This is a genomic window from Pseudoruegeria sp. HB172150 (assembly GCF_013184805.1).
Lineage (GTDB): Bacteria > Pseudomonadota > Alphaproteobacteria > Rhodobacterales > Rhodobacteraceae > Psychromarinibacter.
In genome coordinates this window covers 396,961-622,583 of sequence record NZ_JAATNG010000001.1, presented here as the reverse complement: position 1 = coordinate 622,583, position 225,623 = coordinate 396,961, and the positions used below count along the sequence as shown (strand labels likewise).

Annotated in this window: 209 protein-coding genes, 2 tRNA genes, 1 other RNA gene and 2 pseudogenes (2 of these 214 only partly in view); 101 read left to right on the top strand and 113 right to left on the bottom strand. The window is 63.9% G+C overall.

From position 1 onward, the window contains the following. Positions 1-389, top strand: partial view of an MAPEG family protein gene (locus HCO70_RS02955; protein WP_172292913.1) — the 3' portion only. The gene continues 1 nt to the left of window position 1, outside the view; the window shows 389 of its 390 coding nt (coding positions 2-390); its start codon straddles the left edge of the window (only 2 of its three bases are visible, at positions 1-2); the stop codon is at positions 387-389. A gap of 45 nt (positions 390-434) precedes the next feature. Here the strand turns inward: HCO70_RS02955 and HCO70_RS02950 are convergent, their stop codons facing one another. Further along, positions 435-788 (bottom strand): hypothetical protein, encoded by a 354-nt coding sequence (locus HCO70_RS02950; RefSeq protein WP_172292911.1) that lies wholly within the window; start codon positions 786-788, stop codon positions 435-437. A 149-nt stretch (positions 789-937) separates the two neighbouring features. Between HCO70_RS02950 and HCO70_RS02945 the strand changes: the two genes are divergently transcribed. Beyond that, a tRNA-Gly gene (locus tag HCO70_RS02945) sits at positions 938-1,012 on the top strand. A gap of 81 nt (positions 1,013-1,093) precedes the next feature. Here the strand turns inward: HCO70_RS02945 and HCO70_RS02940 are convergent. From HCO70_RS02940 to HCO70_RS02930, 3 genes are all read right to left on the bottom strand, one after another. Beyond that, the gene (locus HCO70_RS02940) at positions 1,094-2,548 is read right to left on the bottom strand and encodes an NAD-dependent succinate-semialdehyde dehydrogenase (protein WP_172292909.1); all 1,455 of its coding nucleotides are present in this window, start codon (positions 2,546-2,548) and stop codon (positions 1,094-1,096) included. A gap of 144 nt (positions 2,549-2,692) precedes the next feature. After that, the gene (locus tag HCO70_RS02935; protein WP_172292907.1) at positions 2,693-3,877 is read right to left on the bottom strand and encodes an acyl-CoA dehydrogenase; all 1,185 of its coding nucleotides are present in this window, start codon (positions 3,875-3,877) and stop codon (positions 2,693-2,695) included. A 95-nt stretch (positions 3,878-3,972) separates the two neighbouring features. Next, entirely contained in the window at positions 3,973-4,590 is a 618-nt protein-coding gene (locus HCO70_RS02930) for a TetR/AcrR family transcriptional regulator (RefSeq protein ID WP_216665241.1), read from the bottom strand. Between the two features lie 250 nt (positions 4,591-4,840). On the opposite strand from HCO70_RS02930, the gene HCO70_RS02925 reads away from it, so the two are divergent. Next, entirely contained in the window at positions 4,841-6,226 is a 1,386-nt protein-coding gene (locus tag HCO70_RS02925) for an aspartate aminotransferase family protein (RefSeq protein ID WP_172292903.1), read from the top strand. 77 nt (positions 6,227-6,303) lie between these two features. On the opposite strand, the gene HCO70_RS02920 is transcribed toward HCO70_RS02925, so the two are convergent. The 3 genes from HCO70_RS02920 to HCO70_RS02910 all read right to left on the bottom strand — a co-directional run bounded on the left by HCO70_RS02920 (position 6,304) and on the right by HCO70_RS02910 (position 9,738). Continuing rightward, a complete protein-coding gene (locus HCO70_RS02920; RefSeq protein ID WP_172292901.1) occupies positions 6,304-7,035 on the bottom strand; it encodes an SDR family NAD(P)-dependent oxidoreductase in 732 nt (243 codons plus the stop codon). 110 nt (positions 7,036-7,145) lie between these two features. Beyond that, positions 7,146-8,621: an aldehyde dehydrogenase family protein gene (locus HCO70_RS02915; protein ID WP_172292899.1), complete on the bottom strand. Its 1,476-nt coding sequence runs from the start codon at positions 8,619-8,621 to the stop codon at positions 7,146-7,148. A gap of 4 nt (positions 8,622-8,625) precedes the next feature. After that, the gene (locus HCO70_RS02910; RefSeq protein ID WP_256372948.1) at positions 8,626-9,738 is read right to left on the bottom strand and encodes a mandelate racemase/muconate lactonizing enzyme family protein; all 1,113 of its coding nucleotides are present in this window, start codon (positions 9,736-9,738) and stop codon (positions 8,626-8,628) included. A 103-nt stretch (positions 9,739-9,841) separates the two neighbouring features. Between HCO70_RS02910 and HCO70_RS02905 the strand changes: the two genes are divergently transcribed. The 7 genes from HCO70_RS02905 (at position 9,842) to HCO70_RS02875 (ending at position 17,213) form a co-directional block, all read left to right on the top strand. Continuing rightward, positions 9,842-11,335, top strand: a complete 1,494-nt coding sequence (locus tag HCO70_RS02905; protein ID WP_172292895.1) for a PLP-dependent aminotransferase family protein — start codon at positions 9,842-9,844, stop codon at positions 11,333-11,335. A gap of 102 nt (positions 11,336-11,437) precedes the next feature. Beyond that, positions 11,438-12,751 carry an FAD-binding oxidoreductase gene (locus HCO70_RS02900; RefSeq protein WP_172292893.1) on the top strand — a complete coding sequence of 438 codons (1,314 nt, stop codon included), beginning with the start codon at positions 11,438-11,440 and terminating at the stop codon, positions 12,749-12,751. Between the two features lie 101 nt (positions 12,752-12,852). Further along, a complete protein-coding gene (locus HCO70_RS02895; RefSeq protein ID WP_172292891.1) occupies positions 12,853-13,893 on the top strand; it encodes a polyamine ABC transporter substrate-binding protein in 1,041 nt (346 codons plus the stop codon). 81 nt (positions 13,894-13,974) lie between these two features. Further along, entirely contained in the window at positions 13,975-15,063 is a 1,089-nt protein-coding gene (locus tag HCO70_RS02890) for an ABC transporter ATP-binding protein (protein ID WP_172292889.1), read from the top strand. Positions 15,064-15,121: 58 nt separating this feature from the next. Further along, positions 15,122-16,003 (top strand): ABC transporter permease, encoded by an 882-nt coding sequence (locus HCO70_RS02885; RefSeq protein ID WP_172296102.1) that lies wholly within the window; start codon positions 15,122-15,124, stop codon positions 16,001-16,003. Beyond that, entirely contained in the window at positions 16,003-16,833 is an 831-nt protein-coding gene (locus HCO70_RS02880) for an ABC transporter permease (RefSeq protein WP_172292887.1), read from the top strand. Before HCO70_RS02885 ends, HCO70_RS02880 begins: the two co-directional genes overlap by 1 nt. A 14-nt stretch (positions 16,834-16,847) precedes the next feature. Then, a complete protein-coding gene (locus HCO70_RS02875; protein WP_172292885.1) occupies positions 16,848-17,213 on the top strand; it encodes a cupin domain-containing protein in 366 nt (121 codons plus the stop codon). A gap of 3 nt (positions 17,214-17,216) precedes the next feature. Here the strand turns inward: HCO70_RS02875 and HCO70_RS02870 are convergent, their stop codons facing one another. Further along, the gene (locus HCO70_RS02870; protein WP_172292883.1) at positions 17,217-18,461 is read right to left on the bottom strand and encodes an FAD-binding oxidoreductase; all 1,245 of its coding nucleotides are present in this window, start codon (positions 18,459-18,461) and stop codon (positions 17,217-17,219) included. A 230-nt stretch (positions 18,462-18,691) separates the two neighbouring features. Between HCO70_RS02870 and HCO70_RS02865 the strand changes: the two genes are divergently transcribed. Then, positions 18,692-20,308, top strand: a complete 1,617-nt coding sequence (locus tag HCO70_RS02865) for a GMC family oxidoreductase (RefSeq protein ID WP_172292881.1) — start codon at positions 18,692-18,694, stop codon at positions 20,306-20,308. A gap of 48 nt (positions 20,309-20,356) precedes the next feature. Here the strand turns inward: HCO70_RS02865 and HCO70_RS02860 are convergent, their stop codons facing one another. Continuing rightward, positions 20,357-23,470 (bottom strand): winged helix-turn-helix domain-containing protein, encoded by a 3,114-nt coding sequence (locus HCO70_RS02860; RefSeq protein WP_172292879.1) that lies wholly within the window; start codon positions 23,468-23,470, stop codon positions 20,357-20,359. Positions 23,471-23,743: 273 nt separating this feature from the next. Between HCO70_RS02860 and HCO70_RS02855 the strand changes: the two genes are divergently transcribed. Together HCO70_RS02855 and HCO70_RS02850 are read left to right on the top strand one after the other, a co-directional pair. Further along, positions 23,744-24,022 carry a DUF4278 domain-containing protein gene (locus tag HCO70_RS02855; protein WP_172292877.1) on the top strand — a complete coding sequence of 93 codons (279 nt, stop codon included), beginning with the start codon at positions 23,744-23,746 and terminating at the stop codon, positions 24,020-24,022. 341 nt (positions 24,023-24,363) lie between these two features. Beyond that, a complete protein-coding gene (locus HCO70_RS02850; RefSeq protein WP_172292875.1) occupies positions 24,364-26,718 on the top strand; it encodes a glycosyltransferase in 2,355 nt (784 codons plus the stop codon). A gap of 20 nt (positions 26,719-26,738) precedes the next feature. Here the strand turns inward: HCO70_RS02850 and HCO70_RS02845 are convergent, their stop codons facing one another. Then, positions 26,739-28,502 carry a hypothetical protein gene (locus tag HCO70_RS02845; RefSeq protein ID WP_172292873.1) on the bottom strand — a complete coding sequence of 588 codons (1,764 nt, stop codon included), beginning with the start codon at positions 28,500-28,502 and terminating at the stop codon, positions 26,739-26,741. A 293-nt stretch (positions 28,503-28,795) separates the two neighbouring features. Here HCO70_RS02845 and HCO70_RS02840 point away from each other — a divergent pair, with 293 nt between their 5' ends. The 10 genes from HCO70_RS02840 (at position 28,796) to HCO70_RS02795 (ending at position 39,976) form a co-directional block, all read left to right on the top strand. Further along, a complete protein-coding gene (locus HCO70_RS02840) occupies positions 28,796-29,035 on the top strand; it encodes a hypothetical protein (RefSeq protein ID WP_216665240.1) in 240 nt (79 codons plus the stop codon). Between the two features lie 82 nt (positions 29,036-29,117). Next, positions 29,118-30,674 carry an arylsulfatase gene (locus HCO70_RS02835; RefSeq protein ID WP_172292869.1) on the top strand — a complete coding sequence of 519 codons (1,557 nt, stop codon included), beginning with the start codon at positions 29,118-29,120 and terminating at the stop codon, positions 30,672-30,674. Between the two features lie 77 nt (positions 30,675-30,751). Beyond that, complete coding sequence (locus HCO70_RS02830; protein ID WP_172292867.1) at positions 30,752-31,729, top strand: HAD family phosphatase; 978 nt, start codon at positions 30,752-30,754, stop codon at positions 31,727-31,729. After that, on the top strand, positions 31,719-32,735 hold the full coding sequence (locus HCO70_RS02825; protein ID WP_172292865.1) for a MoxR family ATPase: 1,017 nt from the start codon (positions 31,719-31,721) through the stop codon (positions 32,733-32,735). The genes HCO70_RS02830 and HCO70_RS02825 overlap by 11 nt, the downstream gene beginning before the upstream one ends. Further along, positions 32,735-33,712, top strand: coding sequence for a DUF58 domain-containing protein (locus tag HCO70_RS02820; RefSeq protein ID WP_172292863.1), 978 nt, complete (start codon positions 32,735-32,737; stop codon positions 33,710-33,712). Before HCO70_RS02825 ends, HCO70_RS02820 begins: the two co-directional genes overlap by 1 nt. Further along, on the top strand, positions 33,709-34,170 hold the full coding sequence (locus HCO70_RS02815) for a DUF4381 domain-containing protein (protein ID WP_172292861.1): 462 nt from the start codon (positions 33,709-33,711) through the stop codon (positions 34,168-34,170). Before HCO70_RS02820 ends, HCO70_RS02815 begins: the two co-directional genes overlap by 4 nt. Continuing rightward, positions 34,167-35,180, top strand: coding sequence for a VWA domain-containing protein (locus tag HCO70_RS02810; RefSeq protein WP_172292859.1), 1,014 nt, complete (start codon positions 34,167-34,169; stop codon positions 35,178-35,180). The genes HCO70_RS02815 and HCO70_RS02810 overlap by 4 nt, the downstream gene beginning before the upstream one ends. Next, positions 35,177-36,748, top strand: coding sequence for a VWA domain-containing protein (locus tag HCO70_RS02805; protein WP_172292857.1), 1,572 nt, complete (start codon positions 35,177-35,179; stop codon positions 36,746-36,748). Before HCO70_RS02810 ends, HCO70_RS02805 begins: the two co-directional genes overlap by 4 nt. Continuing rightward, on the top strand, positions 36,745-37,989 hold the full coding sequence (locus HCO70_RS02800) for a BatD family protein (protein ID WP_172292855.1): 1,245 nt from the start codon (positions 36,745-36,747) through the stop codon (positions 37,987-37,989). Before HCO70_RS02805 ends, HCO70_RS02800 begins: the two co-directional genes overlap by 4 nt. Positions 37,990-38,008: 19 nt before the next feature. Further along, entirely contained in the window at positions 38,009-39,976 is a 1,968-nt protein-coding gene (locus HCO70_RS02795; protein ID WP_172292853.1) for a multiheme c-type cytochrome, read from the top strand. A 63-nt stretch (positions 39,977-40,039) separates the two neighbouring features. On the opposite strand, the gene HCO70_RS02790 is transcribed toward HCO70_RS02795, so the two are convergent. The 7 genes from HCO70_RS02790 to HCO70_RS02760 all read right to left on the bottom strand — a co-directional run bounded on the left by HCO70_RS02790 (position 40,040) and on the right by HCO70_RS02760 (position 47,389). Further along, complete coding sequence (locus HCO70_RS02790; protein ID WP_172292851.1) at positions 40,040-40,756, bottom strand: GntR family transcriptional regulator; 717 nt, start codon at positions 40,754-40,756, stop codon at positions 40,040-40,042. An 84-nt stretch (positions 40,757-40,840) separates the two neighbouring features. Further along, a complete protein-coding gene (locus HCO70_RS02785) occupies positions 40,841-42,259 on the bottom strand; it encodes an amidohydrolase (RefSeq protein WP_172292849.1) in 1,419 nt (472 codons plus the stop codon). 25 nt (positions 42,260-42,284) lie between these two features. Beyond that, on the bottom strand, positions 42,285-43,049 hold the full coding sequence (locus HCO70_RS02780) for an ABC transporter ATP-binding protein (RefSeq protein ID WP_172292847.1): 765 nt from the start codon (positions 43,047-43,049) through the stop codon (positions 42,285-42,287). Continuing rightward, a complete protein-coding gene (locus tag HCO70_RS02775; protein ID WP_172292845.1) occupies positions 43,046-43,894 on the bottom strand; it encodes an ABC transporter ATP-binding protein in 849 nt (282 codons plus the stop codon). The genes HCO70_RS02780 and HCO70_RS02775 overlap by 4 nt, the downstream gene beginning before the upstream one ends. Beyond that, positions 43,887-44,810 carry an ABC transporter permease gene (locus tag HCO70_RS02770; protein ID WP_172292843.1) on the bottom strand — a complete coding sequence of 308 codons (924 nt, stop codon included), beginning with the start codon at positions 44,808-44,810 and terminating at the stop codon, positions 43,887-43,889. Before HCO70_RS02770 ends, HCO70_RS02775 begins: the two co-directional genes overlap by 8 nt. Continuing rightward, on the bottom strand, positions 44,807-45,880 hold the full coding sequence (locus HCO70_RS02765; protein WP_172292841.1) for an ABC transporter permease: 1,074 nt from the start codon (positions 45,878-45,880) through the stop codon (positions 44,807-44,809). Before HCO70_RS02765 ends, HCO70_RS02770 begins: the two co-directional genes overlap by 4 nt. 3 nt (positions 45,881-45,883) lie before the next feature. Beyond that, positions 45,884-47,389 (bottom strand): ABC transporter substrate-binding protein, encoded by a 1,506-nt coding sequence (locus tag HCO70_RS02760; RefSeq protein ID WP_253913097.1) that lies wholly within the window; start codon positions 47,387-47,389, stop codon positions 45,884-45,886. Positions 47,390-47,688: 299 nt separating this feature from the next. On the opposite strand from HCO70_RS02760, the gene pip reads away from it, so the two are divergent. Continuing rightward, positions 47,689-50,463, top strand: a complete 2,775-nt coding sequence (gene pip, locus HCO70_RS02755) for a prolyl aminopeptidase (RefSeq protein ID WP_172292837.1) — start codon at positions 47,689-47,691, stop codon at positions 50,461-50,463. Between the two features lie 62 nt (positions 50,464-50,525). Here the strand turns inward: pip and HCO70_RS25085 are convergent, their stop codons facing one another. The 7 genes from HCO70_RS25085 to HCO70_RS02720 all read right to left on the bottom strand — a co-directional run bounded on the left by HCO70_RS25085 (position 50,526) and on the right by HCO70_RS02720 (position 58,340). Next, entirely contained in the window at positions 50,526-51,725 is a 1,200-nt protein-coding gene (locus HCO70_RS25085) for a mandelate racemase/muconate lactonizing enzyme family protein (protein ID WP_172292835.1), read from the bottom strand. A gap of 48 nt (positions 51,726-51,773) precedes the next feature. Further along, complete coding sequence (locus HCO70_RS02745) at positions 51,774-52,517, bottom strand: ribonuclease activity regulator RraA (protein WP_172292833.1); 744 nt, start codon at positions 52,515-52,517, stop codon at positions 51,774-51,776. Then, positions 52,514-53,713, bottom strand: coding sequence for a mandelate racemase/muconate lactonizing enzyme family protein (locus HCO70_RS02740; protein ID WP_172292831.1), 1,200 nt, complete (start codon positions 53,711-53,713; stop codon positions 52,514-52,516). Before HCO70_RS02740 ends, HCO70_RS02745 begins: the two co-directional genes overlap by 4 nt. 112 nt (positions 53,714-53,825) lie before the next feature. Next, a complete protein-coding gene (locus HCO70_RS02735) occupies positions 53,826-54,920 on the bottom strand; it encodes an ABC transporter ATP-binding protein (protein ID WP_172292829.1) in 1,095 nt (364 codons plus the stop codon). Positions 54,921-54,958: 38 nt separating this feature from the next. Beyond that, positions 54,959-55,813: a carbohydrate ABC transporter permease gene (locus HCO70_RS02730; protein ID WP_172292827.1), complete on the bottom strand. Its 855-nt coding sequence runs from the start codon at positions 55,811-55,813 to the stop codon at positions 54,959-54,961. Further along, positions 55,810-56,748: a carbohydrate ABC transporter permease gene (locus HCO70_RS02725; RefSeq protein ID WP_172292825.1), complete on the bottom strand. Its 939-nt coding sequence runs from the start codon at positions 56,746-56,748 to the stop codon at positions 55,810-55,812. The genes HCO70_RS02730 and HCO70_RS02725 overlap by 4 nt, the downstream gene beginning before the upstream one ends. Positions 56,749-56,849: 101 nt before the next feature. After that, positions 56,850-58,340 carry an extracellular solute-binding protein gene (locus HCO70_RS02720; protein WP_216665239.1) on the bottom strand — a complete coding sequence of 497 codons (1,491 nt, stop codon included), beginning with the start codon at positions 58,338-58,340 and terminating at the stop codon, positions 56,850-56,852. A gap of 250 nt (positions 58,341-58,590) precedes the next feature. On the opposite strand from HCO70_RS02720, the gene HCO70_RS02715 reads away from it, so the two are divergent. The 3 genes from HCO70_RS02715 to HCO70_RS02705 all read left to right on the top strand — a co-directional run bounded on the left by HCO70_RS02715 (position 58,591) and on the right by HCO70_RS02705 (position 61,383). After that, positions 58,591-59,241, top strand: a complete 651-nt coding sequence (locus HCO70_RS02715; protein ID WP_172292823.1) for a GntR family transcriptional regulator — start codon at positions 58,591-58,593, stop codon at positions 59,239-59,241. Positions 59,242-59,315: 74 nt separating this feature from the next. Further along, complete coding sequence (locus tag HCO70_RS02710) at positions 59,316-60,479, top strand: mandelate racemase/muconate lactonizing enzyme family protein (RefSeq protein ID WP_172292821.1); 1,164 nt, start codon at positions 59,316-59,318, stop codon at positions 60,477-60,479. Between the two features lie 82 nt (positions 60,480-60,561). Beyond that, positions 60,562-61,383 (top strand): NAD(P)-dependent oxidoreductase, encoded by an 822-nt coding sequence (locus tag HCO70_RS02705; RefSeq protein WP_216665238.1) that lies wholly within the window; start codon positions 60,562-60,564, stop codon positions 61,381-61,383. 110 nt (positions 61,384-61,493) lie between these two features. Here HCO70_RS02705 and HCO70_RS02700 read toward each other — a convergent pair whose 3' ends face one another. Next, the gene (locus HCO70_RS02700; RefSeq protein WP_172292819.1) at positions 61,494-62,414 is read right to left on the bottom strand and encodes a LysR substrate-binding domain-containing protein; all 921 of its coding nucleotides are present in this window, start codon (positions 62,412-62,414) and stop codon (positions 61,494-61,496) included. Between the two features lie 125 nt (positions 62,415-62,539). Here HCO70_RS02700 and HCO70_RS02695 point away from each other — a divergent pair, with 125 nt between their 5' ends. Genes HCO70_RS02695 through atzF form a run of 8 tightly spaced genes read left to right on the top strand, consistent with a single transcriptional unit; the run spans position 62,540 to position 70,784 of the window. Then, positions 62,540-63,655 (top strand): BMP family ABC transporter substrate-binding protein, encoded by a 1,116-nt coding sequence (locus tag HCO70_RS02695; protein WP_172292817.1) that lies wholly within the window; start codon positions 62,540-62,542, stop codon positions 63,653-63,655. Position 63,656: 1 nt separating this feature from the next. Continuing rightward, a complete protein-coding gene (locus tag HCO70_RS02690; RefSeq protein ID WP_172292815.1) occupies positions 63,657-64,766 on the top strand; it encodes an ABC transporter permease in 1,110 nt (369 codons plus the stop codon). Then, complete coding sequence (locus HCO70_RS02685; RefSeq protein WP_172292813.1) at positions 64,763-65,686, top strand: ABC transporter permease; 924 nt, start codon at positions 64,763-64,765, stop codon at positions 65,684-65,686. Before HCO70_RS02690 ends, HCO70_RS02685 begins: the two co-directional genes overlap by 4 nt. Positions 65,687-65,698: 12 nt before the next feature. Beyond that, on the top strand, positions 65,699-66,403 hold the full coding sequence (locus tag HCO70_RS02680) for a cysteine hydrolase family protein (protein ID WP_172292811.1): 705 nt from the start codon (positions 65,699-65,701) through the stop codon (positions 66,401-66,403). Then, complete coding sequence (locus HCO70_RS02675) at positions 66,400-67,962, top strand: ABC transporter ATP-binding protein (protein WP_253913096.1); 1,563 nt, start codon at positions 66,400-66,402, stop codon at positions 67,960-67,962. The genes HCO70_RS02680 and HCO70_RS02675 overlap by 4 nt, the downstream gene beginning before the upstream one ends. Continuing rightward, a complete protein-coding gene (locus tag HCO70_RS02670; RefSeq protein WP_172292809.1) occupies positions 67,959-68,630 on the top strand; it encodes a cysteine hydrolase family protein in 672 nt (223 codons plus the stop codon). The genes HCO70_RS02675 and HCO70_RS02670 overlap by 4 nt, the downstream gene beginning before the upstream one ends. Continuing rightward, positions 68,623-68,964, top strand: a complete 342-nt coding sequence (locus tag HCO70_RS02665; protein WP_172292807.1) for a cupin domain-containing protein — start codon at positions 68,623-68,625, stop codon at positions 68,962-68,964. Before HCO70_RS02670 ends, HCO70_RS02665 begins: the two co-directional genes overlap by 8 nt. Before the next feature lie 2 nt (positions 68,965-68,966). Next, on the top strand, positions 68,967-70,784 hold the full coding sequence (atzF, locus tag HCO70_RS02660; RefSeq protein ID WP_172296094.1) for an allophanate hydrolase: 1,818 nt from the start codon (positions 68,967-68,969) through the stop codon (positions 70,782-70,784). A gap of 200 nt (positions 70,785-70,984) precedes the next feature. Here the strand turns inward: atzF and HCO70_RS02655 are convergent, their stop codons facing one another. Then, the gene (locus tag HCO70_RS02655) at positions 70,985-73,339 is read right to left on the bottom strand and encodes a TRAP transporter fused permease subunit (RefSeq protein ID WP_172292805.1); all 2,355 of its coding nucleotides are present in this window, start codon (positions 73,337-73,339) and stop codon (positions 70,985-70,987) included. A gap of 55 nt (positions 73,340-73,394) precedes the next feature. Next, positions 73,395-74,447, bottom strand: coding sequence for a TAXI family TRAP transporter solute-binding subunit (locus HCO70_RS02650; RefSeq protein ID WP_172292803.1), 1,053 nt, complete (start codon positions 74,445-74,447; stop codon positions 73,395-73,397). 150 nt (positions 74,448-74,597) lie between these two features. Here HCO70_RS02650 and HCO70_RS02645 point away from each other — a divergent pair, with 150 nt between their 5' ends. Further along, positions 74,598-75,107 (top strand): MarR family winged helix-turn-helix transcriptional regulator, encoded by a 510-nt coding sequence (locus tag HCO70_RS02645; RefSeq protein ID WP_172292801.1) that lies wholly within the window; start codon positions 74,598-74,600, stop codon positions 75,105-75,107. Then, a complete protein-coding gene (locus tag HCO70_RS02640) occupies positions 75,104-76,750 on the top strand; it encodes a sulfatase-like hydrolase/transferase (protein ID WP_172292798.1) in 1,647 nt (548 codons plus the stop codon). Before HCO70_RS02645 ends, HCO70_RS02640 begins: the two co-directional genes overlap by 4 nt. 1,020 nt (positions 76,751-77,770) lie before the next feature. On the opposite strand, the gene HCO70_RS02635 is transcribed toward HCO70_RS02640, so the two are convergent. The 14 genes and pseudogenes from HCO70_RS02635 to HCO70_RS02575 form a co-directional block, all read right to left on the bottom strand. Beyond that, a complete protein-coding gene (locus tag HCO70_RS02635) occupies positions 77,771-78,661 on the bottom strand; it encodes a LysR substrate-binding domain-containing protein (RefSeq protein WP_172292796.1) in 891 nt (296 codons plus the stop codon). A gap of 123 nt (positions 78,662-78,784) precedes the next feature. Next, entirely contained in the window at positions 78,785-79,519 is a 735-nt protein-coding gene (locus HCO70_RS02630) for an SDR family oxidoreductase (RefSeq protein WP_172292794.1), read from the bottom strand. 40 nt (positions 79,520-79,559) lie between these two features. After that, positions 79,560-80,561: an acetamidase/formamidase family protein gene (locus HCO70_RS02625; protein WP_172292792.1), complete on the bottom strand. Its 1,002-nt coding sequence runs from the start codon at positions 80,559-80,561 to the stop codon at positions 79,560-79,562. Next, entirely contained in the window at positions 80,558-81,364 is an 807-nt protein-coding gene (locus HCO70_RS02620) for a creatininase family protein (protein WP_172292790.1), read from the bottom strand. Before HCO70_RS02620 ends, HCO70_RS02625 begins: the two co-directional genes overlap by 4 nt. 144 nt (positions 81,365-81,508) lie before the next feature. Further along, positions 81,509-82,219 (bottom strand): RraA family protein, encoded by a 711-nt coding sequence (locus HCO70_RS02615; protein ID WP_172292788.1) that lies wholly within the window; start codon positions 82,217-82,219, stop codon positions 81,509-81,511. Positions 82,220-82,341: 122 nt separating this feature from the next. Continuing rightward, entirely contained in the window at positions 82,342-83,193 is an 852-nt protein-coding gene (locus tag HCO70_RS02610) for an ABC transporter permease (protein WP_172292786.1), read from the bottom strand. After that, positions 83,186-84,139 carry an ABC transporter permease gene (locus HCO70_RS02605; RefSeq protein WP_172292784.1) on the bottom strand — a complete coding sequence of 318 codons (954 nt, stop codon included), beginning with the start codon at positions 84,137-84,139 and terminating at the stop codon, positions 83,186-83,188. Before HCO70_RS02605 ends, HCO70_RS02610 begins: the two co-directional genes overlap by 8 nt. 163 nt (positions 84,140-84,302) lie before the next feature. Further along, positions 84,303-85,760 carry an ABC transporter substrate-binding protein gene (locus HCO70_RS02600; RefSeq protein WP_172292782.1) on the bottom strand — a complete coding sequence of 486 codons (1,458 nt, stop codon included), beginning with the start codon at positions 85,758-85,760 and terminating at the stop codon, positions 84,303-84,305. A 378-nt stretch (positions 85,761-86,138) separates the two neighbouring features. Continuing rightward, complete coding sequence (locus HCO70_RS02595; RefSeq protein ID WP_253913095.1) at positions 86,139-87,182, bottom strand: ABC transporter ATP-binding protein; 1,044 nt, start codon at positions 87,180-87,182, stop codon at positions 86,139-86,141. 74 nt (positions 87,183-87,256) lie between these two features. Continuing rightward, positions 87,257-88,231 (bottom strand): ABC transporter ATP-binding protein, encoded by a 975-nt coding sequence (locus tag HCO70_RS02590; RefSeq protein WP_172292780.1) that lies wholly within the window; start codon positions 88,229-88,231, stop codon positions 87,257-87,259. Between the two features lie 73 nt (positions 88,232-88,304). After that, a complete protein-coding gene (locus HCO70_RS02585) occupies positions 88,305-89,132 on the bottom strand; it encodes a M55 family metallopeptidase (protein WP_172292778.1) in 828 nt (275 codons plus the stop codon). A 200-nt stretch (positions 89,133-89,332) separates the two neighbouring features. Beyond that, positions 89,333-90,054: pseudogene (locus tag HCO70_RS24575) on the bottom strand (transposase). A 9-nt stretch (positions 90,055-90,063) separates the two neighbouring features. After that, entirely contained in the window at positions 90,064-90,279 is a 216-nt protein-coding gene (locus HCO70_RS02580) for a hypothetical protein (RefSeq protein WP_216665234.1), read from the bottom strand. A gap of 343 nt (positions 90,280-90,622) precedes the next feature. Next, positions 90,623-90,712, bottom strand: a tRNA-Ser gene (locus tag HCO70_RS02575). A gap of 508 nt (positions 90,713-91,220) precedes the next feature. On the opposite strand from HCO70_RS02575, the gene HCO70_RS02570 reads away from it, so the two are divergent. From HCO70_RS02570 to HCO70_RS02540, 7 genes are all read left to right on the top strand, one after another. After that, complete coding sequence (locus HCO70_RS02570; RefSeq protein WP_253913094.1) at positions 91,221-92,276, top strand: SPOR domain-containing protein; 1,056 nt, start codon at positions 91,221-91,223, stop codon at positions 92,274-92,276. Positions 92,277-92,304: 28 nt separating this feature from the next. After that, complete coding sequence (locus HCO70_RS02565) at positions 92,305-93,459, top strand: D-alanyl-D-alanine carboxypeptidase family protein (protein WP_172292774.1); 1,155 nt, start codon at positions 92,305-92,307, stop codon at positions 93,457-93,459. Between the two features lie 101 nt (positions 93,460-93,560). Then, the gene (gene tmk, locus HCO70_RS02560; protein WP_172292772.1) at positions 93,561-94,184 is read left to right on the top strand and encodes a dTMP kinase; all 624 of its coding nucleotides are present in this window, start codon (positions 93,561-93,563) and stop codon (positions 94,182-94,184) included. Continuing rightward, complete coding sequence (locus HCO70_RS02555; RefSeq protein ID WP_172292770.1) at positions 94,181-95,302, top strand: DNA polymerase III subunit delta'; 1,122 nt, start codon at positions 94,181-94,183, stop codon at positions 95,300-95,302. The genes tmk and HCO70_RS02555 overlap by 4 nt, the downstream gene beginning before the upstream one ends. 8 nt (positions 95,303-95,310) lie before the next feature. Next, positions 95,311-96,117 carry a TatD family hydrolase gene (locus HCO70_RS02550; RefSeq protein ID WP_172292768.1) on the top strand — a complete coding sequence of 269 codons (807 nt, stop codon included), beginning with the start codon at positions 95,311-95,313 and terminating at the stop codon, positions 96,115-96,117. Further along, on the top strand, positions 96,117-96,914 hold the full coding sequence (locus tag HCO70_RS02545; protein WP_172292766.1) for an MBL fold metallo-hydrolase: 798 nt from the start codon (positions 96,117-96,119) through the stop codon (positions 96,912-96,914). Before HCO70_RS02550 ends, HCO70_RS02545 begins: the two co-directional genes overlap by 1 nt. A 75-nt stretch (positions 96,915-96,989) precedes the next feature. After that, entirely contained in the window at positions 96,990-97,919 is a 930-nt protein-coding gene (locus tag HCO70_RS02540; RefSeq protein WP_172292764.1) for an AEC family transporter, read from the top strand. A 238-nt stretch (positions 97,920-98,157) separates the two neighbouring features. Here HCO70_RS02540 and HCO70_RS02535 read toward each other — a convergent pair whose 3' ends face one another. The 8 genes from HCO70_RS02535 to HCO70_RS02500 form a co-directional block, all read right to left on the bottom strand. Further along, positions 98,158-99,339, bottom strand: a complete 1,182-nt coding sequence (locus HCO70_RS02535; protein WP_172292762.1) for an ABC transporter permease — start codon at positions 99,337-99,339, stop codon at positions 98,158-98,160. 5 nt (positions 99,340-99,344) lie between these two features. After that, a complete protein-coding gene (locus tag HCO70_RS02530; protein WP_172292760.1) occupies positions 99,345-100,970 on the bottom strand; it encodes an ABC transporter permease in 1,626 nt (541 codons plus the stop codon). Next, on the bottom strand, positions 100,963-101,256 hold the full coding sequence (locus HCO70_RS02525) for a DUF1330 domain-containing protein (RefSeq protein WP_172292758.1): 294 nt from the start codon (positions 101,254-101,256) through the stop codon (positions 100,963-100,965). Before HCO70_RS02525 ends, HCO70_RS02530 begins: the two co-directional genes overlap by 8 nt. A 96-nt stretch (positions 101,257-101,352) precedes the next feature. Further along, positions 101,353-102,465 carry an extracellular solute-binding protein gene (locus HCO70_RS02520; RefSeq protein ID WP_172292756.1) on the bottom strand — a complete coding sequence of 371 codons (1,113 nt, stop codon included), beginning with the start codon at positions 102,463-102,465 and terminating at the stop codon, positions 101,353-101,355. Between the two features lie 82 nt (positions 102,466-102,547). After that, positions 102,548-103,648, bottom strand: coding sequence for an ABC transporter ATP-binding protein (locus HCO70_RS02515; protein ID WP_172292754.1), 1,101 nt, complete (start codon positions 103,646-103,648; stop codon positions 102,548-102,550). Positions 103,649-103,866: 218 nt separating this feature from the next. Then, the gene (locus HCO70_RS02510) at positions 103,867-105,441 is read right to left on the bottom strand and encodes an ABC transporter ATP-binding protein (RefSeq protein WP_172292752.1); all 1,575 of its coding nucleotides are present in this window, start codon (positions 105,439-105,441) and stop codon (positions 103,867-103,869) included. Between the two features lie 31 nt (positions 105,442-105,472). Continuing rightward, a complete protein-coding gene (locus tag HCO70_RS02505; RefSeq protein WP_371742149.1) occupies positions 105,473-106,291 on the bottom strand; it encodes an ABC transporter permease in 819 nt (272 codons plus the stop codon). Next, a complete protein-coding gene (locus tag HCO70_RS02500; protein ID WP_172292750.1) occupies positions 106,288-107,235 on the bottom strand; it encodes an ABC transporter permease in 948 nt (315 codons plus the stop codon). The genes HCO70_RS02505 and HCO70_RS02500 overlap by 4 nt, the downstream gene beginning before the upstream one ends. A 191-nt stretch (positions 107,236-107,426) precedes the next feature. On the opposite strand from HCO70_RS02500, the gene HCO70_RS02495 reads away from it, so the two are divergent. Continuing rightward, entirely contained in the window at positions 107,427-107,876 is a 450-nt protein-coding gene (locus HCO70_RS02495) for an NUDIX domain-containing protein (RefSeq protein WP_172292748.1), read from the top strand. 26 nt (positions 107,877-107,902) lie between these two features. Here the strand turns inward: HCO70_RS02495 and HCO70_RS02490 are convergent, their stop codons facing one another. The 17 genes from HCO70_RS02490 to HCO70_RS02410 form a co-directional block, all read right to left on the bottom strand. After that, on the bottom strand, positions 107,903-108,916 hold the full coding sequence (locus HCO70_RS02490) for an alpha/beta hydrolase (RefSeq protein ID WP_172292746.1): 1,014 nt from the start codon (positions 108,914-108,916) through the stop codon (positions 107,903-107,905). A 105-nt stretch (positions 108,917-109,021) separates the two neighbouring features. Beyond that, the gene (locus HCO70_RS02485; RefSeq protein ID WP_172292744.1) at positions 109,022-110,497 is read right to left on the bottom strand and encodes an ABC transporter substrate-binding protein; all 1,476 of its coding nucleotides are present in this window, start codon (positions 110,495-110,497) and stop codon (positions 109,022-109,024) included. A 79-nt stretch (positions 110,498-110,576) separates the two neighbouring features. Next, positions 110,577-111,248: a flavodoxin reductase gene (locus HCO70_RS02480; protein WP_172292742.1), complete on the bottom strand. Its 672-nt coding sequence runs from the start codon at positions 111,246-111,248 to the stop codon at positions 110,577-110,579. 228 nt (positions 111,249-111,476) lie between these two features. Next, entirely contained in the window at positions 111,477-112,787 is a 1,311-nt protein-coding gene (locus tag HCO70_RS02475) for an acetylornithine deacetylase/succinyl-diaminopimelate desuccinylase family protein (protein WP_172292740.1), read from the bottom strand. Between the two features lie 80 nt (positions 112,788-112,867). Next, positions 112,868-114,763 carry an acyl-CoA synthetase gene (locus HCO70_RS02470; protein WP_172292738.1) on the bottom strand — a complete coding sequence of 632 codons (1,896 nt, stop codon included), beginning with the start codon at positions 114,761-114,763 and terminating at the stop codon, positions 112,868-112,870. 120 nt (positions 114,764-114,883) lie between these two features. Then, on the bottom strand, positions 114,884-116,674 hold the full coding sequence (locus tag HCO70_RS02465; RefSeq protein ID WP_172292736.1) for an ABC transporter transmembrane domain-containing protein: 1,791 nt from the start codon (positions 116,672-116,674) through the stop codon (positions 114,884-114,886). A 120-nt stretch (positions 116,675-116,794) separates the two neighbouring features. After that, positions 116,795-117,568, bottom strand: coding sequence for an L-iditol 2-dehydrogenase (locus HCO70_RS02460; protein ID WP_172292734.1), 774 nt, complete (start codon positions 117,566-117,568; stop codon positions 116,795-116,797). Then, the gene (locus HCO70_RS02455) at positions 117,565-118,569 is read right to left on the bottom strand and encodes an ABC transporter ATP-binding protein (RefSeq protein ID WP_172292732.1); all 1,005 of its coding nucleotides are present in this window, start codon (positions 118,567-118,569) and stop codon (positions 117,565-117,567) included. Before HCO70_RS02455 ends, HCO70_RS02460 begins: the two co-directional genes overlap by 4 nt. A 12-nt stretch (positions 118,570-118,581) precedes the next feature. After that, positions 118,582-119,412 carry a carbohydrate ABC transporter permease gene (locus HCO70_RS02450; protein ID WP_172292730.1) on the bottom strand — a complete coding sequence of 277 codons (831 nt, stop codon included), beginning with the start codon at positions 119,410-119,412 and terminating at the stop codon, positions 118,582-118,584. A gap of 14 nt (positions 119,413-119,426) precedes the next feature. After that, positions 119,427-120,293, bottom strand: coding sequence for a carbohydrate ABC transporter permease (locus HCO70_RS02445; protein WP_172292728.1), 867 nt, complete (start codon positions 120,291-120,293; stop codon positions 119,427-119,429). 190 nt (positions 120,294-120,483) lie between these two features. Next, complete coding sequence (locus HCO70_RS02440) at positions 120,484-121,803, bottom strand: sugar ABC transporter substrate-binding protein (RefSeq protein WP_172292726.1); 1,320 nt, start codon at positions 121,801-121,803, stop codon at positions 120,484-120,486. Positions 121,804-122,070: 267 nt separating this feature from the next. After that, a complete protein-coding gene (locus HCO70_RS02435; RefSeq protein WP_172296088.1) occupies positions 122,071-123,024 on the bottom strand; it encodes a sugar-binding transcriptional regulator in 954 nt (317 codons plus the stop codon). A 2-nt stretch (positions 123,025-123,026) separates the two neighbouring features. Further along, complete coding sequence (locus tag HCO70_RS02430; protein WP_172292724.1) at positions 123,027-123,710, bottom strand: HAD family phosphatase; 684 nt, start codon at positions 123,708-123,710, stop codon at positions 123,027-123,029. An 84-nt stretch (positions 123,711-123,794) separates the two neighbouring features. Beyond that, positions 123,795-124,583, bottom strand: a complete 789-nt coding sequence (locus HCO70_RS02425; protein ID WP_172292722.1) for a heme ABC transporter ATP-binding protein — start codon at positions 124,581-124,583, stop codon at positions 123,795-123,797. Further along, complete coding sequence (locus HCO70_RS02420; protein WP_172292720.1) at positions 124,583-125,674, bottom strand: iron ABC transporter permease; 1,092 nt, start codon at positions 125,672-125,674, stop codon at positions 124,583-124,585. The genes HCO70_RS02425 and HCO70_RS02420 overlap by 1 nt, the downstream gene beginning before the upstream one ends. 3 nt (positions 125,675-125,677) lie before the next feature. Beyond that, on the bottom strand, positions 125,678-126,559 hold the full coding sequence (locus tag HCO70_RS02415; protein ID WP_172292718.1) for a hemin ABC transporter substrate-binding protein: 882 nt from the start codon (positions 126,557-126,559) through the stop codon (positions 125,678-125,680). Next, positions 126,556-127,614: a hemin-degrading factor gene (locus tag HCO70_RS02410; protein ID WP_371742146.1), complete on the bottom strand. Its 1,059-nt coding sequence runs from the start codon at positions 127,612-127,614 to the stop codon at positions 126,556-126,558. The genes HCO70_RS02415 and HCO70_RS02410 overlap by 4 nt, the downstream gene beginning before the upstream one ends. Before the next feature lie 303 nt (positions 127,615-127,917). Between HCO70_RS02410 and HCO70_RS02405 the strand changes: the two genes are divergently transcribed. The 5 genes from HCO70_RS02405 to HCO70_RS02385 are packed head-to-tail and all read left to right on the top strand — an operon-like array spanning position 127,918 to position 131,031. Then, positions 127,918-128,364: a hypothetical protein gene (locus HCO70_RS02405; protein ID WP_253913093.1), complete on the top strand. Its 447-nt coding sequence runs from the start codon at positions 127,918-127,920 to the stop codon at positions 128,362-128,364. A gap of 11 nt (positions 128,365-128,375) precedes the next feature. Then, entirely contained in the window at positions 128,376-129,053 is a 678-nt protein-coding gene (locus HCO70_RS02400; protein WP_172292714.1) for a MotA/TolQ/ExbB proton channel family protein, read from the top strand. Between the two features lie 31 nt (positions 129,054-129,084). Further along, the gene (locus HCO70_RS02395; protein WP_172296084.1) at positions 129,085-129,435 is read left to right on the top strand and encodes a biopolymer transporter ExbD; all 351 of its coding nucleotides are present in this window, start codon (positions 129,085-129,087) and stop codon (positions 129,433-129,435) included. A 4-nt stretch (positions 129,436-129,439) separates the two neighbouring features. Then, entirely contained in the window at positions 129,440-129,847 is a 408-nt protein-coding gene (locus HCO70_RS02390) for a biopolymer transporter ExbD (RefSeq protein WP_172292712.1), read from the top strand. Then, positions 129,844-131,031: an energy transducer TonB gene (locus HCO70_RS02385; RefSeq protein WP_172292710.1), complete on the top strand. Its 1,188-nt coding sequence runs from the start codon at positions 129,844-129,846 to the stop codon at positions 131,029-131,031. Before HCO70_RS02390 ends, HCO70_RS02385 begins: the two co-directional genes overlap by 4 nt. 44 nt (positions 131,032-131,075) lie before the next feature. Here the strand turns inward: HCO70_RS02385 and HCO70_RS02380 are convergent, their stop codons facing one another. The 5 genes from HCO70_RS02380 to HCO70_RS02360 form a co-directional block, all read right to left on the bottom strand. After that, positions 131,076-131,846, bottom strand: a complete 771-nt coding sequence (locus HCO70_RS02380; protein WP_172292708.1) for a siderophore-interacting protein — start codon at positions 131,844-131,846, stop codon at positions 131,076-131,078. Positions 131,847-132,019: 173 nt separating this feature from the next. Further along, positions 132,020-132,451: a universal stress protein gene (locus HCO70_RS02375; protein WP_172292706.1), complete on the bottom strand. Its 432-nt coding sequence runs from the start codon at positions 132,449-132,451 to the stop codon at positions 132,020-132,022. Further along, positions 132,448-135,069, bottom strand: coding sequence for a TRAP transporter permease (locus tag HCO70_RS02370; protein WP_172292704.1), 2,622 nt, complete (start codon positions 135,067-135,069; stop codon positions 132,448-132,450). Before HCO70_RS02370 ends, HCO70_RS02375 begins: the two co-directional genes overlap by 4 nt. A 102-nt stretch (positions 135,070-135,171) precedes the next feature. Further along, positions 135,172-136,140 carry a TAXI family TRAP transporter solute-binding subunit gene (locus HCO70_RS02365; protein WP_172292702.1) on the bottom strand — a complete coding sequence of 323 codons (969 nt, stop codon included), beginning with the start codon at positions 136,138-136,140 and terminating at the stop codon, positions 135,172-135,174. Positions 136,141-136,180: 40 nt separating this feature from the next. Further along, on the bottom strand, positions 136,181-137,044 hold the full coding sequence (locus HCO70_RS02360; protein ID WP_253913091.1) for a MurR/RpiR family transcriptional regulator: 864 nt from the start codon (positions 137,042-137,044) through the stop codon (positions 136,181-136,183). A 104-nt stretch (positions 137,045-137,148) separates the two neighbouring features. Here HCO70_RS02360 and HCO70_RS02355 point away from each other — a divergent pair, with 104 nt between their 5' ends. The 4 genes from HCO70_RS02355 (at position 137,149) to HCO70_RS02340 (ending at position 141,932) form a co-directional block, all read left to right on the top strand. Continuing rightward, a complete protein-coding gene (locus HCO70_RS02355; RefSeq protein WP_172292700.1) occupies positions 137,149-138,471 on the top strand; it encodes an aspartate aminotransferase family protein in 1,323 nt (440 codons plus the stop codon). 542 nt (positions 138,472-139,013) lie between these two features. Beyond that, the gene (locus tag HCO70_RS02350) at positions 139,014-139,772 is read left to right on the top strand and encodes a sugar transferase (RefSeq protein ID WP_253913090.1); all 759 of its coding nucleotides are present in this window, start codon (positions 139,014-139,016) and stop codon (positions 139,770-139,772) included. Between the two features lie 73 nt (positions 139,773-139,845). After that, on the top strand, positions 139,846-140,670 hold the full coding sequence (locus HCO70_RS02345; RefSeq protein WP_172292698.1) for a CpsD/CapB family tyrosine-protein kinase: 825 nt from the start codon (positions 139,846-139,848) through the stop codon (positions 140,668-140,670). Between the two features lie 32 nt (positions 140,671-140,702). Beyond that, positions 140,703-141,932, top strand: coding sequence for a hypothetical protein (locus tag HCO70_RS02340; protein ID WP_172292696.1), 1,230 nt, complete (start codon positions 140,703-140,705; stop codon positions 141,930-141,932). Positions 141,933-142,060: 128 nt separating this feature from the next. Here the strand turns inward: HCO70_RS02340 and HCO70_RS02335 are convergent, their stop codons facing one another. Beyond that, positions 142,061-142,753 carry a 4'-phosphopantetheinyl transferase gene (locus tag HCO70_RS02335; protein ID WP_172292694.1) on the bottom strand — a complete coding sequence of 231 codons (693 nt, stop codon included), beginning with the start codon at positions 142,751-142,753 and terminating at the stop codon, positions 142,061-142,063. Between the two features lie 890 nt (positions 142,754-143,643). Between HCO70_RS02335 and HCO70_RS02330 the strand changes: the two genes are divergently transcribed. The 4 genes from HCO70_RS02330 (at position 143,644) to HCO70_RS02315 (ending at position 147,202) form a co-directional block, all read left to right on the top strand. Then, entirely contained in the window at positions 143,644-144,294 is a 651-nt protein-coding gene (locus HCO70_RS02330) for a sulfite oxidase-like oxidoreductase (RefSeq protein ID WP_172292692.1), read from the top strand. A gap of 156 nt (positions 144,295-144,450) precedes the next feature. Continuing rightward, positions 144,451-146,025, top strand: coding sequence for a mechanosensitive ion channel family protein (locus HCO70_RS02325; RefSeq protein WP_172292689.1), 1,575 nt, complete (start codon positions 144,451-144,453; stop codon positions 146,023-146,025). 122 nt (positions 146,026-146,147) lie between these two features. Next, positions 146,148-146,498 carry a MerR family transcriptional regulator gene (locus HCO70_RS02320; RefSeq protein WP_172292687.1) on the top strand — a complete coding sequence of 117 codons (351 nt, stop codon included), beginning with the start codon at positions 146,148-146,150 and terminating at the stop codon, positions 146,496-146,498. Further along, a complete protein-coding gene (locus HCO70_RS02315; protein WP_172292685.1) occupies positions 146,495-147,202 on the top strand; it encodes a transporter substrate-binding domain-containing protein in 708 nt (235 codons plus the stop codon). The genes HCO70_RS02320 and HCO70_RS02315 overlap by 4 nt, the downstream gene beginning before the upstream one ends. Position 147,203: 1 nt before the next feature. Here HCO70_RS02315 and HCO70_RS02310 read toward each other — a convergent pair whose 3' ends face one another. Together HCO70_RS02310 and HCO70_RS02305 are read right to left on the bottom strand one after the other, a co-directional pair. After that, positions 147,204-148,118, bottom strand: coding sequence for a dihydrodipicolinate synthase family protein (locus HCO70_RS02310; RefSeq protein ID WP_172292683.1), 915 nt, complete (start codon positions 148,116-148,118; stop codon positions 147,204-147,206). Positions 148,119-148,130: 12 nt separating this feature from the next. Next, a complete protein-coding gene (locus HCO70_RS02305; protein WP_172292681.1) occupies positions 148,131-149,057 on the bottom strand; it encodes a Gfo/Idh/MocA family protein in 927 nt (308 codons plus the stop codon). Between the two features lie 281 nt (positions 149,058-149,338). Between HCO70_RS02305 and HCO70_RS02300 the strand changes: the two genes are divergently transcribed. The 3 genes from HCO70_RS02300 (at position 149,339) to HCO70_RS02290 (ending at position 153,105) form a co-directional block, all read left to right on the top strand. After that, positions 149,339-150,127, top strand: a complete 789-nt coding sequence (locus HCO70_RS02300) for a bifunctional hydroxymethylpyrimidine kinase/phosphomethylpyrimidine kinase (RefSeq protein ID WP_172292679.1) — start codon at positions 149,339-149,341, stop codon at positions 150,125-150,127. A 3-nt stretch (positions 150,128-150,130) separates the two neighbouring features. Beyond that, positions 150,131-151,207 carry a methylglyoxal synthase gene (locus HCO70_RS02295; RefSeq protein WP_172292677.1) on the top strand — a complete coding sequence of 359 codons (1,077 nt, stop codon included), beginning with the start codon at positions 150,131-150,133 and terminating at the stop codon, positions 151,205-151,207. 152 nt (positions 151,208-151,359) lie between these two features. After that, positions 151,360-153,105 (top strand): alpha-amylase family glycosyl hydrolase, encoded by a 1,746-nt coding sequence (locus HCO70_RS02290; protein WP_172292675.1) that lies wholly within the window; start codon positions 151,360-151,362, stop codon positions 153,103-153,105. A 144-nt stretch (positions 153,106-153,249) separates the two neighbouring features. Here the strand turns inward: HCO70_RS02290 and HCO70_RS02285 are convergent, their stop codons facing one another. From HCO70_RS02285 to HCO70_RS02275, 3 genes are all read right to left on the bottom strand, one after another. Then, positions 153,250-154,494, bottom strand: coding sequence for a glycosyl transferase (locus HCO70_RS02285; protein WP_172292673.1), 1,245 nt, complete (start codon positions 154,492-154,494; stop codon positions 153,250-153,252). Between the two features lie 14 nt (positions 154,495-154,508). After that, the gene (locus tag HCO70_RS02280; RefSeq protein WP_172292671.1) at positions 154,509-155,273 is read right to left on the bottom strand and encodes a mannosyl-3-phosphoglycerate phosphatase; all 765 of its coding nucleotides are present in this window, start codon (positions 155,271-155,273) and stop codon (positions 154,509-154,511) included. 65 nt (positions 155,274-155,338) lie between these two features. Beyond that, the gene (locus tag HCO70_RS02275) at positions 155,339-156,349 is read right to left on the bottom strand and encodes an AraC family transcriptional regulator (RefSeq protein WP_172292669.1); all 1,011 of its coding nucleotides are present in this window, start codon (positions 156,347-156,349) and stop codon (positions 155,339-155,341) included. A gap of 178 nt (positions 156,350-156,527) precedes the next feature. On the opposite strand from HCO70_RS02275, the gene HCO70_RS02270 reads away from it, so the two are divergent. Genes HCO70_RS02270 through HCO70_RS02260 form a run of 3 tightly spaced genes read left to right on the top strand, consistent with a single transcriptional unit; the run spans position 156,528 to position 159,861 of the window. Further along, positions 156,528-156,989, top strand: a complete 462-nt coding sequence (locus tag HCO70_RS02270) for a (2Fe-2S)-binding protein (protein WP_172292667.1) — start codon at positions 156,528-156,530, stop codon at positions 156,987-156,989. Between the two features lie 3 nt (positions 156,990-156,992). Then, positions 156,993-159,227 (top strand): xanthine dehydrogenase family protein molybdopterin-binding subunit, encoded by a 2,235-nt coding sequence (locus HCO70_RS02265; protein WP_172292665.1) that lies wholly within the window; start codon positions 156,993-156,995, stop codon positions 159,225-159,227. A gap of 10 nt (positions 159,228-159,237) precedes the next feature. Continuing rightward, the gene (locus HCO70_RS02260) at positions 159,238-159,861 is read left to right on the top strand and encodes a hypothetical protein (protein ID WP_172292663.1); all 624 of its coding nucleotides are present in this window, start codon (positions 159,238-159,240) and stop codon (positions 159,859-159,861) included. A 4-nt stretch (positions 159,862-159,865) separates the two neighbouring features. Here HCO70_RS02260 and HCO70_RS02255 read toward each other — a convergent pair whose 3' ends face one another. Together HCO70_RS02255 and HCO70_RS02250 are read right to left on the bottom strand one after the other, a co-directional pair. Further along, on the bottom strand, positions 159,866-160,798 hold the full coding sequence (locus HCO70_RS02255; RefSeq protein WP_172292661.1) for a 3-keto-5-aminohexanoate cleavage protein: 933 nt from the start codon (positions 160,796-160,798) through the stop codon (positions 159,866-159,868). Between the two features lie 30 nt (positions 160,799-160,828). Then, complete coding sequence (locus HCO70_RS02250; protein WP_172292659.1) at positions 160,829-161,782, bottom strand: D-2-hydroxyacid dehydrogenase; 954 nt, start codon at positions 161,780-161,782, stop codon at positions 160,829-160,831. A gap of 182 nt (positions 161,783-161,964) precedes the next feature. On the opposite strand from HCO70_RS02250, the gene HCO70_RS02245 reads away from it, so the two are divergent. Then, positions 161,965-163,215 carry a Xaa-Pro peptidase family protein gene (locus tag HCO70_RS02245; protein WP_172292657.1) on the top strand — a complete coding sequence of 417 codons (1,251 nt, stop codon included), beginning with the start codon at positions 161,965-161,967 and terminating at the stop codon, positions 163,213-163,215. Positions 163,216-163,549: 334 nt separating this feature from the next. Here the strand turns inward: HCO70_RS02245 and ileS are convergent, their stop codons facing one another. After that, positions 163,550-166,528 (bottom strand): isoleucine--tRNA ligase, encoded by a 2,979-nt coding sequence (gene ileS / locus HCO70_RS02240; RefSeq protein ID WP_172292655.1) that lies wholly within the window; start codon positions 166,526-166,528, stop codon positions 163,550-163,552. Positions 166,529-166,737: 209 nt separating this feature from the next. Between ileS and HCO70_RS02235 the strand changes: the two genes are divergently transcribed. Further along, positions 166,738-167,949 carry an NAD(P)/FAD-dependent oxidoreductase gene (locus HCO70_RS02235; RefSeq protein WP_253913089.1) on the top strand — a complete coding sequence of 404 codons (1,212 nt, stop codon included), beginning with the start codon at positions 166,738-166,740 and terminating at the stop codon, positions 167,947-167,949. A gap of 249 nt (positions 167,950-168,198) precedes the next feature. Here HCO70_RS02235 and HCO70_RS02230 read toward each other — a convergent pair whose 3' ends face one another. The 5 genes from HCO70_RS02230 to HCO70_RS02210 form a co-directional block, all read right to left on the bottom strand. Then, positions 168,199-169,194 carry a YcjF family protein gene (locus HCO70_RS02230; RefSeq protein WP_172292653.1) on the bottom strand — a complete coding sequence of 332 codons (996 nt, stop codon included), beginning with the start codon at positions 169,192-169,194 and terminating at the stop codon, positions 168,199-168,201. Beyond that, positions 169,191-169,637: an N-acetyltransferase family protein gene (locus HCO70_RS02225; protein WP_371742144.1), complete on the bottom strand. Its 447-nt coding sequence runs from the start codon at positions 169,635-169,637 to the stop codon at positions 169,191-169,193. The genes HCO70_RS02230 and HCO70_RS02225 overlap by 4 nt, the downstream gene beginning before the upstream one ends. Continuing rightward, the gene (locus tag HCO70_RS02220; protein WP_172296074.1) at positions 169,634-171,049 is read right to left on the bottom strand and encodes a YcjX family protein; all 1,416 of its coding nucleotides are present in this window, start codon (positions 171,047-171,049) and stop codon (positions 169,634-169,636) included. The genes HCO70_RS02225 and HCO70_RS02220 overlap by 4 nt, the downstream gene beginning before the upstream one ends. A 318-nt stretch (positions 171,050-171,367) precedes the next feature. Further along, complete coding sequence (locus HCO70_RS02215; RefSeq protein WP_172292651.1) at positions 171,368-172,279, bottom strand: DMT family transporter; 912 nt, start codon at positions 172,277-172,279, stop codon at positions 171,368-171,370. A 39-nt stretch (positions 172,280-172,318) separates the two neighbouring features. Further along, a complete protein-coding gene (locus HCO70_RS02210) occupies positions 172,319-172,927 on the bottom strand; it encodes a LysE/ArgO family amino acid transporter (RefSeq protein WP_172292649.1) in 609 nt (202 codons plus the stop codon). Between the two features lie 70 nt (positions 172,928-172,997). Between HCO70_RS02210 and HCO70_RS02205 the strand changes: the two genes are divergently transcribed. After that, on the top strand, positions 172,998-173,879 hold the full coding sequence (locus HCO70_RS02205) for a LysR family transcriptional regulator ArgP (RefSeq protein ID WP_172292647.1): 882 nt from the start codon (positions 172,998-173,000) through the stop codon (positions 173,877-173,879). Positions 173,880-173,890: 11 nt separating this feature from the next. Here HCO70_RS02205 and HCO70_RS02200 read toward each other — a convergent pair whose 3' ends face one another. Together HCO70_RS02200 and HCO70_RS02195 are read right to left on the bottom strand one after the other, a co-directional pair. Next, positions 173,891-174,334, bottom strand: coding sequence for a hypothetical protein (locus HCO70_RS02200; RefSeq protein ID WP_172292645.1), 444 nt, complete (start codon positions 174,332-174,334; stop codon positions 173,891-173,893). Positions 174,335-174,346: 12 nt separating this feature from the next. Then, complete coding sequence (locus tag HCO70_RS02195; protein ID WP_172292643.1) at positions 174,347-174,739, bottom strand: DUF1801 domain-containing protein; 393 nt, start codon at positions 174,737-174,739, stop codon at positions 174,347-174,349. 81 nt (positions 174,740-174,820) lie between these two features. Here HCO70_RS02195 and HCO70_RS02190 point away from each other — a divergent pair, with 81 nt between their 5' ends. Then, entirely contained in the window at positions 174,821-175,264 is a 444-nt protein-coding gene (locus tag HCO70_RS02190) for a hypothetical protein (RefSeq protein WP_172292641.1), read from the top strand. Here HCO70_RS02190 and HCO70_RS02185 read toward each other — a convergent pair. The 5 genes from HCO70_RS02185 to HCO70_RS02165 form a co-directional block, all read right to left on the bottom strand. Then, complete coding sequence (locus HCO70_RS02185; RefSeq protein WP_172292639.1) at positions 175,248-176,180, bottom strand: pirin family protein; 933 nt, start codon at positions 176,178-176,180, stop codon at positions 175,248-175,250. The two genes, HCO70_RS02190 and HCO70_RS02185, sit on opposite strands and share 17 nt — an antisense overlap. After that, positions 176,177-176,461 carry a GNAT family N-acetyltransferase gene (locus HCO70_RS02180; RefSeq protein WP_172292637.1) on the bottom strand — a complete coding sequence of 95 codons (285 nt, stop codon included), beginning with the start codon at positions 176,459-176,461 and terminating at the stop codon, positions 176,177-176,179. The genes HCO70_RS02185 and HCO70_RS02180 overlap by 4 nt, the downstream gene beginning before the upstream one ends. A gap of 85 nt (positions 176,462-176,546) precedes the next feature. Then, complete coding sequence (locus HCO70_RS02175; protein WP_172292635.1) at positions 176,547-177,551, bottom strand: hypothetical protein; 1,005 nt, start codon at positions 177,549-177,551, stop codon at positions 176,547-176,549. Between the two features lie 279 nt (positions 177,552-177,830). Then, positions 177,831-178,580: a YebC/PmpR family DNA-binding transcriptional regulator gene (locus HCO70_RS02170; protein ID WP_172292634.1), complete on the bottom strand. Its 750-nt coding sequence runs from the start codon at positions 178,578-178,580 to the stop codon at positions 177,831-177,833. A 131-nt stretch (positions 178,581-178,711) separates the two neighbouring features. Further along, positions 178,712-179,404, bottom strand: a complete 693-nt coding sequence (locus HCO70_RS02165) for a metal-dependent hydrolase (RefSeq protein WP_172292632.1) — start codon at positions 179,402-179,404, stop codon at positions 178,712-178,714. A gap of 58 nt (positions 179,405-179,462) precedes the next feature. On the opposite strand from HCO70_RS02165, the gene HCO70_RS02160 reads away from it, so the two are divergent. Continuing rightward, positions 179,463-180,113, top strand: a complete 651-nt coding sequence (locus tag HCO70_RS02160; RefSeq protein ID WP_172292631.1) for a ceramidase domain-containing protein — start codon at positions 179,463-179,465, stop codon at positions 180,111-180,113. Here the strand turns inward: HCO70_RS02160 and HCO70_RS02155 are convergent. Continuing rightward, positions 180,092-180,997, bottom strand: coding sequence for an AEC family transporter (locus HCO70_RS02155; protein ID WP_172292629.1), 906 nt, complete (start codon positions 180,995-180,997; stop codon positions 180,092-180,094). The two genes, HCO70_RS02160 and HCO70_RS02155, sit on opposite strands and share 22 nt — an antisense overlap. 146 nt (positions 180,998-181,143) lie before the next feature. Between HCO70_RS02155 and gatC the strand changes: the two genes are divergently transcribed. From gatC to HCO70_RS02120, 7 genes are all read left to right on the top strand, one after another. Further along, on the top strand, positions 181,144-181,431 hold the full coding sequence (gene gatC, locus HCO70_RS02150; RefSeq protein ID WP_172292628.1) for an Asp-tRNA(Asn)/Glu-tRNA(Gln) amidotransferase subunit GatC: 288 nt from the start codon (positions 181,144-181,146) through the stop codon (positions 181,429-181,431). Next, positions 181,431-182,918 carry an Asp-tRNA(Asn)/Glu-tRNA(Gln) amidotransferase subunit GatA gene (gene gatA / locus HCO70_RS02145; RefSeq protein WP_172292627.1) on the top strand — a complete coding sequence of 496 codons (1,488 nt, stop codon included), beginning with the start codon at positions 181,431-181,433 and terminating at the stop codon, positions 182,916-182,918. The genes gatC and gatA overlap by 1 nt, the downstream gene beginning before the upstream one ends. A gap of 36 nt (positions 182,919-182,954) precedes the next feature. Further along, on the top strand, positions 182,955-183,635 hold the full coding sequence (locus tag HCO70_RS02140) for a hypothetical protein (protein WP_172292625.1): 681 nt from the start codon (positions 182,955-182,957) through the stop codon (positions 183,633-183,635). A 77-nt stretch (positions 183,636-183,712) separates the two neighbouring features. Further along, positions 183,713-184,318 (top strand): N-acetylmuramoyl-L-alanine amidase, encoded by a 606-nt coding sequence (locus tag HCO70_RS02135; protein WP_172296072.1) that lies wholly within the window; start codon positions 183,713-183,715, stop codon positions 184,316-184,318. A 12-nt stretch (positions 184,319-184,330) separates the two neighbouring features. Then, positions 184,331-184,684: RNase P RNA component class A (rnpB, locus tag HCO70_RS02130), an RNA gene on the top strand. Between the two features lie 105 nt (positions 184,685-184,789). Further along, complete coding sequence (gene rpmG / locus HCO70_RS02125) at positions 184,790-184,957, top strand: 50S ribosomal protein L33 (RefSeq protein ID WP_008330537.1); 168 nt, start codon at positions 184,790-184,792, stop codon at positions 184,955-184,957. An 80-nt stretch (positions 184,958-185,037) separates the two neighbouring features. Beyond that, positions 185,038-185,526 (top strand): GNAT family N-acetyltransferase, encoded by a 489-nt coding sequence (locus HCO70_RS02120; protein ID WP_172292623.1) that lies wholly within the window; start codon positions 185,038-185,040, stop codon positions 185,524-185,526. Between the two features lie 60 nt (positions 185,527-185,586). Here the strand turns inward: HCO70_RS02120 and HCO70_RS02115 are convergent, their stop codons facing one another. Then, positions 185,587-186,324 carry a Bax inhibitor-1/YccA family protein gene (locus HCO70_RS02115; RefSeq protein ID WP_172292621.1) on the bottom strand — a complete coding sequence of 246 codons (738 nt, stop codon included), beginning with the start codon at positions 186,322-186,324 and terminating at the stop codon, positions 185,587-185,589. A gap of 124 nt (positions 186,325-186,448) precedes the next feature. Further along, positions 186,449-186,670, bottom strand: coding sequence for a DUF1127 domain-containing protein (locus HCO70_RS02110; RefSeq protein WP_172292619.1), 222 nt, complete (start codon positions 186,668-186,670; stop codon positions 186,449-186,451). A gap of 124 nt (positions 186,671-186,794) precedes the next feature. Between HCO70_RS02110 and HCO70_RS02105 the strand changes: the two genes are divergently transcribed. Next, positions 186,795-187,646: a LysR family transcriptional regulator gene (locus HCO70_RS02105; RefSeq protein ID WP_172292617.1), complete on the top strand. Its 852-nt coding sequence runs from the start codon at positions 186,795-186,797 to the stop codon at positions 187,644-187,646. 270 nt (positions 187,647-187,916) lie between these two features. Here the strand turns inward: HCO70_RS02105 and HCO70_RS02100 are convergent, their stop codons facing one another. Continuing rightward, positions 187,917-188,876, bottom strand: a complete 960-nt coding sequence (locus HCO70_RS02100; RefSeq protein ID WP_172292615.1) for an NADPH:quinone oxidoreductase family protein — start codon at positions 188,874-188,876, stop codon at positions 187,917-187,919. A gap of 311 nt (positions 188,877-189,187) precedes the next feature. Between HCO70_RS02100 and HCO70_RS02095 the strand changes: the two genes are divergently transcribed. The 6 genes from HCO70_RS02095 to HCO70_RS02070 all read left to right on the top strand — a co-directional run bounded on the left by HCO70_RS02095 (position 189,188) and on the right by HCO70_RS02070 (position 193,551). Then, positions 189,188-189,562: a helix-turn-helix domain-containing protein gene (locus HCO70_RS02095; RefSeq protein ID WP_172292613.1), complete on the top strand. Its 375-nt coding sequence runs from the start codon at positions 189,188-189,190 to the stop codon at positions 189,560-189,562. 80 nt (positions 189,563-189,642) lie between these two features. Further along, entirely contained in the window at positions 189,643-190,458 is an 816-nt protein-coding gene (locus HCO70_RS02090) for an inositol monophosphatase family protein (protein WP_172292611.1), read from the top strand. A 122-nt stretch (positions 190,459-190,580) separates the two neighbouring features. Beyond that, on the top strand, positions 190,581-191,534 hold the full coding sequence (locus HCO70_RS02085; RefSeq protein ID WP_172292609.1) for an aldo/keto reductase: 954 nt from the start codon (positions 190,581-190,583) through the stop codon (positions 191,532-191,534). 88 nt (positions 191,535-191,622) lie between these two features. Beyond that, on the top strand, positions 191,623-192,960 hold the full coding sequence (locus tag HCO70_RS02080; protein ID WP_172292607.1) for an 8-oxoguanine deaminase: 1,338 nt from the start codon (positions 191,623-191,625) through the stop codon (positions 192,958-192,960). A 59-nt stretch (positions 192,961-193,019) separates the two neighbouring features. Continuing rightward, the gene (locus tag HCO70_RS02075) at positions 193,020-193,244 is read left to right on the top strand and encodes a type II toxin-antitoxin system ParD family antitoxin (protein ID WP_172292605.1); all 225 of its coding nucleotides are present in this window, start codon (positions 193,020-193,022) and stop codon (positions 193,242-193,244) included. A gap of 1 nt (position 193,245) precedes the next feature. Then, on the top strand, positions 193,246-193,551 hold the full coding sequence (locus HCO70_RS02070; protein ID WP_172292603.1) for a type II toxin-antitoxin system RelE/ParE family toxin: 306 nt from the start codon (positions 193,246-193,248) through the stop codon (positions 193,549-193,551). A gap of 9 nt (positions 193,552-193,560) precedes the next feature. Here the strand turns inward: HCO70_RS02070 and HCO70_RS02065 are convergent, their stop codons facing one another. Continuing rightward, positions 193,561-193,845 (bottom strand): hypothetical protein, encoded by a 285-nt coding sequence (locus tag HCO70_RS02065; RefSeq protein WP_172292601.1) that lies wholly within the window; start codon positions 193,843-193,845, stop codon positions 193,561-193,563. Between the two features lie 164 nt (positions 193,846-194,009). Here HCO70_RS02065 and HCO70_RS02060 point away from each other — a divergent pair, with 164 nt between their 5' ends. Both HCO70_RS02060 and HCO70_RS02055 read left to right on the top strand, forming a co-directional pair. Beyond that, positions 194,010-195,080 (top strand): LacI family DNA-binding transcriptional regulator, encoded by a 1,071-nt coding sequence (locus HCO70_RS02060; RefSeq protein WP_172292599.1) that lies wholly within the window; start codon positions 194,010-194,012, stop codon positions 195,078-195,080. A gap of 299 nt (positions 195,081-195,379) precedes the next feature. Then, complete coding sequence (locus HCO70_RS02055) at positions 195,380-197,278, top strand: PhoX family phosphatase (protein WP_172292597.1); 1,899 nt, start codon at positions 195,380-195,382, stop codon at positions 197,276-197,278. 48 nt (positions 197,279-197,326) lie between these two features. Here the strand turns inward: HCO70_RS02055 and guaD are convergent, their stop codons facing one another. Further along, positions 197,327-198,613, bottom strand: coding sequence for a guanine deaminase (guaD, locus tag HCO70_RS02050; RefSeq protein ID WP_172292595.1), 1,287 nt, complete (start codon positions 198,611-198,613; stop codon positions 197,327-197,329). 123 nt (positions 198,614-198,736) lie between these two features. Here guaD and mgtE point away from each other — a divergent pair, with 123 nt between their 5' ends. Further along, the gene (gene mgtE, locus HCO70_RS02045; protein ID WP_172292593.1) at positions 198,737-200,122 is read left to right on the top strand and encodes a magnesium transporter; all 1,386 of its coding nucleotides are present in this window, start codon (positions 198,737-198,739) and stop codon (positions 200,120-200,122) included. Further along, on the top strand, positions 200,119-200,682 hold the full coding sequence (locus HCO70_RS02040; RefSeq protein ID WP_172292591.1) for a 5-formyltetrahydrofolate cyclo-ligase: 564 nt from the start codon (positions 200,119-200,121) through the stop codon (positions 200,680-200,682). Before mgtE ends, HCO70_RS02040 begins: the two co-directional genes overlap by 4 nt. A gap of 20 nt (positions 200,683-200,702) precedes the next feature. Here HCO70_RS02040 and HCO70_RS02035 read toward each other — a convergent pair whose 3' ends face one another. Beyond that, positions 200,703-201,431, bottom strand: coding sequence for a TetR/AcrR family transcriptional regulator (locus HCO70_RS02035; RefSeq protein ID WP_172292589.1), 729 nt, complete (start codon positions 201,429-201,431; stop codon positions 200,703-200,705). Positions 201,432-201,551: 120 nt separating this feature from the next. On the opposite strand from HCO70_RS02035, the gene HCO70_RS02030 reads away from it, so the two are divergent. After that, complete coding sequence (locus HCO70_RS02030) at positions 201,552-202,415, top strand: NAD(P)H-binding protein (RefSeq protein ID WP_172292587.1); 864 nt, start codon at positions 201,552-201,554, stop codon at positions 202,413-202,415. A 75-nt stretch (positions 202,416-202,490) separates the two neighbouring features. On the opposite strand, the gene HCO70_RS02025 is transcribed toward HCO70_RS02030, so the two are convergent. Continuing rightward, complete coding sequence (locus tag HCO70_RS02025; RefSeq protein ID WP_216665232.1) at positions 202,491-203,537, bottom strand: YHYH protein; 1,047 nt, start codon at positions 203,535-203,537, stop codon at positions 202,491-202,493. 90 nt (positions 203,538-203,627) lie between these two features. On the opposite strand from HCO70_RS02025, the gene HCO70_RS02020 reads away from it, so the two are divergent. From HCO70_RS02020 to HCO70_RS02005, 4 genes are all read left to right on the top strand, one after another. After that, complete coding sequence (locus HCO70_RS02020) at positions 203,628-204,440, top strand: TIGR00282 family metallophosphoesterase (protein ID WP_172292583.1); 813 nt, start codon at positions 203,628-203,630, stop codon at positions 204,438-204,440. Beyond that, complete coding sequence (locus HCO70_RS02015; protein WP_172292581.1) at positions 204,437-205,366, top strand: DMT family transporter; 930 nt, start codon at positions 204,437-204,439, stop codon at positions 205,364-205,366. Before HCO70_RS02020 ends, HCO70_RS02015 begins: the two co-directional genes overlap by 4 nt. Next, positions 205,363-206,274 (top strand): DMT family transporter, encoded by a 912-nt coding sequence (locus HCO70_RS02010; RefSeq protein ID WP_172292579.1) that lies wholly within the window; start codon positions 205,363-205,365, stop codon positions 206,272-206,274. Before HCO70_RS02015 ends, HCO70_RS02010 begins: the two co-directional genes overlap by 4 nt. A 112-nt stretch (positions 206,275-206,386) precedes the next feature. Next, complete coding sequence (locus tag HCO70_RS02005; RefSeq protein ID WP_172292577.1) at positions 206,387-208,168, top strand: SLC13 family permease; 1,782 nt, start codon at positions 206,387-206,389, stop codon at positions 208,166-208,168. 341 nt (positions 208,169-208,509) lie between these two features. Here HCO70_RS02005 and HCO70_RS02000 read toward each other — a convergent pair whose 3' ends face one another. Beyond that, entirely contained in the window at positions 208,510-209,487 is a 978-nt protein-coding gene (locus HCO70_RS02000) for a hypothetical protein (protein WP_172292575.1), read from the bottom strand. Positions 209,488-209,648: 161 nt separating this feature from the next. On the opposite strand from HCO70_RS02000, the gene prpE reads away from it, so the two are divergent. Further along, a complete protein-coding gene (prpE, locus tag HCO70_RS01995) occupies positions 209,649-211,547 on the top strand; it encodes a propionate-CoA ligase PrpE (protein WP_172292573.1) in 1,899 nt (632 codons plus the stop codon). Positions 211,548-211,568: 21 nt separating this feature from the next. Here the strand turns inward: prpE and HCO70_RS01990 are convergent, their stop codons facing one another. Further along, entirely contained in the window at positions 211,569-211,943 is a 375-nt protein-coding gene (locus HCO70_RS01990; RefSeq protein WP_172292571.1) for a hypothetical protein, read from the bottom strand. An 87-nt stretch (positions 211,944-212,030) separates the two neighbouring features. On the opposite strand from HCO70_RS01990, the gene HCO70_RS01985 reads away from it, so the two are divergent. After that, positions 212,031-212,789: an alpha/beta fold hydrolase gene (locus tag HCO70_RS01985; RefSeq protein ID WP_172292569.1), complete on the top strand. Its 759-nt coding sequence runs from the start codon at positions 212,031-212,033 to the stop codon at positions 212,787-212,789. Here the strand turns inward: HCO70_RS01985 and HCO70_RS01980 are convergent. Continuing rightward, a complete protein-coding gene (locus HCO70_RS01980; protein WP_371742141.1) occupies positions 212,786-213,019 on the bottom strand; it encodes a CTP synthetase in 234 nt (77 codons plus the stop codon). The two genes, HCO70_RS01985 and HCO70_RS01980, sit on opposite strands and share 4 nt — an antisense overlap. Positions 213,020-213,126: 107 nt before the next feature. Here HCO70_RS01980 and HCO70_RS01975 point away from each other — a divergent pair, with 107 nt between their 5' ends. Continuing rightward, complete coding sequence (locus HCO70_RS01975) at positions 213,127-213,771, top strand: hypothetical protein (RefSeq protein WP_172292567.1); 645 nt, start codon at positions 213,127-213,129, stop codon at positions 213,769-213,771. A gap of 95 nt (positions 213,772-213,866) precedes the next feature. Here the strand turns inward: HCO70_RS01975 and HCO70_RS01970 are convergent, their stop codons facing one another. Both HCO70_RS01970 and HCO70_RS01965 read right to left on the bottom strand, forming a co-directional pair. After that, positions 213,867-214,142 carry an acylphosphatase gene (locus tag HCO70_RS01970; RefSeq protein WP_172292566.1) on the bottom strand — a complete coding sequence of 92 codons (276 nt, stop codon included), beginning with the start codon at positions 214,140-214,142 and terminating at the stop codon, positions 213,867-213,869. 191 nt (positions 214,143-214,333) lie between these two features. Beyond that, positions 214,334-214,477, bottom strand: coding sequence for a hypothetical protein (locus tag HCO70_RS01965; RefSeq protein ID WP_172292564.1), 144 nt, complete (start codon positions 214,475-214,477; stop codon positions 214,334-214,336). Positions 214,478-214,562: 85 nt separating this feature from the next. Here HCO70_RS01965 and lepA point away from each other — a divergent pair, with 85 nt between their 5' ends. Beyond that, positions 214,563-216,362: a translation elongation factor 4 gene (gene lepA, locus HCO70_RS01960; RefSeq protein WP_172292563.1), complete on the top strand. Its 1,800-nt coding sequence runs from the start codon at positions 214,563-214,565 to the stop codon at positions 216,360-216,362. Positions 216,363-216,453: 91 nt separating this feature from the next. Here lepA and HCO70_RS01955 read toward each other — a convergent pair whose 3' ends face one another. Further along, positions 216,454-216,753, bottom strand: coding sequence for a hypothetical protein (locus tag HCO70_RS01955; protein ID WP_172292561.1), 300 nt, complete (start codon positions 216,751-216,753; stop codon positions 216,454-216,456). A 109-nt stretch (positions 216,754-216,862) separates the two neighbouring features. Between HCO70_RS01955 and HCO70_RS01950 the strand changes: the two are divergent. Next, positions 216,863-217,144, top strand: a pseudogene (locus HCO70_RS01950) (elongation factor 4); the annotation flags it as partial. A 39-nt stretch (positions 217,145-217,183) separates the two neighbouring features. Then, a complete protein-coding gene (locus HCO70_RS01945; protein ID WP_172292560.1) occupies positions 217,184-217,957 on the top strand; it encodes a hypothetical protein in 774 nt (257 codons plus the stop codon). Between the two features lie 171 nt (positions 217,958-218,128). Here HCO70_RS01945 and yecR read toward each other — a convergent pair whose 3' ends face one another. Beyond that, the gene (yecR, locus tag HCO70_RS25080; RefSeq protein ID WP_371742192.1) at positions 218,129-218,398 is read right to left on the bottom strand and encodes a YecR family lipoprotein; all 270 of its coding nucleotides are present in this window, start codon (positions 218,396-218,398) and stop codon (positions 218,129-218,131) included. A 246-nt stretch (positions 218,399-218,644) separates the two neighbouring features. Here yecR and HCO70_RS01935 point away from each other — a divergent pair, with 246 nt between their 5' ends. From HCO70_RS01935 to HCO70_RS01925, 3 genes are all read left to right on the top strand, one after another. After that, entirely contained in the window at positions 218,645-218,854 is a 210-nt protein-coding gene (locus HCO70_RS01935) for a dodecin (protein ID WP_172292556.1), read from the top strand. 63 nt (positions 218,855-218,917) lie between these two features. Beyond that, complete coding sequence (locus tag HCO70_RS01930; protein ID WP_172292555.1) at positions 218,918-219,223, top strand: hypothetical protein; 306 nt, start codon at positions 218,918-218,920, stop codon at positions 219,221-219,223. A gap of 117 nt (positions 219,224-219,340) precedes the next feature. Further along, on the top strand, positions 219,341-219,712 hold the full coding sequence (locus HCO70_RS01925) for a hypothetical protein (RefSeq protein ID WP_172292553.1): 372 nt from the start codon (positions 219,341-219,343) through the stop codon (positions 219,710-219,712). Positions 219,713-219,774: 62 nt separating this feature from the next. Here the strand turns inward: HCO70_RS01925 and HCO70_RS01920 are convergent, their stop codons facing one another. The 6 genes from HCO70_RS01920 to HCO70_RS01895 form a co-directional block, all read right to left on the bottom strand. Further along, the gene (locus HCO70_RS01920) at positions 219,775-219,906 is read right to left on the bottom strand and encodes an entericidin A/B family lipoprotein (RefSeq protein ID WP_172292552.1); all 132 of its coding nucleotides are present in this window, start codon (positions 219,904-219,906) and stop codon (positions 219,775-219,777) included. 907 nt (positions 219,907-220,813) lie between these two features. Further along, positions 220,814-222,382 carry an acyl-CoA dehydrogenase family protein gene (locus tag HCO70_RS01915; protein ID WP_172292550.1) on the bottom strand — a complete coding sequence of 523 codons (1,569 nt, stop codon included), beginning with the start codon at positions 222,380-222,382 and terminating at the stop codon, positions 220,814-220,816. Further along, positions 222,379-223,680, bottom strand: coding sequence for a TRAP transporter large permease (locus tag HCO70_RS01910; protein ID WP_172292549.1), 1,302 nt, complete (start codon positions 223,678-223,680; stop codon positions 222,379-222,381). Before HCO70_RS01910 ends, HCO70_RS01915 begins: the two co-directional genes overlap by 4 nt. Continuing rightward, the gene (locus HCO70_RS01905; RefSeq protein WP_172292547.1) at positions 223,677-224,165 is read right to left on the bottom strand and encodes a TRAP transporter small permease; all 489 of its coding nucleotides are present in this window, start codon (positions 224,163-224,165) and stop codon (positions 223,677-223,679) included. The genes HCO70_RS01910 and HCO70_RS01905 overlap by 4 nt, the downstream gene beginning before the upstream one ends. A gap of 60 nt (positions 224,166-224,225) precedes the next feature. Further along, on the bottom strand, positions 224,226-225,353 hold the full coding sequence (locus tag HCO70_RS01900; RefSeq protein ID WP_253913088.1) for a C4-dicarboxylate TRAP transporter substrate-binding protein: 1,128 nt from the start codon (positions 225,351-225,353) through the stop codon (positions 224,226-224,228). Between the two features lie 27 nt (positions 225,354-225,380). Then, a protein-coding gene (locus HCO70_RS01895) for an amidohydrolase family protein (RefSeq protein WP_172292545.1) crosses the window boundary here: on the bottom strand, positions 225,381-225,623 show its 3' portion. Its footprint extends 633 nt past the window's final position; 243 of the gene's 876 nt are visible here — the last part of the coding sequence; the start codon falls outside the window, past its right edge; its stop codon occupies positions 225,381-225,383.

Below are 225,623 nucleotides of genomic sequence, written 5' to 3'. Positions count from 1 at the left end.
TGATACCGACGATCACGCCGATCTATGCGGGCCTTATTGCCCTGCTGTTCCTTTTCCTTTCGCTGCGGGTCGTGGCCGGGCGGTTCCGGCACAGGATCTCTGTCGGGGACGGCGGCGAGAAGGACATGGTCAAGCGGATGCGGACGCAGGCGAACTGCGCCGAATACGCGCCGGTCGGTCTGTTGCTGCTGCTGATGGCGGAGCTGCAGGGGATGGCGCCCTGGGCGCTGCATGTGCTGGGCGGGCTGCTGCTGGCGGGGCGGGTGCTGCATGCCTACGGCTACGGGCGGACGCCGCAGATCGTGCTGCTGCGCCGCGTCGGGATGTTCGGGACGGTGGCGTCGATTTCGATCACGGCGGTGGCGGTGATGTGGATGGCGCTGGTGTGAGAGTGGCGCGCCGGGGACGGGCCCGGCGGAGCCCTGTCTGATCGGTCAGCGCGGAACCACGGTCAGAGGACTGGCGCCGTCTTCCCCGAAATCGAGAATGAGCGTGAACACGGCGGGCCAGTCGCTGCCCGGCAGTGCCGCCTTCAGCACCCGTGTTTCTCCTGGCGGCAGGGTCAGAGGCAAGGATGCGAATGCGGTGGAATCTTCTGCATAAATGCCGAGAAGCTCGGTCTGGTATTGCCCCCTGTTCGTCAGCGACAGGTCCAGTATCAGGGCATTGGGCGTCCTCACCGATGCGTCAATATGTGCGGCCACCTCCTGCGGACCGTGGCCGGCATGCGCGAAGGCTGAGACCGGAGCGGCGGCGAGCCCCGCCAGGATGAAACGACGTCTGAGCATGTGCGCCTTCGTTGGCCTCGAATTCCGGGTCCGTAAGACGTTCCGTGACGGCAGATTGCCGAAAATTCGCCAGAGCTGTAGCCGATTGATGCAAATTCCCCCTTGCAGCCCCTTCCGGTTCTTTATAAGTGACGGCTCACCCAACGGATGCGGGCGTAGCTCAGGGGTAGAGCATTACCTTGCCAAGGTAAGGGTCGTGAGTTCGAATCTCATCGCCCGCTCCAATATCTCTCCATTGCGAGACGACGTGCAAAGGCGGCCATCGGGCCGCCTTTTGTCGTTCTGCGCTGGTCGCTGGGAACGGTTCACCAGTCGGTCGAGATGTACTGCGTTTCCATGAATTCGTGCATGCCCTCATGTGCGCCTTCGCGGCCGAGGCCGGATTGCTTGGTGCCGCCGAAGGGCGCGGCGGGGTCGGAGACGAGGCCGCGGTTCAGGCCGACCATGCCGTAATCGAGCCGTTCCGAGACCTGCATGCCCTTCTTCAGGTCCTTCGTGAAAACATAGGCCACGAGGCCGTATTGCGTGTCGTTGGCGCGGCGGACGACATCGTCGGTGTCCGAGAAGGTCTGCAGCGCGGCGACGGGGCCGAAGATCTCGTCGTGGACGCATTCGGCGTTTTCGGGGACGTCGGTGAGGATCGTGGGCGGGTAGTAGAAGCCCTTGCCGTCCTGCGCCTTGCCACCAAGACGGAGCCTGGCGCCCTTGGAAACGGCGTCCTCGACGAAGGCCGCCACCTTGTCGCGGGTATCGGCATTGACCATCGGTCCGACGTCGACGGAGGGGTCGAGGCCGTCGCCGATCTTCAGCTTGCCCATCGCATCGGCGAGCTTGTCGGTGAAAGCCCCGGCGACGCTTTCGTGGACATAGATGCGGTTGGCGGCGGTGCAGGCCTCGCCGAGGTTACGCATCTTGGCGAGCATGGTGCCCTTCACAGCCTCGTCCAGATCGGCGTCGTCGAACACGATCAGGGGGGCGTTGCCACCAAGTTCCATCGCCGGTTTCAGCACGTTGTCGGCGGCGGAATGCAGGAGCTTGACGCCGGTCGAAGTGCTGCCCGTGAAGCTGATCACGCGGACGCGCGGGTCGTGCAGCATCCTGTCGACGATCTTGCCGGACTGGCGCGAGGGCAGGACGTTGACGAGACCCTTGGGCACGCCTGCTTCTTCGAGGATCGGCATCAGGGCCAGCATGGTCAGGGGCGTTTCGGAGGCGGGCTTGATCACGACGGGACAGCCGGCGGCGAGCGCGGGCGCGATCTTGCGGGTGCCCATCGCGGCGGGGAAATTCCACGGCGTAACCAGAACGGCGATGCCCGCGGGTTTGTGGTGGACGACGATGCGGGCACCGGTGGACGGGCCGCGAGAGAGCATGCCCTCGTTGCGCACCGCTTCCTCGGCGAACCAGCGGAAGAATTCGGCGGCGTACGCGGCTTCCCCCATCGCGTCGGCGCGGGGTTTGCCGTTTTCGAGGGTGATGAGGCGGGCGATGTCCTCCTGCTGCGCCATCATCAGTTCCCACGCCTTGCGCAGGACCTCGGAGCGTTCGCGGGGTGTGCGTGCTGCCCAGCCGGCGAAGGCGTCTTCAGCTGCGTCGAGGGCGTCCATCGCGTCGTCTTCGGTGGCCGAGGCGACGGAGGCGAGGACGGATTCGTCGGCGGGGTTCAGGACATCAAAGCGGTCGCCGCGCCCGGGGCGCCATTCGCCGTCGATATAGAGATCTGTCTTTAAGCTCTCTGCGGTTTGCAGCGTGTCGGGCATGGCGGTCTCCTCCTGATCGCTGCCGGCGCGGGGTTGGCCCGCACCGGCTGGTTCAGTTCAGAGAGTTGGCCTTGGCGCGGACAAGGGCAAGCCCCGAGTTGCGCCGGTTCTCTGTGTGGAACGCGGGCAATCGCCCGGCTGGACCTAGAAGAACGCCTGGAGACCGGTCTGCGCCCGGCCGAGGATCAGCGCATGGACGTCATGCGTGCCCTCGTAGGTGTTCACCGTTTCGAGGTTCATCAGGTGGCGCATCACCGGGTATTCGTCGGAGATGCCGTTGCCGCCGTGCATGTCGCGCGCCATCCGGGCAATCTCCAGCGCCTTGCCGCAGTTGTTGCGCTTGGCGAGCGAGATCATTTCGGGCGACATGCGGCCGCTGTCGAAGAGGCGGCCGAGCTGGAGAGACGCGAGCAGGCCGAGGGTGATCTCTGTCTGCATGTCGGCGAGTTTCTTCTGGTAAAGTTGGGTCTGGGCCAGCGGCTTGCCGAACTGCTTGCGGTCGAGGCCGTAGTCGCGGGCGGCGTGCCAGCAGGCTTCGGCGGCCCCCATCGCGCCCCAGGAGATGCCGTAACGGGCGCGGTTGAGGCAGCCGAACGGGCCTTTCAGCCCCTCGGCATCGGGCAGCAACGCGTCCTCGCCGACCTCTACGTCGTCCATGACGATCTCACCCGTGATCGAGGCGCGGAGCGACAGCTTGCCTTCGATTTTCGGCGCGGTCAGGCCTTTCATGCCCTTTTCCAGAACGAAACCCCGGATCGCGCCGTCATGCGCCTCGGACTTGGCCCAGACGACGAAGACGTCGGCGATGGGGCTGTTGGTAATCCACATCTTGGAGCCGCGAAGCTTGTAGCCGCCGTCGGTCTTCACCGCGCGCGTCTTCATCCCGGCAGGGTCGGAGCCGGCATCGGGTTCGGTCAGGCCGAAGCAGCCGATCCAATCGCCTGTTGCGAGTTTCGGCAGGTATTTCTTGCGCTGCTCCTCGCTGCCATAGGCGTGGATCGGGTACATGACGAGGCTGGACTGCACGCTCATCATCGAGCGGTAGCCGCTGTCTACCCGCTCGACCTCGCGGGCGACGAGGCCATAGCTGACGTAGTTTGCGCCGACACCGCCGTATTCCTCGGGGATGGTCGCGCCGAGCAGGCCGAGTTCGCCCATCTCGCGAAAGATCTCCGGGTCAGTCTTTTCCTGCTGGAACGCGTCGCGGACGCGGGGCAGCAGCCTGTCCTGCGCATAGCTGCGCGCGGTGTCGCGGATCATCCGTTCCTCTTCGTCGAGGCTGTCCTCGATCCGGAGGATATCGTCCCAGTTCTGTGCAACGTTGCCCATGTCAGTGCTCCGCTTTCATGTGGCGCCTACAATTACCGACCGATGGGTAGGTAAATGGGTGCCTTCGTTGAGTCAAGCCCGCTCGGGGGCCCCTGTCACCGGGGCGCGAGGCCTGCGAGGATCAGTGTCGCATAGCCATCGGCGATCTCTGCCGCGTTCTTCGGGCCGGTCGGCTGATACCAGCGCGCCATCCAGTTCAGCATGCCGAGAATGCCGCGCGCGGTGGTCGGCACGTCGTCGGTCTCGAAGGCGCCATCCGCGCAGCCGTCGCGGATGATCTGCTCGAGGAACCGCGTGTAGTTCCGGCGCGCGTCGATCTGGTTCTCGGTGTATCCGGTGGTGTCGCCCCCTGCCCGGCCGATGAAGCTGGCGCGGTACTTGTCGTGGTTTTCCTGCAGGTAGCGGCCGTGCGAGACCATGAAGGCGCGCAGGCGGGTGTCGTGGCCGTCGGCCTGCGCGACCGCTGCCTGCGCATTCTCCAGCATGTCGGACAGGACAGACAGGACGATGGCGTCATAGAGGTCCTGCTTGGAGCCGAAATAGTGATAGATACCGGCCTTGGTCATGCCCACGGCGCGGGCGACGTCCTGCAGCGAGGCGCCCTCGTAGCCTTTCCCGGCGAAGAGGCCCGCCGCCGCGCCGAGGATGCTGCCGACCGGGTCGGTCATGCTGGGCGGCCGACCGGGACCGGGGCGGGAGGCGGTGTCTGTCATGGCCCAAGCGCTAGTGGAACGGGCAAGGTGCGGCAATGGCAATCTCCCCCGCCGAAAGCGGCCCCGCGGGGCGTTCTGTGCGGGTTTCGGGGCATTTCCGCCCGTTGACGGGGGTTGAACTGGCGTTCGGGACGCCTCACAGATGGGCGAGGCGACTCACCGGACGTACCGGCCGGGCGCTGGCCCGTGACGGCCAGGCGCAGCAAGCTGCCGACCACGAACATATGCGACCTTGATGCGGGAGATCCCAATGGAAGATATCGTACGCCCCAACTCACCTGCTGCCCGGGATATCCGCAACGTGCTGCACCCGTATACGAACGCGCGGCGGCACGAGGAGCGCGGCCCGACGATCATCAAGCGTGGCGAGGGTATCTATGTCTACGACGACGAGGGCAACCAGCTGATCGAGGGCATGGCCGGGCTTTGGAGCGTGGCGGTGGGCTTCAGCGAGCCGCGGCTGGTCGAGGCGGCGCAGAAGCAGATGTCGAAACTGCCCTACAGCCACATCTTCAGCCACAAGTCGCATGATCCCTGCATCAACCTGTCGGAAAAGCTGGTGGAGATGACGCCCGAGGGGCTGGATCACGTGTTCTTCACCAACTCCGGGTCCGAGGCGAACGACACCGTCGTGAAGATGGTCCGTTACTACAACAACGCCATCGGCCGGCCGGAGAAGAAGAAATTCATCGCCCGGAAGCGCGGCTATCACGGGATCACCATCGCGTCGGGCAGCCTGACCGGCCTGCCGCTGAACCACGCGGATTTCGACCTGCCGATCGCGGGCGTGCTGCACACCAACTGCCCGCATCATTACCGCTATGCCGAGCCCGGCGAGAGCGAGGCGGACTTTGCTGACCGGCTGGCGAACGAGCTGGAAGAGATGATCCTGGCGGAAGGCCCCGAGACCGTTGCCGCCTTTATCGGCGAGCCGCTGATCGCGGCGGGCGGCGTCTATGTGCCGCCGGAAGGGTACTGGCAGAAGATCCAGGCGGTGTGCCGCAAGTATGACGTGCTGGTGGTGGCCGACGAGGTGATCACCGGCTTCGGACGCACCGGCAAGCTGTTCGGCAGCCAGACCTTCGGGATCGAGCCCGACATCATGGTGGTGTCGAAGCAGCTGACCTCTTCCTACATGCCGCTGGCTGCCATCATCTTTTCCGACAAGCTGTACCAGGGGATCGCCGACAACTCGGCGAAGCTGGGGTCGTTCGGCCACGGCTTCACCGCCAGCGGGCATCCGGTGGCGACGGCCGTGGGGCTGGAGAACCTGGCGATCATCGAGGAGCGTGACCTTGTCGGCAATGCCGCGCGGGTGGCGCCGGTCCTGCAGGACGGGCTGCGCGCGCTGGCGGATCACCCGCTGGTCGGCAACGTGCGCGGCGTCGGCCTGATCGCGGCGGTTGAACTGGTCGCGGACAAGGAAACCAAGCGGCCGTTCGATCCCGAGGGCAAGCTGGGGATGCAGGTTTATGAACTGGCCCAGAAGAACGGGCTGGTCGTGCGCGCCATCGGCGACAGCATCGCCTTCTGCCCGCCGCTGATCATCGAGGAAGGACAGGTCCGCGAGATCCTGAAGCGGTTCGAAATGTCGCTCAACGAAGCGGAAGGCTGGGCTCGGGAGAACCTGTCCTAAGCTTAAGCCGCGGAATTCAAGAAAGCGCCTCCGGTCGAAACCGATCCGGGGGCGCTTTTCGTTTCGACCTGAGGATTTCAGACGTGCTGGCCGCCGTTCACGTCGATGGATGCGCCGTTCACGTAGGAGGCCTGCCCGGAACACAGGAACAGCACCACGCGCGCAACCTCGTCCGGTTGGCCGAGGCGCCGGAGCGGGATGACCTTGGCCATCTCCTCTGTCCCCGGCGAGAGGATGCCGGTTTCGATCTCGCCCGGCGTCACCATGTTGACGCGGATGCCGCGCGGGCCGAGTTCGGCGGCGGCCTCGCGCGTCAATGCCGCCAGCGCCGCCTTGGAGCAGGCATAGGCGACGCCCGCGAAGGGATGCACGCGGGAGCCGACGATGGAGCCGACATTGACGACCGCCCCCTGCGCCTGTTCGAGTTCCGGCAACAGGTCGCGCATCAGGGCCGCCGGACCGATCAGGTTGACTGCCAGCACCTGCTGCCAGAGCGTATCGTCGCTGTCGGCGATCCCCATGCGTGCGCCGCCTTCGCCCTTCGGTGAAATGCCGGCGTTGTTGACAATGGCCTGCAACCCGTCCCTGCCGATCGTGTCGCGGACACGGGCGACGAGATCGGCGCGGGAGGCCGGATCGGACAGGTCCCCCTGAAAATGGTCGGTCGCGCCCGCGTGCCACGGGCAGCGTTCGTCGAAGGCGGTCCGGGACACGGTCAGCACGCGCCAGCCATCGTTCTGGAACGCCTTGACCGTCGCGTGGCCGATGCCACGGCTTGCACCGGTCAGGAGGAGGGTTTTCTGGGTCATCGCGGCCACGTTAGTTAACCTCGCCGCAGCATAGCAAGGTCTGTCGGTGGCCGGCATCGAAAAGCGGTGGTCAGTCCAAGGCCGCTGCCGCGATGCGCAGATTTCCGTAGCTAGTCGATGCGGGCCGCCACGCTTTTGACCTTGCAGTAGCTGCGCAGGCCCTCGAGCCCCTTCTCTCGGCCAAAGCCGGACAGCTTGTTGCCGCCGAACGGCACCTCGACTCCGCCCGCGAAATACTCGTTGATGAATATCTGTCCCGCGTCGACGTCGCGCGCCATCTTCAGGGCGTTGGAGACGTTGCCGGTATAGATTCCGGCGACGAGGCCGTACTGGCAGTCGCCCGCCAGCGCCAGCGCGTGCTCCGGATCGTCGGCGATCTGAACGGTCAGCACCGGGCCAAAGATTTCCTCGCGCACAAGTTCGTCGTCAGAAGGGCGGTCCGCGACGATGGTCGGTTCGTAGAACCAGCCCTCGCCGGTTTCCGGGTCGGCGGTTGTCCTGCCGCCCGTGAGGATCTCGGCCCCACGAGAGCGGGCGCGGTCGATGAAACCGGCGATCTTGTCCAGATGGCCGGCGGAGTTCACCGGGCCGAGCTGCGGGTCGCGCAGGCCGTGGCCGATGGTCAGCTTTTTCGCGCGGGCGCAGAGTTCCCCGACGAAGGCGTCGTGAATGCCGCGCTCGATGACGAGGCGCGACCCGGCGGAGCAGATCTGTCCGGCATTCTCGAAGATGGCGCCGAGGACGCCAGTCAGGGCGCGTTCCATGTCGCAGTCGTTAAGGACGACGACGGGGGACTTGCCGCCAAGTTCCAGCACCAGCCGGGTCACGTTGTCGGCAGCGCTGCGCATCACGGCCTGACCGGTCGCGACGGAGCCGGTGAAGGTGATCTGGTCGACATCCGGATGCGCGACGAGCGGTGCGCCGGCCTCTGCCCCGGTTCCGGAAACGACGTTGCAGACGCCCGCGGGAAGGCCGGCCTTCGTCAGGATGTCCGCGAGCTGGAGTGCAGTGAACGGCGTCTGCTCCGCCGGTTTCGCGACGACGGTGCAGCCCGCCGCCAGCGCCGGCGCGATGCCACGCGCGGCTGTCGAAATAGGGTAATTCCACGGGATGATCTGAGCGCTGACGCCGACTGGTTCGTAGACCGAATAGCCGAGATAGCCCTGCGGCAGCGGGAAGGTATCGCCCTGCAGCTTGTCGCAGGCGCCGGCGTAGTATTCGAAGGCACGGGCGGCGCCGTTCACGTCGCCCAGCGCCTCGTTCAGGGGCTTGCCGCTGTCGAGGCATTCGACAATTGCCAGCCGCTCTGCGTCATCCCGGATCAGTTGAGCTGCGTGGTAGAGGATGCGGCCCCTTTCGGCGGGCGGCGTTTTGCGCCAGGTCTTTTCGAAAGCATGTATGGCGCTGGCGACGGCCTGATCGATATCGGCAGCGGTTCCCCTGGCGAAGGTCGCGAAAGGCGCGGCGCGTCCGGGATCGTAGCTTTCCATCTGCGCGCGGGTCGACGCGGTGTAAGCGCCGTCGATGAAGTGGCCGCCGGGCAGGCCCGCGACGGGCGTGCCGGAGAGGATTTCTTCGATTTTCATGGGATCAGTCCAGTTCGCTGACCTGGTAATGTGACTTCTCGAGCCAGGCGTGGCTGATGTCCACACCCCAGCCGGGGGCGTCGGTCACCGTCACCCGGCCGCCATCGACGGCGTAGGGATCTGTGGTGAACAGGTCGTATTGCCACGGGTAGTAGTCATCCTCTTCGATGGAGAATTCGAGGTATTTGCCGCCGTTCGGGATTGCCCGCAGAAGATGCATGGTGAAGAGGGTCACCAGCGAGAGGTTCGCGGAATGCGGGGTGACAGGCATGCCGGCAGTTTCGGCCATGCGGGCCACGCGGAGGGTGCGGGCGATGCCGCCGATGTAGCAGACATCCGGCTGGAGCACGTCGACGATGCGGCCGTCGATCATGCCTTTCCAGTTCGCCATCATGCAGTCCTGCTCGCCCCCGGTGACGTCGATGTCGAGCGCGTCGGTCACCTGCTTGGTCTGGTCGAATTCCCAGTAGGGACAGGGTTCCTCGTAATGCGAGATGCCGTGGTCCTGCAGCATGTGGCCGACCGCGATGGCCTTGGCGGGCGAGTAGCAGGAGTTGGCGTCGACCAGCAGGGCGACGTCGTCGCCCAGCGCCTTGCGGATAGTCGGCACGATCTCCTCTGTGCGGCCCGGCCATTCGTCCTGATCGCGGCCAACCTCGGCGCCGATGCGGAACTTGAAGGCGTCGAAGCCGTGCTGGTCGCGCAGGCGTTGGAACCGTGCGGCCTCGTCCGCCGGTGTGATGTCGCGCTTCATCGAGGAAGCATAGGCGCGGAGCATGCCGGGCGTGCCGCCGATCAGTTCGCAGACCGGTTTGCCCTCGATCCGGCCGCGCATGTCCCAGAGGGCGGTGTCGACGCCGCCCATGGCGCGACGCAGGTAGGCGCCGGGAAACTTGTGCTCGCGGTCACGGACGGTGTCCATCATCTCGTCGATGTCGAAGCAGTCCATGCCCAGCGCGAAGGGCGCGACCTGCCGGTGCAGGACCTGCGCGGTGATGTCGGCATTGTAGGGCGCGACCTGCCCCCAGCCCTGCGCGCCGTCCTCTGCCGTGGCGCGCACGAAGCAGACGAATTCGTTGGTGAAGGTTTCGATCTTCTTGAGTTTCATTGGCTCCAACCGGGACTCGGGCGCTGCGCTGTGCCGGAAATTGTAGAAAAATTGGCCCGGTTAATATATCCATTTCGGGAACATCGGCAGACCAATCGTTCCCGGAAGGCATATGAAGCAGGAAAGCGGCGCGCTGTTGAGCGCGATCAAGCTGGACCGCGAGTCGCGGCGCAGCATCAGCGTGCAGCTGTATATGGCACTGCGCGAGATCATCCTGTCGGGTGGGCTGCGCGCGGGCGAACGGCTACCGGCGACGCGGGTTCTGGCGAAGGAGACCGGCGTGTCGCGCACCACGGTGATCGACGCGGTGGACCGGCTGGTATCCGAGGGGATGGTGGTGTCGCGGATCGGTGCGGGCACCTTTGTCAGCGACACGCTGGACAGCCAGCGGCCCGCGGCCTCTGCCATGGTCGACCCGGCGCCGCAGGACGCGAAGCCGCGGCTGTCGGGGACGATTGCGAGTGGCGAGGAACGCTATGCCCGCCGCACGTGGTTGCCACACGAGGCGCGGGCCTTCATCACCGCCCTGCCCGCGCTCGACGCGTTTCCGATGGCGCATTGGGCGCGGCTGTCGGCGCGGCATTTCCGGGGCGGGCGTGGCGCCGTCATGGGGTACGGGCAGCCGAAGGGGCTGGAAGCGCTGCGCCGCGCCATCGCGACGCATCTGGGGGCACTGAAAGGAATCCGGTGCAATCCGGAACAGATCTTCGTCACCTGCGGCGCGCAGCAGGCGTTTTCGTTGATCGGCAAGCTGTTCCTGAACGGCGGCGACAAGGTTTGGATCGAGAATCCGGGGGCTTCGGGCGCACGGAATGCGCTGTTGTCCGAAGGAGCGGACCTGGTGCCGGTGGATATCGACCACGAAGGGATCGTGGTCGCCGACGGGCTGGCCAAGGCGCCCGGGTTCCGGCTGGCCTTTGTCACACCGTCGCATCAACAGCCATTGGGTCACGTGATGTCGCTGCAGCGCCGGTTCGAGCTGCTGCAGGCCGTCGAAGCCGCGCAGGCGCTGATCATCGAGGACGATTACGACGGCGAGTTCTATTACGGAAACGCACCGCAGCCGGCGCTGTACAGCACAGACCCGGCGGGACGGACGATATATGTGGGGACCTTCTCGAAGACGCTGTTTCCGTCGCTCCGCCTTGGCTTCCTGCTGGTTCCCGAGCGGATGGTCGACGCCTTTGAGCGGATGTTCCAGTCCTGGGCCAGCGGTCCGGCGACGGCGACGCAGGCAGTGGTCGCGGATTTCATGGACGAGGGGCATTTCGCGACCCATGTCCGGCTGATGCGGCGGCTCTACAAGGCGCGGTACGATGCACTGATGGAAGCCGGGCGCACATTGCCCGACACAATGCGGCTGCAGGAGACAAGCAGCGGTTTCCACACGCTAGCCGACCTGGCATCGGGAATCGACGAGCAGGCCGTCGTCACACAGGCGGCGGAGAAAGGTGTCATCGTGGCACCCCTGAGCCGGTATTGCATGCAGCCGATCGAGAGGAACGGGCTGGTCATCGGCTTTGGCAGCGCCGCGCCGGAGGACATCAAACGCGGCATCGATGTGCTGCGCGACCTGCCGGCCTTGCGCGAAAATTGGTCTGGGTGATTTCACGAAATGGATATGCGGCTCAGGCCAATTCTACCCTAGCCTTCTGGATTAATCCGCACATGAGGTGTTTTATGCCCTTGTGCATGCATGGAGAAACCGATGGCTCGCGAGCTGGCGCCCGTTCCTCATCAATACCCCTACTGGCAGGATCAGTTGGGAGAGGCGCCCGTTCTGCCGGAGGACCCGCCGCGCGATGTGGACGTGCTGGTCATCGGGTCGGGCTATACCGGGCTGAACGCCGCGATTGTGACCGCGCGGGGCGGCCGGTCGACGCTGGTGATCGACGCGCAGGACGTTGGCTTTGGCTGCAGCACGCGCAACGGCGGCCAGATCAGTACCAGCGTGAAGCCTTCCCTGGGGAAGCTGACCGCCAAATTTGGTGAGGCGAAGGCGCGGGCGATCCGCGCTGAAGGACAGGCCGCGCTGGACTGGGTCGGCGCGTTCGTGGAAGGCGAAGGGATCGACTGCGATTTCCGCCGCGTGGGCCGCTATCACGCCGCGCATACGCCGCAGCACTACGAGAGCCTCGTGCGCGATGCCGAGGCGATGCGGGCTGAGGAAGGGATCGAGAGCTTTGCGGTGCCACGTTCCGAGCAGCGGAACGAGATGGGATCGGACGTCTACTACGGCGGCGTGGTCTATCCCAAGCACTGCTCCATCCATCCGGCGAAGTTTCATCGCGGGCTGCTGGATCTCGCCATGAAGGCCGGCACCGTTGCGGTGGGCCAATGCGCGGCGCTGTCCATCGACCGGTCCGGCGACGGGTTTCGCGTGGGGACGACGAAAGGAACCATATCGGCGCGCGACGTTATCGTCGCGACCAACGGATACACAGGCACGCTGGTGCCGTGGCTGCGGCGGCGGGTGATCCCCATCGGCAGCTACATCATCGTAACCGAGGAACTGCCCGAGGCGCTGATCGACGAGCTTTTCCCGACCGACCGCATCGCCAGCGATACCTGCAAGGTGATCTACTATTACCGCGCGACGCCGGACCGGAAGCGCATCCTGTTCGGCGGCCGGGTGTCGGCGCGGGAGACCGACACGGCGGAAAGCGCGCCGCGGCTCTATCAGAGCATGTGCCGGATCTTTCCGCAGCTCGACGGCTGCGCGCTGTCGCATTCGTGGAGCGGCAATGTCGCCTACACCTTCGACGAACTGGCGCATACCGGGGTGCATGATGGTGTGCATTACGCCATGGGCTACTGCGGATCCGGCGTGTCGATGGCCAGCTACCTGGGCATGCGGACGGGGCAAAAAGTCCTTGGATTGAAGGAAGGTAGCACCGCTTTCGACGATCTGCCGCATCCGACACGTCCCCTTTACACAGGCACGCCATGGTTCCTGCCGACGGCGGTCGCCTATTACCGCTGGCTCGACGATCTGCAATGCCGTCGCGCGAAAGCGGCATGACGGAAACATTCCGCCGGTCCCGGCCGAGCCGGCGGAACAAAAGACAATCGGCTGGCGCCGCGATCCGCGGCTGAACTGGCACACCGACAGGAGGTTGACCGATGAAACTGAAGATGACTCTCACCGTGGCGGCATCGCTGCTTGCCACAACCGCCCTTGCGCAGGACAAGACCGTGACGATCGCGTCCTGGGGCGGTTCCTTTCAGGAAGCGCAGAGCAAGGCACTGTTCGAGCCCGCCTCGGAGGCGACAGGCGTGGAAGTGAAGCAGGAGACCTATGGCGGCATGGCCGACGTGCGGCTGCAGGTGAGCACCGGGGCGGTAACGTTCGACATCGTCGCCTCCGGCTCGGGTTCCGCGGCACGAGCGGGCGCCGAGGGGCTGCTGGAGCCGCTGGATTATGACGTCATCGACGTCTCCAACTTCTATCCGAACCTCTACAGCGAGTACTGCGTCGGCGGCGACGTGTTCTCGACTGTTTATGCGTGGAACACCGACACCTATGGCGAGGACGGGCCGCAGAGCTGGGCGGATTTCTGGGATGTCGAGAAGTTCCCCGGCAGCCGCGCCTATCGCAACTCGGTCGCGGGCGCACTTGAGCCGGCACTGATGGCCGACGGGGTGCCGCCGGAAGAGGTGTACGAGGTGCTGTCCTCGGAAGAAGGCATCGACCGCGCGATCGACAAGATCCGCGAGCTGCGTCCGCATATCGCGGTGTTCTGGTCTTCTGGTGCGCAGCAGGCGCAGCTGATGAAGGACGGCGAAGTCGACATGACGACCGGCTGGAACGGCCGTTTCGACAACGCGGCCAAGGACGGCGGCCACGTGATGTACAGCTTCAACCAGGCGCTGCTGGACTACGACTGCTTTGCGGTGCCGAAGGGCGCGCCGAACAAGGACGTGGCGATGGAGTTCCTGGGCGAGATCTCGAAGCCCGAGTACCAGGACGACCTGCCGAAATACATCACCTATGGACCGACCAACAAGGCGGCCTACGATACGGGTGAGATCACCGCGGAAGTCGCGGCCGGCCTGCCATCTTCCCCGGACAACGCGGCTATGCAGCTGCCGATTTCGCTGGAATGGTATGCCGAGTGGGAGATCGTCGCGGCGGAGAAGTATGCCGAGATGCTGACCGAGTAAGCGGTCCGGTCTTCAGAAGTCTTCAACGTGGCGGACGTCCTGCGTCCGCCACGGTTGCCGATCCATCCGAGGGGAGAGCCATTGACCACGACGACCAAGGAAGCGCTGCCGATCACGGTGCAGAACGTGACCAAGACCTACGGGCCGGTTCATGCGCTGGACGATGTCTCGCTCGAGGTGCGAAGCGGCGAGTTCCTGACGCTGCTGGGACCATCCGGGTCCGGCAAGACGACGCTGCTCATGGTGCTGGCGGGGTTCACCCGGCCCGACTGCGGCAGCCTGAAGTTCGGCGACCGCGAGGTGATCCGCACGCCACCGCACCTGCGCGATGTCGGCATGACCTTCCAGAGCTATGCGCTGTTCCCGCACATGACGGTGGCCGGGAATGTCGGCTATCCGCTGCGCCTGCGGAAGCTGCCGAAGGCGGAAATCGCGGAACGGGTGGAGAAGGCGCTGGAAACGGTGCAGCTGGGAGGGTTCGGCGAGCGCCGGATCGACCAGCTGTCGGGCGGGCAGCGGCAGCGCGTGGCCGTGGCGCGCGCCATCGTGTTCGAACCGCAGATCCTGCTTATGGACGAGCCGCTTTCGGCGCTCGACAAGAAGCTGCGCGACCAGATGCAGATCGAGCTGCGGCATCTGCACGAACAGCTTGGGATGACCACCGTCTACGTGACCCACGACCAGCGCGAGGCGCTGACGATGTCGGACCGGATCGCGGTGGTGAACAACGGGCGGATCATGCAGCTGGCGACGCCGCGGGACCTGTACGAGCGCCCGGCGAACCGGTTCGTCGCCGATTTCATCGGGGACTCGACGTTTCTGCCGGTGAAGAAGCGCGGCGATCACGTGTATTATGGCGATACTGCCCTGATGCATGACGCGCCGCCCCCGGAAGCAAAGGAACTGATGCTGATGATCCGGCCTGAACGGATCGTTCTGACGGATGACGGCCCGCGCGAGGGCAGCAATAACTTCGAAGCGACGGCGACCAACGTTGTCTACCAGGGTGACAGTTTCCTGCTGCAGGCGAAGCTGCCCGATGGCGGCGAGATCGCATTGCGCGGGGCGACGCGGGGGGCGCAGCTGTCTTCGATGCCGTCCGTCGGCGACCGGGTCATGCTGAGCGTCGCGCCGGAGGACACCGTGCTGATCGACGGGACGGGAGCGTAGCATGGCGGACACGCCCCTGACCGATAGCGGAATTCGGCGTGATGGCCGGGCGCGTGCCATGGCCGAGCGCCCGAACGAGGCGGGTCTGCGCCGGGACGGCATGCTTGAACGGCTGCGGCTTTACGGGCTGAGTTCACCGGCGATCCTGCTGATACTCGTAATCCTAGTGCTGCCGGTTGGCTGGCTGTTCTACGTGTCTTTTATCGGCGCGGACGGATCGTTTTCGCTCGAAAACTACGAGCGGATGATCAAGAGCAAGTCCTACACCCGGATCTTCATGACCACGTTTCAGGTCAGTTTTCTGACGACCGGACTCTGTATCCTGATCGGCTATCCGCTGGCCTATTTCATCTCGCAACTGCCGCCACGGCTGGCGAATCTGTGCCTGATCACTGTGCTGCTGCCGTTCTGGACGTCCTTGCTGGTGCGGACATACGCCTGGCTGGTGCTGCTGCAGAAGACCGGGCTGATCAACACCTGGGCGATCTCGCTTGGCCTGTGGGACGAACCGCTCAAGCTCGTACACAACATGACCGGCACGCTGATCGGCATGGTGCATATCATGCTGCCGTTCCTGATCCTGCCGGTCTATGGCGCGATGCGGGCGATCGACCGGGATTTCATGAAAGCCGCCGCCAACCTTGGCGCGACGCCGAAGCGCGCGTTCTGGACCGTGTTTTTCCCGCTGACCACACCGGGCCTCTTCGCCGGGTCGCTGATGGTGTTCATCCTGTGTCTTGGCTTCTTCGTGACGCCCGCCGTTCTGGGTGGCGGCAAGGTCATCATGGTGTCGATGAAGATCGTGTCGAACATCGAGCTTTTCGTGAACTGGGGCGCGGCGAGCGCGCTTGGCGTGGTCCTGCTGGTCCTGACCGTGGCGATCCTGTGGATCGCGTCGCGGTTCCTGCGGCTGGAACAGATCGCGGGAGGCGGGCACTGATGCTGAACTGGTTCAAGTCGCCTGCCACCGAGACCCAGGTCACCCATGGCCAGCGCCTGTGGCTGTACGTGCTGTCGGTCATCATCATGGTCCTGCTGGTGACGCCGACACTGATCGTGATCCCGATGTCGTTTTCGGACAGCCAGTATCTGGAGTTCCCGCCGGAGGTCTGGTCGACCCGCTGGTACAGCAACTATTTCGGCTCCGACGAATGGATGCTGGCGACACGGACCTCGATCAAGACCGCGTTCCTGACCATGCTGGTCGCGACACCGGTGGGCGTGCTGGCGGCCTACGGGCTGCATGCCTCGAACGTGCGCTTCGTGCGGGCGACCTTCGTGCTGATGATCACGCCGATGATGGTGCCGCTGGTGCTGGTCGCGGTCGGCGCCTTCTATGCCTATGCGCGGCTCAACCTGCTCTACACCATCCCAGGGCTGGTGATGGCGCATACGGTGCTGGCGCTGCCGCTGGTGGTCATCGTGATCGGTGCCGCGCTGAAAAGCTACGACATGAGCCAGGAGGAGGCCGCGCGAAGCCTTGGCGCGCCGCGCTGGAAGGCTTTCCTGACCGTGACTCTACCGCAGATCCGGTTTGCTGTGGTGACCGCGGCGCTGCTGTCCTTCCTGACGTCCTTTGACGAGGTGGTGGTGGCGATGTTCGTCTCTGGCGGCGACAACCCGACATTGACGCGCAACATGTTCAACGCCCTGCGCGATCAGATCGACCCGACGATCGCGTCCATTTCAACGATGATGATCCTTGTGACCACGCTGATGATGGTGCTGGCGCAGATCTTCGGCGGGCAGAAACAGCCGGGCGGACATTAACTCCGGAGACAGCCATGATCGACTTACAGACGTTTGCCGACCTCGCGTCGGTGCAACTAAGCGCGTTCGCGGACAAGCCGACGACCCTGACCGAGGGCCAGCAGGAAGCCTCGGCGCCGCTCTGGACCTCGGCGGACAGGCGGACCAAGATCGGCGTCTGGGAATGCACGCCGGGGCGCTTCACCGCCGACCGAACGGCGGCGGGGGAGTATTGCCACATCATCGCCGGGCGCGCTTCTGTCTCGAACGCCGATGGCAGCGGGACGCGCGAGATCGGACCCGGCGACCTGCTGGTGCTGCCGCAGGGCTGGACCGGCGAGTGGGTGATCCACGAGCATATGCGCAAGCTCTACGTGATCAGCGCCTCGCCGGACGCCTGAGCGTCAGAACCGGTCGGGGCGGTACGGCGCGAGGTCCATGTTGGCCCTGCGCCCGGCGGCGATATCCGCCACGAGGCGGCCGAGTTTCGGGCCGATGGTCAGGCCGACATGCTGACCGCCGTAAGCATGTAGCACATTCGGCGCCTTCGGGTTTTCGCCCAGCGCCGGGAGACTGTCAGGCGTGGTCGGACGGCGGCCCATCCAGCTTTCCGAGCGATCGAATTCGAGGGTCGGGTAGAGCCGTTTCACTGCCTTTTCGATCAGCCTGACGGGCGCTTCCGAGGCGGGCGCGTCCAGCCCGGCGAACTCGACAACGCCCGCGGCGCGCAGGAAGCCGTCCATCGGCGTCGCGACGAATTTCGCGTCTGTGACCATATATGGGTAAGGCGCGTTGAAGCTCGGCGAATGCATGGCAACGTGATACCCGCGCTCGGCCTCCAGCTTGACCGGAGCGCCCATCCGCTTTGCCAGCCTGACGGACCATGCGCCGGACGACAGCACGACCTTGTCCGCGGTCAGCGTTTCGCCGCCTTCGAGGGTAAGCTTGGGCATTTCACCGGGCTGGATGTCGACGGCTTTGGCCTGCCGGTACTGCCCGCCGTGGCGTAGGAAATGGTCGAAGAGCGCGGCGACATAGCGGCCCGGCGACGTCAGCCATGCGCAGCCTTGGTAGAGGGTGCCGAAGGTGTAGGCGGGGCCGAGGTTCGGGTCACGCTCCACCAGTTCCGCGCGGGTCAGTTCCGAGGGAACCGAGCCGAATTTCCGGCGCATCTCCTGAGTCAGGAGGTCGGAGTCGTAGTCGGATTTCTTCGTGTAGAGGGTGACGTAGTCACCATTGGCAATGTGACGTTCGGCCTCTGTGCCCCTGGCCAATGCGAGATGCTGCTCGTTCGCGTCGAAGGTCATTGCCGAGAGTGCCGGGGCGATCTGACGGATCTTCGCTTCGTTGGCGTTGCGCAGGAACGGCAGCAGCCAGGGGATCATCCGCGGCAGGTAGGACCAGCGAAGGAACAGGGGCGAGGACGGATCGAACACCATGGCCGGTGCATGACGGACGAGAGAGGGCGTGGCGACCGGGACGACCGAGGTTCGGGACAGCAGCCCGGCGTTGCCGTATGACGCCTGATCCGGGCTGCCGGGCTGCACCGGATCGATCAGCGTCACCTGCCAGCCGTCGCGGCACAGCCATTCCGCGGATGCCACTCCGGTGATGCCTGCCCCGACGATCAGGACCGATCTGCCATTCATGCGTTTCTTCCCGTTTGCCCTGCCGTCCCATTCGGTAGCAGGGAACGGGTCTGGACGTCAGGGCCATTCTGCCCGACATTCACAGACCGCACATTGGTGTGCCAAAGAATTCAAAATGGATATGCCGACCAGACCAATGCGGCACTAGGTTCGCCTGCACCCGCCGAATACCGGCGGCACATGCAGCGAAACCGGCCCGGAAGACGGCCCATGAAAGCAGCAGGCATCGGATGGCCGAGTTCGATTTCATCGTAGTTGGGGCAGGCTCTGCCGGTTGCGTGCTGGCCAACCGGCTGACCGAGAACGGCAGGTACACGGTGCTGCTGCTCGAGGCCGGTGGCAGCGATATGAGCTTCTGGATCTGGATGCCGATCGGCTATGGCAAGACGTTCTACCGGCCGAGCGTGAACTGGATGTACAGCACCGAGCCGATCCCGCAGCTGGATGGTCGCGTGTCCTACTGGCCGCGTGGCAAGGTGATGGGCGGGTCCAGTTCGATCAACGCGATGGTCTATATCCGCGGGCAGCGCGAGGATTTCGAGGACTGGAAGGCGATGGGCAATCCCGGCTGGGGCTGGGATGATGTGCTGCCCTATTTCCGGAAGTCGGAAACCAACGACCGCGGATCCTGCGATGTGCGCGGCGGCGATGGACCGGTGCATGTGACGACGCTGGATCAGTATCTGCATCCCCTTTGCGAGGATTTCCTGCAGGCGGGTGAGGAACTGCAGTTCCGGCGCAACCGGGATTTCAACGGCGTGGTGCAGGAAGGTGTCGGCACCTACCAGAACACCGCCAAGGACGGTATGCGCATGTCGGCGGCGCGCGCCTATATCCACCCGGCGCGAAAGCGGCCGAACCTGAGGATCGAGAAACGCGCGCTGGCGACGCGGCTGCTGTTCGGGGGCAAGCGGGCGGTCGGGGTTTCCTATCTTCAGAACGGTGTCGAGCGGCAGGCGCGGGCGCGGCGCGAGGTGATCCTTGCCGCGGGCGCGATCAACTCGCCGCAGCTGCTGCAATTGTCGGGTGTGGGTCCCGGCGCGCTGCTGCGGGACAAGGGGATCGAGGTGCTGCACGCTGCCGAAGGCGTGGGGCGGCATCTGCAGGATCACCTGGCGATCGACTATCTGTTCCGGTCGAAGGTGCCGACGCTCAACAACCAGCTTCGCCCCTGGCACGGCAAGCTGCGGCACGGGCTGCACTATGTCCTGACGCGCCGCGGAATCCTGTCGCTGGGCGTCAATCAGGCGGGCGGCTTCGTGCGCAGCCGGCCGGAACTGACACGGCCCAACATCCAGCTATTCTTTTCGCCGGTAAGCTATACCAAGGCGCCTCCGGGCAAGCGCCCGCTGATGAGCCCGGACCCGTTCCCGGGTTTTCTGATGGGCGCGCAGCCGACGCGCCCGACCAGTCGTGGCCATCTGGAAATCCGTTCGCCCGACCCGCTGGCGCCGCCTGCGATCCACCCGAAATACCTGGAGACCGAGTTCGACGTGCAGGAGATGCTGGAAGCCTCGAAGCTGATGCGGCAGTTCGCGGCGACCCCTGCCCTGTCGCGGATCATCGAGTCGGAGATACTGCCGGGGGATCATATCCGGACCGACGATCAGTTCATCGCCGATATCCGGGCCCGCGCGGGTACGGTCTTTCATCCGGTCGGCACATGCCGGATGGGGCCCGACCCCGCGCAGGATGTCACCGATGCCCGCCTGCGCGTGCACGGGCTGGACGGGCTGCGGGTGGCGGACACGTCGGTGTTTCCGACGGTGACTTCGGGCAATACCAATGCGCCCGCGATCATGGTGGGTGAGAAGGCGTCGGATATCATTCTGGAAGACCACCGCTGAACGCACGCCTTCGTGCGTTGTTCGTTCCGAAGGCCTCTGAGATCGTGGTCAGTTGCCAATTTTATCGAGCACCGCTTTCAGGCGCGGTGCCTGCGTGGCGGCGAATGCGCGCCAGTTGAGGTTTTCGTCGGGGTCCCGACTGACCAGCTTGGAATCCTGATCTAGCAGATCCTGACCGGTCAGCCGCAGAAGCCAGAGCCGCTCAAGCGTGGACGGTTGCTGATCCGAGGCAAATTCTGATTCCGAAAGGCGCGCGCGCAGCCAGTTCAGTGGCAGGAAAGCCGGAAACCGAGCCACTGCCAGCGCCGCGTCAATGCGCGCAAGATCGGGCCGGCGGCCGGAACCGAGGTCGTCCAGCGCCTCAAAGAACCGTGCCGTGGCGAAGCTGAGCAGATCGAGTTGTGCATTCTCTTCGTCGAGGGCGTTCAGGTCTTCGCGGAGGATATCCGTTTCGCCGAGTTCCCAGGTGATTTCCAGCCTTGCGCAGCGTGCCTCGATGCGCGGAGCGGCGATGCCCAGACGGTCGGCCCGCTCGACCACGGTATGAGCGTCGACCAGACGTTCGTGGCCCGGGTTGGTGTACCAGGCAAAGCGGAGATGCGGTCCGAGGACGTAGCTTTCGACCAGGCGCAGTTCATTCGTGTCGATAAGATCCAGACACGTTTCGGACACCTGTGCCGCCGTCCGGAAATGCCCGAGCGAGAAATGCGCCCAGGCCAGCGAATTCAGCGCGCGCGCCTTTGGGTGGGGATGGTCGGCAAGATCCACCGCGAGTTCCGCCGCTTCGCGCGCCTTTTCGGGATTGCGATCAAGCCAGGCATTCGCGGCGCGGATTTCCGCGATCTCGGACTTCAAGTAGCCTGGCCCCTGCTCTCTCTCAGTCCAGGCATCGGCTTCCTTCATGGCGGCTTCGGCTTCTTCCAGGCGGAAGTGTCGCGCATGGATGCGGGCGATACGGGTCAGCGCGAAAACCGCGGGCAGCGCCGTTTCGGCGCGGCCCAGCGCCGCCTCGTAATAGGCATGCGCGCGCGCCTCGTCGCCGAGTTCAAGCTGGGCGGAGCCAAGGAAGATTTCCAGCTGCGCGCGCAGGTCGGGGGCGCAGTCAAGCTGCGTCGCGCGCTCGATCAGTTCGACGGACCGGGCATGACGGCGGAAGTTGAACGTATCGCGGGCCAGCTGCAGGCAGATTTCGGGCGCAATCGCCAGATCTCCGCGCATGGCGTGTTCGGCGGCCAGAAGCGGATCGAAGGAGACGAGCGCCTGTGCCGCCTCTGTGTGCAGCTGTTCGCGCTGTTTGCGCGGCAGGCTGAGATAGATGCTCTCGTGGACGAGGTTGTGGGTGAAGGAAATCCACTGGCTGCTCTGCTTCAGAAAGCCTGCCACGGGGCGCAGCTGATCGGCTTCCTCGCCCAGCACGTGTCTGGCGATCTCGGGTTGGAAACGCTCTCCGAGCACCGAAAGCTGGCGCAGGAGTGACTGGTCGCCCGGCGAGAGCTGGTCGAACTGGATCTGCACGACGCTTTGAACGCTTTCGGGCACCCGTTCCAGAACGGCCGGTCCCTGCCGGCGGTAGGCTTCGACCAATCGGGTCAGGAACAGCGGGTTGCCGGCGGCGCGGCGGATCAGCCCCTCAGCCGTGTCGTCGTCGATGCGTTTGTCCAGCGCCTCGATCAGACTGCGCGCGTTGCGCGGGCTGAGCGGGCCGACCGACAGGGCGACGATGTCGCCCTGTGCGCGTTCGGCGATCTCTTCGAGAAACGGTTGCGCCGAAGGCCTTGCGGTAATCAGCAGGATGACCTGCATGTCAGGTGCTTCTTCCGCCAGCCGAAGGGCGAGCTGACGGCTGTCATCGTCTATCCAGTGGGCATCTTCGACGACAATGAGAAGGGACCGGTCCCTTGATATCTCGCGCAGGATGGAAAGCACCGTTTCGGTCAGGACGGGATCGTGCCGCATCGGCAGAAGGCTGGTCTTGCCGGAGAGGATCACGTCGAGCTGCGGCTGCAGGCGTTTGGGCGCAGCTTTGCGGAGAGCCTCGGCATCGGGGATCAGATCGGTCAGGCCGCGGAAAATTCCCCGGTACAGGGCACCGGGCGCCGCAAGCTCGCGCAGATAGACGGTGGAATGGCGGCCGCCCGTCCGGTTGATCATGGCTGCCGCGCGCGCCGCGATGCGCGTCTTCCCGACACCGGCGTCGCCCTGCAGCGTGATGCTTCCGCCAGACAGCTTGTCGATCGTGGCGGCGACGGCGCCTTCGATCAGCCCGATCTCGACCATGCGTCCGATCAGGGGCGGCGCAGCTTCTCGCGTTTCCGTCGACTCGTCGAGATCAAGCAGGACGGCGACCTCGCCCGACATGTCGAATTGCGCTGCATCGCCGTAGAGAGCGGTATCGCTCTTCGAGAGACCAACCTTGCCTCCGGAAACCCGCGAGACGTGTTGACCGGCAAGAAGCATGGGCCTGCCGCGATAGGAGTCGCCGGCCCGCGCAACCGTACCGGCGCAGATGCCAACCGCGGCGTCGGCGACAGAAGGGTCATCGGCCTCAGCTACTGTGAGCGCAATGCGGGCAGCGCGCAGCAGATCGTCGCTGTGTGCACGCACTGCGCCGAGCAGCGCATAGATCGAGCCGTCCGCCCCGGTCAGCCAGCGGTCGTCGGGAGACAGGTGCGCGACCAATCGGTCGCGGACGCGGATCAGCACCTCGTCGAAGGCATCCGCGTCGTAATCGCGGTCGAGGCGAAGCCTTGGCTGCACCGCAAGAACCACGACGTGCCGAAGTTCCTCGGCCTGCGCGGTATCCGAAGTTCCTGGCAAGGCTGATGTGTCCGGCGTGGAGGCACTGGCGGACGGGTTCGATTGCCGGACCCGCGTGCGGAACTGGTAGCCGACACGATGAATGGTACGGATATGCGAAGCGGCGCCGGGATCGTCGATAGCCCGCCTCAGGCTGCGGATACGGGAGGTCAGTACCGCGTCACTTACCGCCCTGCCGTCCCAGATGTTGTCGAACAGCTCGTCCTTCGTAACCGCGCGGTCGGAGTTCTCGACCAGATAGGTCAGCAGCGCGAAAACCTGCGGTTCCAGATGAACCGGAGCGCCGTGACGCTCCAGCACGCGGCGGTCGATATCCAGCAAGCAGGCCCCGAACTGAATGACCATCGTTCCCCGGCGCTTCGGCCCTCTTCAGAACAGCATTGCATCAACTTACCACCGATCTTCAGAACTTCTTCAGAAAATAAACATTGCACCTTCAAGCCTCCCCCGACGGAAGCCTGCTAGAGCATCGCCGGGTCGGACACGTACCGGCACCAATATTAAGAGCCCATTTGAAAAGGATTTGGAGATGCAAGGACATATGATCCTCTGGCGTGCCGCCATGCAGGCGCCCGTCGACCGGAGAAAAGCACAATTCAAAGCAAGGAAGCCCCAATAATGACCAAGATGATTTACCGCGGTATCGGCTACATTCCGGAAGAAAACCGCCGTGCCGCCTACCCTGAAGCCATCGGGACAAGCCGTCCGATGACCTACCGGGGTGTGAACCATGTGCACCGTGGAGGTGTATCGGAGCCGCATTTCGGGCTTCCGGTGCAGCTTCGCTACCGGGGCGTGAGCCATCAAGGCGCAACCGGTAATTACCTGCGCATTGCGGTCAGTACTGCCGCGGAACTCTCACCAACAGAGACGACCGCCGACGCACTGGCAGCATGAGCGGACAGGTTCCGCTTACCTCCACCCGGATCGGGCGAACATTGCCCGATCCGGCAATGCTACAAACAAAGCATGCGCCTGAGTTCACCCCGGCGGGCCAACTCAGGCGCTTGTTTTTTGATCGCTCCGACGATTGCCAAGCCGGCGCAACATCGCGTGATGCTTACCCGTGAGCAGCATGGGCTCAGCGTCGCACGCTGACCCGATCCACTTCCAATTGACCTGCCTTAACGCGTTATTTCCAGCCAGTGCCTCATTGGACGCGTTCCTTGACAGCACTTCCAATTCCGCAGAGATACCGCTTGGATACCCGCCGCGCCGGCTGCAATCGGGGAGCCAACATGCTGGAAAGCCACGATTCATCCTCGATTCCCGGGAAGCGCGATGCGCAGACGGTTTTGGGGCGGAACGCCGGGCTCGGCTTGCGGACTATCCTGGAAGCCGAAGACCCGGACCGGATGGCGAAGATCACTCCCGACGAGATTACGCTGGTCATCTGCCTCAGGCTTCATGATGACAATCCCTGGGTCCTGAACCGTCTGAACGACTTGGGGAACTACTACACGCCGACGCCGAGAATTCTGATTTTCGATTACGGCAGCCGGAATCCGCACAAGACTCGTGTCGAAGACGCATGCAAGACACACGGATTCCGTTACGCCAATACCGAGGATTCCGGCATCTACAATGCGGCTGCGGCGCACAATATGGCCGCTTCCTTCGTGGAAACCCCATTTATCTTCTTCATGGACATAGACTTTGTCTCTGTCCGGAGCCTGTTCGCGGATCTGGCCGATGCCGCCTGCGCCGCCGACATGCGGCGCGTGTTCGACGTCATACTCGATCTGCCCGCGTATCACCTTTCAGAAAGGATGACCGAAAGCCTGGAGGCCACCGCCGACCACGAGGATCAGGAACAGTTTCTGAAGCGGACCTTCTTTTCCGGTTTCTTCGGCGAATTCGAGGACGAGTTCGAGTTTGTGGCGCCCTATTCCAACTGCTTTCTGATCTCGAAAAGGTTCTTCGAGCTTACAGGCGGTTACAATGAAGAGTTCCGCGGGCACGGGTCCGAAGACGTGGAGTTCTTTTTTCGCGCCGGTTTGATATCCGGGTTGTTCCCTGTGCCGCACAGTTCCGAAAGCGACCTCTACGGCCCGATGACCGATGAGTTTTTCACGGCCAAACCCTATCTCGGCTTCCGGCGCATGAACGAGCTTATGGGTATGCGCGCGCAAAGGCTGGGGCTGAAGGTGTTTCACAGGTGGCATCCCATCGCCCTGAAAGGAACGGACTGGCGCTCGAAAAACGATTGGAAACGCAAACGTCTGAAGCAGGCATTCGATCAGTATGCGTACAAAGCAGAACAGGTGTTGAATGTTGATTTTCTTGAAAGAAAAATGACTGCAGCCTGCATCTGTGTCGCAAGCGAGCATTGGGGATACTTCATCAACCTTCGCCTTGAAGGCTATCGTCTGGTCCCGTTCTTCGAGAACAGCGAAGCCTCTGCGGCCAGGTTGAAGGGCATGATCGAAAGTGGCGGGATCGATGCGCTGGCGGTCTTCAATCCGTACATGAAGAGCCACTCGGTTTTCCGGCCAGCATTCGAGTTTGCAAAGGAAGCCGGCCTGGAAACCATCGTGATCGAACGCGGCGCCCTGCCGGATACGGTGTATTACTCCCGCGACGTCGCCTATGCGGGTTATGATTTCGCACCCGAAACCCTTGAGAACATTTCGGTTACCTCGCAGGAAATGCGTGCGGCCAGGCAGTACATTGAGGAGCTTCGCACCGGAGCGCATCTTCTGGAAGACGCGTCGAGCCGGTCGGAGACCGAGGTACGGCTTTCGGGCAAGCTGTCCGCTGGCAGACAGACCATTTTCGTTCCGCTTCAGCTGGAAGACGACATGGCTGTCACCCACTATGTCGACCCCTTCCTGGACTACGGGGAGTTCGTTAACAGCCTTCCGCGCGTCGCGGCGGAACATCCCGACAAGCTGTTCCTGGTCAAACCGCATCCGCTGTCGAAGCTTGAACCCTCGAGCCTGCCCGGCAATGTCTTGCTGGCGTCGCGATCCGACAATGTTCACGCGATCCTGGATCTTTGTGACGCGGTTGTCTGCTACAACTCCGGTGTCGGCCTTCTGGCGGCCTGCCACGGAAAGCCGCTCGTTACAGTCGGCAACGCCTTTTACAACCTGCCTGGCATCGGGCATCGCGCGTCCGACTTTGCGGGGGCGGTCGACCGCGTCCTGTCCGATCCGACACCGCCTTCAACTCCCGGAACGGAAGAGCTTATCGCGAAATTCCTGTTCCATCGCTATTCGTTTTTCACCGCAACCGACGTCATCCAGGAGTTCGAAACGAAAAAGGCGCACGGGTACGAAGACATTCGCGTGTCCCGCGCGATCATCCGTGGCACCCGGCACGGCGAGATCTGGGAGAAGGCGGTTCGACGGTTTTCCTGGAAAAGTTTCGGCGCAAGCGAACTCAATACCGATATGGCGCGCCAAACGCCGCAAACCAGATCAATGGCGGATCAGAAGATACGGCGGAACCCCGCATTCTGGGTCTATGCCACGCTGTACTCGGTCGCCCTTACCCGAGCGGAGCGAAAACGGCTGTTCGACACACCAACCAGGTTTTTCGCGAGAGGCCGACATCCGATTTCGCAGTTTGGCCGCGCGCTCTTTGGCTAGAGCCCCCGCGCCGAATTGCGCTATTGCACCTTTGCCGGGCGGGTCCACCCAATTCGTGCCAGCGCCTGAGTCATTTCGCCGATGATCTCATCGGTTGCCTGGTGATTAAGGAACGCCCTGATCGGATCGTAATCGGGTGAAATCTCGTTCATCCGGGCAATAGCCTGTTGGGCCGCTTCGTGGTCGTCCATGATGATGAACGCCATTGCAATCAAGGACTGGCTGATCGCCGACCCGTCAGAGGAGGCGCGGTTCGCGAACTCAAGCATGCCGGGACCGTCCCCTTCCATCAGGCGTTCGATCGCCAAGGTATGGAAATACCAGCCTGGCGGGTGGGCGGACCGTGCGATTCCGCTTTTTACCAGCGGAATGCCTTCCTCGAAATTGCCGCGAACGGCGAGGCGCCAACCCAGATTGACCAACACCAATGGGTCGTAGGGGTTCTGCTCCACTGCCATGCGGGCATACCTTTCCGCCTCGGCGTATATGCCGGAATAATGGTACGCGCCGGAGATCGCCAGAAGCGCGAGCGTGCTGTTCGGATCAAGGGTAAGCGCGTGGGATCCGGCCTCTATCGCCAGCGCAAGAGACTCGTTCCGGTCATTTGGGCCAAGCCTGAAAATGCCTGCGGCCAGGTGCATTCGTCCGAGCATGGCCCAGGCATCGCTGAAATCGGGGTTCTTGCGGACGGCTGTCTGAAGGCAGCTTACGACCGGAGCAAATTTAGCCACCTCGAAATCGCGCCAGAATGCGTGTGCACGAAGCAGGCAGAGATAGCTCTCCATGTCGGAGACGTCGGACGAATTCGCATTCAGGTTCAGGTTGCTGTTGATCGCACCGTAAGGCTGACCGATTTCTGTCGCGATATCGGCGGCAAGATCGTTCTGCGCGGTTATCAGATCCGCGGGATCCAGATCTCGGTCGAAAGTGCGGGCCCAGATGAGCCTTCCTGTCGCGGCTTCCAGCAGTTGCGCGCTGATACGCACGTCTTCCCCTTCGGACTGTACCGTACCCGTCAGCACGTAGGCCGCGCCAAGGTCCTGTCCGAGTGCAATTGGCGATTGGTCAGGTGACGGCGTGCTGAGTATGGAACCGTAAAGCTGCATTCCCGGGAAGCGCCTGAGAATGTCCACCAGTGTGGGGCTCATGGCCGCGGCAAGGTATTGCTCGGTATCGGTTCCGCCGATGGCCTCGAATGGTACGACCACAACTGCCGGCAGTTTGACGTGATCCGGAGTTCCGCGCCGTGGTCCCAGGAACCAGCCGGCGACAAAGACGGCGACCAGAGCGACAGCCAGAACTGTGTATCCGATCCGCTCCAGAAACTTTGGCCGGTCGGCCTTTGCTTCGGCCGCCTCCTGTTCTTCCGGCTCAGCCTTTTCAACTGGTTTTGTGACGACTGGCGCCGGTCTTTCATGCCATTCAAAGCACGGCACATAAGTACCTTTCGGGATCGAGATTCGCACCGGATCGTGGCGGCCCTCGCCGAAGTAGTAACTATCGAGATCGCGTCGCAATCGCCGCGCCTCCAGACGAACCGCCGGGTCGAGCTTACCATCGAAACTCGCGTCCCGGTTGAAAACCTCCGTGGCGATCGTGAAACCCTTCAGCCGGCTCGAGCGACCATCAAGTGTTTCTTCGACAATGAATTTGAGGAAATTCCGACGCCTTTCGCTTTTCTGCAATAGCGCACTGGACAATATGCTCGCCAACTCCGCGCGGACATCAGACTCAACAGGCCTGGCGTCGCTGAGGGGCCCTTCCGTGATCGTAAACTCGTTCATACCGCAAATACTTTGATTGCACTGGAAACAGAACGACACTTTTCACAATTCGAACACTACGCATTAACTTTAGCACATCAACCTAAGCGATAGCAAAACTATATGTCACTTACATAAAATCGTCAGCGGCATATGCACGTTAAGGGGGTACGAACCTGTTCGTACCTTCCGGCGGCCTCAGCACTTGGCCACCCTGCCTCTTGTAAAGTTTTCGCTCGACTCACGGCAGATTGCCGCGGTCGTCAACCGGGTAAGCATTCCGGATCTGATTCATGGGGGGATTTCGTTCAGTCGTGGACCGTTTCCCGGCACGAGAGCTCGACATTCATCGGGCCTGTGCCCGCGACGAAGACTTTCGGTCGATCTGCGTAGACCACGAGGAAGCTTCTGTCGCGCTTCGCCGCTTTCGCGAAAGCGGCGAGCAGATGGATGGAAGGGTCCGAGAGTATGAAAGCCTTCTCGAGGATCTGGCCGACGAGATCTGGTCCTACCTCGAACACGCCGATGCACGGCCGAAAAAGGACAAGGCATGACCCGAGCGCAAAGGCCCCTCCCGGCAGCGGATCGCGGGGCCGATTGGACGTTAACCATCACTGCACCAAAGGGAGCAAAGTTATGACACCTAAACGAATACTGGTCGCGACAGCTGCCGCCGTTTTCCTCGGCGGTCCGCTGGCGGCCCAGGACGCGGGCCCACCGAATATCCTGGTCATCTGGGGTGACGACATCGGCCAGACGAACCTTTCGACATACAGCTTCGGTTTGATGGGATACGAGACGCCCAACATCGACCGCATCGCGGCAGAGGGTGTCAAGTTCACCGACTATTATGCCGAGCAGAGCTGTACTGCGGGACGGTCGACGTTCATTACCGGACAATCGACGCTTCGGACCGGACTGTCCAAGGTCGGTCTGCCAGGCGCCGATGTGGGCCTACGCACCGACGACGTGACAATCGCGTCGGCGCTCAAGGACCTCGGCTACGCCACCGGACAGTTCGGCAAGAACCACCTTGGCGACAAGGATGAGTTTCTGCCGACCGCGCACGGTTTCGACGAGTTTTTCGGCAACCTCTATCACCTCAACGCCGAAGAGGAGCCGGAGAACTTCAACTACCCGACCGATCCGGCCTTCCGTGATCAGTACGGCCCGCGTGGCGTGATCCGGTCTTCTGCCGATGGCGAGATCGAGGATACTGGCCCGCTCACACGCAAGCGGATGGAGACGGTTGACGACGAGACCTCCGCCGCCGCCATCGACTTCATGAACCGGCAGGTGGAACAGGGTACTCCGTTCTTCATCTGGATGAACACCACGCGGATGCACTTCCGCACGCACGTTCGCGAAGACCACCGCAGCGAACCCGGACTGACCGCGCTGACTGAATATGCCGATGGCATGATCGAACACGATGCGGTTGTGGGTTCGATCCTGGATGCGCTCGAGGAGTCGGGCGTTGCCGACAACACCATCGTGATCTACTCGACGGATAACGGCCCGCACCAGAACTCCTGGCCAGACGCGGGCACTACCCCGTTCCGCAGCGAGAAGAACACCAACTGGGAAGGCGCGTTCCGCGTGCCCGCCATGATCCGTTGGCCCGGCCAAATCGAGCCCGGCACGGTCAAGACCGGTCTGTTCTCTGGCCTTGACTGGTTCCCGACGCTTCTGGCCGCCGCTGGCGACGCGGACATCAAGGACCGCCTGCTTGCCGGCACCACGATCGACGGTGCCGAGTACAAGGTCCATCTCGACGGCTACAACCAGTTGCCCTACCTGACCGGCGAAAGCGACGAGAGCGCGCGGACCGAATTTTTCTACTTCAGCGACGATGGCGACATCATCGGCCTGCGGTACGAGAACTGGAAGATGGTCTTCGCGGAACAGCGCGAGACCGGCACGCTGAACATCTGGGCCGAGCCGTTCACCAAACTGCGCATGCCCAAGATATTCGACCTGCGTTCCGATCCCTACGAACGGGCCGACATCACCTCTAACACCTACTGGGACTGGATGATCGACCACGCTTATCTGCTGGTTCCGGCACAGGTTGAGGTCGCGGAATTCTTCTCGACCTTCGAAGAGTTCCCGCCGTCGCAGGACGCCGCGAGCTTCTCGGTCGACCAGATCCAGGCGGATCTCGAAGAAACGCTCAGCGGCATGAGCCGGTAAGCGCCCGAGCCCCCCAGGTCCGCGAAGACTTCCCTGGCTTCGCGGACCTTCATTCCCTCTGACCGTTCGAGGCTGACATGCGCACCACCGTCTTCACCATTGCCCTCGTGGCGTTGCCAGGTATCGCCTTCGCGGACCCGTTGCCGTCGTGGAACGAGGGCGACGCGAAATCCGCGATCATCGCCTTTGTCGACGGCGTCACCGATCCCGGGGCGGATACCTACGTCACCCCGGAGGACCGCATTGCCGTCTTCGACAATGACGGCACGCTCTGGACCGAGCAGCCGGCGTATTTCCAGCTTCTCTACGCGGTCGACGTCCTGCGCGAGAAAGCCGCCGCGGATCCGTCCACCCTGACTTCCGACATCCTTCAGGCCGCGAATGACGGCGACATGGAAGGGATGCTGGCCAACGGCAACGAGGGCCTCATCGAGATCATCAACATCTCCCATGCCGGCATCACGCCCGAGGACTTCAAGGCCAGCGCTTATGAGTGGCTGACAACTGCCACGCATCCCTCCACCGGCAAGACATATGCCAGCATGATCTACCAGCCGATGCTGGAACTGCTGAGCTATCTGCGCGACGAGGATTTCAAGACATACATCGTTTCTGGCGGCGGCATCGATTTCATCCGCGCTATCGCAGACGACGCCTACGGCATTCCGCCGTGGCAGGTCGTCGGCAGCGAGGGCGACACGAGCTATGCGGTATCCGACGACGGTACGCCGACGGTGACCAAGAATGGCGGGCTCACCTTCGTCGACGACAAGGAAGGCAAGCCGGTGGGTATCATGAGCCATATCGGGCAGCGCCCGATCTTTGCCGGCGGCAATTCCGACGGCGACTTTCAGATGATCGAGTGGACGACCGCGGGCGATGGCCCGCGCTTCGGGCTGCTGATCCACCACACCGATGCCGAACGCGAGTTCGCCTATGACCGCGAGGGTCACATCGGCACCCTGAACCGCGGGCTCGACGAGGGCCCGGACCGCGGCTGGGTTATCGTGGACATGGCGCAGGATTGGGAACAGGTCTGGCCAGATGGCGAGTGACGTCGCCGCCGACGTTGCCGAGACGGACGACGCACGCGTCGCAATCGACGCCCTACGCGACCGAATGGGCGAGGCGATCATTGGCCAGCGCGAGGTCGTCGAACGGTTGCTGATCGGCCTGCTGGCCAATGGCAACCTGCTGGTCGAGGGGCTGCCGGGGCTCGCCAAGACCCGTGCCATCAAGGCTCTGGCGAGAAACCTCGAATGCGACTTCAGCCGCATCCAGTTCACGCCGGATCTTCTGCCTTCTGACGTGACCGGAACCGAGGTCTATTACCAGTCCGACAGCGGCTCGGAATTCCGGTTCGAACAGGGTCCGATCTTTGCCAACATCGTTCTTGCCGACGAGATCAACCGTGCTCCGGCCAAGGTGCAGGCGGCCCTGCTGGAGGCCATGGAGGAGCGGCAGGTCACCGTCGCCGGCAAGACGCACCGAATGCCGCCGCTTTTCATGGTGATGGCCACACAGAACCCGGTTGAGCAGGAAGGAACCTATCCGCTGCCCGAGGCGCAGATGGACCGGTTCCTGATGCACGTGCTGATCGACTACCCGCCCGTTGACGACGAGGTGGAGGTCATACGACTGGTTCGTGGCGAGGAGATCGCCGCCCAGACCGGCGCTGCGCAAACAGAGCCGCCAGCCCCGATCCAGCAGGAGGCGGTTTTCGCCGCTCGGCGTGCCATCGGCGAGATCCACGTGGCACCGGCCATGGAGCGCTACATGGCAGACCTGGTGAACGCCACGCGTCACCGCGATGGCTATGGCGATGATCTGAAGCGCTGGATCGAGATCGGAGCATCGCCGCGGGCCTCGCTGGCGCTCGACCGGTGCGGGCGCACGCAGGCCTGGCTTCAGGGGCGGAACTACGTCGATCCGGAGGATGTGCGCGCGATTGCGGCCGATGTGCTTCGGCACCGCCTGACATTGACCTACGAGGCTCAGGGCGAAGGGGTTTCGGCCGACCTTGTGGTTCGCGAACTCATCGCGCAGGTGGCGCTGACCTGATGCGGGACACCGCCGCACGCATCCGGACGGGAACGCTGCCGGGGCGGCCGCGGCAGGAGACGGACCGCCGTATCGCCATTACTCTCGGACACCTCCTGTCGCTCGAAGGCAGAGCACGGTCCCTGACGTTCCTGTCGCGTCAGCCGGCACGCTCGGTCCTGAACGGCCGCCATGCGTCGCGGCTGCGCGGGCGCGGCCTGAACTTCGAGGAGTTGCGAAATTACCTGCCGGGCGACGACGTCCGGTCAATTGACTGGAGAGTGACCGCCCGCACCGGTGAACCCTATATCCGCGTGATGACCGAAGAACGCGACCGCCCGGCGCTGATTGTCGTGGATCAGCGTATGTCGATGTTCTTCGGTTCCCGCCTGAACATGAAATCCGTCACGGCGGCAGAGGCGGCCGCACTGGCAGCCTTCCGCATTCTCGATCAGGGCGACCGCGTCGGCGGAATTGTCTTCGGCGACGAACAAATCGCGGAAATCCGGCCGCAGCGATCAAGGCGTGCGCTGCATCGATTCCTGACCGCCCTGTCGGATGCCAATGGTCTATTGCACGCGGAAGCTCCCGACGTGCCGCCTTTGCCGATTTCCCGTGTCCTGCGGGCCACGTACCGGATTGCAGCCCAGAACCATCTGATCATCGTTCTGTCGGACTTCGACGGTATCGACGCGGAAGCCGAACTCCTGATCTCCGGCCTGTCCCGGCATAACGACCTGATCCTGGTGCTCGTGTCCGACCCGATGGCCGAGGAACTGCCCGAGGGCCTGCGCCTTGTGGTTTCGGACGGCACATTACAGGCGCAGATCGATACCGCAGATCAGGCGCAGCACCGGGCCCTGGCCGACATGGCCCGGGGGCGTCTCGCCGAGGTCCTGGACTGGCAGCGCCGCTTCGGCGTGCCAGTCCTGCCGCTGTCGACCGGGGAAGAGACGCTGCCGCAGGTACGCCGGCTCATGGGTCTGGGTCCGCGATGAACCCCGACGAAACAGAACCCCAGAACCTGATCGATCTTCTGAACCAGTTGATTGAGCCGCCGGTACCGGAGCCTGTTTCGATGGCACCGCAGACCGCGGGCTGGTGGGTGCTGGGCGCGCTGGTCATCGCGGCATTCGCCTATGCGCTGTGGCGTCTCTGGGCGGGCTGGCGGGCGAATGCCTACCGCCGCGAGGCGCTGGCCAGTCTCTTGGAGGCTGGAGATGATCCCGCCGCGATCGCGACCGTCTTGCGGCGAACGGCGCTGGCCGCCTATCCCCGCCGCGATGTCGCCGGTCTGTCCGGCGCGGACTGGATCGCATTTCTCCAGTCTACCGGAGACTTCCCGGTGGCTGCGGGTCCGGCGCTGACTCATGCGCCCTACGCCAAAGCCGTCGACGCCGCTTCGCTTCACGATGCTGCGGACCACTGGATCCGCAAGCACGGGAGGTTCCCGTGATCCAGTTCGCTTTCCCCTGGGCATTTGTCCTGTTGCCGCTACCCATCCTTGTCTGGCGCTTTCTCCCACCATATCGCCACCGCGTAGAGGCATTGCGGTTCCCCTTCTTCCGCCGGATCGCCCAGGCCGCCGGCGCCGAAGCGAAACCGGGTGCGGTCGTACTGGCGAGGACGCGCCTGCAGATGATGGCAGCCATCGCCGTATGGGTGCTGACCTTACTGGCACTCGCCCAGCCGCAACGCGTCGGCGCGCCGATCGAACAGACCAAGGCCGCGCGCGACGTCGTGCTGGCCATCGACATCTCCGGATCCATGGACGCCCGCGATTTCGAGAACGAAGAAGGCCAGCGCGTCCAGAGACTTGCAGCGGTGAAAGACGTGGTCTCGGAATTCATCGAGGGCCGCGACGGCGACCGAATGGCGCTGATCGTTTTCGGGACGAAAGCCTATGTGCAGGCCCCGCTGACCGAAGACCTGGAGACGGTGATCGCACTTCTCGACCGGACCGAGGTCGGCATGGCGGGGCCGCACACGGCGCTGGGAGACGCGATAGGGCTGTCCATCAGAACCTTCGAGGCCTCGGAAATAGAGCAGCGCTTGCTGATCCTGCTATCCGACGGTTCGGACACCGCATCCGCGATGTCGCCGGTGAACGCCGCCGAAATCGCGGCGAGCGAGGGTGTGGAGATCTACACTATCGGCGTCGGCGATCCGGATGCCACCGGAGAGGACAAGGTGGATCTGGCGGCCCTGCAGGATATAGCTTCACGCACCGGCGGTGCCTATTTTTACGCCTCTGACGAAATGGCGCTGACGGCCGTTTACGACAGGATCGACGCGCTTGCGCCGCGCGAGACCGAGACCCTGTCCTACCGCCCACGCCGTTCGCTGGCGCATTGGCCGATGGGACTGGCGGTTCTGATCGGGATAGGAACCGTTGCGGCGCTGCATTTCTCATCTCGCCGCCGTGTCCGGTTAGAACGGCTACGTCCTGCGGAGGCGAATGCATGACGAACCTGTCCGTCGCATTCGAGGCTTTCCACCTGCTGCGCCCCCTCTGGCTACTGGCGCTTCTTCCCATCGCCGGACTCTGGTGGGCCGTGCGTTCGGCCATGACAGGGCGCACGCCTCCGACGGACGGGTTGGCCCCGCATCTGCGCGCCGCGCTGACTGTGGGTGCTGCAACACGGCGCCGTGTCCTGCCGATCGACCTGGTGGTTGTGGTGCTTACACTGCTGGCACTCGGTGCCGCCGGCCCCACATGGTCGCGCCAGCCCAACCCGTTCGTCGCCCAGTCCGCGCCGCTGGTGGTCGCGCTTGAGGTGACCCCGTCGATGGAAGAAACCGATGTCGCCCCCTCCCGGCTGGAACGCGGCAAGCAGAAGATCCGCGATCTGCTGGAGCTTCGAGCGGGGGCTCGCACGGCGCTGGTCGCCTATGCCGGCACCGCGCATGTCGCGGTCCCGATGACAGAGGACCCGGGCGTCATGTTGCCGTATCTCACCGGGCTTGTTCCGGACGTCATGCCCAGAGACGGCACGAACGCCGGTGAGGCGCTGACGCTCGCGCAGTCCCTCCTTGCACGGGAAAGCAGCCCCGGCGTCGTTCTTTTCGTGGCCGACGGGATCGACCCTGCCGACACGGCCGCGATATCGGATGCCCGATCGATGGTCCTCGCCGTTCTGCCCGAGGAGGTGGGCGACCGCGGTATCGATGCGCTGGCCAACGTACCGGTCATAGAACTCACCCCGGATGCCGGCGACGTTACGCAGATCGACCGGATGTTAGATGCCGAGCAGGCCCGCGCGTTACTAGAGGATGACCAGCAGCCCTGGCAGGATCGAGGCGCCCTGCTGGCCTGGCCCGCCGTTCTACTGACCCTGTTGTGGTTCCGGCGCGGCTGGACGATGCGTTGGGCCGTGCTGGCCGCGCTCGCACTGATGCTGCCGGCACCACAAGCCCGGGCCGACGGCATCGCAGACTGGTTCTTCACCCCCGACCAGCAGGGCCGCCTTGCGTTCGAACGCAATGATTTCGGACGCGCAGCCGAGTTGTTCGTCGATCCGTTGTGGCGCGGTTATGCCCTCTATCGCGACGGCCAGTATGAGGAAGCGGTGGAAGTGCTTGACCGCGTCGAGACGGCAGAAGCCTCCTTCATTCAGGGCATGGCCTACATCAAGTCGCGCAGTTACCGCGAAGGGGTTCGCGCTTTTGAAACCACATTGGAACGCGATCCCGATTATCCGGGGGCAGAAGAGAACCTCGCGACCGCGAACGAGATCGTCGAATACGTCGAGACCGCCCAGGAACAGTCCGATACCGGCGAAGACATGGGCATCGGCGCGGATGAAGTCGTTTTCGACAACGAGTCGAACCGTGGAGCCGAAACGCAGATGGAAGTGGCCGAAGACAGCGGCCCGGGAATGCTGACCACGGAACAGTGGATGAATACGGTCGACACCAGCACCGGCGATTTCCTCAGGAGCCGCTTTGCGCTCGAGGCGGCACAGGAGACTGGCGAAGCTGCCGCTGATGGCGGGCCGGCCAACGAAACAGGAATGGATGGAGCCACGGAATGATCCGACCGCTGCTCGCCGTTCTGCTGATCATTCTGGCCTCGCCTGTCGAGGCGCAGGAGCCCATTTTGCGGACGGAGATGGAAGCGACCGAAGCGATTCCCGGTCAGCCAGTTTCTCTCCGCCTAACAATTCTCGTGCCCACCTTCATGCCGGAGTCCCCCGTCTGGCCGAGTTTCGAGGCGCCAAATCTCCTGGTACGCATCGGATCTTCGGGCCCGACCAGCCAGACGATTGACGGGGCCACCTGGTCCGGCGTCACCCGCAACTACCTGCTGACCCCGATGGTTCCGGGAAGCATCGATCTGCCAGCACAGCAGATAGCCGTGACATGGGCCGACCCGGACACGAACGCGCCGCTGGAAACCTCGCTTGCGACTGACCCGATCACGGTCACAGGGACAGTGCCTGAAGGTGCCGAAAACCTCGATCCGTTCGTCGCAGCCGATGAGCTTACGCTGGAGCAAGTCTTCGACGGCACTCCTGCGGGCATGCAGCCGGGCGACAGTCTGATCCGAACGATAACCGCGACGATCCGTGGCACGTCGCCGATTTTTCTACCGCCTCTGCTACCGTCGGCGACCGTCGATGGTCTCCGCGCCTATCCTGACGAACCGGTGATTGTCGAGAGCGAGGATCGCGGCGTTATCACAGGCACGAGAACCGAAAAGATCACATACGTTGCCGAGGGCGGTGGTAGCGGCAGTCTGCCAGCCGTGTCGCTCGACTGGTACAATCTCGACACCGGAAAAGTGGACATAGCCGAGGTCCCTGCCATTTCCGTCTTGGTGGAAGGTTCTCCTGCCGCGCCGGCTGCCCCACCGCGAGACTGGCGTGTCCTGACAGCCGCCGTGATCGGCGTCGGCCTGCTATGCGCGCTCCTGATCTTTGTTATTCGCCGCATGCGACAACCCCTTGCCACATGGATGGCGGAACGCCGCGCCGCGCATCTTGCTTCGGAGACTTACGCATGGAACGCACTGTCACGGGTTCTGCGCATCCGTGACCATGCGGCCCTTCGTCCGGCGCTGGACAGATGGGCCGCGCGCAGTCCCGGGGCGGATCCGCGGCGCGATCTGCGCGTGGCCGCCGCCCTTACCGATTTGGGCGCTGCCAGATACGGTGGCGGCTCCGACGAGGCCGATGGCTGGAAGTCGCTTGAAAAGGCGCTAACCGAATTCCGGCGGCTTGCGCGGCGCAGGCCAATGCACTCGGCACTTCCGCCGCTCAATCCTAGCACGTGATGACCCGGCGGAGGACGACATGATGCTCCGGCGGATCGTTCTGCACTATCTGCTTCTTTCCGCTGTCCCGGCAGTGGCGCAGGAGGCTCCGGCTTATGTCGGATCGGAAAACTGCATCGATTGCCATACCGATGAGGCGCGCGCCTGGTCCGGTTCACACCATGCTCTGGCCTGGACATGGCCTTCGACCGAAACCGTGGTGGCGGATTTCGACGGCACGACGTTCAGCCTAGGCAAGATGACGGCGCGTTTCAGCATATCGGAGGCCGGCCGTTACCATGTCGATGTGACGGAGACCGATGGCACGACAACGGGCTACGATGTCCATTCGGTCGTCGGTATCGAACCGTTGCAGCAGTATCTGCTCGAAACCGAGCCCGGCCGACTGCAAAGCTTCGATGTCGTCTGGGATACGGTAAATGATCGCTGGTTCCACCTGTATCCCGACCAGGATCTTCCGCCAGATGACGGCCTTCACTGGACAGGGCCATACAAGACCTGGAATGCGCGCTGCGCGGAATGCCACGCGACCGGCTTTGAGAAAAACTACGACGCGGAGAACCGCCGTTACGCTTCAACGCAGTCCGAAATCGGTGTCGGCTGCGAGGCGTGTCACGGCCCCGGGTCGACGCATGTCGCATGGGCCGAATCGCTGGAAACCGCACGCGCGGCGCCGACACCCGACAATTACGGCTTCTCCATGGATTTTTCTGATGCTGAAGCCACGGTGCAGCAATGTGCGACCTGTCATTCGCGCCGCGAGGCGTATCTGGACGGCAACCCGCAGCCGGGGACGCCTTTCCATGACTCGTACAACCTGTCACTGCTTCGACCCGGACTGTACCACCCGGACGGGCAGATCCTTGACGAGGTTTATGTCTACGGATCTTTCCTTCAGTCAAAGATGTATGCCGCAGGCGTAACCTGCACGAAATGCCACGACCCGCATGGCGCCGGCCTTGTGTCCGAAGGCAATGCCGTCTGTACGCAATGCCATAGCCCTGCCGGCAACCCGGATTTCCCCAGACTGCGGCTCGCCGATTACGATACACCAGATCACCACCACCACATAACCGACACCGCGGGCGCGGAATGCAAGTCCTGCCACATGGGCGAGCGTGTCTACATGGGCAATGACTGGCGAGCGGATCACTATTTTCGGGTTCCGCGCCCGGATCTGACCAGGGCGACTGGCGCACCTGATGCTTGCACGGGCTGCCATGACGACCGGTCGCCGGACTGGGCCGCTGGACAGATCGCGAACTGGTTCCCCGATCCGACACATCGGGGCAGCAACTATGGACCCGTCCTGGCAAATGGCCGGGAGAACCCCTCGGAGGCATCGCTCGATCTTGTCGGGGTCGCCCTGGACGACGGCAATCCGAACATCGTGCGCGCGACGGCGCTATGGCTGTTGGAACAAGCGGCAAGCCCCCAGGTCGCGGGCCAGGTCGCGCCCTTGCTGGAGGATCCGGACCCGCTCGTCCACGCGGCCGCCATCGGCGTTCAACGTTTCGCGGAACCGCAGGACCGGCTGTCCCGGCTGCTCACGCCATTGACTGACCCCGTGCGATCCGTTCGAATTGCGGTCGCTCGGGCACTGTTTGACCTGCCATTCGCGTCGCTTCCCGAAAAGATACGAGAGGACTTGCGCGCCGCGTTGTCGGACTGGCGGGGCTCCCTGACAAACCGGCTGGATTTCCCAGAGACACATCTTCAGATCGCCGGAGTCTCTTTGACTCTGAGAAATTTCGACGCCGCAGCGAATGCATTCCACGAAGCCGTCAGACTGGACCCGCAACGAACCGAAGCCTGGATCATGATCGCGCGGATCCGCAATGCGATGGGCGCGGCTCCAGAAGTTGTGGAGGAAATTATTGATGATGCACTCGCGGTTAACCCCGGCGATGTTGCGCTGCTGTCCATGAAGGCAGAGATCCAAAGCCGCAATTCGACAATGGATCTGCTTCCACCGACCAGTGACTGAAAGGTTTGCAGCCTCTGCTTCCGCCGCATTGAAGTGAATGCGACCGCCGAACCCCGCAATCCTTCAGAGACTTTGCTCGCCGTTCTGTTTCAGCTGCTGCAGCGCCGAGGCCAGTGCGGTCGACATGTAGTGCCGTATCTCCGCTTCGGCGCCGGCTGCATCTCGCGCCGCAACGCGTTCACGGATCCGCTCAAGTTGCCCGACACCGACCTCGGTCTGTCCCGGCTGCGCCAGCGCGAGGACGCGCACCAGGGTTATGCGGGCGTTCAGTTGGGCCAGGAGTTCGCCAGCGATCACTTTGTCTGCCGCTTCGTTCATGTAGGTGACGAAGCGAATGGACAGATCGATCACGGCCTCGATGTCTCTATCCCTCATCGACTTGTCGAGACCGCCGATGATTGTTCGCAACCGCTTGATCTGCGCATTCGTGGCCTTCTCGATGAATGCGCGGACGATCAGCGTCTCCAATTCGGCCCGTATCTCGTAGATTTCCCGCACCATCTTTTCAGTTGGCCGGGCGATACGCAGCCCCTGATGCGGCACGACCTCGCCCAGCTTTTCGGCATCGAGCTGTCGTATGACCTCCCGCGCGGCAGTCCGGCTGATACCGTGGGACTCGCAGAGTTCCCTTTCGGTCAGCCGGCTACCCGGCTCGATCTTTCCAAAGGCGATATCGCGCCGGACTTTGTGCAGAACGTTCTGCCGCACCAGTGGAAACTGGGACGAAACCGCGTTTTCGCGCTCCTCCGTGGCCGAGCTCCGCCTGCCCTGCTCCGTCAATGACGCCTCCTCTTAGCGATGCGGTCTTGCCCTCCAATCTGCCGCAGGATCAATAGCGCTCGCCCCTAGAACGGAACACTTCCGCTATTCAGCTGCGACTGGCGGTCGGGTTTCTGCCGGGATCGGGCAGGTATAGGGATACTCCGCCAAGTGGTCCCGATGCGCCTTCTTCGCCGCCGCCCTCAAAACGTCGCTGGTCATCGCAGCCCGCGCGGTTGCCGCCATGACCTTGGCCGCATGTAGCATCCCCTTGTGGGCAAAAGGTTCCTTGCCCTGGGCCGTCAGTTGCCACGTGTGAAACGGCGTACCCATCGCGCAGGTTGCGACACGCGCCTGGACCGTCGGCACGGCCCAGCTGACGTCCCCCACATCGGTGGAGCCCATTCCTCCCCCGAACGGCCGGTCCAATGGGGCCACGAATTCACAGATCGCCATGTCATAGTCGGGTTTCATGCTGAGGCGCCGAAACGTGTCGGCGATGTCGTCAGGCGTCAGCGTCTTGCGGATCTCGTGCGCGAACGCCAGGTCCGCGGCGTCGAACGGCGTTGGGCCCAGCGCATCGAACTCAGCCTGCATCGCTTCTTCCAAGGGGCGATTGCCGATCAGGTTCGACACCGCCGAGAACACCTTGGATTCGACCTTTGTCCCGGACATCAGAGCCGCGCCGTCCGATATGGCGCGCACGCGCGCCACCAGATCGGCAAGGCCCTTCAGGTCGCGGCTACGGACCAGTTGCCGGACTGTGGCCTTTGCCTGCACGACGTTCGGAGCAGGACCGCCAGCATCGAGATAGGCGTAATGAACCCGTGCATCGTCGGGCATATGCTCGCGCATGTAGTTTACGCCGATGTTCATCAATTCAACCGCATCAAGCGCCGACCGGCCCAGTTCCGGCGCACCTGCGGCGTGTGCAGCCTTGCCGGTGAAGGTGAAATCGATCCGCGTGTTGGCCAGCGAGTGTGCGTCATCGACTCCGTTGTAGCTCGCCGGATGCCACGTGATGGCGATATCGACGTCATCGAACAGGCCCGCGCGCACCATGTAGGTTTTCGCGGCGCCGCCTTCCTCGGCCGGACAGCCGTAGTAGCGCACGCGCCCCTCGATCCCCTCGGCGGCCAACCAGTCCTTCATTGCAGTCGCGGCCAGGATGGCCGCGGCGCCAAGCAGGTTGTGACCGCAACCGTGGCCGTAGCCCGTCTCGCTGATCATCTTCGGTTCGGCCAGGCCCGGTTGCTGGCTCAGTCCCGGCAACGCGTCATACTCCCCCAGGATGGCAATGACCGGCCCGCCCTCGCCTGCTTCGCCGATGACCGCGGTCGGGATACCCGCCGCGCTCTCTCGAACGCGAAACCCTTCGGCTTCGAGCATGGCGGTATGCGCGGCGCAGGATTGCTGCTCGGTATAGGCCAGTTCCGGCGTATCGAACACGCGGTCGGACAGGCCAATGAACGCTTCCCGTTTGGCCTCCACCAGAGACCACATCGGATTTTCGTTCGTCTTCATAGTTGTTTCCTTCCAGATCGGACGGTCATTCCGCCGCCAGTGCCACGCGGCTCGCCGTTATCAACTCGCGGGTGTAGTCTTGCTCAGCGTTCTGCGAACGCAGGTCGTCGGCGCTCAGTTCCTCGACGATCCTGCCCTGGGTCATGACGGCGATACGGCTGCACATATGCGCAATTACTCGCAGGTCGTGACTGACCATCACATAGGTAAGGCCCCGGGACAGGCGCAATGTGTTCAGCAGGTTCAAAACGCCCGCCTGCACGGAAACGTCCAATGCCGAGGTAGGCTCATCCAGAAGCATGATCCGCGGCTCCAACAGCAGCGCACGCGCGACCGCAACGCGCTGCCGCTGCCCACCGGACAGCTGGTGCGGATAGCGATAGGCGAATTCCGGAGCGAGCCCTACATCCGACAGCGCCTGCGCAATACGTTCGTCGCGCCGATCAAAACGGTGTATCTCCAGCGGTTCCATCAGCGTGGCGCGGATCATGCGCCGCGGGTGGAGAGAACTGTAGGGGTCCTGAAACACCATCTGAACGTTCTTGAAAAACGCCTTGTTTCTCGGACGCGGCGCTGCGCGTCCGTCGATCAGCACGCTGCCGTCGTATTCGTCGTTCAGGCCGGAGATGGCACGCAGTATAGTCGATTTACCGCTGCCGGACTCGCCGATGATCCCAAAAGACTCACCTGGCGCGACACGAAAACCAGCATTGTCCACAGCCTGTACCCGGGCCCGGTCACTGCCGAAGGCGACGGAAAGGTTTACTATCTCGAGGCTCGGCGCTGTCATGCCCGTCTTTCACTCAGCCATTCGGGATCGTGTTCAGGCACAATCAGTTCCTCAACCCTGCGGTCAAGCGGCGGCAGGCTTGCGTTCAGCGCGCGCGTGTAGGGATGTGTAGCCCTGGCCAGTTCATGCGCGGCCAGTTCCTCCATCACCTGACCACCATACATCACCAGAACCCGGTCGCAGAAATCGCCGACCAGCGGCAGGTCGTGGCTGATGAAGATGAGCCCAGCCCCCTGCGCTTCGACACGTTCGTTCAGGATATCCAGGATCTGGCCACGCACCGTAACGTCAAGGGCCGACGTCGGTTCGTCCGCGATCACCAGTTCGGGCGACGGGATCAGCATCATCGCGATCATCACCCTTTGTCCCATGCCTCCCGACAATTCATGCGGGTATAGCCGCGCAACCCGCTGCGGATCCCGTATCCGGACATCCTCCAGCATGGCCAGTGCGCGATCCCGTGCTTCGGAGCGCGACGCCCTGGTGTGGATGCGGCAGGACTCGACGATCTGAGATTCGACTGTCTTCAGCGGGTTCAGCGCATAGCGCGGATCTTGCAGCACCATCGCTATTCGCCCGCCGCGAATGTCACGCATTTTGCGTTCACTGGCGTTCAACAGGTCAACCCCGGATAGCTGCATCGCGTCCGCAGTTACCCGCGCCTTTGGCGGCAGCAGACGCATCACCGCACGCCCGGCCGTCGATTTACCCGATCCGGACTCGCCGACGATCCCCAGTTTCTCTCGCCCAAGTGCGAACGAAATGCCCCGCAACGCATCGCTGTAGCCATGCGCCGAAGGATAGGCCACACGCAGGTTCTTCACTTCCAGCAATGGTTCACTCATCACGCGGATCCAGCACGTCGCGCAGGCCGTCGCCAAGCAGGTTGAAGGCGAGGCTGACCAGCATGATCGCAGCACCCGGCGTCGCGGCCAGCCACCAGTTCGTTAGCATGAACTGCCGCCCCGACGCCAGCATCGCGCCCCATTCCGGGCTCGGCGGCTGCGCGCCCAGACCCAGAAAGCCCAGGCCCGCAGCCGTCAGGATTATGCCGGCCATGTTCAGCGTGATCCTGATCACGACCGAGGGCAGGCAGATTGGCATGACATGACGCAGGATCAGGCGTGTCGAGCTCGCCCCCTGGAGACGCGACGCAGCTATGTAGTCCGATTTGCGCACAGTCAGCGCCTCGGCCCGCGCCAGCCGTGCGATAGGCGGCCAGGCGGATAGCGCGATGGCGATCACCGCGTTCTCGATCCCCGGACCAAGCGCCGCAACAAAGGCTAGAGCAAGGATAAGCGACGGAAAAGACAGGAAGATATCGACCAGCCGCATCGCGACAATGTCGAACCATCCGCCCAGATAACCGGCCGTGGCGCCCATGATCAGGCCTATGGGACCGGCAATCAGCGCCACCAGCAGTGCCATCATCAGTGTAATGCGCGCGCCGTAGAGGATCCGGGTCATGATGTCCCGCCCCAGATCGTCCGTCCCCAGCGGATGCAGCATCGAAGGCGGTTGAAGCCTGACACTCAGGTCCTGTGACATCGGAGAATAGGGCGTCAGCAGCGGGCCAATTGCGGCGATCACCACCAGCAGTATCAGCACGATCAGTCCGGCCAGAGCGGCCCGGTTGGCCAACAGCCGCTTCCAGCCACGCCAGGCTGCCTGAGCGCGTGCCTGCCGCGGAGTGCTCGCCGCAGGCGCCTCCAGCCAGGCGCGCAGGGATGTGCGCGAGGAAGTAACGGGCGTATCGGTCATCGTGTCCTCGGGTCAAAGGCGCGATAGAAGATATCGCAGAGCAGGTTCAGCGTGATGAAGATCAAGCCGACGACCAGCGTGCAGCCCAGAACCGCGTTCATGTCGGCCCGGAGCAGGGCTGTCGTCAGATACCGTCCGAAGCCGGGCCAGGCAAAAACGGTTTCGGTCAGCACCGCGCCCTCCAGCAGAAACGCATAGGACAGCGCCACGACCGTGACGAGTTGCACCGCGATGTTCGGGAATGCATGCGACCATATCATCTGCGTGCGAGAAGCGCCCTTGGCCCGCGCTGCGACGATGTATTCCTGGCTGAACTGTTCCAACATGAATGAGCGGGTCATCCGGCTGATATATGCCATCGCGCCGTAGGCTAGGATCGAGGCGGGCAGGACGATGCGGCTGAAGACGTCCGCAAAAATGTCCCAACGCCCGGCCAGAGCAGAGTCGATCAGGTAAAGGCCCGTCCTTGGCGTCAGATCGTATTGATACAGAATGTCGATCCGCCCCGGCCCGCCGACCCAGCCAAGCCCGGCATAGAAAACTGTCAGTCCCAGCAGTCCGAGCCAGAATATCGGCGCAGAGTACCCGATCAGCGACAGTACCCGGACCACCTGATCTATCCATGTATCCCGGTTCGCGGCGGCAATAACCCCAAGCGGAATGCCCAGCCCGGTGCCCAGGATCATCGCCACGGTGGCCAGTTCCAACGTCGCCGGAAAGACCCTTAGAATGTCCTCGGTCACCGGCTTGCCACTGGTAAGCGATGTACCGAAATCGAATTGCAGGCTGTTGACGACATAGGTCAGGAACTGCTGCCACAGCGGCTTGTCGAGGCCGAGTTGCACAACCATCCGGTCATAGGCTTCCTGGCTGGCATCATCCCCCAGGATCGCCAGCACCGGATCGAGCGGCAGCAGCCGACCTATGAAGAACGTCAGCGCAAGCAGTCCCAGGATCGTTACCAGGACCGAGGCAACGGTACGCAGGACCTCGCGCGCCACCCTGCCCCACCGGATCGATGGGGCAGACTGGTTCGAGGCTGCAGAGCCGGCAAGATCGCTCGCCGACATGGCTCAGCCTTTCTCGATATCGGCGTAGTAGACGCGGAAGGCGTTCCATTTCCATGTGGTCACGGAACTGCCCAGTACGGCTGTGTCCAGAAGCTGGAACATATAGGCGAACGGTCCGTGCATCATGTGATCAAGCTGAAGCTGCTTGTACATCTCGATCTGCTTGGCTTCGTCCTTTTCGAACAGGGCTTCGTCCACGCGCTTGTTGAAGTCCTCGTTGTACCAGGATGCGCGCCAGGTCGGGAACATTGTCAGCCCCGCTTCATCCGAGTTGTCCGGGTTCACCGCGTGACGCGACAACATGCCATGTGCGTGCGGCACGGATGTCTGCCAGGACAGCATGATGGTGTCGAAATCCCGTCCGCGGAAGGCCGAGAACAGCTGCGCATTGGCCATCTGCTCTATCTGCAGGTCGATGCCAACCTTCGCGGCGTTTTCCTGCACATGCTGAGCGATAGGAGCCACGTAGGGTAGCGTGCCGACAAAGAGTCGCGCCGAGAAACCGTCGCCGTAACCGGCTTCGGTCAGCAGTTCCTTGGCCTTGTCGAGATCGAGCGAGAACGGTTGTCCCTCTTCCTCGTCCAACGCACCAAGCGCCCCCAATGGTACGACGCTTGCCCGCGGCACACCAAGGAACGCCATGACCGTGTCTGCCAAGGCGTCATAGTCGACCAGGTACTTGAAGGCGAGGCGCACGCGGTCATCCGCGAACTCCGGTTTGGCGCTGTCGAAACCCATGTAGTAAAGCTGATGGAGCGGTGTGGAAACGACTTCGAGGTCCGGGTTCTCTTTCAGGTCGCGCAGGTCTTCCGCGCCCAGGTCGCGCGCCACGTCGATATCGCCTTGCTCAAGTAGCAGCCGCTGCGCCTGCGCTTCAGCCACGTGGCGGATGATGATGCGTTTCAGCTTGGGGGCTGGGCCGTAGTAGTTCTCGTTTGCCTCGAGAATGACGACCTCGCCTGCATTCCACTGACGCAAGGCGAACGGGCCGACACAGGCGCTGTTCGTCGTCAGGTACTTGTTGGCATAGTCGCCATCGACTTCTTCGCCTTTCAAAAATTCGCTGTCCAGAACGTTTGCCACGCGGTTCGATGCCACCGCCTGAAGGATCAGGGCAATCGGATAGGGGCGCGAAAGGTTCATTTCGAAGGTGTAATCGTCGAGTGCGACAAAATCCGTTTCGGCCGTCTCTTCGCTGAAGCCATACTCGGTCAGTGTCGCAGCATTGCCGAAGCCCAGCTTCAGCACCCGTTGCATCGACCAGACGACATCTTTCGCAGTGACAGGGTTGCCCGATGGAAAGGTTGCACCTTCAACCAGATTGAAAGTGATCTTCAGGCCATCGTCCGACACAGTCCAGTCTTTGGCCATCGCCGGCACGACACTGGCCTCGTCTTCTGGATCGATCGAAACGAGGCTGTCACAGATGTTCTGGATCATCTCGTTGGTGACGACTTCGCCGATCTGTGCCGGATCAAACGTGCTGATCGCGTCGATGTTGCGCGCCATCAGAAGCGTATCAGCCGGCGTTTCCGCCAAAGCCGGCACGGCGCCCAAGGCGACAGCGGCTGCCACACACCTGAGGAAATTTGCGTGTTTTTTCATCGTTTTCGGATCCCTGTATGGAATATTTTCTTGGTGTGAGCGCAATTGACCGATTTCCAATAGCAGGCACTTGCGCTCATCGGGTTGTATGACAATCCTCCGCGTTAGAAGCGGAAAGAAAGACATAAAATTCTGGATTCCATCCGGTCAGTCTCGTCCGCAGCTGCCTACGCCCAAGAAACAACCCACCCGAAGGAACGAAGATGAATAATGAGGCACTCTATCCGCCGGTTCGCCCCTACGCGACGCACGAAGTCCGAGTCGATCCGCCTCATGTTCTCTATGTCGAAGAGTCGGGAAACCCGGACGGAATTCCGGTGGTTTTTCTGCATGGTGGACCAGGCGGCAGTGCGAAACCGCCGCAACGGCGCACCTTCGATCCGGCAAGATACCGCATCATCCTGTTCGATCAGCGCGGCTGTGGCCGGTCGACCCCGTCCGCCTTGCTGGACGACAACGACACCCAGGCACTCATCCAGGATATCGAACGAATCCGGGAACATCTGGAAATCGAAAGCTGGATGGTCGCGGGCGGCTCATGGGGCAGTTTCCTTACCCTCGCTTATGCCATCGCCCATCCTGACCGTTGCCTTGGTCTGCGAGTACACGGTGTCTTGCTAGGCCGCCCGCATGAGGTGCGGTTCTGGTTCCACGGTATCGGTACGCTGTTCCCGGATGCGTTCGAGGACTTTGCTGGCCATGTTCCCGAGGAGGAACGCGACGACCTACTGAAAGCTTACTACACACGGCTGATCGACCCCGACCCGGCGGTGCACATGCCGGCGGCTCAGGCGTTGCGCGGTTTTTCGGCCCGCACGCAGACATTGCTGCTGAGTGCGCCGCACGTGAACAACCTGACCCGGCCCAAGGCGGCACTGGAGATATCGCGCATTTTCACCCACTACTGCAGCAACAGTTTCTTCCTCCCGGAAGGTCATATTCTCAAGAACATAGATGCAATCCGCCATCTCCCCTGTGAAATCGTCCAGGGCCGTTACGACGTCGTGACGCCTGCGCAAAGTGCCTGGGACCTCCACCGAGCCTGGCCAGAGGCAAGGTTCACTTTGGTTGAACTTGCCAACCACGTGGCCACCCCCGAGGCACCCGATCTTAGCACAGCATTGAGGGCAGCCTCGGATCGGTTGGCAGACGGACTGGACCTTCCGCCAATCGAAACCTACCTTTCTCCGCGCGCCCACCAGTCTCCGGCAGTGTCCGAGGATGGCAACGTGCTGGCGTGGCTGTCCGATGAAACCGGGTTCGATCAGCTGTGGTCGCGCGATCTCAACGACCCGGATGCACCGCCAATCCTCCGCACGTCGCTGACCGAAAAGGTCGGCAGCTTCGCGTTCCGTCCAAAGAGCCGGGACATCCTGTTCACGACCGACAGCGGCGGTAACGAGCATCATCAGCTGAATCTCTTGCGCGAAGGCGCTGAAAGCCCAGAACCGCTGACCGAAACCCCAGGAACGGTGCATAATTGGGGCTGTTTCGATGCCGAAGGGAAACGCATCGCCTATGCGAGCAATGCCGCCGACGCCACCGCAATGCAGATCCATCTTCGCAATCTCGATAGCGGCGAAGACCGGGTCATCCTGACGGGTCCTGGCTGGCGGACGCCGCGCAACTTCACACCCGACGGCAGCGCACTGCTTATCGAGGAAAACCCCGACGGGATGTTTGATGCCAATCTGCTTCTGCTCCCCCTGGATGGCGGCGAGTCACGAACTTTGCTGCCCGGGTCCGGCGTTCACGGCACCGGGGCGCATATCAACGCCGCACGCTGGATCCGCAAGGGAGACGCCCTGCTGATGGCGACGGACCGCGATCAATCGTTCCACGGCGTTGCTGAGTTGGACCCGCAAAGCGGAGACCTGCACTGGCGCGCCCAACCGCCGGGCGATGTGGAGGCAATCGCGATAAGCAAGGACGAAACAACAATCGCCTATGCCTGGAACGATCATGGTTACAGCCGCCTGGTCCTGTTGGATAATGCAACTGGCGCTGAAACGGAGCTTGAGCTTCCCCAAGCGGGACGCATCACCACCCTGATCTTTGCACCTAAGCAGGATGCCGTCATCATCGCACTGACGAGCTTCCGTGGTCCGTCCCACATATTGCAGATCGCATTGGATGGCAGTGACACCGCCATTCTCTGCGCCGGAGCGCCGGTTCTGACGGAAGAAGACACTGTCGAACCGGATATCGAGAGCTTCACAAGCTTCGATGGCGCAGAGGCTCCGGCCTTTGTCTTTACACCGCGGACACCTGCCCCGCCCAGCGGCTACCCGGTCTTCTTCGTTGTCCACGGGGGCCCGGAATCGCAATACGCCGCGCACTGGCGGTCCGACGTTCAGTACCTTGCGCGACGAGGCTGGCTGGTCGTCGCTCCCAACGTGCGCGGTTCCACCGGGTACGGGCGCGACTGGCAGGCAGGCGACGATCTGGAAAAACGGATGGATGCGGTGCGTGACCTCAAGGCCATACGGGATGCCATTGCGGCCCGTCCCGATGTCGACGCCGACCGCATGGTGGTCTCCGGCCAGAGCTATGGCGGGTTCATGGTCCTTGCCAGCATTACCGAGTACCCTGAGGACTGGTGTGCGGCAGTCGATTTCTACGGCATTGCCGACTTCTACACGCTACTTTCGGCGACAGGGCCCTGGCGGCGCAAATTGCGCGCCGTTGAATATGGCGACCTGGATACCGAGGCGGGGCGCGCATTGCTGGCGCGGCTTTCGCCCTACCGGAAGGTCGACAATATCCTTACGCCCTTGTTCCTTGCACATGGTGGCGACGATCCAAGGGTTACACCGGCCGAAAGCGAACTGGTCTATGCTTCTCTGATTGGCCGGGGCCACGACTGCGAACTGATCCGCATCGACCACGAGGGCCACGGCTTCGCGTGGCGAAGCAACCGGGAAAAGGTGTTCTCCGCGATGATGCGCTTCGTCGAAACCAGAGCGCGTAAATCGTGAGCCTGTGGTCCGGCGCCGAATGAAGCTGACCGGACAGGTACAGTCGCCGGCTCGACCAGTTCTCAGTCGAAAAAGTCGGTGTCACCTTCCGTCAGGTACTTACGCGCCTCCTTCTCGAGCATGTTCACGCCAAGGCCGGGACGATCGGGAACAGCGATCCGACCATTCTTCACCGGCACTCCGTCGAACCCTTCCGTGATGTCGTACCAGAACGGTTCGAACCGGGCCGGATACTCGAAGGCGATGAAATTGTCCGGAAGCACAGCACACACCTGGATCAGGGCCGCCAGTCCGAGGATTCCGTTCGCCGTGCCGTGCGGCGCGATGGCGATGCCGTGAAGGTCGGCGTGCTCGGCCACCCATTTGATCTCGGCAAGGCCGCCCACATCGCAAGGGTCGGGCCCGATAACGTTGACCGCGTGGCTTTCGATCAGGTGCTTGTAGTTCTGACGAAGGTAGATCTGCTCTCCGGTGTGGATCGGCGTGGTCGTGGCATGCGTCACGTCGCGATAAACATCGTGGTTCACGTACGGCGAGTAGTCGCCGGTGATCATGTCCTCGATCCACAAAAGGTTCAGCGGTTCGACCGCCCGCGCAAATCGCAGCGCGTCCTGTGGCATGTATCCGGGGCCGGCATCGACAGCGAGGCCGCAGGCCGTACCGAGCGTTTCCTTTGCCGCCGTGACGCAGTCGACGAGGTATTTCATGCCGTCTTCGGTGATGACGCCCTTATGCGGATATGGGAACGGCGCATCCGTCTGCACTGACCCGTAAAAGAAATCCGGAACGTCGGCGACCATGGACGAGTGGAACGATGTCGGCAGCTTGAACATCGTGAAACCTTCGGGCAGCGACTTCCCGAACTCGGCCCATTTCACATAATCCGCTGGAGAATGGCCGACCCCGGCTTCACGATGGTAAAGCGTCCGATAGGTCCGCACCTCGTCGCGCACTTTCCCACCCAGCAGCCGGTGCACCGGCGCGTTCAAGGCCTTGCCCGCGATGTCCCAAAGCGCGTGCTCGATCGCGCTGACCGCCGAGCCGAAAGGCTTGAAGCCACCCCTCACGCGGATCCGGCGCATCACGCGCTCCACGTTCCGGGGGTCCTGCCCGACGATCCAATCCTTCAGCTGCAGCACGATGGGCTGGAGATATGGCTTCGGCGTCTCGATCTGGCTCCAGCCAGTGATGCCCTCGTCCGTGGTGATGCGGATGACGGGGCTGCTTGCGATGACGGCGCATTTGAGATCCGTGATTTTCACCGCTTGATCCTCTTTCCTCGATTGATTCGGATGGCGGGGCGCTCGGCCCTAACCCTGTTTCGCGGCTTTCCAGGCCTCGTATTCGGCCCAGGCCTCGGTGCCCTCACGCATCGGGTAGTAGCGGCGCAGGTCGCCCCCTTCAGAGAGTTTCTGGCGCGAGAATTCCTCCCACTCCACGTGGCCCTTGGCCCGGGCGAGCAGCTTGTCGACCATGCCGATGGGGATCACCACGGCGCCATCGTCATCAGCGACAATGATGTCGCCCGGGGCGACATAGCAGCCTCCGCAGGCGATGGGCACGTTGACGGCATAGGGGAAGATGTCGCGCTGGGTGTGGTAGTTCGGCGTGACACCCTTGATCCAGCAGCCGATGTCGATCTTCTGTATGTTCGGCCAGTCACGCAAGGCGCCGTCGATGACCACCCCCTGCCCGCCGCGCCCGTGAAGATAGGTCATCATCATCTCGCCGAAGACGCCGCTGTCGAGCTTGCCACGCGCATCCACCACTACGATATCGCCCGCCTGCGCGTGATAAAGCGCGTGGCGGTGAAGCTGTGACTCGGGATCCTTGTATTCGCTGTCCTCGTAAACATCCTCGCGGATCGGCATGAACTGAAGGGTCAGGGCCGGCCCGACAACGGACTTGCCTGGCGTCCAGGTCGTGACGCCTTCGATATGCGTGTTGCGGATGCCAAGGCGGTGCAGTTCGGCGCTGGCCGTCGCGGCACCGATATTGCGCAGCGCGTCGGTCACCGATTTGTCGGGGCGCACGATGTCCGGCGTATGGGTCATTCGAAGAAATCCTTGTCTTCTTCCTTGAGGTACGGTTGCGTCCGGTCCGGGTTCAGGTCAGCGCCCATACCGGGACGATCCCAGACGGTGATCATGCCGTCCTTGACCAGCGGATCCGGCAGCCCGTCGACGATGTCGAACCACCAGTCGGGACGTCCCGTCGGCAGTTCGAACCCGATGAAGTTGAGCGGCATCGTGGCTGACACCTGCACCAGCGCGGCAAGGCCGAGAAGGCCATTCCCGGTGCCGTGCGGCGCCATCATGATGCCGTGCAAGTCGGCGTATTCCGCGATCCACTTGATCTCAGCAAGACCGCCCACATCGCAAGGATCCGGCCCGACAACGTTCACGGCATGTCCCTCTATCAGCGACTTGAAATTCTGCCGCAGATAGATCTGTTCGCCGGTATGAATGGGCGTCGTCGTGGCCTGCGTCACGTCGCGATAGACGTCGGCATTGATCCACGGCGTGTAGTCGCCCGTGATCATGTCTTCGAGCCACATCAGGTTGAACGGCTCCATCGCCTTGGCGAATTTCAGGGCATCGATCGGGGTGAAGCCCGGCCCGCAGTCGAGTGCCAGCCCGACCTCGTCCCCAAGCTCTTCCTTCATCGCGGCAACGCAGGAGATCAGGTGGGACATGCCGCGCTCGGTCATCAGCCCGGTCGTGTGGAACCCGTGGAACGGGTTCGGCTTCATCTTTTCCCCGTAATGGAAATTCGGAACGTCGTCCTTCATCGGGCTATGAAAGGCGACGCCCATCTTCACGAAGGAGAAGCCATGCGGCAGTTCCTTCATCTGCCGGACCGCCTTGGCATAATCCTCCGGCATGGTTCCGTTCATCTCGGTCCGGATCGCGCCGTTATAGACCCGCACCTTGTCGCGGACCTTGCCGCCCAGCAGCTTGTAGACCGGAACCCCCGCGGCCTTGCCCGCGACATCCCACAGCGCGTGCTCGATCATACTGATCGCCGCGCCCCACGGTTTGAACGCCCCACGGCGGCGGATGCGCAGCATCACACGCTCGACGTCGGTCGGGTCCTCTCCGACGATGGCATCCTTGAAGTGCAGCACGAAAGGCTTGAGGTACGGCTTGAAATACTCGCCTTCCCCAAACCCCGAAATTCCCTCGTCGGTGATGATCCGGACAATCGGGTTATCCCCGATCACCGCGCACTTCATGTCGATTATCTTCATCGTATGCTTTCCCTCAATGTCGGTTCCCGTCACTGCCATTCGGCCGGGACAGTTCGGTGCAGGCAGTCACGCCTGACCTGCAGTTTTCCGGGTGCGCCGGACCAGCTCGTGATCAGCCGGGGGCAATCCTTTTCTCGGTCTGCGCGTCGAACACATGCAGCTTGTTCTGGTCGAACTCGATCCACACGGTCTGATCCGCCGCGATCCGGCGCTCCGGATCGACGCTGATAACGAACGTGCTGTCCCCGACGTCGACATGGACAAAGGTGATGTCGCCGGTCGGCTCGACCGTGAAGACACGCGCCTGGATGCACCCGGGTGTCTCGGTGTCGTGCAGACCAAGGCTGCTGTGCCGCGCTCCAAGAATGATGCCGGGACCGGACGACGCCCGCGCGGACGCTGCATTCCTCGGCGCAAGGACCAGCTCCCACCCATCACCCGTTGCATAAACCGCGCCATCGCGCTCGACCGCCGTGGCCGGCAGCAGGTTCATCGACGGGCTTCCGACGAACCCCGCGACGAACGTGTTCGCCGGCTCTTCGAAGATCCGCTCCGGTGCATCGTACTGCTGCAGCACGCCGCCGCTCATCACCGCCATCTTGTCGGCCATGGTCATGGCCTCGAGCTGGTCATGCGTGACGTAGATGATCGTCGCACTCAGGTCCTGGTGGAACCGCTTGAGCTCCGACCGCATCTGAACCCGAAGCTTCGCATCGAGGTTCGACAGCGGTTCGTCCATCAGAAAGACCTGCGGATCGCGAACCAGCGCCCGGCCCAATGCCACCCGCTGCTGCTGGCCGCCGGACAGTTCGCGGGGATACCGGTCAAGAAGGTGCGTAATTTCCAGAAGGCGTGCCGCCTCCGCCACCTTCGCCCCGATGTCGCGCTTCGGCACCTTCCGCATCTTCAGGGGAAAGGCGAGGTTCTGCTGCACGGTTTTGTTGGGATAGAGCGCATAGTTCTGGAACACCATCGCGATGTCCCGGTCCTTCGGATCGAGATCGCTGATCGTCTTGCCAGACACCTTGATGTCGCCGCTGGTCAGGTCCAGCAGGCCCGCGACGAGGTTGAGCGTCGTGGTCTTGCCGCAGCCCGACGGCCCCACGAGCGCAACGAATTCGCCGTCTTCCACGGTAAACGAGACGCTCTTGACGGCTTCGAACGCGCCATAGGATTTGACGACGTTCTGGAATTCCACTTGCGCCATTCAGGCCCCCGTTTCGTTGGTTTGACTGCTCGCACGCCTCATGCCTTCACCGCCCCTTCGGTAAGGGCCCGTACGAAATATTTTTGCAGGATCAGGAACATCACCACGACCGGCACGCTCATGATGAACGACGCGGCCATCAGGCCCGGCCAGTTGGTGGCGTACTCGGTGAAGAAGCGCTGCAGCCCGACAGGAAGCGTGAGCTTCTGGTCGTCGTTTAGGAACGTCAGCGCATAGACGTACTCGTTCCACGCGGTGATGAACGAATAGATCGCCGTCGCGATGATGCCGGGTGCGGAAAGCGGCATGACGATCAGGTAGAAGGCCTGAAACCGGGTGCACCCGTCGATCCGCGCCGCCTGTTCCAGCTCGATCGGAATGTTGTCGTAGAACCCCTTCAGCAGCCAGATTGACAGCGGCAGCCCGAATGTGAGGTAGGTGATGATCAGCGACGAATAAGTGTTCACCAACCCCATCCAGCGCATCATGATGAACAGCGGCATCAGGAAGACCACCGCCGGGAACATGTTGCGGAACAGGACCGAGAAGAACAGCGCCTGCCGGCCCGGAAAACGGAAGCGCGCGAATGCGTAGGCCGCAGGCACCGCCACCGCGACCCCCAGGATCGTCGTGGCGGTGGACACCCAGATAGAGTTGGCCATGTAGCGCAGGAACTGCCGCCCGACCTCATTTTTCGGCGACAGCAGGCGCTCGTATTGCTCCAGGTTCGGGTTGCTCGGAATGAACTCCGGCGGGTATTTCAGCGCCGCAAACTGCGACTTGAACGACGTGATCAGCATCCACAGCATCGGCGCCACGGCAAAAATCAGAAGCAGGATGAGGAAGACCCAGCCGGTAAGGCTCCAGCCAGCGTTGTAAGATCGGCGGCTCATCCGCGCCTCCTGACGTCGTCATTGCCGGTCAACGCCCGGACATAGAAGTACCCGATCACGACCATCACTGCGAAAAGGATGACCGAGTATGCGCTGGCGAGACCAAAGCGGATGCGGCCAAAGGCGATCTGATAGATCTGGGTGATCCAGATATCGCTGGCCCCGGCGGGGCCGCCGCCGGTCATGATCCAGGGGATGGTGAAATGGTTCAGGTTCGCCACAAAGAGCAGCAGCACGGTGATCACCATCACGCCCTTCAGGTGAGGTAGGGTGACATGAAGGAAGCGGTGGAACGCTCCTGCCCCATCCACCCGCGCAGCTTTCAAAAGCTGGTCCGGAACCGTCTGCAACCCGGCGAGGATCATGATCATCGCAAAAGGAAACTCCTTCCAGACGTTCACGACGATCAGCGACGGCAGCACCAGATTGACGTTGTCCAGAAGGTTCAGCTTGCCGTCGATAATGCCAAGCCGGTTCAGGATTGCCCCCAGCACGCCGAAGTCGCTGTGATAGATCCAGCGCCAGATATACGAAGCGGCGACGGCGCTGATAACATAGGGGATCAGCAGGAGCCCGCGTAGCACGCCCCGGCCGGCGAACTGGCGGTTCAGTACAAGCGCCGCGCCAAGGCCCAGGGCCGTTGCGAAGAATGTCGACCAGACCGTCCAGACGACGGTGTTGATCGTGACTTCATGAAAACTCTCGCTCGTCAGGATCGTGATGTAGTTGCCGATCCCGTTGAACACCTTGTCGGACATCGCAAGGCTCGGCGGCGTCCGGAAAAAGGAAAGGTAGAAGGTGTAGTAGATCGGATAGGCGATCACCAGCAGCATCACGCCAATCGCCGGCAGGATGTAGAGGTAGTCGAGGCGATGGTCGGCGATCCGGCCGAACAAACCGCGCGGCGTCGGTTTGCGCCCTGTTGAGCTATTCATGAGACCTGCCCTTGCTTTCCTGCAGCCGCTCGTGAGGCGGTGCACCTCAAGGTGGAGCCCCGCCGGTCAGCCGGCGGAGCTCCCTTGTCGGGAGGATAGAACTACATCCCGTTGAGAAGCGCGTTCACTTTCTTCTCGGCGTCCGCTGCGGCTTCCTCGACGGTCATCTTTTCGGTCAATGCGTTCTGCAGCATTTCCGGGATGATGATGTTCATGATCTCGGGGCTCTCAGCGACCGGCGGGAATGGAATTCCGCTCGGAAGCATCGAGGTCGAGACGTCGAGGAACTTGATCGTATCCAGTCGCTCTTTCATCCAGACGGTTTCGAAGCCGCGGGTATTCCCGGGGTTCGAACTGACCCAGGCCAGCTTGGTCGACCATTCCGGACCCGTCATGAAGCAGACCAGTGCCTTGGCGGCTTCCATGTCCAGATCACCGTCGACGTTGTCGGGATTGAAGATATGGACGTTCGATCCGCCGAAGACGACAGCGCGCCGATCCTCTCCACGCGGGATCATGCCATAGCGCATGTTGTCGACGACCTGCATCGCTGCGGCCTTGTCGTCACCCGTCGCCTTGTTGGCCCGGTCGAGCATCGTCGCGTATTCGCTCGGATGCGCGATGACCATTGCCAGCTGGTTGGCCAGGAACGGATCCTGGTTTTCGGTCTGGGTGTTGGTCAGTGCAGACACCGGCACGGATTTGTCGCGCACGTACATGTCATAGTAGTTCTGAACCGCGCGCCGTGTGCCGTCGTTGTTGACCCACACCTCCTGATAGCTCGGGCTGTCGGACGCCTCATCAAGCGCGCCGCCACCCTCGCCCCAGGCCATTGGCATGAACCGGAACGGCGTGTTCCCGGCGTTGACGCGCGCCACGAGGCCGTAACCTGCCTTGCCCGTCTTCTCATTGATCTGCTTGGAGTACTCGACGACTTCGGCCCAGGTATCCGGCGCCTTTTCAGGGTCGAGCCCGGCCTCCTCGAAGATGCCGGCATTCCAGATGAACGCCATTGTCTCGTTGTTGGTCGGAATGCCCCAGACCTTGTTGTTCTGGGTAACGGACTTCATGGCGCCCGGCCAGAAGTTCTCCGTTTTGTAACCGACATCCTCCGGCGACAGCTCGCTGAGCTGTCCCTTCGCCGCAAATTCCGACCCCCAGAGGATCGGCAGGCGCGCGACGCCGGGCGCCGCGTTCCCAAGCGCTGCGGTCCGCAGCTTGTTGAGCATGTCGTTGTAGCCGAGGTTCTGCGCGTTCACCTCGATGTTCGGATAGGTTTCTTCCCAGGCAGCCCAGAAGTCGTCGTACATCTTGTGTTCGAGTTCCGGGCTGGCCTCGTTCGGGCCCACGTACCAGTAGTCCACCGATCCCGAGTAATCTAGCGGCACGACCTGCGAGCATTCCTCGGCCGTGTTCGGCTCTGTCTGCCCCGCAATGCTGCGCACGTATTCCGGGGTCCAGGTCTCGGGATCGACTCCCGTGTCGCTGCCCTGCGCGGATACCGGGCCCGCAACAAGCATCGCCGACGAGACCAGAAGCGCACCTACGCCTCCGAGTGTCCGGCCCTTTCGAGCCGAAATTAATGCAAACATCTTCTCCTCCCATTGTAATTTTCGTTTCTTTTTTGCACACTATTTTCGCGAACAGCCGTCGTGTCAATAGTCTAGAAGGTGCTGTTCCGCGGCAAAGGCAGCATTCAGCCGGCACTTGCCGCAGCCGCGAAGAAGGAGAGGGGAATTGAAAAAAATGTTAAATGGTAAAGCTTTACGCTGTCGGTTTGACAATCCCTGCGCGCTCTGGATGCCATAGGCAAAAAGGGCGAAGAACGGGGTGAGGGACACAATGGACAGCGACGACGCAAACACGGGGCGGGCATCGCTCTACAGCCGCCTTCTGACGGATATGATCGACGGCCAGTACCCTCACGGGACGCCCCTGCGGGTTCAGGCAATCGCCAGGAAATACGGGACCAGCGTTAATCCGGTGCGCGAGGTTCTGCGCCGGATGGAAGGCGAAGGACTGGTCGAGTTCAAACTGAACAAGGGTGCGACGGTCACCACCATGGACCGCCAGCAGGTGGTGAACATATTCGAGTTGATTCGCCTGATCGAACCCTATCTCACCGCGGGATTCGCGAAGACCTGTACGCGGAAAGATCTGGACGAAGTGATGCGCATCCACGACCGCATCCGCGACGCTTCGCCCATGGATCGCGCCGGCTTCGGTGCTCTGGATTACCGGTTCCACCTGTTCATCGTGCAGAATCACTACAACGAAGCTGCCGTCCGCACCTGGGTCAGCAAGCGCCAGCTTCTCGACACCCTGACCCGCCGGAAGGTCCTGACCAAAGCCCGGCACCGGGAGGTCCTGCAGGAACATGAGCACCTCATCGAGGCGTTTCGCGACAATGACGTCGAACGCGCGACCGAGGTCATTACCCAGCACGTGGACGGCGCCGGACGCGCGCTCGCCTTCCATCTCGACAGCGGTTAGCCGCGGCCGCCATTCGGCCGGCCCCAGACCTGCCGGTTCACTGCCAGCGCCACCTAAGGCAAGAGGTCCGATCCATGAAGATCGACAAGATAACATCAACGCCTGTCTGGGTCGGAACCCGCAACCAGCTGCTGGTCAAGATCGACACCGATGAAGGCATCTACGGTTGGGGAGAAAGCGGCCTGAGCGGCAGAGAGAAGGCCGTGATGGGAGCGCTGGACCATTTCGCCGAGTTCCTTATCGGACGGAATCCGATGGCAATCGGCGCCCTCTGGCAGGAACTCTACCGCAGCCAGTATTTCGAGGGCGGCCGCGTCCTTCTCGCCGCGATGTCCGCGATTGATCTGGCGCTCTACGACATCAAGGGCAAGGCGCTCGGGGTGCCAGTTTATGAACTGCTCGGCGGCGCCCACCGCACGCATATTCCAACCTTTGCCTCCACGTCTGCACCGCCGGGCGAGGAAATGATCGAACAGGCCCAGTCTCTGATGCAGGCGGGATGGAAGGCCATGCGCCTGTCCCCCGCTTTCCACGGCAGCAGGCAAAAACATGACGGCGTGTATGAGCCGAGGGAGTCAATTCCAGAAACCGCGAAATGGTGTGTCCGCGCGCGCGAGGAACTGGGAGACGAGGTGGTGCTGGGCATCGACTATCACCACCGTCTGAACGTCGCCGAAACCGCCAGTTTCTGCCATCGGATGCCGACCGGGACGCTGGACTTTCTAGAAGAGCCGATCCGCGACGAAACCCCGTCCGCCTATCAGGCTCTACGCCGAATGGTCGACGTGCCTTTTGCCATAGGCGAAGAATTCGCCTCGAAATGGCAGTTTCTGCCGTACATCGAAGGTGACCTGCACCAGTACAACCGGATCGACGTCTGCAATGTTGGCGGCCTGACCGAGGCAATGAAGGTCGCCGGCTGGAGCGAGGCGCATTACGTCGACATGATGCCGCATAATCCTCTGGGCCCCATCTGCACCGCCGCCACGATCCACTTCGCGGCTGCCGTGCCGAATTTCTCCTGGCTGGAAACCCGTGCATCCCCCGCCGAAAGCCTCGGCTTCGACGATCAGGAAATCTTCCCGATGCAGCCGAAGCTTGACGGCGCGGTGTATCAGGTAAACGACGCCCCGGGACTGGGTGTCGAAGTGAACGAAGCCGCTCTAAGGAAACAGGAATTCCGCTTTTGGGAGGCTCCGCATCTAAAGCGTCCCGACGGTTCGGTGACCAATTGGTAGGCCCGCCGATGCCGCCGTCAAAGATCCCGAAAACTCGAACCGCCGCCATGTCGGTAATGACCCGCATTTCACGGAACCACCCATGAAGATCGCCATAACAGGAGGGAACGGTCGGCTGGGCAAAGTCGTGGTCGACCTCGCCCTCAAGCAGGGACACGAAGTCGTCAGCATTGACGCGTCACTCCCGGACCAACCGAAACATCACGAAAACCTCAGGTACCTCAAAGCCGACTGTACGGTATTCGACGCTCTGCTGAACGCGATGGTCGGGTGCGATGCTATGATTCATCTCGCCGCAATCCCGTCACCCCGCCAGCACCCGCCGCATGTGGTCCAAAACAACAACGTCACGGCCAGTTTCAACGCCATGCAGGCAGCGGTCCAAAGTGGCATCCGCCGCATCTGCCAGGCATCGAGCGTCAACGCGCTCGGCCTAGCTTTCAGCAGGAAGGCGCATTTTGACTATTTCCCGATCGACGAAGCGCAGCCGACGCGGTGCGAGGACCCTTACAGCCTGTCCAAGTGGATATGCGAACAGCAGGCAGACGCCTTTGTTCGGCTACATGACGACCTGAAGATAGCGAGCCTTCGCTTTCACTACATCGTGCCCGAGAAATCCGTTGCCCGCGATGCCTACCTTCCGCGCGTAGAAGACGCGGACAAGCATCTGTGGGGTTACACGCTGTCCGATATGGCGGCCGAGGCCTGCCTGCACGGACTTACCGCCTCCTTCACTGGACATGAGGCATTTTGCATCGCCGCACCGGACACTGTGCACGACCTCCCGTCGCTCGACCTTGCGCAAAGGTATTTTCCAGAGGTTCCGATAGTTGGCGACCTCAGTGGCCGGAACAGCTTCTTCTCAAGCGAAAAGGCGCGAAAGATCCTGTTCGGAGCGAACTGATCTCGACCGAATTCGCGGGCCGGGCCCGGCATCTCGCAAATCAACCGCGCAATTGCAGTCCATTCTTCGTTATCGGACTCCTTACGCATCCCCCACATCTATCTTTCAGCCTACGACGTCAGTTCCTCCGCGCCGGGCGCCGTATCCAGCGCGCGGGCCAGTTGTCGGGCAAAATTCGCGGCCGCGACCGGCAGCGTTCGTCCACGCATCTGCGCGAGATAAAGCAGCCCCGCCGGCACATCCCGCGTGTCGATGGGCCGTGAAACGATGGTTTCCGAGTCATCGTCCAATGGCAGTCCGATTGGAATCTGGAACGTCACCATCAGCTCCGGCCCGGGGTAGCAGCGCAGGAACTCGAAACTGTCGGACTCGATGTCGGGTGAGATTTGCACGGAGGATCGGCGCATAGCGATATCCAGAAGGTAACGCACTCCGAATTCCTCGCTTGGCATACCGACCGGATAATCGGCCAGGTCCGACAGGCGAACGACACGCTTCGCCGCTAGGGGATGACCGCGCGCCATGACGGCATGCACCGGCTGCGGCGCCGTCGCGAGCACCTGAACATCGGCCAGACGCACAGGCTCGAAAACCAGGGCGATGTCGGCCTCGTGGGCGACCAACGCCCGCTCGGCACGATAGCGGTCTCGCAGGTTGATCTCGAATGTCACCAGCGGATGCTCGGCGCGATAGGCGTTGATTTCCCGCGGCATGAAATAGGGCAGCAGCGCCTGACTGCAGGCAACGCTGACATGGCCGCGGCGCTCGCCCTTGAGGTCGGCAATCTGCGACCGCACCCGTTCGAGATCGGCCCGTTGCCCACGAATATGCTGGATCAGCAGTTCACCCGCCGTGGACAACCGCACTCCCCGCGCCAGCCGCTCGAAAACCGGTGCGCCAAGCTCCTTTTCCAGCGCCAGCAGGCGCCGGTTCAGGGCTGTCGAGGTGATCGAAAGAGAATCCGCCGCTCCCCGTATTGAACCGGCCCGGCTGATTGCTTCGATGAAGTCCAGGGTTTCGAGGTGTCGCATCCGGACTGCTGCATTTTTTGCATCGCTACGCTTCGAACTTAGCAGCAGACATCATCGGTTCAAAGCATAACCTGTTGCGAAACCGGTCCGAGAATCGCCGGGTATCAACAGAGAGGTTCGCCGAAATGACAAATTCCCTGACACGCCGCCACTTCCTGTCGACGTCTGCCGGGTTGGCGGGTGCCACTGCACTCGGCGGCCTTGCCATGCCCGCCCGCGCCGCGGGCCCGCTGACCGTCGGTTTCATCTATGTCGGCCCGCGCGACGACTACGGCTACAACCAGGCCCACGCCGAAGGCGCCGCCGCCGTGAAGGCCATGGAGGGCGTCACGGTCATCGAGGAAGAAAACGTCGCCGAAACCCAGGACGTCCAGCAGACCATGGAGTCGATGATCAACTTCGACGGCGCCACACTGCTGTTCCCGACCTCCTTCGGTTATTTCGACCCGCATATCCTGAAGGTCGCGCCCGCCTACCCCGATGTCCGCTTCGAACATTGCGGCGGCCTGTGGTCCGAAGGGATGCCCGAAAACGTCGGCTCCTACTTCGGGTACATCGGCATGGGCCAGTACCTGAACGGCATCGCCGCCGGCCACGCGACCAAGACCAAGAAGATCGGCTTCGTTGCCGCCAAGCCGATCCCGCAGGTCCTACTGAACATCAACTCCTTCCTCCTCGGCGCCCGCGCCGTTGACCCGGAAATCACCTGCCAGGCGATCTTCACCGGCGAATGGTCGATGGCAGTCAAGGAAGCCGAAGCGACCAACGCGCTGGCCGATGCCGGCGCCGACGTCATCACCTGCCACGTCGACGGACCGAAGGTCGTGATGGAAACCGCCGCCTCCCGCGACTGCTTCATCTGCGGCTACCACGCCAACCAGTCCGAACTCGCCCCCGAGAAATACCTGACCGGCGCCGAGTGGAACTGGGCCACCGTCTATACCGACATGGTGACCAAGACGCTGGCGGGCGAGCCCATCGACAACTTCGTGCGCGGCGGCCTCGCCGAGGGCTTCATCAAGATGTCGCCGCTCGGCCCCGCGAACTCCGACGCCGCCCGCGCGCAGTTCGAAGACACGCAGGCCAAGATCATCAGCGGCGGCTTCGCCGTGATCGAGGGCCCGCTGAAGGATAACGCCGGCAACGTGATCGCCGCCGACGGCGTCTCGTACGAGGAAACCGACGTCGCCCTGGAATCGATGAACTACCTCGTCGAGGGCGTCATCGGATCGACCTCCTAAGATGACGGTCGCGGGCGATATCCCGGGGGGCCAGGCGCCGTCGCGCGCCTGGCTGGTGCCTCTGGCAGGGCGGATCGAGGGTCTCGCCCTGCCGGTTGCGGCGCTTCTGGCGGGGTTCCTCGCCTTCGCGCTCTTTCTGCTGCTTCTGGGAAAGAACCCGCTGGAATTCTATTCGCTGGTCTACAAGGCGGGGTTCGGCACCGCCTTTTCCTGGTCCAACACGCTCTCCCGCGCCGCACCGCTGCTGCTCGCAGCGCTATGTGTCGCGATCCCGGCACGGCTCGGCCTCGTGGTGATCGGTGGCGAAGGTGCGATCGTTCTTGGCGGCGTCATGGTTGGCGCGCTGGCGGTACCGCTGGCGGGCTGGCCCGCCTTTATCGCAATGCCGGTACTGGCACTGATGGCGGCGCTGGTCGGCGGGATCTGGATCGGCGCGGTCGGCGCGATGCGGCAATGGCGCGGTGTCAACGAGACCATTGCCTCCCTGCTCATGGCCTATATCGCAATCGCACTCATGAACCACCTCGTCGAGGGACCGTTCCGCGACCCGGCCTCCCTGAACAAACCGTCCACCGCGCCGATTGCAGAGGCTTTCCGCGTCGGCAACCTGCCGGGCTGGAACGTTCACTGGGGGCTGGCGATAGCGGTGCTGTCCTGCATCCTCGCTTGGATCCTGATCGAGCGCACGACCATCGGCTTCGCCGCGCGGATCGCCGGCGGCAACATCCGCGCCGCACAGGTGCAGGGTCTGCCGGTCGGCAAGCTGGTGATCGGCTTCACTGCGCTCGGCGGCGCCTTTGCCGGGCTCGCCGGCTATTTCGAAGTGTCCGCCGTCCACGGATCGGCCAACGCCTCGCTCGCGGCCGGCTATGGCTATACCGGCATCCTCATCGCCTTCCTCGCCCGCCACAATCCTCTGGCGATCATCCCGGTCGCCCTGCTTCTCGCCGGGTTCGAGGCGTCCTCGGGGCTGGTCCAGCGCCGCATGGACCTGCCGGATGCGACGATGATCGTTCTGCAGGGCTTCGTCTTCGTGGCGATCCTCGCCTCCGAAACCTTCACCGGACGCCTCGACCTTGTCGGATGGCTGACGAAAGGAGAGCGGTCATGAACGGCGATATCGGTCTCTGGGCAGTGCCCATCGCCATGTTGGGTGGCGCGATCCGGGTTTCCACACCCTTCCTCTTTGTTTCGCTTGGCGAGGTCATCACAGAACGCTCCGGCCGCATCAACCTTGGCCTAGAAGGCACGCTCGTCTTCGGCGCGATGGCGGGCTACGCGCTCGCCTACATGACCGGTTCCGCCTGGATCGGTGTGCTGGCGGCGGCGCTGGCGGGGGCAGTCTTCGGGCTGGTCCACGGACTGCTCTGCTCGCTGCCCAAGGTCAACGACATCGCCATCGGGATCGCGCTCATGCTGCTCGGCACCGGGCTTGCATTCTTCTTCGGCAAACCGTTCATCCAGCCGGTCGCACCGGACCTTCCGGCGATCAACCTCGGCTGGTGGTCCGACCTGCCGCAGGTGCAGGCGGCCTTGCGGGTCAACGTTCTCTTCATCTTCGGCGCCGTGCTTGCTGTTGGATTGGCATGGATGCTGAAGCGCACGCGGATCGGGCTGACGCTTAGGGTGGTGGGCGACAGTTCCGATGCCGCCCGCGCTCTGGGAATCCAGCCCGCCCGCGTGCGTATCCTTGCCACCGCCTTCGGCGGCGCCCTCGCCGGGATCGGCGGCGCTTACCTGTCCTTGTTTTACCCCGGCTCGTGGAACGAGGGCATTTCCTCGGGACAGGGCCTGATCGCGGTGGCGCTGGTGATCTTCGCCCGTTGGTCGCCGATCAACTGCTTCTTCGCGGCGCTGCTCTTCGGAGCCGCCGGTGCGCTCGGCCCGGCATTGCAGTCGGTCGGCGTCACCACCGGCTACTATCTGTTCTACGCCGCGCCCTTCGTCCTGACGCTGGCGGTGCTGATCCTGTCCTCGTCCAAGTCCGGTGCCCTGACAGGCGCGCCGCGCGAACTTTCCATTACCAAATGACCGGAGAGAGCCATGAATGTCATGTCTGATACGCCCGTCGGAACGACCATCGCCTCCGCCCCGTACCCCTGGCCCTACAACGGCGACCTCCGGCCAGCGAACACCGCGCTGATCGTCATCGACATGCAGACGGATTTCTGCGGCGTCGGCGGCTATGTCGACGCGATGGGTTACGACATCTCGCTGACCCGCGCACCAATCGAACCGATCAGCCGCCTGCTGAAGGCGTTCCGCGAAAAGGGCTACATGGTGATCCACACGCGCGAAGGTCATCGCCCGGACCTGTCCGATCTGCCCGCCAACAAGCGCTGGCGCTCGCGCCAGATCGGCGCGGGTATCGGCGATCCCGGTCCCTGCGGCAAGATCCTGACGCGGGGCGAACCGGGCTGGGAGATCATCGACGAACTGGCCCCCGAACCGGGCGAGGTGATCATCGACAAACCCGGCAAGGGCTCCTTCTGCGCCACCGACCTCGAAATGATCCTGCGGCTCAAGGGTATCGACAACATCGTGCTGACCGGCATCACCACGGATGTCTGCGTCCACACCACGATGCGCGAGGCCAACGACCGCGGCTTTGAATGCGTCATGCTGACTGACTGCTGCGCCGCGACCGATCCGGCCAACCACGCCGCCGCCATCGAGATGATCAAGATGCAGGGCGGCGTCTTCGGCGCCGTCGCGACCTCCGGCGATCTGCTGGCGGTGCTGCCATGAACATGGCGGCAATGGCCGAACCGGCGGCCACCTACACCAAGCCGGACAGCGCGAAGGGTGCCATCGGGATCGAAACCGTCGGCATGACCATGCGTTTCGGCAGCTTCACCGCGCTCGACAATGTCTCGATCCAGGTGAAACCCGGCAGCTTCCACGCGCTTCTGGGCGAGAACGGCGCGGGCAAGTCGACGCTGGTCAAGTGCATCATGGGTTTCTACCACGCGACTTCCGGCAACCTTCTGATCGACGGCTTCGACGGCGATGTGCGCGACCCGCGCGATGCCCATGCCAAGGGGCTGGGGATGGTTTACCAGCATTTCACACTGGTCCCGGCCCTGACGGCCGCCGAGAACCTGGTGATCAGCCGCGCCGATGTACCGGCGGTGGTGAACTGGGACAGCGAGCTAAAGGACCTCCGCGCATTCATGGACGCGATGCCGTTCCGCGTGCCGCTGACCGAACCGGTGCACAGGCTGGCGGCGGGCGAGAAGCAGAAACTGGAGATCCTGAAACAGCTCTACCTCGGGCGCGGATTCCTGATCCTCGACGAACCGACCTCGGTCCTGACGCCGGACGAGGCGGATGAAGTTCTGGGCCACGTCCGCAAACTTTGCGAGGCGGGCGAGCTCTCTGTGCTTATGATCACCCACAAATTCCGCGAAGTGACGAATTACGCCGACGAATTTTCGGTGCTTCGACGTGGAAAGCATGTGGGAGGCGGAAAGGTGTCCGAATGGGGACACTCAGATATGGCCGCGATGATGATGGGTGACGCCAAACCTGCCGAACCCGCGTCCCGCATCGAAACCAGCGGTGCCCCCGTCCTCGAACTCGAAGGCGTCAGGGCCCGCGACCGCTCCGGGCTGGGCGAGATATCCATCGCATCCCTCTCCGTCCGCTCCGGCGAGATCGTCGGCATCGCCGGCATCTCCGGCAACGGCCAGATGGAGTTGATGGAGATCCTCACCGGCCAGCGCCCCACCTCCGCCGGCACCATCAAGGTCAACGGCTCCCCCTACCACGCCACCCGCGCCGAATCCCGCCGCCTGAAGGTCCGCTACCTCCCTGAGGAACCCCTCCACAACGCCTGCGCCCCCCGCATGACCGTGGCCGAGAACATCGCCTTCCGCAGCTTCGAGGCGAACGGCGCCGACACCCGCTTCTGGCTGGCACCCGGAGAGATGCGCCGGCGCGCAGAGCATCTGGTCGCCGACTACAAGGTCAAGACCACCTCCATCGAAAGCCCGATCACCGCCCTCTCCGGCGGCAACGTCCAGCGCGCTGTGTTGGCGCGGGAGCTTGACGGTGAGGTCGACCTGCTGGTGATTTCCAACCCCTGTTTCGGCCTCGACTTCACCGCCGTGGCCGAGATCCGAGCACGGATCATGTCGGCCCGCAACACCGGCACCGCCGTCCTGCTGATGAGCGAGGACCTCGACGAGATCCTCGAACTCTCCGACCGAGTGCTGGTCATGTCAGAAGGCGCGCTTGTCTACAAATGCATCGCGGCGCAGGCGGATATCCCGACCATCGGCCAGCACATGGGAGGGCACGCATGAAGATCGACGCGCAACCATTCGAGCTGGAATTCGATCCCGCTACCACGGCGCTGATCATCATCGACATGCAGCGCGACTTCATAGAGCCCGGCGGCTTCGGCGCCTCGCTGGGCAACGATGTCAGCCTGCTGCAGGCCATAGTGCCCGCGACCGCGCGTTTGATCGAAGGATGCCGTGCAACCGGCATCCCCGTGATCCACACCCGCGAATGTCACCGCCCCGACCTTTCGGACTGTCCGCCCGCGAAGCGCAGTCGCGGCAACCCGTCGCTGAGGATCGGCGATCCGGGACCGATGGGCCGCGTCCTGATTGCCGGAGAACCGGGCGCGGGGATCATCCCGAAACTGTCACCGCTGCCGGCCGAAAAGGTGGTCGACAAGCCCGGGAAGGGTGCTTTCTACGCCACCGATCTCGGAGAACATCTCGCCGGGTTAGGCACGCGAACACTGATCTTCGCCGGTGTCACGACAGAGGTCTGCGTCCAGACCACCATGCGCGAGGCGAACGACCGCGGCTTTGAATGCCTGCTCGCCGAAGATGCAACCGAAAGCTACTTCCCCGAGTTCAAGCGGGCCGCGCTGCAGATGATCCGAGCGCAGGGTGCAATCGTCGGCTGGACCGCGCCGGTCGACATGATCCTGGACGCGTTCGCGCCGATCGATGCCTGACGCATTGCGTTTCCCCGGCCTGTCCGACCGTGGATGGGAAACGATGGCCTTTTCGCCGTTCCGGGACGGCATCGAGATCTGCGTTCTGCAGCCGGGCAAACCGCAGGTGGCGCTCCTGCGCTACCAGCCGGGCGCAGATGCCCCAAGGCACCGGCATGCTGGGCTGGAAACGGTGCTGGTGCTCGACGGCAGCCAGTCGGATGAAAACGGGCATTACCCGGTTGGCAGTTTCGTCGTGAACCCCGCCGGGACGGAGCACTCGGTCCGGTCGGACGAGGGCTGCGTGGTCCTGATCCAGTGGACCGAACCGGTAATCTTTCTGGAAGGCGAGTGACGATGGATACAAGGGTAAGCGGCGCGCCCGATCTGGGCATTGCGGCCCTGCACGAGAGGTACGCCGCCGGCGAGACCCCCGCCGCGATCCTGCGAGATGTCTACGCCCGAATAGTGGACGTGGCCGATCTGGGCATCTTCATTACGTTGCGGGAGGAAGCAGATGTCGCGCAAGACGCTGCCGCCCTGCCCCCGTTCGACCCCGTCGCCTACCCGCTCTGGGGTATTCCCTTTGCGGTCAAGGACAACATCGACGTCGCCGGGCTGCCAACAACCGCCGCCTGCCCCGACTTCGCCTACGACGCCGACAAGGATGCGTTTGTCGTTGCCCGACTGCGTGACGCGGGCGCCTTGGTAATCGGCAAAACCAATCTCGATCAGTTCGCGACCGGACTGGTTGGCGTGCGCACGCCCTACGACGTGCCACGCAATGCGCTCGACCCTGACATCGTTCCCGGCGGCTCCTCCTCCGGCTCCGCCGTCGCGGTTGCGCAGGGCATCGTCAGTTTTGCCTTGGGCACCGACACAGCCGGCTCCGGTCGTGTACCCGCGGCGCTCAACAATATCGTCGGAATCAAACCGACCCTCGGCCTGCTAAGTGCCACCGGCATGGTCCCCGCCTGCCGCACGCTCGACACCATCTCGGTATTTGCCACCGGGGTCTCGGATGCATGGACCGTGCTGAAAGCTGCGGCCGGTTATGACGCGAAGGATGCCTATTCGCGGGCCCTGCCCATTCCTGCGCTCGACAACCGTCCTGTCCCTGTCATCGGCGTTCCGGACGTGGCGTCACGCCGTTTTTTCGGTGATCGAGTACAGGAAGACGCATTCGACGCAGCACTGGAAAGGCTCCGCGCGCTCGGCGCGAATCTGCAGGAGATCGACCTGTCGCCCTTCTACGACACCGCAGAAATGCTCTATTCCGGTGCCTGGGTCGCCGAGCGTATGGCGGCCATGGAAACGATGATGCGGGAGTCCCCCGATTCCGTGCATCCGGTGACGCGATCCATTGTATCGGCCGCGGACAAGCTGTCCGCCGTCGATGCCTTCCGTGGTGTCTACCGCTTGGCGGAACTTAAACGGGTGGCCGAGCCGGTACTCGCCCAGATCGACATGATGTGCGTGCCGACGATCCCGACCTTCTACACTCTGGCGCAGCTGGCGGCGGACCCTATCGGCCCAAATGCGCGTCTCGGAACCTACACAAATTTCGTAAACTTGATGGATATGTGCGGGCTGGCAGTTCCGACATCTACACGAACCGATGGCCGACCGGGCAGCGTGACCTTGCTCGCCCCCGCCGGTCGCGACGGCCTGCTGGCCGCCTGGGCAGCCCGGCTCGAAACGGATGCAGGACAGAGCCCCGGTACCGGCCTCACTACTCCCGCGCCGTTGATCATCACCCCGAAGATAGGCCCCAACGAAACCATAATCGCCGCTGTCGGCGCACATATGTCAAACCTTCAGTTGAACCATGAACTGACCGACCTTGGGGCACGATGCCTGGGACCAGCGCAAACCAGCGAGGACTATCGCCTGTATCGGCTTCGCGGGGGGCCCGTGCCGAAGCCCGGTATGCTGCGCGTCGCAAAGGATGGGCGCTCTTTGGAAGTCGAACTCTGGGCACTGAAGACAGCGGCCGTGGGAGCCTTCCTGTCGAAGATTCAAGCGCCCCTTGGGATCGGAACCATTTCCCTTGCAGATGGACAAAGCTGCAGCGGCTTTCTCGTCGAATACGCCGCAGTAACGGACGCCGAGGACATAACGTCCTACGGTGGCTGGCGTTCATACCTAGACGCAACACATGCACTCACGGCGTGAGCCAGGGAACGGCCTTTGGCCCAGCTCACGCCTCCGCCGGCCGCTGATAAGCACGAACCGTAAATGCACTCTTGTCGAATTCCGGTTGCACACCGGCCCGATATCCAATCCTGACCCGAGCAGATAGGAGACCACATTACCGAGCCACTGCGTCGTTACGCCGTGACAAGGCCAGCGACGAAGAGAGCACCTGACCCCTTTCAGTTCAGGCTTTGCCGAGCCAGGTCTTGCGGATCCCCGACTGCAGGCGGCTGGTTGTCAGTCGCCGCGGTTTCGCGCTTTCCGGCTGCCAACGCATGGATGGCAATCAGGGCCAGTCCAAAGACAATACCCACCCACATGACAGTGGCCGTTTTCCAAAGCACGATCACCGCCAGCAGCAGGCGCAGCGCTGCCTCCCACAGTTTGACCGGCCCGCGATCGAACCGCGCCAGGGCGGAAGCTACAAGATACAGAGCCAAGACCAAGCGCAGGCTCAGCAGCCCGATCGCAAGCCAGTCGGTCTGCCCGCTATAGCCTTCGATCAGGGTCTTTCTGCCCATCTCGTCGGTGATGGTCACGGCGTCGTCGATCAGCAACAGCTCCGGATACCACGCAAAAACGAATGGTATCGTGAACATGACGATCCCGACTCGAACCGCCGCAATGCCCGTCCGCATCGGTTCGGTCCGTGTGATTGACGCTGCCGCGAACGCGGCTATGGCCACGGGCGGTGTGATTGCCGAGGCTACCGCAAAATAGAAGACAAACATATGCGCAGTGAAAAAACTGACTCCCAGGTTGGCCAGGAGCGGCCCCAACAGGAGCGCGACGTTCACATAGGCCGGAACCGTCGGCATCCCCATGCCCAGCACGATGGCGCAGAACATCGCGCATGTCAGCGCCAGCATCAGGTAGACGCCGCCGACGATGTGGATCTCGAACCCGAAGATGCGCAGCACCTGCGCATGTTCGAGCCAGGTCGTCACCGCGCGGGTCAGCTCGCCGGTCAGGCCGCTCTCGTTGAGGAAAGCCGCGATGATCGACACCGCGAAAAGCAGCAGGAAGAGCCGGGACAGCAGGATCCCGCCATCCGCGAGCGAGGCCAAGACCCGTGAAGGGTGCGCCCTTGTCCCGGGGTCGAGGAACAGCAACGGAATCAACACCGCAACAGCCCACCAGCCCGCCGACACCGCATCGCCGGTGGCATTCTTGATTGTTTGCACCACGCCCGCAGGCAGAACCGACGCAAGAACGCCCGTATCGATCGAGTCCTTGTTGCCAAGCAAAAGCAGCAGGATCGTGAGGATCGGCAGGAAGATGATGATCAGGTTCAGCCAGTCCTGGCGGTCCATGATCAAATCGTCGGGAATGTCGCGCATTGGCTCGATCCTTTCCCGGCGGGCCTGGAATACGACAGCGAGGAAGATCGAGAAGAAGAAGAACATCGCTGGCAGGAATGCCGCGGTGATTACCTTGGTGTAGGGCACCGCGGTCAGCGCGACCAGCACGAAAGCCGCCACACCCATCACCGGCGGCATGATCTGCCCGCCAGAAGAAGCTGCGGCCTCGACCCCGCCCGCGAACTGCGGCGAAAATCCGTTGCGCCGCATCATCGGGATGGTCAGGCGCCCAGTGGACAGAACATTCGTCACCGGCCCGCCGGTAATCGTTCCGAACATGGCGGAGGACACGATAGCGGCGTGGGCCGGCCCGCCTCTCAGCCGCCGCGTGGCCATCACCGCAAGCTTGATGAGCGAGGTTCCGCCCGCTGACGTCCCGAACAGCGCGCCGAGGATCACGTAGGGAAAGACCTGGTTCACGACGATATCCATGAACCGGCCCATGAACCCGTCCGGCGAGATGAACACGTTTGTCGCCTTCTGGATCGCTGCCGCGGCAACGTCACCGCCATCCGCACCAAGTTTGGTCAGCAGGAAGTTGTGGTCGGAGAGGTCGAACATCCAGATCAGCGCGGTGCCCACGGTGTAAAGCACCACCATGCTGGACACTATGACCAACGGCAGTCCCCAGACCCGCACATTGTATAGGAAGAACAGTATGATGATCGTGAACAGCAGCGGGATCGTCCAGAGCCCGAACCGCGCCTGACAGGCGGGCACTTCCGCCTCCAGTGAGATACCGGGTATGACCCCGGCAGACCGCTCCGCCGCCTCCTGCATCAGGCGCGCCCGCTCGCCGGTAATCTGGTCGATCAGGCAGACCGAGTCGATCTCGACCAGATAGCCGAACGCGCCGAGAAAGGCCGCAACGATGAGCCCGATATCCAGCAGCAATCCCAGCCACGCCAGGTGCGGCTTCTCCTCTTTCCACGCCCGGTAGACGCTGGAATCCAGCGCCACGATTACCATCATCACGAAGAACACCGGAGGATAGAAATACTCCGGAGGAAAACCGGATATGCGAAAGAACGGGCGCCCCGTCACCTCGCGTGCCCAATCCTGCAGACCGGGTATCTCGGGCATGGTGTTGATCATGCCGACGATGACGAGCAGCAGGGCCAGAACGTACGCGATACGCTGTCCGAGCGGGCGACTTTGAGTGGGATCTGTCATGGCAATTGCCTGGTGGAGGGGCGTGGCCGGTATTCCGGCCACGCCCGAACTGGCCTTACGGGCGCAGACAATCGGCGACGGTGTGACCGGCGTCCTCGAAGGCGCGGATGGCGCCGGGGTGCATCTTGATCTGCACCGCTCCGCAAGCACCCTGGCTCACGCCGTCAATGTCACCAAAGCTCATCATCGCGTAGGGACCGCGCGGCGACCCCTTCAGAAAGCGGTCCTCGCCCTCAAGATACGCCTTTGTGATGTCGTAGACCAACTGTTCGTCCAGTCCGGCGGGCACAATCTGCCCGAACGCGGTGGCGAAGCTATCGAAGGTATCGTCGTCGGTGATAACTGTGATGTCATTGCCGGCATAAGCCGCGCGGAAATCCTCAACCGGCACCGAATATGGCGCATGGCCCGGTGCAGCGAGGATTTGCTTGCCCAGTTCGCTGTTCAACAAGTCGGACGGCACGTCGAAGAGTGTGATCCCGCCCACCGCGGCAATCGCGATCTGACGGCCCGAGGGTAGGCCTTCCGGAATCGTCCAGGCATCGGCTCCGCCCCCGGTGATCGTCGAGACCGTATCCGGCCAGGGTGTCTGAACGCCTTCGTAGCCCTCGCCGTCCTTGGCTCCGGCCAGGAGCTGCAGCATCGCACGCCCGGAGGTCAGCGCCGCCCCACGCGGCGGCCCATTCCAGATACGCAGTCCCTCAAGGTTGCGAATGTCCTCGACGGGATTGCTGTTATAATACCCGAACAGCTGCGCCGAACCGGCGTTGAAAAAGATAACCCGGATGTTCGCGGCCAGTTCCGCACCCTTCTCCGGTCCGATACCGGCGTATGGCCCGATTCCCTTGGACAGCAGGAACGGCAGAATCAGCGGCGCTGGAGCCATGTCCAACCGCCCTTCGGCAACCGCCTGAACCGAATTGGTCAGGGTCGCGCCTTCGGTGATCTGCAGAGTGGCCACGCCCGCGCTGTCCAGAACTGCCGCAAGCGTTGTATCGATGTAGTGCGGCGTGGATCCGGGGGTCGTCGTCTCGGCGGTCAGCGTCGCCTGAGCCGCTGCCGAAAGCGGCGAGAGCGCCAGCGCAGCACCCAGAATCATGGTCCTCATAAGTCTTTTCCTCCCTGATTGGCACGCCATCCTCCAGGCGTGCGGCCGGTCCCCGAACATGAGTTGAGGAAGGCTCAGCCAAGACTGGCAAAAATTATATGACTTGTCACGCATTATATTTTCGGGCTTTATCATAGGCGGAGGAGACTGATGACCGATCCAGAAAACATTGATCCCGCGCGGATCCGCGAAAGGCGTGCCCAGGAAGAGCTCAATATCTTCTCGCGACTACCCGCAGTCTATGCAGCCTCCCGCGTTCAGGGTCAGCGCTTCCTTCAGTTCGGCGGTGGTTTGTCGATCGTCGAATGGCGCACGCTCTGGGACCTGTGCGACGCCGGCCCGATGACGATCCGCGATCTGGCGGCGATTCAGCAGTCCGACCATTCCCTCCTCAGCCGCGCCCTGCCCGAGATGCACCGGAAGGGTTACGTGACCAGCCACCGCGACGACCGCGACAAGCGGCAGACCATCGTCGAGGTCACCGCCAAGGGCCGCGCTGCCTATGAGGTCGCCGCCCCGGTGATGGCCCGCCGCCGCGCCGCGCTGCGCGAGGTGCTGACGGAAGACGAGATCCGCCAGTTCCTTGCCCTGCTCGACCGGGTCGAGGCTTTCCTGCGCACCCCGGCGGACGACCTGCTCGATATGGAAATGGCGAAATGACCGATCGTCCCAACGTTCTGTGGATCATGGCCGACCAGCTTCGGTACGATTATCTCAGCTGCTACGGCCACCCGCATCTGCACACGCCGCATATGGATGCTCTTGCCCTGCGTGGGGTGCGATTCACCAATGCCTACGTCCAGTCGCCCGTCTGCGGGCCGTCGCGGATGTCGGCCTATACCGGCCGCTACGTGCGCAGCCACGGGTCGACGTGGAACGGCATGCCGCTGCGTGTGGGCGAGCCGACTCTGGGCGATCACCTGCGCGAGGCCGGCGCGCGGGCGGTGCTGGTGGGCAAGACACACATGACCGCCGATGCGGAAGGGCTGGCATGGCTGGGCATAGACCCGTCCAGCGAGATCGGCGTGCGTGTGTCCGAATGCGGCTTTGAGCCCTTCGAGCGCGATGATGGCCTGCACCCGGACAGCCCGCGCCAGCAATGGTCGGCCTATGACGATTACCTCGTCGCGCACGGCTTCGCGTCGGAGAATCCGTGGGAGGACTTCGCCAATTCCGGCCTCGACGCTGACGGCGAACTGCTTTCCGCGTGGCTGCTGAAGAACTCCCGCCTCGCAGCCAACGTGCCCGAGGAGCATTCCGAAACCGCCTACATGACCAACCGGGCGATGGATTTCATGGAGCAGGCGATGGCGGACGGGCGCCCGTGGATGTGCCACCTGTCCTACATCAAGCCGCATTGGCCCTATATCGTCCCGGCGCCCTATCACGACATGTACGGACCCGAGCACATCATTCCGCCAGTTCGTTCCGAGGCGGAGCGCGGCACCGACCATCCGCTGGTCGCCGCCTATCACGAGGCCCGCGTCTGCCGCAGCTTTTCCCGCGATCACGTGCGCGAACAGGTCATCCCTGCCTACATGGGCCTGATCAAGCAGCTCGACGACAATCTCGGCCGGCTTTTCGCTTGGATGGAGGAAAAGGGCTTTCGCGAGAACACCATCGTCGCCGTTACCTCCGACCACGGCGACTACATGGGCGACCACTGGATGGGCGACAAGGATTTCTATCACGAGATGGCGGTCAAGGTGCCGCTGATCATCGCCGATCCGCGGCCGGCGGCCGACAGGACACGCGGTACCGCCACCGATGCGCTGGTCGAGATGATCGACCTCGCGCCGACCTTCATGAACGCCCTTGGGTGCAAGCCGAAGCCCCATGTCATCGAGGGCCGCGACCTGACCCCGTTGCTTAACGGCGAGGACGGCTTCTCGCGGCGCTACGTGATCAGCGAACACGATTACCACTGGTCCGACATGGCCCGGTCGCTGCAGCAGCCGCAGGAGAACGCGCATACGAAGATGATCTTCGACGGGCGCTGGAAATATATCCGCTGCGAAGGGTTCCGTCCGGTTCTGTTCGACCTGGACACCGATCCGCAGGAGCTGGTCGACCTGGGTGCGTCGGAGGCGGCGGAGCATGTCGCGGTACGCACCCGTATGGAGCAGGCGCTGCTCGACTGGGCCACGCGCCACCATACCCGCATCACCGCGACGCCCGCCGTTCTTGCGCGGCAGACCAAGGCCGCGGAATCCGGCATCCTGATCGGTTTCTGGGACGAAGAGGAATACGAGGCGGCGACGGGCATTCCTTTCGAAACCCTCTCACCGGTCGGCCGCCGCTAGTTTAGCGCGACAAGCGACAACGGTGACGGCTCTCTTTTTGCCTCACTTAGGTCACTGGAAATTTTCGGCCGCGCCCTGGCGAAATACCTTTGGGAAAAATCATTCAACGCATTCTACAAGTCAAATCCAACCATCCCAAATTCAAAGAAACACTTCCCAAAAGGACAGGCGGAAATTCACGAAAGACACGCGCTGGTGTTGTGGCAGTAACGGCATGCCCCAACAGGCAGGGATCGCACTCGATGCCTGCCCGGCCCGAGAGTACGTCAAACTACGTGGCGGAAGGTGTGGGATACGAACACACGGAACCTCTCGGTTCAACGGTTTTCAACAACAGCAAAGATACCATATTTAGCGCTATTAGCCCAATGAAATTATCTTCGCGCCAAATATAGATTTCGTTGCGATGAAAGAAACAGGAAACATCCCTCGCCGCGGGTCAGATTCTGGGACAACATATGCCGGCCAAATGGGAGGTTTCTCCCTCTCCCACTGCTGTTCCCCTAAAGAGCCGCCGTTCCCACGCCTCGTAGCGCGCTGATGCTAAAACAAAACGCTCCGTGGACGATCACGCGCCGCTGCACAACCCTGAAAAAGTCACTGCCAAATGCGACATTGACCCGCGGACCCGGCGACCAACGCCGCCCTGTAACTGCTGCCGAAAACAGGCCGAAAACCAAAGTTGCACCATTTCCCGGTACACTATCATCCATTCCGTTTGGGCGGGTCGCTTGCATGTTTATCGTCAGGATGCGAACCGCTTAAGGTGCGAGTGGATGGCACTGGCAATCGGCAAGTCGCCGTTTCGGGTTGAAGCCAGCGCTAAACATTTCAGCTTCCCGTCTGAGAATGAAAATTGGTCGGGCTTGCCTGGAACTCGCGGCTGTACTGTACCCTAGGAGGGCACGCTCCAAGCCCGCCCCTGTCAGAACCACCCGTCGCGCAACCGTTAATCGAAACCGTCGCGAGGCCGGTCAGAATCTTTCTGACACCCCCCAGTGTTTCCAGTCCGAAACCCATTCACGGAACAGACTTCATAAGCACGTCACGCACGGTATCAATGAATTGGGACGCAAGCCGCGAAGGTGGTTTCATGTTCGGCGTAATAACATCGAGCCGGATGGGTATCGACGGCTTGAAGGGTACGACAGCGATGTTCGAGTACAAATCCTCAAGTTGAGAGATGTTTTCTACAATTCCCACGCCAGCGCCCTGCTGAACGAGGCCCCAGGTCGTAAGTATCGACGTGGCTTGGATGCTATGCCGGATCTCTACTCTACTCGAGGTGAACGCCGCCTCGATGAATGGGTTCAGCTTGCTGTCGTTGGGATACGTGATCAGTGGTTGGTTTTCCATATCCAACGCAGTCACATGACTTCGTGAAGCGAACGGATGGCCTAGTGGTACGATACAGGCCATGTCGCGTTCCAAGATCGTCTGGGATTGCAGGCTGGAATGGATAGGCACGAGAAAGGATAGGCCTATATCTGCCCGTTGCGTTGCGACATATTGCATTGCCGCATTGCCTTCGCGCTGCGCAAAACTGATCTGGACCTCGGGACGGTCTTGCTTGAAACGCGCGATCGCCTTCGGAATGACCACCTGGCAGACTGGCGGAACTCCAACAACGCTCAAGGCGCCCGTGCGACCTAGGCGCACATCGCTGACGGTTTGCCGGACCGTGACGACATCCTGAAACACCCGCTCAACATCGTGTAGAATGACCATTGCATCGTCGGTAGGCAGCAGCCGCCCCTTGATGCGGTGAAAAAGCTTGAAACCCAGACGATCCTCGGCATGGCGCAGAATTTTCGTCGCGGCGGGCTGACTAAGGTTAAGCGATCGTGCTGCAGCGGTGACCGACCCTGTAGTTATGATCGCATAGAAGATCTCCATCTGGCGAAAGTTCATCTGCCCCCTTCCCGGAATGATCTGAACCCTCCCATAACCTCAGGATATACCGACCGCTCCGTTGCGGCAAATATCGCGGACCGACGTTTCCTTGCGAGCCCGTCAATCGGCCGATAGGTAAGCCTAGATTGCCTCATCGCGAGGGTCGGCCGTCACGGCATCAAGTTCTCGAGCCTTTTCGGTGCAGTGCGCTGCCATGAACCGCGTGACCGTCCGCACCGGAACTAGATCGGCCTTGGCGATCTGGCTGATCTGGTTGATGCGGGATTGGCGGATGGTTTCCTGCATGTCGGTATCTGTGGCCGGCACATTGACCGAGAAGACTTTCAGCCCGGTGCCGGCGTTTTCCAGCGCGGCGACCTCGGAAAGCATCGCGACGGCAGCTTTCGAGGCACAATAGGCGGCCCAGCCATCGAAAGGCCTATTAGCGGCGCCTGAGGCTACATTTAGAATCGTGCCACCCGCGTCCCGAACCGCTTCGATGGCCGCATTCATGCAGCGCAAGACGCCCGTCACGTTGACGTCTAGCAGACGGTTGACCTCTGTGCCGATCATGCTTTCACCGATAGGTGCAATACAATCCATCACGCCGGCATTATTGACCAGGATGTCGAGCCGGCCGGTCTCTGCCAGAATCTGGGTGACTGCGTTGCTGACGGACTCGTCCGAAGTCACATCAAGTGCAATCCAGCGTGTGCCATCAGGTGCGGACTGCACACCGCGGGTTCCGGCATATACCGTAGCTCCGGCTGTGCCCAGCAATATGGCGGTGTCGCGACCGATGCCGCGACTGGCGCCGGTGACGAGCGCGACCTTAGCGCGCAGATCTGGAAACTGTAGAGTTTTCGAATTGTCCATGGTGTGATCTCCGGAATCCAGTCATTGCGTGGCGCGAGCGTTAGACACAGGATTTCGGAAATTCGACACCGCAGCAGAACGCACCCGACGTGTTCTGGTAGATATGTGTTCGCACCAGCGAATTCGCGGTCATGTGCAGCACTGCCTCGCGTTTTGACATGCCGTAGTCCTCAACCAGCCAGCGGATCATGTTGATGAAGACCCAGGTTAATGCCCGGTCACGGCCGCCGGCATTGCGGGCGCTCTCGACCTGCACCAGGCTATTAGGTTTCTCAATCCTGAGCGCACCGGGGATCTGACGGCCCTTCATGACTTCTACCGAAAGCAGCAGTTCTGCAGCGGTTTCGTTGGCGATACCCGTGAATTCAGAGTCCCCTTGCGAAGCATGGACATCACCGACAAACAGCAGCCCCCCCTCATGGGCCGAATTCAGTTCTACCACATTCCCGGCGCTGACGTCGCGTACGTCCAGATTGCCGCCCCAGGCGCCTTGCGAGATGACGGTATTCTCGACGCCGCGCTCGGGTGCGGTCGCAATAACGCCAATAAAGGGCGCGAGGGGCCAGCGAACTTCGCGGCCGACATCCATCACCGCTTCGCCATCGGCGAAAGTACCGGAAGGGCCGGGCACATGGCGGATGATGGTGGCGAAGTCCTCATCGATCTCTGCAAAGTACGCGAGCGTGCCGGTCATGCCGCGTGCCTTTAGCATGCCGGTCCAACCCCAGTCGCGGATTGCAATATCGTGGATATGCACGCGCAGCGCATCGCCAGGCTCGGCACCCTCGACGTGGATCGGGCCGTTCACGGGGTTTGCCCGAAACACCTGCAGTGCGCCGATTGGAGGTTTGGTCAGATCCGGTCTGGCTCCAGGTTCATTCAGGCTGTCGAACCAATTGTCGAGCGTCTCGACTGCAAAGATCTCCCCCTGTCGAACCCGGAGCGCCGGTTCCAGGTGCGCTCCGAATTCTACGTGGCCGGCGGTGTCCCGGCCGAGTTTTTTCGGCCCAGTCACGGTGGTGCTGGCCGGGCGCTCGGTCACCACGGCTTCGCCTCGCAGCGAGTATCAACCTGCTTAAAACGCTCGACGATCTCTACGCCCTTATCGACCAGGCCATTAAAGATCTTTTCGCCCACCTCCTTGCTGGCGATCGAGGCGTCACCTCGGACGCCGTTCGGGGATAATTCGCTGTAATCCACTGGCAAATAGAACATGTGCTTGCCAAAGGTCATCTGGGTGAAACTGGTGGCACGGAGGCCCTGGAAATCATTCTTGATCTCGGTCTCGATCAGATCACTGCGCACGTCATCGGGAAAAAGGTGCAGATTAAGCGACATGATCGGGTCGCCGCCGTGGCCGATCGGCGGGTTGGGACGCTCGTAGATCTCTTCCAGCCATTCCGGGGTGAACCAGCGGTACTGCTCGACCATCGAGATACGGATACCCTCGGAATCCTTAAAGTCCCGGATCAGGTTTTCCAGGATCGGCACGTTGCCGTGATCTCCCGAGACCAGCATCAGATGATCGAGCCCGAAGCGCGTGAAACCCCGGCAGACATCCCAGACCAGATTATAGAGCGTCTCACGTCGCAATGCGACGGCACCAGGAAAATCCCGTGCGGCAGCGCCCTCGGAGAAGGGAATGACAGGGGCGCTGATCGCCCCGGTGCGCCTCGCCATTTCGAGTGAGAGCGCATTGGCCAGGCGGAAATCGCCGGTCGGCGTTTGTGGTCCGTGCTGCTCGGTCGAGCCCATCGGGATCAGGATCACCGGGTTCTTTTTGAAGGCCATTTCGGCCTCGCGATAGGTCATGCGGGCCAGTTCGTGTTTTGCAGGTTGATCCATGGAGAGCTCCTTTGACGACACGCCTTCTCCGGTCGGCGTCGATCGGCGCCGGGTAGGGATGTCGGGTCTGCTGTGGATGGGCCCCGATCCGTCGAACGGCAACGGGCGCCCTGTAATTAGTGTTTGGTCGGTCCGGCCTGCCGCTCAGGCGCCCGGTTCAATCTCGCAACCGGTGCGCTCAAGCTCGGCATTGGTCGCGTCGTAGATGGCAAACTTTCCCGGCTCTTCCGGGTGTAACCAGTCCCATTCCTTTTTGATTAGCGCCTCGCCGCGTTCCAGAACTAGTTCGGCGTCCGCAGGGGGGATCGCCACGATGCCGGTATTATCGGCCATGATGATGTCGCCCGGGTGGACGATGATACCGCCGCAGCTGATCGGAGTATTTATCTGCCCCATCGGCCGTGAGGCAGCTGGCGCGATTGGAGTCAGGCCAAGAGCAAAGACCGGCACACCGGCTTCTTCAAGCTCTTCCTTGTCGCGGACCAGACCGTCGGTCACGAAGGCCGCGATGCCCTTCGCCGCGGCCATCTCGGCCATGATCCCGCCGAGCAGCGCGTTGTTGCGGTCGAACCAGTCGTTGACGACGATAATGTCGCCGGGCTCTGCCATTTCCATCGCCTTCTTGACCATGGTATTCGCGCCGGGGTGCACCATGACCGTGATCGCATGGCCAATCACCGGCTTTTCCACTGGAAAGACCGGTTTGATCCGGTGATCCATGGTCATGAGCTTGCCCATGATGTCCGAACAGTTTGAGGTGAACAGGTCCTTAAACCGCTCCAGATCCAGGTTCGGAGTCGGTGGGCGTTTGCGTACTGTGTAGCCTAGCCGGGCGTCTTTCCAAGTGAACGACATTTTCGTAACCTCTGTCCTATTGTGTCATGTGTCTTCGTTTGCGGGCGGTGCGCCTTGCGGCCGAAAAGGCCAGTCGCGCCGTAATGGTTTCCCGGGTTGTAATGGAGCCGAAGGCCATCATCTCACTCCGACCGGTTGCGGATGCGCGGGTCGAGCGTATCCCTAAGCGCGTCGCCTAGGAGGTTGACTGCGATCACCGTCGCCGAGATGAAGATCGAGGGCCATAGCACGCCGAACGGACTGACCGACAGATAGCGCTGCGCGGTAGAAATCATCCGACCCCACGAAGCCGCCGGCGGAGGAGGTCCGAGGCCCAGAAAGCTAAGACCCGACTCGATCAGGATTGCGGAACCTAGGCCCAGCGAGAATTGCACGAAGAGCGGCGCAAGAATGTTCGGTAGGATATGCCGCAGGAGGATAAACCAATTCCGCGCCCCGATCGCGCGCGCACCCTCTACATATTGGATTTCGGCGACCGATAGCGTGCTGCTGTAGGCAATCCGGGCAAAACGCGGAATGAAGAGGATCCCGATCACGAAGACTAGGTTCACGATGCTTGGCCCGGTCAATGCCACCAGGAAGATCGCCATCAGCATCGGCGGGAAACACAGCATGATGTCGGTTCCACGCATTGCCAGCATTTCCCAGGCGCCACGGAAGTAGCCGGCGACCATACCGATGATCACCCCCACGACGCTGGCGAAGGTCATGCTGAGAATGCTGACGATCAGTGAGATTCTTGCGCCGTAAACAATGTTGCTGAAGATGTCGCGCCCGAACTCGTCATTGCCCAGCCAGTGCTGCAGCGATGGGCCTGCAAACCGCTTTGTGGCATCGATGCTCCATGGCTCCCAGGGGGTGATCAGCGGGCCAAAGACCGTGAGAAAGCCAATGACCGACAGTAAGATCAGGCTCACTACGAATTGAGGCGATTTCAATAAGAGGCGGAAAGTCGCGCGGAACCGTTTAATCATAGCGAATCCTCGGATCGATCAGGCCGTAAGTCAGATCGGTGATGAGGTTGATTAGGACGAAGGCGAGCGAGACTACGAGGACCATACCCTGAATGACGGGGTAGTCCCGGTTCAGGACTGAATCCAAAAGCATGTTCCCGATGCCCGGCCAGTTGAATACGTTTTCGACGATTACGCTTCCGGTGAAGAGAAATCCGGCCTGCAGCCCCAGCGAGGTGACTACCGGCATCATCGAGTTTCGGAAGACGTGACCGTAGACGACCTTCTGGTCAGTCAGCCCCTTTGCGCGAGCCGTGGTCGCATAATCCTGGCCCAGTTGTTCTAGCATGCTTGACCGCATCATCCTCATGATGAGGCCTGCCGGGGCAACGGCCAGTGCGATGGTCGGCAAGATGATGCGGGACAGAAATCCCGCAAAGTCATCGGCGGGCGAAACCCAGCCACTCGCCGGCAACCATTGTAGGTTGATCGAGAAGACTACGACCAACAGCAGGCCGCTCACGAAGGACGGAAGCGAGAAGGCGGCGACCGAAATGGTCGATATGACCAAGTCGCCCATGCGTCGGCGGCGCCGGGCGGCGACTACACCGAGGGGAATTCCGACAATCGTCGCAAGAATCAGCGCCGGAACGGCGATCTGCAACGTTCGTGGAACCCGAAGTAAGATATCGTCGAGGACGGGCCGATTGTTGACCAGAGACTCTCCCAAATCTGCGCGAGCGAGGTCTCTCAGATAGGTCAGGTACTGGATGTGCAGCGGCCGGTCCAGGCCAAGCTGTTCCCGGACGGCGGCGATTTGTTCGGCCGTCGGCTGCGCGGTCATTCCGCCCAGGATCGTGCGCGCCGGGTCTCCCGGCAGCAGGTGCACCAGAAAGAAGATTAGCGAAACGACGATGAAGGTGGTGATGGCAGTCTGAACAAGACGCCTGATTATGTAGTTGATCATGTCGACCGGGATCTCGGCGCTCGGCAGAAGACTGAGACAGGCGTTTCTCGCCAGCTCCTGCGTTGGTTGGCTTGTCCGGGCATTGACCTTCCCCTGGAACTTGGCTGCGGTGCGAGGCGGATCGGCCGACCGGCCGCGTCATCCATCTCGCACCTTTCTTGTATTATTCTTCGATCCAGACGTATTCGAAGCGGCTCGTCGAATGGGCGCCGAGCAAGCCAGGCCAGCGCCGATAGCCTTTGACCTTGGCCTCCATCGCTTCGCCCTGCGGACGAAAGTAACCGAAATACCACGGCGTCAGTTCGAGTAGGCGCTCTTCGAAATCATGGTAGATTTGCTTACGCGTTTCGAAGTCGCTTTCTACCCGACCTTTGGCCAGAAGTTCGTCGAGCGTTTCGTCGGAAAAGTCGGTGGCAGTGGAATAGCCGGGCGCGCCGGTTTCGAAATAGGCGGAATAGGCGTCCGGATCCTGGTAGGCAGCGGACTGACCATCCATCATCGCGACATAGCCGCCGTTTTGGCGGTAATCCAGCAAGGTAGGCACGTCGATATACTTGATCTCGACGTTCATGCCGAAGCCCTGCAAAGTAGCTTGGATCGCCTCTGCCGGATCCTTGTGCACCGTCACGGTCGAGCAGGTTAGCACGAAGGATATATCAGAGAAGTTTTCGTAACCGGCTTCCTGAAGCAGTTCCAGCGCCTTGTCCGGGTCGAATTTCCAGCGCGCGAGATCTTCATTGTAGTAGGGGTCGTCGGGTTGCAGCAGCCCCACTTCGATCGGAACACCCGCGCCGCCGGCCGTTAGCTGGATCAGTAGGTCACGGTCGATCAGGTAATTCAAAGCCTGACGCACCCGCGCGTCGTCGAAGGGCGGTTCGTTGACGTTAAGGTGCAGAAAGTTGTACGGACCGACGCCGGCATACATCGAATAGGCATCGTCCTGCTTCAGGCGGTCGAACTCGATGTAAGGAACATACTCGATGAAGTTCACTTCACTCGAGAGCAGTGCGTTGATTCTTGCGCTGTCGTCGCGGTAGGGGACAGCGATCACCTTGTCGAGATAGGGCATGCCCTCTTTCCAGTAGTGCTCGTTCTTCACCAGCACAGTCTGCACGCCCGGCTCGAATTCCGAAAATATGAAGGGCCCGGTGCCGTTCATTTCGGTATTCAGGTCGTGACCGGCTTCAAGCCATTCCTTACTGAGGATATGCGCCGTGGACGAGGCGAGCGCCGAGAAGACGACGACATTTGGTTGACTCAGTTTCAGTTCAACAGTGTAGGGATCGAGCACGTTCACCTCTTCGACGTCGGCCAACTGCGGCGCCAGCGCCGAGGTTCCAGTCGGGTCGCGCATCATATCGAGCGAAACTTTTGCGTCCTCGGCATCGAAGGTGTCGCCGTCGTGGAACACGACGCCTTCGCGCAGGTGGATCACGTATGTCTGCGGGTCGACGACCTCCCAGGAAACAGCCAATTCCGGCGCCAAGTTGCCATCGTCGTCATAGTTGATCAGGTTGTCGTAGACGTTCTGCTGAATAATGTAGACGCTCGCGCCTTGGGACAGCCAAGGGGCCATGTTCACGACATCCCGGGCGATGCCCACACGCAGTTCCCCGCCCATTTTCGGATCCTGGGCCTGAGCGCTTGAAAAGCTCGCGCCTAGAAGCACTGCGCTTATCGCCAAAGTTAATCTAATTCGTCCCATTTTCATGTGATCCGTCCTTTCATCTACCCGGGACCGGAACTGGTAGCAGTGGGTCTAGGATTCTGTTCCGAACCGTGGGTTCCCTGTTGATGTGCCGTACAACATTGAAGCCATGTCGCTTCGACACCCGAAGTACCGATTGCAGAGTTTCACTCGCTTAACAGCCTGTCCAATATGAACATTTAGCGTATTCATTCCTCTGGGTTATTGCCGTTGATTTCAGCAAGCCGCAGCTTTGAAAGCGTTGTCCATTGCCGGAAAACGAAGCAAAAGGCCGAGGTCCGGCCCGGTGATCTAGCTCTTGCCGAACGGCTTGAGCGGCAGGGTTTCGGCGAAGTGGCACGCCGAGTAGTGTTCCTCGCCCATGGCGCGGAATTCCGGATTTTCCTTGCGACAGATGTCCTTGGCGTACCGGCAGCGCGTATGGAAACGACAACCCGATGGCGGATTGAGCGGGCTGGGAACGTCGCCTTCGAGCAGAATCTGATTAACCCGTGTCTTCGGATCAGGCACGGGAATGGCCGATAGCAGCGCCTCGGTATAAGGATGGCGGGGATGCTCGAAGAGTTCTTCGGATTTCGCGATCTCGACGATCTGGCCCAGATACATCACCGCCACGCGGTCGCTCATGTAGCGGACGACGGTCAGGTCGTGTGTCACCACCAAATACGTAAGGTCGAATTCTTCCTGAAGGTCCTGCAGCAGCGTCACCACCTGAGCCTGTATGGACACGTCAAGTGCCGAGATCGGCTCGTCGGCCACGATGAATTGCGGACGTAGCGCAAGCGCACGGGCTATGCCGATCCGCTGCCGCTGACCGCCGGAAAACTCATGTGGAAACCGTTGCATATGGTCCGCACTTAGCCCTACCGCAATCAGCAGACTCTCGACCCGGTCGCGCAGTTCGCTGCCGCGTGCGATCCCGTGGACGTAAAGTGGCTCTCCCACGAGGTCGGCGACGGCCATACGTGGGTCCAGCGAAGTATAGGGGTCTTGAAAGATAATCTGCATGTCCCGGCGCAGCCGGCGCAGATCTTCATCCGGAAGATCGGCGACATTGACTCGGCGGGTTGCTTCCCCGTCCCGCGCCAGTTCTTTGCTGGAAAAGAGAATTTCGCCACTCGTGGGTGCGATCAGCCGCAGGATCGACCGACCCGTTGTGGTCTTGCCGCAGCCACTTTCGCCGACCAGCCCGACCGTCTCGCCCTTGGCGAAGGACAAGGTGACATCGTCTACCGCCTTCACGTAACCTTGCGTGCGACGCATTAAGCCCCTGCGTACCGGAAAGTGCTTTTCCAGATGCCGGACCTCCAGCAACGGTTCGTTTTTTTCAGCCAATCTCTTTTCCTTCTTGCGAATTGGGGCTGCGGGCTTCGGAGGCCGCGGGCGGCTCGTGCGGGCTAGTCGCCGCTTTACAGCCAACAGGCGGCCAGGTGGCCAGTGCTCGTTTCTTTCAGGGGTGGTTCATGGGCACGGCACTTGTCCATTACGTGCGGGCATCGCTCAGCGAAGGCGCAGCCTTGAAATAGCGAAAGCGGGTTCGGAACCGATCCCTTGATTGGCTCCAGTCGTTCGGTCTTGCCGATAGCCATGGAGGGGATGGAGTTCATTAGCCCCTGAGTGTAGGGGTGCTGAGGGTCGCGGAATAGTTCTTCCACGTTCGCCTTTTCGACAATCTGGCCGAGATACATCACGATGACGTCGTCGGCCATCTGCGCGACCACGCCCAGATCGTGCGTGATGAAAACGATCGAGGACCCGCTCCTTTCCCGCAGATCATTCATCAGCTTCAACACCTGTGCCTGGATCGTCACGTCGAGCGCCGTGGTGGGCTCGTCGGCAATTATCAGCGACGGATTACATGAAAGCGCCATGGCAATCACCACGCGCTGCCGCATTCCGCCGGACAGATTATGCGGATAATCGTCGATCCGGGACTCAGCCGCAGGGATCCCGACCGCCTGCAGCATTTCGATGGCGCGCGTCCTCGCGGCGCGCTTGCCCAGACCCTGGTGCAGCATGATCGGCTCCATGATCTGATGGCCGATCGTATGGACCGGGTTTAGCGATGTCATCGGCTCCTGAAAGATCATCGCCATCTGATTGCCCCGAATGCCGCGCATCTCGGGGCCCATCGGTTCCAACGCGCTCAGATCCGTGGTTGTGCCATCCACGGAAAACAGCATCTTGCCGCCGGCGATCCGGCCGGGTGCCTTCACCAGACGCATGATCGCCATCGCCGTAACCGACTTGCCGCAGCCGCTTTCACCGACGACCGCCAGAGTCTTGCCGCGTTCGACCGAAAAGCTCACGCCCTTGACTGCGCGCACGACGCCAGCGTCGGTGTTGAAGTGAACCTGAAGGTCGTGGACATCTAGTAATGGCATGGATCTTCCGCGTCGTTAGCGTTGTTCTGTTGCCGGCCAGTTTGGCCTGTCGGGATCGGGTCGGTGTCCGGAGTCATATCGGGAACGAGCTCATTCCGGCATTGATGCTTAGTCGCCAGATCCTGGTAATCTCCAGCATGTCCCTCCCGACATAGCGGATCGCCCTTCCGTCGATCCGTTCAGCGCCGGGGATGTCTAAGGCTATCTGGGCACACATCGGGTCGAGGAAATGGATCTCCAGTTCAATCGGATCGCCCAGTTGGACCAGCTTCATCTCTTCCAGTCGCCCGAGCGCGCGCGTGGTGCCCTCCCGGATCAGGTCTTGTGCCTTCACCGGCATGAGGTTGCGTGCGCAGAACCGGCTGATGGCCCATTTCGTCGTGATGAACTCGGCCCAGGGATGGCTTTCCTTAAGCCCCGCGACCAGTCTGTCGTCGCCCGAGACCAGCGCCAATGGAACGCCAAAATGGCCCGCGACTGCGGTGTTGAATGCGACCTCATCGACGGGCTGTCCGTTCAGCCGCAGTTCGTAGGACAGCCGGCTGACATGGGTGTGAGACAGGATACCAAGGGCGTCGCCGGCTCGGGCGTGATACCCGATCATCAGTGCTGCGTCGAAGCTCGCGTCGATCCCTTCCATCTGCAGCAGAGGACGCGGCGCGCCGCTGACCAGTTGTACGTCTCGGTGCAGTTCATCGGGCAGAAGATTATGCATTCCGCCATGAGCGTCGGAAAGGACGACCTCGGTCGCCCCAGCCTCGAAAGCGCCCTCTGCCGCCGCATTGGCCTCCGCCGTCATCCACCGGCGGGCAATCTGATACTCATGGCCATCGATCCTAGTATGGTCGGTATGGGTGATGCAGGCCATGCCCTCCATGTCGACCGAGATGAATACTTTCACCTTTAACCCTTCTCTTTCCGCGAAAAGTGGATTGGATTGCGCAGGTGACTGACGCCCCAGATCACTCCGTAAGTGTGGGAAGGCAGTCGCACACAGTCAAATTGCGTTCTCTTAGGCATTCATAACCTGAAGAAATGGGTGAATGCCGGGCGCCGCGACCGGTCGGAAGGACCTGTCAGACGGATTGGAATGGGTCTCAGCTAGGACAGTAGCCCTCCCCTTTGCGCCGCGCCGAGTTGGCGCCACCCGGCGAGAGCGGCAGCGCGGTCCTTCTTGAAATTGGATCTGGAGGAGAAGCTGCGCTCCGAGTTGAAATGGTTGAAAACCGAGGCATCGAAGTCGCCGAACATCTGCAAACCTCGCATCCGCCGGAAGCGCAGCGTGGCCCGCTCACGTCGGAATGGCAGGTGCGAATTCTCCGCGCAGCTGTTTCGACTTCGGCCAGTTTCCCGGCAATCATTCGCACCGATTTCCTTAAGTGCCGCGCCATATGATCGGAGTCAGTCGGTCACGATGACATCCCGCCGGCCATAATGCTTCATTGATTTATTTAGGAATTTCAATGCCACGTTCTTGTAGCGGTTAATGGTGGCATAGCTTTCCAGTATTTCGCCCTCGTGATCGGCCGCCGCCACAGATTGTGCCGTTCACCTTTGGTCGTCAAAAACATCTCGTTTATATGCCAGCGTCAGCGGCTGGTTCGCATACCTTCGACCCGGCGTTTCCGGATCTCCGAAGCAAACATCGGACCGAACCGATGCCTCCAGAAACGGGCGGCCTCATGGCTCACATCGACGCACCTCTCATGCAGCAGTTCCTAGACATTCCGAAGCGAAAGCGAGAAGCGGATGTTTTTCGTAACCGCCAAACGGATGATCTCAGGTAATGTCTTTAAGATGCGAAATGGTGAGCGTTTCGTCATCCGGCGACGCTATTCAGCCCACTGTGCCTCGGTAAGCCAAGTTGATCTGACAAGACACGTCCAGGTGTCAACGCAATTGCGCCCGGCGCCGCAGAGCGAGTCGATATCCAGCGCCCTGAGACGGTCGGCGACGAACTCCGGCGTATCGGTAAGCAAGTGTGTGTCGGCGGTCTCCGACAAGAGCGCGCGCAACGCCGCTGTCGCTGATAGGCTGCCCTTGGTCATGGTTGATCTCCTCGGTCACAGTCAGATCGGCAATCCAAACCTCGGTCGAAGTACAACCGTGGCCGCCAAGCGACCCGCCCAGGCCTCGCTTCTCTAGTAAAGCCTTCGCTCAGCCCGCGATACCCGCGGGAATCACGCCAACCGTTAGGTCACTCCTTAATTACTGTTATCAGCGTACTCTCCCCAAACCCCGCCGTCGAAATTGGGCAACTGAGCTTGGGCTGGGGAAACTGCGAAAACGCCGATGTCGGTGCGTCTCCGAAGCAAACATGCAATCACAGGCCGTCGAAATGTCGGGGGAATTCCGGAAGGTTTCTACATTCGGAAATGAGACGAGTCTCGGTGGCGGAACAGGTGGGATTCGAACCCACGGGACGCTTCCGCGCCCGCCAGTTTTCAAGACTGGTGCCTTCGACCGCTCGGCCACTGTTCCCGCGTCCTGCCCCGTCTATGCGCGGGCAGGGCAGAACGCAATCGGTCGAGACAACGAAATCCAGATCTTCAATCTAAACAAGCACGCAGCATTTCCTGTATAAAGGACGTGTTTCGCCTCGTACTTGCGACAAAAGGTGGGGCACTTTTTCCCGGTATCTTTTGATGTCAGTGGCTTAGGCGCTGTTTTCACTGGCTTTCAAGACCACCGAAATCGACCACTCTGCCGTCCTTCCGAGCGTTAGCGGCATGGCATTCGCATTCGACCGCCCTGCCGACTTTCAAACCGCGCTTGCCTAACCGCATCCGCAGCAGCCAAGCAAGACCACTCCGAAAGAGACGTGCTTTAGCCAAAAACCGCCCACAGACCGGTTGACACTTTAAATAATTCATAGGCTCGGCTATTCTCCGCCTATCTGCATGCGCCCGTATGCAGGTTCGAGCAAAAAAACGCGGCACAAAGCACGCGTGAAAAGGGGCATGGTATGGCAAGGATGAGGTCAGGGCAGATGGCCTTGCTTCTCTGTGGTACGGTAATGCTTGCCGGCTGCGGGGAGGACAAAGAATTTCCACTACTAAAAAAGAAACCGGAGCCTGAGGCCGAAGTTACGTCTGCGGCCGCCACACCGGGCAAGACACCGATCAGCGAGCGTGATGTCGAGGCGCCCGAAGTATTCGAGGCGGCAGACAGCGGGCTTTGGGATGGTCGGCCCTCACTGGGTGGGGTGTGGGTGGCGCATCCAGACGTCACGGGACCGGAGCGGGTGCTGATCCGTAACGAGGACAACGGGAAGTACGTGGTTGGCGCGTTGTTCAAACGCGAACGGAACAATCCCGGGCCTTCGATCCAGGTCTCGTCAGATGCCGCGTCGGCGCTCGGTATGCTGGCTGGCGCACCGGAGCAACTGTCAGTCGTCGCGCTTCGCCGCGAAGAAGCGGCACCTGGCCCGGCGGAATTGCCAATTTCGGAGGAACTTCCTGAAAGTGAGGATAGCGCCGAAACGGAAGAAACACTCTTGGCAGAGGCCGAGCTTCCCGGTGTTCCCGCGCCGATTGCGGTAGAGCCCATACCGGCCTCCGCCGATCCGTTGCCGCTTTCGCTAGCCGATGCACCGAAGCCTGAAGTCGCGGCGACGCCAGTGATGTCGGCCGATGCAATCGAAACCGCTACACGCGATCACCCGATGAAGGTTGAAGTCGCCGCGCTCGAAGCCGCCATTGCCAGCCCGGCAGACATAAGCAACGTCACCTATACCTCGGCCCCGGCCGAAGATGTGCCGGCAGCCATGGAAACGACACCGCTGCCGCCACCCGCGGTTTCGGACAACCAGGTCGACAAGCCATTCATCCAGATCGGCCTGTACAGCGTCGAAGGCAATGCAATCAGCACGGCCGACAAGCTGCGCTCCAGTGGTATCGTCCCGGCCATCGTGAAGGATGAAAGCAACGGGAAACCTTATTGGCGTGTTCTTGCCGGTCCGGCGCCGACCAAGGCGGACCGCACGTCTCTGCTGGCAAAGCTCGAGGATTTGGGCTACTCCGACGCATATTTCGTGAACAACTGATCCGTCACTGAAAGGACCTTACCGGCCCATGCGTTTTGCCCGTCTGCTCGCAGCGCTCGCACTGTTCCTTGGCGCCGTGCCGGCCCATGCCTTTGACACGCGGGCTAAAGCCGCTTGGGTCTACGACCTGTCGACAGACACCGTCCTGATGTCGAAAGAGGCTGACGTACCCCTGCCGCCGGCTTCCATGTCCAAGCTCATGACCCTGAACATGTTGTTTGAGGCTCTGCGCGATGGCCGGGTCACGCTCGATACCCGGTTCGGCGTTTCCTCACGGGCCAGGAACATGGGCGGCTCAACCATGTTCCTGGACGAAACCGACAGGCCCACGGTCGAAGAACTGATCAAGGGCATCGTCGTGCTTTCCGGAAATGACGCCTGCGTCGTGGTGGCCGAGGGGCTGGCGGGGACTGAGGACGCGTTCGCACGCATGATGAACGAGCGCGTGCAGGCGCTCGGCCTCGAACACTCGACTTTTGCCAATGCCAGCGGCTGGCCAAATCCCAATCACCGCATGTCTGTGCACGATCTGGGCCGGGTCGCGGTTAGGCTGATCACCGAGTTTCCCGAATATTACGGCTACTTCGGTATGGAGGAGTATGAGTTCGATGGTCGCGCTCCGCAGAATCGCTTCAACCGAAATCCACTGCTGAAACTTGGTATAGGCGCTGATGGGCTGAAGACAGGGCACACGTCCGAAGCCGGATACGGCCTGGTCGGTTCCGCTCTTCAGGGCAACCGCCGCATCGTCTTCGTGATTTCCGGCCTGAACTCCGAAGCAGAACGTGCCGAAGAGGCCGAGCGTATCGTCAACTGGGCGTTCCGCCAGTTCGTCGAGAAACAGGTTGTCGACGCTGGCACCGTGCTGGCCGAAGCGCCGGTATGGCTGGGCAATGTCGAACGCGTCGGCCTTGCCGTGCCGGAGGACGTGACGCTGCTGGTCCCGGCACTTGTTCAAGGCGACATAAATGGCGAGGTCGTGTATCGCGGCCCCATCGAGGCGCCGATCGCCGAAGGCCAGGAACTCGGTGAACTGGTGATCCGCATGCCGGACATGCAGGAAACCCGCATACCCCTGATCGCCGACCGCGAAGTTGTGCGAGGCGGCTTCCTGCCCCGCATTCGTACCGCAGCGCGGGTACTGATCGCCTGGGCCGCAGGCCAGGCGGCAGAGGTACTCTAGCGCCGGTTGACCCGGCCATCCGGCCCGGCTACGCCAACGGGCAAGATGCAGATCGCCACCACTTCCGCCCTTTCCATCGCGCCCCTGGGCACAGGCCCCGTATGACGCATGCCTTGTTCATCACGTTCGAAGGCATCGACGGCTCGGGCAAATCCACCCAGGCCCGCCTGCTGCACGACAATCTCCAGTCCCAGGGCATTGATACCGTCCTAACCCGCGAACCCGGCGGCTCTCCCGGTGCAGAGGAAATCCGTCGCCTCGTGCTTGAAGGCGACCCAGAGCGCTGGTCGGCGGAAACCGAAATCCTGCTGTTCACAGCCGCGCGCCGCGACCACCTGGAACGACTCATCGAGCCGTCCCTGGCAGCGGGTCGCACCGTCATCTGCGACCGTTTCGCCGACAGCACCCGGATGTATCAGGGCCTGTCCCGCGGCAACCTTCGCCAGAAGGTCGACGAGTTGCACAGGCTGATGATCAGGCGCGAGCCCGACCTGACCCTGTTGATAGACATGGACCCGGAAACCGGCCTCTCCCGCGCAAAGGGACGACAGGGACACGAAGAACGGTTCGAGGACTTCGGCCTCGGCCTGCAACAGCGTATGCGTGACGGCTTTCTCGCCCTCGCCGCGGAGTTCCCCGAGCGTTTTCGCATTATCGACGGTGATCGCTCGCAGGAAGAGGTGGCCGCCGAGGTTCTGTCCATCTCACGGAAGGCACTCGCATGAGCGACGGCGCGCCGCTCGAGGCCGACCGCGTTCAGGGCGCCCCCCATCCGCGCGAGACCCCGCACCTGATCGGACAGGAAGAGGCCGAGGCCGCCTTTCTCGACGCCTATAACTCGCACCGTCTACATCATGGCTGGCTGATCACCGGCCCGCGCGGCGTCGGCAAGGCCACGCTGGCGTGGCGCATCGCCCGCTTTCTGCTCGCGACACCTCCAACTGAAGACGACGGCCTTTTCGGCGCGCCGCCTCCGCCGACGACGCTGGAGATAGACCCCGGCCACCCTGTCGCCCACAGACTCGCTGCCCTATCCGAACCAGGCCTGTTTCTCGTCCGCCGTCCCTGGGACGAGAAAGGCGAACGCCTGAAGCAGGAGATCACCGTCGAGGAAATCCGCCGACTGAAACATTTCTTCGAAATGTCCTCCGCTGACGGCGGCGGTCGCGTCGTGATCATCGACGCCGCCGACGAGATGAACGTGAATGCCGCGAACGCGGTGCTGAAACTTCTGGAAGAACCGCCGAAGAACACGACCCTCCTGTTGATCGCGCACCAGCCGTCACGCCTCTTGCCTACGATCCTGTCCCGCTGCCGCCGCCTGCGTTGCGGGATACTCTCGCCCGTGGACCTGGCCGAGGCCCTCGAACAAGCCGGTGTAGACCCCGGACAGGACGCCGCTGCTCTCGCCGCGCTATCGGAAGGCTCCGTCGGCACTGCCCTTCGCCTGATAACGATGGAAGGGCTCGCCCTTTACAGCGATCTCGTCCAGGTGCTCGGCAACCCGAACGCCCGCCCCCTCGCCCTCAAGCTCGCAGACAGCGCCGTCGGTCGGCCCAATGCCGACCGCTTCGCTCTGCTGATCGAACTGTTCGACCTGTTCCTCGCCCGAGCTGCCCGCGCGGGCATCTCCGCCCCCCCCGAACCCGAAGCTGCCCCGGGCGAGGCCAGGCTGCTGGCACAGATCTCGCCCAACCCGCAGGCATCCCGCCGCTGGGCCGAGCTTGCCCAGACGCTCGGTGCCCGTGCGCGCCACGGCCGAGCGGTGAACCTTGACCCTGCCGCGCTCATCCTCGATATGGTGCTCAAGACCCAAGAAACGGCGGCGCAAACGGCTGCCTGAGCCAGTTCATGACCGCAACGCCGCAAATCACCGACAGTCACTGCCATCTCGACTTTCCGGATTTCGACGACGAGCGCGAAGCCGTCGTCGATCGCGCGCTGAAGGCCGGCGTCACCCGCATGGTGACGATCTGCACCAGGCTGCGCCAGGAACCTCAGGTGCGCGCCATTGCCGAGGCATTCGAACCGGTCTTCTACGCCGCAGGCACCCACCCGATGAGCGCAGCCGAAGAGCCGCTTGCCACAGTCGATGAACTGGTGGCGCTGACCCAGCAGCCGAAACTTGTCGGCATTGGCGAAACCGGCCTCGACTATCACTACACGGCAGACTCGAAGGATATTCAGCAGGAAAGCCTGCGCATCCATATCGAGGCCTGCCGTCGCACCGGTCTACCGCTGATCATTCACTCTCGCGACGCCGACAAGGATATGGCCCGTATTCTTGCCGAGGAATACGCAGCGGGCTCTTACACCTGTGTTATGCACTGTTTCTCCTCCAGTGCCGCGCTGGCAGAGGCGGCACTGGATCTGGGCTTCTACCTGTCAATGTCCGGCATCGCCGCCTTCCCGAAAAGCCAGGAACTACGCGATATCTTCGCCAACGCGCCGGTGACGCGGGTGCTGGTCGAGACCGACAGCCCTTACCTCGCGCCTCCGCCCCATCGCGGACGGCGCAATGAACCGGCCTATACCGCCCACACCGCCCGTGTCGGCGCCGATGTATTCGACATGGATTACGCCGATTTCGCTGCCCAGACCCAGGCGAATTTCGAACGGCTCTTCTCCAAGGTTCCCGCCTACGAGGCCGCCGCCTGATGGGCGAACTGCGCTTCACCATCCTGGGCTGTGGTTCCTCTGGCGGGGTGCCGCGGGTGGGCGGCCTCTGGGGCGACTGCGATCCCGCCAATCCGAAGAACTGGCGCCGCCGCTGCTCCCTGCTGGTCGAGCGCGAAACGGATGACGGCACGACCCGCGTCCTGATCGACACCAGCCCCGATCTGCGGGCCCAGCTGATCGACGCAGGCATTGGCCTTCTGGACGCCGTGGTCTTCACCCATTCCCATGCCGACCATGTCCACGGAATCGACGACCTGCGCATGGTGGTGTTCAACCGTAAAAGCCGCTTGCCTGTCTGGGCAGATACGCCCACGCAGGAAGCCCTCCTCACCCGGTTCGCCTATGTCTTCGTGCAGCCTGAAGGCTCTTCCTACCCGCCGATCCTCGATCTGAACCTGATCGACGGTCCGGTCACCATCGATGGCGATGGCGGCCCTGTCACGCTGAACCCTTTTCTCGTCAAGCACGGGTCTATCGACTCGCTAGGTTTCCGCGTGCAGGACCTCGCCTACCTGCCCGACGTCGAGATGATGACGCCGGAAGCATGGGAGGCCTGCTCCGGGCTCGATTGCTGGATCCTCGACGCCCTGCGGCGCACCCCGCACCCGACCCATTCCCACCTGGATCAATCGCTGGAATGGATCGAACGCGCCGCGCCGCGACGGGCGGTGCTGACCAACATGCATATCGACATGGATTACGACACGCTGGTGGAGGAGACGGCGGATCACATCACACCTGCCTATGACGGCATGGTCATCCGCTATGAGGTCTAGGCTGACGCTTTTCTTCTCCCCCGCAATCACCCCCCCGGCGGCTCCCGCATTCTCCGCCCGACCCAGGCTCCGCCGATGCAGGCGCTGATCGACGTCATCCTGCCGGTCTTTATCGTGATCGGCTTTGGCTATCTCGCCGCCTGGCGCGGGCTGTTCTCGGAAAGCGCTGTCGACGGGCTGATGCGTTTTGCCCAGAACTTCGCGATCCCGTGCCTGCTGTTCCGGGCGATCTCGCAACTGGATCTGGGGCAGAATTTCGAGTTCCGGCTGCTCTTCAGCTTCTACGCCGGCGCCGTCACCGGGTTCATCGCCGGTTTCATCGGCGCACGGCTGATCTTTCGCCGGCCTTGGCCGGATTGCGTGGCCATCGGGTTCTGCGGGCTGTTCTCCAACTCGCTGCTGCTGGGCCTGCCGATCACCGAGCGGGCCTTCGGGCCGGAGGCGCTGGAGCCGAACTTCGCCATTGTCGCCCTCCATGCGCCGTTCTGTTACGCGCTGGGGCTGACGGTGATGGAGCTGGTGAAGGCCGAGGGCGCGGGGATCGGGGCCAAGGTGAAGTCGATCCTGTCGGCGATCTTCCAGAATGCGCTGGTGATCGGGATCAGTCTGGGGCTGGTGGTGAACCTGACCGGGTTGCCGCTGCCGGGGGTGTTCACCGACGCGCTGGACCTGGTGATCCGGGCGGCGCTGCCTGCGGCTCTGTTCGGGCTGGGGGGCGTGCTGATGAGGTACAAACCCGAGGGGGACATGGCGACCATCGCGATGATCTGTGCGATCTCGCTGGTGCTTCATCCGGCGGTGACTTTCGGGCTGGGGACGATGCTGGGGCTGTCGACGGGGCAGCTGAGATCGGCGGTGGTGACGGCCTCGATGGCGCCGGGGGTGAACTCCTACCTCTTCGCCAACATGTATGGGGTGGCGAAGCGGGTGGCGGCGTCGAGCGTGCTGATCGCGACGGCCCTCAGTATCGGCACGATCTGGGTCTGGCTGCACCTTCTGCCCTAGGCATTGTCGATCAAAACCGGACCACGCATCGCTGCCAGAGATCGGAGATTTCAACGCAATTCGTGGTGCGATCTGTATTGGATTGTGATCGAAACGCCTTAGGCGTCCCCATGGGGACGGGGGGTCAAGTGATTGATTTCAGGCGTGTTAGCGCTAACCTAGGGTGGGGACGCCTCGGTTCGCATCGTACCCGTGATCGCTGGCGGACGCCTCTGCAGGAAGCATCCGCCGGCTCTGATCAACCCGGCGACATGCCCCGCAGGCGCTCGGACCGGCGGCGCAGAAGTTCGACCGTGGTCAGCAGCACGATGGAGATCGCCACCAGGATCGTCGCCACGGCGAGGATCGTCGGAGAGATCTGTTCCCGCAGGCCGGTGAACATCTGCCAGGGCAGCGTCTTCTGGCCGGCCGAGCCGACGAAGAGCACGACGACCACCTCGTCAAAGGAGGTGATGAAGGCGAAGAGACCGCCCGAGATCACGCCCGGCAGGATCAGCGGCATCTGCACCTTGAAGAAGGTGCGCACCGGGTTCGCGCCCATGTTCGCTGCCGCCCGCGTCAGAGAGTCGTCGAAGCCGACCAGCGTCGCCGTCACCGTGATGATGACAAAGGGAATGCCCAAAGCGGCGTGCGCCAGCACGACGCCGACATAGGTCCCCTGCAGCCCGATCCGCGAATAGAAGAAGTACATCCCCGCCGCCGAGATGATCAGCGGCACGATCATCGGCGAGATCAGGATCGCCATGATCGCGCGGCGGAACGGTACGTGCGGCTGCGACAGGCCGATTGCGGCCAGAGTGCCCAGCGACACCGACAGGATCGTCGCCGCGGGCGCGATCTTGACCGAGTTGCGCAGCGCCTGCTGCCAGTCGGGATTGGTGAAGAAGTCCTGGTAGTGCTTCAGCGAGAAGGCCGCGGGATCCAGCGCCAGCATGCCCGGCGTGAAGGTAAAGAAGTCCTCGGCGTTGAAGCTGAGCGGCATGATCGTGACGATCGGCGCGATCAGGAAAAAGAAGATCAGCCCGCAGATGAACTTGAAGCTGTTATGCCAGAGAACCTGCCCCGGCGTGTAGAAAGGCGGCACGCTTGCACGGTACTTGCCGGTGTGCAGCCAATAGACGAACCAGCCCATGATCCAGCCGATGATCGCGCCGGCCACGAGACCGGCAAAGCCGGCCACGACCAGCCCTGCCACCGCGCAGATCAGCGCGGCGGCGCCTTTGCCCACGTTCTTCTTCGGCACGAAGGTGACAAGCATGTAGGACAGCGCCGCGCCGAACACGGCGCCGACGAAGAGCCCGATCAGTGATACCTCATTCGCGATGCCCACCAGCAGGCCGAACAGGGCGCCGACAACGGCGGACAGCGGCAGCGTGAAGCTTTGCAGCGGCGGAGTTTTGACGGGTGCGATTACGGCCATGTCGATTACCCCAGGCTCACGTTGTCGATGCCGACGATCTTGTCGTAGACCCAGTAGAGGACCAGCACGACCGCCAGAAGGATCGTCCCCAGTGCGGCCGCGAGGCCCCAGTTGAGCGACGACGAGATGTGGTAAGCGATCCGGTTCGAGATGAACGTCCCGGTGGTGCCGCCCACCAGTTCCGGCGTGATGTAGTAGCCGATGGCGAGGATGAAGACGAGGATAGAGCCCGCGCCGATGCCCGGCACCGACTGCGGGAAGTAGACCCGCCAGAATGCCGTCCAGTTGGTCGCGCCGAGCGATTTTGCGGCGCGGACATAGCTGGGCGGAATGGTCTTCATCACCGAGTAGAGCGGCAGGATCATGAACGGCAGCAGGATATGCGTCATCGCGACGATCGTGCCGAACTGGTTGTTGATCATCACCAGCCGGTTCGAATCCGCGACGATGCCAAGCCAGACCAGAATGTCATTGATCACCCCCTGCTGCTGCAGCAGCACCTTCCAGGCCGACGTTCGGACCAGTAGCGAGGTCCAGAACGGAAGCAGGACAAGGATCATCAGCACGTTCGACACCCGCATCGGCAGGTTCGACAGCAGATAGGCGACCGGATAGCCAAGCAGGATGCAGGAGCCCATGATCATGAGGCTCATGAACAGCGTCCGCTTGAACAGCAGCAGGTAGATGCGCTGGTTCTCGGGCTGGGCGCTGATGCCGTCGGCGGTCATCTGCAGATCGACCGAGTTCAGGAAATATCCCGGCGTGTAGTTCGGCGAGAACGCCTGGATCGTGCCCCAGATTTCGGGATCGGCCCAGTCCTCGTCGATGTCGAGGAACTGTTCCTTCAGCGACACCGGTTCCCATTCGCCGACGGCGGCCGCGGCCTCCTGCAGCAATGCGGCTTCGTCGCCCTCGAAGGACGCCACCGCGTCGCCATTCGCCATCAGGTCACGGTAGAGCGTGGTGTAAAGGAAATCTTCCGGCTCTTCCTCGGCCAGAACGTCATTGTTTTCCTCGACGATGCGGGACCAGCTTTGCCAGGCGGAGGCGGTCTCGGGCAGGACGTCTTCGATGCCGCTCACCTGCATCAGGTTGAGCCAGGTTACCGGATCCTCCCAAGCCTCGTTCAGATCGACGAAGGCGTCCGTGTATTCGTCCGTGTCGAACCGTCCGACCGCACGGCCCGTCTGCCGGAACAGCGAGCTTATACCGGTATGCTCGTAGTTGAGACGGGTGCCCAGACGGGTGTGAATCTTGAATTCTTCCGCCTCGATCATATCGACGTAGAAGGCAGCGAAGACATCCTCGTCCGGCGCCTCGCCGCTGTTGTAGTCCCAGTCCTTCAGGGCGACGACCGTACGCGGCAGGGTCTCGCTGACGCTCTGGTTCTCGACCGAGCGGAACAGCATGTCCGCAATCGGCGCGATGAACGTGACGAGAATAAAAATCAGGAGCGGCGAGATCAGCATGAGGGCGCGCATCTTCTCGCGGCGCAGCGCCCGTTGCAGGGATCGTTTCAGCGGCGTGCCATCGGCGGCGAGGACGGGGCCACTGGCGGCTTCGGCTTCGCGGATGGCGTTGTCGGGCGTGGGGCCGGTCTTGACGTCCGGGCCTGCGGTCGCGTCAGTCATCATGGCCCTCCACGAGAATGATGGTGCTCTCGGCCGACCGTTTCCGGATCTCCGAGATCTCCTGGTATTCGGGGTCGTAATAGGCCTTTTTGGCCTGTTCGTAGCTGTCGAACTCGAAAACGATGTGGCGCTGGCCGGTTTCGCCTTCCGGCACTTCGGACTGGCCGCCGCGGACGAGGAAGCGGGCGCCGAGCGCCTTCAGCACGGGCGTATCCCTGGCGATGTATTCCTTGTACGCCTCGGGGTCGGTCACGGTGATGTGGCCGATGATATAGCCCTTGGGCATGCGTTGGTCCCCTGTCATTTTCTTGTTCTGGGAAGCGGCCCCTTTCGCGGGGCCGCTCCGGTCTTCATGCGCTGCGCCTGATGCGGCGCGGCCTTCTTATTGAGCCAGCCAGGCCTGGAATTTCGCGTCGATGTCGTCGCGATAGTCGGCCCAGAACTCGTAGTTGTAGACGAAGGTGTTCTCCGCGTTGTCCGGATCGGTCGGCATATGCGGACCCATGTCGATACCGAGTTCCGCGTGCTCACCCACCAGCGGCGCCGAGCTTTCGCGGGCCGGACCGTAGGAGATGTACGCAGCCTGGTCGGCCAGACGCTGGGTGTCGGTGGCGAAGTAGACGAAGTCCTTCACGCGGGCCAGGCGGTCTTCGGGCAGGCCCTCGGGGATGATCCAGCCGTCAAGGTCGAACACCTGGGCGTCCCACATCATCGCGACGGGCTGGTCCTGTTCCTCGATTACCGAGAACAGGCGGCCGTTATAGGTCGAGCCCATGAAGACCTCGCCGTCGGCCAGCAGCTGCGGCGTGTCAGCGCCGGCGGACCACCAGATGACTTCGTCCTTGATCTCGTCCAGCTTGGCGAGCGCCTGGTCCTGGCCTTCCGGGGTTTCCAGCACGTCGTAGACTTCTTCCTTGGCGACGCCGTCGCAGAGAAGGGCCCATTCCATGTTGTTGATCGGACGCTTTTCAAGCGCCCGCTTGCCCGGATAGGTTTCCAGGTCGAACACGTCGCAGATCTCGGACGGCGGCTCGGCGCCTTCCGGAACCATGTCGGTGCGGTAGCCGAAGGTGGTCGAGTAGACGATCTGCGGGATGAAGCAGTCCGAGACCAGCAGGTCGCCGAAGTCATCCTCGGCCGAGGTGCCGTCGGGTGCCGGAGCCAGCAGTTCCTCGGGGTCGTATTCCATCGCAAGGCCTTCGTCGCACAGACGGATGGCGTCGGCGGCCACGACGTCGACGAGGTCCCAGGTGATGTTGCCGGCTTCGTTCATGGCGCGCAGCTTGGCCACGGCTTCGGCCGAGCTTTCGTCCCAGACGATTTCGACCTCGGAATGTTCAGCCTGATAAGGTTCGGCATAAGCCTTGACCTGGCTGTTCTGGTAAGCGCCGCCCCAGCTGACCAGGGTCATGCTGTCGGCCATGTCCTGCGCGAACGCAACAGGCGCCGCTACAAGAGCCGCGCTCGTCGTAAGCATCAGTGACTTGAGTTTCATAGGATGTTCTCCTGTTGTCATTTACCCGTGTTTCTTTCCCCCCTGGGCCCCGGGAAGGCCGCGAAGCGGAGGGAAATCCTCCTCAGGCGTCGAGCGCCCGGCAGTCCTGCGGTCGCCAGCCGATTTCCAGCATCTCGCCCGCTTGCAGGCGGCGCTGATCCGGGGCGTTCCGGGTCTTGACGATGAAATCGTCCTTGCCCGCAACCCGCAGTCTGGTTCGGTAGATATCGCCCATGTAGACGAATTCCAGCACTTCGGCTTTCAGCGTATGGGCATCGGGAGCCAGTCGGTCCTTGTTGAACTCGACCCGTTCGGGCCGGATCGAGACCAATGTCTTGTCGCCCACGGCGTTCACGTTGACCGGCACGGTGTCGATCACCTCGCCATCGTCCAGCGTTACCTCGGCACGGCCGTTTTCCATTTTCGTGACCTTGCCCGACAGGGTGTTGTTCTCGCCGATGAACTGCGCGACGAAGCTGTTCTGCGGCTCCTCGTACAGCACATCCGGCGGGTCCAGCTGCTGGATACGCCCGTCGTTGAACACCGCAACCCGGTCCGACATCGTCAGCGCCTCGGTCTGGTCATGGGTCACGTAGACCACGGTGATCCCGAGATTGTCGGCGATATGCTTGATCTCGAACTGCATATGTTCGCGAAGCTGCTTGTCGAGCGCGCCGAGCGGCTCGTCCATCAGCACCAGTTCCGCCTCGAAGACAAGCGCGCGGGCCAGGGCGATCCGCTGCTGCTGACCGCCCGAAAGCTGCGCCGGCCGGCGGCCGCCGAAGCTGCCCATCTGCACCATGTCGAGCGCGCGCTTGACCTTCTCTTCCCGCTCGGACTTGCCCATCTTTCGGACTTCCAGCGGAAAGGCGAGATTCTCGGCCACAGTCATGTGCGGGAAAAGAGCGTAGTTCTGGAACACCATCCCGATACCGCGCTTGTGCGGCGGGATATTGTTGATCTCCTGCCCGCCCAGCCGGATCTCTCCATGGGTAGCAGTTTCGAAACCGGCCAACATCATCAGGCAGGTGGTCTTGCCGGAGCCCGAAGGCCCGAGCATCGTCAGAAACTCGCCTTTCCCGATCGAGAGATTGAGGTCCTTTACGACGAGCGTTTCCCCGTCATAGCTCTTCTGCACCCGATCAAATTCGACGAATGCGCCGTTCGCGGCGTCCGATACCAAATCGCGCTCCCTGTCTTTTTGTCCCCTGGGCGTTTGCCGCCCTTGTTTCGCCCTTCATCCAAGCAAATGTCCAAATGATACGCAACCGGAACGCGGGCAATCCGCCCCGGAAAGCGCCGGAAGCCCTGTATTTCAACGGCATTTTTCATGATGAATTGCGTAATCACCCGCCGTCACGGCGAAAAAACCGCCACTCCGTGTACCGGAAACGGGCCTATTCAGGCCACCCAAGCCTCGGGAATCCGTGGAACAGCCGCAATCAGTTTGCGCGAGTAGGGATGCTGCGGCGCCGTAAGAACGGTGCCGGTTTCGCCCTCTTCCACGATCCGCCCCGCCTGCATCACCAGCACCCTGTCGGTGATCGCGCGGACCACGGAAAGGTCGTGGCTGATGAACAGGTAGCTGAGCCGGAAACGCTGCTGCAGGTCCGCGAGCAAATCGAGGATCTGCGCCCGGATCGAGACATCCAGCGCGCTGACCGCCTCGTCCAGAATAAGCAGTCTGGGCCGGATCACGATGGCACGCGCAATGGCGATGCGCTGGCGCTGCCCGCCGGAGAATTCGTGAATGTACTTGTCGCGGTCGGCCGGCGTAAGTCCGACGGCCTCCAAAGCTTCCGCCACGCGTCTGTCCCGCTCCGTCTCCGGCACGGAATCGAGGTGGAACGGTTCCGCCACGAGGCGGCCAACGCGGTGGCGCGGGTTGAAGGAGCCGTAGGGATCCTGGAACACCACCTGCATGCCACGCCGGAGCGCATGCGGCACCTGCCCTGCGATCACCGGTGTTCCGTCCAGTTCGATGCTGCCGCCCTCCAGCGGATCGAGGCCAAGGATCGCCCGCGTCAGGGTGGACTTGCCGCAGCCGGATTCACCGACCAGCCCGACGCTTTCGCCTTCGTAGACCGTGAGGTCGACGTCATCGACGGCCCTGAAATGCTGGCGCGGACCGAACAGCGAGCTGCCTACCGGGTAATCCCGTGTCGCCCCCAGAACCTGAAGGACCGGCTTGACGCTGGTGTCGGGTTCCCGCCTTGGTACATGGCCGCTGTCGGAAAAAAGCTTTGCGGTATAGGGATGCGCCCGCTCGCGGAACAGCCGCGCAGTCGGCGCCTGCTCGACAATTCCGCCGTCGCGCATCACCGCGACATGGTGCGCCATGCCGGCCACGACCGCCAGGTCGTGGGTAATCAGCATCAGCGACATGCCGTCCTCTTCCACGAGGCTTTTCAACAGTTTGAGGATCTGCGCTTGGGTGGTGACGTCGAGCGCGGTGGTCGGTTCGTCGGCGATCAGCAGTTTCGGGCGCAGCGCCACTGCCATGGCGATGCAGACCCGCTGCCGCTGCCCGCCGGAAAGCTCGTGCGGGTAGCGCGACAGCGGCACCTTGTCGGGATCGAGCCCCACCCGCGCCAGCCGCTCCGCCGCGACCTTGCGTGCGCTGGCACGGTCGGCGGCGTCGTGGACCAGCAGCGTTTCGGCCACCTGGTCGCCGATGGTCTTGACCGGGTTCAGCGCGGTCATCGGTTCCTGGAAGATCATCCCGATCTCGCGACCCCGAAGCGCGTTCATCCGCGACTCCGGCTCGCGCATCAGGTCTTTTCCTTCCAGAAGCACGCGGCCGGACACCTCGGCGCCGCGCGGCTCCAGCCGCATCACGCCCAGCGCGGTCATCGACTTGCCGGACCCGCTTTCGCCGACGAGGCCGAACACCTCGCCCCGGCCGATCTCGAACGACACGCCGTTCAGGATCGGCGTGCCGTGGATGGCCATCGACAGGTTCTCGACGCTCAGCATCGCGCGCCTCTTCTTCTGGCCGGGAGATGTGTCATCTCATCCTCCTCAGCCGCGGGTCGAGATGATCGCGCAGCCCGTCCCCCATCAGGTTCAGCCCCAGCACCATCAGCACGATGGCGAGGCCGGGGAAGATCGCCATGTGCGGCGCGAGGCCGATCATCGTCTGGCTGTCCGCGAGCATGCGGCCCCAGGACGGAACCGGGGGCTGGGCGCCAAGGCCCACATAGCTGAGCGCCGCCTCGAAGATGATGCCGACGGAGAACTGGATGGTACCCTGAACGATCAGCAAATTCAGGATGTTGGGCAGAATGTGTTCGGCGCTGATCCGGCCCGGGCCCTTGCCGGCGACGCGGGCGGCCATGACGAAATCCAGCGTCCAGAGGCTGAGCGCGCCGCCGCGTGTGACGCGGGCGAAGACGGGGATGTTGAAGATGCCGATCGCGAGGATGGCATTGACGGCGGAGGGGCCGAAATTGGCGGTGATCAGGATGGCGAGGACCAGCGGCGGGAAGGCGAAGACCATGTCGTTGCCGCGCATGATCACCTCGTCCACCCAGCCGCCGCGATTGGCGGCGGCGAAAAGGCCCAGCGGAACGCCGAAGGCCATGCCGATGCCGACCGACACCAGCGCCACGCCGATGGATGTGCGGGCGCCGACCATGATCATCGACAGGATGTCGCGGCCGAAATGGTCGGTGCCGAGAAGGTGATCCGCACTTGGTCCCTGCATGCGGCCGGCGACGTTCAGGACGGTGACGTCATAGGGCGTCCAGACAAAGGATATCAGGCCCAGCAGGACGAAGGCGGCGCTGAGCGCCGCGCCGAGGATCAGCGTGGCGGGCAGTTTCATCGGCGCCGCCTCAGCCGCGGGTCGATGACGGCGTAGGAGAGGTCGACGAGGAAGTTCACGAGGATCACGGCGAAGACGAGGATCATGACCACGGATTCGACGACGATCAGGTCGCGCTGGGTAATGGCCTGGAAGACGAGGCGGCCGAGGCCGGGCAGGAAGAACACGTTCTCGATGATGATCGCGCCGGCGATGAGGTTGGAGAATTGCAGACCGACGATGGTCATCACCGGGATCATCGCGTTGCGCATCGCGTGGTTGCGGATGGCGAGGCGGCGGGACAGGCCCTTGGCGCGGGCGGTGCGGACATAGTCCTGGTCGAGGGTTTCCAGCAGGCTGGAGCGCATGACGCGGGCGAGGATCGAGGCCTGGAACAGGGCGAGCGAAAGGGCGGGTAGCACCAGCGATTTCAGCGCGGTGAAGAAGCCGGCCTCCCACCCGGGAAAGCCGCCGGCGGCGAACCAGCCGAGATTGATGGCGAAGATCAGGACGAGGATCATCGCGAACCAGAAGTTCGGGACGGCCATGCCGAGTTGTGTGGTGCCCATGACGAGGATATCCGCCGGGCGGCCGCGGCGGGAGGCGGCCCAGACGCCGGCGGGGATCGCGATGGCGGTGGAGATGATCAGGGCAAAGATCGTGAGCGGCAGCGACACCCAGAGACGCGCGATGATCAGCTCGGATACCGGCACGCGGTAGGTGTAGGAGGTGCCGAAATCGCCATGCAGCATGCCGCCTGTCCAGGCGAGGTAGCGTTCGACATAGCCGCCCTCGAGGCCGAGTTCCTGCCGCAGCGCGGCAACCGTGTCGGGTTCGGCGTTCAGGCCCAGCATGAACGAGGCGGGATCGCCCGGGACCACCTCGATGGCTGCAAAGATCACCAGGCTGGCGACGGCCAGGCTGAGGCACAGGGAGAGGAGGCGCGAACCGAGATAGCGCAGCATGAGCGCGACGTTAGGCGAGCCGCGCGTGCGGCGCCACGGGGAAATAACACTTGCGGTTGCGGGCGTGGCAACGCGGTTTCACTCCTCCCCGATCCGAGGTTCCGAAGGCGGGTTGCACCCGCGGCATCGGCCTGAAACCATAGGCCCGGGCGCGGCTGGCCCGCCCGTGGAGCCGTCGAAAGGGAAGCCTCGTGAAACATCGCATCTCGGTCGGCGCGCTGGTGCTCAGGAACGGACGGCTGCTGCTGGCGCGGCACCGAAAGCCAGACGTCTACGACTTCTGGGCGCCGCCCGGCGGCGGCGTCGAAGGGCCGGAAGAGCAGACCGACGCGGTGATCCGCGAGGCATTCGAGGAAACCCGGATTCGCGTGGCCCCCAAACGCCTTGCCTATATCGACGAACTGATCGACGACAGCGGCCGGATGGTGAAGTTCTGGTATCTCTGCGACTATGTCTCGGGCGAGATCGACGTCGGCCGGAACCCGGCCGAAGAGGCGATCACCGAAGCGGGCTGGTTCGGGCGCGGCGAATTCCCGAAAGGGCACGTCTTTCCCGAAGTGCTGCATGACAGGTTCTGGGAAGACCTGGCCGCGGGCGCCGAGGCTCCGGTAAAGCTGCCGCTGCAGATCTCGATCTTCTAAAAATCCCGAAGCTGCAACAAAGGAGGCTAGATTTGCGGCACCAACTTCAAACGACCTTCTTCGTCGGAGTCGACGCGAGTGGGAATCTCTCGCCTGTCCAGATCCCCGAGAATTGTATGGACCACGTCAAGAGCGAAAACAGGGTCGCCTCTGTAAAATCTGTGGCTTTCCCGAAACTTGTCTTGCCCATCAAATCGGGAGCTAACGTTCTGCCAACGTTCAGTAACATCAACATCTACGATCTGCGCAAGTCGGCTTGGTGGAGCGCCGTGCCGTCCAAGACGCGGTGAGCTGGCGAACCGCTTAACATTCGATGTCGCCAGTACAGCGTCTCGGCGATTGAAATAGTTCGTGAACCTTTGCGATTTTCCGAGCATTAGATCCCCTTCGCGCCCTTGCATGGAACGTACCGAGATATCGGCGCCAAAGGTTATTAGTTGCGTGAGTCCCCATGCTCCTTCGCGAGTGGGCTTGGCACCGGGTGCCGCGCGAAACGCCTCACGAACTACAAGCGCACCCATTGAGTGCGCCAGTACATGAACGCGAACGCGGCAATCCGGGGTTGAGAAGGCAGCAAATACCGCTAGACCAGACTGAACCAGATGGATTGCCGTCTGCCGCGCGTCGCTATCGTCTTCCAAATAGTTCCAAAAATCACCCCGAGACGACCACGAATAACTGACAAAGACTGCATGGGTTAGGCCATTGTCGCGCAAGTTCTTGGCCAATTCGATGTGGGATTCGAAGACATCTTGGGCATCGGTGTTATATCCATGCACGAATACGACGATATCGCCAGACACGGGTGCGTTTTCGGGATGCGGCGCATTTTGTTCCCAGAGCTGCGTGGCGTCTTCGAGTATGGCATTGGCCCATCTGCTGGCTCTGTTTGGCCCCGTCACTCGATCCGCAGGACTCATAGTAGTCGCACCATCCGGTGCAATCACATATGTAACCATTTCAGCTGGTTCGTCCCCGAAATATTCCGCCCCATTGCGCGGCCTTTTTATGTTTCGAGAAGTAAAAAAATACTCAGCCATGAAAATAGTCCTCAAATAGATTTGAAGACTATACTATATCTCTCAAGAATATTCAACTCGGCCGCAATCAGCCTAGCAGTCAAAACCGGGCCGATTGACGGTGTTTTATTCGGTCCAGGACACCCCGGTCAGGTCGTTGGCCTGCGTCGGAGAGTTTTCCCACAGTCCTTCGATCTTGGCATTCGCCACGCCGGTCCGCGCCAGCTGGAACAGGTAGACGTTCACGTAATCGTCCGCGATCATCTGCTGCGCCTGCTTCAGGATATCGGACCGCTCCGCCGGATCGGTGGCGAGGTTCAGGTCTTCCATCAGCTTCTGGAATTCCGGCTTGTCGTACTGGAAGTAGTAGTCGGGCCGGGCGTAGATGTTGATGTCCATCGGCTCGGTATGGCTGACGATGGTCAGGTCGAAATCCTTGCCCTTGAATACGGTCTCAAGCCATTGCGCCCATTCGAGATTCTCGATCTCGGTCTCGATCCCGACGGCGCGCAGCTGAGCCGCGATGATCTCTCCGCCTCGGCGCGCGTAGGAGGGCGGCGGCAGTTTCAGAGACAGGGTCAGACCCTCCTGCCCGGCTTCGGCGAGGAGTGCCTTTGATTTCTCCGGGTCATAATCCGACTGCGCGGTCAGATCGACGTAGTCGGGGTTGTGCGGCGCGAAATGGGTGCCGATGGGCGTGCCGTAGCCGAACATCGCGCCGTCGATGATTTCCTGACGGTTGATGGCATGGCTGATGGCCTCGCGCACCTTCACGTCCGACAGGACCTCGTCCTTGTTGTTCATCGCCATGATCGTCTCGCCCTCGGTCGAGCCGATGATCAGCTTGAAGCGCGGGTCGGATTCGAACTGGACGAGCGTTTCGGGCGCCGGATAGCCCGGGAAGGCGTCGATATCGCCGGCCATCATCGCCGCGAAGGCAGCGGTCGGGTCGGAGATGAACTTGAAGGTCGCTTTCGTCAGCGCCGGTTTCTCGCCCCAGTAATCCGGGTAAGCCTCCAGCTCCACCCGGTCGCCCTGCACCCAGTTCGCGAACTTGAAGGGGCCGGTGCCGACGGGGTTGGTGGCGGCGCTGTCGATGCTTTCCGGCGCCACGATCACCGCGTCGCCCCAGGCCATGTTGGTCGGGAAGGCCGAATTCGGGCCCGACAGCGTGACCTTGACGGTCAGCGGGTCGACGACCTCGACATCCGCGATGCCGGCGAACAGCGCCTTCTGCGCGTTGGTGGAATCGTCGGCGCGGGCACGGTCGAGCGAGAACTTGACGTCCTCGGCGTCCATCGTGCTGCCGTCGTGGAAGGTCACGCCGTCATGCAGGTGAAAGGTGTAGACGGTGCCGTCATCGCTGATGTCCCAGCTTTCGGCCAGCGCGGGGGCTATGGAGCCGTCGGACTGATACCGCGTCAGCCCCTCGAAGACGTTGGCATAGACGACCTCGTCGATGGCCGCCGCGGCGCCGCCGGTGGGGTCGAGGTTCGGCGGCTCCAGCTGCATGCCGATGGTGATATCGGTCTGCTGGGCAAAGGCGGCCCCGGCGCAAAGCGCGAGCGCCGCGGTGGAACGCGCAAGTGTTTTCAGGAACATCGGTGGGTTCTCCCGTTGGCATTTTGCGCCAGCTTAGCGAAGCCCGCGGCGTTACCCCAGCAATTTTCCGTAGCGTTCCTCAGGCGGCCTCGACGACGATCCTGTCCTCGGGAACGCCCTTGTCCTTGAGGATCTGCTCGATGTCCTCGACCATCTTGTCGGGGCCGCAGACGTAAAAGACGCCGTCCCAGTCGGCGACGGTTTCCTCAAGGAAATCGGCGTCGATCTTGCGTTTCGGCAGGCCGGGGGCGTCTTCCTCGGTGACGGTGAAGACGGTCTTCAGACCGGGCATCTTTTCCCATTCCCCGCGCAGGATGATGTCCTTCTCGGTCGCGTTGGAAAAGATCAGCTGGCAGCCTTCCAGCGTGCCCTCGCGCTTTTCGCGGGCGCGGAGGATGGCGATGAAGGGCGTGATTCCCGCGCCGCCGGCGATGAAGGTGCCGGGGCCCTTGTCCTCGATCGCGCCCCAGGCATCCTCGATCAGGACGGTGTCGCCGGCAGTCAGCTTGGCGATCTGCTCGGTGACGCCGTTATGCGATGGGTAGGACTTGATGGTGAATTCCAGCGTGTCCGAGTCCGGCAGGTTGGTGAAGGTGAACGGCCGCTGCTCGTCGCGCCAGCCGTCCTTGTCGAGGGCGAAGTCAGTGGCCTGTCCCGGCACGAAGTCGTAGCCGTCGGGCCGGTTGAAGACGAGGTGGTTCACGTTGTGGGTGACAGGCTCGATCTTCTGCAGGGTCAGTGTGTGGGTCATGGTGTCCTCGCTGGCTTTCGGACAAAACCGCGCGGCCCCGGGCCGGGTTCCATCTGGAAGGGGCCGCAGGTGAAGAGGTAGCTTTGCGGCGATCCGTTTCCATCCGGGTGAAACCGCACCCTGATGTCCGCCGGAACGTGCCGTCGCCTGGTTTGCCTGAGTTTGCGCCCAGCCCCAGCGTTCGTGCTCACGGCCGGGAGCCCCTGGCCGTGCACGACGATCTGAAGATCAGGCGTCGTCGTCCTTCTCGGCCGCCCCACCCGGCCCGATCAGTTCCGCGAGCGTCAACGCCATGACCTTGGCGCTGTCCAGCATGTCGTCGACGCCGATCCATTCGTCGGGCTGGTGCGCGAGGTCGAGGATGCCGGGCCCGTAGGCGATGCAGTTCTTCAGCCGCCCGATCCTGTCGATATGCTTCTGGTCATAGGTGCCGGGCGAGACCACGTAATCGGCACTGCGGTCCAGCACCTTCTGAATCGCGCCCGCCACCGTTTTCACGACCGGCGCATCGCGCTCGGTCATGGTCGGCGTCACCTCCCAGAGATCCCGGATCTCGTAGCGAAAGCCGGGCCGTTCCGCGCGGATCTTCTCGAGCATGCCCGAGACCTCGGACTTCACCTCTGCAAGGTCCTCTTCGATGAGGAAGCGGCGGTCGATGACGATCCTGCAGCGGTCGGCGACGCAGGCCGCCGGGAAGCCGGTGAAATCCGGCTCGTGCTCCGGCTCGCCACCATGGATCGAGTTGATGTTCATCGTCGATTGGCGCGCGCCTTCTGGCACCACGGGCATGTCGGTGCGCTTGCCGGCGAGCAGCGGATAGAGGTAGGTCTCGATCTCTTCCAACACGGCGCTCATGTGCCGGATCGCGCTGTCGCCGAGGAACGGCATCGAGCCGTGGGCGATGCGCCCCTTGGTCTCGATCTCGGCCCACCAGACGCCGCGATGGCCAAGGCAGATGCGGTCCTTGTTCAGGGGTTCCGGGATGATGACGTGCTGCACCTTCTCGGGCGCGAAAAAGCCCTGTTCCGCCAGATAGGCGACGCCGCCGTAACCACCGGTTTCCTCGTCCGCCGTGCCGGAGATCTCGATGGCGCCGCGATAATCCGGGCAGGTGCCGATGAACGCCTCGGCAGCGAGGATAGACGCAGCCAGCCCGCCCTTCATGTCACAGGCGCCGCGGCCGTAAATCCGGCCATCCATCAGGACGCCGCCGAAAGGATCGGTGGTCCAGCCCTCGCCCACCGCGACCACGTCGGTATGCGAGTTGAAGTGAACGCAGTCGCCGGTGCCTTCGCCCTCGTGCCGGGCGACGATGTTCCAGCGCGGATACCGTTCGCTGTCGCCGGGAGTGCCCGTCGCCCGGATCATCTCGCAGGTAAAGCCGGAAGCGGAAAGTCGCTCCTCCAGGTACTCGCAGATATCGGCATAGCAGGACCCCGGCGGGTTCAGCGTAGGAATGCGGATCAGATCCTGGGTCAGCGCGATCAGGTCGTCGCGGCGGGCGTCGATTTCTTCGCAGAGGCGGGTATTCAGAGACATGGGCCGGAGATTAGCCACATGCCAAGTTCGGGCAAGGACAAACGGCCCTTACTATTTCAGAGTATCCGGACCGACAGCGGTCACTTCCAGTCCCAGGGACGCGCGAACTCTCCAAGGCAGTGCCCAACCGCCTCGGCATCCACCTCACCCCGGCGTTCCAGCTTGGCGACCAGACCGCGCTTCTTGTCTTCGGCCACTTCTACCACTTCCGCCGCCAAACTCTTTGCCGCCAGCGCCTCGTTGTAGACGCGCTTGATCGCCATCCGGCGCAGATCGGGCTTGAACACCTTGCCCACAGCCGTCTTCGGCAGCTCCGGCAGGATCTCGAGGTATTTCGGCCGCGCGGCGCGTTCGTGGATGCGCTTGCTCGCGAATTCGAGCAGTTCCTCGATCTCCGCGGTCTTGCCGTCGACCAATTCGACATAGGCGCAGGGCAGCTCGCCGGCGAAGGCGTCCGGCTGGCCGATGGCGCCCGCGAAGGCCACCGCATCGTGCCCCACCAGCGCCTCCTCGATCTCGGCCGGATCGATATTGTGCCCGCCGCGGATGATGATGTCCTTGGCCCGGCCGGTAATGAACAGGTAACCGTCCGGATCGAGCCGCCCCAGATCGCCGGTGCGCAGCCACTTACCGTCGGCGAACAGGCCCTTGTTCCGGGGCGGTTCGAGGTAGGTGTTGCCCGGATAGACGCCCGGATTCGACACGCAGATCTCGCCGATCTCATCCGTGCCCATCTCCTTCAGCACATTGCCGTCCTCGTCGCATTGCAGGATGCGCACGTCGGTGTAGGGCAGCGGCACACCGACAGAACCGATCTTCTTTTCGCCATCCGGGGGGTTCACCGCGACAAGGCAGGTCGCCTCGGTCAGGCCGTAGCCTTCGACGATGTTCACGTCCGTCGCCTTGGAGCAGCGGTTGAACAGCTCGATCGGCAGCGGCGCGGAGCCGGAGAAGGCCATCTGCAGCGAGGAAATGTCGGCGTTTACCGGGCGCTGCATCAGCGCAGAGAGCGCGGTCGGAACGGTCAGGACGAAGGTGACCTTCCAGCGCTCGATCAGCTTCCAGAAGTTGTCGAACACGCCATCGCCGCGATACCCCGCGGGCGTCGGGCAGAAGACATGCGCGCCCGAGGTCAGGACCGCCGAGCCCACGACCACCGCCGCAAAGACATGGAAGAACGGCAATGGGCAGATCAGCGTGTCTTCTTCGGTCAGCAACAGCCGGTCCGCTAGCCAGCCGTTGTACATGAACCCCGATTGCAGATGCTGCGCCACCTTTGGCATCCCGGTGGTTCCGCCGGTGTGAAAATAGGCGGTAACGCGGTCGCGGTTCGCGTCCTCGAAGGTCAGTTCAGCGCCATGACGCGGAAGTTCGCTGTGCCAGTTGAGCACCGGGATCTGCCTTTCGGTCCCGACCTTCGGCCGGATCAGCGGGACGATCCAGCTTTTGGGGAAACTCAGATAGCGCAGCAGATCGATCTCGATCACGGTCTTCACGCCGGGCGCGTCCCGCAGCGCCCTTGCCGCCTTCTGCGCCACGTCGGTGTGGGGGAAGCTGCGCAAGGTCACCAGCACCTTAGCGCCAGTCTCGCGCAGGACGGATGCGATCTGTTCCGCGTCGAGAAGCGGGTTGATCGGCGCGGCGATGCCGGCGACCTGCGCACCCCAGAGTGCCACGAATGTCTCGGTGCAGTTCGGCAGGATCAGCGCGACGACATCGTTTTCGCCGACGCCGAGCGAGCGGAACAGGTTGGCGGCGCGCCCGACCTGATCCTTGAGCTCAGCCCAGCTCAGCGTCTCGGCTTTCGCACCGGGATCGGCGAACATCTGGAAGGTAAAGGCGTTGCGATCCGGGAACCTGCCGGCTGTGCCGCTGAGTAGCTGATAGATCGTGACCGGGTTGTTGCGCTCGGCCCACGACTTCTCCGACTGGATCGCGTCGCGGTCTGCGGCGGACCTGTACACTCGCTTGCCCATTTTTCCTCCCCCGGGTTTCGGCCCGGCCCGTGGCACGTTTTAACCCATAAATGTGCGGATTTCCGGCGCCACGCAAGGCTGATCAAGGGGTTGGGCAGATCCGTGACACAACGGAACCGCCTATTCCGCCGCGACACCCTCGGTGAACTGCAGCCGTGCCAGCCGGGCGTAAAGCCCGCCCTGAGACACCAGCTCGGCATGGCTTCCCTCGGCGACGATGCGGCCCTGGTCGAAGACGAGGATGCGGTCGGCCTTCTTCACCGTCGCCAGCCGGTGCGCCACGATCAGCGTCGTGCGGTCCTCGCTGAGCTTTTCCACCGCCTGCTGCACCAGCCGCTCGCTTTCGGCGTCGAGCGCCGAGGTCGCCTCGTCCAGCAGCAGGATCGGCGCGTCGCGCAGGATCGCGCGGGCGATGGCGATGCGCTGTTTCTGACCGCCCGACAGCATTACGCCGCGCTCGCCGACGTAGGAGTCGCACCCTTCGGGCAGCGCCCGCAGGAACTCGTCGGCGGCGGCTGCGCGGGCGGCGGCCTCGACCTCGGCGTCGGTGGCGTCGGGACGGCCGAAACGGATGTTCTCGCGCGCGGTGTCGGCGAAGATCACGGGGTCCTGCGGCACCAGCGCGATGGCGCGGCGGAAATCGGCGCGCGCCATGTCCGGCAGCGCCATGCCGTCGATCCGGATCACGCCGGATTGCGGGTCGTAGAAGCGCAGGAGCAGCTGGATGATGGTGGACTTGCCCGCGCCGGAGGGTCCGACCAGCGCCACCGTTTCTCCCGGCGCGATGTCGACGGAAATGCCGTTCAGCGCCGCGACGTCGGGCCGGGCCGGGTAGTGGAACACGACGTTCTCGAACGTGATTGCACCCGTGCAGGCGGCGGGAAGTGGCAGCGGTTTCGCCGGATCCTTAACGCTGTCCTCGGTGTTCAGCAGTTCCACCAGCCGTTCCGTTGCGCCAGCCGCGCGTTGCAGTTCACCCCAGATTTCCGACAGCGCGCCGGTCGCACCGGCGACCAGTACGGCGTAGATGACGAATTGCACCAGTTCGCCGACGGACATCAGATCCGCGCGCACGTCACGGGCGCCAATCCACAGCACGCCGACGACACCGGAAAAGATCAGCGCGATCACGATCACCGTCATCACCGCGCGCGTTCCGATCCGTTTCTTGGCCGAAACGAAGGACCGTTCCGTGACATCGGCAAAGCTCGCCCGCGTCGCCGCTTCATTGGTAAAGGCCTGCACCGTCTGCACAGACGACAGCGCCTCGGAGGCGCTGCCCGAGGAACTGGCGATCCAGTCCTGGTTTTCGCGGCTCAGCCGGCGCAGGCGGCGGCCGAGGAACACGATGGGAATGATCACCGCTGGCACGATCATCAGAACCATCGCGGTCAGCTTGGCCGAGGTCAGCAACAGCAGGATCAGGCCGCCGATAAGCAGCAGCACGTTTCGCAAGGCGACGGAGACCGAAGAACCGATCACCGACAGGATCAGTGTCGTATCGGTGGTGATGCGACTAAGCACCTCGCCGGTCATGATCTTTTCGTAGAAGGCCGGCGACATGCCGATCATCCGGTCGAACACCGCCTTGCGGATATCGGCCACGACCCGTTCCCCCAGCCGCGTCACGAGGTAATAACGCAGGCCGGTGCCCACGGCGAGCAGTCCGGCAATGCCGAGGGCTGCAAGGAAATAGCTGTCGAGGAGTTGTTCCGCCGAGGTTTCGAACCCATCGACGACCCGCCGCACGGCCACAGGCAGGGTCAGGGACACCATCGCAGTCAGGATCAGGGCGCCGACCGCGGCAATGATCAGGCCACGATAGGGGCGCATGAAGGGCCAGAGGCCCGCCAGCGCGCCGACCCGCCGGGACTTTTCCCGCTCTTCCTGACCTTCGCTGTTCCGCGCCATCGGCCACTCCCTCTCGTGGAGGGGGGCATATCCAAAGGCCGGTTTGCGGGCAAGCTCTGACCGCCCCGCACCTGGGACCTGCGGCCATAGGGCACGGGTGGTCCTAGCGCGTGGCCGCTATCAGCTCATCCACTGGCCGCCGTCGACATTGTAGCACTGCGCGACGATGTAATCGGCCTCGGGCGAGGCGAGGAAGACCGCCATACCGGTCAGATCCTCGGGCTTGCCCATCCGGCCATAGGGCACGGCCCCGCCGACTTCCTTCTTCTTCTGACCGGGCGCCTTGCCTTCGTATTTGGCGAAGAACGCATCGACGCCATCCCAGTGTTCGCCGTCCACAACGCCGGGAGCGATGGCGTTCACGTTGATGCCGTGTTCGATCAGGTTCAGCCCGGCAGACTGCGTCAGCGAGATCACCGCCGCCTTGGTCGCGCAATAGACGGCCACCAGCGGCTCGCCCCGGCGCCCGGCCTGGCTGGCCATGTTGATGATCTTACCGCCCTTGCCGCGCTCTATCATGTGTTTCGCAACGGCCTGCATGGTGAACAGAACGCCGGCCACGTTGATGTCGAACACTCGCTGATAATCTTCGCGCGTGATCTCGACGATGGGGGCTGCGGTGAACAGCGCGGCGTTGTTGACCAGGATGTCTATATGGCCGAACTCGGCCACCGTCCCGGCCACCGCGCGGTCGATGCTGGCCTGATCGGTCACGTCCATCTCGACGGCAATCGCCGCCTCGCCCAGCCCTTCCGCCGCCTCGCGGGCGCGCGCGATGTTGATGTCGCCGATGGCGACCCGCGCGCCTTCGCGCACATAGGCTTCGGCAAAAGAATAACCGATGCCGCGCGCGGCACCGGTTATCAGGGCAGTCTTATCTTCCAGTCGCTTCATGTCATCCTCAGGCCTTTCGCGTCGAACTTGTGAAGCTTGGATTCGTCCGGGGTGCAATAGACCGTGTCGCCGTGCCGCACGCTGAACTCGCCGCTTGCGCGAACTGTCAGAGGTTCGGTGAATTCCGGCACGTGAACGTGGATGAACGTGTCGGAGCCCAGATGCTCTGCCACGCCCACCTTGCCCTGCCACGCGCCATCCGTCGTGGACAGGCCGATATGCTCCGGCCGTATCCCGATGGTCGCCGCGTTGCGCTTCGCCGCTTCCTCGCCCTTGATCAGGTTCATCTTGGGCGACCCGATGAAGCCGGCCACGAACTCGTTTCTCGGGTTGTTGTAGAGTTCCAGCGGCGAGCCCACCTGCTCGATCACGCCTGCATGCAGAACCACGATCTTGTCGGCCATGGTCATTGCCTCGACCTGATCGTGGGTCACGTAGATCATTGTCGTTTCGAGCGTGTTGTGCAGCTCGGAAATCTCCAGCCGCATGTTCACCCGCAGCGCCGCGTCGAGGTTCGACAGCGGTTCGTCGAACAGGAACGCCGCCGGTTCGCGCACGATGGCGCGGCCGATGGCGACCCGCTGCCGCTGCCCGCCCGAAAGCTGACCCGGACGCCTTTCGAGATAGTCGGTCAGGTTCAGCACCTTCGCCGCGTTGGTAATGCGCTTTTCCTGCTCTTCCTGCGGCACGCCCGCCATCTTCATCGGAAAGGCGATGTTCTTCCTGACCGACATATGCGGGTAGAGCGCGTAGGACTGGAACACCATCGCCAGCCCGCGTTTCGCCGGTGGCACCTGCGTGGCATCGTTCCCGTCGATCGCGATCATGCCGGAACTTACGTCTTCCAGCCCCGCGATCAGCCGCAGCAGCGTCGACTTCCCGCAGCCCGAAGGCCCGACGAAGACCACGAACTCTCCGTCGTTGATTTCCAGATCCAGCGGCGGGATGACCTGTACTTCTCCGAAGCTTTTGGTCACCTGGTTGAGGGTTATGCTTCCCATAGGTCTGTCCCCTTATTTCACCGCGCCGAACGTCAGGCCGCGGACCAGTTGTTTCTGGCTGAACCAGCCGAGGATGAGGATCGGCGCGATGGCCATGGTCGAGGCCGCCGAGAGCTTGGCATAGAACAGGCCCTCGGGGCTCGAGTAGGAGGCGATGAATGCCGTGAGTGGCGCCGCCTTTACCGTTGTCAGGTTCAGCGTCCAGAACGCCTCGTTCCATGCGAGGATGATGTTGAGCAGCACCGTGGAGGCGATCCCCGGCAGCGCCATCGGCGTCAGGACGTGAAGGATCTCTTCCCGCATTCCCGCGCCGTCCATCCGGGCGGCCTCCAGGATCTCTCCCGGGATTTCCCGGAAATAGGTGTAGAGCATCCAGACGATGATCGGCAGGTTGATCAGCATCAGCACCATGATCAGCAGGATGTAGCTGTCATAGATGTTCAGCGTCCGCGCGATCAGCACGATCGGGAACAGGACGCCCACCGCCGGCAGCATCTTGGTCGACAGCATCCACAGCAGCACATCCTTGGTGCGCCGTCCGGGCACAAAGGCCATCGCCCAGGCCGCTGGGACCGCGATGATGATGCCGAGCAGGGTGGAACCGACCGACAGGATCACCGAGTTCATCAAGAACCGGAAGTAGTTCGACCGCTCCTGCACCAGCGTGTAGTTCTCCAGCGTCCAGTTGAAGAACAGGAAGGACGGCGGATCGGCGATCGCCTCTGCCTCGGTCTTGAAGCTGGTCAGGATCGTCCAGAGGATCGGGAAGAAGATCAGGATCCCGATGGCCCAGGCCACGATGGTGGTGATCGTCTTGCGGCGGGTGGTAACTGCGCGTGCCATTGTCCGATCCTCCCTCAGCGATCCAGGTTCTTGCCGACGATCCGCATCAGGAAGATCGCGATGATGTTGGCGAGGATGACGGCGATGATGCCGCCGGCGGAGCCGAGCCCGATGTTCTGGCTTTCAAGCACGCGCTGGTAGACCAGGTAGGTCAGTGTGCGGGTGCCGAAGGCGCCGTTCGTGGTCACGAAGATCTCGGCGAAGATCGACAGAAGAAAGATCGTCTGGATCAGGATCACCACGGTGATCGCGCGCGCCAGGTGCGGCAGGATGATGTAGAAGAACCGTGACAGCACCGGCGCGCCGTCCATTTCGGCGGCTTCCAATTGTTCACTGTCCAGCGACTGGGTCGCGGTCAGCAGGATCAGCGTCGCGAAGGGAAGCCATTGCCATGACACGATCAGGATGATCGAGAACAGCGGCGCCTGTGTGAGGAAGTCGAATGGCTCCAGCCCCAGGAACTTGAAGAGATAGGCGAACAGCCCGTTCACCGGGTTCATGAACATGTTCTTCCAGACCAGCGCCGAGACGGTGGGCATCACGAAGAACGGGGCGATGACGAGGATCCGGACGATCCCCTGTCCCCAGAACGGCTGGTCCAGCAGCAGCGCCAGCAGGATGCCCCCGATCACGGTGATCAGCAGGATGCCCCCGACCATGATCAGTGTGGTGATCACGCTTTCGGTGAAGGAACTGGAGGTGACGAAGCGTTCGTAGTTCTGGAACCCGACGCAGCATTCCTTGACACCGCGCAATGGCCGGTAGTCGAGGAACGAGAAATAGATCGTCATCACCAGCGGCACGATCATCCAGCCGAGCAGGAAGATCACGGCCGGCGAGATCATCACGCGGGCGGCGGATTTGGAATGCTGGGTTGCCATCTGGCAGTCCTCTCCCTAACGCGCATTTGTTGTTGCGCTTGTTCTCGGGAAACGGGGCCGCATGCCGGCGCCTCGGGGCGCTCTTTCGCGGTCGCGGGAAACGTGCGTCACGGCCGGACGAACGGATCGGTTTCCGTCTTGGGTGGGCAGGGCCGGAAACTCCGGCCCCACCGCCAGCTTGCAGGGAGGGTTAGCGGTATCCCGCCGCTTCCATCTCTTCCTCGGCCAGCGCCTGGGCGCTTTCGAGCGCCTCTTCTGCGGATTGCTGGCCGGCAAGTGCGGCAGAGAACTCCTGACCGACCTGAGTGCCGAGACCCTGGAATTCCGGGATCGCCACGAACTGGACGCCGGTATAAGGCACCGGATCCACGGTCGGGTTGGTCGGATCGGCCGCGTTGATGGACTCGAGGGTCATCGCAGCGAAGGGCGCGGCCTCCTGGTACGCGGGGTTGTCGTAGAGCGACTGGCGGGTGCCCGGCGGGACGTTGGCCCAGCCTTCGGTTTCCGCGACCAGTTCGGTATAGCCCTTGGACGTGGCCCAGGCGACGAAGGTCTTGGCGGCTTCCTCGGCATCGGTGCCCGCGGGAACGGCCAGCGACCATGCCCAGAGCCAGTTGCCGCGCTTGCCCAGCCCGTTATCGGGAGCCAGCGCGAAACCGACGCTGTCTGCCACGGTCGAGTCGGCGGGATTGGTCACGAAGGACGCGGCGACGGTGGCGTCGATCCACATGCCGCACTTGCCCTGCTGGAACAGCGCCAGGTTCTCGTTGAAGCCGTTGTTGGCGGCACCCGGAGGACCGTAGTTGTTCATCAGGTCGAGGTAGAAGTTCACCGTGTTCGCCCAGGCTTCGGTGTCGAACTGGGGCGCCCAGTCCTCGTCGAACCAGCGCGCGCCGAAGGAGTTCGACATCGCGGTGAGGAACGCCATGTTCTCGCCCCAGCCGGCCTTGCCGCGCAGGCAGATGCCGTAGACTTCGTTATCCGTGTCGGTCATTGCCGCCGCGGCTTCCTTGATGAAGTCCCAAGTCGGCGCGTCGGGCATCTCGAGGCCCGCGGCTTCCATCAGGTCGGTGCGGTACATGACCATGGAAGATTCACCGTAGAACGGCGCGGCATAAAGCGTGCCGTCGACGGTCAGGCCGCCACGGATCGCGGGCAGCAGATCGTCGGCATCCCAATCGTCGGGCATGTCGTCGAGCGGCTGCAGCCATCCCTGCGCGCCCCAGATCGGAACCTCGTAGGTGCCTATGGTCATCACGTCGAACTGGCCGCCACTGGTCGAAATGTCGGTGGTGACGCGCTGGCGCAGAACGTTCTCTTCCAGCGTCACCCATTCGACGGCGATGTCGGGATGCTCGGCGGTGAATTCGTCGGTCAGACCCTGCATGCGGATCATGTCGCCGTTGTTCACCGTGGCAATGGTGATTGTGGTGTCCTGGGCCAGTGCGCCGGTCGCGGCAAATGCGGCGACAGCACACGCGCCCATCAGGGCACGGGTTTCAGCAGTCATGGAATCCTCCCAATTCGTCTGAGCATATACTCAGTCAGTGAGCATATGCTCACACCGGCGCGGCATTTTGTCAAGCCGGAATGCTGCAATTCTAGGCCGATTGAGAACGCTTTCGAACGGGAATGCGCGCTGCGGTTGTTACGATACGGGTCTGGAAAAGGCCCCGCCTGCGGCCGTCACCACGCATGGCAAGCAGCGCACAATTCATAGAACCTGTTAAATTTCAGATGTTTGCCCATACAACCACGAGCCGGAACAAGCGTCCCGCTAGGTAAGCAGCGCCTTGGCCGTCGGTTCGTCGGTCACCAGCCCGTTCAGCAGCCCGCCCTTCAGCGCGGCCTGAAGCCCTTCGAATTTCTCGGTTCCCGCAGCAACGCCGACAACCAGATTCTCCCCCGGAGGGTCCACCCGCACGCCCGCGACCCGCAGGTTCGTCCCCGTCTCCAGGTACCGCCCCTCGGCGTCATAGGCCCAGCCGGCGATCTCTCCCGCGGCACCCGCCGCCTGCATCTGCGCCAGTTCTCCGGCGCTCATGAATCCGTCTTTCCGCAGCGGCGCGTTCTCGTTCATCTGGCCGATGCCGACGAAGGTCACGCCCGCCCCCTGCGCCAGCCGCATCACCTGCTGCACCGGCTTCAGCGAGTAGAACACCTCTCGTTCCTCCGGCGACGAGGCGATCTGCGGAAGCGGCATGGGAAAGTGCGGCGCACGGATCTTGTCGGCGATCCGCATGACCACGTCGTAGAAGGACGCCGACCCGTCCGGCGAGATGTTCCCGTTCAAGGACACCAGTTTGTGCTGTTCGCATTCCATCGAGCTGAGGTTCTCGATCGTGGCGCGCAGCGTCCGGCCGGTTCCCAGCGCCATCACCAGAGGTTCTGACGAGGACAGGATGCGCTCCATTTCCGCCGCCGCGAAGGGCGCGATGGAATGCACCGGGTCGACCCCCTCGCCCAGGCTGGGCGCGACACGGCAGACCTTCAGCGAAAACCGTTCGCGCAGCCGCGCCTCCAGCGCAAGGCAATGCGAGACCGGATGTTCCATCCGCACCCGGATCAGCCCGTCGGCCATCGCCCGCGCGACCATCCGCTGCGCCCGCTGCCGCGAGATGCCCAGTTCCTTCGCGATCTGGTCCTGGGTCTTGCCGCCTACGTAGTACAGCCAGCCTGCCCGCGCCGCGAGGTCGAGCGGCGTCGCCTCCTGATCGCGGTCCCCGGCCATGTTCATCGCTGCGGCTCCGTCCCTTCGGAAAGAAGGTCAGAGTGAAAGAATTCCCGGAAATTTGCAAATTCGCGGTGCGGCACGGCGTCGTCCGGCGTCTCCAGCGCACGCCCCTGCAGGTGGCTGCCGCCGGTGAACCGCCATACGACCATCCCCGCCGCAAGCCCGGCGCGCACGCCCATCAGGCTGTCCTCGATGACGAGGCAGCGCTCGGGCTGCGCGCCCATCTTTTCAGCGGCGCGAAGGAAAAGGTCCGGCGCCGGCTTGCCATTGGCGACCTCGGACGCGGTGGTCACCTTTCCGGCGAAGACGCTGTCCAGGCCGACGATCTCCAGCGACCGCTTCACGCGCACGGGGCTGGAGCTGGTAGCAAGGCAGTAGGGCCGGTCCAGCGCGCGGATCACATCGGCCACGCCGGGCATGATCGTCAGCTCTGTCTCGAAGGCGTCGAGCAGGCGCTGGCGATAGGCGGGTTCGAAACTCTCGGGCAGGTCGACGCCGAAATCCTTGCGGACCGTCGCCAGCACCACGGGGTAGCTTCGCCCGAGGAAATGCCGCGCGACGTAATCCATGTCGAGATCGATGCCACGCTCCGCCAGTTCAGCGATCAGCATGCGGGCGCTGATCGTCTCGCTGTCGATCAGCACGCCGTCGCAATCGAAAATGACAAGGTCGATATCGCGCATCCTGCCGGGTCCTCCCGCCCCGGTCTCCCCCGCCGGGCTGGATTCCCCTATAGCGGCACAAACCGGCAAAGGTCGAGGCGGTTCCTACGGCATCGGGCCCGCGGCCTGCGGCAGGATGAACGGCACATGCACGCCTTCGGGCGTTCGGTTCACCCGGACGCGACAATCGTAAGCCTCTGAAAGAACTTCGTCTTTCAGCACCTCCGCCGGCGCGCCCTGGCACATCGTCCGGCCCTTGTGAATCAGCGCAACGCTGTCGGCGAACATCGCCGTCAGGTTCAGCTCGTGCATCACAGCCACCACCCCGCCGCCCGCATCGGCATAGTCACGGGCGATCTGCATCACCTCCAGCTGGTGGCCGATGTCGAGTGATGACACCGGTTCGTCCAGGAACAGCCAGCGCGGCTTGCCATCCTCCACCGGATGCCAGACCTGCAGCAGCACGCGCGCCAGCTGCACCCGCTGCTGCTCGCCGCCCGACAGCGCGTGGTAGAACCGTCCCTCGAACCCGGCGAGACCGACCCGGGCGAGCGCCTGTTCCGGCAGATCGTCCTCCGCCGCATCGGTCCCGGCAAGCAGGCCGATGCGCAGCACTTCCAGCACGGTGAAGGGAAAGGCCAACGGTGTCGCCTGGGGCAGCACGCCACGGCGGGTGGCCAGCTCCCACCCCTTCATCGCGCGCATGTCACGCCCCTCCAGCCGCACCTCGCCGCCATAGGAAAGCTCACCTGTCAGCGCCCGAAGCAGCGTTGTCTTGCCGGAGCCGTTCGGCCCGACGATGCACGTCAGCTCGCGCGCCCTTGCGGTGAACCCGGCACCTTTCAGGATCGGCACCCCGGACAGGGAAACGGTGATATCGCGGGCGGTCAGCATCACGCCTCCAGAACGGCGCGGTTGCGCAACAGGATGTACAGGAAGAACGGCCCGCCCAGCACCGCCGTCACGATGCCTATGGGCAGTTCCGCAGGGGCGACGATGGTGCGCGCCACCATGTCGGCAGCGATCAGAAGCGCCGCGCCCAGGAGGCCCGCGGCCGGCAGCAGGTAGCGGTGATCCGGCCCGATGGCCAGTCGCAACAGATGCGGCACCACGATCCCGACGAACCCTATGCCGCCCGACACGGCCACCGCCGAGCCGGTGGCCCCCGCCACGGTCAGAATCGCGATCCGCTTCATCCTCTGCACCGGAATGCCCAGATGCGAGGCCGCCGCCTCGCCCAGTGCCAGCGCGTTCAGCGCCTTCGCCAGGAACGGCGCCGCCGCCATGGCCAGAACGATCAGCGGCAGCGCGGCCAGCACCTTGGTCCACGTCGCGCCGGCCAGCGACCCCAGCCCCCAGAACGTCAGGTCGCGCAATTGCGCGTCGTCAGCCATGTAGACGAGGATGCCCGACAGCGCCCCCGCCAGCGCCCCCAGCGCGATTCCCGCCAGCAGCATCATCGCGACCGATGTCCGCCCGTTCCGTGTGGACACGCGGTACAGCAGAAGTGTCGTGATCCATCCGCCCAGGAACGCCGCCACCGGCACCAGGTAGGTACCGGTCCACGCCCCTACCCAGGCGGGCAGCATGCCGCCCAGCACGATGGCGCCGATCGCGCCCAGTCCGGCGCCGGAGCTGATCCCCACCAGTCCCGGATCGGCCAGCGGATTGCGGAACAGCCCCTGCATCACCGCGCCGGATACGGCCAGTGAGGCGCCAACCAGCATGCCCAGCGCCAGCCGTGGCAGGCGGATGTCGAACAGGATGATCGACTCGCGCAGACTGACCTCTTCGCCGTTGAACAGCATCGACAGGACCTGCCAGGGCGAGGTCGCCGTCGCCCCGGTGCCGAGGCTGATCACACTGACCACGGCCAGCAGCACGGCCAATCCGCAAATGACGATCCGCGCCCGCGCCCTGCGGTCGCCGGCCCGGGATTGTGTACGCTGGATTTGGGCCCCGCCCGACGCCTCCGCCACTGTCACCGGTCAGCCTTCCCCGTAGAGTGCCGCGTTCAGGCGGCGCACCGCCTCCGGCGTGCGCGGGCCGAAGCCCAGTAACAGCAGCCCGTCGATCCGCACGACACTGGCAGAGACGCCCGCGGGCGTCGCGGCAATGGCCGGCATCGCCAGCAGCGAAAGGTTGCCCGTCGCGTGATCGCCGCGTGCCATCATCAGGATGACATCCGGCGCGGCGGTAATGACAGCCTCGTCGGTCAACGGCTTGTAGCCCTCGAACCCGGTGATCGCGTTCTCGCCGCCCGCCAGCCCGATGATCGCGTCGGCGGCCGTGTTGGTGCCGGAAGCCATGATCCGCCCTCCCTGTGTCGACAACACGAACAGCACCTTCTTCGGTGTCTCGGTTTCAGCCGCCGACATCGCATCGGCCAGAGCCGCGTCGACCTTGTCGGCCAGCACCGCGCCCTTCTCCGGCACGCCAAGTGCTTCTGCCACGGTCTCGATCTTTTTCCGGATCGCGGCGCGGTCATAGCCTTCCGGAACCGTCACGAACTCCACATCTGCGGCGCGCAGCACATCGATGGCTTCCGGCGGCCCGCTACCATCCTCGGCGAGGATCAGATCCGGGTTTACCGACAGCACGCCCTCCGGCGACAGCGCACGCATGTACCCCACATCAGGCAGATCCTGAGCCTCGGCCGGGTAACTCGATGTGGTGTCTCGCGCGATAAGCCGATCCTGCTCGCCCAGCGCGTAGACGATCTCGGTAATCGAACCGCCGATGGCCAGAAGCCGCTTGCCGGGCGGTACGTCCTCTGGCGCCGCACTGGCCGCGAAGGCGATCAGCGGGCCGACAAGACAGAAGAACACGATGATTGGCAGCGGCAGCCGTTCGGGTCTGGCAGAGTTCATTGCAGCGCCTCCTCTGCCGTGCCTTCCGGCAGGCCGTTAACGATTTCGGTAAAGGCCGGGTAGTGGTCGACGCTGTCATTGCGCATCCCGAACAGCTGCAGGATCAGCGCGCCCTGTGCATCGAAGGCTTCGATGGAAACCGCCTTGCCGCGGCGCGTTGGTTTGTCGACCGCCCAGACCTCGGCCACATGGTCCAACCGAAGGTGCAGGTTGAAGTCGGGGTCGAGCACGTTCTGCCACGAGCCCATGCGCTTCAGCGTTTGCAGCGGGCCCGAATGGATCTGGATGCAACCGCGATTGCCGACGAACAGCATGCAGGGCACCGCCTGCGCCTGCAGTGCCTCCAGCGCAAGGTCCAGCGCCTCTGGCTGCAGCAACCGCACATAGGGTTTCCCGGCGATGCGATAGGCGCCCAGCCGGTTCATTTTCAGCTTCGACGCCAGGCGCAGGAACTGATGCGAGTCCGACATCCGGTCCCATTCCCTGCGCAGGGTCTCTGCCTTCGACGGATCGGCCTTCGCCGCCTCCACCGGTTTACGGGGTTCCAGCGCCACGTAGTCCGAGGGGTCACCCGTCGCCACCGCTTCGACCAGCGCGCGCCATCCCGCGGGCTCCGCGTCCAGCGGCAAGATGACCTTGTGTACGGCATCGCCCGCCGCGTCAAAGATCTGCAGGCTGCGGCGGATGCCCTTGTCGGTTTCCCTCTCCACCGCGAAGCCATGCACCCAGGATCGCGGAAAGATCCGCAGATCAATGGCCTCGTTCAGCACCATCGCCGCGTGGTCGCCCGGCCGGTAATTGTCGTAAACCCCGGTCTTCTCACTCACCGCGCTTTCATTGCGGGTCAGCGCCGTCACCGGGCCAAGTGCCGTCAGCCGCGGCATCAGAGCATCGGGCAACGCAACGATCCGCGTCACCTCCTGCCCCACCTGCGCGGCGACGAGATCCGCCTCACTGACACCTACCGCAGCGGCAAGATCACGCGGACGCATCGAGTCGTTTTCGGCCAGCACCTTGCGCAATTGACGCGCGTTCCTTGTCACCGTGGAAACCATCCGCAGCATTCCTTCCCGACTTCATTGTGGCGCCTGACTCGCTCCCGGCCCTAAAGCGTTGGGATCGCTGGGTTTCGTCCGGATCGGCACTGCCTCGAAACCGGGACGACTTACTTGACTAGATTAGTCGCCTATTTTATGCGATGCAACCTGAGATCGGCCGGATTCTGACGACGCCCAGGGCAAGCCGGATGCCGGCCGGAACCAGACAGACACGTCGAGAAGGGAACGCCACGCGTACCGGTTGCCGGCCGATCCAGCCCCGGCCGCATTTGTCCCGACATAGAGAGATACGGAGATCCCATGGGTGTATCCCGAACGAATTCGATTTGCCTGGCCACGGCGTTTGCCCTGGCTTTTTCGGGCGGTCAGGCCATGGCGCAGGAAGCGGTCGAAGACGCACCCGCGCTGTTCGTGGAACTGAACAGCGCCGCACCGCTGGACGGCGCCTGCCGCCTGACATTCATGGCCACCAACGGGCTCGGCACACAGGTGGACAAGCTGGTTCTGGAAACAGTGCTGCTGACCAAGGGCGGCGTGGTCGAACGCCTGACCCTGTTCGACCTGCAGACCCTGCCTGTCAGCCGCCCGCGCGTGCGCCAGTTCGACGTGCCGGGCCTTGAATGCGGCAATCTCGGACAGGTCCTGATCAATGGCATCCAGGCCTGCGACGGCGAAGGGCTGGATCCGGCAACCTGCACCGACAAGCTGGAACTTTCCACCCGCTCTGATGTCGAGGTGATCGGGTGAACTGGAGCGAAATGACAACCCTTCTGCAGGACCGTGTTCAGGGCATCGTGGACCTCGGCGGCCCTGTCGTGGCGCTGCTGCTGGTCCTGTCCGTCCTTTCCTTGGCGGTGATCCTTTACAAGCTCTGGCATTATGCCGCCTCGGGCGTCGGTCGGCATCGCCGCATCCGCCTGGCCCTGCAGGATCTCGACGCCGGCCGCCTGAAGGCCGCGCGGGAAAAGCTGAAGGCCAGCCGCAGCCACCTTGCCCCGATCCTGCTTCGTGCGGTCGAGAATCCGTCCGCCGAAACCAAGACCCGTGTAGAAGCCGAGGCCGCCCTGCGTCTCGACAAGCTGGAACGCGGTTTCCGCATCCTCGATTCCATCGCGCAGATCGCACCGCTTCTGGGTCTGTTCGGTACCGTGCTCGGCATGATCGACGCTTTCCAGGCTCTGCAGGAGGCCGGCTCTTCGGTGGATCCTTCCACACTGGCCGGCGGCATCTGGGTCGCTCTGATGACCACCGCGGCGGGACTCGCCGTGTCGATGCCCACCAGCCTGATGCTGACCTTCCTTGAATCCCGCGTCTCGCGCGAACGCGCGCTTGCAGAGATTGCCGTGGAGACCGTGTTCTGCCCGCACCCGGTCGCAAAGACCGCCACGCCGCCCCGCCGCCCGGCAAGCGCCGTGCTGGCCGCCCATGCCAATTAGAGGCGCAGTCAAGCGCCGCCGCGCCGTCTCGATGACATCGCTGATCGACGTCATCTTTCTTCTGCTGCTGTTTTTCATGCTGAGTTCGACCTTCACCAAGTTCGCCGAGATCCCGCTGACCACCGGCGGCGCCTCCGCCGCACCTGCCGCCGCCAGCGCGACGCCCCCGATCTTTCTGCGGCTGTCCGCGGAAGAGATGTCGGTGAACGGTCAGCCTGTTGAGATCGATGCGCTGGCGGACCGGCTGCAAGAACTGCGCGACGGCGAGGACGCGACCGTGCTCGTCACCATCGCGGACGACGAGACGACTTCGCAGCAACTGATCGAACTGCTGGTGACGCTGCGTGGTCTGCCCGACCTGAACGTCACGGTGCTGGAGTAGTCCCATGCCGCTCCGCCGCCCCTCTCAGCGACAGAAAGGCGAGCCGACGATCGCGCTCATCAACATCGTCTTCCTGATGCTGATCTTCTTCATGATCGCGGGCGCGCTGGCGCCGCCGCTCGACAACCGCGTGGAACTGGTGGACACCGCGGAACTGGAGGGTCGCGCGCCGCCGGATGCCGCCGTCGTGCTGCCCGACGGCAGCCTGTCCTACCGTTCGGAACCCATCGACGTGGCCGGCGTGGTGGCGCAGTCGGAAACCGGAACCGATGCGGAAGGCGAGGAAACCACCGAACTGCGCCTCGTCCCGGATCGCAACCTTCCCGCCCGCACATTGCTTTCGCTTGCCGGGGAACTGCGCGCGGCGGGCGCGGGCGACATCTGGTTGATCACCCAGAAGGGCCTCGAATGAAGCGCGCGCCCGTCATAGCCTTCGGCGCTCTCGCCGCCTCTATCGCCATCCATGGCGGCGGCATGGTCGCCGTCAGCGCCGCGCCGCCCCCGCCGCTCGACAGCGCGCCCGCCGGTGTGGCGAAGCTGGGCAACAGCTTTGCCGACATGGTCACCGGCACGCCGTCCGAAGTCGAACCGACCGAGGTAACCGAGGCCGAGGAGGTGGAAGTCACCGAAGCCGCGGAAACCGAAGAAATCGCCGAGCCCGAAGAGGTGACGGAGACACAGCCGGCGGAGCCTGTGGAATCGCCCGAGCCGGTGGAGACCGAAACCGCGGCCGACGTGATGCCGACCGAGACCGAAACGGTCGAAGTCGTGGAAACAGAGACCGCAGAGGTCACTGAAGCCGCGGAAGCACCACCGCCAGTCCCAATCGAAGCTCCTGAGCCGGAACCAGAGGAAGTGGCCGAGGCCGAGCCGACCACCGCTACCGCCGCGCACCTGACCGAAACCGCCGAACCGGTCGTTACGGCGATGGTCGAGAGCAGCACGCTGACACCGGCCGCCCCAATCAATCCGGTCACGCCGGCAACCGAACCGCCGGAGGAAACGCCGGTGACCGAAACGCCTCCGCCGGTCCCGGTCGAAACGGCGGAACCCGTGACACCCACACCGGTGGAGACCCTCGAAGCGGTCGAAACCGAAGGCTCCGAACTTGCGGTCACCCAAGCGCCGCCGCCGGCGCCCCGGCCAGACGATCTGGTGCCAGAGCGTGTTGAGGAGACGCCTCCGCGGCCCACCCCGCCGCCGCCACAGCCCGTGCGCAACGCGGGCAACGCGACAGAGGACGGCGTGCGCGGCCGCGATACAGGGCAGGCTGAGGGACCGGATGCCAGCAATGGCAGCGGAAGCAGCGCCGGTGCGCTGGCCGCCGCGAATGCCCGCGCCGCGGCGCAGTACGGCAACAAGGTCATGTCCAAGATCAGCCGCACGCGGCGAGACCGCACGCGCCTTCAGGGCGTGGCGCTCGTTTCGTTCTCGATCACGCCGTCGGGCGGGCTGGGATCCGTCGGCATCGCGCGGTCCTCAGGCAGCGCTGAACTGGACCAGATCGCAATGAACCACATCCGCCGAGCGGCGCCATTCCCGCCGCCGCCGCCCGGAGCGCAGACGCGCTGGTCCGTGGAGTTCGCCGGGCGCTAGGCCCGGCGGCTACTGCTACTGAATAACCCGAGCGTCCGGTGCACCTAGTGGTCGTGCGCGTCGGCCTCGCCCTTGCGCCAGTAATTCGATGCCTTCAGATGCGAACCCGGATGGCCTAGCGCGTCCAGTTTCTCGCGCGCTTTGCTGACCGCGTCGGCCTCGGCGGCAAAAAAGACGAACCCTTCGCCCTCCGGCAGGCTCAGCGTATCGAGATAGCCCTGAAGTGTCTCGCCCTTGTCGGCGTGAAGCCAGACCATTTCGACATCCGCGGCACTCTCGATCTGCTGCTCCTCGGCGGCATCCGCCACCTCGATAACCGCGCGCGCTTTCGCACCGGCAGGCAGTGCCTCCAGCCGCCGCGCGATCGCCGGCAGCGCGGTGCCGTCGCCCATCAGCAGCTCCCAGTCCGCCTGCCCCTCGACCAGGAAGGACCCGCGCGGCCCGCCAACGCCCAGCTCATCGCCCGGCCTGGCATCCATCGCCCACGGCCCCGCCACGCCGACCTCGTGCAGCACGAAATCCAGCGTCAGTTCCTGCGCCTCCGGATCGAAGAAGCGCGGCGTGAACTGCCGCGTTTCCGGGCGCCCGTTCGGCCATTCCAGCCCACGTTCACCTGGCGTCGGCTTATCCAGAGCCTGGCCCGGCTCCGGGAATGCCAGCCGGATGTGATCGTCGAACCCGGGACATTGGAATCCCTCCAACTCCGGCGACTTTACCACGATCCGCGCCATCTGCGGGGTGATCCGGGTATTGGAAACAACCGTGGTCCTGCGGAACTTCAGGTCGTGACGAATGCGGCGCGTGGTAATCGGCATGGGCTATCTCCGGGCGGATTTTTCGGGATTGTCCGGGCTCTGGCGCCGCATCGGGTGCCATGGCGAGGAGGCCGGCGATCGCGAAAAACCCGCCGGCCGCGCCACGTTAGCAGCGCCCGCCCGGCACCGAAAGGCCAAACCGGCCGCTGCACATCACCTGTGCGGGAAGGCCGTCAGCGCACTACGTAGACCGAGCATTCCGAGTGCCGCACCACTCGGGCGGCGTTCGGACCAAGCAGGTAGTCCTTCAGGTCCGGCTTGTGCGCGCCGATCACGATCAGCTGCGCGCTGTCGCTCTTTGCCGTCTGCAGGATCTTTTCGTAGGCATTGCCGGTGGCGACGATATGCCGGGCCGCGGCATTCGCCTCGTCACCGATGGCTGCCGTTACCAGATCGTTCAGCAGCTTCTTCGCCTTGCTCACCGCTTCGGCGTGATGGTCACTGCTGAAGTAAGTGCCGACGATGCTCATCCCGAAATCCGGCAGCACGGTGATCACGTCCAGACCGGTACCGTCCAGGTCCGCGATCTGCTTGGCGCGTTTCACCACCTTCACGTCTTCCAGCCCGTTCGAAATATCGACGGCGCACAGAACGGGTTGCGTCATTGGATGGCCTCCTCTCCCGCCGCCTCTTTCGGCGCGCGGCCACGCTGCAGCATCACGATCAGCCCGAGCAGCAGCAACGCCGGGATGAAGATCAGTTCTTTCGGCAGTTGATCTGCCGGGGCCTGGACCGAGGACAGGACTACCGGCTCATCACCGTAGAAATCGAAGCTCGACAGCGTGTCCGAGTAAGGCGTGCCGAACATCGGCTCTTCCATCGGCACCTGTCCGTCGGTTTCTTCCATCAGCAGCAGGCCCGACGCCTCGAGTTGCTCGGCCCCGGACGCATCGGTCGTGGTCAGCACGACCGTCGTGTCCTTCGGCTCCAGCGTGTCGAAGTCGGGTCCGGACACCACCAGCCGCAATTCCCTGCCGGGCGGCGCATTGTCGAGCGCAGTCTCCAGCTCCGCCGGTGCAATGGTCTCGTACGGCGGCTGGATCATGTCCATGAAGAAGCCCGGCCGGAACAGCGCAAAGGCGATCAGCACCAGCGCCACGCTCTCATAGATCCGGGACCGCGAAACGAAATACCCCATCGTGCCGGCAGTGAAGATCAGGATTCCGATCGTACTGATGATCGCGACCATGATCCCCTCGACCAACGTAACGTCGATCAGAAGCAGGTCGGTGTTGAAGATGAACACGAACGGGAGCGCCACGGTGCGCAGCGAGTAGAAGAACGCCGTGAACCCGGTGCGGATCGCGTCACCGCCCGACACAGCCGCAGCGGCGAAACTCGCCAGCCCGACCGGCGGCGTCACATCCGCCATGATGCCGAAGTAGAAGACGAAGAGGTGCACCGCGATCAGCGGCACGATCAGCCCCGACTGCGCGCCAAGCTCGACGACCACGCCGGCCATTAGCGACGACACCACGATATAGTTCGCCGTGGTAGGCAGGCCCATGCCCAGTACCAGGCTCAGCAGCCCCACCATCACCAGCATCAGGATCAGGTTGCCGCCGGACAGGAACTCCACCAGGTCCGCCATTACCTGCCCGACACCGGTCAGCGTGACGGTTCCCACGATCACACCCGCCGTGGCCGTGGCCAGGCCGATACCGATCATGTTGCGCGCACCGTCCACCAGCCCCTGCCACAGGTCGATGACCCCGGCGCGGAACTTCTCGCCCATCTCGCCCTCGCCGCGGAACAGAGCCTTCAGCGGGCGCTGGGTCAGCAGGATGGCGAAGAGCAGCGCACTGGCCCAGAAGGCGCTGAGGCCCGGCGATTTCTGCTCGATCATCAGGAAGTAGACCAGCACGATGATCGGCAGCAGGTAATAGAGGCCCGACTTGTAGATCTTGCCCACCTCGGGAAGTTCCACCGTCTCGGCATTCGGGTCGTCCGGCTCCAAGTCCGGCGTCTGCGCCGCGACCCAGACAAGCGCCGCATAGGCCGCCAGCAGCAACAGCGACAGCACCCAGCCGGACCCGCCCGGCACGGCCGACACGATCCATTTCACCGGGAACTGAACGGCATAGCAGACCGCCGCAAAAACGGCGAAGAATGCCGCCATCCCGCCGATTGTCCGGCCCAGCGACACCACGCGGTTGCCCAGCGTCGGCATCCGGTTCTTCACGGCTTCCAGGTGAACGATATAGACCAGCGCGATGTAGCTGATCGCGGCTGGCAGGAAGGCGTGGGTAATTACCTCTACGTAGGAAATGCCCACATACTCCACCATCAGGAACGCCGCGGCGCCCATGACCGGCGGCATGATCTGCCCGTTGACAGAGCTTGCGACCTCGACCGCGCCTGCCTTTTCCGAAGAGAACCCGACCCGTTTCATCAGCGGAATGGTGAAGGTGCCGGTGGTCACGACGTTGGCGATGGACGAGCCAGAAATCAGGCCGGTCGCAGCGGAGCCGACGACCGCCGCCTTTGCCGGACCGCCGCGCAGGTGGCCCAGCGCGCCGAAGGCCATCTTGATGAAGTAATTGCCCGCGCCCGCCTTCTCCAGCAGCGCGCCGAATAGTACGAACAGGAAGACGAACTTTGTCGACACGCCCAGCGCGATGCCGAACACACCCTCGGACGTGATCCACATGTGGCTCATCGCCTTCTGCAGCGAGGCGCCCTTCCAACGGATCACCTCGGGCACCCACGGGGAGGAACCGAAGAAGACGTAAAGCAGGAAGATCGTAGCGATGATCGCCATCGCCGGCCCCAAGGCCCGACGCGCGCCCTCGAACAACAGGATCAGGCCCAGCAGCGCGAACCACTTGTCGGTATCGTCCGCCAGCCCGCCGGCCTGCACGATCTTGTCATAGAAGATATAGCCGTAAAGCGCCGTGAAGACGCCGAGGAAGGCCATGATCCAGTCCTGGATCGGGATGTAACTGCGCGGAGAGCTTTTCAGCGCCGGATAGGCCATGAACGCCAGGAAGATCGCGAAAGCCAGGTGGATCTGTCGTGAGTTGTTGATCACGTCGCCGGGCAGCAGGTAGTTCGCCCAGGGCGAGGCCAGGATTACCTGGAACACCGACCAGACCACCGCGATGATCGCCAACGCCGTGCCGACCGGACCGGTGGGATTGCGTGCCCCGGAATCGGTCGAGGCGACAAGATCCTGAAGTTCTTCCTCGCTCAATGCGCGGGATTTTCCGGACTCTTCGGCCATAATCTCAACTCCCCGTCCCGCCGGCTGTTGGCGCCAGTCGCTTATGATTCATCTTAAGGATGTAACGGGGCCCGGCAAGCGGGCCCCGTCGAAACTGCCGGATTACTCCATCCAGCCCTGTTCGCGATAATATTTCGCGGCGCCGTCATGCAGCGGCGCAGACAGGCCGTCCTTGATCATTTCCTCGGGCTTCAGGTTTGCGAAGGCCGGGTGCAGACCTTTGAAATCCTCGAAGTTGTCGAAGACCGCCTTCACCACCTGGTACACGGCTTCTTCGCTGACCGCGGAGGAAGAAACGAAGGTCGCGCCAACGCCGAAGGTGGTCACGTCCTCGTCATTGCCGCGGTACATGCCGCCGGGGACCGTGGCCACGCGGTAAAAGCTGTTTTCCTCGACAAGCCCGTCGATCGCCGGACCGGTCACGTTGACCAGCACAGAGTCACAGGCCGTGGTGGCTTCCTGGATCGAACCCGACGGGTGGCCGACAGTGTAGATCATCGCATCGATCTGGTTGTCGCAAAGCGCGGCAGACTGTTCTGCCGCCTTCAACTCGGTCGCGAGGGCGAAATCGTCTGTCGTCCAGCCCATCGCGTCCAGCACCACGTCCATCGTACCGCGCTGACCGGAACCCGGGTTACCGATGTTCACGCGCTTACCCTTCAGGTCCTCGAAGGAGCTGACGCCCGCATCGGCACGCGCCACCACGGTGAACGGTTCCGGATGCACCGAAAAGACTGCGCGCAGTTCTTCGAATGGACCGGCATCCTCGAAGCTCGAGCTGCCGTTATAGGCGTGGTACTGCCAGTCCGACTGAGCCACGCCGAATTCCAGTTCGCCTTCGCGGATGGTGTTCAGGTTGTAGACCGAGCCGCCGGTGGATTCGACCGAGCAGCGGATACCGTGTTCTTTCCGGCCCTTGTTCACCAGACGGCAGATCGCGCCCCCGGTCGGATAATAGACGCCGGTGACACCGCCGGTGCCGATGGTGATGAACTCCTCGGCCATGGCGGCCGGGGCCATAACGGCGGCAAGCGCAGCACCAGTGACTGCAAATTTAAATCGAGTGAACATATGTTTTCTCCCTTGGTTCAACTCACATTACGCTTCGGGTTCAGCCGGGCCAGGTTTCCTCCAGCCGGCGATTGCTTTCTTCCACCTCCGCGATTCGCTCGCGCGCCGCGTTACCGGCCCGCGCCGCCAGCATCCCGATCATGGTTTCGATCAGCGCCAGTGTCGCCACGTAGGAGGAATAGAAATGCGGACTGTCGGTCGGCATGATGAAATGCGCCGCCGCGTGGCGCAGGGCCGGGCAGGCGTGTGTGTCGGTGATCACGATCACATACACGCCTTGCGCCGCCGCCATCCGTGCCGCGCTGATCGAGCGGGCCGAAAACGGCGGCATCGTCACGATGATCAGCGCGTCGCGCTCGTCCAGCCCGGTCAGCCCCGCGCCCAGAGACGCGCCCATGCGGCTGGCCAGCGACCAGTTGTCGGCACAGAAATTCGCCATGTAGGACAGGTACTCGACCGGTCCGGTCGAACCGAGACCGCCCAGTGCGACAACCTTCCGCGACCCGTGCAACTGGTCGACCACCCGCTCGAGGAGGTCCGTATCGATCTCGCGCCCCATCTGTTCCACGTTCTCCAGGCAGGCGCGAAGATGCGCCGCCACGAAACTGCCTCCCTCGCCGCCATGCTCTTGCTGAAGGCGTCCAGCGCGGTCGGCGAAGCCGTTCATCCGGCGACCCAGCTTGCTGCGCATCGAATCCCGCAGTGCTTCGAAATTCTCGAAATCGAGCGCCCGAGCCAGGCGCGAGAAGGTCGCCGGCGCCAGCCCGCTATCGGCCGAGACCGCACGCAGACTGCGGGTCGCGACATCGATCGGATTGGCAGCGACATAGTCGCCCGCCTGCCGCAGCTTTGCGCTCAACGCGTCGTAGCTGCCGGCCAGCCGCTGATCGAAGCTATGTGGCAACGCTGTTTCTCCCTGTCAGGAAAAACTGTTTCATCCGTTTCAGTTATTGTCAATTCCCGACTCATATGTTTCATGAACAGGCAAAGATCGGCACGGATAGACCCATGAATCATGTCTTTCCCCGTCATACACGAGCATTGCCACCAACCGCCGTACGTGGCGAGGGCGTCTATCTCATTGACCGGCACGGTAAGACCTATCTCGATGCGTCGGGCGGCGCGGCGGTGTCCTGCCTTGGACATTCCGACCCGGACGTGATCGCCGCGATCAAGCGGCAACTCGACGAGATGCCGTTTGCGCATACAGGTTTCTTCACCTCGGAACCGGCAGAGGAACTGGCCGACAAGCTGATCGCGGCAGCCCCCGGCGGGCTGGACCGCGTCTACCTCGTCTCCGGCGGATCCGAAGCCATCGAAGCGGCGCTGAAACTCGCCCGGCAATACTTCCTCGAAATCGGCCAGCCACAGCGTCAGCGTTTCATCGCCCGGCGGCAAAGCTACCACGGCAACACGCTGGGTGCGCTCGCCACCGGCGGCAACATGTGGCGCCGCGAACCCTTCGCGCCGCTGATGATCGAGACGTCGCATATCTCGCCCTGCTACGAATACCGTGGCCGCGATGAAGGCGAGACACCCGAAGCCTACGGTCTGCGGATGGCAGACGAGCTTGAGCAGGCGCTTCAAGATCTCGGCCCCGAAACCGTCCTCGCCTTTGTCGCCGAACCCGTGGTCGGCGCGACGCTCGGCGCAGTGCCCGCTGTACCCGGCTATTTCAAACGTATCCGAGATATCTGCGACCGGCACGGCATCCTGCTGATCCTGGACGAGGTGATGTGCGGCATGGGCCGCACCGGGACCCTCTTTGCCTGCGAGCAGGACGGCATCGCACCGGACATCGTCACCGTCGCCAAGGGTCTCGGCGCAGGCTACCAGCCGATCGGCGCCATGCTATGCACCGCAGCAATCTACGAGGCGATCGAAAGCGGCAGCGGCTTCTTTCAGCACGGACACACTTATAACGGCCACCCGACAGCTTGTGCCGCGGCCAACGCCGTGGTCGATAAGCTCACGACCGGCGGCCTGGCGTCCCGCGCCGCCGAGATGGGAGAGCTGCTGGCCGCTCGCCTGCGCGAGTGCTTCGGTCAGCATCCCAATGTCGGTGATATCCGTGGGCGCGGCATGTTCCGCGGGCTGGAACTGGTGGCCGACCGCACCAGCAAAGCGCCCTTCGACCCTGGCTTGCAGGTAAACAAGAAACTCAAGGCCGCGGCCTTTGACGAAGGGCTGATCTGCTATCCGATGGGCGGCACAATCGACGGGCGGCAGGGCGATCACGTGCTGCTCGCCCCGCCTTTCATCGTGACCGAAGCTCAGCTTGAAGAACTGACCGACAAGCTCGCCCGCGCACTTTCCCGCGCCCTGCCCTGATCCCACGATCTAGCGTCGGCCCAGAGCCGGCCCGGAAAAGGCGGCAGCCGCGGCGGCCGGCTATGATCCCTCCGCATCGAGTCCCGTATGTGGTTCCCGCCCAATCACCGAATTGTCATCCTGCGAATTTGGCGCCCTGCCCAACGGCGAACCCGCCGTTTCTCGACACCGAAACCGGAGCAAAGTTTCAAATTGTGTCATCCAAAGGGCGATGCCACAAATAGAACACAATCTAAAGTGGGTGCGGAAAACAGGTAACGAATCGGGTGGGGATATTTTTAGGTTTCCATATCGGAACCAATGACATATCTTGTTCCTGCACGGAACGCATTGGGAAACGGGCCAACCGGTAGAAAGTCCCGTTTCGAAGGCGTTTGCCGCCAAAACCGTCGATTTTTGTGTCTAGCAAGGCTGCCACCCTCCCCGATGGGAAGTTTTTGCCTTAATCTAGCCTCAAATGCGGCATGATGGGGGCACCACAGACCCACCAAAACCTGCTGCGGGCTTGGGTGCGTTTGTGTGTTTGAGGGTGTGGGGAACAGATGAAAGACTTTACCAACGGCGCCGCATCGGTGCCATCGATGCTGTCACCGGAACTGCGCAATGACGTGATTCCGGCTCGCAACACGAAACGGCCGGCACCGGTTTTCAATGCTTCGCCGAAATTCGTGGCTTCGGTTCAGAACCAGGAAAGCGCGTACCGCCGGTGGGGCAAGCGTGCGATAGACCTCGTGCTGCTAATGCTGATCCTGCCAATTGCGCTGCCGCTTCTTGCGCTGTCCGCCATCGCGCTGTCCATCGAAGGACAGCCGATCCTGTTCCGCCAGAAACGGCTGGGACGGGGCGGCCGCGCCTTCACCATGCTGAAATTCCGTACCATGGTGCCAGACGCCGAACGGCGGCTTGAAGAATACCTGCAAAGCGACCCGCTGCTCCGGCAGGAATGGGACGCGACGCAGAAGCTTAAGCAAGACCCGCGGATCACTCCGCTCGGCCACTTCCTGCGCCGCAGCTCGCTCGACGAACTGCCGCAGCTCTGGCACGTCCTGACCGGCGAGATGAGCCTTGTCGGCCCGCGTCCGATGCTGCCGCAACAGATCGACCTCTACGGCGATCCTTACGCCTACGTGGCGATGCGCCCCGGCATCACCGGCCTCTGGCAGGTCTCGGAGCGCAACGAAAGCGATTTCACGGGCCGTGCTGTCGCCGACCGCGAATACGAACGGATCTGCACGCTGACGACCGATCTGTCGCTGATCGCGATGACGGCGGGCGTGATGCTCCGCGGCACCGGCTACTGACAGCTGAAATCGGCGCACGGCGCCCCGGAAACGGGGGCCGGTGCCGGATCTCTCCAGAACGGAACGATCCAAAGTGCAGATGTTGAAGATGGGGGACGAAGGCGGCAGGAATCTTGCCGACGGCTTCCGCACCGCCGGCAAGTCGCGTCGAGGCGAAGTGGCCCCGCCCGTCAGCCGCGCCCAGACAGGCGGGCCCGACCACGAAGATGCCTGGAACAAACTGCGGATCATCGCCGACGCACCGAAATTCGGCCCGGACGCCCGCATTCGCCTTATCACCTGTCGCCCCGAAGATCCGGCTTCCGTCGCATTCGACCTGCTGCGCACCCGGATTTTGCGGACCCTCCAGACCAACGGCTGGAGCCGCGTCGCCATCACTTCGCCGACCGCCGGCTGTGGCGCCTCCTTCACCGCCGCCAACCTGGCGCTCAGTCTTGCCCGGCTTCCGCACATCCGAACCGCCCTGGTCGATCTGAACCTACGCGCGCCGGGCCTTGCCGATACCTTCAACATCCGCAAGACCGGGGCGATAGAGCCGTTCCTGGCGGGCAAAATGCTCCCGGCACAGCATTTGTTCCGCATTGGACAGAACCTTGCGCTCTGCCTGAACGACACGCCCGTCGAGGGTTCCGTGGCCATGCTGCAGCACCCGAACACGATCAGGGTGCTGAACGACCTGAACCGCAGCCTGCTGCCGCAGGTGACAATCTACGACCTGCCACCGATGCTGGAAGCAGACGACGCCGAAGCCTTCCTGCCGCAGGTCGATGGCGTCCTGCTCGTGTCCGACGGCGGTCGGACCGACGCCGATCAGCTCAGGGAATGCGAGCGACTTCTGAACGGACAGCCCCCATTGCTTGGCGTGGTCCTCAACCGAGCCGAAGACGGCGCCGGATAACCCGGTCGCACGACTGACAGGAACCACGAGCGATGGGCCCGATCAAATCATTCACCGAGTTCGCGGCAATGCTGCGCCGCCGCCGCGCCACGTGCGTCGGCGTCATGGTACTCGGCATCATCGCTACGACGCTCTTCACTATCCAGCGGCCGCAGACATATGAGGCCACGGCGACGGTTCAGATCGCCGCGCCGCGTGTCGCCGACGGTTTCGCGCCGTCGACGTCCGACGACACACCGCTCCGCCGGCTCCTGACCGCGGAACAGCAACTCATGACCCGCGCCAGCCTGCTTGAACTTGTCGAGACTCACGGCCTGTTCGCAGCGCCTCCCGCACTCACCGACTCCGAAAAGGCCGCCAGCCTCCGCGACCTGATCCGTCTTGCGGACACGCCGGTCGGCAGCAACCCGGGCGGCGCAGTGGCGGGCCTTGCCATCAGCACCCGCCTCTCCACTCCGGACCAGGCACGCGACGTCGCCAACGCACTGGCGGACCGGCTGGTCGATCTCGGCAACGCCGCCAGGCTGGACCGCAGCGAAGCCACGCTCGACTTCTTCACCGAACAGGAACAGGCGTTGGCGCAACAGATCGAAGCGCTTGAGGATGAGATCTCCGAGGTGCGGAAACGCAACGAAACTGCCGTCCCCGGCGGTCTGCAATTCCGCCGCGTCGAGATCAGCGCCATACAGCAGGCGATCATCGATATCGACCGAGAGAGAATGACCCTCCAGACCGAACTGGAAAAGCTCGGCCGCGGCGACCAGCCTCGCGTCGTCCAGCGCCGGATGGAAGAGATCCGCGACGAGATCGCCAGCTTAGACACGCAGAAGATCATGCTCGAGGCGCGCAGCAGCCGTCTCGCCCGCAGCATCGGCGCGCTGCCGGACATGGAACAGCAAATGGCCAGGCTCGAAAGCCAGCTCCTGCAATTGCAGAACCGCAAGGAAGATGCCGCCCGCACCCGTGCAGCTGCGGAGGCGGCGCATCAGCTGGAAGTGACCAGCCGGGCCGAACGATTGCTGGTCATCGAGCCTGCGATCGCGCCGGATCGCCCAGTCGGGCCGGGGCGCTACGTGCTCGCAGCCGGCGGCGTGGCCCTGTCGGTCCTGCTGGCTATACTCGTCGCCTTCCTGCAGGATCTGCGGCACCCGGCCATCCGCACCCGCGCCCAGATGGAGCGGGAGACCAGCCTGATCCCGCTGGTCTCGATCCCCTATTTCCAGTCACCGCACGAGGCAAGCCGGCCGCATCTGGGCCTGTAAGAAACCGCAGGATCGCGCGAAGACGCCAAGCATTTCTGCGCGACACAGCTTCGGACCTTTTTGAGAATTTCAACCGCCCGGCCATACGACCGGGCGCAGATTTAGAGCCTGCGAGACCCGCAGGCAGTTCAGCGGCGCAGCACCATCGTGGTCAGCATTTGCCCCATGACACTTACGTAGCGGCCGCACATCCGCGCGGCGATCTCCGGCGGAATCGGCGCGTCGAGCGGTATCGCGCGGAAGGTCCGGTTGTCCGTATCGAGCGCGATCTCCAGTTCGTCAAAGCCAAAGGACAAGCCGGTCAGCGGATACTGGCACTTGTAGGCGCACTCCTTGGCCGACAGGATCAGCTTGGCCAGCACTCCGCGCCGGATGACCGGTGCCTCTTCCAGCCAATCACGCTCATGCGGCGTCAGCACCGTGTGAAGCCGCGCTTCTTCCAGCGGTTCGGCATCCGAAAGCGCGAGGCCGATGGACTCGATGCTTTCCGCCCGGCCAACCGCCGCAAGGCACACACGGTCGGAATGCGTAATGCTGCCGACAACACCGCAGGGCCAGGACGGAGAACCATCCTCGGCGGTCGTCACCGGCTGGCCGAACACGCCGATCCCCGCCATTGCACCTCGGGCCGCGGCGCGCCCGCAGGCATATTCGCGTCGCCGGGCCGGCAATGCCCGATCAACCGTCGCCTCCTCGCAGGGCATCAGCCCGGCCTGCGGTGCGCGCGGGTCCAATGCCGCCGCGACCACGCCATGCCCCAACTGGGCGATAGCCACCCCCTGCAGCACTTTCGCCAGATCGAGTTCGTCGATGATCGTCATGTCTCCTCCTTCACCCGGATACGCCGTAATGTGCGACGCCCTCGGATGGCACTGATACGATCCGCCTGTCCCGGACGGGGCAAGGCGGGGTCGGGCGCCGAAATGGCCCCCAGGTCGGAACGCGCGGCGGAACCGCGCGCGGTCTTAAATGGCAAGCGTTTGGAAAACTGGCGGGACCAAGACAGGACAGCAGCAGATCGTGATCCACCGAGGCGTCCGGCTTGGCCGGACCCTTGTAGCGCCGGTTCGGAAAAAGGTCCCCACCGACCTTTCCCCGAATGCCTGCGCCCATCGCCGCGTCCGCAGGATGCGCCGTCATCGAACCGATGGCAGCCTCCTCGGACAGACCGGGCCTGTCGTCAGCATACCCCAAGGTTTCACCCAATTTTCAGTCCTGCGAAACAGGACCAGCAAGCAGTATCGACGATGGTACGACCGGAGCCGAAATCCTGGCAATTCCGGAATTCCGGAAATGCGCGGAAAATGTGACTTCTCTCTATTTACATAGGGTTAACCAAGTGGCGCGACTTCACGGTTTGTGTCGGCACGGAAATAGAGACCGGTTTGCAGATTGCATTGTGTGTCATCGCGCAACGGTCGTGCAAAGTGAGTCGGGGCGGATGCCCCCGAAAGCCACGGAAAAGACAGGGTATTTTTACGAATGTGGCGGCCGTGTGGCGCGTGCCGCATTTCCGCCGCAAATGATACTGGCTCCTCCGCCCCTTGCCCCGTATCCGCAATGCCCGGTTTCGCGGCAAACCTGCGGTGCGCCCCGGTCGCCTGGCTCCGAATGGGCCGGCCACCAAGTTTCGCCGCACGCGGTGGATTGGAATTCCCCAGTGCCGGCGCCATCTTCACCGAAGACCGACATCCGTCCGGAGGACTCTTCCATGCAGGACGAACTGCCCGAAGACAGCAAGCTCACCCGTACCAAACGCCAATGGGCCGAAAGCGGCAGGTTCCTGACCGGCCGCACCGGTCACGACCGGCTGCCGCCGGGCCAGCATGAGGTAAAGAACTGGCCGGTCCTCGACCTTGGCGTCGAACCGGCGGTTGACCTGAACACCTGGCGCCTCGACGTGACCGGACTCGTCGAAGAACCGCTCTCGCCCGACTGGCAAAGCTTCGGCGCCTACCCGCAGACGACGCTTCGCACCGACATCCACTGCGTCACCACCTGGTCGCGCTACGACAATGACTGGCAGGGCGTCCGCCCGCGCGACATCCTCGAAGATGCCGGGCTCGGGGACGACGCCACCCATGTGATGCTGCATTCGCATGACGGCTACACCACCAACCTGCCGCTGGAGGATTTTATGTCCGACACCGCGCTGCTGGCCACCCACTGGCAGGGCGCGCCGCTACGGTCGGAACATGGCGGTCCGATGCGCGCGATGGTGCCGCACCTCTACTTCTGGAAAAGCGCCAAGTGGCTGAATGGGATCGAGGTCATGGCTGGCGACCGCCCCGGCTTCTGGGAACGCAACGGGTACCACATGTACGGCGACCCCTGGCGAGAGCAGCGTTACAGCCACGACTGATCCTGCGCCTGTAAATCGGCCGCCACGCAATTTTCTTGCCAACTCGCCACCGTTTGTCGTTAACCTTACGTACATTAGACGGAAAGGGCCTGACCTGTGGCAACCATCCGGCAAGGTATACGGTGCATTGTTTATCCGGCGATTGCGGGGCTTTTCATGCTGTTGTTCCTGCTTGCGCCGGCGGTCGCACAGGATGAAAGCCCAGCGGTCATACCGGACACGGCGTCTGTCATCGTTGACGGGCGCGTCGTCTTCGAGGTCATGGGCACCTCCGGCTATTCCGCCTCCGACCGTGCTACGGACATCGCGGACCGCCTCGTCCAGGTTGCGAGCGCGTCAGATTCCCTGACCATCGAAACCGAGGTCGTCGAGCATCAGTTCGGCCATCAGATTCAGATCGACGGCGTCCCGATCGTCATCGTCACCCAGCCCGACGCGGTGCTCGCGGGCTTTCAGGATACCGAGGTCATCGCGGATATCTGGGCGCAATTCGCCAAGGATGCGATCCGCTTTTACCGGGTCGACAGGTCTTCCGACGCCCGCATCCGAGGGCTGATCAGCGGCCTGATCTGGACCGGTGTGTTCATCCTTTTCACCGTCGCCCTGATCTGGCTGAACCGCCGCCTGAAGAAACGCAGCGAAAACATCATCGCCGGCTATCTGAAACAGGTGGAGGAAGCGACACAGGAAATCGTCCGCACCCGCGCATTGACCGAAGTCGCTTCGGTCGCCGTCCAGGGCGTCTTCGTCCTGCTCTGGTTCGTCGCGCTTTACTACTACGTCTCCGTCGTCCTGTTCAGTTTCGCGGAGACACGCGGCGTCGCCTCGCTTCTTCTGAACTACGTGACCGATCCGGTCATCGGCGCGCTTCAGTCCTTCGTGGATTTCATTCCCAGCCTCATTGTCCTGCTGATCATATTCTTCATTACCCGCTACCTGATCCGCATCGCGCGGGTGGCGTTCGAGAACATTGAGGCGGGCACGGTACGCGTCCGGGGCTTTCAGAAGCACTGGGTCTGGCCAAGTTTCAACCTCGTCCGCGCCTTCCTGATCATCTCCGCCCTGATCCTTGCCTTCCCGCACATCCCCGGCTCCGATTCCGCCGCCTTTCAGGGCATGTCGATCCTGCTCGGCGTGATGGTCTCCATCGGCTCCAACTCGGTCGTCTCCAACGTCCTCGCCGGGCTTTTCGTCATTTACCGGCAATCGACCAGCGTCGGCGATCTCATCGAGATCGGCGATCACATGGGTGAGGTCACTGCGATCAAGCTGACCGAGACCCACCTGAAATCCTCCAAGAACGAGCTGATCTCGATCCCGAACGCCCAGCTTCTGAACTCCGAGGTCAAAAACTACTCCCAGTCCATCGACGGCCGCGGCCTGCTGATCCACACGCCCGTCGGCATCGGCTATGACGAGCCGCAGCAGAAGATCGAGGCCCTGCTGATAGAAGCCGCCAAGAAGACCTCCGGCATCAAATCCACGCCGTCGCCCTTCGTCCTGCGAAAGGAATTGGGCGACTTCGCGGTGACCTACGAGATCAACGGCTACTCGAAGCGCGGTGAACAGCTGCCGCGTATCCTTTCGGAACTGCGCTCGCACATCCTCGACGTATTCCATGCCGCCGGCGTGCAGATCATGTCGCCGCATTACGAAGGCGACCCGGAAACGCTGAAGATCCCGGAAGTGCCCACGAAAGGCGCGACCGCCGATCCGGTCCCAGCCAAGTAGGCGCAATCCAGACACAGCGCCCTTCCGCAAACATCGACAGGCTATCACAAACGGCCTGCTTTCCTGTTGACTTGGAGCTGCTCCAACCCGCTACAGCCAGTGGAAAGCAACGGAGCCACATCATGAAGATCTCCAAAGCCGCCAAAGCCTGCGGCCTCAGCGCCGACACTATCCGCTTCTACGAGAAATCCGGCATGCTGCCGGACATTCCGCGCGGACCCGACGGCCACCGCGATATCAGCGCAAAGGACATCGACTGGCTGACGCTGCTCTACTGGCTCCGTGAAACCGGCATGCCGCTGAAGCAGATGAAGCGCTTCACGGCGCTGGCCAAGGCCGGTGACGCAGGTGTCGCCGAGCGGCGGCAGATCCTGCGCGACCACTCCGCCGAACTCGGGCGCCGCCGCGCACTGCTGGACCGGTGCGAGGAGGTGCTGGCCATCAAGATCGCCAGCTACGGGGAGGCGCCATGAAATTCGCCTACCTGATCGAACCGCCCTTCAACTTCCGCGATGCCGACGATGCGGTAACCGGCCATGACGTCGAAATCGCCCGCCATGTCTTCGGCGCGCTCGGCGAAAGTTTCGAACCGGTCGAAACCGAATTCGCCCAACTCCTGCCCGGCCTCGCGACCGGCGACTGGCACATGACCACCGGCCTTTTCGCAACCGAGGAACGCCGCCTGACTGCCCTGTTCACCCGCCCGATCTGGGCTCTGCCCGACGGGTTTCTCGTCCGGCGCGGCAATCCCCTCGCCCTGACCGGCTACCGCTCGGTGGCGCAGCACGGCACCGCAACACTTGCCGTGATCCGCGACCAGTTCCAGCACCGCTCCGCTGTCGAATTCGGTCTGCCCGAGCATCGCCTGAAGATCTTCGAAACCTATACCGAAGCAGCCACCGCCGTCCGCGACGGCACTGCCGACGCCTACGCCAGCGTCGCCCGCGCCCATGCGGGGTTCATCGCGCAAAACCGATGCTGGAACCTCGAAACCGTCGAGGTTCCGCATTTTGAGAAACCCCCGGCCTTCGGCGCCTTTGCCGTTTCCCTGCAAGAAACCGCCCTGCGCGACCGCATCGACGCTATCCTGCGCGGCTGGCTCGGCAGCACTGCGCACCGCCGCATGGCCGCTCGCTACGGTTTCTCGGATGCAGAGATCGACCTTATCGCCGCCTGACTCACTTGCCCCAGCGCAGGGCCGTCAGGTCCAGCTCCCGCGCCAGGTCCAGAAGCCGCGTCTTCGTCCGCTCAGACATCTGTTTCTGCGGATGCCGCACGTGGTCCGAGCCGATCACGCCTCCTTCGGCATAGACCGTCTTGCAGGCGCGCAGCCCACATTGCCGGTTCTCGTGATTGATCAGCGGCAGGCATTTCTGCCACTGTGCGTAGGCCGCGTCCCTGTCCCCGCCAAGGTAGTGCATCACGATGGGCCGGATATGCTCCGGAAACAGCCCCGATGTCATCGTCGCCGTGCAGCCTGCATCGAGGTCAGCCAGCAGGGTCACCGCCTCTTCGCCGTCCCACGGGCCCAGCACATGGTCCCCTGCCGCCTCGATCAGCGCCGCCAGCTTGTCGGCGGCAAAGGGGCATTCGATCTTGAAATAGCTCACCTGCTCCAGCTCGCGCGCCATCCGCGCCAGCAGAGGCACCGGCAGGTTGACCCCCGACAGCGGCGCATCCTGCACCATCACCGGGATGCCCACCGCGTCCACCGCTGCGAACTGGTCATAGATCCCCTGCTCGTCGGCCTTCAGCCCGGCGCCATGATAGGGCGGCATCATCATCACCATCGCCGCGCCCATCGCCTTCGCCGCCTTCGCGCGCTCCACGACGATGCCAGTGTAGTAATGGCTGATCGTCACGATCACCGGCACCCGCCCCGCCACATGCTCCAGGCTGATCCGCATCAGCAGCGCGCGCTCCTCGTCGGACAGCACGAACTGTTCCGAGTAATTCGCGAGGATGCAGATCGCATCGACTCCTTGATCGATCAGGCAATCGAGCACCCGCCGCATCCCCTCCTCGTCGACGCGCCCGTCCGCGTGAAACGGTGTCGGCGCCACCGGCAGGATCCCTTTCAAAGGTTCCGTCATTTCAACCCTCCCTCACCAGTCGAACGGCGCCGTCTCCACCCGGCGCCCCAGAGTGAACGCATCGGCCACATGCCGCATCGGCGACAGGTCGACATCGCTTTCGCCCTTGTCCAGCAGCTCCGCGAACCGCGCGTAGAGCCGTGGATATTCCTCGTCCAGCGCCGCCGGCCCATCGTCGCCGGCTTCGCCCAGCACCAGCTTCGCGCCACCATCCATCAACACAGCGGGTCCCTCGTCTGTTTCGATCCGCACGTCCCAGGTCTGGGGCCCCTCCTGCCGCCAGTCGAACACGGCGGATACCTCCGCACCGCCCGGATCGCGGAACGACAGCGACGCCGCGATCGGTGTGCCCCGGTTCGCCGGGAACTCCAGCTCCGCTGCCTGCAGATGCAGCGCCCGGGGATAGACCGCCGTCAGCACCGACAGCGCGTTGATCCCCGGATCGAAGACGCCCAGCCCGCCCGGCTCCCAGATCCATTCCTGCCCCGGATGCCAGCGCCGCACGTCCTCTTTCCAGACGATCTCGACGCTGCGGATCGTCTTGCCGCGCAGCCAGTCGCGCGCCGCATCCACCGCCGCCGCCTCGCGCGAGTGCCAGGTCGCGAACAGCGTCACGCCCTGCGCATTGGCCAGAGCCACAAGGTCATGCATCTCGCTCAGCGTCGCGCCGGGCGGCTTTTCCAGCATCACGTGCCGCCCCGCCTCCAGCGCCAGCCGCGCATCGCCGTAGCGGACCTGCGGCGGCGTGCAAAGCGAGATGCAAGGAATATCGGGCCGCGCCTCCAGCAACTCGTCCAGCGAATGGAAGGCCTCGACACCCTCGACAGTTCCGTGCCGGCTGGCCGTCGCCGCCAATTCGAACGCATTCGAACCTGCAATGGCCGGCACATGCTGATCCCGCGCGATCTTGCCCACGCCGACGATAGCGATCTGTCTCACCGGCTGCTCCTCCCTGCCGTTTGGCGCAGCTTAGCGATCCATCCGAGTTAAGGCCACGCCCCCGATGCCCATCCGCTTAGGTGGGCCGGAAGCTTCCCTTCCCACCAACCACCTGCACAGGCAGCCGGACGATGCATCGCCCCCCCAACATGAGACACTAAGCATACCTGGCAGCGCGCATTTGACCCCGGAGAGGATTTCGCCGTTTCGCCCGCAGCACTCTGCCCGTACCATGCACCCGAACCGCCGCTGCAAGGACTCCCCCCTTGGCCCGCATCCTGATGATTTCCAGCTGGGTCGCCTACGGCCATGTCGGCCTTTCCGCCGCCGCGCCCGCGCTGCAGGCGCTCGGCCATACCGTCACCCAGCTTCCCACAACCACCCTGTCGAACCACCCCGCCTGGCCGCATGTCGCGGGCAGCCCGGTTCCGGTCGACCGCCTTGCCGCCATGCGCGACGCGCTCGATGCCAACGGCTGGCTCGCGGATCACGAGGCGGTGCTGACCGGCTACTTGCCGACCCCGGACCACGCCGCCTTCGCCGCCGAGACCATCGATCGCCTGCGCGCCTCGGATCATCCGCCCGCTGTCACCGTCGACCCCACCCTCGGCGACCTGCCCAAGGGGCTCTACATCGCCGCCGATGCCGCCGCCGCGCTCCGCGACCTCGTCGTGCCCCGCGCCGACATCCTGACGCCGAATCTCTTTGAACTCGGCTGGCTCACCGGCGAGGACGACCCCGATCGCGCCGCCGCGCGCCTCCTGCAGGACACCGAGGTCAAGGCGATCCGCGTCACCTCGCCCCCCGCGAAACCCGGTCGCACCGGTATCCTCGAGGTCACGCGCACGGCGACCCGCCGCTTTCTCGCCGACCACCATCAGGGCGTCCCGCATGGCGTCGGCGACGTGTTCTCCGCCCTGACCGCCGCCGGTCTGTCCTGCGGCGCCGCCCTTGGCCACCTGCAGTCCCTGATCGATCACAGCCTGCAGGCGGATCACCTGCGCATCGCCGAAACCGCCGCCATCTGGACCCGCGCCGCCCCCATCGCCCCCGATCTCGAAAGGACCTGACCGATGGCCTTCGACTTCATCCTGATGCTCACTTCCGACGATCGCACCATCCCCGACGCTCCCGCCCGGCTGAACGAGGCGCTCGAAGGCGGCGTGCGCCATATCGGCTTCAAGGATGTCGGCCTGCCGGTCCCGGAACTGAAGAACCTCGCCGACACCATCCGCGCCGCCGGCGGCCGTTCATATCTCGAGGTCGTCAGCCTCGACGAGGAAAGCGAGCTTGCCTCCGCCCGTGCCGCGGTGGAGCTTGATGTCGACTGCCTTCTCGGCGGCACGCGTCCGCGGGCGGTGACAGAGGTCACCCGCCATCACCCGCTGCGCTACTACCCGTTCCCCGGCAGGATCACCGGCCATCCCAGCGTGCTCGAAGGCCCGCCAGAGGATATCGTCACCTCCGCCCGACGCCTCGCAGACCTAGAACATGTCCACGGGCTGGACCTTCTCGCCTACCGCTTCCAGGGCGATGTCCCCGGCCTGATGCGCCAGGTCTGCGAGGCGGTCGCCAAGCCCGTCATCATGGCCGGCTCCATCGACAGCGCCGAGCGGATCGAGGCGACCGCGCAGGCGGGGGCCGCGGGCTTCACCGTCGGCACGGCGGCACTCGGCGGTGTGTTCCCGGCGGAGGCCACCGGCTTTGCCGCGCAGGTCCGCACCATCCTCGCCATCACCTCCCGCGCCCGCGCCCATTCCACCGCACCGCGCCGAATCGCGCTGGTCGCCCACGACACCCGCAAGACCCACCTGCGCGCCTGGGTCACCCGCCATGCAAATTCATTGCAGGGCCACCGGCTGACCTGCACCGGCGGCACCGGCCGCATCGTCACCGAGACGGCGCCGCATCTCACCGTCCAGCGCCTGCAGCGCGGCGCCCGCGGCGGCGACCAGCAGCTCGGCGCGCTGATTGCCACCGGCGAACTCGACGCGGTGATCTTCTTCGCAGACCCCACGGTCGCCCATAGCGGCGATGTCGACCTGCAGGCGCTGACCCGTCTTGCAATGCTCCACGACGTGCCGCTGGCGCTTTCTCCCAGCGCCGCCGACATGATCGCCGACTCGCTCCCGTCGCGCGGAGAGCCCTGATCTATCGGGAACAATGCCCGGATTTCTGCCGATTCCGGCCTCAAACGCACAAATCCGCGACATCGACCGTGGATAACCTTGAATTTCTGACGGCTACGGGGAAAACCGGGAGGAACGCCAGTGCAGATACCCACGGGGATATACGCAGGGACATGCTGAAAAAGCCGACCACTCTCAACGCCCGGGTTTCCGAGTTCCTGTCCTTCCTCTACCCCGACGCCGACATCCCGGCGCTGACGGCGCAGGCCATCGAAGCCTTCTGGCCCGAGGGGCAGAGCCCCCGCAAGCGCCCGCGCAAGCCCGACAATTCGCTCTGGTCGCAACGCGACGCGGTGCTGGTCACCTATGGCGACTCGCTGATCGACGGCTTCCACAAACCGCTCGACCTGTTGTCGGATTTTCTCGAAACCTCGATGCGCGGCGTCATGAACGGCGTCCACATCCTGCCCTTCTTTCCCTTCACCTCGGATGACGGCTTCGCCGTCACCGACTACCGCAAGGTGAACCCGTCCCTCGGAGACTGGCCGGACATCGAGCGGATCAGCGCCGGCACGCACCTGATGTCCGACCTGGTGCTGAACCACGTCTCTTCGCAGGGCACGTGGTTCAATGCCTACCGGCAGGGTCAGGAGCCATACGACAAGTTCTTCTACGAGGCCGATCCGTCCGACGACCTCTCCGCCGTGGTCCGTCCCCGCACCACCCCGCTCCTGCAGGAGGTAGAGACGGCGATGGGCATCCGCCATGTCTGGTGCACCTTCAGCCACGACCAGATCGACCTGAACTTCGCCAACCCAGAGGTGTTGCTCGAGATCCTGCGCATCATCCGCCTGCATATCGACAAGGGCGTGCGGATCGTCCGGCTGGACGCGGTGGCCTTTGTCTGGAAAGAGCCCGGCACCTCTTCGATCCACCTGCCGCAGACCCATGCCATCGTGAAGCTCCTGCGCCTGCTAAGCGACTACTGCGCCGAACCGGTGATCCTGCTGACCGAAACCAATGTCCCCAAGGCCGAGAACCTGTCCTATTTCGGCCAGTGCGACGAAGCGCATTCGATCTACAACTTCCCGCTGCCGCCGCTGATCCTTCACGCGATGCTCTCGGGCTCCGCGCGGCTTCTCTCCGCGTGGCAGCGCGCGATGCCGCCCGCGCCGCTGGGCTGCGCCTACCTGAACTTCACTGCCTCCCACGATGGTGTCGGCATGCGCCCCGCCGAGGGCCTGATACCGCCCGAAGAGATCGACCGCATCATCCAGACCGTGCAAAGCTCCGGCGGCCTCGTCTCGATGCGCGCTCTGCCCGATGGCGGCCAGTCGGTCTACGAGCTCAACACCGCCTTTTTCTCGGCGATGGCCCGCACCTTCGACGGCGAGGACGAGCACCAGATCGCCCGCTTCGTCTGTTCCCAGACGATCCCGATGTCGCAGGAAGGTATCCCCGCCTTCTACATCCACTCGATGCTGGCCACGCCGAACGACCTGGAAGCCGTGGAGCGGCGCGGAATGAACCGCGCCATCAACCGGCACCGCTGGGACTACCCCACGCTGCGCGCGCGTCTCGCCGATCCCGGCTCCGACCAGTCCCGCGTGCTCTCGGCGCTGTCCGAACGCCTGCGCATCCGGTCGCGCCAGCCCGCCTTCCACCCCAACGCCACGCAGTTCACTCTGCCGCTCGATCACCGCGTCTTCGGCGTCTGGCGCCAGTCGCTCGACCGCTCGCAGTCGATCTTCGCGCTGCACAACGTGTCGAAGGACACGGTCGAGGTGAAGTCGGAACTTCTGAACCTGATCGCCGACGAGGCCTGGGTCGATCTCCTCTCCGGCGAGCGCGTCACGCCGGAAACCGACACCGTCGCCCTCGGCCCCTACCAGTGCCGCTGGATCACCAACCGGTTCTGAAAACCTCAACAGCCGAAGCACGCATCCGCGTTGGTGAGCCGGAAGCTGAGCGCCAACCACACGGCGGAGGCCACAGCCAGCCCACCGCGTCACCCGCCCGATTTCAAAAAAAACAGCGCGCGGTGGCGCTCACCTAAGCCGCGCTCAGCCCACCGCCCGGAACGGCAGCGGCTCGTACTCTTCCTCATCCGCCGCCGCCGCGGCCTTCAGGTCCGGGATCAGCGAGGGGTCCGCCGCATGTACCCGGTTCCAGTTCGGGATGAACGGCGTCTCGTGCGGGGTGTCCAGAAAGATCTGGCCCGCCCGCATGATGTTTTCCGCGAACAGCTCGATGGTCCGCTCCTCCGCGTGGCGGTCGATTGACAGACCGTTCATCTTGGCATCCATCGCGTAGACCTCGACGAGATCCAGCGCGCGCCGGTAATAGGTCGCCTTCAGCGACCGGAACACGTTCGGCGTGAACACGGTGCCTTCCGCCGCCAGCTTCCGGAAGATCGCCTTGCAGATATCCGTCGACATCCGGTTCAGCCCGGCATTCGCGTCATCCTCGCTGACCGTCTGGTGCTTGTGGTCATAGACGTCCGCGATCTCCACCTGGCATATCGCGTTGCGCCCGAGGTTGCGCCACGCCTCCGACAGCACCCCGATCTCCAGCCCCCAGTCCGACGGAATGCGCAGGTCCGGCAGCATCGCCGTCCGCAGCGCGAATTCCCCCGACAGTGGGTAGCGGAACGACCGCAGGTAATCGATGTAATCGTGATCGCCGATCACCTTCTTCAGCGCGATCAGCAGCGGCGACACCAGCAGCCGCGATACCCGCCCGTTCAGCTTGCCGTTGCCGACCCGCGGATAGAACCCCTTCGACAGCTGCAGCGAGAAATTCGGGTTCGCGACCGGATAGACCAGCCGCGCCAGCATCTCGCGGTCATAGGTGACGATGTCGCAATCGTGGATCGCCATCACCGCGCTGTCCGCGCAGCCGATCAGGTAACCGATGCAGGTCCAGACGTTCTTGCCCTTGCCCGGCTCCATCGGCGCTAGGCCCAGCGTTTTCAGCGTGCGGCCCAGAGACTTCATCCGCGGCGAGTCGTTCCACAGCACCACGTGGTTCTGCGGCAGCACCGAGAAGAACGACCGCGCCATCCGGTACTGCGACTCGTCGGCCGCATCGAGCCCGATGATGATCCGGTGCAGGTACCGTATCTTCGACAGTTCCTCGACGATATGGGTCAGCGCGGGATTCTCGAGTTCGGAATAGAGCGACGGCAGGATCAGCGTGATCTTCCGCGTCTGCGCGAAGGTCTCCAGCTCGTATTCCAGCTCCTCGATCGGCCTGGTGCGGAGGTTGTGAAACTGGGCAATGTTGCCGTTCTGATGAAAATCCGCCATCCGCTCATCCGCCCCTAGTTCATGCCCGTCTCTTCAAGTAGCCGCAGAACCGCTTTGTTCCAACCCGCCGGGCCGGGAAGATCGGTGCGGCTTATGCGCCCTGCCGCCTCTTCGGGCAGGTCCATCGGCGGTGCGTGATCGTTGCGCACGATGACGCCGAAATCGGCCAGTGCCAGCATTTCGGCGTCGTTCGGCGCATCGCCCAGTGCGATGGTCCGCTCCGCGCCCAGCCGTTCCGTCACCTCGCCCATCGCATCCGCCTTGGTCCGCCCGAAAGACAGCGTCAGGAACCGCCCGCCGCTGCGCGCCGCGATGCCTCTCGCCTCCAGCGCCGACAGGAACGCCTGCCGCGCATCATCGGTTCCGTGCCACAGCCCCGGCTCCGAATGGCACCTCTGCCGCGCCAGCGCGGCCTGTTTCACGGGCAACCCCGTCACCTCGGAAACCTCCGCGTCGCTCATATCGCCAAAGCCGCGATAGCCCTCCGCCTCCGGCATCCCGGCAAGCGCCTCGCGGATGCGCCGGTAATCCGCCGGATCATCCTCCGCACCCTTCGCGGGCCAGTAGATCCCGGCGCCGTTCTCTACGATGGCCGGCGCATCCCCAAGCTCAAGCTCCTGATGCAAAAGGCGAATCTCCGCACCGGTCTTGCTGCTCGCCAGCACCAGCGGAACACCGTTATCGCGCAGCGCGGTCAGCGCGGGCCGCGCCGCCGCATAGGAATAGGTCGCGTGATCCAGCAACGTGCCGTCCAGATCGGTGAACACCAGTAGCCGCAAGCCGCGCCCTCCCTCCCTTCCTGCCTACCGGCCCACCTCCCGGATGGAAACAGGGAAAACGGCGATCAGGCGGCGTCATCCGTATTCGCGGCCCGCCGCACCGCCGCCGGCGTGCTGCCGGTCCAGCCCTGGAACGCGCGAAAGAAGGAATTCGGCTCGCGATACCCGAGCAGGTAAGAGGTTTCCTCCACGCTCAGTTGCTCCTCGGTCAGGTAGCTCATCGCCAGCTCCGCCCGCGTCTCGGCCAGAATCGCCTGGTAGCTGTGCCCTTCCGCCTGCAGGTGCCGCTGCACCGTGCGCCGCGTCAGGTGCAGCCGCTTGCACAGTTCTTCAATCGTGGTCTCCCCCGCCGGCAGCATGTCCATCAGCGCCCGCCGCACCCGCACGCTCATCAGGTCGAAGTTGTCGCGCTCCGCTAGCTTGCGCCGCAGATGCCGCTCCGCGTCGGTCCAAAGAGAGGAGTTCTCGGTGATCAGCGGCCGCCGCGCATCCTCCCGCGCCAGCACCAGACCGGGATGCGGCGCGGGCACAATTTCCGCGCCAAGGAAATCGCGCACTTCGTCGGAAACCTCCGCATTCGACGGCAGCCGCACCTCCAGCGGCGCGACCTTCCGCGCCGTGAAGGACCGGCAGCTCTCCAGCAGGAACACCACCTCGAACACCGCCATCCAGCCCGGCATCCTCAGGCCCGGCTCCGCCATCCGCACCGAGATCTCGAAACGCTCCGCCCCGGCCCTGTGATGCAGGCGCGCCGGACCAAGCAACGGCTTGAACAGCGCCAGACGCCCGATCCCTGTCTGGATATCGCGGCTGCACGAAAACGCCAGCATCGCCGGAGTAAACGGTGCATGCGCCATTGTCGTCGCCAGGTGCAAAACCTGGCTCGACATGTCGCAGGCCTCGTCCACCGCCTCCCACAACGCCACCACCTGCGCCCCCGTGGCGCCGCGCTTTTCGTTCTCCACGAAATCCGGCGGCAACCCGGCCCGCTTCAGCAGCATCGCCGCATCCAGCCCCAGAATCATCGACGCCCGCTCCACCGCCAGCGCCAGGGGATATCGGTCACTCTTCGTCAAACCCAAGCTCCGCACCTGCCACGGCACCACTCTTCCAGCACTCGCCGCCCGCTGAAACCATCCGCGCTCTACTTGGCGCGATCCGATAGTCTTTTGGCACAGATTGTGAATGGGGCGTACCGATTGCGGTGATACCATAGGCACAGACAGTCCCGGCGTGAACCTAGGGAGCGTAACGATGAAACTGACTGTGAACGGGCAGCAGCACGAAGTCGATGTCGAGGACGACATGCCCCTCCTGTGGGTCCTGCGGGATGAACTGGGCTACACCGGCACCAAGTACGGCTGCGGCATCGCCCAATGCGGCGCCTGCACCGTCCATCTCGATGGCGAGGCGGTCCGATCCTGCCAGGTGCCCGCCGCCTATGCCGACGGTGCCGAGATCGTCACCATCGAAGGGCTCGGCACGCCCGACGCGCCGCATCCGGTGCAGCAGGCCTGGATCGAGACACAGGTAGCGCAATGTGGCTACTGCCAGTCCGGCCAGATCATGCAGGCGGCGTGGCTGCTGGAAACCAATTCCGCCCCCACCGACGAAGAGATCGACCGTGTCATGTCCGGCAACCTCTGCCGGTGTGGCACCTACCCCCGGATCCGCGCCGCGGTGAAGGCCGCCGCGCAGAAGATGCAGGAGGCATAGCCGATGTCCCGCGCCGGAAAGATCGCCCGCCGCACCTTCCTGATCGGCTCCGCCGCCATTGCCGGTGGAGTCGCCTTTGGCGTCTACATGGTGAGCCGCGACCCGGAAAACCCGCTCTCCCGCGACCTCGGCAGCGACGAGGTCACCTTCAACCCGTGGGTCCGGATCACGCCGGAAAAGATCACCCTGATCACCCCCCACGCCGATATCGGGCAGGGCGTCGTCCACGCCCAGGCCGCCCTGATCGCCGAGGAAATGGACCTCGATCTCGGCCAGTTCGAAACCTCCTTCGGCCCGCCCTCGCCCGCCTACTGGAACACCGCCATGGCGGTCGAGGGCGCCCCCTTCCGCTCCGACGATGACGGCCTCGTCGCCGAAGCCACGCGCTCCTTCCTCGGCGGCGTTTTCAAGATCCTCGGTTTCCAGGGCACCGGCGGCTCCAGCTCGATCCCCGACAGCTACGTGAAGCTGCGCGAGGCTGGCGCCACCGCCCGCGAAACGCTGAAGGCCGCCGCCAGCGCGGAACACGGCATCCCAGCCGCAGACCTGACCACGAAATCCGGTCACGTCATCCTGCCCGACGGCACAGCGATCCCCTACACCGCCCTCGCCGACCGCGCCGCCACCATCGAGCCCGTCACCGGCGTGCCCCTGCGCGACCCGTCGCAATGGCGGCTGATCGGCCAGTCGATGCCGCGCATCGACATGGTCGCCAAATCCACCGGCACCCAGACCTTCGGCATCGACCTCACCATCGACGGCATGGTCTATGCCGCCCCCCGCGTGAACCCCAACCGCGGCCCGCTCAACGGCTATGACGACATCGAAGCCCGCGCCATGCGCGGCGTGAAGGACATCGTGCCGGTCACCAACGGCATCGCCGTCATCGCCGACAACACGTGGCGCGCGCAGCAGGCCGCCGACGCCGTCACCGTCGACTGGGGCACCGGCCCCTACCCGCCCGAACAGGAAGATCACTGGAAAGAGGTCGCCGCCTCCTTCACCGAGGACCGGCTCGACCGCGAATGGCGCAACGACGGCGACGTCGAAGCCACCGCCGCCGCGCAGCCGATCATGGCCGAATACCGCGCCGGATACGCCGCGCACCAGCCGCTGGAACCGATCAACGCCATAATCCGCGTCACCGACGATGCGGTCGAGGTCTGGTCCGCCCACCAGTTTCCGCGCTTCGTCCAGCAGATCGTCGGCGGTGTCACCGGCCACGACGCCGAACAGGTGATCTTCTACAACCAGTTCGGCGGCGGCAGCTTCGGCCACCGGCTGGAATTCGAGAACCTCAAACTCGCCGCCGAGATCGCCAACCAGATGCGCGGCACCCCCGTCAAGCTGACCTTCTCCCGCGAAGAGGATTTCGCCCACGACTTCCCCCGCCAGATCGGCATGGCGCGCGGGAAAGGCACCGTCCTGAACGGCCGGATCGAGTCGATGGACATCCAGATCGCCACGACCTCCGCCGCCCGGTCGCAATTCTCCCGCCTCGGCTTGTCGATGCCCGGCCCCGACGGCCAGATCGTTTCCGGCGTCTGGAACGCGCCCTATATGCTGCCGAATTACCGGGTCCGCGCCTATGCCGTTCCGGAACTCGCCCCAGTCTCCTCCTGGCGCTCCGTTGGCGCCGTCACTGCCGCCTTCTTCGGTGAAAGTTTCCTCGACGAACTGATCCACGCCGCCGGCGCCGACCCCTTGGAAGAACGCCTGCGCCTCGCAGACACCCCCCGCGCCGCCGCCGTTCTGGAAGCTGTCGGCGAGATGTCCGGCTGGGGCCGCGACCCGGGAGAGAATCGCGGCCTTGGCGTCGCACTCGTCGAAAGCTTCGGCACCATGACCGCCGAGGCGATCGAGGTCGAAAACACCGAACGCGGCATCCGCATCCTCAACGTCTGGGCCGCGGCAGAGGTCGGCACCGTCATCGACCCGGTGAATTTCGAGAACCACGTTCAGGGCGGCGTCGTCTGGGGTCTCGGCCACGCGATGAACTGCGAGATCACCTATTCCGGCGGCGTCGCGCAGCAGACCAACTTCCACGCCCACGAGGGCATGCGCCTCTACCAGTGCCCGAATATCGAGGTGCGCGGCATCGAACTGTCCGACCGTGTCCACGGCATCGGCGAACCGCCGGTTCCGCCCGCCGCCCCGGCCCTCGCCAACGCGATCTATGCCGCCACCGGCCAGCGCATCCGCGAAATGCCGATGCACCACCACATCGACTTCGCCTGAGGACACAGCCATGCGCCGCACCCTCATCGCCCTCGCCCTGACCGTCCCGGCAACCCTCGCGCTGGCCGCCGAAACCCAGCTCGACGACACGCTTCTCCCCGAAGGCTCGGTTTCCGAGCAGGATGGTCTCGCAGCCTGGGACCGCATCCACGAGGTCCTGTCGCATCCACGCTGCTCGAACTGCCACGTGGGAGAGGACAACATCCCCCTCTGGACCGCCACCGCCAGCGGCCAGGCCCGCGATCACGGCATGAACATCCACGGCGGCGACAGCCGCATCGGCGCCGAATACCTGCCCTGCTCCAGTTGCCACCTGACCACCGACCTGCCCAACTCCATCCCCCACGCCCCGCCCCATGCCGGCCTCGACTGGCAGCTTGCGCCGCTGGAGTTCCAGTGGACCGGCAAGACCTCGGCAGAGATCTGTGCCCAGCTCGCCGATCCCGACCGCAACGGCGGCCGCGACCTCGAAGGGCTGGTGGAACACATCACCCACGATGTCTCGGAAAACGGCTTCATCGCATGGGGCTTCGCCCCCGGCGCGGGCCGCGAACCCGCGCCCTACGACGTGCAGAGCCACCTCGACGACTTCAAGGCATGGGGTGCGGCTGGCATGCCCTGCGCCCCGGGCTGACCCGTCAGAAGTTCACCCGGTCGCCGCCCTTCAGCCCCAGCATTTCCCGCGCCTCGTCGGGCGTCGCCGGCTCCACGCCCAGCTCGCCCATGATCCGCACGATCTTTTCCACCTGCTGCGCGTTCGACACCGCCAGTTCGCCGCGCGCGATGTAAAGCGAATCCTCCAGCCCGACCCGCACGTTCCCGCCCAGTTGCAGCGCCGTCGCCGCCATCGGCATCTGCGCCGCACCCGCGCCTAGCACAGACCAGCGGTAATCGTCGCCGAAAAGCCGGTCGGCGGTGCGCTTCATGAACAGCAGGTTGTCCACGTCCGGACCAATCCCGCCAAGGATTCCGAACACGAACTGCAGGAAGATCGGCGGCGTGAACAGCCCGATATCCATACAGAATTTCAGATTGTAGAGGTGTCCGACATCGTAGCACTCATGCTCGAACTTCACCCCCAGCGGCGTCAGCGCTTCCGCCGCCTCCTTGATGTCGGCGAAGGTGTTGCGAAAGATGTTCGCCTCCGACCCCTCGATGAAGTCCTTCTCCCAGTCGTATTTGAAGCTCTCGTACCGCGCTGCCAGCGGATGAAAGGCAAAGTTCATCGACCCCATGTTCAGAGAGCACATCTCGGGCGCAAAGGCCTTCGCCGCCGCGATCCGCTCGCGGATCTGCAGCCGCGGATCGCCCCCGGTGGTGATGTTGACCACGGCACCCGTCGCCTGCTTCACCCTTGGCAGGAAGGTCGCGTAATCCTCCACCGCGACAGAGGGTCGGCCATCCTCGTCCTTCCGCGTATGCAGATGCAGGATCGCCGCCCCCGCCTCCGCCGCCGCCATCGCCTGCTCGGCGATCTGGTCCTGCGTGATCGGCAGATGCTCCGACATCGTCGGCGTGTGGATCGAGCCGGTCACCGCGCAGGTGATCACCGCCTTCCGCTGCTTCGCCATCCTTCTCCCTCCTCCCTCGAAAACCCGTCCTCAGCCGCCGTGCGGGATCAGCGGCAATGCCGCGGTCCCGCCCGCCGCATAAACCGCGAAATTCTTCACCAGCACCGGCATCGTCTGTTCTAGGTAGATATCCGAGAACCCGGCGATATGCGGCGTCACAATCGTGTTCGGTGCCGCCCAGATCGGGTCGTCCGCCGGCAGCGGCTCGCGCGCGAACACGTCCAGACCTGCCCCGGCGATCTCTCCCGCCTCCAGCGCCGCGATCAGCGCCGCCTCGTCAAGGCAAGCCCCCCGCGCGATGTTGATCACATAGGCAGAACGCTTCATCGCCCTGAACACCCGTTCACCGGCAATGTGATGGGTTTCCGGCGTGTAGGGTACCAGTACCACCAGAAAATCCGCTTCCGCAGCCGCCTCCTCCAGCGCCGCGCGGCGATAGACTTTCGACACGCCCGGCGCCTCGCTGCGTCCGTCCGACACGCCGGTCACCCGCATCCCGAAGGCGTTGCACCGCGCCGCCAGCACCTCTGCAATCGCACCCAGCCCCAGGATGCAGACGGTCTTGCCCTCCAGGATCGGCTGGCCCCAACGCTCCCAGTGCCGCGCCTTCTGGTTCTCCAGCATCTCCGGAAACCGCCGCGGCAGCGCCATCATCATCAGGATCGCCATCTCCGACATCTGCGGCCCGTGGATGCCGCCGCAGTTGGTCAGCGCCACCTCCGGCGCCAGTTCCGGCATCGTCAGCAGGTTGTCGACCCCGGTCGTCACGGCCTGCAGCCACGCCAGCCTCGGCATCGCCGCAACCAGCCGTGCCGGAATGGCCGGCGCGAAGCCCACAAGGATCTCCGCCTCGCCCGCCAGCGCCATCGCCGCGTCGACTGTGGTCGCAGGAAGGAACCGATAGCCCGGACACTGCTCCGCCAGCGCCTCCGCGAACCATTCCGCCCTCTGCTCCAGCACCAGAACCTTTCCGATATCCGACATCGCCACACCTTCCTCCGCAGGCGCCGGATCGCGCCATCCCCTCCTCGCTACGGCGAACGCCCCCCGTATTGCAAGAATTCACAGCGCTATGGGGTCGTCCCCACGCCACGACCGGTCGTGTTCGCGCTTTCGCGACGGCAAGGCCCCGTTGCAGGATGCGCCGGCAAGAGGGGAGCTAAGAAATGACTGAACTGGACTGGCACGCAGAGCGCAGCGACCTGGAGGGACTCGCACAGCTCGACCGCGCGCCCACCGAAGAAATCGACCTTGTCGCGGTGCGCACCTACCGCCAGTCACGCGTCCGCGCCGAGATGTCAAAGCGCGGCATCGCCGCCGTCATCCTCTCCGACCCGGTCAACATCCGCTACGCCACCGGCACCCGAAACATGCAGGTCTTCTCGGCCCGCAACGCTCCGTCGCGCTACCTGCTGATGACAGCCGACCGCGCGATCCTGCACGAATTCACCGGCGCCGAGCATCTGGGAGAAGGTTTCGAGACCGTCGACGAGGTCCGCCCCGCCCGGACCGCCAGCTTCGTCGCTGCCGGCCCCCATATCGCCGACCGCGAACGCGCATGGGCCGCCGACATTGCCGACACGATCGCGGAACTGGTCGGCCCCGGCGCCACCGTCGGCGTCGAACGCCTGAACGCCGGTACCGCCATCGCGCTCGCCGAACAGGGGCTCTGCATGGCGGACGCGCAGGAACCTGTTGAAATGGCCCGCGCCATCAAGTCGCCGGAAGAGATGAAATGCGTCATCGCCTCGCTCCGCGCCACCGAGGTCGGCGTCGCCAAGCTCCGCGCCGCGATCCGTCCCGGCCTGACAGAGGCGCAGCTCTGGTCGGTCCTGCACAAGTCCGTCATCGAGCAGAACGGCGACTACATCGAAACCCGCCTGCTGAACGCCGGCGCCCGAACCAACCCCTGGTACCAGGAGACCGGCGACAACGTGATCGGCGAAAACGAACTGATCGCGCTGGATACCGATGTCGTCGGCTGCCACGGCTATTACGCCGATTTCTCGCGCACCTTCCATTCCGGACCCGACAAACCCACCGCCACCCAGAGAGAGCTTTACCGGACCGCCTACGAGCAGGTGCACCACAACATGTCCATCCTGCGCCCCGGCATGTCGTTCCGCGACTATGCCGACGCCGCATGGGACATCCCGGAAAAATACTACGCCCACCGCTACTACCTCTCCGCCCATGGCTGCGGCATGACCGGCGAGTACCCCTACCTCTATCACCACGGCGATTTTCCCAGCGCCGGCTATGACGGAGAGATCCTGCCCGGCATGACCCTCTGCGTTGAAAGCTTCATCGGCGAGGAGGGTGGCAAGGAAGGGGTCAAGCTGGAACAGCAGGTGCTGGTGACCGAAACCGGAATCGAACTGCTCTCGCAGTTTCCATTCGAGGAATCGCTTCTGTAACGCATCCCGCCACGCTCCGCTCACTCGATCTTCAGAAAGACCCCCGTATCGTTTTCCACTGCGCGTGCGGGATCTCGTTCCGCTTCGGAGCCGCCATCGCCTGAGACAATGCGGACAGGCGGCGGGCCGACGATCAGGAAGAATCGCCGAGGGGCCCCGCTTGCGGGGAGACGGCTATTGTTCTTGAGCGGCGGAACGATGCCTGTCCGCATTGTCTCAGGCGATGGCGGATGCGAAGCGTGTTTCCGCTTTGGTGAGCCAGAAGCTGACTCTCAAAAACAGAGCGGGCGCAAAGCGCCCGCCCCGGTCGACGCGCCAATGGCGCGGCGAAACCCTATCCCAGCGCCGCATTACAGCGCGAGCAGACGCCGGGATGCTTGTGCGTCCCGACATCGGGCAGGATCTTCCAGCAGCGCTGGCACTTCTCCCCCTCCGCCGTCTCGAAGACCACGCCGACGCCCTCGATCTCCGGCAGCCGGAACGCTTCCTGCGGCATCGGATCGCCGGTCAGCGAAACCGCAGACGTGATGCAGACATCCTCGAATTCCACCGATCTCGCCGCCTTCAGCAGCTCGGGCTCGCGGATATGGACAACCGGCGCCGCCTCCAGCGAGGCGCCGATGACCTTGTCGCGCCGCTGAATCTCCAGCGCCGCCGTCACCACGCGCCGCACCTTGCGCACAGCGGCCCATTTCTCCGCCAGCGCGGCGTCGAGCCAGCCCTCCGGCGTCTCCGGCATGTCCACCAGATGCACCGAAGAATCCTCACCGGGGAACCGCTCCAGCCACACCTCTTCCATGGTGAAGACAAGGATCGGCGCCAGCCAGGTGGTCAGCCGGTGGAACAGCAGGTCCAGCACCGTCCGCGCCGCCCGCCGCCGTAGCGAATTGCCGTCGCAGTACAGCGCATCCTTGCGGATATCGAAGTAGAAGGACGACAGGTCGCCGGTCGCGAACTCGAACAACGCCCGGTACACGCCCTGGAAATCGAACGCCGCATAACCCTGCCGCACCCGCTCATCAAGTTCCGCCATCCGGTGCAGAACCCAGCGTTCCAGCTCAGGCATCTCCGCCGCATCGACACGTTCGTCCTCGGTGAACCCGGAAAGGTTCCCCAGCATGAACCGCATCGTGTTACGCAGCCGGCGATAGCTGTCTGCCACCCCTTTCAGGATCTCCGGCCCGATCCGCTGGTCGGCGGTGTAATCCGTCGTCGCCACCCACAGCCGCAGGATATCCGCGCCATACTGCTTCACCACCTCCTCCGGCAGGATGGTGTTGCCGAGCGACTTGGACATCTTGTTGCCCTTCTCGTCCAGCGTGAAACCGTGGGTCACCACGTTGCGGTAGGGCGCGCGCCCGATGGTGCCGCAGGCCTGCAGCATCGAGGAATGGAACCACCCCCGGTGCTGGTCGGTCCCCTCCATGTAGACATCGGCGATACCGTCCGCGGTCCCGTCCTCGCGGTCGCGCAGAACGAAGGCATGGGTCGAGCCGCTGTCAAACCACACGTCCAGAATGTCGAAAACCTGCTCGTAATCGTCGGCGGCGTAGTCGTTGCCCAGGAACCGCTCCTTGGCGCCTTCCCTGTACCAGGCATCCGCGCCCTCTTGTTCGAAGGCGTCAAGAATCCGCGCATTCACGCCCGCATCGCGCAGCAGAAAGTCGGGATCGTCCGGTTTCGCGCCTTTCTTCACGAAGCAGGTCAGCGGCACGCCCCAGGCGCGCTGCCGCGACAGCACCCAGTCGGGCCGTGCCTCGATCATCGAGTAGAGCCGGTTGCGCCCGGTCCGCGGCGTCCACTTCACCAGCTCGTCGATCGAGGTCAGCGCACGGCACCGGATCGTCTTGCCATAGGTATCCTGCCCGTCGCCGACCTCACGGTCGATGGCGGCGAACCATTGCGGCGTGTTGCGGTAGATGACGGGTGCCTTCGACCGCCAGGAATGCGGATAGCTGTGCCTGATCCGCCCCCGCGCCAGCAGCGCGCCGACCTCGGTGAGGGTCGAGATAACCGCCGCGTTCGCATCGCCTTCCCAGTCGCCCTTCTTGGCTTTCTCGCGCAGGATCCGCTTGCCGCCGAACAGCGGCAGATCCGCGCGATAGGACCCGTCCTCCATGACGTTGTAGGTCATCGGCAGCCCGTATTTCAGGCCGATCTGATAGTCGTCGTCACCATGGCTCGGCGCGGTATGGACGAACCCGGTCCCCGCCTCCTCTGTCACGTGATCGCCGGGCAGCATCGGCACGTCGAAATCCCATTCACCGTCGCCATCCTCGACGCCGCGCAGCGGATGCGCCAGCGTCAGGCGCCCCAGCTCCTCGGCGCTCACGTCGCGAAGCCGCCGGTACATCGTCCCGTCCAGCCGCGCCTTGGCAAAGGTGTCCTCGGCCAGCGAATCCGACAGCAGATACCGGTCGCCGATCCGGGCCCAGCATTCCTCGGGCCGCCCGGTGACCTCGTAAAGCCCATAAGAGATCTCCGGCCCGAAACAGACCGCGCGGTTCTGCGGGATGGTCCAGGGCGTGGTGGTCCAGATCACCACGTCCGCGCCCTGCAGCTGCGACGCCAGCAGCGCCTGGTTCGCGCCGTCGAAATCCCCGGCCTCGTCGCCCAGATCGAAATCCGCGTCGCCGCCCTTGATCGCGCGGAACTTCACCCAGACCGTGTGGCTCTGGTGGTCGTGATATTCCACCTCTGCCTCGGCCAGCGCGGTCTTTTCCACCGGCGACCACATCACCGGCTTCGAGCCCTGGTAGAGCGTCCCGTTCATCAGGAACTTCATGAATTCCTCGGCGATCACCCGCTCGGCATGGAAATCCATGGTCAGGTACGGGTTGTCCCAGTTGCCGGTGACCCCCAGCCGCTTGAACTCCTCGCGCTGGATATCGACCCAGCCCTCCGCGAACTTCCGGCATTCCTGGCGGAAATCCACGACCGGCACCTTGTCCTTGTCCAGCCCCTTGGCGCGGTACTGCTCCTCGATCTTCCACTCGATCGGCAGCCCGTGACAGTCCCAGCCCGGCACGTAACGGCTCTCGTAACCCATCATCTGGTGCGAGCGGACGATCATGTCCTTGATCGTCTTGTTCAGCGCGTGGCCGATATGCAGGTGCCCGTTGGCATAGGGCGGACCATCGTGCAGCGTGAACGGCGTCCGGCCGTCCGCGCTTCCGCGCAGCCGGTCGTAGACCCCGATCTTCTCCCAGCGCTCCAGCCAGCCGGGCTCGCGCTTCGGCAGCCCCGCGCGCATCGGGAAATCTGTCTCGGGCAGGTTAAGGGTATCTTTGTAGTCAGGCGTGTCGGCACACATCGGATCAGGTCCTGCGGAATCGTGGATCGTCTTTGGCGGAATGGTCGGCGTGAAAGGTCATGCGCCTTGTCCCGGCGGCTCGGTCGATCAGAGCGCCGGGCCCGTAATTCGAAGGATGATCGCGACTATACGGGTCATGGCCGCGCTTATAGGCCCCGCCGGGGGCGAGGTCCATAGGTCCCATGGACAGCGCGGACCGCACCGCTAGGATGCCATCGCGGAAGGGCAAGGGACGTTACATGGTTCAGGACATCGCCGTCGCGGGCGCCGGCATCGGCGGGCTGGCCTTCGCCACGCTCGCGGCGCGCGAGGGGCGGCGCGTTACTGTCTTCGACCAGTTCGACGCGCCGCGCCCGATCGGCTCCGGACTGGTGATCCAGCCGGTCGGCCAGATGGTCCTCGACGTGGCCGGCGCCGGCGATTCCGCCCGCGCCCTCGGGCAGAAAATCCACAGCATGCTCGGCCACGAGGCGACGACGGGCCGCCGCGTTCTCGACGTCACCTACGACCGCAAGGGCGGCCCGCATTACGGCCTCGGCATCCACCGCGCCGCGCTCTTCGACTGCCTCCTCACCGCCGCCCGCGACACCGGGGCAGAGATCCGCCCCGACCACCGTGTCAGCGCCCGCGATGGCCAGCGCCTGATCTTCGCGAACGGCACGTCCGACGGCCCCTTCGAACTGATCGTCGACGCCGCCGGCGCCGCTTCCCCCCTCTCGCCGCTGCAATCCCGCCCGCTTGGCTACGGCGCGGTCTGGGGCACCGTCCCCTGGCCCGACACGCGGCTTCCGACCGACCGCCTGTCGCAGCGCTACCGCGCCGCCGACCGCATGATCGGCGCCCTGCCCATCGGCCGCCTGCCCGACGACCAGCAGCCCCTCGCCGCGATCTTCTGGTCGCTCCCCGCCGATGGCCACGACGCATGGCGCGCCGCGCCGCTCGACCATTGGAAAGCCGAGGCCACCGCCCTCTGGCCCGACTTCGCCCCGTTCCTCGAGACGGTCACCGAGCACGATGTCATGACCATGGCCCGCTACACACACGGCACCCTGCGCACGCCCGTCTCCGAAGGTCTCGCCCATATCGGCGACGCCGCCCATCGCGCCAGCCCGCAGCTCGGCCAGGGCGCCAACATGGCGCTGCTCGACGCCTACGCCCTCTGGTCCGCCCTCGACCGCCACCCGCTTGACGAGGCGCTCCGTGCCTACGTGCTCGCCCGCCGCTGGCATGTCTGGACCTACCAGGTCTTCAGCGCCGTCTTCACCCCGCAGTACCAGTCCGACAGCCGGTTCCTGCCGAAGCTCCGCGACCACATCCTGTTCCCGGTCTCGCGCATTCCCCCGGTCCCGGGCATCCTCAGCCGCCTCGTCAGGGGCACACTCCTGCCCCCGCTCGGCTCCCTGCACCCCCGCCAGCCCTAGGGCCGCCGCTCATTTTCGGTGTCAAGGCTGCGTCAGCACCGCCGAAGGCGGCTTGGCCTTTACACCGCAAATGAGTGGCACACGCTCGATCCGGCCCGCCCCGGCGGGCTTCTCAGCAGAAAAGCGAAAACCCCAGCCACCGCCGCACCGCACGGCAAAGGCGTCACCACCCTACAGGCGGACTCCGCCAGAGCCGAAGGCGGCGGCGGAGGGAAAGACCGCGCCGCGCCAGCGGCTCCGCCAAACCCGTCAGCCCTTGGAAAACAGTCCGGTCAGGGCCCGCTGCACCAATCGCGTCACCGACGGCTTCCGTGCCGCCCGGAACGGCAGCGGCCGGCAGACCTCCATCGCCGCGATCCCGACCCGCGCCGTCAACGCGCCGTTGATCACCCCTTCGCCAAAGCGGCGCGACACCTTGGTCAGCACCCCGCCGCCCGCGACGGTCCCGATCAGGTCGTCGCCCACCGCCACGGCCCCGGTCGCCACCAGATGCGTCAGCACCGACCGCGTCAGCCGCCAGCTTCCCAGCGTCCCCGACCGGCCGCCATAGATCTCGGCGATGCGGCGGATCATCCGCAGGTTCGACGTCAGCGCCGCCACCACATCCGCCAGCGCCAGCGGCACCACCGCGGTCACCGCCGCCACCTGCCGCGCCGCCGCCTCCACCTCGCGCCGCGCCGCATTGTCCAGCGGCTGCAGCAGCTCCGCCTCCGCCAGCCCCAGCAGACCGTCCGCATCGAACACGTCGCCGGTCCGCTCCGCCAGCCGCTGCCGGTGCCATTCAAGCTCCGGGCGCCCGGCATACAAAGCCCCCAGCTTCTCCACAACCGACCGTGCCGCGCGCAGGTCGTTCTCCACCAGCGCCGCATCCGCCGCGCGGTGCAGCGCGTCGATCCGGCCAAGTCGCGCGTAGGCGGCCCATTCCTTCACCGCGATCGCCAGCAGCACCACCACGAACAGCCCGATCAGCACCGTCGCCGTCCACCCGAGAACCGGGTTCCGCGCCAGCAGCGTGGTGACGAAATCCCACGCCGCAACCGACAGCACGAAGCTCACCAGCGCCCCCAGCAGCCGCCAGAACCACCGCGCCAGAACCGAGGGCTTGCGCGCCGCCAGCACCGCCATCTTCTGCATCGCCGCCGCGTCGGGCAGCGCGGCCACATCCTCCACCGGCGGCGCCGCGGCGGGGTTCACCGCCGCATCCGCCTCCATCTCGATCAGCACCGGTCCGCGTTTCTCGCTCATGCCGCCTCCTCCGGGCCAGGCCAGATCAGCCGCACATCCGGCAGCCCCTCGTCATTGCCGCCGCCATCGGTCAGTTCCACCTCGACGAAACCTTCCCGTGCATAGAACCGGCGCGCGCCTTCGTTCGACTGGAAACACCAGAGCTGCAGGCGCTCCGACCGCGCCTTCGCGGCCCCCAGCAGCCGGGAACCATAGCCACGACCCCGCGCACCGGGCGCGAGGTACAGCGAATGCACCATGTCCCCGTCCCGCGCCAGGAACCCCTGCGGCCCCTTCCAGGTCGACGCGCAAAGCACCTCGAAGCGGCGGATCATCATCTCCAGATGCGCAAGATCCTCCTCCCGCGAATGCAGGCAGGGCATCCACGGCGTCTCACGGACCCAGTCGCCCAGGATCCGCGCCAGCCGCTCGGCATCCTCCGCCCGTGCCGCGACCAGCTTCACAGCCGGTCCCCGATCAGGAACTGCGCCGCCTTGTCCAGCCGGATATGCGGCGGCCCCTCGCCGGGCCGCAGCCGCAGCTTGGCGGGCGCGAATGTCATCACCTCGTAATCTTCGTCCAGCCAGCGTTCCGCCCCGGCCCGCGCCGGTCCCAGCAGGCGCTGCGGATCGGCGGGCAGTTCGCCGGGATAGAACGCCGCCATCCGCCCGTCCTTCAACAATGTACCCCGCACGCAGTCCAGCTCCCGCCCTCCATGGCTCAGGGTCTCCTCCACCGTCGCCCGCAGCGCCGCGATCGACATCGCCCCGGTCCGCGCTCCGGCGAAATCCGCCCGGTCCTTCGCCTCCCGCACCAGCGCCTCCATGATCGAGGTCAGCGCGGCGTGCTGGTGGTGATGCAGGTGATCCGCCTTCGTCGCGGCAAACAGGATCTTTTCCACCCGCCGCCCCAGGAACAGCCGGCTCAGGAACGCGTTCTGCCCCGGACGGAACGCCGCGAGGATATCCGCCAGCGCGCGGCGCAGGTCCTCCATCGCCGCCGGCCCGGAATGGATCGCGCCCAGCGCGTCCACCAGCACGATCTGCCGGTCGATCCTGGAGAAATGATCGCGAAAGAACGGCTGCACCACCCGCGACTTGTACGCCTCGTAGCGCCGCTCCATCTCGCGCCACAGGCTGCCGCGCCGGGCGCGCTCGGGCTCCGGGATCGGCGCGAATGTCAGAACCGGACTGCCCGCCAGCTCTCCCGGCAACAGGAACCGGCCCGGCGTGCAGTCGGAAAACCCCGCCGCCCGCGCCGCGTTCAGGTAATCCGCGAACCCGGTCGCCAGCCGCCGTGCTTCGGCCTCCTCGAACGCCGCCGCCCCATCCACCTCCCGCACCGCTGCCAAGTATGCCGCCGCCTCGGCGCGCGGTTCCAGCCGCTCCAGCACCCGCGCGGTCCAGGCGGCATAGCTCAGGTCCATCAGCTCCAGATCCAGCAGCCATTCGCCCGGGTAGTCCACGATATCCAGATGCACCGTCCGCGGTCCCTGCAGCCCGGCCAGCAGCCCCGCGGGCCGGACCCGCAGCGACAGCCGCAGCTGACTGACCGCCCGCGTCGATTCCGGCCAGACCGGCTCGGCCCCCGTCAGGTCCGCCAGGTGCCCCTCGAAATCGAAACGCGGCACCGTATCGTCCGGCTGCGGCTGCAGGTAGGCGGCCAGCACGCGGCCCTCGGCGGCGGCCACAAGCTGCGGCATCCGCGCGCGGTCCATCAGGTTGGCCACCAGTGAAGTGATGAACACGGTTTTCCCGGCCCGGCTCAGCCCGGTCACGCCCAGCCGGATCACCGGCTCGAAAAACGCCCCGCTCACCGCATCGCCGATACTCTCGACCCCGCGGCTCATCCCGTCTGCAATTCCGCCGAAGACCAATGCCTGCTCCTTGCCCTGCCGGATCAAGATAGGTCCGCCGCCTGGGCTGCGCCACCCTGCGGTAAAGGCGGCCGCTCATTCCATCTGTCAAGGTTGCGCAGCACCGCCGAAGGCGGCTTGACCTTGACCGATGGAATGAGTGGCAAACGCTCGATCAAGCCCGCATCGCGGGCCTCGCAGCAGAAAAGCGATTGCGCTCCGCAACATGCACAACGCCCGCAAGACGCGTCACATCTCCAAGGGCGGCCTCGGCCCAGGCCGAAGGCGGCGGCAGAGAGAAAGATCATGCCGCTTCAGCGGCTCCGCGTGACGACGGCCTCAGAGCCGCCCTTCCTCCAGTGCCGGCGTCACCACCCGCCGCTTCAGCACCGCCTCGCGCCAGGCGATGAAAGACACCGCGCCCAGCACCAGCACCCCACCGAACACGACCCAGCCGTCGACCGGCTCGGAAAACACCAGCGCCCCCAGCGACACCGACCAGACAAGCTGCAGGAAGGTTACCGGCTGCGTTACCGCAAGCGGGGCCGAGGCGAAGGCCATCGTCATCGTGTAATGCCCGCCCGTCGCGAACCCGGCAACGATCAGGAACAGGCCCATCTGCTCCCATGTGGGCCAGACCCAGACCGGGATCGCGAAGGGCAAAAGGAATACCGTCACGGAAATCGACAACCAGCCGACCACGACGACAGGCGGCACCCGCCCCGTCATGACCTTCGCGATCAGGTAGGACACGGCGAACAGCATCCCGTTGCCCAGCATCGCGATATGCCCCTCGGACAATTCACGGAAACCCGGCCGCAGGATGATCAGCCCGCCGATCAGCGCCACACCGATGGCCGCGATCCGGCGGACGGCCAGCTTCTCGCCAAGGAAGATCGCCGCGCCGATGGTCACGTAGACCGGGTAGATGTAGCCCATCGCCGTCACCTCGGCGAGCGGGATGCGGGTCATCGCAAAGAACCAAAGGATCACGCCCAGCGTGTGCACCAGCCCGCGGATCCCGAACAGCGTCTTCGACACCCGGTCCAGCCTCACCGAAAAGATCGGCCGCATCGCGGGTATCAGAAAGATCAGCCCCAGCGAATAGCGCAGAAAAGCCGCTTCCGCCGCCGGAATGCCGGGTCCGATGTATTTCACCACCGCCGTCACGCCGACGAACTGAATGCCGGTGATCAGCATCCACAGGACGCCAGCCAGCGGCCGCGACGGGGGAGGGGTGATGTCCGGCATGCCCTTCCGATACGCCCACGCCACCGGCGCCACAAGCCCTTAACCTATGACAAGTTTTCCCGCGATGGCCCACATCGTCAGCCCCACGGCGACCTCCAGCGCCCGCCAGGATGAAGGCCGCGCGAAAACCGGCGTCAGCAGCCGCGCGCCGTATCCCAGGCCAAAGAAGAAGCAGAACGATGCCACCGTCGCGCCCAGCCCGAACGCCAGCCGCGCGCCCTCGTACTGCGCCGAGAGCGATCCCAGCAGAACCACCGTGTCCAGGTACACATGCGGGTTCAGCCATGTCAGCGCCAGGCAGGTCGCCAGCGCCTTCGCCAGCGATCCCTCGCCCGCCGCCGCCGGCGCCAGCGCCTCTGCCGGCCCCGCCGCCCGCCGGAACGACAGCGCGCCATAGACCAGCAGGAACGCCACGCCGCCCCAGCGCATCAGCGGCGCGATCCCGGGCACCGCCGCTTCCGCCGCCGCGAACCCGGCAACGCCCGCCGCGATCAGCACTGCGTCGCTCAGACCGCAGGTCAGGCACACCGCGAACACATGCGCCCGCCTGAGCCCCTGCCGCAGCACGAATGCATTCTGCGCCCCGATCGCGAGGATCAGGGAAAATCCGGTCAGAAAGCCGGTCGCGGCTGCGGTCCATCCATTCATGGCGCCCGGGATTGCCTGGTCTGCTCGGATCAGGCAAACTAAACAAACTTATCTGGATTAAGCCTTACTAATGTCGCAGCTCGATTACGCCGCCTTGGGCGCCCTCGCCGCCGTCCTCCGTACCGGAAGCTTCGAACGCGCGGCGGCCCAGCTCCACGTCACCCCCTCCGCCGTCTCCCAGCGCATCCGCGCGCTCGAGGAACGCATGGGCGCCGTCCTCGTCCTGCGCGGCGCGCCCTGCCGCCCCACCGAAACCGGCGCCCGCCTGCAGCGCCACGCCGAAGCGGTCGGCCTGATGGAGCGCGCCCTCACCGAAGACCTCGCCACCCTCGCCCCCGCGCCGCTGAAAATCGCCGTCAACGCCGACTCGCTGGCCACCTGGTTCCCAACCGCGCTCGCCGGCGCCGAAGGCTTCCTCTACGACCTCGTCATCGACGATCAGGACCATTCCCACGACTGGCTGAAGCGCGGAGAGGTGGCGGCCGCCGTCACCGGCACGCCCGGCCCGCTGCAGGGCTGCGATTCCCACCCGCTCGGCAGCCTCCGCTACATCGCCACCTGCTCCCCCGGCTTCCACGCGAAACACTTCGCCAAAGGCGTCACTGCCGACACCCTCGCCGCAGCCCCGGTCATGGCCTTCGACCCCAAGGACCGGCTGCAGCACGGCTGGGCCGCCCGCGCCGCGGGCCGCGAAGTTCCGCTCACGCCGCACCAGCTTCCATCCACCCACGCCTTCCTCGACCTCGCCTGCGCCGGCCTCGCGTGGGGCATGAACCCCGAACCCCTCGCCGCACCCCATATCGCCGCCGGCCGCCTCGTGCCGGTCCTTCCCGACATGCCCCACGACACCCCGCTCTACTGGCAGGTCAGCCGCCACGTCGCGCAGGCACTTAAACCACTCACCACCTCGGTGCTACGCGCCGCGCGGCAGAGCCTTGTCCCGCCCAACTGACCCCTGCCCGTTCAGGCGGGCCGGCACGGGACGATGCCCCGCATGTCGAAGTCCTGATAAACGTTGACGGAAACTCCGTCCGTCCCCGCCTGCCGGAACGCGACCCGCACCGCCGCCAGTGGCGCCGTCGGATCGACCAGCCCGGAAATCTCCGGCGGCAGTTGTCCGACATCGGCGACAAGCCGGCCATAGATGTCCCTGGCATAGCGCTGGCACAGGCTCCGGCCCTCCATCTCCCGACGCAGCCCTTCCAGCGACGCCAGCGCAACCGTTATCAGCAGCAGGTTTCCAGCCCCGGCGCCGCCGGACCGCTCCGGCGCGGCGGAAAGACCAACCGTCATCTCGCCCCGCGCACCAGACTTCAGCAGCACCGTTTCCGCCCGCGCCGACGTACCGCCAAACGAGATCGCCAGAACCAAAAACAGGCAGATGCCGCGCAATCCCTTTTCCTTCACGCCGTCCTCCCCTCAGACAAGCCGCTCCAGCCGCCCCTTGCGCTTCACGATATTCTTGTAGTCCCACTGTACTGTCCGGGCCTCGTCGAGCCACCGCCGAAGCAACGCCTCGTCGATTTCCCCGACATCGGTGTATCGCACTTCCGCCGCCTTGAACTTGCCCTCGGGGGAAAGCCCCGGCGTCTCGAAACCCTGCCCGCTCCAGAACAGCAGCCGCACGCAGCCCTTCAGCTTGCCGTAACCGACGATCGGATTGCCCTCCAGAAACCAGACCGGATGCGCATGCCAGATCCGGCTCTCCGCCCCGGCCACGCCGTCATCGATGATCCGCCGCAGCGCATCACAGATCCGCCGGTCCGCCTCGGCCTGCGCCGCGTGATACGCCTCTATCGTCTCGTGCCCCATGACACCGCGCCCTCCATATGCGCCCCGAACCCTCTGGCGATGCAAGTTGACCCATTTTGCCTGCGGAATTAGGCAGAACCAATGTCGCAACCGATACTGAAGATCCTGAGCGGACCGTCGCCAACACAAACCGCCGCGGCGGAAACCACGGTTCTTGGCCTGAGCTCCGTCGTCTCCGCCTTCAGCCGTGCCGTCGACCGCTACCCGCACGATCAGGAAGGGTTACAGCATTTCCTGCAATTCAAGATCGCAACCGCAACTCAGGCACAGAAAAGAAGCCGGTGGTTTCCGGGCAGGATCTACAACCGGTTTTCAGGCGAAGATCCCGACTACATACCCCTTTCGGGAACACACCTGATCCAGACACTCAAACTGGCCGGCATACTCCCTCCCGATTTCATCACCGCTTCCGGCAGGTACGAACTGCGCCTCGACTACGCCCAGAAGGCACTGTCCGCGCTCACCGAGGAAATCAACGCGCGGCCAGCCAAAGACACAACCGAACCACCTACGGCAGCGGAATGAATTCCGCCTCGTCCCCCGGCGGCAGCTGGAACCGTCCTTGCTCCCAGTCTCCCGCCGCCCACGCTTCCTTCGCCGCCTCGATCTTCTCCTTCGACGAGGCCACGAAGTTCCACCAGATATAGCGCGGCCCGCTCAGGGTCTCGCCGCCCAGCAGCATCAGCCGCGCGCTTTCCGGCCCGGCCGTCACCGTGATCTCGTCGCCCGGCCGGAACACCATCATCTGCCCGGCCTCGAACCGCTGCCCGGCGATCTCCACCGATCCCTGCAGGATGTATAGCCCGCGGTCCTCGTGCTCGTCCGGCAGCGGCAACTTTGCTCCGGGCTGCAGCGCGGCATCGGCATAGAACATTTCGGAAAACACGCCCACCGGCGCCTTTTCGCCCCAGGCGTGGCCCAGCACTAGCCGCACCTCCTTGCCCTCGCCCGACAGCATCGGCAGAGCGTCGCGCCCCTGATGCTCGAACCCTGCAGCGCGTTCTTCCTCTTTCTCAGGAAGCGCGACCCAGGTCTGGATTCCCATCAGGTCGGACGGCCCGCTACGCGTTGCGGCGCTGGTGCGCTCGGAATGGGTCACCCCGTTGCCGGCGATCATCCAGTTCACTTCACCGGGATAGATCATCTGGTGCGTCCCCAGCGAATCCCGATGCTCGAACTCGCCCCGGAACAGGTAGGTCACGGTGCCCAGCCCGATATGCGGATGCGGCCGCACGTCGATCCCCTGCCCGGTCAGGAACTCCACCGGCCCCATCTGGTCGAAGAAGATGAACGGCCCCACCATCTGACGGCGCGAGCTTGGCAGAGCGCGCCGCACCTCGAACCCGCCGAGGTCCCGCGCCCGCGGGATGATCAGCGTCTCTATCGAGTCCACGCCGCCCGCATCGGGACAATGCGGCTCCAGTGCCGGATTCCAGCTCATGATTTCGGTGCTCCGTTCCAGACGTCCCGCCACTCCTTGTGACGCCTGAACTGCGCGTTCGCATAGGGGCAGAGCGGCACGATTGTCCGCCCCTCCTTCCGCGCATCCTCCACGGCGCGGCTGACCAGCGCCAGCCCGACACCCTGCCCCTTCAGCGACTCCGGAACCTCGGTATGGTCGATGATGATCATCGACGGCCCGGCGACGGAATAGGTCATGTAAGCCCCGCCTTCCGCCGTGTACTCGCCCTTGGTCTCGCCTTCTTCCCGGTCGATCTGCATGTGCGCCTCCTGTTGCTTGACGACAGGTAATGCCGCCGCAGGCGCGCACAAGAAGCGCACAGAACCTGTGCGCGGTGGCCGAAACCTAGTCGGGAAACACCGTTCCCGGAAACATGTCCTCGAAGACGTCCATGCTGACATCGGGCGGCACGGGGATCGCCTGCAGGTTCAGCGTCGCATCGTCGACCGCCACCTGTCCCGCGGCATTGCGCAGCGTCGCGCGCCCCAGCCCGAACGCGACCAGCCGGGTCCGTTCGCCATCCCGCACCAGCCGGCCCATGATCTCGTTGATTTCGACCACCGCCGTCTCATAGGCACCCGGCTCCCGCGCCGCGGGAAGCACCGGGTTGGAGAAGACGAACCCATATTGCCCGCTGACCTTGCCGCCGTCGACATCCAGCGCCAGCGTCTGCCCGCTGTAATTCGCCGTCTGGGTCAGGATCTCGATCCCTGCCGGCCCGGCATCGAACAGCACGGGAATGGACCCGAACATCAGGTTGTCATCGGTGACGCCGTTGTCGTTGGCATCCAGCCGCGAAATGCGCACCGTGTAACTGTCTGCGTACCAGCGCCCCTCTGGCAACGCGTCAAGATCTTCGGCGAGGGACCGGAACGAATAGACCTCGCCATACACCGTGTCATAGCCCGCGTAGCGTTCGATCTGCTGCGGCACCCAGACGGACTGGCGCAGCACCGGCGGATCTGCGACCAGTCTGTAGTCCTCCTCGGTTGGTCCGATCTCCGCAGGAGCAGACGAAACGTTTCGCCGTCGAAAGGCCTGGTCGCCATCCTCGATGATCTCGTAGCGCCCCGCACCCGGCCCGTATTCCTGCGCGAGTTCGAGTCCCTGCAGGGTCTCGGCGCCGACGAACCAGCCGTCTTCCTGCGAAAAACAGGTCTCTGTCATCATGAACCGCTTGTGCCCGCCCGAGGTCAGCGCATCGTAGCGGAACAATCCGATCCCCTCGATCGCCTCGCAGCCGAGAATGGTGCCGGTTTCCAGCTCCGGCCAGTACTCCTGCGCCACGGCCGCGCTACCCGCCACAGACACAACCGCCGCGGCGATGAACCGATTGAATGTGAAATGCATTTCCGCCCCCGTTGTCACCCGAATCGACCTCAGCATAGGGGCCGGAAGGTGACAACGGCATTGCGGCGCCCGCACGTCTCAAACCGCGCCTGCGCACCTGACAGTGCAGGTTTGCTGTCGGAAGCAGCAGTGACGTGTCGCTGCGCGGGGTGGGCAATCTGCCCACCGTCCCATCAAGGCAAAAAGGACGCGCATCCCCGGCGCGTCCTCACCATACGTTTGCGCTAACACGCCTGGAATCAATGACTTGAAAGGCGTCCCCATGGGGACGCCCCGAAATCAGGCCGCCCCGAGCTGCTCCATCACGTCGTCGGAGACCTCGAAATTCGCCGTCACCCGCTGGACGTCGTCGTCATCCTCCAGCGCCTCGATCAGCCGCATCAGCTTGGTCGCCCCGTCCAGGTCCAGCTCGGTGGTCGTGGTCGGCTTCCAGATCAGCTTGGTCGAGTCGCTCTCGCCCAGCGCCGCCTCCAGCGCCGTCGCCACCTCGTTCAGATCCGTATCGGCGCAGTAGATGATGTGGCCCTCTTCCGAGCTCTCCACATCCTCCGCCCCCGCCTCGATCGCCGCCAGCATGATCGTATCCGCATCGCCCGCATCGACAGGATAAGTCACCTCACCCTTCCGCTCGAACATGAAGGAGACAGAGCCCGTCTCGCCCAGGTTCCCGCCGTTCTTCCCGAAGGTCGACCGCACGGTAGAGGCGGTCCGGTTCCGGTTGTCAGTCATCGCCTCGACAATCACGGCCACCCCGCCGGGCCCGTAGCCCTCGTAGCGGATTTCCTCGTAATCGTCGCCCTCGCCGCCGGTCGCCTTCTTGATCGCGCGGTCGATATTGTCCTTGGGCATCGACTGCCCCTTGGCTTCCTTCACCGCCAGCCGCAGGCGCGGGTTCTTGTCCGGATCGGGATCGCCCATCTTCGCCGCGACGGTGATCTCCTTCGACAGCTTGGAAAACAGCTTCGACCGCGCCGCGTCCTGGCGGCCCTTGCGGTGCTGGATGTTCGCCCATTTTGAATGGCCGGCCATGTCTCTCTCTCCGATACCCCGGGGTGCTGGCGCAGGCTTCTAGCCGCCGCGCCGGCTTTCTTCAAGCCCGAGCCGCGCTTGCCGATCCCGATCCGCTCAGGTGAGCCAGAAGACGCAACCGCCCCGCTGCGCTACAGCGTCACCGACTCCATCACCTCCGGCGTCAGCACGTCGACCCCCGGCAGCTTCGCCTTCAGCTCGTCCGCGGACTGCTCCAGCAGCGGGAAAGTCTTGTAGTGGCACGGGATCACCGTCTTGAAGTCGAAGAATTCCTTCGCCGCATAAGCCGCGCGCCGCATGTCCATGGTGAAATGCCCGCCGGCGCAGAGAATGCCGATATCCGGCTTGTGCAGGTCGTTGAACACCTTCATGTCGGCCATCACGTCGGTATCGCCAGAGAAATAAATCACATGACCCTCGCCCTCGATCATGAACCCGGCCTCCGCCCCGGAATAGATCGGCCCGTTATCCGAAGCGATCGACGACGAATGCTCCGCGTTCACCATCGTCACCTTGACCTCGCCCAGCGCCACGGTGCCGCCCTTGTTCATGCCGATGATCTTGATGTCATGCCGGCCTTCCCAGAAGCTCATCAGGTCGAAGATGCCGACCACCGGTATACCCAGATCCGAGGCAAGCGGCACCGCGTCCGTCGCATGGTCGCCATGCCCGTGGGTCAGCAGGATATGCGTCGCGCCAACGGTGGCTTCTTCCTTCTTTCCCTCGGGAAATACGGGGTTGCCGGTGAACCAGGGGTCGACCAGCAGGATCTGGTCCGCGATCTCGATCCGGAAACTGCCATGTCCAAGCCAGGTGATCTTCATGGAATCGCTCCTTAATATGAGTGCTACCGACAGATAGCAGGGAAGTCCGCACAGTCACATGAACTGGACCGCACAAATCGACGCCTATTGCGAGCGGCTCGGCCCCGGCCTTCTGGCCGAACCACTGAACGCGATGTCGAACGCGGCCTTCCTGATCGCCGCGTTTATCATGTGGCGCAGGTTGCGCGGCCGGCAACTCCCCTATGTCCGGGCAATGATCCTGCTGCTCGCTCTGGTGGGGCTGGCATCGCTCTCCTGGCACGTCTTCGCCATCGCCTGGACCGGCGCCGCGGACAGCTTGTCGATCCTGCTCTTCGTGCTGCTTTACCTTTACGCGGCGACCCGAACTTACTTGCTGCAGCCGATGAACGTTTCGCTCTTCGCGACCTTCGCCTTCCTGCCGGTGGCGGGACTGGCAGCATTTCTCCTCAGCCGCCTGCCGTTCTTCCGGGTGTCCGCTGAATACTGGCCGGTGGTCCTGCTCATCGCCGGTTACGCGCTTGTGCTATCCCGCCGCTACCCAGAGACGGCCCGCAATCTTGCGATGGGCGCCGCGCTCCTGACCATTTCGATCAGCGTCCGCAGTCTCGACAGTGCGCTCTGCGCCCGCCTCCCAATCGGCACGCATTTCCTCTGGCATATCCTGAACGCGACGATGCTCGCCTGGATGATCGAGACCTACGCCCGTCACGTCACCAGCACCGAATAGGCCGGAATCGCGATTAGGCAAAGCAGCGTCTGCCAGGCCAGCAGGTCGGCATATAGCGGCGCGTCGCCGCCCATCGCCTTGGCCACGATGTACCCGTTCGACGCCGCCGGCACCGCGAAGATCAGGATCCCGGCAAGCGTCTCTTCCGATGACAGATCCAGCAGCCACGCGATTCCGACATACAGCGCCGGCACCACCAACGGCCGCAGGATCAGCCCGAGCACAACGAGGAACGAGAAGTCCATCAGTCGTTTCAATTGAATGCCCGCCCCCACCGCCAGCAGCCCCACCGCCAGCGCCGCGCGCCCCACGATCTCCAGCGTCTCGTCCGCCCAATGCGGCAGCCCGCCCGCCTGGTTCACCGCGATCCCGATGAAGCCGCCGATCACAAGCGGGTTCGTCACAACCGTTTTCACAATCCGCACCGGCGACGCGCCACCGCCGCACAAAACCGCCAGCACGATGATGTTCAGCACGTTGACCACGGGGATCAGCACCGCCATCGCCACGGCGATCAGCGAGAGCCCGGTATTTCCCATCAGCAGCGCCGCCGCCGCCAGAGAAATGAAGCCGTTGAACCGGATCGCCGTCTGATACAGCGTCGACAGCGACGCGTTGGGAATTGCCAGCACCAGCCGCAAAGACAGCGCGATCGCGCCGCCAACTGCGACCGTCATCACCAGAGCCACGGCGAACGCCCCGATCCGTGACAGCGACAGGTCCGCCCCGGCGATGGAATGGATCAGGATCGCCGGAATCAGCAGCTTGAAGCTCAGCTCCTCCACTCCCGGCCAATGCTGTTCCCGGACCAGCCCTGACGCCCGCGCGGCCCAGCCAAGGGCAATGGCCAGTGCAATGGGCAGGATGGTCAGGGCAAGATCCATAGGGAAGCTCCGGGAAAAACACCCGCCGCAGAGCGGGGCACTTGTTAACTATCGTGCCATTTCGCCAAGGTGTAGCCCCCGACCGCTTGCAGCCCACCGGCCCCGGCGCTAAACGCAGTGCCTGACCAGACATCCCGGAGAGCCCCATGTCGATCGACAAGGCAACCGCCGCCCATGTGGCCAAGCTCGCCCGCATCAAGGTGGAAGACGACGCGCTGCCCGCGCTGGCAGAGGAATTCAACACCATCCTCGGCTTCATCGAGCAGCTGAACGAGGTGGATATCGAGGGCGTCGAACCGATGACCTCGGTCACGCCGATGCGGCTCAAGCGGCGCGAGGATGTCGTCACCGACGGCAACATGCAGGACAAGGTCCTGTCCAACGCCCCCGACGCCCGCGAGGGTTTCTTTGCCGTACCGAAGGTGGTCGAATAATGTCGGATCTCTCCAAGCTCACAATAGCCGAAGCCCGAGACAAGCTCCGCGGCGGAGAGGTGTCGTCGGTCGAACTGACCAAGGCGTGCCTTACCGAGATCGACGCCGCCGACGCGCTGAACGCCTTCGTCCACAAGACGCCGGAGATTGCGCTGAAACAGGCGGAACATGCCGATACCCGCATCGCCGAGGGCGACGCGCCATCGATGTGCGGCATCCCGCTCGGCATCAAGGACCTGTTCTGCACCCGCGGCGTACCCTCGCAGGCCGCGTCGAAGATCCTCGACGGCTTCAGGCCGGAATACGAATCCACCGTAACCAACCGGCTTTTCGACGCCGGCGCCGTGATGCTGGGCAAGCTCAACATGGACGAGTTCGCGATGGGCTCTTCCAACGAGACCTCGACCTACGGCAACGCCGTGAACCCGTGGCGCCGCGGCAATGACGATACCTCGCTGACGCCCGGCGGTTCCTCGGGCGGTTCGGCCAGTGCCGTCGCCGCCGATCTCTGCCTTGCCGCCACCGGCACCGATACCGGCGGCTCGATCCGCCAGCCCGCCGCCTTCGTCGGCATCACGGGGCTGAAGCCCACCTACGGCCGCGTTTCGCGCTGGGGCATCATCGCCTTCGCCTCCTCGCTCGATCAGGCCGGGCCGATGTGCAAGTCGGTCCGCGACTGCGCCATCATGCTCGGCGCCATGGCGGGCCACGACCCGAAGGACTCGACCTCCGCCGACCTCGCAGTTCCGGATTTCGAGGCCGCGCTGACCGGCGACATCAAGGGCAAGAAGATCGGTATTCCCAAGGAGTACCGCATGGACGGCATGCCCTCCGAGATCGAAAAGCTCTGGGCCGATGGCGCCGAAATGCTGAAGGATGCCGGTGCCCAGATCGTCGATATCTCCCTGCCCCACACGAAATACGCGCTTCCCGCCTATTACGTGATCGCACCAGCCGAGGCGTCCTCGAACCTCGCCCGTTATGACGGCGTCCGCTACGGCCGGCGCGCGCATCTGGCGCAGGGCGATGGCGTCACCGAGATGTACGAAAAGACCCGCGCCGAAGGCTTCGGCCACGAGGTGCAGCGCCGCGTCATGGTCGGTACCTACGTTCTGTCGGCCGGCTTCTACGATGCCTATTACAACCGCGCACGCCGGGTCCGCACCCTGATCAAACGCGACTTCGAACTGGCCTTCGCCGACGGTATCGACGCGATCCTGACCCCGGCCACGCCCTCGGCCGCTTTCGGCCTCGGCGAGATGTCCGACAGCGACCCGGTGCAGATGTACCTAAACGACGTCTTCACCGTCACCGTGAACCTCGCCGGCCTGCCCGGTATCGCGGTGCCCGCCGGTGTCGACGGCAAGGGACTGCCCCTCGGCCTGCAGCTGATCGGGCGGCCATGGGAAGAGGCAGACCTGCTCAATACCGCGTTTGCGCTCGAAAATGCGGCAGGTTTTGTTTCCAAACCGGGCAAATGGTGGTAACAGGCCCGCAACCAAGAAACGGGCAGGACAACTGAGATGCACAAGACCGGGTTAGCCCTCGCCGCTCTCGTACTGGCCGGCTGCGCGCAAGACTTGCCGGACTCCAACCCCGACGTCGGCGTCGGTTTCGGGGATTACGAAAACTACGGCACCTCCCGCAGCACCCCGGCCCCGGCCGAAACCAACATCATTCCCCGCGCCGCGATCTCGGACGAGACACCCGCTTCGGCCCGGCCAAAGCCGCCGATGGTCCCGCCAAGCGCCGTGGCCACCACCACGCTGCCCCCGGCGCCGACCGCCAACCCGACACCTGCCGTCGCGACCACCCACGCCGGGATCTCCGACGAGCAGGATTTCGAGGCGGTCGCCGAACGTGAATCCATCGAAAGCGACGCAGCCCGCCTGAAGGCCCAGCGCGAAGCCTTCATCGAGGTCGAGCCCAGCGCGGTTCCGACCCGCAGCGGCGACAGCGGCAATGTCGTGGCCTTCGCCCTGGCGACTTCGAACCCGGTCGGCACCAAGGTCTACAGCCGCAACAACCTGTTTGCGGACTCGAAATACCAGCGCAACTGCGCAAAATACGCCTCCAGCGACCTGGCACAGGAAGATTTCCTGAAGCAGGGCGGGCCGGAGCGTGACCGTCTCGGCCTCGATCCTGACGGCGACGGTTTTGCCTGCAGCTGGGATCCCACCCCGTTCCGCCGCATCGCCGGGTGATCCACCACCCCTCGCCGAATTTCGGGCCTCGCCGCAGTGGTGTCCTTCCCGATATTATTGTGCTGCACTACACCGCCATGGCCACGGCCGAGGCGGCGCTGAAACGGCTCTGCCTGCCAGAGGCCGAGGTTTCCGCCCATTACCTGATCGGCCGTGACGGCACCACATGGCACCTCGTCGAAGAGGACCAGCGCGCCTGGCATGCCGGCGCCGGCCACTGGGGCGGGGTGGAGGACGTGAATTCCCGATCCATCGGTATTGAACTGGACAACACTGGCGACTGCCCCTTCCCGGAACCGCAGATGGCCGCGCTCGAGGGCCTGTTGCCCGGTATCCTCGGTCGCTGGCAGATTCCCCCGGAACGGGTCATCGCGCATTCCGACATGGCGCCATTGCGCAAGATCGACCCCGGCCTGCGCTTCGACTGGCGCCGCCTCGCCCGTCTGGGCCTGTCCGTATGGCCATCGCCGGACGCTGCGTCCCAAACACCCGACGAACTTGCCTTCCGCTCTGCCACAACCCGCTTCGGCTACGCCCCCGACCTCGCCCACGAAACCCGGCTTGACGCCTTCCGCCGCCGCTTCCGGCCCTGGGCCACCGGGCCTCTCGATGCGCTGGACATGGCCGCCATCACCGACCTCGCCGCGCGCTTCCCTGTTGACCGCGGCCCCGCGCGCACTTAACTGCCGTTCCGCGCGGATGGCCGGATGGCCGCGGGGGGCAACCTCCGAGGAAAGTCCGGACTCCACAAGGCGACGGTGCCGGGTAACGCCCGGCCGGGGCAACCCGAGGGAAAGCGCCACAGAGAACAGACCGCCCCGTTTTCGGGGTAAGGGTGAAACGGTGGGGTAAGAGCCCACCGCGGGACGGGCAACCGGACCGGCATGGCAAGCCCCACCGGGAGCAATGCCGAATAGGGACTTCGCGGGGGCAACCCCAGGGGCGCCTTGCCCCGGAAGTCCGGGTTGGCAGCTAGAGATGCCGGGTAACCGGCATACCAGAGGAATGGCCATCCTCGACAGAATCCGGCTTACAGGCCATCCGCGCAAATTCACCGGGATTCCGGTTGACTCAGCCCTCGCAAACAGTAAAAGGCGGGCTTCAAGGTTTTCCCGGGCGGCCTAGGCACGCCCGCGCGACGGAGCACAAAGACAATGGCGAAGCCCACCACGATCAAGATCCGGCTGAATTCCACCGCGGATACCGGCCATTTCTACGTGACCAAGAAGAACGCGCGCACGATGACCGAAAAAATGACGGTCCGGAAATATGACCCGGTTGCGCGCAAGCACGTGGAATACAAGGAAGGCAAGATCAAGTAAGCCCTTCCCGACACGACGATGACGAAGCCGCGCCGTTCAGCGCGGCTTTTTCTTTTCCGTCAAATCGCTACATTCGATCCATGAGCGACACGCTGACCATCCGGCCCTCGACGCCGCAGGACCTCGCCGCACTGGACGCGCTGTTCGCGCGCGCCTACCCGCGGCTGCTGAAGGCGGATTATCCGCCCTCGGTCCTTGTCACCGCCCTGCCGCTTATTTCCCGCGCCCAGCCTGCGCTTCTGGCCTCCGGCACGTTCTACGTCGCCGAGACCGCCAATGGTGCCCTGATCGGCGCTGGCGGCTGGACCGGGCGGCGCAATTCCACCATCGGAGATATCCGCCACGTCGTCACCGATGACCGTGCCCTGCGTCGCGGCGTCGGCCGTGCGATCCTGACACGCGTCGTGGAGGAGGCCGCTGAGGATGGCGTCACCCTTCTCGACTGCAAGTCCACCCGCACCGCGGTGCCGTTCTACAAGGCCATGGGCTTCGAAACGCTGCGGCCGATCCGGGTGGAGCTTCGCCCCGGCATCCTGTTCCCCGCGATGCAGATGCAGCGCCTGCTCTGAGCCCGCAAAAGAAAAGGGCCGGCACCATGGCCGGCCCTTCGGTCTGGAATGTTTCGCGCGTTACTCGCGATTGCCAAGGAACTGCAGCAGGAACATGAACAGGTTGATGAAGTCGAGATAGAGGTTCAGTGCCCCCATGATCGCCGACTTGCCCAGCCACTCGCTGTCCATCGCATGGGCGTGCTGCAGATAGACGTTCTTGATCTTCTGCGTGTCATAGGCGGTCAGCGCCGCGAAGATCAGCACACCGATGGCCGACACGGCAAAGTAGATCGCCGGCGACTGCAGGAAGATGTTCACGATCGAGGCCACGATCAGGCCAATCACGCCCATGATCAGGAAGGATCCCCAGCCGGAGATGTCCTTTTTCGTCGTGTAACCCCAAAGTGAGAGCCCCGCAAAGGCGATGGCCGTTATCAGGAAGGTTTGAGCAATCGAGATCCCGGTGAAGGCCACGAAGATCCACGAGATCGACAGTCCCATCGCCGCAGCGAAGACGTAGAAGAAAAGTTGCGCGCCTGCGGCGGTCAGCTTGTTGATCATCGCGCCGAAGGCGAAAACCATGATCAGCGGCAGGAACATCGCCACCCAGCCCAGGATGTTGGGCTGCAGGGTGATCGGGTCGCGGAAGATCGACAGCAGTGCTTCGCTCGATCCCACGGCCCATGCAACGCCGGCGGTGACCAGCAGGCCGACCGACATTGTGCCGTAGACCTTGTTCATATGTGCCCGCAGACCTTCGTCTACCTGGGCAGAACGAACACCACCAATCGAGCGTTCGGTTTGGAATTGAGCCATTCAAGCCTCCTCAAAGATACCGACACGCGGCAGGAGAGCCGCACTCGCCATCAAATATCGGCAAGCACGGCTCTTATTTCAAGCATTTCCGGAGGCAACCGACGCATGTTCACCAACTATTTCGTTACTTTGACCAATGTGCCGGTGCGTCCCACACTGGTCGGGACGCTTCGCGGTCCGCGTCTTCCCGGCTCAGGCCGATATCGTGCAGCATATGATCATCTAGCTGTCCGAGCTGGGTGCGCTGCCTCTGCACCGCCAAAGCGGCCAGGATTCGCTCTGCCAGCGACAGGCGTCGGTATGAGCCATAGCGCGTACCGCCGTGGGAAAAGGTTTGCGTGCTCATCTCCAGTCTCCTTCTCATTTCGTGATGGATGGGCGTATTTGCATTTCATGTCTTGATATATGCAATGCAGTGATGGATATTGAAAACGAATGTTCTTGAAGCAAATGATCAAGGAATGTGATGGATGCGCAATCTGGATATCTCCGTGCTCCGCTCCTTCGTCGCCGTCGCCCAGACCGGTGGCGTTACCCGGGCAGCCGGCTTTCTGAACCTGACGCAATCTGCGGTCTCGATGCAGCTCAAGCGGCTGGAAGAGCTGATGGGTCAGGATCTGCTCGACCGCTCCAACCGCAAGATCTCCCTGACCCCGGCCGGTGAGCAGCTGCTCGGCTACGCCCGCCGCATGGTCGAAATGAATGACGAGATGTTCTCGCGCCTCACGGACCACGCCTTCGAAGGCGAGATCACGCTCGGCGTCCCGCATGACATCGTTTATCCGGTGATCCCGCGCGTCCTGCAGCGCTTCAACACCGAATACCCCCGCGTCCGCGTGCTGCTGAACTCTCTCTACACGTCGGAACTGAAGCGGATGTTTCAGCGCGGCGAATGTGACCTGATCCTGACGACGGAGCCGGAGCTCGGCGAAGGTGGCGAGACGCTCAAGGAACTCCCGCTGCGCTGGATCGGCGCCCCTGAAGGCTCCGCCTGGAAACAGACGCCGCTGCCGTTGGCTCATTGCCGCAACTGTTCCTTCCGCACCGGCGCGCAGGAGCGTCTCGACCTGGCACAGATCGGCTGGCAGCAAGCAGTCGAATCCGACAACGACCGCACGATCGAGGCCACCGTCGCCGCCGATCTCGCCGTCACCGTCATGCTGGAAGGCACAGAGCCGCAGCACCTTCGGCAGATCTCGGCCGGCAACCACCTGCCTGACCTCGGTGTGCAGAAGATCAACCTCTACGGCGGCACCTCTGCGAATGGCGACGTGACGGGCCATTTGAAAGAGATGATCCGCCAGGGCTACCGGGCGATGTAGTTGCAGTCTCAGTGGAGACTGCGCGCCCGCGCCTCAGAACAGAAGCGAAACGACTGAGGCGGCCAGCCACACGTACAAGCGGATTACCAGGTAAAAGTAGAGCCCGATTCCCACCACAGCCAACGCCGTGACAACGTCATCGCGAAGCGGCCGCGACAAAAACGGGATATGTCGGCTGTCTCCTGACATGACATATTGTCGCACAAGAGGCTTAAAGATGGGTTAACGCGCTGCGCCACCGGCAGTGTATAACCGGAACGTGAAACAGCTTCACATTTCGATCACGAGCTTTCCGGCCACCTCTCTCCGCCGCAGCAGCTCCAGGCCCTCGCCCGCAGCGTCGAACGGCAGCTTGCGGCCGATATGCGGGTGCAACCTCCCATTGGCATACCAGCCCATCAGCGTCTCCAGGCTCCCGGTCAGAACTTCGGGCGCGAATCCAGTGTAACCGCCCCAGTACAGGCCGATCACGGTCACGTTCTTCACCAGCACCACGTTAGCCGGGATTTGCGGCACGTCACCGCTGGCAAATCCGATCACCAGCATCCGCGCCTCTGGCTTCACCGCGCGCAGCGCTGCGCGGAACTGATCGCCGCCGACCGGGTCGTAAACGACGTCCGCGCGCCCCAGCGCGATCACCGCCTCGCGCAGGTCCTCTGTCTCGCTGTCGATCAGGTGATCCGCGCCAGCCGCCCTGACCACTTCCAGCCGCTCCGCTCCCCGCGCGCAGGCAATCACGCGGGCGCCCATAGCCTTGCCGATCTCCACCGCCGTCAGCCCGACGCCCCCCGCCGCGCCCAGTACCAGCAGGGTTTCCCCAGGCTTCAGCCGCGCGCGGTGGTCCAGCGCCAGATGGCTGGTGCCATAAGCAATCTGGAATCCCGCCGCCACGTCGAACTCCATCGCGTCCGGCAGCACCACGCAGCGCTCCGCCGGAAAACAGCCCGCCTCGGCCAGCCCGCCGGTCTCGGCAAAGACCGACACGCGCGCACCCACCGCCGGCGACGTCACACCCGCGCCGACCGCCTCCACCGTTCCCGCCAGTTCCTTGCCCAGGATCACCGGCGGCTCCGGCCGCACCTGGTACCGGCCCTCGATCATCAGCAGATCTGCGAAGTTCAGGCCGCAGGCTGCGATCCGGACCCGCACCTCTCCCGGCCCCGGATCAGGAACCGGCATCTCGCGAAAGCCCGGCGCCTGTCCGTATTCCTCGATTCCGAATACCCGCATGCCCCCTCCTCCTCGTTCGTTCAGGCATAGCCGACGATGCCGGATCTGGCGAGAATTACGACGAATCGAACGCCGATTTACGTTGGGTCAATCAACCTGTGGACGAATTCAATTTTCAGATTCGAAAGAGCGCTGCAACCTGACATTGCGTTTCAAACCTGCAATATCTGGCGCAAATTTCGGCATTACGCCCGGGTTTCCCCAGCAATTATTAACCTTTCGGGGACAAACTATCCAAAAAGACAGGTTGAGCGATTCCCGTCCTACGTGATCACTAGCTCTACGTTTGAGAGTTGTAAGGAAACCTGAAGATGAAGCATCCGGTGGATGTACATGTCGGTAAGCGGGTGCGGCACCGTCGCTGGATGGTTGGGATGACCCAGCAGCAGCTCGCCAGCAAGGTCGGCATCAAATTTCAACAAATTCAAAAGTACGAAACGGGCATGAACCGCATCAGCGCGTCCCGCCTGTGGGATATTGCCGAGGCGCTCAATGTTGACGTGCGCTTCTTTTTCGAAGGGATCGACGAAAGCGTCGACGCCGGCGCCACCGAGAAGGCGAACGTTCCCGGCGACATCCTGGCGGACAAAGAGGCCCTGGAACTGGTTCGCTCCTACTACGCGATGCCGGAAAACCAGCGTCGCCGCCTGTTCGAACTGGCCCGCGTCATGAGCGACGTCGCCTAAGAAACGCTTGCATGCCGGGCTTGACGGCCCGGTGGTGAACGCTTACCGCGCGGGAACCCTCCCGCGCGGTAAGTGTTTTTATGGACCCGATCAGCGACAGCCTGAAAGCCGAGCTTCTCGACACGGCCAACGCCCTGGCCGATGCCGCCCGTTCTGCAATCCTGCCGCATTTCCGCGCCGTCGGCCTCGCCGCCGAGAACAAGGCCGGCATCGGTTTCGACCCGGTAACCGCCGCCGACCGCGCCGCCGAGGCGATCATGCGCGATATCCTGGCAGAGCGCCGCCCCGAGGATGGCATCCTTGGCGAGGAATACGGTGCGAAAACCGGAACCACCGGCCTGACATGGGTCCTCGACCCGATTGACGGCACCCGTGGCTTCATTTCGGGCACGCCCACCTGGGGCGTACTGATCGCCGTAGGGCCCGAAGACGGCCCGATCCTTGGCGTCATCGACCAGCCTTACATCGGCGAACGTTTCGTCGGCGGCCTCGGTATCGCCGAACTCGACGGCCCCATGGGCAACGCCCCGCTCCGCACCCGGGCACCGCGCGCGCTGTCTCAGGCCACCATCCTGACCACCTTTCCCGAAGTCGGCACCGATCAGGAAGGCGCCGCCTTCCACCGCCTCTCGGCCAACGCCAACCTCACCCGCTACGGCATGGATTGCTACGGCTACGCCCTCCTCGCCGCGGGCCAGGTCGACCTCGTGGTCGAGGCCGGGCTTTTCGCCTACGACATCCAGGCCCCCCTCGCCGTGATCGAGGCGGCGGGCGGCGTCGTCACCGACTGGGAAGGCCACCCCTGCCCGATGGGCGGCCGCGTCCTCGCGGCCGCCAATACCCGGATCCACGCCGAGGCACTGGAAATCCTGCGCGGCACCGCCCCCAACGACTAACCGGCCGACGCCAGGTCAGCCGGCATTTCGGGCTTTATCCTTCCGGCCCGGTGCTATGTAATCGCCGGCAAGGGCAGCGCACAGCATGTCGCGCCGCCCGCATCTCGAAGGAGCTACACCAAATGGAAACCCGCAAACTGGGGCCCACCGGGCTCGAGACCGCCCCTATTGTCTTCGGCGGCAACGTCCTGGGCTGGACCGCCGACGAGCCCGAAAGCTTCCGCATCCTCGATGCCTTCATCGACCACGGGTTCAACGCCATCGACACCGCCGATGTCTATTCCCGCTGGGGTGAGGGACATACGGGCGGCGAATCCGAAACCGTGATCGGCAACTGGCTCGCGGCACGTCCCGGCATGCGCGACAAGGTCACGATCTTCACCAAGGTCGGCTCCGACATGGGCGGCCCGGGCGAAAAAGGCCTGTCCGAGGACTGGATTCTCAAGGCCGTCGACCGCTCGCTCGCACGGCTGCAGACCGATGTCATCGACCTCTATTTCTCGCACTGGCCGGACCCCGAGACCGGGTACGCCGAAACCCTCGGCGCCTATGACAAGCTGCTGAAGGCCGGCAAGATCCGTGCCGTAGGCGCCTCCAACCTCGACGCGGCGCAACTCACCGAAGCCCTGAAAGTGGCCGAGGACAACAGCCTGCCCGCCTATCAGGTGCTGCAGCCCGAATACAATCTCTACAAGCGCGACAGCTTCGAGGGCCCGCTGCGCGATCTCTGTATCGAAAAGAACATCGGAGTCGTGTCCTACTTCGCTCTCGCCGCCGGGTTCCTGACCGGCAAGTACCGCTCCAAGGACGACCTTCAGGGCCGCGCCCGCGGCAGCTCGGTCGAAAAGTACCTCAATGAAAAGGGCCTGAACCTGCTCGGCGTGATCGACACCGTGGCCGAGGCGCATGGCGCCACCCCGGCCGAGGTCTCGCTGGCCTGGCTGATCGGGCGCGAGGGCGTCACCGCCCCCATCGCCAGCGCCACCAGCACGTCCCAGGTCGAAACCTTCGCAAGTGCAGCCGCGCTGACCCTGACCGAAGACGAGATGACCCGGCTCACCGGGGCGATGCACTGATCATCCGGCCGGGGCGGTCCGCCCGCCCCGGCCCTTTGCCCGCGCGCGCAACTGGCCTAGCTTCGAACTAACCAGCCCGGAGCGTCTCATGGCCGAAATCCTCATCCGCAATGCCCGCCGCGTCCTGACCATGGACGACAGCCGCCACGAATACGCCGATTGCGATATCCTGATCCGCGGCGGCGAGATCGGCGCCATCGGGCAGAACCTCACCTCTACCGGCGAGGTCGTGAACGCCGAGGGCTGCATCGTCACCCCCGGCCTCGTGAACACCCACCACCACCTGTTCCAGACCCTCACCCGCGCCGTCCCGGGCGGTCAGGATGCGCTGCTTTTCGGCTGGCTGAAAACCCTCTATCCGATCTGGTCCCGCTTCGGTCCCGAGGAAATCCGCGCCTCCGCCCTGATCGGCCTCGCCGAACTGGCGCTCTCCGGCTGCACACTGACCTCCGACCACCTCTATCTCTTCCCCAACGGCGCCCGCCTCGACGACACCATCGACGCTGCGCGCGATATCGGCCTCCGCTTCCACGCCACCCGCGGCGCCATGTCCATCGGCGAAAGCCTTGGCGGCCTGCCGCCCGACAGCCTTGTCGAGCCAGAACCCAATATCCTCGCCGACATGGTCCGCGTCGTCGACGCCTTCCACGATCCTGCCCCCGGCGCGATGATCCGCGTCGGCCTCGCCCCCTGCTCACCCTTTTCTGTCAGCCGCGAACTGATGCGCGATACCGCCATCCTAGCGCGCGAAAAGCACGTGATGCTCCACACCCACCTTGCCGAGAATGACGAGGACATCGCCTATTCGCAGGAAAACTTCGGCTGCCGACCTGGCCAGTATGCCGAGGATCTCGGCTGGACCGGTCCCGACGTCTGGCATGCCCATTGCGTAAAGCTCGACGGACAGGAAATCGACCTCTTCGCCCGCAGCCGCACCGGCGTCGCCCACTGCCCCTGCTCCAACTGCCGCCTCGGTTCAGGCATCGCTCCGGTCCGGCAGATGCGCGACGCGGGCGTGCACGTCGGCCTCGGCGTCGACGGCTCCGCATCCAACGACAGCGGCAATCTCGCGGCAGAGGCCCGCACCGCCATGCTGCTGCAACGTGTCGCCAACGGCGCCGACGCGATGAGCGCCCGCGAAGCCCTCGAAATCGCCACCCGCGGCGGCGCCGAGGTGCTTGGCCGCGACGACTGCGGCCGCATCGAACCCGGCTACCGCGCAGACCTCGCCCTCTGGGACACGTCTGGCGTCGAAAGCGCCGGCAGCTGGGACCCAGCCGCCCTCCTCCTCGCTGGCCCCACGAAGGTGCGCCACCTCTTCGTCGAGGGCCGCCAGGTCGTCCGCGACGGCGATCTGACCACCATCGACCTGCCCGGCGTCATCGAGACCCAGACCCGTCTGGCGAAGGCGCTTGTGACTGGCTGATACGCTTGCCGCATGGCCAGATTGGCCATATATTGGCTGAAGTGAGCATGAGGTCTGCTATGCCGAACATCTCCCTTCCAGAAGCCATGCAGGACTACGCCGAAAGACAGGTAGAGGCTGGCGTCTACGCAAATCTCTCCGAAGTCGTCCGCGCCGGGCTGCGCAAACTGATGGAAGAGGATGGCGCGACGGCCTTCTATCTGCTGCAGCGGGACCTGAGGGAAGCCGCCGGCGAACCGACCGAAGACGTCGACCTGCGGAAACTACTGCTCGACTCCGAATAACATGCGCCTCAAGCCAAGGGCCCGAGCGGATCTGCTGGCGATCCGAGCCTGGGGCGAGGATCACTGGGGACCGGCCCGAGCGAGGGATTTCCTCGAAGGCTTGATAGAAAAGCTGGAAGAACTCGACGCCCACCCGCACATTGGCAGGCCCCGATCCGTCTTCTTCGATGGCCTGCGCTCGATCCGCTACCGAGGGTATTTGGCTTTCTACATCCTCGAAGACGACCACCCGGTCATCGTCGCCATAATCCACGAACGCCGGAATCTCGCGGCGCTCGAATTCGCGGATCGCATAGAAGGCACTTAAACATCGCTTTCAATGCCGTGTCGCCCGCCTTGCGCCATCCAACCGGATGAACCCGTCCCTCTCCCGCGCGCCTTCCCGCAACACTTCGTCCCAGCCGCCCGCGAGCGCATAGACCTCGTCGGGTGAAAACCCCGCATCCGCGATCAGCCGCGGCGAATGGCGCCCCAGCATTTTCAGCGCGCGCCTGTGCTCCGCAACCCTCCGGCGGCGGCGCAAGTAGACGGCAAAGGCAAAACCAACGTCGCTCCAGAACGGGCGGAGTGTCATCGGACGCGGCATGTCGAGCGCAGTCATCGCAATCGATCCTGTTGGGTTTCCGTCGAGGTTTGAACCGGTTCAAGCGCGACTCGCAGCGCGCCCTTGAACCGGTTCAAAGATACCGCTCCCAACCACCCCCGGTCAAGCAAATATTGAACCGGTTCAAGAACCCGGCTAAGCCGAGGGCGAGGACACCGCACATGACAGACACCCCAACCCGGAAACCCGCCCGCCTCGCCGACGTGGCCGAGGCCGCCGGCGTCTCCAAGGCGACCGCTTCCAACGTCTTCAACCGCCCCGGCATCGTCCGCAAAGAGCTGCGCGACCGTGTCCTCGAAACCGCCCGCCAGATCGGCTATGCCGGACCGGACCCCCGCGCCCGCGTCCTAGGCACCGGCAAGGTCGGTGCCATCGGCGTCGCCACGGTCGAACCGCTCTCCTACTTCTTCGAGGACAGCTTTGCGCGCGAACTGATGACCTCCATCGCCCGCGCCTGCGACGACAGCGGCACTGGCCTGTCGCTGGTCTCCTCCGCCAACCACGAACAGCTCGCCTGGAACCTTCGCAACGCGGTGGTTGACGGCTTCCTGCTCTACTGCCTCGAAGAAGCCCGCGACCTGATCGACGAAGCGCGGGACCGGCACTTGCCTTATGTCGCGCTCTACGTCGACAGGCGCGAAACCGGCATCCCCGCCGTCGGCATCGACGAAGCCGCCGCCGCCCGCCTCGCGACGCAGCACCTGCTCGACCTTGGTCACCGCCGCTTCGCCATCCTCGCCATGGAATTCACCGCCGGCAGCAGCGGCCCGGTCACGCTCGAAACTGTCGACACCGCCTTCTACTCGGCCACCTCCGGCCGCGCCATCGGCACCCTCGACACGCTGGAGGAGGCGGGCATCCCCCGCACCTCGGTCCCGATCCACGAAACCCTCACCGACGCAGATACCGTCGCCGAGGCGCTGGAACGGATCTTTGCCGCGTCCGAACCGCCCACCGCCTTCGTCGCCCAGTCGGACGCCATCGCACTCTACGCGCTGGACTGGCTGACAGAGCGCGGCATTTCGGTGCCCGGTGACGTGTCCCTGATCGGCTTCGACGACATCCCAGAGGCCGCCGTCTCCACACCGCCCCTCACCACGATCCGCCAGCCGCTGAAGGATATCGCGCGCCACGCGGTCGACGCGATCCTCGACCCGCAGGACGGCGTCCTGCGCAAAGTCCTCCCTGTCGAGTTGGTAGTCCGGAATTCCACGGCACCGCCGCGCCGGTAATGCTGTGAAACGGCTGCAACCGGTAAGGGGCAGTTCAGTATATCAAACTGAAGTAATTATATAAATTTCGACCACCTCCAATGTATCGCAACCGACGCGCGCGAGCCGGTTCTACCAATTGGCGGGAAATGAGACCTCTGCAGGTCCACGTGATACTTCAAAGTAATGTGATAACATCTCAGAATTCACCTGAGCGACATAAGCCCGTTACGTATCCGACATCCCGGCATGAAAGCTGGCAGGGGCGTTCGCCCATCAGGCGGACGAGATCCAGCGAAAAAGCCAGAGGAAGAATGACAATGGATATCCGGAAAACGGTTGATCTGTCCTGGGACGAGTTCGACGAACTCCGCGACCCGCGCCCCGCAACGAATGACTTCGACGCCGTCGTCGAACGAGCCATCTCCCGCCGCGGTTTCCTGGGCGGCGCGCTGAGCTTCGGCTCGGCAGCCGCCGTCTTCGGCTCGGGCGTGCTCGGCTCTGCCACCTCGGCCCGCGCCCAGGCCGCAGCCTTCAATTTCACCCCGATCGGCATCGCCACCGATTTCGACATCCACGTTCCCGAAGGCTACGAATGGAAGCCCTTGGTGAAATGGGGGCAGGCCCTGTTCTCGGAAGCCGAAGGCGCCTATACGCCCGAAACCGGCGTCCCGGTCGAGATGTCCGACAAGGTGTTCGGCGAGAACACCGACGGCATGGAAACCTTCACCCATGACGGCCACGTGCTGTTGGCGATCAACTCTGAATATGTGAACCCCAAGATCAACCTGCCCGCCGACTCCGAAGGCATGCCGAAGAACGCCGACGAGGTCACGCTGCTGAAGAACATGCAGGGCGTCACGGTGCTGGAGATCGCCGATAACGGTAACGGCTGGGAAGTCGTCGTCGACAGCCCTTATAACCGCCGCATCACCCACGAAACCCGGATGACCATGGACGGCCCGGTTGCCGGGGCGGAACTGGTCAAGACCAATGCCGACCCCGACGGCACGTCGCCCAAGGGCACGATGAACAACTGCGGCTCGGGAAAGACACTCTGGGGCACGTACCTGACCTGCGAGGAAAACTTCAACGGCTACTTCGGCTCCACCGAAACCAGCCAGGACCAGAAGCCGCTCGTCCTGCCCTTCGGCTTCGACCGCTACGGCATCGGCGCCGAAGGCCGCTATGCCTACGAGACATTCGATCCGCGCTACGACTTCTCGAACGAGCCGAACGAACCCAACCGCCACGGCTGGGTGACAGAGATCGACCCGTCCGATCCGACCAGCACCCCGGTCAAGCACACCGCCCTCGGCCGTTTCAAGCACGAGAATGCCGAGATGGTTCAGGCCGCCGACGGACGCATCGTCGTCTACATGGGCGACGACGAACGTGGCGAGTTCATCTACAAGTACGTCTCGAACGGCACCTGGGCCGGAGGTCAGCCGACTGACGGGCTGCTCTCCGATGGCACGCTCTACGTGGCGAAGTTCAACGACGACATGACCGGTGAATGGCTGCCGCTGACCCCGGAAACCACCGGCATGCCGCTGGAGGAAATCCTGGTCTTCGCGCGCATGGCCGGGTCGAAGGTCGGCGCCACCACCATGGATCGTCCCGAATGGATCACCACAAACCCTCTGCGGGCCGAGGCCTATTGCGCCCTCACCAACAACTCCAACCGTGGCGTAAAACCGAATGCCGGTGGCGATGAAACCCCGGTCGGCGGTCCGAACCCACGCCAGACCAACGAGTACGGCCAGATCGTCCGCTGGCGCCCGGAAGGCGAGGACCACGGCGCCACCGGCTTCACCTGGGATCTCTACGTGATGGCCGGCAACCCCGACGTCCACGACGACGCCTATGCCGGGTCTGAAAACGTCACGCCGGGCAACATGTTCAACTCGCCCGACGGCATGGCTTTCTCGTCCGACGGTTTGCTCTGGATCCAGACCGATGGCGACTACAGCAACGAAGGAGAGTTCGCGGGCCAGGGCAACAACCAGATGCTGGTCGGCAATCCGGAAACCGGCGAAATCGCGCGCTTCCTCACCGGGCCCTACGGATCCGAAGTGACCGGCCTGACCTGGTCGCCGGACCGCAAGGTTGCCTTCGTCGGCATCCAGCACCCCGGCGGTTCCTGGCCCGACGGCGAAGGAAAGCCGCGCTCGTCCGTCATCGCCGTATGGCGTCAGGACGGCGCCGAAATCGGCTGACCGGGCGACAGCGAAACACCGGGTGGCGGTCAGCCGCCGCCCGGACCTTCAGACCCGCACACCGCCGACCCAGACGTCCCGCACGGCCCGGTCGTCGCCCATCATGATCGTCGGGAACAGCGCCTCCCAGATATCCCCGGCCCGCGCCGCCCGCTGCGCGATCCCCGGCGTCGAGGTGAGGTCCAGCACCACCAGGTCCGCCTCCATCCCCGGCGCGACGTTCCCGATCCGGTCATCCATCCGCAGCGCCCGCGCCGACCCGGTCGTCGCCAACCAGTAAAGCTGCGCAGGGTGCAGGGCCGACCCGTTCAGCTGCCCCACCTCGTAGGCCGCGGCCATCGTCCGCAGCATGGAAAACGAAGATCCGCCCCCGGTATCCGTGGCCAGCCCTACCCGGTGCCCCGCCGCCGTCAGCCCGGCCATGTCGAACAGTCCCGACCCGATGAACGTATTCGAGGTCGGACAATGGATCAGGGACGCATCCACCTCCCGCAGCCGGTCCTTCTCGCGCGCCTCCAGATGGATTGCGTGGCCGTATAGGCCGCCGGCCCCCAGCAGCCCGAACCGCTCGTAGGTATCCAGGTAGTCCCGCGCCTCCGGGTACAGCCCCAGCACCCATTCGATCTCGTCGGTCTGCTCAGACAGGTGCGTCTGCATCGGGCAATCCGGGAACTCCGCCCACAACGCCCCCAGCGCCTCCAGCTGCTTCGGTGTCGACGTGGGCGAGAACCGCGGCGTGATCGCATAGCTCAGCCGGTCCACCCCGTGCCACCGCTCCAGCAGCGCCTTGCTCTCGTCATAGGCCCGTGCGGCCGTATCCCGCAGCCGCTCCGGCGCGTTCCGGTCCATGCATGTCTTGCCGGCCACCGTCCTCACCCCACGCCGCTGCGCCTCCGCAAAGAACGCCTCCACGCTCTCTGGATGAATTGTGCAATAGGAACAGACTGTCGTCGTCCCGTTCGCCAGCGTCAGGTCGAAATACCGCGCCGCGATTTCGGCGGCATATTCCGCATCCCCGAACGCCATCTCCTCCGGAAAGGTGTAGGTGTTCAGCCAGTCGATCAGCCGCTTGCCCCAGCTCGCGATCATCGCCGTCTGCGGATAATGCGCATGCGCATCGACGAACCCCGCCGTGACCAGCCCGTCGCCATAGTCCACCGCCTCGACCCCGGGATGCGCCGCCCGCAGATCCTCCGCCGTCCCCACCGCCGCGATCCGCCCGTCCCCGACCAGCACCGCCCCGCGCCGCTCGTACCGCGCCGCGTCCTCCACCGGCACATCGAACGGATTCTCCGTAAATCCCAGCACCTGACCGCAGATCAGCACCTTGCCCATGCGCGTACCCCTCTTTAGACCGGCGCAGAATAGGCGGCGCCGCACGGCGGGTAAATCCACTGGACCCCTGTCGCCACGGCCCCATCTTCACTAGCCTGAAGGCGACCGGAAAAGAGGCAGTCCATGGCGGAAGAAGAAACGCTCGAAGAACCCCGCGAAGACGTCCGCTACGAACTTGATCGCGACCGGGTCCTTGCGATCACCGAGGCCGCCCACGAAGGCGACGCCGAACGCGTGACCGAGCTGATGGAGCCGCTCCACGCCGCCGACATCGCCGACCTTCTGGAACAGGTCGACTACGACGACCGCGTCGCGATCCTGAAAGTCTACGAACCCGAGATCGACGGCGAGATCCTGTCGGAACTCGACGAATCCATCCGCGAGGAGGTGTTCGACCTCCTGTCGCCCTCAGTCCTGACCGACGCGGTCCGCGAGCTGGAATCGGATGACGTCGTCGACCTGCTCGAGGATCTTGAGGACGAGCAGCAGCAGGCCATTCTCGGCGCGCTCGAGGACAACGACCGCCTCGCCGTCGAACAGGCCCTGACCTATCCCGAATACTCCGCCGGCCGCCTGATGCAGCGCGAGGTGGTGGCGGGCCCCGAATACTGGACCGTGGGCGAGGCCATCGACTACCTCCGCTCGCGCGAGGATCTGCCGGAAGACTTCTACCACATGACCCTGGTGGACCCGCGTTATCACCCGGTCGCCAACGTCACCCTGGGCAAGATCCTCGGCCATCGCCGCGACGTGAAGCTGAAGGACATCGCCGAGGAAACCTTCCGCACCATCGAGGCCACCGAGAAGGAAGGCAACGTCGCCTATGCCTTCAACCAGTACCACCTGATCTCGGCGCCCGTGGTGGACGAGGACGGCAAGCTCGTCGGTGTGATCACGATCGACGACGCGATGATCGTTCTGGACGAGGAGCACGAGGAGGACATCCTGCGCCTCGCAGGTGTCGGCGACGAAAGCTCGCTCTCGGACAAGGTCATCGCCACCACCAAGCGCCGCTTCCCGTGGCTTGCGGTGAACCTCGTCACCGCCATCGTCGCCTCAATGGTCATCGCGCTCTTCGACGATACCATCGCGCAATATGTGGCGCTGGCGGTGCTGATGCCCATCGTCGCCTCGATGGGCGGCAACGCCGGCACCCAGTCGCTGACTGTTGCCGTGCGCGCCATCGCCACCAAGGACCTCACCGGCTCGAACGTCTGGCGGGTCATCCGGCGGGAAATCCTCGTCGGCCTGATCAACGGCGTCGCCTTCGCCGTCTGCATGGGCGTGCTCGGCATGATCTGGTTCAAGTCGCCGATGCTCGGCGCGGTCATCGGCGCCGCGATGATCATCAACCTCGTCGTGGCGGGCCTCGCCGGCACCGCCATCCCGGTCCTGCTGGAGAAGATCAAGGTCGACCCCGCGCTCGCTTCCGGCGCCTTCGTCACCACGGTCACCGACGTGGTCGGCTTCCTCGCCTTCCTCGGCCTCGCCGCGGCCTTCCTGCTGTGACCGATCTCACCGCCGTCAAGGCCGCCGCCCGCGACGCCGCCTTCGCCCGCCGCCAGACCGCCTACCACACCGGCGACCGCGCCGCCGGCGCCGCCCGCCTTCTGGAAGCCCTCGCTCCGTACAGGGGCCGTCCCCTCTCCGGCTACATGCCGATGCGCACCGAAATCGATCCGCTCCCCGCCATGGCCGCCCACGCCACCACCGCCCCCGTCGGCGTGCCGATCACGATCCGCCGCGGCTTGCCGCTGATCTTTCACAGCTGGACGCCGGAGACGGAGATGAAGGACGGTCCCTTCGGCGCCCGCGTCCCCGTCACCGCCGCCGGGATGACCCCGGAGGTCCTGATTGTCCCCCTCGTCGCCTTCGACCGCGCCGGCAACCGCCTTGGCTACGGCGGCGGCTTCTACGACCGCACCCTCGAACAGCTCCGCGCCCAGCGCCCGACCATCGCCATAGGCTTCGCCTGGGCCGCGCAGGAGGCGGAAGCCCTTCCTCTCGAACCCACCGACCAGCGCCTCGACATGATCGTGACCGAAGCGGAAACGCTCACCTTCGCCTGACCCGGACGGGACCGTGACACCTACTCCCGCCGCGCCTCGCCATTCGCGATCCGGTCCAGCAATTCTTCAAGCAATAACCGCTCCCCGCCCGACAGAACCGAGGTATCCCCCAACGATGCACGCAGCGCCGCCGCCGCCCCGCGCGCACCGTCCCCGGCCACAGCCGGCGCAACACGGGTGATCGCCGCGATCACCGCCTCCCGCGCCGTCTCCGACAGCGCCAGGTCGCGGGCGCCCTCCGGCTGGCCCAGCAGCGTCAGCACCGTACCCACGCCGGCCGCCTGCGTCAGCCCCACCGCCCGCGCCTCGCTGACCTGCAGGCGCCCCGCTTCCGCGATCTTTCTGATCCGCGCCCGCAGCACCTCCATCCCCGCCGCCACGGCGGGCGAGGCGGCCCCGGGCGTGCCGCCGCTCATGATCGCGAACAGCCCCGGATGGGTCAGGCCGAATTCCACATGCATGTCCCACCCGTCCCGCAGGTCCTGCACCGGGTCGGCATGCGGTTCCCGCGCCGCCTTTCCGGCGACATAGCGCCCCAGAACCTCCGCCGCGACCGCGTCCAGCAGCCCGCGCTTGTCGCCGAACAACCGATAGATCGTCGGCGCCTGCACGTCGGCGGCCCCGGCCACCGCCCGCGTGGTCGCCGCATCCGGCCCGCCCGCTGCGATCAGCTCCGCCGCGGCCGCCAGTATCCGGCCCCGCACGTCGCCCGAAGGCGCTTCACTCACAGTCTCGTCCGTCTCACCCATGCCGCCACCCTAACGCCGATCCGTTACCGCTGATAGCGCCCTCTTGTTATCGATGATAATCACTGATATCGAAAAGCCGTTATCACCGATAACAGCGAACCCCGATCACAGGAGCCGCCCATGATCACCGTCACCGGCGCCACCGGCCAACTCGGCCGCGCCATCGTCGAAGCGCTCGCCACCCGCCTCCCGACCACCGCGATCACCGCAAGCTGCCGCGATCCCGGCAAGGCCGAAGACCTCACCGCAACGGGCATCCAGGTCCGCCAGGCAGATTACGACGATCCCGAAAGCCTCCGCCGCGCCTTCGACGGTGCCGAACAGGTTCTCCTCGTCTCCTCCAACGCCGCCGCACGGGGCGGCGACCCGCTGGCCCATCACCGCACCGCGATAGAGGCCGCCCGCGCCGCCAAGGTCCGGCGCATCGTCTACACCAGCCACATGGGCGCCAGTGCCAGCTCCGCCTTCCCGCCGATGCACGACCACCACGCCACTGAAGAGATGCTGCGCGACTCCGGCCTCGCCTGGACCGCTCTGCGCAACGGTTTCTACGCGGCCAGCAGCCTCACGGTGATGGCAGAGGCATTCGACACCGGCCACCTCGAGGCGCCCCAGGACGGCACGATCTCCTGGACAGCCCATGCCGACCTCGCCGAAGCCGCCGCCACGATCCTGGTGGAAGAAGGCCGCTTCGACGGCCCCACCCCGCCGCTCACCGGATCCGAGGCCCTGAGCTTTACCGACCTCGCCGCCATCGCCACAGATCTCGGCCGCGCGATCCGGCGCGAAACCCTCTCCGACGAGGGCTTCCACGCAAGGATCGTGGCCCGTGGCGTGCCCGAACACGCAGCAAAGATCGCGCTCGGCATGCATATCGCCAGCCGCAACGGCGAATTCGCAACCACCGATCCGACACTCGCCAACCTGATCGACCGCCCGCCGATCTCCATGCGCTCGCTGATCGCCGAAAGACTGGGCCGCTGACCAAGCCCCTAGGGCCGGCCGCACAGGCCGTCCCTGCCACCGAAGACTTTGATACGCCGCCGACCGCGCCCCAAATTACCGCTCGTAGCGGGAAAACCCGTTATCCACCGCTGGCGTAAAGCTGCCCGGGCACCGGTCCGTCGCCGTTGCGAAAGCCACGACCCGGCCGCGCCCGGCGCCCTTAACCTCTTCGAAATGCCCGTAGCAGCCGGAATTGCAGTAATAAAGCGTCCCCTCGACGCCGCGCACCTTCTCGACCCGCCCGCCACGCAGCACGTCGACGCCATTCAGCACCCCGGTCATGACAGAGCACAGATCGCGCCCCGCCGGGATGTTCTGAAACGTCCCGACCGTGAACCGGATCGGGATGCCGATGATCTCCTTCCCCGAAGCATCGCGGCGGTGCTCCCAGGTGTCTCTGGTAAACCCCTGCGGCACCCCGGAATAGCAGTCGAGCACCGCATAATCGCCGCGGGTCTCGACATTGTAGAAATACCGCCCCGAGCCATCGGTCGCTCCGCGGCACGCGTCCAGCTTGTCCTCGATGTCGTTCCCACGGTCGAACCAGCCGAGCGCGAGGATCGGAAACCCGTCCGCCGCCCAGCCGATGGGCCGCCGTGCCTCGTCGACGAATCCGCGGCCAAGTTCCTCGATCAGGCAGTTGGGCGCCCGGTGATAGTGATAGTCGTCACCCCGCCCGGCATGTCCGCCGCAGATGTCCAGCTCTCCCGCCGCGGCGGCGCTGACGGGCTTGCCGGTCGACGGCCGTACTGGTCCTTGCGTCGACGGATCGAAGATCGGAATGCCGTTCACCGCCACCCCGATGGCGCCCGGCACCGTCGCGGTCGGGTGTGCTGCCATGTGCGGCGTCCGCGTGATCCGGAAACGGTAATCATGCGGCCGCGGAAACTGCTGGTTCGATCCGGTGATCCCGCGCATCAGCACATCCGATTCGTCCGGAAACCCGTGGCCCCGAAACGAAATCTCGCGCGAATTGCAGGACAGCCCTTCGACTTCGTCTGTGTAACAGGCGGAATTGCAGGCACAGTCGGCGATATGCTCCTCGATGGAGTGGCCAAGTGCGGGATTGGCAAGCAAAACGAGGATCAGCGCATATCTCATGCCATCTGAATAGACGATCCCCAGCTTTTGCCAAATACCGGCGCGTTTGTCCTTGCCGCGCGTCTTCAAGGCGCCTAAGCCCGCTCTGATATGAGACTGCTTTTCCTCGGCGATGTCGTTGGCCGGTCGGGCCGCGACGCGGTCACAGCCCGCCTGAAACCTCTGCGCGAGGAGTGGCGGCTCGACTTCGTCACCGTCAACGGAGAGAACGCCACAAACGGCGCCGGCCTCTCCGCCGCCCACGCCAAGGACCTGCTCGACGCCGGCGCCGATTGCCTGACGCTCGGCGACCACGCCTTCGACCAGCGCGACATGCTGCAGTTCATCGAGGCCGAACCGCGGATCATCCGCCCGCTGAACTACGCCAAGTCCGCCCCCGGCCGCGGCGCCCGCCTGTTCGAGGCGACGCGCGGCCGCAAGATCCTCGTCACCCAGGCCCTTGGCCAGGTCTTCATGAAGCGCGCCTTCGACGATCCGTTCTCCGCCGTCGAACAGGTGCTAAAGACCCATCCCCTTGGCGGCCAGGCGCAGGCGATCCTCGTCGACATGCATTGCGAGGCGACGTCCGAGAAGATGGCGATGGGCCACTGGTGCGACGGCCGCGCCTCCGTCGTCGTCGGCACCCATACCCATGTCGCCACGGCGGACGCGATGATCCTGCCCGGCGGCACCGCCTACCAGACCGACGCCGGCATGTGCGGCGACTACAACTCGGTGATCGGCATGGAGAAATCCGAGCCGCTCCGCCGCTTCATCACCGGCATGCCCGGCGGCCGATTCAAGCCCGCCTCGGGCGAAGCCACACTCTCCGGCCTCTACGTAGAGACAGACGACAGGACCGGCAAGGCCATCAAGGTCGCGATGATCCGCGACGGCGGACGCCTCGCGCCCGCCTGCCCATGACCGCCGCCCCGGCCGAGAACCGGGCGCTGCTCTTCGGCGCGGTGCTCCTGTTCGGCGCGGGCTGGGGCCTCGGGCAGCCATTCAACAAGATCGCCGTGTCCGGCGGGTGGCAGCCGTATGCCATCATCTTCTGGCAGGGCATCATCAGCAGCGTCATGGCCTTCGGCATCTGCCGTCTGCGCGGCAAAAGCCTGCCGCGCACCATGGCCCAGTGGCGAACCTGCGCCGGCGTTGCGGTACTGGGCACCATGATCCCGCATTTCGCCACCTACACCGCCGTCGCTCACCTGCCGGCGGGAGTGATGTCAGTGGTGCTCTCCACCGTTCCCATCGTCTCGATGCCGATGGCGGTCGCTTTCGGCAACGACCGCCTGTCGGCCCGCCGCATCGCCGGCCTGCTGTCGGGCCTGACCGCCGTCTGCCTGATCATCCTGTCGCGGCCCAGCGAGGGCGGCGCGCCGGTGCAGGGCTTCTACGTGCTGATCGCGCTGATCGCCCCCTGCTGCTACGCACTGAACGGCAACCTGCTCGCCAGGTATGGTCGCGCCGGGCTCGATCCGGTGCAGGTGATGCTCGGCTCGGCGCTGATCGCGATACCCGTCGCCCTGCCGCTGGCTCTCGCGACCGGCCAGTTCCGCGCCATCGCGATGCCGCCGCCGACTGCGGACCTTGCAATGATCGCCGTCGCGTTGATCCACACCTGCGTCTATATCGGAAACCTCTGGCTGATCGGCCGCGCCGGACCCGTTTTCACCTCGCAGATCACCTATTTCATCACCGGCTTCGGCATGCTCTGGTCGATGCTGATCCTGGCCGAGCGCTATCCGCCACTGGTCTGGGCGGCGCTGCTGCTGATGCTCGGCGGCCTGTTCCTGGTGCAGCCACGCCGCGCCAGAAGCGCCCCGGTCACGGAACCCGTTCAATGACCGGCCGCACACCTTTCATCGCAATTCTGATCGTCTGCGGCGTCTTCTGGGGCCTGTCGGTGCCTCTCGCAAGCATCGCCGTCTCCGACGGCTACCGGCATTTCGGCCTGATCTTCTGGCAAACCGCGATCGCGGGTACTGCAATCACGCTGGTCTGTGCCGCCCGTGGGCGCCTGCCCCGCATCGGCTGGCGCCAGTTGCCGATCTGCCTGACCGTCGCATTGGCCGGGAATATTTTCCCCGGCATCGCCTTCTACCAGAGCGCCGCGCACCTGCCCGCGGGCATCGTCGCACTGCTGGTCTCGCTGGTGCCGATGTTCTCCTTCCCGATGGCGCTGGCGCTCGGGACCGAGAAATTCGCAGGCACCCGCCTCGCCGGCCTGCTGCTGGGAGCCCTAGCGGTGCTGCTGCTCGCCGCCCCCGACGCGGCGCTGCCCGATCCGTCGCTTTCGGCCTGGGTTCTCGTCGCGATGATTGCCCCGTTCTTCTATGCGCTCGAAGGCAACATGGTCGACAAGTTCGGCACAGCCGGCCTCGACCCGGTACAGCTTCTCTGTGCTTCCTGCTGGATCGGCGCCGTCATCGCGCTGCCGCTGGCGCTGGCCACCGGGCAGTTCATCGACCCGCGCCCGCCCTGGGGCCCGCCGGATCTCGCGGTGCTGCTCTCATCCCTGATCAGCATCTTGGCCTATTCCGCCTATGTCTGGCTGGTGCGCCGCGCCGGAGCGGTCTTCGCCGCGCAGGTCGCCTACCTGATCACCGGCGGCGGCGTGATCTGGTCGATACTGCTGCTGTCCGAACGTTATCCGCCCATCGTCTGGGCCGCGATGGCACTGATGCTCGCCGGCATCCTGCTGGTCCAGCCGCGGCAGGCGGAGCCGCTGCCGCCCGACCCCACGCCGACATGACGCACCAAAATGACGCACGGGCACCACACTCCATCCGCAGCGGAATGCCGCGCTTGTGCAGGGCGCGGCATCGGGTAAGGATACCCCCCGGTTCCAGGCGGCAGCACATCGAATGATCCAAGGACTACTTTCCGACAACGGCGAAGCGTTCGTGACCCTCGCCGTGGTCGCCCTCATGTTCGTCCTCTTCGTGAAAGAGGTCTATCCGCCCGAGGTCACGGCCATATCCGGCGTCGCGCTGCTGCTGCTCCTTGGCGTCCTGCCCTATGACGCGGGCCTCGCGGTCCTGTCCAACCCGGCGCCCTGGACCATCGTCGCGATGTTCGTCGTCATGGGCGCGCTGGTCCGGACCGGCGCGCTGGAATGGTTCACGCAGATCGCCCAGTCGCGCGCCGATACCAGCCCCGCCTTCGCAGTCGGTGCGCTGATGGCGCTGGTCATCGTCTCCTCGGCCTTCGTCAACAACACCCCCGTCGTGCTGGTGATGATCCCGGTTTTCGTCCAGCTCGCCTCGCGCATCGGCGCCTCAGCCAGCAAACTGCTGATCCCACTCTCTTATGCCGCGATCCTCGGCGGCACCACGACGCTGATCGGCACCTCCACCAACCTGCTCGTCGACGGCGTCGCCCGCGCCGGCGGCCTCGCCCCCTTCTCGATCTTCGAGGTCACGCCGATGGCCCTGATCCTCGTCGCCTGGGGCGCGGTCTATCTCTATCTCGTCGGCCCTCGCCTGCTGCCCGACCGCACCAGCATGGCCGACCTGCTATCGACCAACCGCTCGAAGATGAAATTCTTCACCGAGGCGGTGATCCCCCCCGAATCCAACCTCGTCGGCCGCGAGGTCCTCAGCGTCCAGCTGTTCCAGCGCGAGGGCGTGCGCCTGATCGACGTGATCCGCGGCGATGAATCGCTGCGCCGCAACCTTGAAGGCGTCGAGTTGCAGGTCGGCGACCGCGTCGTTCTGCGCACCCAGATGTCCGAGTTGCTCAGCCTGCAGCGCGACAAGTCGCTCAAACGCGTCGATCAGGTCTCCGCCGTGGAAACCAAGACCGTCGAGGTCCTGATCACCCCCGGCTGCCGCATGGTCGGCCGCGCCCTCGGCAACCTGCGTCTGCGCCGCCGCTACGGCGTCTACACCCTCGCCGTCCACCGCCGCGACCAGAACATCGGCCAGCAGATCGACCAGCTTGTCGTCCGCGTCGGCGACACCCTCCTGCTCGAAGGTGCGCCAGAGGATATCCAGCGCCTCGCCGCCGAGATGGAGTTGGTGAACGTCAACCAGCCCACCGCCCGCGCCTACCGCCGCAGCCACGCCCCCATCGCGCTCGCCGCGCTGTTCGGCATCGTCGCGCTGGCCGGCCTCGGCGTCGCCCCGATCCTCTATCTCGCCGTCATCGCCGTCGCCGTGGTCCTGCTCACCCGCTGCATCGACGCGGACGAGGCGTTGTCCTTCGTCGAAGGCCGCCTCCTCGCCCTGATCTTCTCGATGCTCGCGATAGGCGCCGCGCTGGAATCCTCCGGCGCGGTGATGCTGATAGCCGAAACCATTGCCCCGGCCCTCACCGACCTGCCGCCGTTCCTGATCGTCTGGGCGATCTACCTGCTGACCTCGATACTGACGGAACTTGTATCCAACAACGCAGTCGCCGTCGTCGTCACCCCCATCGCCATCGGCCTGGCAGAAGCCATCGGCATCGACCCGCGCCCGCTGGTCGTCGCCGTCATGGTCGCCGCCTCGGCCAGCTTCGCCACCCCCATCGGCTACCAGACCAACATGATGGTCTACGGCCCCGGCGGCTACCGCTTCTCCGATTTCCTCAAGGTCGGCATCCCGCTCAACCTGTCCATCGGCCTTCTCGCCTCTGCGCTGATCCCGCTGTTCTGGCCGCTCTGACGGCCCGGCACAGCAATGGTCCGGGCAAGGTTGTCGCCTCACCCGGAGCGGCGCGTCATCCAATGATCTGGCAATGAATTCCCGGGGACGGAACGCAAGTCACTCACCCTGGAAGCCGCGCCGACCGAAAGGGCTGAGCGGCGCGGCCCCCGTGCCTTACGTTACTTTGGTTTCGGTCCGCCGGCCTTCTTCGGCGCGGCTTTCTTGTCGCCCATGGGCGTTCGTCCTCTGAATCGGCCGGGGCGTAATTGCCCCGGCCTGACAGAAATCTCAGCGCCGATTTCCGCGATCCGGCAACTCACATTTCATCTGTTACAGCAGATGTGATCGGCGCCCGAACGCTACTCCAGCGGCACCAGCTTTCCGTCTTCCCAGACGAAACGCAGCGTGCATCCCTCGGCCCCCACGCGCCCGCAATAGGACCCGTGTGTGCTCATCTCGGTGACGGTCACCTGATTGGTCTCGAACCCGTAGATGTTGGCCCTGTAGACCAGGTCGTACCCGCCGCCCGGCAGCTGCCGGTAAAGCGCCTGCAGGCATCCCGCCGACCCGCAGAACAGCGTCCCCATCGACGAACAGGCCGCCCCGCCGTAATCCACCACCAGGTCCGGCACCCCGTCCAGGTCCAGGTCCGTCTCGGTGACGAAGCCCTCCTGAACAGTCACCGTCCCGTCGATGCACGCATCGCGCACCTCCGCCAGAACCTCCAGCGCCGGGGCAGGCAGGTCCGGCGCGGGCGCCGGGGCCGGAACCGTCGGGATCGCGATCACCGGCAGCGTCGCGCCTTCCGCCACAGGCGCCGGTTCCGCCACCGGCGCGACGGGCGCCGCCATCTCGCTCCCGCAGGCCGCCATTGCCTCCTCGATCATCCGCGCGGACCAGCGCAGCCCCATCTCGTGGCGCAGCGTGAACACCGGCGAGACCAGCGAGACCGTCGCCCGGGTCCCGCCTTTCAGCGCCTCCACTGCGGCCCCGTGCGCCGCCGGGTCATAGGCCGCGTAATACACCGACTCCCCCTCAGGCGGCCGCACCCGCGCCATCGGCAAACGTGCGACCTCCAGTCCGTCGACCTCCAGAACGCCGGTCACCTCGTCGGCCATCTCGCCCCCGGCGAACAGCACCTCGAAGGACAGCGGCCGTTCGGCGCTGCAGGACAGGCCGAAGCAAAAGTAATTCGCTGTTACCGCGTCATCCATCGGGCAGACGCTCGCGCCCGCGATGATCTCCCGCGACCCGCCGTCATAACTCCGCCAGCGCCCCTGCGCCTCCGCCCCGGAACTCGTCAGCACCAGCACCAAACAAAGCAGTATTCCCCGCATCACCGTCATCCCCCAAGCATATCGCTGCCACCCTAACCGCATTCCGACAGCCCGCGCATCCCCCCGTTAACGCGAACAGTGACCGGATACCGCAGCCTGCCCCGCTTGCCCGGACGCAGGGTCAAGGCTAAAGCAGATCACGGGAGCGAGGAGGGCATACCATGGCATACGCAGACGTCTACGAAGCCTGGAAAAACGATCCGGAAGGCTTCTGGCTGGAACAATCGAAAGCGATAGACTGGGTCGAACCGCCGAAACAGGCGCTCTACGACCGCGGCGACCACATTTACGAATGGTTCGCCGACGCAAAGGTCAACACCTGCTGGAACGCGGTCGACCGCCATGTCGAGGCCGGGCGCGGCGATCAGGTCGCGATCATCCATGACAGCCCCGTCTCCGGCGTCACCCGCCGCATCACCTACGTGAACCTCCGGAACCGCGTCGCTCAGCTCGCAGGCGCGCTTCGCGCCAAGGGCGTGGAAAAGGGTGACCGCGTCATCATCTACATGCCGATGATCCCCGAGGCGCTGGAAGCGATGCTCGCCTGCGCCCGCCTCGGCGCGATCCATTCCGTGGTTTTCGGCGGCTTCGCCGCCCATGAACTCGCCGTCCGCATCGACGACGCCAAGCCGAAATGCATCATCGCCGCCTCCTGCGGGATCGAGCCGGGCCGCATCGTTCATTACAAACCGCTCCTCGACGGCGCGCTGGAACAGTCCACGCACAAGCCCGACTTCTGCGTGATCTTCCAGCGCGAACAGGAGGTCGCGCATCTCGAGGAAGGCCGCGACTACAACTGGCACGGCATCCAGTTCGGCGTCGAACCGGCGGAATGCGTTCCCGTCGAAGGCAACCACCCCGCCTACATCCTCTACACCTCCGGCACGACGGGCCAGCCGAAGGGCGTCGTCCGCCCAACCGCCGGCCACCTCGTGGCGCTGAACTGGTCGATGAAGAACATCTACAACGTCGACCCGGGAGAGGTGTTCTGGGCCGCGTCGGATGTCGGCTGGGTCGTGGGCCACAGCTACATCTGCTACGCCCCCCTGATCCACGGCAACACCACCATCGTGTTCGAGGGCAAGCCGATCGGCACCCCCGACGCCGGCACCTTCTGGCGCGTGATCTCCGAGCATAACGTGAAAAGCTTCTTCACCGCCCCCACCGCCTTCCGCGCCATCAAGCGGCAGGACCCCAAGGGCGAGTTCCTGAAGAAATACGATATCTCCGGCCTGCGCGCACTCTACCTCGCGGGCGAACGCGCCGACCCCGACACGATCAACTGGGCCAGGGACCTGCTGGGCGTTCCGGTCATCGACCACTGGTGGCAGACGGAAACCGGCTGGACCATCGCCGGCAACCCAGCCGGGGTCGAACTCCTGCCAATCAAGATCGGCTCTCCCACCGTCGCCATGCCCGGCTACGACATCCACATCCTCGACGAGGCGGGGCACGAGGTGCCCCCCGGCACCCTCGGCGCCATCGCGGTGAAGCTGCCGCTGCCGCCGGGCACGCTGCCCACCCTCTGGAACGCACCCGAGCGGTTCAAGAAATCCTACCTCGACCACTTCCCCGGCTACTACGAAACCGGCGACGCCGGCATGAAGGACGAGGACGGCTATCTCTGGATCATGGCCCGCACCGACGACGTCATCAACGTCGCCGGCCACCGCCTGTCCACCGGCGGCATGGAAGAGGTCCTCGCCTCCCACCCCGACGTCGCCGAATGCGCGGTGATCGGCGTCTCGGACGAGCTGAAGGGCCAGCTTCCCATGGGCTTCGTCTGCCTCACCACGGGCGTGAACCGCCCGCACGAGGAAATCGCGAAGGAATGCGTGAAACTGGTCCGCGACCAGATCGGCCCCGTCGCCGCCTTCAAACTCGTCGCCGTGGTCGACCGCCTGCCGAAAACGCGCTCCGGCAAGATCCTCCGCGCCACCATGGTCAAGATCGCCGACGGCCAGGACTTCAAGATGCCCGCCACCATCGACGACCCGGCGATCCTCGACGAAATCCGTGAAGCGGTCGGCAAGCTCGGCTACCCGCTGGTCGCCGCCTGAAACCGGCCAGGGGCGCGTCCCTCAGACGTGCCCCGACCACACCAGGTAGCCGATGAACGCCGCGATCACGATGAGCAGGTTGAACGCCGTCCCGGCAGCCCAGTCCAGCACCTTGCCGCGCCGCTCCGCCTTCAGGTCCACGCCCTTCGCCCAGCGCACGCAGCGCTTGTAGCCCGCCTCAAGCGCCCCCTCATCCACCCGCATCCACAGCTTCGGATGATGCGCCAGCGCCGCCGCCTCGGCGATCGCGCCGGCCTCGGCCTGCACCCACTCAGGCAGCTTCGCGCCGCCGCCGGCCAGTTTCGCCTCCAGCCCGTCGCCCTTCAGCTTCAGCTTCTTCTCGAAAACATCCGCCAGAGACGCTGCCAGCGCCTCCGGCCCTCGGACCGTCCCCATGCATAACCCCCCGGTTTCGCAGACATTCGATCCTAACCGCCCGCGCGCCCTCTGGAAAGCCCCAACGCCCCGCGCTATGCCAGCGCCATGCTGAACACCATCGTCACCGGCGAGCCCACTGCCAAACCCGCCGTCCTTATCGTCCACGGCCTCTTCGGCTCCGCCCGCAACTGGGGCGTGATCTCCAAGCGGCTCTCGGACCGCGGCCAGGTCCTCGCCGTCGACATGCGCAACCACGGCCAGAGCCCGTGGCACGACACCAACAGCTACGACGACATGGCCGGCGACCTCGCCGAGGTCATCGAGCATCATGGCGCGCCTATGGATGTCGTCGGCCACTCGATGGGCGGCAAGGCCGCGATGGTCCTCGCCCTCACCCGCCCCGACCTGATCCGCCGCCTGACCGTCGCCGACATCGCCCCCACCGCCTATGACCACGACCAGCGCCCGCTGATCGTGGCCATGCGCGGCGTCGACCTCACCAGCGTCGAAACCCGCAGCGACGCCGACGCCCAGCTGAAGGATTCAGTTCCCGAAGACGGCACCCGCGCCTTCCTCCTCCAGTCCCTCGACCGAAAGGAGCACCGCTGGCGCCTGAACCTCGACGTGCTGGACAGGGAAATGGACGGCATCACCGGTTTCCCCGACATCGACGCCAGCACCGACACGCCCACGCTGTTCCTCTCGGGCGCCGAGAGCCACTACGTCCGGCCCGAACACCGCGACCGCATCAAGGCGCTGTTCCCGCAGGCCCGCTTCGCCAAGATCCCCGGCGCCGGTCACTGGCTCCACGCCGACAAGCCCCGCGAATTCGAGGCGGCCCTGAGGACCTGGCTCGACGCCTAAGAAATCGCGCGCGCCACGAACCAGGACACCGGCACCGCCGCGACGAACCCCAGACCGGCCGCCACCAGGATCGGCACAAGGGTGACATACCCCGCCACCAGCGCCACGATCACGAACGTGCCCATCAGCGTCGTCGCAATCACCGAAAACAGCGTCATCGCCAGCCGTACCATCGAGACTTCCTCCAACCGGAAAACCTGCGCCTCACATATTCCAATATCCGCATGCATTCCTTGTGCCAGATCAACACGAGCCCCGTCATTCCGCCCCGCCACGCTTGCCTGCCCGGACCGGCCCGTGGCAAACTCCGGGCAAAACAGCATTTTCCGGAGGCATCATGCAGATCCGCCACTTGGGCCATATTCTTGCCCTCGCCCTCGCCGCCGCATCGGCAGCAGCCGAAGACGGCGCCTACTGGACCAAGACCGGCAACTGGGACGTCCAGCTCGAACCCCGCATGGACAACGGCTGTTACGCCACCGTCTCGTGGAACAGCGGCACCGGGATCCGTGTCGGCCGCAATCCGGTGCACGACAATTTCTACGTGATGATCTCAAACGAGAACTGGTCCAGCCTGCGCGACGGCCACGACTACACGCTGCAGATCCAGTTCGACAGCCACCCGGTCTGGGACGTGTCTGCCACCGGCTACCAGTTCGAACCCGGAGAGCCGGTCTTCCTCTTCGCCCAAAGCAACAAGATGAATTTCATCCGCGAATTCCAGCGCGCGCTGGTCATGGAGATCTCTTATGACAACGGCAATCAGGACCGGCTGAAACTGAACGGCTCCCGACGCGCCTGGGACGAGGTAGAGGCCTGCCACCGCGCCTCCGCCAACTGGTTCGCCCCGCACGACATGCGCCCCGGTCCCGCCGTCACGCCCCCGGGCGAGGTCAGCAGCGGCAGCCCCGCCGCGGGCGGCAGCAGCGGCAGTGCCGGCAAGACCAAGAACTCCGGCGGCAAGGGCAAGAAGAAGAACTAGGCCGCGCCGGAAACTCCTGTCCCACAATCGCCGTCAATGAACCAGGCGCAGGCGGGGCTATATGGCATCGCCAGTGCAGGCGTTCCCGAAACGCCCTAGCGCAGCACCCGGAACGGCCCCTCCGCCCGCTCCGCGACCTCTTCGGACTCGACTGCCGCAACCCGCGCCAGCTCCGGCCCCCGGTGCAGCGCCCGCACCATCTGCGCGACCTTATCCTCCGGCCCCGTTATCAGCGCCGACACCGACCCGTCCGCCTCGTTCCGGACCCAGCCAGACAGGCCCAGAGCCGAAGCCTCCGCCTGCGTCCAGCCCCGGAACCAGACCCCCTGAACCCGGCCGGTCACGCGGACGCGGAGGGCAATGTCAGCCATGATCACTTGTCCCTGAGATAGTCGAGCACCTCCCCACTACCGCACCCCCGGTTCATTTTCCACAGATCGCGCCCCGCGCGCCTCTCCCAACACCAGTCCCGCGCCGTAGGGTGGGTGGTCCCGCGCCGCACGGCGCGGGTTCACCCACCATTCGTGCCACCCAGCCGAAGCATACGCCGGGCTGAACCACTCTACTTCTTGCCCCGGCCCGCGATTACTCCAAGTGCGGCCCCGATCCCGGCCCCAGCCGCGATCCCGGCGCCGATGTTCCCCATCGCCACGCCGATCCCGGTGCCGATGGCGATCCCGATTGCGATTGCCACACCCATGTTCATGCCGAACCACCTAGCCCCGCTCCCCTGCGTCGCAAGCCCCTCGCGCCCCATTGACGGCGCACCGTTTCGCCAGCATATCACCGCAATGACCGACCTCGCTTACATCCGCAATTTCTCCATCGTCGCCCATATCGACCACGGGAAATCCACCCTTGCCGACCGGCTGATCCAGCTCACCGGCACCGTGGCCGAACGCGACATGAAGGAACAGCTCCTCGATGCCATGGACATCGAGCGCGAGCGCGGGATCACCATCAAGGCCAATACCGTCCGGATCGACTATCCGGCGCAGGACGGCCACACCTACACGCTCAACCTCATCGACACGCCCGGCCATGTCGACTTCGCCTACGAGGTCAGCCGCAGCATGCGCGCCGTCGAGGGCTCGCTGCTGGTCGTCGACGCCACGCAGGGGGTCGAGGCCCAGACGCTCGCCAACGTCTACCAGGCCATCGAGGCGGATCACGAGATCGTGCCGGTCCTCAACAAGATCGACCTCCCCGCCGCCGAACCGGAGCGGGTGAAGGAACAGATCGAGGACGTCATCGGCATCGAGGCCCACGACGCCATCGAGATCTCCGCCAAGACCGGCCTCGGCATCCCCGACGTGCTGGAAGCCATCGTCCAGCGCCTCCCCGCCCCCAAGGGCGACCGCAACGCGCCCCTCAAGGCTATGCTCGTGGACAGCTGGTACGACCCCTATCTCGGCGTCGTCGTCCTGATCCGCGTCATGGACGGCGTCATCCGCAAGGGCGACCGCATCAGGATGATGCAGACCGGCGCCGTCTATGGCGTCGACAAGCTCGCTGTGCTGAAACCCGCGATGGTCGACATCCCCGAGCTTGGCCCCGGCGAGATCGGCATCTGGACCGGCTCGATCAAGCAGGTCCGCGACACCAAGGTCGGCGACACCATCACCCTCGAGAAGAAGGGCACCGACAAACCGCTCCCCGGCTTCAAGCCCTCGGTCCCGGTGGTCTTCTGCGGCCTCTTCCCCGTCGACGCCGCCGATTTCGAGGACCTGCGCGTCGCGATAGAAAAGCTCGCCCTCAACGACGCCTCCTTTACCTTCGAGATGGAAACCTCCGCCGCCCTCGGCTTCGGCTTCCGCTGCGGCTTCCTCGGCCTCCTGCACCTCGAAGTCGTCCGCGACCGGCTCGAACGCGAATACGACATCGACCTGATCACCACCGCGCCCAGCGTGATCTACCACATCCACATGAAGGACGGCACCACGCGCGAGCTGCACAATCCCGCCGACATGCCCGACATCACCACCATCGCCCATATCGAGGAACCGCGCATCAAGGCGACGATCCTCGTCCCCGACGAATATCTCGGCGACGTCCTGAAACTCTGCCAGGACCGCCGCGGCATTCAGGAGGATCTGACCTATGCCGGCACCCGCGCCATGGTGGTCTACGACCTGCCGCTGAACGAGGTGGTCTTCGACTTCTACGACCGGCTGAAATCGGTCACCAAGGGCTATGCCAGCTTCGACTACCAGCTCACCGGCTACCGGCAGGACAACCTCGTCAAGATGTCGATCCTCGTGAACGAGGAGCCGGTCGACGCGCTCTCCATCATGGTCCACCGCGACCGCGCCGAAATGCGCGGCCGCGCCATGGTCGAGAAGCTGAAAGAGCTGATCCCCCGCCACATGTTCAAGATCCCGATCCAGGCGGCCATCGGCGGCAAGGTCATCGCGCGCGAGACCCTGGCTGCGCTGCGCAAGGACGTGACCGCGAAATGCTACGGCGGCGACGCCACCCGGAAGAAGAAGCTTCTGGAAAAGCAGAAGGCCGGCAAGAAGAAGATGCGCCAGTTCGGCAAGGTCGACATCCCGCAGGAAGCGTTCATCAATGCGCTGAAGATGGATGGGTGATCCCCGATCGCGCGGGCATCGGGGATCACGATCGAAGACGGTTTCACCGGCCGCGCCCGGTGCGGTCTTGATCCGCTAGGCGCGGCGGGCCTCACTCGTCGTCGGTTATGATGACCAGATCGAGGTCATCGGGATCGGTCGCTTCGCAGCAATAGGACTCGCAGCTCTGGCAGTCCTTGCAGAACTTCGTGCAGGTCATGGATGTCCCGCCCGGGCTGGTCAATCCGGCCGGCGCAGCGCCCCGATTGATGTTGTTCAGAAGCACCGTGAGGTTCCCGATCGCCTGCGTGAGATCGGACATCTGCTGGGCATTTGCCGGGGGTTGGTTCTGAGCCGTGGCACCCGTGGCCAGGAAGACAGACAACAGAAAAGAGAGTGCGAAAAACCGCATGACAATATCCTTTTTGGGAATCAAGTGTGAAGACCTTCATTCTACCATAAATTGAGCGAAAAACAACTTTGGGGAGCAACCGAGGAACGCGCATGCATGCGCACCACCACGTCCCGGCGCGCTGGAACGAGCACCCTGCGCGTCTGAAACAGCCGATCCCCGCCACATGTTCAGGATCCCCGTCCACGCGGCCATCGGCGGCAAGGTCATCGCGCGCGAGACCCTTGCTGCGCTGCGCAAGCACGTGACGGCGAAATGCTACGGCGGCGACGCCACCTGGAAAAAGAAGCTTCCGGAAAAGCAGAAGGCCAGCAAGAAGAAGATGCGCCAGTTCGGGAAGGTTGATATTCCACAGGAGACGTTTATTAATGCCTTGAAGATGGATGGGTGAAGGTCGCGAAGAATATTCCAGTTAATTCAGAAAAGGTGGGTGACGCTAGCACTCGCGTTGGCTTCCATTACATCAATCGGAACAATAAATATCTACGGATACTTGTCGGTGCTACCGAGCGGGTTCTATCCAGCTCTGGATCCGGGTTTCGTTTTTAACTATTATTTTCAGTTCACTATGGCTATCGCTGCGTCTTCTCTGATCGGCTGGCAATTCGGTGATTTAGTGAACCTTTTTCTCATCGCATTAGAAAAAGCGTCTGCCCGGCAGAAAGATCATATCATAGGTAGGATCGGAGATCTATTTTCCCTGTCATTCCTAGGCGATGTGCGTCAGAGAGTTCTGCAAATTGCATGCGCAGTTTTGGCGTTTTGCATAATCTTTTCTGGGTTCAATGTAATATGGAATTTCATTTTGTATTTGGAATATTTTGTAATAATATTTTTCGTAGCAATAATTGTTAATGCCAATGCTTCAGAGGGGAGTGGGATAAGTTTCTTCGGATTGCTGGATCGAGCTGCTGATAAAGTCAACTTCGAAGATTTTTTGAAGCTTCTATATAAAGCGACACTGCCGGTTGCGATTTTTCTCTTACTCCATTTCTCACACGAACTTGGAAAATCCAGAGCCGAAAGGATTCTTGCGGGCGAGAAAATTGAGGCAACGGTAATTTCCAAGGTTGGCGTTATATTTGCTGTGACAAGCGCAGGTATCATTTTTGCCACTCGGGAGGAATCAGAAGAACCAGATAGCGATCTGCTGTTTGTTCTTCTCAATGGCGACGGGGAAATCGTCCTAAGTTCATTAAGATAGAAAGCAAGCGATGGGTGCGCAGTCATACGCCCTGCGGTTCGCTGAAACTGCCTTCGACCGCCTGATCCGTGAATTCCGGGTCATTCGGCCCTTGCGAATTTCCCGGTGGATCGAAGATTACTGCCAATTGGAAAGCGTAAGGTGCGCATTCATGCGCACCTTACCAGACATCTAGTTGATACACTGATAGACGCGGGTCACGGTCGCGTAGTTGCAACCACCGTAAATGTCAGTTGATTGGCATTGCGTCTTGGTGCCTTCAAATGGATCAGCGTGCCGATAACCCCACGCATTGCAGCGTTTGGTCGCCGACTTCGCAGCCGTTTCCCAATCCACGACTGGGATCTCCAATGCCGAGACATCGAATGACATTTCCACAAGTGCATCTGATCTGCTTCCACCCGTGGGAACAGGTGTCTTTTGCGCTTCACATCCAGCCACGGCAATCAGGCAAACGACGAAAAGGACAGCTTTCCTCACTATCACCCCTCCAATTGTTTTTACTTGCAGAGCACCCCGCCCTGCATCGTTCCAATAGTAGTTAAATTAGTCATAAATACGACCAGCGCATTGACGTAATTTAGCAACCGTAGGGTGGGCAATCTGCCCACCACCCGGCCAACCGCCCCCCCTCCTTGCCTCCCTCCCCCCACACCCTACCCTCCTTCCGCAAAAGGAGGCCCGCTCATGTCCAACCACGTCTATCCCGTCACCGAGGTCTACGGCTCGTCCGAAACCACCATCGACGACGCCATCCGCAACGCCGTGTCCACCGCGTCGAAATCGATCAATCACATCGAATGGATCGAGGTCACGCAGATCCGCGGCCATGTCGAGGGTGGCGAGGTCAAGCATTTCCAGGTTGGCGTGAAACTCGGCTTCCGGTTGGAGGAATAGCGCCGCGACGGAACCGGGCGCGCCGGGCGTAGAACCTCCACGCATTGCAAGGAGGAGACACCGATGCGCGCCCTGGCCGTCCTGCTGCTGACCGCGGCCCCCGCCCTCGCCGCCCCCGGCGACCGGCCCACCGACCTGATCGCCGCCGATCTCGGCATCCCGGAACAGGCCTTCATCGACTGCTTCGCCAACGTCCGCCCCGATCCGGACCACACCCCCTCCGGCGCGCGCCAGCACGCCAACAAGGCCGTCCTCCTGCCCTACCTGCAGGCGGCAAATCCCGCCATCACCAACGCATCGCTGGATACCGTGATGGACCGCTACCGCCCGGAAGGCCCGATGCGGAAACAGGTCCGGCCCGGCGGCTGAAACAATCAAGGGAAGTCCTGTCTCGCTCCGTGACACGCCGTAGTTGCGGCGTACTTTCCCCTACAGCATCCCCTTCCTGCATTCTGCACCGAACAGATGATTTACAGGGAGACCATCATGTTTCGAACCACCGTAACCGCCTTCGCCTTGCTTGCCAGCCCCGCCCTCGCCCAGGACAATCTCGTCAGCGACACCCGCTCGGCAGATGACTTCGCCGCCGCCTTCTGCGCCGCCGACCGGTCCAACCAGCACGTCTTCATCCTTCCGATGGAGCTGTTCCGGGACGGCGGGGAAGTGACCTGCGACGATGGCGTCAGCACGCTCCGCATGAGCGAACCAGAGCACGATCCGGGCCATGCCGAGGTTGCCGTCGACTCTCCGGAAGGCGTCGAGGATGCGTTCGACTGTGACGGCAAGGCCGATCTCGGCATGACGCTCATCGCGATCAACTGCCTTCCGGTCAATCTCGAAACCGCCAGCCACCACTGACACGAAAAAGGGGAGGCGCCCGGCGCCTCCCCTTGTTCCTGAACCTGTGGCCCGGTCCTGTTTCAGTACTGGGCCCGGTTCGACTCTTCCTGCAGCTCTTCGCCGGCGTTCTCCACGTCCTGGCCAAAGCCCTCGACGGTCTCGCAGGCGGCAAGCGCCGCCAGGGCGGTCAGCAGAATCACGATGCGTGTCATTGTCGTCTCCATGTCATTTCCCGACCAACCCGCGAATCGCCTATTCGGTTCCCGGCGCGAAGCGTCCTCACCGTACGTTTGCGCTAACATGCCTGAAATCAATGACTTGACCCCCCGTCCCCATGGGGACGCCCTTTTCGCAGCCGCAGCAGGGGCCCCTGTCCGGCCCGGATAATCCCCAGCCCGCCAACCCCCCGGCCCGCGCCCCGAAAACCGGCCTTTCCCCATACATGTCAACGATTTCATCCCCAGGAAAATTCCATGCTGCACTGCTATTTTCTTGAGAACCCCGATGCCCCTTGTAACAGTTTCATTACCGCAAGGGTTCTCCGGAACCGGCGCGGGGCGCAAGGCTCTCCCGGGCCCGGCGCGGAAGGGACGGTCTGACCGCGCCCGCCCGTGACGGAACCGGAGCTGGACCGCAGCCCGACGGGTTCACCGAACCCAGGGCGCGGCCCTGGCTGCCAAGGGCTGGAGCGCGCCGGATGTCCTCTTCGGAGGGCGGAAGGCACCCACGGCAGGTCTTCGGGCAGGTCGTGTGGCGAAGGTCCCTCGGGGCCGGAGCCAGCCGGACATCCCGTCCCCTCGGACGAGGTGCTTCGGGAAGGCGTCAGGGAGTGCCGCAAGGCACGCTGCAAGGACCGCGTCTGAGCACCTGGCGCCTTTTCCGATTCCAGAAAATCCAGCCACGAAAAAGGCCCGGCCACCCAAGGCAACCGGGCCCTTGACGTCAGTTCTGCATACCGCGTCTATGCACCTGTGAGGCACACATAGCGTGGGCCCGGGCAAAGATCAACTAGATATCCACAGCGTTGATCACTTATCTACAAGATCTCTGCAGCGCCCACAGATCTAGCATATATGACGGATGTATGATGTAGCGCCGGGCACACCCGACCCAGCAAACCTATGCCGCGCGCGCCGCGGCGATCCGCAATTCCAGTTCCGCCGCCGCCGTCGCACGAAAGAACGCGGCCTCACCGGTTTCCGCGATCCGCACCGACAGCCATGCCTGCACCGCGACCCATCCGGCCCGCAGGAACGCATCGGCCATACCCGGCAGCCGCGCCTTGTCGGCGTCCGTCACTTCCTCCGCGAAGGCGCCGAACCGTTCCACCACGGCCAGCGCCCCGGTGTGTTCGGCGCATTCGGCTGCAGCGATCTTCAGGAAGACTTTCACCGCTGCTCCATCCTCGGCCAGGGTCTGCCGCAGCAGAAAGTCCTGGCCCTGCATACCCGTCGTGCCTTCGTAGATCGTGAATACCCGCGCATCGCGCAGGTACTGTTCCACCGGGTAGTCCTTGGTGAACCCGGCGCCGCCCAGCACCTGGATCGCTGCATGGGCGCAATCGAACCCCATCTCGGCGCCGAAATTCTTGATCAGCGGCAGCAACCAGCTGCAAAGCCGCGCCATGTCGGGATCGTCGCCCGACAGGTCCGCCGCACAGGCAGCCTCGACCAGGGCCAGCCGGAACAGGTCGATCCGCGACTTCATCGCCATCAGCTGCCGCTGCACGTCCGCGTGCTGGATAATCGGCACCGCCGGCGCCTTCGGATCACCGCCCTGTCGACGGCTTTCAGCATGCTCCCGCGCCACGTCGTAGGAGCCCAGCGCGATCCCCAACCCCTGGGTCGCCACGCTCAGCCGCATATGCCGGATCATGGTGAAAAGCTGCGGCAGCCCGCGCCCCTCTTCGCCGATCAGCACGGCGGGCGCGTCCTCGAACCGCAGGGCGCAGGTCGGCGAACCGTGGAGGCCCATCTTCTCCTCGATCCGTTCGCAGATCACTCCGGGCCCGCGCTCGACGAAGAACAGCGACAGCCCGCGGGTGCCCGGCGCATCGCCGGTCCGCGCCAACATGCAATGGCCGATCCGGTCTCGCAGGTCGTGATCGCCGAAGGAAATCCAGATCTTCTGCCCGGAAACCTGCCAGCCGTCCGGGCCCTTCTCGGCCCGTGTCCGGATACGGCCAACATCCGACCCGGCCTCGGGTTCGGAGATGCAGATCGTGGCACAGCGTTCGCCCGCCACCAGCGCCGGCACCCAGTCGTCGCGCAGTTCCGCATCGGCCCAGGCAGACAGCAACAGCGCCGCAGACCGCGACCCGCCCGCGCACATCATGAAAGGCGCACAGGCGCGTTCGAACAGCGGGTTCACCGCCGCGAAGACGCTCAGCGGCATTCCCATGCCGCCGAACCGCTCCTCGTGCTCCAGACCCAGCCAGCCGCCCTCGGCCAAGGCATCCCAGGCCGGGCCATACTCTGATGGCAGCGTCACCCTGCCATCCGCAAACCGCGCGCCGACCCGATCGGAAATCGGGCCCACCGGCGCCACCGCGCTCTCGGCCACCTTGGCCGCCTCGCCAAGGATTGCATTCAGGGTTTCGGCATCCAGCACATCGCCCGCCACGCGTGCGAAATTCGGCGTGCGGGACAGGGCGTCCAGCATCGCGTCGGCATTCTCGGAATAGGTCATAACATACTCGGCAGGAACAGGATCAGCGCGGGGAAGGCGATGACGACGATCACCACGAAGATGTCGGCGATCAGGAACGGGATCACGCCCTTGAAGATCTGCATGACCGAGGCGTATTCGCTGGCCACGTTTCGGATGACGAAGACGTTCAGGCCCACAGGCGGTGTGATCATCCCGATCTCCAGCAGCTTGACCGCCAGCACGCCGAACCAGATCAGGTCGATGCCCTCTGCCCGAAAGATCGGCAGCAGCACCGGCAGCGTCACCAGCATCGCGCCGAACGGCTCCATGAACATGCCGAGGATCAGGTACAGCACCACCACGATCACCATCAGCTGGACATAGCCAAGCTCGGCGCCGCTGACGGCTGACGAGATGAAACTGGTCAGCCCCGACAGACCGAGAAACCGCGTGAACATCGCCGCGCCGACGCCGATGATGAACAGCGACGCCGCCGTCATCAGCGTCTCGATCATCGCCGTCCGGAAGATGGCGAAGTTCAACCGCCCCATGGCCAGCGAGATCAGGATGGAGCCCATCGCACCCACGGCCCCCGCCTCGGTCGCGGTGAAGATGCCAGAGAACAGGCCACCGAACACCACCAGCATCAGCAGCAGCACCGGCCAGATCTTCAGCACAGCGCGCCTGGTGTCGATGTCCTGCGCATCCAGCGGGCGCGGCGGCGCCACGTCCGGCCGCAGCCAGCAGGTCAACAGCACGACGCCGGAATAGAACAGCGCCGTCATGATCCCGATGGTGACGCCGCCGATAAAGACCTTGGTCACCGATGTCTCGGCAAAGACCCCGTAGACGATCATCAGGATCGACGGCGGGATCAGCGCCCCGATGGTCCCGCCCGCGGCGATGGACCCGGTGGCAAAGCTGGCCGAATAGCCTGATTTCACCATCTCGGGGATCGCGATCCGCCCCATCGCAGCGGCGGTCGCCAGCGACGAGCCGCAGACGGCGGCAAAGCCCGAACAGGCAAAGATCGAAGAGATCGCCAGCGCCCCCGGTATCCGCCGCAGGACCGCCTTCGCCGCCTCGAACAGCCCGGCGGTCAGCCCGGCATGGAAGGCGATGAACCCCATCAGCAGGAACATCGGCACCGCCGACAGCGTCCAGTTCGCGACGAAGGAATGCGGCGTGTTCGACAGGATGCCCATCGCCGGCGTCAGCCCCAGCATCGACGCTGTACCGCCGAACGATACCGCAACCAGAGCCAGCGCCACCGGCACCCGCAGCGCCAGTAGCAGGAACAGGACGCCGACGCCCATGAAACCTGTCTCGATGCTCATTTCGGTTCCTCCGGCAGGATCAGCCGGATCGCCGTCACCAGAGCGGCCAAAGCGAACCCGATTGGCAGAAGGAAGGACGCGGGCCAGACCACCAGCCGCGTGCTTTGCGACATCACGAAGGTGCCGGTGTTGAAGTTCTGCAGCGCGGTCCTTAGCGTGACCCAGCAAAGCGTGCCGTAAATGATCGTGGACAGCAGCGCCACGATCCAGTCCGACACCTTCTTGCCGTTCGGTCCCAGCAGTCCTTCCAGCACCTCGACCTGCACCATGCCGCCACGCCGTTCGACCCAGGCCAGCGGGATGAAGGCCAGCGCGATCATGTAATACTCGGTGACGATCTCGTAGGTCGCGGGGATCGGGCTGTTCGCCAGGTTCCGCATCGCCACATCCGCCACCACATGCACCATCAGCGCGACGATTGCGATCGCCCCCAGCACCGCCAGTGCCGAGAGCAGCGCATCGCGCACCCGTATCATCTGCTGCATTTCAGGATCGCCCCATCCCTTGAAATGCCCGGGCGCCTCGGACGCCCGGGCCAAGCACTCTTACATCGCGGTGCCGTAGGTCGCGTAGTCGACCTTGTCCCAGACCTCGGCCTGGATCTTCTCGGCCATCGCGACCGGGTCATTGTCGACTTCCTCGGCAATGGCCGTCCACTTGTCGACCAGCTTCAGGAACTCGTCGATCCGGGCAGACCCGTCCTCGATGCCGAAGTTGGATTTCGCCAGTTCTGCCGCCGTTGCCGGCTCGGTCGACACGAACTCCTGGATCGCTTCCACCAGAGACGCATCGGGCTCGACCACTTCGATCCCTGCCTCGGCGGCCGCGGCTTCGGCCTCCGCCGGCATCTCGGCCGACCAGCGGTGGGTGAAGTCGGTGTTCGCGCGGTTCGCCGCACGTACCATTGCGGCGCGGTCCTCGGGCGACAAGCTGTCCCAGGTCATGGTTGACGTCGCAAAGTTCGATGTGGATTCGTACATCCCGATCGGCACATAGGTGATGTACTTGATCACCTCGACCATCCGGAAAGAGATCAGGTCGGCAACCGAGGCCATGGTGCCGTCGATCACGCCCTGGCTCACCGCCTCGAACTGGTCGAAGACCGACATCTGCGCCGGCACCGCACCGAAGTTCTCGGCCAGGCGGCCCCACGGTGCACCGCCAGAGCGCAGCCGCAGACCTTTCAGGTCATCGGCCGTCTTCACCGGCTTGGTTGTCATGAATTCGTACAGGTCGGACGCGCCCGAGCCCAGGAACACCAGCCCGTTGTCGCGCATCTCTTTCTGGCAGGGCTCGCAGAACACCGTGTACTCGGTGACCGCAGCCGCCGTCGCCTGGCTGTTGGTGCCCATCAGCGACAGCTCGCCGGTCAGCGCCATGTTCGGGAAATCCGCCGGGAAATACAGCGGCAGCAGGTTGCCCACCTCGGCCACCTGGCTTTGCAGCGCGTCCTTCATCTGGCCTAGGTTCACCACTTCCGGGCCAAGGATCGTGCCGGTCAGCCGACCGTCGGATTCCTCCGGCAGGTACTTGGCAAAATTCACGTACATTACCCCGTTGGCCGGGTGCGCCGGCGGGGCCGCCGGTGCCAGGCGCAGATCCCGCGCCTCGGCCGAAAACGCTGCCAGCGAGGCCATCAGCGCCAGTCCTGTCAGTGTCTTGAAGTGCATCATGATATCCCTCCCAAGAGATGCGCCCGGTCAGAGGTTCAGCAACCTCACCGCGTTTTCCTTCAGGATGAGCGGGCGAACCTCATCCCGGAACGGAGCGTTTTCGAAATCCTTCAGCCAGCGGTCGGGAGTGATCGCCGGCCAGTCGGAACCGAAAAGAACTTTCTTCCTGATCAGCGAGTTGCAGTATTTCACCAGGATCTCAGGGAAATACTTCGGGCTCCAGCCGCTCAGGTCGATGTAAACGTTGGGCTTGTGCTGGCAGACGGCCAG

What these genes read in the sequence shown, in the direction of transcription:
- HCO70_RS02645 (WP_172292801.1), top strand. Translation starts at nt 74,598, where the DNA reads ATGACCGATCCAGAAAACATTGATCCCGCGCGGATCCGCGAAAGGCGT.
- HCO70_RS02470 (WP_172292738.1), bottom strand. Translation starts at nt 114,763, where the DNA reads ATGGGCAAGCGAGTGTACAGGTCCGCCGCAGACCGCGACGCGATCCAG.
- HCO70_RS02465 (WP_172292736.1), bottom strand. Translation starts at nt 116,674, where the DNA reads ATGGCGCGGAACAGCGAAGGTCAGGAAGAGCGGGAAAAGTCCCGGCGG.
- HCO70_RS02185 (WP_172292639.1), bottom strand. Translation starts at nt 176,180, where the DNA reads ATGAGCTGGAATCCGGCACTGGAGCCGCATTGTCCCGATGCGGGCGGC.
- HCO70_RS02365 (WP_172292702.1), bottom strand. Translation starts at nt 136,140, where the DNA reads ATGTTCACTCGATTTAAATTTGCAGTCACTGGTGCTGCGCTTGCCGCC.
- HCO70_RS02235 (WP_253913089.1), top strand. Translation starts at nt 166,738, where the DNA reads ATGCCATCGCGGAAGGGCAAGGGACGTTACATGGTTCAGGACATCGCC.
- HCO70_RS02740 (WP_172292831.1), bottom strand. Translation starts at nt 53,713, where the DNA reads ATGAAGATAATCGACATGAAGTGCGCGGTGATCGGGGATAACCCGATT.
- HCO70_RS02315 (WP_172292685.1), top strand. Translation starts at nt 146,495, where the DNA reads ATGAAATTCGCCTACCTGATCGAACCGCCCTTCAACTTCCGCGATGCC.
- mgtE (WP_172292593.1), top strand. Translation starts at nt 198,737, where the DNA reads ATGGCGGAAGAAGAAACGCTCGAAGAACCCCGCGAAGACGTCCGCTAC.
- HCO70_RS02770 (WP_172292843.1), bottom strand. Translation starts at nt 44,810, where the DNA reads ATGACCGATACGCCCGTTACTTCCTCGCGCACATCCCTGCGCGCCTGG.
- HCO70_RS01955 (WP_172292561.1), bottom strand. Translation starts at nt 216,753, where the DNA reads ATGCGGTTTTTCGCACTCTCTTTTCTGTTGTCTGTCTTCCTGGCCACG.
- HCO70_RS02680 (WP_172292811.1), top strand. Translation starts at nt 65,699, where the DNA reads ATGAATGTCATGTCTGATACGCCCGTCGGAACGACCATCGCCTCCGCC.
- HCO70_RS02485 (WP_172292744.1), bottom strand. Translation starts at nt 110,497, where the DNA reads ATGTTCCTGAAAACACTTGCGCGTTCCACCGCGGCGCTCGCGCTTTGC.
- HCO70_RS01920 (WP_172292552.1), bottom strand. Translation starts at nt 219,906, where the DNA reads ATGACACGCATCGTGATTCTGCTGACCGCCCTGGCGGCGCTTGCCGCC.
- HCO70_RS02500 (WP_172292750.1), bottom strand. Translation starts at nt 107,235, where the DNA reads ATGCTGCGCTATCTCGGTTCGCGCCTCCTCTCCCTGTGCCTCAGCCTG.
- HCO70_RS02000 (WP_172292575.1), bottom strand. Translation starts at nt 209,487, where the DNA reads ATGCGGGGAATACTGCTTTGTTTGGTGCTGGTGCTGACGAGTTCCGGG.
- HCO70_RS01915 (WP_172292550.1), bottom strand. Translation starts at nt 222,382, where the DNA reads ATGACCTATTCCGAGAATGCCGACGCGATGCTGGACGCCCTGTCCCGC.
- HCO70_RS02930 (WP_216665241.1), bottom strand. Translation starts at nt 4,590, where the DNA reads ATGACAGACACCGCCTCCCGCCCCGGTCCCGGTCGGCCGCCCAGCATG.
- HCO70_RS02925 (WP_172292903.1), top strand. Translation starts at nt 4,841, where the DNA reads ATGGAAGATATCGTACGCCCCAACTCACCTGCTGCCCGGGATATCCGC.
- HCO70_RS02545 (WP_172292766.1), top strand. Translation starts at nt 96,117, where the DNA reads ATGGGCGAACTGCGCTTCACCATCCTGGGCTGTGGTTCCTCTGGCGGG.
- HCO70_RS02900 (WP_172292893.1), top strand. Translation starts at nt 11,438, where the DNA reads ATGGCTCGCGAGCTGGCGCCCGTTCCTCATCAATACCCCTACTGGCAG.
- HCO70_RS02075 (WP_172292605.1), top strand. Translation starts at nt 193,020, where the DNA reads ATGCCGAACATCTCCCTTCCAGAAGCCATGCAGGACTACGCCGAAAGA.
- HCO70_RS02610 (WP_172292786.1), bottom strand. Translation starts at nt 83,193, where the DNA reads ATGATTAAACGGTTCCGCGCGACTTTCCGCCTCTTATTGAAATCGCCT.
- HCO70_RS02335 (WP_172292694.1), bottom strand. Translation starts at nt 142,753, where the DNA reads ATGACGATCATCGACGAACTCGATCTGGCGAAAGTGCTGCAGGGGGTG.
- HCO70_RS02775 (WP_172292845.1), bottom strand. Translation starts at nt 43,894, where the DNA reads ATGAGTGAACCATTGCTGGAAGTGAAGAACCTGCGTGTGGCCTATCCT.
- HCO70_RS02155 (WP_172292629.1), bottom strand. Translation starts at nt 180,997, where the DNA reads ATGGATCTTGCCCTGACCATCCTGCCCATTGCACTGGCCATTGCCCTT.
- HCO70_RS02065 (WP_172292601.1), bottom strand. Translation starts at nt 193,845, where the DNA reads ATGACTGCGCTCGACATGCCGCGTCCGATGACACTCCGCCCGTTCTGG.
- HCO70_RS02370 (WP_172292704.1), bottom strand. Translation starts at nt 135,069, where the DNA reads ATGGCCGAAGAGTCCGGAAAATCCCGCGCATTGAGCGAGGAAGAACTT.
- HCO70_RS02475 (WP_172292740.1), bottom strand. Translation starts at nt 112,787, where the DNA reads ATGTCTCTGAATACCCGCCTCTGCGAAGAAATCGACGCCCGCCGCGAC.
- HCO70_RS02630 (WP_172292794.1), bottom strand. Translation starts at nt 79,519, where the DNA reads ATGGACAATTCGAAAACTCTACAGTTTCCAGATCTGCGCGCTAAGGTC.
- HCO70_RS02700 (WP_172292819.1), bottom strand. Translation starts at nt 62,414, where the DNA reads ATGCGACACCTCGAAACCCTGGACTTCATCGAAGCAATCAGCCGGGCC.
- guaD (WP_172292595.1), bottom strand. Translation starts at nt 198,613, where the DNA reads ATGGGCAAGGTGCTGATCTGCGGTCAGGTGCTGGGATTTACGGAGAAT.
- HCO70_RS02120 (WP_172292623.1), top strand. Translation starts at nt 185,038, where the DNA reads ATGAGCGACACGCTGACCATCCGGCCCTCGACGCCGCAGGACCTCGCC.
- HCO70_RS02870 (WP_172292883.1), bottom strand. Translation starts at nt 18,461, where the DNA reads ATGAATGGCAGATCGGTCCTGATCGTCGGGGCAGGCATCACCGGAGTG.
- HCO70_RS02105 (WP_172292617.1), top strand. Translation starts at nt 186,795, where the DNA reads ATGCGCAATCTGGATATCTCCGTGCTCCGCTCCTTCGTCGCCGTCGCC.
- HCO70_RS02875 (WP_172292885.1), top strand. Translation starts at nt 16,848, where the DNA reads ATGATCGACTTACAGACGTTTGCCGACCTCGCGTCGGTGCAACTAAGC.
- HCO70_RS02685 (WP_172292813.1), top strand. Translation starts at nt 64,763, where the DNA reads ATGAACGGCGATATCGGTCTCTGGGCAGTGCCCATCGCCATGTTGGGT.
- HCO70_RS02550 (WP_172292768.1), top strand. Translation starts at nt 95,311, where the DNA reads ATGACCGCAACGCCGCAAATCACCGACAGTCACTGCCATCTCGACTTT.
- HCO70_RS02815 (WP_172292861.1), top strand. Translation starts at nt 33,709, where the DNA reads ATGAACCCCGACGAAACAGAACCCCAGAACCTGATCGATCTTCTGAAC.
- HCO70_RS02845 (WP_172292873.1), bottom strand. Translation starts at nt 28,502, where the DNA reads ATGAACGAGTTTACGATCACGGAAGGGCCCCTCAGCGACGCCAGGCCT.
- HCO70_RS02405 (WP_253913093.1), top strand. Translation starts at nt 127,918, where the DNA reads ATGGGTGTATCCCGAACGAATTCGATTTGCCTGGCCACGGCGTTTGCC.
- HCO70_RS02340 (WP_172292696.1), top strand. Translation starts at nt 140,703, where the DNA reads ATGGGCCCGATCAAATCATTCACCGAGTTCGCGGCAATGCTGCGCCGC.
- HCO70_RS02565 (WP_172292774.1), top strand. Translation starts at nt 92,305, where the DNA reads ATGCGTTTTGCCCGTCTGCTCGCAGCGCTCGCACTGTTCCTTGGCGCC.
- HCO70_RS02395 (WP_172296084.1), top strand. Translation starts at nt 129,085, where the DNA reads ATGACATCGCTGATCGACGTCATCTTTCTTCTGCTGCTGTTTTTCATG.
- HCO70_RS02735 (WP_172292829.1), bottom strand. Translation starts at nt 54,920, where the DNA reads ATGGCGCAAGTGGAATTCCAGAACGTCGTCAAATCCTATGGCGCGTTC.
- HCO70_RS02115 (WP_172292621.1), bottom strand. Translation starts at nt 186,324, where the DNA reads ATGGCTCAATTCCAAACCGAACGCTCGATTGGTGGTGTTCGTTCTGCC.
- HCO70_RS02135 (WP_172296072.1), top strand. Translation starts at nt 183,713, where the DNA reads ATGGCCACGGCCGAGGCGGCGCTGAAACGGCTCTGCCTGCCAGAGGCC.
- lepA (WP_172292563.1), top strand. Translation starts at nt 214,563, where the DNA reads ATGACCGACCTCGCTTACATCCGCAATTTCTCCATCGTCGCCCATATC.
- HCO70_RS02440 (WP_172292726.1), bottom strand. Translation starts at nt 121,803, where the DNA reads ATGACTGCTGAAACCCGTGCCCTGATGGGCGCGTGTGCTGTCGCCGCA.
- HCO70_RS02180 (WP_172292637.1), bottom strand. Translation starts at nt 176,461, where the DNA reads ATGCAGATCGACCGGGAAGAAGGCGAGACCAAGGGCGAGTACACGGCG.
- HCO70_RS02415 (WP_172292718.1), bottom strand. Translation starts at nt 126,559, where the DNA reads ATGAACTCTGCCAGACCCGAACGGCTGCCGCTGCCAATCATCGTGTTC.
- HCO70_RS02665 (WP_172292807.1), top strand. Translation starts at nt 68,623, where the DNA reads ATGCCTGACGCATTGCGTTTCCCCGGCCTGTCCGACCGTGGATGGGAA.
- HCO70_RS02300 (WP_172292679.1), top strand. Translation starts at nt 149,339, where the DNA reads ATGATTTCCAGCTGGGTCGCCTACGGCCATGTCGGCCTTTCCGCCGCC.
- HCO70_RS02580 (WP_216665234.1), bottom strand. Translation starts at nt 90,279, where the DNA reads ATGACCAAGGGCAGCCTATCAGCGACAGCGGCGTTGCGCGCGCTCTTG.
- HCO70_RS02425 (WP_172292722.1), bottom strand. Translation starts at nt 124,583, where the DNA reads ATGCTGACCGCCCGCGATATCACCGTTTCCCTGTCCGGGGTGCCGATC.
- HCO70_RS02165 (WP_172292632.1), bottom strand. Translation starts at nt 179,404, where the DNA reads ATGAAGATCACCTGGCTTGGACATGGCAGTTTCCGGATCGAGATCGCG.
- HCO70_RS02005 (WP_172292577.1), top strand. Translation starts at nt 206,387, where the DNA reads ATGATCCAAGGACTACTTTCCGACAACGGCGAAGCGTTCGTGACCCTC.
- HCO70_RS02400 (WP_172292714.1), top strand. Translation starts at nt 128,376, where the DNA reads ATGACAACCCTTCTGCAGGACCGTGTTCAGGGCATCGTGGACCTCGGC.
- atzF (WP_172296094.1), top strand. Translation starts at nt 68,967, where the DNA reads ATGGATACAAGGGTAAGCGGCGCGCCCGATCTGGGCATTGCGGCCCTG.
- HCO70_RS01930 (WP_172292555.1), top strand. Translation starts at nt 218,918, where the DNA reads ATGCGCGCCCTGGCCGTCCTGCTGCTGACCGCGGCCCCCGCCCTCGCC.
- HCO70_RS02785 (WP_172292849.1), bottom strand. Translation starts at nt 42,259, where the DNA reads ATGAAGACGAACGAAAATCCGATGTGGTCTCTGGTGGAGGCCAAACGG.
- HCO70_RS02535 (WP_172292762.1), bottom strand. Translation starts at nt 99,339, where the DNA reads ATGGCCGTAATCGCACCCGTCAAAACTCCGCCGCTGCAAAGCTTCACG.
- HCO70_RS02745 (WP_172292833.1), bottom strand. Translation starts at nt 52,517, where the DNA reads ATGACCCATACGCCGGACATCGTGCGCCCCGACAAATCGGTGACCGAC.
- HCO70_RS01910 (WP_172292549.1), bottom strand. Translation starts at nt 223,680, where the DNA reads ATGAGCATCGAGACAGGTTTCATGGGCGTCGGCGTCCTGTTCCTGCTA.
- HCO70_RS02720 (WP_216665239.1), bottom strand. Translation starts at nt 58,340, where the DNA reads ATGTTTGCATTAATTTCGGCTCGAAAGGGCCGGACACTCGGAGGCGTA.
- HCO70_RS02455 (WP_172292732.1), bottom strand. Translation starts at nt 118,569, where the DNA reads ATGGGAAGCATAACCCTCAACCAGGTGACCAAAAGCTTCGGAGAAGTA.
- HCO70_RS02035 (WP_172292589.1), bottom strand. Translation starts at nt 201,431, where the DNA reads ATGGGTGAGACGGACGAGACTGTGAGTGAAGCGCCTTCGGGCGACGTG.
- HCO70_RS02520 (WP_172292756.1), bottom strand. Translation starts at nt 102,465, where the DNA reads ATGAAACTCAAGTCACTGATGCTTACGACGAGCGCGGCTCTTGTAGCG.
- HCO70_RS02635 (WP_172292796.1), bottom strand. Translation starts at nt 78,661, where the DNA reads ATGAACTTTCGCCAGATGGAGATCTTCTATGCGATCATAACTACAGGG.
- HCO70_RS02355 (WP_172292700.1), top strand. Translation starts at nt 137,149, where the DNA reads ATGAATCATGTCTTTCCCCGTCATACACGAGCATTGCCACCAACCGCC.
- HCO70_RS02490 (WP_172292746.1), bottom strand. Translation starts at nt 108,916, where the DNA reads ATGGCTGAGTATTTTTTTACTTCTCGAAACATAAAAAGGCCGCGCAAT.
- HCO70_RS02705 (WP_216665238.1), top strand. Translation starts at nt 60,562, where the DNA reads ATGAAGATCGCCATAACAGGAGGGAACGGTCGGCTGGGCAAAGTCGTG.
- HCO70_RS02895 (WP_172292891.1), top strand. Translation starts at nt 12,853, where the DNA reads ATGAAACTGAAGATGACTCTCACCGTGGCGGCATCGCTGCTTGCCACA.
- HCO70_RS02620 (WP_172292790.1), bottom strand. Translation starts at nt 81,364, where the DNA reads ATGGATCAACCTGCAAAACACGAACTGGCCCGCATGACCTATCGCGAG.
- HCO70_RS02030 (WP_172292587.1), top strand. Translation starts at nt 201,552, where the DNA reads ATGATCACCGTCACCGGCGCCACCGGCCAACTCGGCCGCGCCATCGTC.
- HCO70_RS01900 (WP_253913088.1), bottom strand. Translation starts at nt 225,353, where the DNA reads ATGATGCACTTCAAGACACTGACAGGACTGGCGCTGATGGCCTCGCTG.
- HCO70_RS02605 (WP_172292784.1), bottom strand. Translation starts at nt 84,139, where the DNA reads ATGATCAACTACATAATCAGGCGTCTTGTTCAGACTGCCATCACCACC.
- HCO70_RS02170 (WP_172292634.1), bottom strand. Translation starts at nt 178,580, where the DNA reads ATGGCCGGCCATTCAAAATGGGCGAACATCCAGCACCGCAAGGGCCGC.
- HCO70_RS02800 (WP_172292855.1), top strand. Translation starts at nt 36,745, where the DNA reads ATGATCCGACCGCTGCTCGCCGTTCTGCTGATCATTCTGGCCTCGCCT.
- HCO70_RS02480 (WP_172292742.1), bottom strand. Translation starts at nt 111,248, where the DNA reads ATGACCCACACACTGACCCTGCAGAAGATCGAGCCTGTCACCCACAAC.
- HCO70_RS02730 (WP_172292827.1), bottom strand. Translation starts at nt 55,813, where the DNA reads ATGAGCCGCCGATCTTACAACGCTGGCTGGAGCCTTACCGGCTGGGTC.
- HCO70_RS02290 (WP_172292675.1), top strand. Translation starts at nt 151,360, where the DNA reads ATGCTGAAAAAGCCGACCACTCTCAACGCCCGGGTTTCCGAGTTCCTG.
- HCO70_RS02140 (WP_172292625.1), top strand. Translation starts at nt 182,955, where the DNA reads ATGCACAAGACCGGGTTAGCCCTCGCCGCTCTCGTACTGGCCGGCTGC.
- HCO70_RS02510 (WP_172292752.1), bottom strand. Translation starts at nt 105,441, where the DNA reads ATGCTGAGCGTCGAGAACCTGTCGATGGCCATCCACGGCACGCCGATC.
- HCO70_RS01985 (WP_172292569.1), top strand. Translation starts at nt 212,031, where the DNA reads ATGCTGAACACCATCGTCACCGGCGAGCCCACTGCCAAACCCGCCGTC.
- HCO70_RS02020 (WP_172292583.1), top strand. Translation starts at nt 203,628, where the DNA reads ATGAGACTGCTTTTCCTCGGCGATGTCGTTGGCCGGTCGGGCCGCGAC.
- HCO70_RS02215 (WP_172292651.1), bottom strand. Translation starts at nt 172,279, where the DNA reads ATGCCGGACATCACCCCTCCCCCGTCGCGGCCGCTGGCTGGCGTCCTG.
- HCO70_RS02780 (WP_172292847.1), bottom strand. Translation starts at nt 43,049, where the DNA reads ATGACAGCGCCGAGCCTCGAGATAGTAAACCTTTCCGTCGCCTTCGGC.
- HCO70_RS01965 (WP_172292564.1), bottom strand. Translation starts at nt 214,477, where the DNA reads ATGAACATGGGTGTGGCAATCGCAATCGGGATCGCCATCGGCACCGGG.
- HCO70_RS02640 (WP_172292798.1), top strand. Translation starts at nt 75,104, where the DNA reads ATGACCGATCGTCCCAACGTTCTGTGGATCATGGCCGACCAGCTTCGG.
- HCO70_RS02375 (WP_172292706.1), bottom strand. Translation starts at nt 132,451, where the DNA reads ATGACGCAACCCGTTCTGTGCGCCGTCGATATTTCGAACGGGCTGGAA.
- HCO70_RS02540 (WP_172292764.1), top strand. Translation starts at nt 96,990, where the DNA reads ATGCAGGCGCTGATCGACGTCATCCTGCCGGTCTTTATCGTGATCGGC.
- gatC (WP_172292628.1), top strand. Translation starts at nt 181,144, where the DNA reads ATGTCGATCGACAAGGCAACCGCCGCCCATGTGGCCAAGCTCGCCCGC.
- tmk (WP_172292772.1), top strand. Translation starts at nt 93,561, where the DNA reads ATGACGCATGCCTTGTTCATCACGTTCGAAGGCATCGACGGCTCGGGC.
- HCO70_RS02250 (WP_172292659.1), bottom strand. Translation starts at nt 161,782, where the DNA reads ATGTCGGATATCGGAAAGGTTCTGGTGCTGGAGCAGAGGGCGGAATGG.
- HCO70_RS01925 (WP_172292553.1), top strand. Translation starts at nt 219,341, where the DNA reads ATGTTTCGAACCACCGTAACCGCCTTCGCCTTGCTTGCCAGCCCCGCC.
- HCO70_RS02010 (WP_172292579.1), top strand. Translation starts at nt 205,363, where the DNA reads ATGACCGGCCGCACACCTTTCATCGCAATTCTGATCGTCTGCGGCGTC.
- HCO70_RS02885 (WP_172296102.1), top strand. Translation starts at nt 15,122, where the DNA reads ATGGCCGAGCGCCCGAACGAGGCGGGTCTGCGCCGGGACGGCATGCTT.
- HCO70_RS02530 (WP_172292760.1), bottom strand. Translation starts at nt 100,970, where the DNA reads ATGACTGACGCGACCGCAGGCCCGGACGTCAAGACCGGCCCCACGCCC.
- HCO70_RS02880 (WP_172292887.1), top strand. Translation starts at nt 16,003, where the DNA reads ATGCTGAACTGGTTCAAGTCGCCTGCCACCGAGACCCAGGTCACCCAT.
- HCO70_RS02190 (WP_172292641.1), top strand. Translation starts at nt 174,821, where the DNA reads ATGTCGCAACCGATACTGAAGATCCTGAGCGGACCGTCGCCAACACAA.
- HCO70_RS02710 (WP_172292821.1), top strand. Translation starts at nt 59,316, where the DNA reads ATGAAGATCGACAAGATAACATCAACGCCTGTCTGGGTCGGAACCCGC.
- HCO70_RS02650 (WP_172292803.1), bottom strand. Translation starts at nt 74,447, where the DNA reads ATGAGGACCATGATTCTGGGTGCTGCGCTGGCGCTCTCGCCGCTTTCG.
- HCO70_RS02080 (WP_172292607.1), top strand. Translation starts at nt 191,623, where the DNA reads ATGGCCGAAATCCTCATCCGCAATGCCCGCCGCGTCCTGACCATGGAC.
- HCO70_RS02830 (WP_172292867.1), top strand. Translation starts at nt 30,752, where the DNA reads ATGCGCACCACCGTCTTCACCATTGCCCTCGTGGCGTTGCCAGGTATC.
- HCO70_RS02100 (WP_172292615.1), bottom strand. Translation starts at nt 188,876, where the DNA reads ATGCGGGTATTCGGAATCGAGGAATACGGACAGGCGCCGGGCTTTCGC.
- HCO70_RS02255 (WP_172292661.1), bottom strand. Translation starts at nt 160,798, where the DNA reads ATGGCGAAGCAGCGGAAGGCGGTGATCACCTGCGCGGTGACCGGCTCG.
- HCO70_RS01905 (WP_172292547.1), bottom strand. Translation starts at nt 224,165, where the DNA reads ATGCAGCAGATGATACGGGTGCGCGATGCGCTGCTCTCGGCACTGGCG.
- HCO70_RS02085 (WP_172292609.1), top strand. Translation starts at nt 190,581, where the DNA reads ATGGAAACCCGCAAACTGGGGCCCACCGGGCTCGAGACCGCCCCTATT.
- rpmG (WP_008330537.1), top strand. Translation starts at nt 184,790, where the DNA reads ATGGCGAAGCCCACCACGATCAAGATCCGGCTGAATTCCACCGCGGAT.
- HCO70_RS02675 (WP_253913096.1), top strand. Translation starts at nt 66,400, where the DNA reads ATGAACATGGCGGCAATGGCCGAACCGGCGGCCACCTACACCAAGCCG.
- HCO70_RS02940 (WP_172292909.1), bottom strand. Translation starts at nt 2,548, where the DNA reads ATGCCCGACACGCTGCAAACCGCAGAGAGCTTAAAGACAGATCTCTAT.
- HCO70_RS02230 (WP_172292653.1), bottom strand. Translation starts at nt 169,194, where the DNA reads ATGAGCGAGAAACGCGGACCGGTGCTGATCGAGATGGAGGCGGATGCG.
- HCO70_RS02270 (WP_172292667.1), top strand. Translation starts at nt 156,528, where the DNA reads ATGAAACTGACTGTGAACGGGCAGCAGCACGAAGTCGATGTCGAGGAC.
- HCO70_RS02905 (WP_172292895.1), top strand. Translation starts at nt 9,842, where the DNA reads ATGAAGCAGGAAAGCGGCGCGCTGTTGAGCGCGATCAAGCTGGACCGC.
- HCO70_RS02320 (WP_172292687.1), top strand. Translation starts at nt 146,148, where the DNA reads ATGAAGATCTCCAAAGCCGCCAAAGCCTGCGGCCTCAGCGCCGACACT.
- HCO70_RS02760 (WP_253913097.1), bottom strand. Translation starts at nt 47,389, where the DNA reads ATGGCGCGCAACATCGACGCGATCAGCACGTTTGATCCGGCACAGATC.
- HCO70_RS02690 (WP_172292815.1), top strand. Translation starts at nt 63,657, where the DNA reads ATGACGGTCGCGGGCGATATCCCGGGGGGCCAGGCGCCGTCGCGCGCC.
- HCO70_RS02805 (WP_172292857.1), top strand. Translation starts at nt 35,177, where the DNA reads ATGACGAACCTGTCCGTCGCATTCGAGGCTTTCCACCTGCTGCGCCCC.
- HCO70_RS02855 (WP_172292877.1), top strand. Translation starts at nt 23,744, where the DNA reads ATGACCAAGATGATTTACCGCGGTATCGGCTACATTCCGGAAGAAAAC.
- HCO70_RS02055 (WP_172292597.1), top strand. Translation starts at nt 195,380, where the DNA reads ATGGATATCCGGAAAACGGTTGATCTGTCCTGGGACGAGTTCGACGAA.
- pip (WP_172292837.1), top strand. Translation starts at nt 47,689, where the DNA reads ATGAATAATGAGGCACTCTATCCGCCGGTTCGCCCCTACGCGACGCAC.
- HCO70_RS02285 (WP_172292673.1), bottom strand. Translation starts at nt 154,494, where the DNA reads ATGGCGGATTTTCATCAGAACGGCAACATTGCCCAGTTTCACAACCTC.
- HCO70_RS02265 (WP_172292665.1), top strand. Translation starts at nt 156,993, where the DNA reads ATGTCCCGCGCCGGAAAGATCGCCCGCCGCACCTTCCTGATCGGCTCC.
- HCO70_RS02110 (WP_172292619.1), bottom strand. Translation starts at nt 186,670, where the DNA reads ATGAGCACGCAAACCTTTTCCCACGGCGGTACGCGCTATGGCTCATAC.
- HCO70_RS01980 (WP_371742141.1), bottom strand. Translation starts at nt 213,019, where the DNA reads ATGCATGCGGATATTGGAATATGTGAGGCGCAGGTTTTCCGGTTGGAG.
- HCO70_RS02915 (WP_172292899.1), bottom strand. Translation starts at nt 8,621, where the DNA reads ATGAAAATCGAAGAAATCCTCTCCGGCACGCCCGTCGCGGGCCTGCCC.
- HCO70_RS02860 (WP_172292879.1), bottom strand. Translation starts at nt 23,470, where the DNA reads ATGGTCATTCAGTTCGGGGCCTGCTTGCTGGATATCGACCGCCGCGTG.
- HCO70_RS02260 (WP_172292663.1), top strand. Translation starts at nt 159,238, where the DNA reads ATGCGCCGCACCCTCATCGCCCTCGCCCTGACCGTCCCGGCAACCCTC.
- HCO70_RS02835 (WP_172292869.1), top strand. Translation starts at nt 29,118, where the DNA reads ATGACACCTAAACGAATACTGGTCGCGACAGCTGCCGCCGTTTTCCTC.
- HCO70_RS02715 (WP_172292823.1), top strand. Translation starts at nt 58,591, where the DNA reads ATGGACAGCGACGACGCAAACACGGGGCGGGCATCGCTCTACAGCCGC.
- HCO70_RS02060 (WP_172292599.1), top strand. Translation starts at nt 194,010, where the DNA reads ATGACAGACACCCCAACCCGGAAACCCGCCCGCCTCGCCGACGTGGCC.
- HCO70_RS02505 (WP_371742149.1), bottom strand. Translation starts at nt 106,291, where the DNA reads ATGAAACTGCCCGCCACGCTGATCCTCGGCGCGGCGCTCAGCGCCGCC.
- HCO70_RS02435 (WP_172296088.1), bottom strand. Translation starts at nt 123,024, where the DNA reads ATGGCCGGGGACCGCGATCAGGAGGCGACGCCGCTCGACCTCGCGGCG.
- HCO70_RS02765 (WP_172292841.1), bottom strand. Translation starts at nt 45,880, where the DNA reads ATGTCGGCGAGCGATCTTGCCGGCTCTGCAGCCTCGAACCAGTCTGCC.
- HCO70_RS02935 (WP_172292907.1), bottom strand. Translation starts at nt 3,877, where the DNA reads ATGGGCAACGTTGCACAGAACTGGGACGATATCCTCCGGATCGAGGAC.
- HCO70_RS02390 (WP_172292712.1), top strand. Translation starts at nt 129,440, where the DNA reads ATGCCGCTCCGCCGCCCCTCTCAGCGACAGAAAGGCGAGCCGACGATC.
- ileS (WP_172292655.1), bottom strand. Translation starts at nt 166,528, where the DNA reads ATGTGTGCCGACACGCCTGACTACAAAGATACCCTTAACCTGCCCGAG.
- HCO70_RS02460 (WP_172292734.1), bottom strand. Translation starts at nt 117,568, where the DNA reads ATGAAGCGACTGGAAGATAAGACTGCCCTGATAACCGGTGCCGCGCGC.
- HCO70_RS02410 (WP_371742146.1), bottom strand. Translation starts at nt 127,614, where the DNA reads ATGGTTTCCACGGTGACAAGGAACGCGCGTCAATTGCGCAAGGTGCTG.
- HCO70_RS02245 (WP_172292657.1), top strand. Translation starts at nt 161,965, where the DNA reads ATGACTGAACTGGACTGGCACGCAGAGCGCAGCGACCTGGAGGGACTC.
- HCO70_RS02210 (WP_172292649.1), bottom strand. Translation starts at nt 172,927, where the DNA reads ATGAATGGATGGACCGCAGCCGCGACCGGCTTTCTGACCGGATTTTCC.
- HCO70_RS02655 (WP_172292805.1), bottom strand. Translation starts at nt 73,339, where the DNA reads ATGACAGATCCCACTCAAAGTCGCCCGCTCGGACAGCGTATCGCGTAC.
- HCO70_RS02205 (WP_172292647.1), top strand. Translation starts at nt 172,998, where the DNA reads ATGTCGCAGCTCGATTACGCCGCCTTGGGCGCCCTCGCCGCCGTCCTC.
- HCO70_RS02385 (WP_172292710.1), top strand. Translation starts at nt 129,844, where the DNA reads ATGAAGCGCGCGCCCGTCATAGCCTTCGGCGCTCTCGCCGCCTCTATC.
- HCO70_RS02920 (WP_172292901.1), bottom strand. Translation starts at nt 7,035, where the DNA reads ATGACCCAGAAAACCCTCCTCCTGACCGGTGCAAGCCGTGGCATCGGC.
- HCO70_RS02615 (WP_172292788.1), bottom strand. Translation starts at nt 82,219, where the DNA reads ATGTCGTTCACTTGGAAAGACGCCCGGCTAGGCTACACAGTACGCAAA.
- prpE (WP_172292573.1), top strand. Translation starts at nt 209,649, where the DNA reads ATGGCATACGCAGACGTCTACGAAGCCTGGAAAAACGATCCGGAAGGC.
- HCO70_RS01970 (WP_172292566.1), bottom strand. Translation starts at nt 214,142, where the DNA reads ATGGCTGACATTGCCCTCCGCGTCCGCGTGACCGGCCGGGTTCAGGGG.
- HCO70_RS02525 (WP_172292758.1), bottom strand. Translation starts at nt 101,256, where the DNA reads ATGCCCAAGGGCTATATCATCGGCCACATCACCGTGACCGACCCCGAG.
- HCO70_RS02850 (WP_172292875.1), top strand. Translation starts at nt 24,364, where the DNA reads ATGCTGGAAAGCCACGATTCATCCTCGATTCCCGGGAAGCGCGATGCG.
- HCO70_RS02695 (WP_172292817.1), top strand. Translation starts at nt 62,540, where the DNA reads ATGACAAATTCCCTGACACGCCGCCACTTCCTGTCGACGTCTGCCGGG.
- HCO70_RS02295 (WP_172292677.1), top strand. Translation starts at nt 150,131, where the DNA reads ATGGCCTTCGACTTCATCCTGATGCTCACTTCCGACGATCGCACCATC.
- HCO70_RS02015 (WP_172292581.1), top strand. Translation starts at nt 204,437, where the DNA reads ATGACCGCCGCCCCGGCCGAGAACCGGGCGCTGCTCTTCGGCGCGGTG.
- gatA (WP_172292627.1), top strand. Translation starts at nt 181,431, where the DNA reads ATGTCGGATCTCTCCAAGCTCACAATAGCCGAAGCCCGAGACAAGCTC.
- HCO70_RS02590 (WP_172292780.1), bottom strand. Translation starts at nt 88,231, where the DNA reads ATGCCATTACTAGATGTCCACGACCTTCAGGTTCACTTCAACACCGAC.
- HCO70_RS02095 (WP_172292613.1), top strand. Translation starts at nt 189,188, where the DNA reads ATGAAGCATCCGGTGGATGTACATGTCGGTAAGCGGGTGCGGCACCGT.
- HCO70_RS02325 (WP_172292689.1), top strand. Translation starts at nt 144,451, where the DNA reads ATGCTGTTGTTCCTGCTTGCGCCGGCGGTCGCACAGGATGAAAGCCCA.
- HCO70_RS02725 (WP_172292825.1), bottom strand. Translation starts at nt 56,748, where the DNA reads ATGAATAGCTCAACAGGGCGCAAACCGACGCCGCGCGGTTTGTTCGGC.
- HCO70_RS01935 (WP_172292556.1), top strand. Translation starts at nt 218,645, where the DNA reads ATGTCCAACCACGTCTATCCCGTCACCGAGGTCTACGGCTCGTCCGAA.
- HCO70_RS02600 (WP_172292782.1), bottom strand. Translation starts at nt 85,760, where the DNA reads ATGGGCGGGGAACTGCGTGTGGGCATCGCCCGGGATGTCGTGAACATG.
- HCO70_RS02820 (WP_172292863.1), top strand. Translation starts at nt 32,735, where the DNA reads ATGCGGGACACCGCCGCACGCATCCGGACGGGAACGCTGCCGGGGCGG.
- HCO70_RS01975 (WP_172292567.1), top strand. Translation starts at nt 213,127, where the DNA reads ATGCAGATCCGCCACTTGGGCCATATTCTTGCCCTCGCCCTCGCCGCC.
- HCO70_RS02330 (WP_172292692.1), top strand. Translation starts at nt 143,644, where the DNA reads ATGCAGGACGAACTGCCCGAAGACAGCAAGCTCACCCGTACCAAACGC.
- HCO70_RS02175 (WP_172292635.1), bottom strand. Translation starts at nt 177,551, where the DNA reads ATGCATTTCACATTCAATCGGTTCATCGCCGCGGCGGTTGTGTCTGTG.
- HCO70_RS02070 (WP_172292603.1), top strand. Translation starts at nt 193,246, where the DNA reads ATGCGCCTCAAGCCAAGGGCCCGAGCGGATCTGCTGGCGATCCGAGCC.
- HCO70_RS01990 (WP_172292571.1), bottom strand. Translation starts at nt 211,943, where the DNA reads ATGGGGACGGTCCGAGGGCCGGAGGCGCTGGCAGCGTCTCTGGCGGAT.
- HCO70_RS02310 (WP_172292683.1), bottom strand. Translation starts at nt 148,118, where the DNA reads ATGACGGAACCTTTGAAAGGGATCCTGCCGGTGGCGCCGACACCGTTT.
- HCO70_RS02795 (WP_172292853.1), top strand. Translation starts at nt 38,009, where the DNA reads ATGATGCTCCGGCGGATCGTTCTGCACTATCTGCTTCTTTCCGCTGTC.
- HCO70_RS02350 (WP_253913090.1), top strand. Translation starts at nt 139,014, where the DNA reads ATGAAAGACTTTACCAACGGCGCCGCATCGGTGCCATCGATGCTGTCA.
- HCO70_RS02025 (WP_216665232.1), bottom strand. Translation starts at nt 203,537, where the DNA reads ATGAGATATGCGCTGATCCTCGTTTTGCTTGCCAATCCCGCACTTGGC.
- HCO70_RS02160 (WP_172292631.1), top strand. Translation starts at nt 179,463, where the DNA reads ATGAACTGGACCGCACAAATCGACGCCTATTGCGAGCGGCTCGGCCCC.
- HCO70_RS02430 (WP_172292724.1), bottom strand. Translation starts at nt 123,710, where the DNA reads ATGCGCGATATCGACCTTGTCATTTTCGATTGCGACGGCGTGCTGATC.
- HCO70_RS02450 (WP_172292730.1), bottom strand. Translation starts at nt 119,412, where the DNA reads ATGGCACGCGCAGTTACCACCCGCCGCAAGACGATCACCACCATCGTG.
- HCO70_RS02090 (WP_172292611.1), top strand. Translation starts at nt 189,643, where the DNA reads ATGGACCCGATCAGCGACAGCCTGAAAGCCGAGCTTCTCGACACGGCC.
- HCO70_RS02825 (WP_172292865.1), top strand. Translation starts at nt 31,719, where the DNA reads ATGGCGAGTGACGTCGCCGCCGACGTTGCCGAGACGGACGACGCACGC.
- HCO70_RS02555 (WP_172292770.1), top strand. Translation starts at nt 94,181, where the DNA reads ATGAGCGACGGCGCGCCGCTCGAGGCCGACCGCGTTCAGGGCGCCCCC.
- HCO70_RS02865 (WP_172292881.1), top strand. Translation starts at nt 18,692, where the DNA reads ATGGCCGAGTTCGATTTCATCGTAGTTGGGGCAGGCTCTGCCGGTTGC.
- HCO70_RS02445 (WP_172292728.1), bottom strand. Translation starts at nt 120,293, where the DNA reads ATGGCAACCCAGCATTCCAAATCCGCCGCCCGCGTGATGATCTCGCCG.
- HCO70_RS02195 (WP_172292643.1), bottom strand. Translation starts at nt 174,739, where the DNA reads ATGGGGCACGAGACGATAGAGGCGTATCACGCGGCGCAGGCCGAGGCG.
- HCO70_RS02570 (WP_253913094.1), top strand. Translation starts at nt 91,221, where the DNA reads ATGGCCTTGCTTCTCTGTGGTACGGTAATGCTTGCCGGCTGCGGGGAG.
- HCO70_RS02380 (WP_172292708.1), bottom strand. Translation starts at nt 131,846, where the DNA reads ATGCCGATTACCACGCGCCGCATTCGTCACGACCTGAAGTTCCGCAGG.
- HCO70_RS02950 (WP_172292911.1), bottom strand. Translation starts at nt 788, where the DNA reads ATGCTCAGACGTCGTTTCATCCTGGCGGGGCTCGCCGCCGCTCCGGTC.
- HCO70_RS02670 (WP_172292809.1), top strand. Translation starts at nt 67,959, where the DNA reads ATGAAGATCGACGCGCAACCATTCGAGCTGGAATTCGATCCCGCTACC.